Genomic DNA, 225,854 nt, shown 5'->3' with positions numbered 1-225,854 from the left:
CGCCGGACAACATATCCATGTGCCAGATGGCGTCTGTGGTATAAATCACCGGATATTTCAGGTCGGTATTTTTCTGGTAGTCCTCTGGCAACTTTACGTACAACTCATACTGTCTGTCCGCCTTTGTATCCGGGACAGGCACTACCTGTGTTCTGGGCATTGCGTATGATTTTTGCGCGCCGGCCTCTTGGACGACCTGTTGCCCGACAGTCCCGGCGACAGACTGTACATTCCCCACAAGCAAAACCAAAGCTGTGGAAACAAACTTAATCAAGACCTTCATATTATATCCCCGCATTTTTAGCATGCTTGTCTGCTCACAGTGCCCAATCTCACCCCATATTACAAAGGAATTACGATGAACTGTTCTGTTTGAAAGACAAAGCTCGCCTGCCCCCGGCTTGATGTGAGTCATTGTCATGACAGCCGCAATTGATATAGTTATGCCATGGCTACCGTATCCCCAGCAGGCGAATTCGACGCCATTGTAATCGGGTCGGGCATGGGCGGCATGACAACTGCCGCCGCGCTGTCCCGCTTCAAACACAAAGTTCTGCTTCTTGAGCAGGCACCGATGATTGGCGGCCTGACCCATTCCTTTTCCCGCGACGGCTTTTCCTGGGATGTCGGGCTGCATTATTGCGGCATGTTCAGACATGATCAGTTTGGCGGTAGAATCCTGGACTGGCTGAGCGGCGGCGCAATCGAGTTTCACTCTGTCGGCACCGTCTATGACACACTGCATTTCCCTGAGGGATTTGAAATTTCGGTAGCGCGCCCGACCGAAGCCTACAAGATGGAACTCAAGGACTGGTTTCCGGACAGTTCCGCCGAAATCGACGCCTATTTCGAAGCCTTGCTGTCGGCGGAAGAAGCGGCCCATATGGTCGGCGGCGAGCGGTCAATGCCCGAGCCGCTCCGCACCATGCATCTCTGGTGGAACAAGCGCAGAATCGAGCGCTGGTGCAGCCGGACGACCGCCGAGGTCATCGGCGAGATCGTCACCGACCCGAAACTCGCTGCGGTGCTCACGGCCCAGTGGGGCACCTTCGGGGGAAGACCGAAAGAGGCCAGTTTCGCCGTTCACGCCACCGTCATCGGCCATTATCTCGACGGCGCAGGCTATCCGGTCGGCGGCGCCAGCTCCATCGCCAGGGCACTGGTTCCGGTCATCGAAGACGCCGGCGGCAGCGCCCGGGCGGCAACCCCGGTCAACGAAATCCTGATCGAAGACGGCAAGGCGGTTGGCGTACGAACAAGTGCGGGGGAGGAATTCAGGGCCCCCGCAATCGTCTCGGCTATCGGCGTCGGCGAGACGATAAACCGGCTTCTGCCCGAAGACCTCCGTCCCCTGGACTGGACCCACGAGATCGAAAGTTTCAAGCCGTCGGTCTGCCATTTCGAGGTTTATCTGGGCTTCGAGGGAGATATCGCCAAACATGGCGCCACGCGCGCCAATCACTGGTTCCACGAATCCTGGGACCCCAATGACGGCGTCTGGTCCACTGCCGATGATGACCCGATCAAGATGATGTTCACCTCCTTCCAATCCCTGAAGGATCCGGCGCATGACCCGGGCCCCGAAAACCGGTACTGCGGTGAAATGATGGTCTTTACCGACTGGTCGGTGGTCGCCGAATTTGCCGACGGCGGAGCAGCGGCGCGCCCGGCGGACTGGAAGGCGTTCAAAGAGAAGATCGAGGCCAGGATGCTGGCCTTCTATACTGAGAAATTCCCGGACCTGGCCCCGCTGATTACCTATCACGAACTCGGCACGCCACTCGCGACCGCCGCGTTTACCGGCCACGAGAAGGGCGGCTTTTACGGCATCGAGACAAGCCCGCGCCGCATGTTGTCAAACGCCTTCGATGCCCACACGCCCGTGCCCGGCCTCTATCTCGCCGGTCAGGACGTATTTACTCCCGGAATCGCCGGCGCCCTCGCCGGCGGCCTGTTCGGTGCCGCCGCTGTCGATCCGCGTGTTTTCCAGAAACTTCGATAAAATTCGGGAAGGTCCTGCCCCAAAGACGCAAGCGATCGCCCTGGCACTCTGAAACATCAGGCCAGCCTGGCAAGGAATAAAATAAACTTTTCAGGAATTTGGTAGCGGAGGAGGGACTTGAACCCCCGACACGCGGATTATGATTCCGCTGCTCTAACCAGCTGAGCTACTCCGCCCCGGTCGAATGGACTTGCAGGGGTATATAACCTGCCCGCCCTATAGTCAATTATCTTTTTACCCGAAATCGGCATTTTTTGGCCCCGACAGGAGCCTCAGGCCGCATCCTGTTCCCAGTCGGCGAGCGCGCGCCTGATCCAGCCGCCGCCGAGCACCCGCTCCCCGTCATAAAAGACGCAGGCCTGGCCGGCGGACACGCCCTTTTCCGGCACCAGCAGGTCGATGCGGGCGACGCCGTCCCGGACCGGGTACAACCGGGCTTTGACCGGCGGGCGGGTCGAGCGCACCTTGGCCATGACCTCGATGCCTTCTTCCGGGATCTCGCGGCCGCCGATCCAGTTCACTTCCCGGAGCTCGAGCCGGGTGATTTCCAGCGCCTCCTTCGGCCCGACAATGACCCGGGCGTTGTCCGGATCGAGCTTGATCACATAGAGCGGGTCGCCGCCGCCGATGCCGATGCCGCGGCGCTGGCCGATGGTATAATGAATGATGCCCTTGTGTTCACCCAGCACCCGGCCGTCGAGATCGACAATCTCGCCCGGCTCACTGGCCCCGGGACGCAGCCGTTCAATGACGCTGACGTAACTGCCGTCGGGCACGAAACAGATATCCTGGCTGTCCGGCTTGGCCGCGACTTCGAGGCCGTATTTCGCCGCCAGTTTCCTGACCTCGTCCTTTTCCATACCGCCCAGGGGAAAGCGGATGAAATCCAGCTGCTCCTGGGTGGTGGCGAACAGGAAATAGCTCTGGTCGCGGTTCCGGTCCACCGCCCGTTCCAGCGTTACCCGGCCGTCCTCGACTCTTTGTCGCACATAATGGCCGGTGGCCATCACGTCGGCGCCCAGGTCCCGGGCCGTATCCAGCAAATCCTTGAATTTCACTTCCTGGTTACAGCGCACGCAGGGGATCGGGGTTTCGCCGCGGATATAGCTGTCGGCAAACTCCTCCATCACGCTGTCCTTGAAGCGGCTCTCGTAATCCAGCACATAATGGGGAATGTCGATCGCTTCGGCGACCCGGCGCGCATCATGGATGTCCTGGCCGGCGCAGCAGGCGCCTTTTTTCTGCACCGCCACCCCGTGATCATAAAGCTGCAGGGTAATGCCGATCACATCATAGCCCTCCTCTTTGAGGAGCGCGGCAACCACGGAGCTGTCGACGCCGCCGGACATGGCCACCACCACCCGGGTCTCGGACACGGGTTTGGCCACGCCCAAAGAATTCACGGGGGAATTCACTTGGGAATTGACGGGCGCGTCGGCGAGGCTTGCCGCCCCGGGCAGATATGTGTCTGACACAGTGTTCATAAGGGGCAGATATAGCATCCCCTGCCCGACTTCAAGGGGAAAGCGCGTAAAAGAGCCGGTTTTGGCCCTTCACCGCCCCAATCAGATGAAGTTCAGCAGGCTGAGCTGGGACAGCTGCGAGGTAATCTCATAGGAGGCCTGCAACGCCACCTGGTCATTTTCCAGGTTGGTAATGGCCTCGGCCAGGTCCGCATCCTCGATATCGGAGATAAAGGTCTCCAGGAAAGCTTCTTCATCCGCATGCTGGCTAATCATTTCCTCGACTGAGGCCTGACGGTTGCCGTTGCGGGCCACAAACAGCTGCAGCGTATCGATGGCGTTATCCAACGTGGAAAGTTCACCTTCCAGGAATGTCCTTTGTACCGTCGTCAGCGGCCCGTCGATCGGGCCGAAGCCGCCGGCATCAAAATCGGCAAGATTCTTGAGCGCGGCGAAAATATCGCCGGCCACATCCTCCGCCAGAATGCCATACTGGACGTCGGTATTCTGGCCGATCTTGGCGGTAGGAATGCGGCTGTCATTTTCAAACATGTCAGCGGCGGAGGCCGCCGCCACCAGGTCCGCCAGATCAGAGCTGTTCACCGGCGGCACATCGGTACGGGCGCCGCTGAAAATATGCACCCCGCCGATATTGGTATTGAGCGCGCTGACCATGGAGGAGAAAGCTTCGCGCAAGGTTTCCCCAAGGGCGAAAGTCTCGTCCATGGCGATGGCGTTCAACACCGCCTCGCGGACATTGTTGGCATTATCTACCAGGGCGTTCAACTGGACATCGTTGGTATCGAGCTGGCGCTGCACATATTCCGCCGAGCCGATGAAGCTCTGGGTCCGGGTCAAGGCATTTTTCGCCCCGAGCAGGGTGTTCAGCTCGGTGGCGAATCCTTTGTATTCGAGCTCTTTCTTGCCGGTGTTGATGGTCAGCTGGCCGGTGAAGACTTTTTCCTGGTTGTTCAACAACCCGGAAAGCATCACTTGCTGATGACCAAAACTGGATACACGTGTCATTGTCTTTTCCTGCTCTCAATCATCCGGAAACCTACAGGAACGCGGCCAGCAGAGAGTCATAGACCTCCTGCGCGGACTGCAGTACCCGCGCCGCAGCGCTGTAGGCATTCTGGTAAATAATCATGTTGGCCAATTCCTCATCCAGGTTTACCCCGGAAATATCCATGGATTTCTGCTTCAACTGGGTGGTCAGGGCTTCATTGTCTGTGGCAAACCCTTCCGCCATGTCGGCCCGCAGGCCAAGGTCGGACAGAATGGAGGTGGCATATTGGGACAGGCTGACATCCATGGAACTCAGCCCGCCGGCCTGGCGGAAACTGAAAATTGTATCCTCGAGCGCCAGAAGCGCCTGGACCCCGTCCTGGTCACCGATGCTCAGGGCGTTGTCGCCGACCAGAGCCGTCTGGTCCAGGCGCGCCGTTGAAAAGAGGGACGCATTCTCGGAAATATGGCTTCTGACCTGCAGGCCGAGCGCAGCATCTGCGACAAATTCATCGCCGATGCCGAAGAAAGTTGAGATCGGCACACCGGTGGTACCCCGGGCGGTGCTGTCGCTTTTGACATGCACGGAAAGATCGCGTCCCGCCGCATTTTCAGTCATCTGCAGTTCGCCGTTGGCAGACAGGGAGAAAGTTACATAGGTCGACAGCGGGCTGGCATTCAGGTCGGCCAAAAGATCATTGAATGAGGCGCCGCCAATGGTCAAGGTATATTCCTCGAGCATCAGACCGTCCTCGTCGTTCAACTGCAGATGCACGGTGCCGCCGGCGGCAAATTCATGGTTATCAGCGCCGCTGACCCCGGTCTCGTAATGAGCCGGAACGCTGGTTTCCACCAGATCGTTCAGGCCGAAAAAGTGGGAGAACCCGCGCCCGGCACGATCGCTGGGATTACCGTCAAGCTGGGAGATGGAGACCCCCTGTCCGGCCACGTTGGAAGTGAAGCTCATCACGCCATTGGTCAGGGCCAGGGTCGCATCCCCGCCGAGACCGGCATTTACCGCGGCAATGACATCATTGATGGTGCCGCCGATGGCCCCGAAATCGATAGTGACGCTGTTGACCAGGTCTCCGTTGGCGTCGGTGATGGCGAAAATCGCCTCGCCGGTGAAGCCGTGCGGATCTGTGCCGATCAGGCCGACATTATTACCGGTCAGGACATCCGGCGCCGGGACCGCTGAGCTTTCATTGTGAATGCGGTTAATCTCGTCCACAAACTCCGCCCCGAGATTGCCAAGCTGTTCGGCAATTTCCGGCAGTTCCTTGTCCCGGAGCGTAAGCAATCCCTTGAGCTTGCCTCCATGAACATCACCATCAAGCTCTACTCCGCTTGCAGACAGAGCGCCTGTGGTGCGATCCACCTTGTGCACAGTAATCGCTGAAAAGGGAGTGGAAGAGGTGACCGTCCCCGGCGCCTCATACACAAGCCGGAAGCCGGTCTGGCCCACCAGGCTGACCCCGGTCGAGGTGGTGACCGCGATGCCGCCGTCACCGGTATCGCGAATACTGATGTCAACCAGTTCGGAAAGGTCGGACAGAGCCTGGGCCCGCTGCTCAAGCAGCGAGCCGGCATTTCCGCCGGTCACCGTTTCCCGGATAATCAGGGGATTGAGGCTGTCAATGCGCTCCAGCAGGGAGTTAATCTCGGCAACAGCCTGTGAAATCTGCTCGCTGGCATCCTGCCGCAATTGCTGAACATTGCTGGCCAGTGTGCCGAGGTCGGTCCCCAACTGGTCAATGGCCGTCAGGGTATTTTCCTTGAGCACGGTGGAAAGCGGGTTCAGCGCCAGGTCAGACAGGGAGGCAAAAATCGCATCCAGTTCCCCGGGCAGGGAGGCATTCTCATCGGGACGTCCGAGAAACGCCTGTATCCGGTCATGAAAAGCATTTTCAACCTCATACCGGCCATATTGCGAGGAGGCATCATAGGTCGCCGCCACCAGGAACTGATCAATCACCCTTTCAATGCCGGAAATTTTGACGCCGCCGGACTGCGTCCCGGTAACAAAGGCTTCCTGCTGGACCACCTGGCGCGAATAGCCGGGCGTATTCACGTTCGCCACATTGTTGGATGTCACCGACAGGGCGGACTGGTTTACATACAGTCCCGTCAAGGCTGTACTGATGATATTATTTATCGACATTCAGCACCTCCGGTTCGCCTGGATTGTCACAATCAGTGGGAAAAGCTTTCCCCCGAGAGGAGTTTTTTGCCTCCTGCCCGGCCTGGTCACTTTTCCTGTAACGTCTTTTCATTTCCATGAAAATTCCAACAACCCTTTGAAACTAATACATTTAATATAAAGTCACCGAAAAGAGCATCTGCTCTGTTAGTCCGGATCTTTTTCATCTCACCCTGTCTATATGCAAAGATGGGGCCAGTTTGTGAAACCGCCCCCGGACTGCGATGAATTCCGGGGGAACGGCGGGGCTCCTGCAAGAAAATCCCCCTCAAGAAACATGCAGGAGGAAAAATCTGTCCCCTTGACGGAATCTTTTGCCCCGGCATCACCTGCCCGGAAGAACGGGAAAATATTTAACTCTTATTTTTCAATGGGTTATTTTTTTGAAAAACTTGGCCCGCTTCTTGCTTAGTAACCGGGTGGACAATTTTGACAGGTAAAAAATGACATCTGGTACAGACATATATAATGCCCTGCAGGCCGCCGGCGCCACCACCTCCCGCTCAGGTGGCGGTTCCCATGCCTCTGGCGCTGACCAGGAGACCAAAGGTCTGTTTGGTCAGTATGTGTCTGAAGAAAACGCCAAAGCCGCAGCCCCGTCTAAAAAAGAGACCAAGGCCGCGCCGGAGGCCCGGAACGACGGTGCCTCCGAGACAGCGGAACAAACAACCGCCCCCGCAAAAAAGACGGCTGAAGGCAAAACCGCCCCAACAGAAAACGCATCTGCCGAGGCACCGAAGGAACAGGCTGCTGAAAATCCCGCAGCAAAAGCCGACCAGGCGGAAGAAGTTGCCCTCTTTAATAAAGAAACCGGCAAATCCAAAACATCGCCCGGCATTGCCAGCCCGGACCAGACACCGACCGCCTCACCGGAAGAACTGCCGGACGCTGCGGTTGATGGTGTGGCGGACGACGCGCCGCCGGAAGCGGCCGGGCAGCCCGGCGCTGGGCTAAAGGCTGATGCCGCGCCTGAGGCCCAGACAACTGCAGAGGACGGCAAACAGGTTGCCGTCTCCGACGGTGCCGCATCCGGTCAGGAAAACAGCGCGGAAGGTAAACAGGTACAGGCCGCTGCCGCGTCCGACGAGAAAGCGCCCCAGAAAAATGCCGAAGCTCCCGCGGAACAGGCTGCTCAGGGAACCACTGAGCCCGAAACGGACCCCGCCCCGGCAAAACAACAGGCCGAAGTATCACCTAAAGCGGCTGTTGATGATACCGATACGGTTATTGCCGATAAAGAAGAAAGAGGCACCGGTCGCGCGTCTGAAGAGAAATCTGGGCCTGGGAAACAAGTTGCCGACACCAAAGACAGTGACAAGGAAAGCCCTGCCGAACCCCCTGTAGAGGTCGCAGATGCTTCCAACGATGAGCCCGCGGCGCCGCTTACCCCGGCATCCCATGCTGAAGCCAAAAAAGATACTTCTTCGAAACCATCCGAAAGCGATGATAATGAGGAAGACCTTTCCGATGTCGCCGTCGCCGCCACTCAAGCCCCCGCGGAAAAACAAGTGGCAAGTCGTGCCGAGGCGGACAGCAGGACCGGCGCGCCCACCGGTGATGAAACTGTACCGGTCGACAGCAGCCGCAGTGGCAACAGGCAACAGAATAGCAACGGCCAGCCACAGGATAATCGCGAAAACAAAAACCTGGCGGCCGCAGCAGCCGATAACAGGGACGGTGTTGCAAAAGCCGCTTCAGGAGATGCGGCCGGCAGCAGCGGACAAACAGAACCCACGGCCGCCAAACCCGCCGGGGAGCAGTTTGCCCTCCTGCAGAAGACGCCGCTCGACAGCCTTGCCAGCAAGACAGCAGCGGCCACACATAATCTCAACATGGGACAGCAGCTTGTCGTTGGCGCCCATAATCTTGTTGTTCAGGAAGCAGCCTCTACCGGCCTGCAGCACAGCGGCACCATCCTGCAAAACGGTCTCGCCTCTGCTCAGGCGGCAGCCGATCAGATCCTGGCCGCGGTCAGCCGCCATATGGCCAACGGCAAAAGCACCTTCCGGGTACAGCTGCACCCCGCCGAGCTTGGTCAGGTTGATGTCAAAATGGATTTCGCCGCCGACGGCAAGATGATGACGACCCTGACGGTTGACAATGAAAAAACCCTGCATCTGCTGCAACGGGACCAGCATACCCTGAGCAGGATGCTCGGGAATGCAGGATTTAACATGGATCAGGGGAACCTGAACTTCAATCTCCGGCAGCAGGCCGGCAATGGTAACGGCTTTGGCAATCCGGACAGTGGATTTGCCAGCGGTGACGACATACAGGCTGAAGATGACCTGGCACCGGCAGAAATTATTGCCGTCAACGTCAGTAACAGCGGCCTGGATATCAGTGTTTAACAAGGATGAATAAATGTCAGAAGTAACTTCTGCCACATCGGCATCAACAACATCGGCAGCCCAGTCAGCAGACCAGAAACTGGCTTCGGACTTTGATGACTTTCTGGCCCTGCTGACAACCCAGCTGCAGTATCAGGATCCGCTGGACCCGCTGGACTCCAACGAGTTCACCCAGCAACTTGTTTCCTTTACCGGCGTGGAACAACAGATTGCCGCCAACAAAAACCTGGAAACCCTGATCAGCCAGATGAACAGCCAGAGCGCCAGCGACGCGGTCTCCTATCTGGGCAAGGAAATCACCGTCGAGACTCCCAAAGCCGGCGTTTATGACGGCAAGGTGAAATGGGAATATACCGTGGACAGCACGGCAGACACCACCAAGATCACCGTTACCGATGATGAAACCGGCGACGTGGTCTACGAAGGATACGGCGAAACTGACCCCGGCCTTCATGAGTTTTCCTGGGACGTTCCGGAGGGAACAACCGAGGGAATTTACACCCTGACCGTTTCGGCCACCACAGGGGAAACGGGCATTGCGACCAATATCTACTCGGTCGGCAAAGTGACCAGTATTGAGAACATTGGCGGCCTGCCCTACCTCGCCGCCAATGGCATCATCCTGGCACCGGAAAATGTCCTTGCTGTAAAGCAGGTCGAGGTCGCTGACAGCGGCACTAACACTCAGACAACGGAGGATACCTCCTCCTCTGACACAACAACAGAATAACCAAAAACAAACTCTGGTGAAGAAGACATCAGGATGGAACGCGTGAAACGCATCACTCGAAAAGATTAACCCGCTGCCCCCGGCAGCCCATAAACAGGAGTAATGGCATGAGTCTTTACGCTTCACTCTATTCCGGAGTTTCCGGCCTGAGCGCCTATAGCAGCGCGCTGGGCATGATTTCCGACAACATCGTGAATGTGAACACGATCGGATACAAGGAAACCCGGGCCAGTTTCACAACCTTGGTGACGGAATCCCGTTCCACCACATCCTATTCCCCCGGCGGTGTGCAATCCATCCCCCAGAGCCTGATCAGCCGCCAGGGCCTGCTGCAGTCTTCCGCATCCGCCACGGACCTGAGTATCGACGGCGCCGGCTTCTTCGTGGTCGGCGAAACGCCCTCTGCAGTAACGGAAAGCAGCTCCATCAGCTTTACCCGGGCCGGATCATTCACCCCCGATGAGGAAGGCTATCTGAAAAACACCGCCGGCCTTTATCTGATGGGCTTCCCGATCGCCTCTGACGGTACGATTACCCAGAACAGGGAAATCAGCGCCCTGCAACCCATTAACGTGTCCGGGCTGACCGGTACGGCGGAAGCCTCAACTTCCGTTACCCTGAGGGCGAACCTGCAGTCCACCCAGCCGATCAGCGCTCAGGAAGCTACCTATACAGGACTGGCCGGCTTCTCCATGGCCGACGGTTCAGTGACGTCGGACTTCCAGCGCGACGTGACAGTTTATGACTCCCTGGGAACGGCCCACACGGTTACCATCGCAGCGCTGAAGAGCTCTACCGCCAACGAATGGCATGTGGAATTGTTCGTCGACCCGGCGGCTGAAGTCTCCACTGTAGCGCCCCTGCATAACGGCCAGATCGCAACCGGTACCCTGGCTTTCAACAGTGACGGTACCATCGATCTGAGCAATACCAGTGCGGCTCTTCTGAACCCGGTCGGCGTAACCTGGACAACCAGTGGCTCCAACGGCGCCCTGGCGGACCCCAGCACCCTGACATTCGATTTCGGAACCGATGGCACCGGCGACGGCTTCACCCAGTTTGACAGCCTGTCCACCCTGATTTCATCTTCCGTTGACGGCGCCGTGTTCGGCAACGTAACCGGCGTGTCAATCGGTGAAGACGGCGTGGTCACCGCCCTGTTCGACAACGGCCTGACCCGTGAAGTCGCCCAGTTGCCGGTGGCCGTATTCCAGAACCCGGATGGTCTGACCAGACGCCAGGGCAACAGCTACACGGTTTCCGACCAGTCCGGTGAATTTGCCCTGCAGATCGCCGGTACCGGTGGCGCCGGTTTCGTGGCCCCGTCCACTCTGGAAGCCTCTACGGTAGATCTGTCGAAGGAGTTCACCGAGCTGATTACGACCCAGCGCGCCTTCTCGGCCAGCACCAAGATCATCACGACAGCTGACGAGATGCTGAGCGAATTGAACAATATTAAACGTTAAAAATCATATAGTTAGAAAAAGCCGCCCCCACAACAGGGCGGCTTTTTTTAGGTTTTCCGCCGACAACTCCGTAAAAATTTATCTAATATTTTTCCCAAATTAACCGAATTCATTAGGCATTTTTTAAAGAGCTTTGCGTATCCTCCGGACTGTGAATAAACGTTACCGGAGATTCGTGTTATAATGAGTACAAATGATAAGATCCAACCGGCATCCATTATGGGGCCGACAGGCGAACCTCTTACGCTGGACGACCTTCCTCCTTCCAACACCAAACGTTGGGTTGTTCGACGGAAGGCGGAAGTGGTAGCCGCTGTCAGAGGCGGACTGCTGTCTCTTGAGGAAGCCTGTAAAAAATATACTCTGTCCGTGGAAGAATTTCTTTCCTGGCAGAGAGCTATTGATAACGACGGACTCATGGGCTTAAGGGTAACTCGGGTACAAGATTATCGCTCAAACAATTCGTCCGCCGCTAACAGTTAACCGATCGAATATTTCGGAAATTAACCATGAGAAGCGATTCTCATGGTTAATTTTATTTAGAAACATATCTTCCGCGATTACCGACAAAAAATACCACATATTGTGGTATTTTTTTTTGGTCATACAATAAATGGGAAAGCCTCGGTTTCCCCCGCTTTATAATACCCTTCTGATATAAAAGGAAATCAACTAGGCAATTTTTGCCTAGCATTAACTTCTTATTTACTTAAGAATATGTAAACTGTGTTTCAAATCGAAACAGGAAATTGAAAAGAACACTCAATTTGAAACTCATTAGGGCTCGCAAGCAGGAAGTGCAATCGTGAACAGCTTATCCGTCTTTTTCAGAACTCTCGGCCCTGCCCGCCTTGCTGCAATGGGCACCGTTGCAGCCATTATTATCGGCTTCTTTATATATCTGACCATGCGCCTTTCCACCCCGACCATGGGTTTGCTATACAGCGGCCTGGACCTGGGCGACGCCAATAATATAGTGCAGCAGCTGGAAAGCCAGGCCATTCCCTACCAGATTGCCGGCGACGGCGGCACCATCCTGGTTCCGGAAGACCAGGTTCATCGCCTGCGCATGATGGTGGCCGGCCAGGGACTGAACAGCGGCGGCAGTGTGGGCTATGACATTTTTGACCGCCAGGACAGCCTGGGCACAACAAGCTTTGTACAGAATATCAACCACCTGCGCGCCCTTGAAGGGGAACTGGCCCGGACCATCCAGTCCATGGAAAAAGTCAACAGCGCCAGGGTCCATCTTGTGATGCCGGAGCGGCGCCTGTTCAGCAATGAAAGCCGCGAGGCAACAGCTTCCATTTTTATCAAAACCGGAAGCGACCGACTGTCCCGCACTCAGGTGGCCGCCGTCCAGAATCTGGTTGCTGCCGCCGTGCCGGATCTGAGCCCTGAAAGGATTTCCATTGTCGACCAGAAAGGGTCCCTGCTGGCGCGCGGCAATTCCGAGGATGCCGCCTCGGTATTGGCCTCCTCCCTGGAAGAAAAGAAAGTCTCTACGGAAAGTCGCCTGCGCCGGCAGATCGAGGAACTGCTTGAGAAAACCGTTGGGCTCGGCAAGGTCCGGGCGGAAGTCAATGCGGAACTGGACCTGAACCGGATCACCAGTAATTCCGAGATTTATGACCCCGACGGTCAGGTCGTCCTGTCGTCCCAGACCCGCGAGTCTACATCCACGGACCTTGAAAATGCTGATGAGGCAGAAGTTTCCGTCGCCAACAACCTGCCTGACCAGGATGCCGCCAACGCCGGAGAGCCGGCGATCAAGAACCAGTCCAGCGGCAGTACAACCGAGGAAACCGTCAACTATAAGGTTTCCAAAACCATCCGGACCCAGATTCACGAAGCCGGCACCATCAAGCGGATCTCTGTCGCCGTCCTGGTCGACGGCACCTATGCCGAACAGGGTGAAGGCGAGCCTGCGATCTACCAGCCGCGCAGCCCCGAAGAACTGGCCCAGCTGGAAAATCTGGTCAAGTCAGCCATCGGCTATGATGAGGAACGGGGCGACAATGTCAGCATCGTCAACATGCAGTTCGCTGAAGTGGATTATGGCGAATCCCTGCCCGAGGAAGGCCTGTTTAGCTTCGGCAAGGGCGATATTCTCTGGCTGATCGAACTGGGCGTCCTGCTTATCGGCTTCCTGGCCGTCACCTTCTTTGGCCTGCGGCCGCTCATTAAATATATCACGGCTGAAGGTGAAGGCGGCCCGCTGAGATATGTTCTCGAAGGCGGGGAACAGGCCCAACTGCCGCCAGGCCAGGCGCCTGAACAGGCCGCCCTTGCCCCGCCGCAGCCCGAGGGCAAGGTTGTCCAGACTGGCGAAGGCAAAAGCGTGGTCATTCCGGTAGACGAAACCGGCAAGAAGCTGACAGCCCGGGAAGTCGCCCAGAAGCAGGGCATCGAGTCCGCCATTGATATTGCCGCGGTGGAAGGAAAAATCGAAGCCACTGCGATCAAGAAGGTCGGCGAACTCGTGGAGAAATATCCCGAGGAATCAACCGCTGTAGTCAGAAACTGGCTTTATGGATAAAAACAGTACAGGTGAATACCAATGGCATTGGCCCGTTTAAGTGATTTAAGTGCAAGTGACAAGGCAGCCGCCCTGATGATGGCATTGGGCGAGGATTACGGCCGCCTGATCTGGAATCTGCTGGATGACGAGGAGGTGAAGGAATTATCCCTGGCCATGTCCTCGCTGGGTACAGTCTCATCAGAGGTCATCGAGGAACTGTTCCTCGAATTTGCCAACGGGGTAAGTTCCGTCGGCTCCATGACCGGTAACTTTGACAATACCGAACGGCTGCTGCAGAAAATGCTGCCCGGCGATCGCGTTGCCCAGATCATGGAGGAAATCCGCGGTCCGGCCGGCCGGACCATGTGGGATAAACTGGGCAATGTGAACGAGGTAGTCCTCGCCACTTATCTGAAGAATGAATATCCGCAAACCGTGGCCGTCGTGATGTCCAAGATCAAGCCGGAACACGCAGCCTCTGTGCTCAGTGTGCTGCCTGACGATTTCGCCATGGAAGTTGTGATGCGCATGCTGCGTATGGAACCGGTACAGAAGGAAATTCTCGACCGGGTGGAACAGACCCTGCGGATCGAGTTCATGAACAACCTTGCCCGGACCAGCCGCAAGGACAGCCATGAAACCATCGCCGAAATCTTCAACTATCTGGACCGGAGTTCCGAAACCCGCTTCCTGACCACCCTGGAAGACCGCAACCGCGAAAGTGCGGAACGTATCCGGGCCCTGATGTTTACCTTCGAGGACCTGCAGAAACTGGATGCTACCGGCGTGCAGACCCTGCTGCGCGGCATCGACAAGGATCGTCTGGGGCTGGCGCTCAAGGGCTCGTCCGACAAAATCCGGGATATGTTCTTCAGCAATATGTCCGAACGCGCCGCCAAGATCCTCAAGGAGGATATGGAAGCCATGGGTCCGGTGCGGCTCAAGGATGTGGATGAAGCCCAGATGGAAATCGTCAATGTGGCCAAAGACCTCGCCGATGCGGGTGAAATCGTCCTGGCCGACAGCAAAGGCGAAGACGAACTGGTTTACTAGAATTTGAAAATACTGTTAGACAGGGCAAATAAATGACTGCAGTCAAATACACCTTTGACAATAACTTCGAGGATGAATACGGCCCACGCTCCAAGGCCAAGATCGAGGAGCTGGAAAATGCCGCCTATCAGCGAGGACTTGCCGAAGGGCGGGAAGAGATCCTGAACGGAATTGAACAACAGGTCCAGTTCCTGCTGCAGAACCTGGTGGCTGCCATGCAAACCCTGACGACGAGACATGAGGAACAGCTTTCCATGATGCATAAGGAAGCCGCCATCCTGGCCCACAGCATCATCGGCAAGCTGGCCCCGGCCCTGGTTGCCAATACGCCGCTTCAGGAAATCGAAGCCTTGGTGGTGCAATGCCTGAAAAACAGTCCGCTCGAACCGAGGATCGTGATCCGGGTCGATGACCGGATTTTGCCGCATCTGGAGAGAGAAATCACCCGGCTGAAAGAAAGTACCGGCTATGCGGGCCAGATCGTGCTGCTGGCTGAGCCCATGCGGCATATCAGCGACTGCAAGGTGGAGTGGGCTGACGGCGGCGCAGAACGGGATTTTGACGCCCTCAAGGCGACCATTGACCGGACGGTACAGCTGTTCATCGAAGCACCAACCCCGGGACACCTGTCAGGCGATGACATGTCGGTTGAAGTGAGTGCTGATAGCGGGCAATTTGCACCGGACCAGTAAAGCTGATGGAATTACAACCGCTTATTGCGGGGATTGGTGCGATAAAGCACCGTTTGAAAAGAAATTATTAAGGACGATAAGGTAATGTCTGATACGGAAAATATGGACTGGGAGGAACTTGAAGGGAACCCCGATGCAGCCGACACCGGCGCGGAAGTTGATACTGAGAATGTCAGCACCGGCGACCTGGAAGCTGTATTTGACGTTCCGGTCAAAGTTTCTGCGGTTCTCGGCAAAACCAACATTGCGGTCAGCAAACTGCTGCGGCTCGGTCCGGGCGCGGTGGTGGAGCTGGACCGGAAAGTCGGGGAAGCCATCGACATTTATGTAAATAACCGCCTTGTCGCCCGCGGAGAAGTCGTTCTGGTTGACGATAAACTCGGTATCACCATGACGGAAATCATCAAAGGCGAAGAATAAAAGTTGATCCTGGAGGTTAAACAGTGATTACGCTTATCGGAATAGTTATCGGCTTCGCCCTGATCATCTCTGCCATGGTCATCGGTGGCTCACCTACGGCCTTTCTTGACCTGCCGTCAATATTGATCGTACTCGGGGGCACCGTCGCCATCACCATTGTCAGCTTTTCCCTCAAGGACCTGGGACAGATCCCCGGCGCTTTGTGGCGGCTGATGGCCTACACCCCCCATGATCCGCGGGATGTGGGCATTACCATGATCCAGATTTCCGAACGGGCCCGCAAAAACGGCCTGATCTCGCTGGAAAAGGTCACCCCGACCCTGAATGACGAACCGTTCCTGCAGAAGGCGCTGAACCTGACCATTGACGGGGCGGAAAGCCATGAGATCGAGCAGATGCTGCAAAAGGAAATCCATTATACGGCCAATATCCAGTCAAAAAGCGTCGACCTGTTGCGCCGGGCGGCGGAAGTGGCCCCGGCCATGGGCCTGATCGGCACCCTGGTCGGCCTGGTGCAGATGCTGGGCAACCTGAGCGATCCCAGCACCATCGGTCCCGCCATGTCCGTGGCCTTGCTGACCACTTTCTACGGCGCCATCCTGGCCCATATGGTGCTGATGCCTCTGGCCACCAAGGCCGAGCGCAATTCCCATAATGAGTCCATCCTCAATTCCCTCTACCTGGCCGGGGCTTTGTCCATCGGCCGGGAAGAAAACCCGCGGCGTCTGGAAATGCAGCTCAACTCAATGCTGCCCCAGTCACACCGCATCAATTATTTTGAATAGACACCCGGAGTTCTGAAAGAAAATGCGTCTTATCATTGTTGGTACACTACAGGGACAGTTAAGTGCGGCCTCCCAGATTGCCATAAAACAGGGAGCACAGGTCCTGCATGTTGACGATGAAAATGCCGCATTGAACCTTGTGCGCTCCAAAGGCGCCGACCTGCTGATGGTCGATGTCAAGCTGGACATCAAGGGGCTGTTGGAGCAACTGAAATCCGAGCGCATTTCGACCCCGGCCGTCGCCTGCGGCATCGGCAATGATTCCGAAGCTGCGGTACGGGCCATCAAGGCCGGGGCCAAGGAATATATTCCCCTGCCGCCGGACCCTGACCTGATTGCCGCGGTTCTGACCGCCGTCGCCGACGATGAACATGATTTCATCTATCGCGACCGGACCATGATGCAGGTGGTCTCGCTTGCCGACCAGGTTGCCAAAAGCGAAGCCAGCATCATGATCACAGGGGAATCCGGCACCGGTAAAGAGGTCATGGCCCGCTATGTACACAGCAAAAGCCGCCGCGCCAACAAGCCCTATGTGAGCGTCAACTGCGCCGCAATCCCGGAAAACCTTCTGGAATCCGAACTGTTCGGCCATGAAAAAGGCGCCTTCACCGGCGCCGTTGCCCGCAGGGTCGGTAAATTCGAGGAAGCCAATGGCGGCACCCTGCTGCTGGACGAGATTACCGAGATGGACATCCGTCTGCAGTCCAAGCTGCTGCGCGCCATCCAGGAACGGGAAATCGACCGCGTCGGCGGCAGTGGTGGGCCAGTCAAGGTGGACATCCGCATCATCGCCACCTCCAACCGGGACCTGCAGGAAGAAGTCAAGAAAGGCACCTTCCGCGAAGACCTTCTGTTCCGGCTCAATGTGGTCAATCTGCACATCCCGCCGCTTCGGGAACGGCCGGAAGACACCCGGGCCCTGTGCAAGCATTTCGCCCAGAAATATGCGGAGTTCAACGCCCTGGAGCCGAAACCGATTTCGGCGGAAGCCATGGAGGTCCTGATCAACCACGACTGGCCGGGCAACGTCCGCGAACTGGAAAACACCATGCACCGGGCAGTGCTGCTGGCCGGCGGCGACCGGATCGCCAAGCAGGACATTGTCCTGCCCGACGGCAAACCCCACGTGGCCATTCACAGCCGCGGCGGCACGGCCACGGCAGATGCGGATGAAGACGATGCGCCCTTCGCCACCGGTTCCCAGATCGGCCGCACAGTTGCCGATGTGGAACGGGACCTGATCATTGATACCCTGAAACATTGCCTCGGCAACAGGACCCATGCCGCAAATGTGCTGGGCATTTCCATTCGGACCCTGCGCAACAAGCTCAATCAGTATATGGCCGAGGGGCGTAACGTTCCCAGTCCGGGTGAACCCGGACAACATGTCACCTGATCCCGTGAGGCCCCGGAAAAGAAATTATGAGTGAAACCTCCACGGACACGACACAGACAGGCTTTCTAAGCCAGTTGTCACAACGCAGCGACATCCTGATGGCGCTGGTGGTCGTGGCTATTCTTGTGGTGCTGTTCCTGCCCATGCCACCGTGGTTGCTGGACATGAGCCTCACCCTGTCCATTACTTTTTCCGTGATGATCCTGATGACCGCGTTGTTTATCGAGCGGCCGCTGGATTTCAACAGTTTCCCGACAGTGCTGCTGATCGCCACCATGCTGCGCCTGGCGCTCAATGTGGCGTCCACCCGCCTGATCCTGAGCGAAGGACATACCGGCCCCTCGGCCGCGGGACATGTGATCGAAGCCTTCGGCTCTTTCGTCATGGGCGGCAATTTCGTGATCGGGATCATCGTCTTTACCGTCCTTCTGATTGTGAACTTCATGGTGATTACCAAGGGTTCCGGCAGGATCGCCGAAGTGGCCGCCCGGTTCAGCCTGGACGCCATGCCCGGTAAACAGATGGCCATTGATGCAGACCTCTCCTCCGGCCTGATCAACGAAGACCAGGCCCGGGCCCGCCGTAAGGAGCTGGAAGACGAAAGCACCTTCTTCGGCTCCATGGACGGTGCCGCCAAATATGTGCGCGGTGACGCCATTGCCGGCCTGCTGATCACCTTCATCAACATTATCGCCGGCATGATCATCGGCGTGGCCCAGAAAGGCATGGGCTTTGGCGATGCCGCCAATACCTATACCCTGCTGACCGTCGGCGACGGCCTGGTCAGCCAGATCCCGGCCCTGATTGTGTCTACCGCTGCCGGTCTGCTGGTGACAAAATCCGGCGTCACCGGCAAGACCGACAAGGCGCTGTTCAGCCAGTTCAGTACGTACCCGCGCGCCATAGGCGTAACCTCCTTCCTGCTGTTCCTGCTGTCCCTGCTGCCGGGCATTCCGTTCCTGCCGTTTGCTGTCGTCTCCGGCATCCTCGGCCTGACCTCCTGGTCCCTGACCCGGCTGCAGGAAGAACGGGCGGAAGAAGAACAACTGATGATCGCGGAACAGAAAGAGGCGGAAAAAGCCCAGCCGGTGGAAGAACCGATCACTACCGCGCTCGCCATCGATCCGGTCCGCCTGGAACTGGGATACGGCCTGCTGCCCCTGATCAATGACGACAGCGGCATCCGCCTCACCGACCAGATCAAGGCGCTGCGGCGCCAGCTGGCTTCCGAGATGGGCTTTGTCATGCCGTCCGTGCGAATCCTCGACAACATGCAGTTGCCGGCCAATACCTACGTCCTGCGCCTGAAGGAGTCGGAAGTCGGCCGCGGCGATATCCGCCCCAACATGCTGATGGTCATGGATCCGCGGGGTGAGCAGGTTGCCCTGCCCGGCGAGGAAACCCGCGAACCGGCCTTCGGCCTGCCGGCGGTCTGGGTCGAGAAAAGCATGAAAGAGGAAGCCTCCTTCCGCGGTTATACGGTCGTTGATGCCGCCACCGTGATTACCACCCATATTACGGAAGTGATCAAAGACAATATGTCCGAGCTGCTGTCCTATGCGGAAGTTCAGAAACTGATGGATGACCTGCCCAAGGAGCACCAGAAACTGGTGGCCGACCTGATCCCGAACCTGATTACCCAGAGTGGCGTGCAACGCATCCTGCAGAACCTGCTCAACGAACGGATCAGCATTCGCGACCTGCCCACTATCCTTGAGGGCATTGCCGAAGCCTGCGGCTATACCCAGAATGTGGTTATGATTACCGAGCATGTGCGGACCCGCCTCGCCCGCCAGATCAGCCATGACAATGCGGATGCGGACAATGTGATTCCCCTGATCAACCTGTCCCCGCAGTGGGAACAGGCCTTTATGGATGCCCTGATCGGCGGCGGCGAGGAAAAACAGCTGGCCATGGCGCCGAGCCAGCTTCAGGAATTTATCGGACTGGTGCGGATGACATTTGAAGACCAGGCCCATGCGGGCGAACTTCCGGTTCTCCTGACCAGCCCCATGACCCGGCCCTATGTGCGATCCATTATCGAGCGGTTCCGTCCGGCAACGGTGGTGATGTCGCAAAATGAAGTGCACCCGAAGGTAAAAATAAGAACCCTTGGACAAATATAGCGATAAATATAGATTAACCATCCCGCAAAGGTGAATTATCATCTGCCCCAACCGACTTCACTATTCTGACCGGAAAACATGCGACTAAAAATATTCAGCGCCAAGACAATGCAGGAAGCCCTGTCCCAGATCCGGGAGAAACTGGGGGACAATGCGGTTATTCTGGATACTGAAGAAGAAGACGGCCTGGTCAAGATCACGGCCGCCGTTGAAGCACCGGCCGCCCGGGTCAATCCGAGGAAAACAGCCCCGCCGGCCCCGGCGCCCTCCCCGGTCAAAAAATCGCTCCGGGAACTGGATGACGAGCAAAAAATCGAGGAACAGGATCTTGAATTCTTCCTCAGCCACCATGGCCTGCCGGACAGCCTGAAACTCAGGCTGCTTGACCTGGCCAACGCCATGGAGCGCGAAAGCAAGCTGTTGTCGCTGGCCAGCGCACTCGACAGCCAGTTCAAGTTTGAACCGCTGACCGGTCCCCAGGAAAAGCCGATCCTGCTGGTCGGCCCGCCCGGCGTGGGCAAGACCGTGACCGCCGCCAAACTGGCGAGCCAGGCCCTGCTCAACCGGATACCTGTCAGGCTGGTCAGTACCGACACCCTGAGGATGGGCGGCCTCGCGCAGCTGGAAGGCTATGCCGACCGGCTCCATATCCCGGTGACGGAAGTATCCTCACCCGACCAGTTGGCGACGGCGCTCAAGCCGCTGACCGATGAGAAAGAGCTTATCCTGATCGATACCGGCGGCTTCAATCCCTTCTCGGCCGAGGAGCTGGACCAGCTGCACCAGTATATAACCGCCGGCGATGTCGAGCCGGTGCTGGTGATTTCAGCCGGGGCCGATCCGGTGGAAGCCCGGGAAATTGCCGAAACCTATGCCGCCTTGGGCGTGCGTCGCTTCATTGCCACCCGGCTGGATGTGTCGCGTCGCTATGCCAGCCTGATGGTCACCGCCGACAGCGGCGGACTGACCTTCGCCGGCGTCGGCATCACGCCCTATCTGGCCGACGGTATCCAGCCGCTTGACGCCCTGCACCTGGCCCGGCTGCTGACCAAAATCCCGAAACGGCAGGAACTCGACCATTTGAAACAGGCCCCGACGGAAGAAGAACAGCATTCCGATATCGAAGAACTGCTGAAACCGCTGTCGGAACCGACTGAAGAAGACAACCCAGAAAACCCCGAAGAAAGCGTTCAGAAATGACCACCAACGCCTCTGACACCCATAAACTGATTACGATCGCGTCCGGCAAGGGCGGTGTCGGCAAAACCTGGCTGTCATCCACCATCGCTCACACCCTGGCGCGCAAAGGCAAGCATGTCCTGCTGTTTGACGGCGACCTGGGCTTGGCCAATATCGATATCCAGCTTGGCCTGACGCCTGACAAGGATCTGTCCATGGTTTTTTCAGGACGCATCACGCTTGACCAGGCCGTCACCAGCTACGCCGATCCCAGCAACAGCAAAGTCACCTTTGACGTCATCTCGGGGCAGTCCGGCTCCGGCGCCCTGGCGTCAATCAAGCAGGAAGCTTTGCAAACCCTCGGTCAGGAAATCCTGAAACTCAAACAGTCCTATGACTATACCCTGCTGGATCTGGGTGCCGGCGTGGAGACCTCTGTGACAGCCTTTTCCTCCATCTCCGGCCATATTGTGGTGGTGGTCACCGGCGATCCGACCTCGCTGACCGATGCCTATGCCTTTATCAAGATCACCCGCATGCGCAACCCGGACAGCCGGATTTCCATCGTCGTCAATATGGTCAAGGACCGGCACGCCGGCAAAAGGGTCTATGAAGCCCTGAAAAAGGCCTGTGAAAACTTCCTCAAATTCACCCCGGACTATCTTGGTGCCGTCAGGCAGGACGACCATGTGGTCTCCGCCATCCGCCACCAACAACCGCTTCTGTCCCGGCATCCGGAATGCCCGGCGGGCGACGATGTTACGGAAATTGTCAAAAAACTATAGTTTGCAGCCGAAAAAGTGTAAAATTGTCCCGGTTCATGAACGGGACGCCCTTTCCGTTCATGTCAGTGGAAAGCATGAATGAGTGAAATAGGCAGCACACAGAAACCGGAATTCAACCAGCAGGAAAGCCCGAGCAGGGTTACGCCGACTTCGACCACTTCCGATCAGGGCGCACACCAGCAGACGCCGAACGAACAGGCCCGCCGCGGAGAGAAAACCGCCGAGAGCAGCAAGCAGGTGCATCATCACGATCCTGCCGTGACCCTGTCTGCCTCGCTGGTCCATTTACAGGCAGGCAGCAGTTTTATCGCGCGGGTCGAGGGCCGTGACGGGGAAAGCCGGCCGGTTATTGCGACCGACAAGGGCACCTATGTGGTCCAGGCCCAGCCGGAACTGGAGCAAGCCCTGGCGAAACTGCCGCCCGACACCAAGGCGGCCGTCCAGATCACCTCGGTGGACAAGGAGATCAACGCCACAATCACCCCGGTGCGCACGGAAAAACATATTGGTCTGGAAGAGCAGATCTTTCGCCCCACCGAGGTCACCCTGACACTTGTTAATGTAAATTCCGCTGTCCTGCCCGACACCGGTCAGCCGCCATCCGCCTCTGCAACGGAGCCGGGCTTTCATTACCAGGCCAGCAATCTCTACAAGGCCGAACAAATTGCGAAAAATCTTTCCGGCGCCATTGAACAGATCCCGCTGCCGACGGTAACCCGAAGTTACACTTTTTTTGATTCCGGAAGAGCCGGACACGCAGGAGGTCAGGAGCCCGGCCAGTCCAACACTGCATCAAGTACAGGCGGCGGATTGTCCAGCTCTGTCATCGGCGCTCCGATCATCGCCCAGGAAGCCTCTGCCCCGGCCCCGGCTTCACCGCCAAACAGGGTTCAGCAAACCGGTCTCGAACAACTTCTGCAGAAACCGGTGTTCGCTACGGTCATCAAAACCTATCCCAAGCCGGACACCCCCCTGCCGGCCTTTGTACAAAAGGAAATCGCGCTGGATTCTCCCCTCGACGACATACCGAAGGGAAAGGGCTTCAATTTGTCAGTCCAGTCGATCGCCATTCCCAATGAAGGCGAGGAGGCGACAATCCAGCCCGTTCTGCCCTCTGCCCCCGGGTCGACTCCTGTCAGCGGGGCGGAAATCCCTGCGGCTGAAGCGGGAAAAACGCCACCGCCGGCGGCCGCCATCCCCCCGGGCTCTCCCCTGGCGGCGCCCCCGGCCCCCCAGACAGTATCTGCCACCCCGACGGACACTGCCCTGCCGGGACAAACCCCGCCGCCGCAAACCATTTCGGCTATTATTGTCGACCCGAAGAACGCGTCCAGGATCAGCCCGTCACGGGAGGACATCGCACCGGAAACACAGCCTCCCCTGCCGAAGGCGGTCCCTTACGGCCAGCAATCCCAGTCGCCGGCGGGCCTGAAAACCCACTATCTGGCCACACCGGTTTCAGTGGTTAAATTTGAAAGCAGCGCTGACTTGCCGCCGGGAACCATTGTCACCTTTTCAGTAACCCCATCACCGGGCGCGGAAAATATAACCGCGCCCCAAGGCCCGCAGGAACCGGCAAAGTCCGCACAAGCGGGCCCGCGTCCCGAGGCGGCACCGGCATCGGCAACCCCCACCTCACCGGCGCCTGCAACGGAAGCCCCCGCGCCGTCCACACCGCCCGCACCGGCCCCGGAAGCGGCACCCGCCGCCGCGGAGGCACCGCCGCAACCCCTTCTGGAGATGCTGGACAACTGGGAAAGCCTCAGTCTTGCGATTTCAACCCTGGCCGCCCAGCAGGGAGCTGCGGCCGCTGCCATGACCCAGCGCATGCCAAACCTGCAGGCGCCGCAGCAGATGACCGCCGGCATCCTGTTTTTCATGGCAGCGCTGGGATCGCCCAACCCGGCCCAGGCCTGGCTCGGCCAGGAAGTGGTGCAGCACCTGCAGCGGGCCGGCCAGGAACGACTGATCCAGCAAATGGATACGGACATGCGGCGGATATCCGCCTTGCGCACCGAGGGGCCGGCAGGCGACTGGCGTCCTGTCCTGCTGCCGTTGCAGACAGGCCCCGACATCACCGCCATCCCCATGCTGGTCCGGCACATCGGCGATGAAGGCGGGAAGCAGGCGGCCCGGGATGGAGAGCAAGGCACGCCGGAGGACAAGGAAAAAGCGACACGGTTTATCCTCGAACTGGACCTGAAAGGCACCGGCAACACGGTCCTGGACGGCATGCTGCAGAAAAAACGCCTGGATATCATCCTGAAAACGGAAAAGACCCTCGCCGCTCCGCTCAAGGAACAGCTGGTAAAAATGTTCGGCAATTCAGTGCAACACAGCGGCTTTGAAGGAGAGCTTGTTTTTCAGGATGGCAGAAAACCGGAATTTTCGGTAAGAAAGCTGATGGAAACCAAACTCCATTTTTCGGGCAGCGCCTCACAAGAGGCCTGACCAGGCACCGGGACGACCAGTAAGAGAAGGATTTTTCCGTGAAGGAAATACTGAAAGCAACCCCAAACCCCGACAAACAACGGGAATATGTGATCGAGTTGCACAAAACCCTGGATTTCGAAAGTGAATCCTTTGGCATCACCCTGAAATATGTCGCCGACAAGCTGATCCTGGCGCACAGCAGTTTCGACGATTACCTGGACCAGTGCCAGGTGCAGGAATGGAACACACCGGAGGGGCTTGCCTCCAATATCCTGGAAGACTGTATGGATATCCTGGTGCCCAAATGGATCAGGGTGCAGATTTTCTGCATGGACGAAGACAGCGGTCTGCAGGCGAATATCTATATCGAGGACCGGCAACCCAACTGGAATGACGACGCCTTGGTTTCCCGCAGCTACTGATTGGTTTTAGAGAAAGAAAAAGACCGGCTTGATCAGCCGGCCCGCATGTTGTTGCGACGATGCATCTGGATCGCCAGTTCGTCCAGTTCCGCCTGCTGGCGGCGGTTTTCCTTGGCCCGTTGCCGTTCGCGCTCACGCTGCTCGACAACTTCATATTTTTTCAGTTCCTTGAAGGATTCGGCGACCTGGTCCTTCATCTCTTCGATGGAGGCTTCGATTTCGACCAGGCTTTCATCAAGCTTTTCCTGACGCTGGGTGATGGCGGCAGCGAAATTTGCGTAGGAAATATCGACCACCTGAGAACTGGCCACCTTTTCCTGTTCCGAAACCAGCTGCGCGGCAAGTTGATCTTTCTTCGCCAGAAGATCATCCCGCATGGTTTCCAGTTCGGTCAGTTGCCTTCTTTTTTCATCAAGCTGCCACTTGTGCAACCTGATCATGCCGTCAATTCCCTTAGTCATATCCACCTCAATAAACGGATCACAAACCTGATATTCTTTCTTTTCAGGACCGGTCTTTCTGACTCCGGAGGTTTATGCCCTGAACCTGGCAAACGATGAATTTGCCGGTCATCCGATTATGCAACAGGACTTCTTCCCGTACCACTTATATTTTTGATTCATCCCGGTTGAAAACCCGGTGTGCTTTTACTGAATCAGTTATGTGAATCAGTATAGCCTGCAAATATTTACGGACCGTAACCAAAAGAATAGAGTCGGGGGTATTCCGGATTTTTTTGCAAAAAAATCAATAAAAGCAGACTATTACGCTTGCTGCTCCCGGCTGCCGCCCACTGAAGGATGCATGCTGAGGATTTCTGCCAGCCGGGCATATCCTTCCTGCAGGCTACTATGCTCCTCCTTGCCCTGGGCCAGGAACTCCTCCAGCGCCGGGTGATAGAAAATGGCTTCATCAACTTCCGCATTGGCCCCGGGACGGTAGGCGCCCAGGCGGATCATTTCTTCCATATCATTATAATCGGCCAGATATTTCCGCGCCTTTTTCAGAAGTTCGTTTTCTTCCTCGTTGTTGCAACCCGGCAGGGTACGGGACACGGACCGCAGAACATTGACAGCCGGGAACCGGCCCCGTTCGGCGATGGAGCGATCAAGCACGATGTGGCCGTCGAGAATGCCGCGCACCGCATCAGACACCGGCTCGTTATGGTCGTCCCCTTCCACCAGAACCGTAAACAGGCCGGTAATACTGCCGCCTTTTCCTTCTTCGCCCGGACCGGCCCGCTCCAGCAGCCGCGGCAGTTCGGCGAAAACCGTCGGCGTATAGCCTTTGCTGGCCGGCGGCTCCCCGCCGGCGAGGCCGATTTCGCGCTGGGCCATGGCAAAACGGGTCACACTGTCCATCAGGGTCAACACATCCTGGCCGCGGTCCCGGAAATATTCGCTGATGGTCATGGTCAGGTAAGCGGCCTGGCGCCGCATCAGGGCGGTCTCATCGGAGGTGGCCACCACCACAACGCTGCGTTTCAGCCCCTCTTCCCCCAGATCATCCTCGAGAAACTCCTGTACCTCGCGCCCCCTCTCGCCAATCAGGCCGATGACCGAGACATTGGACGCCGCATAGCGGGCGAACATGGACAACAGCACCGATTTACCCACACCGGAACCGGCGAAGATCCCCATCCTCTGCCCCTTGCAACAGGTGACGAACGTATTCAGCGAGCGGACACCAAGATCAATCTTGTCACCGACCCGCTTGCGCATGTGCGCGGCCAGCGGCTGCGCCCTGAGCGGATAGGATTCTCCACCTGCCTGCAGCGGCCCCTTGCCGTCAATGGGCTCCCCCATGGCATTGACCACCCGGCCCAGCCAGGCTTCGCTGGGATGAACAACAGCAACCTCCCCTTCGACAAAGGCCTGGCACCCCACCCCGACGCCTTCCAGCATCTGGTAGGGCATCAGCAATGCCCGGTCGGAACGGAAGCCGACCACTTCGCTGGGAATAACCTTGTTCTGACGGGACAGGATATTGACGCGGGAACCGATGCTGAGAGACCGCTGGGCACCGGCGACTTCAACCAAAAGCCCCTGTATTCCAACCACCCGGCCGTAAAAGTTCCAGGGTTGAATACGATCGATTTCAGTCGTTAATGTATACACGTTCTATAGATGCCTTCCTGAGGGGGGATTCACCAGATCATAAGCAAAATATCAGGCGAAACCCAGAACATTCTTAATGAAAGAGAAAAATTAACATAAAATCATTAAGGTGATATTATTATATACAAGTAGCATAATATTGCTTATTTTTCAATAAGTTAATAAGGTTATTTTTCGCCATTTCATTAATCTTGATTAATATCTCCTTACAATTGAGCCATAAAAAATTGTTTTAGTTACGATTTGTTAACCAATTCTGTTAAGAATAGTTAATGTCAAGAGGTTAGCAGTATAAAAATTAATGGTTAACCGTAACTGGAAACGAAAAAGGGTTTGAAAAATGCGGGTGCTACTCATAGAAGATGATCCATCAACATCCAAAAGCATCGAACTGATGCTGTCAGCAGAAGGCTTTAACATTTACAGCACTGACCTCGGCGAGGAAGGTATTGATCTTGGCAAGCTGTATGATTACGACATCATTCTGCTTGACCTTAACCTCCCGGACATGCACGGCTATGACGTTCTGAAAAAACTGCGCCTGTCCAAGGTCAACACCCCGATCCTGATCCTGTCCGGCATGGCCGAACTGGAAAATAAAGTTAAAGGCCTCGGTTTCGGCGCCGACGACTATCTGACCAAGCCCTTCTACAAGGAAGAACTGGTTGCCCGCATCCAGGCCATTATCCGCCGCTCCAAAGGCCATGCGGAATCCATTATCCGCACCGGCAAGCTGGCGGTTAACCTGGATACCAAAACTGTTGAAGTGGAAGGCCAGCGCGTTCACCTGACCGGCAAGGAATACGCCATGCTCGAGCTGCTGTCCCTGCGCAAAGGCACCACATTGACCAAGGAAATGTTCCTCAACCACCTGTATGGCGGTATGGACGAGCCTGAACTGAAAATCATCGACGTTTTCATCTGTAAACTGCGCAAGAAACTGGCAGCCATCAGCGGTGAAAACTACATCGAGACTGTCTGGGGCCGCGGTTATGTCCTGCGCGACCCGAACGAAAGCGACCAGAATATCGCCGAGGCAAGTTAAGACAGCAGAAGAGATCTCCGGTAAATTTAACACGTTTACCAAAACTGAAGGGCCAGCTTCCAGGAAGCCGGCCCTTTCTTTATTTTGCACCCTGACGGGGCGAGGATACTGACCGCTCTAGCCGGCCGCCCGCATGGCCCCGCCATTGGTGGTGACATACATGCCGCGGTGACCGGCGACCGGTTTGAATTTCTCGGTCACACCAAGCACCGTTTCGGCCGCCCCGAGGAACAGCGTACCATCATCGGCAATCTGACCGCGCATCCGGTCCAGGACCCTGGTTTTGGTGTCCTGATCGAAGTAGATCAAGACGTTGCGGCAGAAAATAATGTCAAAGCTTCCCAACAGGGAGAAACTGTCGAGCAAATTGAACGGACGATAGCTGACCATCTGGCGCAGCTCATCACTCAGCTGCCACATTTCACCGACCTGGGTGAAATATTTGATCAGCAGCTTAATGGGCAGTCCTCTTTGCACCTCGAACTGGGAATAGAGACCGGCCTTGGCTTTTTCCAGAACCTGATTGGACAGGTCGGTGCCAACGATTTCCACGTTCCAGCCCTGGAGTTTCGCTTCCATCTCCTTCAGGATCATAGCAATGGAATAGGGTTCCTGGCCGGTCGATGCCGCGGCACACCAAATCCTGATCCGGCGCTGGGCGGAACGCTTTTGGATAAGCTCCGGCAGCACCTTGTCGCGAAGGTGATCAAAGGGCGTATTGTCACGGAAAAAGAATGACTCGTTGGTGGTCATTGCTTCCGTAATTTCATTCAGCAGGTCTTCCTGGCGGTTGATCCTGACTTCTCCAATCAGGTCATCCAGGGATTCCATCCCTTTTTGACGGGCGATCGGTGTCAGGCGGCTTTCCAGAAGATATACCTTGTCTTCAGTGAGAACCAGGCCAGATCGTTCCTTAAGGATACCGCTGATGAGCTGGAAGTCTTCTGGCCTCATACTGCTTCTCCCATGGTTATATCAATTACTTTCGCCCCAATTTCATCCAACGGCAACACCGCGCTGCACAGTCCTGCCTGACTTACCGCCCCGGGCATTCCCCAGACAATGCTGCTTGCCTCATCTTGTGCGATCACAGTCCCTCCCGCATCGACAATTTCCTGGCTGCCTTTCAGACCGTCATGGCCCATACCTGTCAGGATAACCCCCAGAACGGAAGGGCCGAATAGTTTTGCCAGGCTTCTGAACATCGGGTCCACAGCCGGGCGACAGAAATTCTCCGGCTCGTCCTGATTCAGCCGGATGACTTTTTTGCCGCCTTCGTTGACCACAATCATGTGGTAATCCCCCGGCGCAACATAAACATGGCCGGTGTGAATGATGTCACCATTTTCCGCCTGTTTACAGGGCAGACCGGTCGCCTTGGCGAGATGATCGGCCAGTATACTGGTGAAAGCGGACGGCATATGCTGCGTGATCAGAACCGGCAGACGCAATTCGTCCTTCATGGAATTCAGGAACTTGAGAAGAGCCTGGGGTCCGCCTGTGGAGCTGCCCACGCCAATAATCCTGGGCAGTGAGGATGACATCTTGCGCTTGGCGACGACGCCGCGGCTGGAGACCTGGGGCAGAATATCTTCATTCAGGCTGTTTGAACCCTTGCCCCTGTATACTTTGCCGCCATTCTGCAGACGCCGTGCTGCGGCAAGATTAACGACCTTGCCGACAAGCTCCTGCTGGAAGCTGAGCGATGTGGTCACTTCACGGGTTGTTTCCGGTTTGGAAACATAATCAGCGGCCCCCATGGACAGGGCGCGCATACTGATTTCCGCGTTGCGTTTGGTAAGAGTAGAGGCCATGAGTACCTGGATCTCGTTGCTGTGTTCAAGTATTTTAGGCAATGCCGTCAGGCCATCCATGACCGGCATTTCAATATCCAGGACCACAATTTCCGGGTCGGCGCCAGCCAGGTTTTTCAATGCCATTTCCCCGTTGCTGGCTGTCGCCACAACCTCGACACTGGGATCATCTCCCAGCCACTTGGCAATAAGTCCCCTGACGACTGCAGAATCATCGACTACCATCACCCGGTAAGGACCGGTTCTGCTTACATTACCCCTTTGAACGTCTTTACTAAGGACAGGTGAACTCACTGTATGTAATTCCTATTAAATTAGACCTACCTGGGAAAATTTTGATTCAATAATTTCGCGGTCAAAGGGTTTCATAATATATTCGTCGGCACCGGCAGAAATTGCAGCGCTGATATGGCTCATGTCGTTTTCCGTTGTGCAGAAAACCACAACCGGTCCGTCGCCACCCTCGGTGCTTCTGAGCGCCTTCAGATAGTCGAGACCGTTCATTACCGGCATATTCCAGTCCAGCAGGACAACATCCGGCATTTCCCTTTTGCATGCGTCAAGCGCATCCTGTCCATCCACGGCTTCGACTACTTCGAAGCTGAGCTCTTCCAGGATTCTCCTTGCTACCTTCCTGATGACTTTTGAGTCATCCACAACAAGACAGGATTTCATTTTTTTATTCTCCAGACTCTTTTTTAAATATTTGATCTGCTGCCTTATGCTGCTGCAGCTTGATCTGCCCCGTAATTTAGTAATTTTTGAACATCCAGGATAACAAGAAGCTCTTTTTCCAGACGGTAAATGCCGCCGGAAACCTCTTGCCAACAGGCATCCAGTGTCACCGGATTACGCTCATATGCTTCCTCAGGCAGAGAGAGCACGTCCCCTATATCATCAATTAACAGGCTATAGGGTTCACCATTGTGCTCGACAACGACACTCATATTTTCGCCGCTGCTATCGGCTTCCGGAAGGCCAAGGCGCTTGCGCAGGTTGATCGCCGTCACAATCCGTCCCCTCAGGTTCAGGACACCGGCGACATAGCCGGGCGCCAGGGGGATCTTGGTGATCTTCTGTGAAGACAGAACATCATGCACAGTGAGAACCGGGATGCCGCACAGTTGGCCGGCAAGACGTATGGTTACAAAATCATTGTTATTTACGCTTGTTGTCATAACCGATACTCCTAAGCTGCTGTTACTTTGTTGCCGATCTGCTGGTTAATGGTTTCCAGCAGCATCTCACGGTCAAGTTTTGTTACATAGTCATTGAAACCGACTTCACGTCCACGCTCGAAATCCTGCGGGGTAGAGCGGGAGGACAGGGCCACCAGCGGGGTATCCTGCCATGCCCCATCCTTGCGAACCTGTTCGGCAAAGGAGAAGCCGTCGATTTCAGGCATTTCAATATCGCTGATAATCACATCATAGTTCATTCCCTTGTCCCTCAGGGTCAGGGCTTCTGACGCCGTGCTGACCGCTGTGATATGATATCCGGCGGCGCTCAGCAGCGGGCGGATCATATTCAGGAAGAAAGGACTGTCATCGACCAGCAGGATGTGCTGGCGATCCCTGGCTTTTTCCGTTGTACCGGCGCCTCCGACCTTGCCGAAGGCCTTCTCGATATAGAACGCCACATCAATAACTTCTGTGGCCTTGCCGTTGATGACCGCGGTACCGATCTGACCCGGCATCTTGGAAGACAGTTCCACATCAATACGGTCTTCCAGAATATCGACGATCTCGTCTACGGTCAGCCCCATGGTCCGGTCACCGTCAGAGAAGACCAGTACCGCCTGACGGCCACTTTCCTTGATCTGCATATTGTCGAAAGGCTTGACCAGCGGCATCAGCTGTCCGCGATACTGGACAACCGGCTTGCCGTCGGAGGATTCGATATTTTCTGCATCGACCTCTTCAAGGCGGGCAACCAGGGACAGGGGCACAGCCCGCTGTACGTCATCGCCGGCGCGGAACAGCAGGATGGCTTCTTTCTCGTTGAAGACATTGGCAACGGAGACACTGTCATCCTGGGCCGTGTCATTGTCGGACAGATCGGACAGGGCGTCGCCTGTTTCGGAAGCAATACCGTTCGGATCCAGGATCATGATCACGCTGCCGTCACCCAGAATGGTATTCCCGGAGTAGATATTCAGGTCGCGCAGGATCGGCGCCACCGGTTTCACCACAATTTCTTCCGTATCGAAGACCTGGTCGACCACAATACCGAAGGTAAAGGCGCCAACCTGGGTGATCACGATAAAGTCTTCTTTTCTCTCGGCATCTTCCTCGCCGTCCTGGCCATTGACGCCAAGGATTTTCTCCAGATAGACAAGCGGCAGGAGACGATCGCGCAGGCGCAGAACCGGCGTATCATTAATATATTCAATGCGGTGTTCTGAATCATCGGAAGTCCGCACCAGTTCGAGAACGCTGATCTGCGGAATGGCGAAACGCTCTTCCCGAGATTTAACGATCAGGGCGGACACGATGGCCAGGGTCAGCGGAATCTTGATGGAGAAGCTGGTTCCCTTGCCTTCAATGGATTTCAGGTCAATGGTACCGCCGATTTTCTCAATATTGCTGCGGACCACATCCATACCCACGCCGCGCCCGGAGACGCTGGTGACTTTCTCCGCTGTGGAGAAACCCGGGTGGAAAATGAATTTCTGGATCTGCTGGTCGGACATTTCAGCCAGTTCGGCCTCCGTGGCCAGCTCGTTTTTCAGCGCCTTGGCCTTCAGTTTGTCAACCGCGAGACCGGCACCGTCATCGGTAATGTCGATAATAATATGACCACCTTCATGGAAGGCATTGAGGCGGATAGTACCGGTTTCTTTTTTGCCGCTGGCTTTACGGGCTTCCGGCATTTCGATGCCGTGGTCGGCGGAGTTGCGGACCATATGGGTCAGCGGATCCTTGATCAGTTCAAGTACCTGACGGTCCAGCTCGGTATCGGCGCCCAGCATCTGCAGGTCGATTTTCTTACCCAGTTCCACCTGCAGGTCGCGGATGATGCGGGGCAGTTTGGCCCAGGCATTGCCGATCGGCTGCATGCGGGTTTTCATGACCCCTTCCTGCAGTTCGGTGGTGCACTGGCTCAGACGCTGCAGCGGGATGGAAAATTCAGTATCCCCGGAACGACGCAGGATCTGCATCAGCTGGTTCCTGGTCAGAACCAGCTCACTGACCATATTCATAAGGTCTTCAAGCAGGTGCACATTCACGCGGATGCTCTGTGTGGCCACGCTCGGTTCGTTGCCAGCCTTGCCTTTGGCAGCAGCAGCTTCCTGGGCCGGAGCCTCGACAGCAACCGTTTCTTCTACCGGAGCGGGTTCTTCCGCAGGCGCCTCGGCAACTTCCTCCTCAGGATCCAGGTCATCTGGACCGGGGGCAGCCTGGAAAGCGGCTTCCAGTTCTTCCAGGGAAACCTCGCCCGGCACTTTGCCGATGGAGGAGACAATTTCGGGTTCCGGCTCGGGCTCGGGGGCTACTTCCGCTACCGGAGCGGCCGGCGCTGCCTCGCCCGAGGCCATGGCGTTCAGCTGAGAAATAATTTCGCTGTCATCCCCGGCCGGTTCTTCCTCGGTGGCTTCCAGTCCGGCCAGAATTTCCTTAATTCGGTCGAGAGAGGCCAGAATCAGGGTAACCGCATCCGGCGTTACCTGAATTTCGCCGTCGCGGAATTTACCAAGAACGTTTTCAGCGGCGTGGGCCACAGATTCAAGCCGTGGCAGGCCCAGAAAACCGCAGGTTCCTTTGATTGTGTGTACAAGCCGGAAAATATTATCCAGCACGGATTTATTGTTCGGGTCCTGCTCGAGGGTGACCAGTTCGACGTCAACAACATCAATGCTCTCAGCTGTTTCCGTCAGAAACTCGTTTAACAGATCATCCATACTCTCAACCTTCTTCCTTGGGGATAAAGATACTTTTAGTTTTCACTAAGATGAGAGAAATTGGTTAAAAAGCTGTAAAGTCTTCCGGCTTTTCTGGAACTATTTGATCTTTGACTGGAATAAAGGTTGAGCAGCAGGTCGGCAGCCGTGCCTACTGCGCGGAAGGATAGGAAGCCGACAGGGTGAAACTCTGTTCGCTATGATCGGTTTTACTGATGCTGGCACCGATCTTCTCGGCCACATTCCTGGCCAGGAACGCCGGGGCGGTCTTCGGCTCGATGGCCTGTTCATCAACATTGCCCAACAGGGCTTCACTGATTTTGTCCTGGAAAATCACCTTGTCGCCGGTGACGGTTACATTGATCAGGATATTTTCGCCGAGATCCTCTACTTCAATGGTCATTTCGCCACCGCGGATCAGGCTTTCCCCGGCCAAAAGCACCAAATTCAGCAGCAGCTTGATCGCGTCCTTGTTCATCATGCCGACCTGCGGCTTCCAGTCCACATCCACCTTGGACGCGGCAAACAGGGCCCGGGCGGCCTTCTCCGCCTCATCCAGCGGCACCTCCTCGCCAAAACCGCCGGCCGCGCCAAAGGCAAGCCGGAAAAACTGCAGCCGGTTCGACGTCTGCGACGCGCTCTGATCGAGCAGCTTGAGAACCTCTGTGCGCATCATCTCATCGTCTTCGTCCGCCAGGATTTCAATGCCGTTGGCGATGGCGCCCACCGGGCTGATCAGGTCATGGCACAGGCGTGAACACAGGAGGGCGGCGAATTCGATATCTTTCATCTGTACGGTTTTCTCTCAAGATAGGTGACAGCCGGATTTACGGCCATATAATGGGTCATAAATTAACGACATTAACCATAGGCAGTAAAGAAGAAAGTTTTAATTTATGACCGAGCAGCCCGTTGATTTTCAGAAACTTGCAGACGTGCTTGTCCCCACCGCTATTGCGGCAGGCCGCAAAATCATGGAGATATACGCCCAGGACTTTGAGGTGGTGTATAAAGACGATACCTCGCCGGTAACCGTGGCCGATGAAGCGGCGGAAAAAATCATCCTTGCCGACCTGGAGCCATTAACCCCGGAAATCCCGGTGGTGGCGGAAGAGAGTGCTGCCGCCGGTCATATCCCCGATGTGGACAACCGCTTCTGGCTGGTCGATCCGCTGGACGGCACCAAGGAGTTTATCAAGAAAGGCTCCGATTTTACCGTCAACATCGCGCTGGTGGAAGATCGCCTGCCGGTGTTCGGCATTGTCTATGCCCCGGCGCTTGGAAAGCTCTATCTGGCCAAGTCCGCCGACGAGGCTCTGATCATGGATGTGGATAGTGACGGCGTGCCGTCAAATGCCACCCCGATCACCGTGCGCGACGTGCCGGCAAGCGGCATTGTCGGGGTTGCCAGCAAGTCCCACCGGGACGAGGCCACCAACGAATTCCTCGACCGATACGGCATCAGCGACACCAAATCCATCGGCAGTTCCCTGAAGTTCTGCCTGGTGGCCAGCGCCGAAGCCGACATCTATCCCCGGTTCGGCCCGACCATGGAATGGGACACCGGGGCCGGCCATGCGGTGCTGCGCGCCGCCGGCGGAGAGGTGGTCAATCCGGACGGCTCGCCGTTCCTGTACGGCAAGAATGATTTCCGCAACGGCCCGTTCATCGCCAACGGCAAGGTGGCTCTATAACATCAGGGGCACATTCTTGCCGAGCGCCCACACTCCGAAACCGATCACCACGACGCTGCAGCCGCGGTTGATCCACAGCAGGTGATCGTCGGTCAGCTTCTTTTTCATATGGCCGACGCCCTCGGTAAGGACAAACCACCACAGCGCCGAACCCAGCAGCACCCCGGCCACCAGCAGGATGCCGTTTAAGGGGGTCTTGGCCATATTGCCCAGGCCGAGCCCGGCAAAGATGGCGACAAAGCCGAGGATGGTCATGGGATTGGTGATGGTCAGCAGGAAGGCACCGATGGAGGCCTTGATGCGGTCGCTGGCGTCATCCCTGGCGTCGGTCAGGTGCGGATGGCTGTTCCAGATCCTGAGCCCCACCGCCAGCAGGATCACGCCGCCGACCAGTTCCACCCACAGGCTGTAGTCGTTCAGCAGGTGGGTCACGCCGGCCAGGCCGAAAGCGGCAATGGCGCCAAAGATGGTATCGGCGCAGGCCGCGCCCATGCCGATGACAAAGCCGTTCATGGGCCCGTGGGTCAGGGTGCGGCGGATACAGAGGATATTGACCGGCCCCATGGGCGCGGCGACGATGATCCCGATCAGGACTCCCCATAACAGGTATACTGGCGACATAGTGTGGTCCGTATTATGATTTTGCCTATATATAGCCAAAGATTCGGTCCGGAAAACCCCAAAGCGGCATTTTTCGGCGATTTCACAGAAAAGAAATATGGCGGTCAGCAAAATTTCATGCTAGAGCGCGGAAAGCAAAGGACACGAGAATGACCGACGAGCAGGACGAAAAAACCGAAGACTATGTGATCAGCTATATCATGGAGGCGATCGAGGACGGCAAGACCGCCGCGCCCCGGGATATCGCCATCATGATCGCCAACGACCGCGCCCCCAAGGACGCGCCGCAGGATTACTGGCGCAAATATATGCTGGCGGTCAAGCAGCAGGCCAAGCATCTGGCGAGGCAGGGCCGGATCAGCATCCTGCGCCGCGGCGAACCGATCGATCCGGAAAAAATGAAGGGTCTGGTGAAATTCTCCGCGCCGGTTGAAGGCGTCAGTTTCCCCAAACGGGAAAAGTCAGAAGACTGAAACCTTCAGGGGGGCGAAATCGCCCTCCTGTGCCTGAAAAAAATTGATCTCCCCCGCCCCGTCCGGTGTCACCGACAGGATTACCCAGAGCTGACCGTCTTCCGTGATGCGGACCCGGTCCCGCCCTGACGGGGCGGCCGGATGGTCGGGATGGCTGTGATAGGAACCAAGGATGCAGCGGCCGGTGCCGCGCAGTTTCTTTTGCCAGTGAATGAGAGTTTGCGGATCGACCTCGAAGGCCTTGTCCGGGGTGGCGGAGATATTGTCTGCGGGCACCACCTGCATAACCTCCCCGTCCCGGCCGATCAGCAGGCCGCAGGCTTCCAGGGGATAGGCATCCTGCCCCGCGGCCCTGATCTGATCGAGACAGCTTCGGGGAACGCGCAGGGTCATGGTTTATTCGGGCCGGATAATGGTAAAGCGGCTGCGTACCGTGCCGTCCGGGCTGACCAGCAAAAGCCCGGTGGTTTCCCCGCCCCGCTGAATGGTCAGCAGCAATCCCTGCGGCACCATCTGGGCGGCGGCGACATTCTCTCCCGCTTCCAGCGCCACTGTCACATTTTCCGGGAAAGTCAGGCCGCCGGTCATGGCCCAGGCCGGTTCCACCGGTTTCGGCTGCAGGGCCGCCAACTCCGCCTGCTTCTCCGCTTCCTGCCGTTCCGCCATTTTCGACAGCCGGCTGGCGATGGTCACGCCAATCACAACGATCCCGACAACGATTAAAATTCCCAAAATAATCACAATCCACTTGAGAAAACGGGGATTAACTGGCATCTGTGGTTCTGACATGACGAACAATGATCCTGAAATATATGAACTGACGGTGGAAGACGAGGCCCGTGGCCTGCGTCTCGACAAATTCCTGGCCGAAAAGCTGCCGGAACTCAGCCGTTCACGCCTGAAACAGCTGATCACCGACGGACAGGTCTCGACCGGCCCGGAAAAAGCTCAGCAGACAATAAACGACCCGTCCCACCGGGTCAAACCGGATGAGCAGTTCCGGGTCAAAATTCCCGACCTCACCGAGCCGGATCCGGAGGGCGAGGATATCCCGCTCGACATCGTCTATGAGGATGACCAGCTGATCGTGCTCAACAAAAAGGCCGGCATGGTGGTGCATCCCGCCCCCGGCAGCTGGCACGGCACCCTGGTCAACGCCCTGATCCACCATTGCGGCGACAGCCTGTCCGGCATCAACGGCGTCAAGCGCCCGGGCATCGTCCACCGCATCGACAAGGACACCAGCGGCCTGATGGTGGTGGCCAAGACCGACAGGGCGCACAAGAAGCTGGCCAAGCAGTTCGCCAACCACTCCATGGAGCGGGCCTACCTCGCCGTGGTCTGGGGCGTACCCAACCCGGCCGACGGTTTTATCGAGGCCAATATCGGCCGCGATCCCCATAACCGCCTGCGCATGGGCGTGGTCAAGGAAGGCGGCAAATACGCCCTGACCAATTACCGGGTGGTGCGCCGGCTGGAGCCGCCGAGGCAGGTGCAGAAAGTGACCGGCGGCAAGAAAATCAAGGCCGCCGCCCTGCCGCCCAGCATCTCTTTGGTGGAATGCGAGCTGGAAACCGGCCGCACTCACCAGGTGCGGGTGCATATGTCCGCCGCCGGCCATCCGCTGGTCGGCGATCCTCTGTATGGCCGGCGCAGCCCGCCGATGAAAAATTTCTCGGAAAAGGCGAGAAAAGCCATCGAGTCGTTCAACCGCCAGGCGCTTCACGCCTATGTGATCGGATTCAAGCATCCCGTGACCGGCGAACACTTGAAATTTGAATCAGAACTCCCATATGACATGAAACGCCTTATTGCTGCCCTGGAAAGCTGATATAACAAAAGGCGAACGGGAATCGGGGGACCCTCCTCACAATTAATTCATTTCCTGTTCATTTTGCTATGTTATAACAATAATCAGGTAGCTCACGGCATCCGGTTTGACTCCGGTGTCGTATGGCAAGTAAAATGGAATAAAGCAGCGCCGCTGCAAGGTGGAGAGATCTTATGTCCAGTAAAGACATGCCCGTATTAACGCCGGAAGGCAGCCTCACCAGGTACCTGCAGGATATCCGTAAGTTTCCGATGCTCAAGCCGGAACAGGAATTCATGCTGGCCAAGGCCTGGCGCGAGCATGGCGACACCGACGCCGCCCATCAGCTGGTGACCTCTCACCTGCGCCTGGTGGCCAAGATCGCCATGGGGTACCGCGGCTACGGCCTGCCCATCGGCGAACTGATTTCCGAAGGCAATGTCGGCATGATGCAGGCGGTCAAGCGCTTTGACCCGGACCGCGGTTTCCGGCTCGCCACCTATGCCATGTGGTGGATCCGGGCCAGCATCCAGGAATATATCCTGCGCTCATGGTCTCTGGTTAAAATCGGCACCACCGCCGCCCAGAAAAAACTGTTTTTCAACCTGCGCCGCCTCAAGGGCCAGCTGGAGGCCGTCGATGAAGGCGACCTGCATCCGGACCAGGTGACCGAGATCGCCACCCGGCTCGATGTGTCGGAAAATGACGTGGTGCAGATGAACCGCCGCCTCGCCGGCGCCGACCACAGCCTCAACGCCCCCATGCGGGCCGATGCGGAAGGCGAATGGCAGGACTGGCTGGTGGACGAAGACAGCGTCGATCAGGAAACCGCCTTCGCCGAGAACGAGGAGCTGGATTACCGCCGCACCCTGATGGCCGACGCCATGAAAGGCCTCAACGAGCGCGAACAGCATATCCTGACCGAACGCCGCCTCAAGGACAATCCGTCCACGCTGGAGGAGCTTTCCCAGGTCTATAACATCAGCCGCGAGCGGGTCCGCCAGATCGAGGTCCGGGCGTTCGAGAAACTGCAGAAAGCCATGACCGATGCGGCCAGGGAACAGCAGGCCGCCGCCCTCGCCCATAACGCCGAATAAATTATCCAACAGATCCTACAGCCAATGGCCCCGGTGGAGACACCGGGGTTCTTTTTTTGGAGCAATCCGGCCTGACAACTCCGGCGATTTGTGCGACTATGAAGGCAGGAATAAAAAAGGGGATGATCATGCTGCTGGACCGCCATTTTCTGCTTGTGCTCGCTTTTGCCATCCTGCCGCTTTCCGCCCGGGCGGAACCGCCCTGCCCGCTCGGCAGTCTGGAGTGGATGCTGGGCAACTGGGTACAGAAGGACGAGACCAGCCGGACCATAGAAACCTGGCTCAGACGGTCTCCGGACCGCTTTACCGGGCTCGGAGAGACCAAAACACTGGCCACGGGTGAAGTCACCTTCCACGAAGACATGAACCTTGTGGAGCGCCAGGACGGTATCTTCTATATCGTCCTGGCGTCCCAGAATGACGACCCGGTTTCCTTCCGCCTGACCTCCTGCGGCCCGCAGGAAGCGGTGTTTGAAAATCCGGACCATGATTTCCCAATGCGGCTTCATTATGCGCTCCGCGGCGGCAATCTGTGGGCCGATGTACGCGGTGCCAACGGTGAAGGATTTGAAGTCACCTTCACACCGGACAGCCCGTCCGACTAGTTACAGCTCTTCAAAATCCTCGGTCTTCTCGAGCCGGTCCATCAGCGCCGCCAGCGGCTCCGGCGCCGGGATCGCGCGCCTGCTCGCAAGGTCCATCCACACAAAATGGGTGCGCAGCTCGGCCCTGAGCTCGCCGTCCTCGCCCCGGAGGCGGTTGGTGATGATATAGCGGCTGTTCTTGCCGTTGATGCCGGCGACCAGAAAATCGACGGTGAATTTCTCGAGGAATTTCATTTCCCTGTGGTAGCGCATGGTCTCCTCGAGGGTGGCCGGGCCGATGCCCGCCGCCTCGAACGCCTCCGGCCCGAAGCCATGTTCGGCAAAGAACAGGGAGCGCGCCTGGGCCGCAAAGGAGAAATAGGAGATATTGGCCATATGATTATTGGCGTCCAGATCGCGCCAGGCCACCTGGAACGGCGCGGAAAAGCGTATCGGGCTGCTGTCAGTCATGGTCGGGTCCCTGTCCGGTTACCGGATGAGTGTAGCGGACGGGGGGATATGGGGACAAGCGGGAAGTGTGTAGGGGGTGACTGGGGAGGAGCAACCTCAATCTCACATCGGTAGACCACTCGTATCGTTACTTGAAATCACCTCGACACGGCCTTCGCTGATAAAGTCGTGTAATCCCTTAAAACGTCTGTAAATTGATAAAGACACTTTTGAGTAAACAAGAACATTCTTGTCGCAAACCTCAAACATCGTCTTAGGAACAGAAACTCCAATTGCCTCTAATAGCTCTTTGGACCTTTTCTTTACAAAATCCCTATTAGCATCTAAGGCAAAACTTGCGTCAGGGCCTTTCTTTTTGAGTTTCTCTTTTGACAATATTTTGTTTATATCATCGTAAGCATTTTTTGCTTCAACGTAGTTTGCATTAAACTCCTTCAGCATAGCCATGATATCTGAAAATATGAATTCTTCACCGATCAGTTCAATTTTGCCGGGAGAAGCATATTGAATTTTGTTTACACGCAGAGGCGCCATATCAGGTAGAGCAAACCGAAGGTCTTTATAAAAACCTGAATAACTTCCTCCCCCACGCCACAATCTAGAGATTATTGAAGTTCGCAACTTTTCTTTTTCGCTATCGTTTTTTGGCGAATTTAATTCATTTTGCGCAAATAAAATTCCATAAATATCCGAAACTTTTGAGTAAAAACTCGAAAAATCAATAGTTTCCCACATCCCGTCAATATTAAAAACCTGGATACACTTAGAAGCATAATCGTCTTCGTCAGTGGCTACAGTATGGCTGGAACTGAAGAATCCGTGGGCTGGCCAGTATTCTGGTTTTTCAAATTCTTCCACTGACTTTGCTTTATTCAAAGTTATCTCACCATCTTTCTCAGTGGCGAGATCAAAGAAAAAATATTCCCGACGAGAAGCCCGATTAAAAAGATATCTTAAGTCTGCCTTACCATTCAGATATCTCGTCCAATCACGACGATAAACTTTACATGCGAAAAACGGAAACTCCAGATCGTCACGTTCAATTGCGACAGCTATGATTACATCTTGCCTCTTACCGGTACTATTCAGTAATAAAAGTTGTGGCTCATCATAAAAGACAAGCGTTTTAACAAGCTTTGCCTTCATCGCTCTATCTTCTTTGTCTCAATTACCGCACCAACTGGATCAAACATTTTGTATGGCCATAAGTGAATATGGCCGCTTCCATTTGTAGACTCTAATATTTTTCCTGAATTTTCATTAATATCCAAGATTGCGACAAAATTTCGGTTTCTTAGTTTAGGTAAACTTTTCATCGCTGTAGGCCGGTTCTTACCGGAATCCACACAAAATACTGAGCAAGAAGCCCAAAAACATGGCGATACTGAAGGTGGCCTTCTCTTGCCTAGTTTTGCATGCGAGAAAAAATCCGAATTTTGGGGATTTGATGTCGGAACAAGCCTCAAAACTTTTCTACAGTCTACACTTGTTGCCGAAGAAGGAGGGCACCCATCGGGTAAGTCTTCAAGATACTCTTTAGGCTCACAAAATTTTTTCTCTGGAGCACTTCTAGTCAATCTTTCCCCCTTTTCTTATTTTGTATCTACACTAGCTATCTATCACACAATTAAAAATTGTAAAATACAATTCCTAACATTGTTACAACAAGCCAGTACAATACTTGTATTTTACAAAAAGAGTATAAAAAAGCAAAAATACAATGAATCAAACAGATACAACCTAGCGATTTAGGTATACTTTCTGTAATTTTCTGCGTCGATCAGATGCCCGTTTGCACGAGCATGACGATGTGAGGGGGGAGTATGCGCCGGGGGCTGACGAGCCCTATTTCCCCAGCGCGTAGTTGAGGATCTTGTAGGCCAGTTTGGCGGCGATGAAGTCGCAGCCATGCAGGCCCTCGCGCGGGGCGAGTTCGTTGACGTCGGCGCCGACGATGGTGCCGATCTCGGAGGCGGCGCGGATGATTTCCATGCATTCCTGCCAGAACAGGCCGCCGGGCTCCGGCGTGCCGGTGGCGGGCATCAGGCTGGCGTCAAAACCGTCGACGTCAAAGGTGACATAGATCGGCCGGCCTTTGAGCGGCGCGACAATGTCGGCCACGTCATAGCGGGCGCGGTCCCGGCCCCAGTGGATGTGGATACGCTCGCGGTTCTGCTCGAGAAACGGAATTTCCCCGGCCGAGATATTACGGATGCCGACCGAGACCAGCTCGATATGCTCGAAATCGAGGCACCGGCGCAGCGCAGCGGCATGGCTGTAATGTTCGCCTTCATAGCCGTCCCTCAGGTCGGCATGGGCGTCAAAATGCAGGATGGTGAGATCCGGGTATTTGCGGGCGAACGGCCGGATGGTGCCGGCGGTGATGCTGTGTTCGCCGCCGAAGGTCATGGGGAAGCGGCCGCTGTCCATAACAGCTTGAACGGTCGCTTCCAGCCGGTCGAGTTCCTTGGCGATATCTTCCCCGATCTCCGGTTCCCTGAGCGTGGCGACGCCGTATTTTTCAAACGGTTCGCACCAGAGCTCCTCATCGAACAGCTCCACCTGGTGGCTCGCGGCAATCATCGCCCGCGGGCCGAGCCGGGTGCCGCCCTCATAGGAGACGGAGCCCTCGAGCCCGAAGGGAATGATGACCGCTTTGGCCTCCTCGGGATTGCCCGCCTGTTCCGGCGCGAGCCCGAGGAAACCTTCTTCCGGGGAAAGATAATCCATTACGCTTCCTGATTACTTCTGGAAGATTTTCGCGAAGTGACGGCGCTCGCGGGCTTTCCAGTGCTCGCGGTGATAGGCGTCAGAGGCGAGCAGCGGCAGCACGGAACCGGCCTCGGCAAAGACCATCTGTTCCTTGACCACATCCACCTTGCCCCAGCTGCAGGCTTCCTTCAGCGTCGAGGAAGAGCAGGCGCCGTCGCGCACGTCGGCGACGGTGATCTGGATGGCATATTTATGCATGTCCACATCCCGGCCGAGGATTTCCGCACAGACCACGGTGTCCTGGGTGAAGTTCTTCGGCACGCCGCCGCCGATCATCAGCAGGCCGGTCTGGCCGGCTTCGATCTTGATTTCGGTGAGCTCACGGAAATCGGCGACACTGTCGATGCTCATGTAATTGCCCGGGTTTTCCACCTGGTGCCCCACCAGGCCAAAACCGGCGCTGGAATCCGTAAACGCCGGGCAGAAGATCGGCACGTTGTTCTCATACGCGGTCTGGATCAGGCTGCCTTCTTTCTTGGCGTTTGTGGTCAGCCATTTGCCCATCTCGTGAATAAACTCGCGCGAGCTGTAGGGGCGGCGTTCCAGGCCGTTGGCGATTTCCTTGATGGTGTGGTCGCAGTTCTGCAGTTCTTCCTCGTCGATATAGGTATCATAGATCCGGTCGATATAGAGGTCGCGCAGCTCACGGTCGTCCACGTCGGATTGCGCCTGGTAATGCTTGAATCCCAGGGCTTCGAAAAAGTCCATGTCGACGATGCTGGCGCCGGTGGCGACAATGGCGTCAACCATATTGTATTTCACCAGGTCGGCATAGAGGTCCATGCAGCCGCCGGCGGAGGTGGAGCCGGCGATGGTCAGGATCACGGAGCAGTCCTTGTCGGCCAGCATCTCGTTGAAAATGCCGGTGGCCCGGGCCAGATCCCGGGAGGTGAAGGACATTTTGCCCATGCTGTCAATGATCGGCCGCGCATCGAAGCCGGTGATATCGATGTGCTCCACTACTTTGCTCAGCAGTTCGGCCTTTTTGTTTGATTTGGTATCCATAATCTTGTCTTTCATTCGCTTAGGTGTGCTTCCAGGGCGAGAACATTGTCCGCGAGGACGTCCTCCTGCTCCTGATCGAAATTATACATAGAGTGCATGGGCTCATCGCCCACGATGACTTCGGGTCCCTCATGGAACCCGTTAAAGGCGGTACGCATGCTCTGACCGTAAGCGCCGAGCATGCCGACTTCCACATAGTCGCCGATCCCAATGTCTTCCGGCAGCATAAAGGGGCCGGGCATATAGTCGATACTATCACAGGTCGGGCCATAAAAGCTAAAGCCGGTCAGTTTGGCCTGCTCACTGTTGGCCCCCACACGATGCATCTGCACCGGAAATTTGAATTTCAGGTGGGCGGCATCGAACAGTGCGCCGTAAGCGCCCTCGGTCAGGTACAGGTAATTGTCCTTCCTCAGGGTCACGGAGGTGATCAGCGATCCCGCCTCGGCACAGAGCGCCCGGCCGGGCTCGCAGATCAGGCGCGCGTTGTCGGACGCCAGCGAGTCTTCAAAGGCCTCGTGAATCACATTCATATAATGACCAAGCTCGAGCGGCTGCACGCCCGGATAGGCGGACGGGAACCCGCCGCCCACATCCAGGGTGTCGACCAGCACGCCGGCGCGCACGATCGCCTGGTTGGCGAGGGTAATGGCCTGGCGGTAGGCTTCCGGGTCCATGCACTGACTGCCCACATGGAAACAGACACCCAGTTTGGCGGCGTTGAGACGCGCAGCCATCAGCAGCTCGGCGCTGTCCAGCAGCGGCACGCCGTATTTGCGGTCCAGCGGCAGCATGCTGCTGTTGTTGTTAACGGCCAGGCGCACGAAAATATTCAGATCCTTGGCGTGACCTGTGGCGCGCAGCACTTTGTCCAGCTCGTCCATGCAATCGACGGAGAAATCCCGCACGCCATAGTCGAAATAGCTGATCGCAATATGGCGGGGATGCTTCACCGGGTTCATGTTGTAGAAGCGGGCGTCCTTAAAGGAGGACACCCTTTCGAGCTCCTTTGGAGAGGCTACGTCGAAGTGACGTACTCCCGCTTCATACAAGGCGTCAAGCACCACCGGCGAAGGATTGGCCTTCACCGCATAAAGTACATCGCCCTGGAAATTATCGAGGAACCATTTCGCGGCCCGGCGCGCGGTGTGCGGCCGGTGGCAGAAAACAGGCTCTACTGGCTCAAGGTCAGCCAGAACCCCATTAACACTATGGTAGTAGTCCATTCATGAGACCTCCACAACGTATCATCGTCCAAATCCATCCATCATTCGTAATGAATAAAAAAGTTGCCGACGTTGCGAAGGCCCGATTCGGCAAGAGGCGTCTTATGTAGGGCCTATACCCCCCGATGTCAATATTTTAATACCCCATTATTTTTGCTGCTTTGCAAAAGAAAAAGCGCCCCGCAAGCAATTGCGGGACGCCCGTGAAAGATTGGGTATTTATGAAATTTTTGAGACGTCAGCCCTCGAACGGATCGGTCACCAGAATGGTGTCGTCGCGCTCCGGGCTGGTACTGAGCAGCGCCACCGGAGTCTCGATCAGCTCCTCGATGCGGCGGATATATTTCACCGCCGTCGCCGGCAGGTCCTTCCAGCTGCGGGCCCCGAAGGTGCTCTCGGACCAGCCTTCCAGGCTCTCATAGATCGGGGTGACCTTGGCCTGGTCCTCGGTCGAGGCCGGGAAATAGTCGATCTTCTCACCGTCGAGTTCATAGCCGATACAGACCTTGAGCTCGTCCATGCCGTCGAGCACGTCAAGCTTGGTCAGGGCGATGCCGGAAATACCGCCGATCTTGGCGGCCTGGCGCACCATCACCGCATCGAACCAGCCGCAGCGGCGACTACGCCCGGTCACGGTGCCGAATTCATGGCCGCGCTCGCCGAGGCCCTGACCCACGTCGTCGGTCAGTTCAGTGGGGAACGGTCCCTCGCCGACCCGGGTGGTATAGGCCTTGGTGATGCCGAGCACATAGTCGAGGGTTGACGGGCCGGTGCCGCTGCCGCCCGCCGCCTGGCCGGCGACGGTGTTGGAGGAGGTCACAAACGGATAAGTGCCGTGGTCGATGTCCAGCATGGAGCCCTGGGCGCCCTCGAACAGGATGCGCTTGCGGCTGTGCCGGGCGTCATCCAGCACCCGCCAGCTCGCCTGCACGAACGGGATAATCTTGGGGGCGATGTCCTTGATTCTGGCAATCAGCTCGTCGCGGTCGATCTCGGCCACGCCGAGGCCGCGTCGCAGCGGGTTGTGATGGGACAGCAGTACGTCGACCCGGGCCTCGATGGCGCTGTCGGACTTGAGGTCGCAGGCGCGCAGCGCGCGGCGGGCCACTTTATCTTCATAGGCCGGGCCGATACCACGGCGGGTGGTGCCGATCTTGGGTCCGCCCTTGCTGGACGCATTGCTGGCGTCTTCGCGGATCGCATCCAGTTCGCCGTGCAGCGGCAGGATCAGCGGCGCATTTTCCGCCACGATCAGGTTATGCGGTCCGACATCGACGCCCTGACCGCCGAGGCGCTCCATTTCCGCAACCAGCGCCCAGGGGTCAACCACGACGCCGTTGCCGATCACCGACTGTTTGCCGCCGCGCACGATACCGGACGGCAGCAGGGAGAGCTTGTAGACTTCACCGTCCACCACAAGGGTGTGACCGGCGTTGTGACCACCCTGGAAACGCACCACCACGTCGGCACGTTCGGAAAGCCAGTCAACAATCTTGCCCTTGCCTTCGTCGCCCCACTGGGACCCGATCACTACAACATTCGCCACGTCTTAACCTTTCACTGTCTTCAATTTAAATTCTAGCCCAGCGGACTGATTTTGCCGTTCTGCCACAGATGGCGGCAACCGAGCCGCCGGGCTTCCGCCCCGGCATCATTGGCGGGCTCGAGCCCCTGCACGGTGCGATAGCCCTGTTCGCGCAACGGCGGCAGTTCCGCCAGATCGGTGCCGAACGGCACATAAATGGTCTCCGGTGCCGGCGCTTCCGGCAGCGCCCGCATCAGGCTGTCGAGATAGAGCGAAAAGCCGGTAGCGGCTTCACCCTGGTCCATTTCCGCATTGGCCTCATACCGGCCGCCGCGCCCCAGTTCGCCGCGCACGCCCTTGGCAAAATAGGTAAAGCCGATGCCGGTCTGGAACTCAAGACCCTGGTATTCGCCCGGATCCACCGTGACATGCAGGCCCGGGGCCACATCGGCGAGGATTGAGACCACCTGGGCCAGTTCGTCGCACATGTTGCGGGCTTGTTCCGGCAGCTTGAGGCCGTCGAGAATGTCCAGCGCCTTGTCGGCGCGGCCGGCAGCGCTGAGCAGCTGGCGGGCGATTTCACCGATGGCACCTTCAACATTTTCCAGTTCGCCCACATCGCGGGCGTTGAGCGCCTCACGGACGATGCGGGTGGTCTCTTCGTCAATGGCGAGGCCGTCGCAGATGGCCGGCACCAGCAACGGCAGGGAGAGGTCCAGGCTCAGGTCCCCGACCCCCACTGACGTCAGGGCGTCATGGGCCAGCAGGATCACTTCCACATAGGCCTGGAAACTGTCCGAGCCGATCAGCTCCACGCCGGTCTGCACGAACTGCCGTTCGGGACGCAGCATGGTCCCCTTGATGCGCAGCACCTGTCCGGCATAGGACAGCCGCAACGGGCGGGGCGAATTCTTCAAGCGGGTGCGGGCAATGCGGGCGACCTGGCCGGTGATATCGGTGCGCACCCCCATCATGCGCTGGGACGCCGGATCCATGACCCGGAACATATGCCGGGACTGGGCGGCGCCGGGGCCGCTGAGCAGGCTTTCCTCAAACTCAACCAGTGGCGGCTCGACCCGGGCATAGCCCTGGGCGGCGAAGCTGTCCAGCAACCGGTTGACGGTTACCGCTTCATATTCCGCGTCGTTGGCGAGAGTGTCGTGCAGCCCCTCAGGCAGAAGGGCTTTGTCATTTGGTTCAAGCATATGCGCAATCCAAGATTTTCTTTCGGGATATCCATCTATCCCCGGGGCACCGCCGTGCTTATATCACCCTGAATTTGGAATCTAAAGAGGAAAATCCACAGCGCTTGCGGAATCTGCGTCCCCTTGCCGCCCGGGGCTCAGCTCATCTCCGACAGGTTGACGAACCGTTTTTCCGGCAAGCGGACAGAAACCGTGGTTCCCTTGCCGGTTTCACTTTCGATCCAGACCTTGCCGCCATGCATTTTGACCAGCAGGTTGGACAGGGACAGCCCGAGGCCCGCCCCCTGGAACGATTTGTTGTATCTGCTCTCCGCCTGGACAAAGGGTTCCAGCATACGGGGAATGCTCTCTTCCGGCATGCCGACGCCAAAATCCTTAATTTCAATCAGCAGGCCGCCTTCGGAATCTTTGTGGGCGGCAAGAATGACCTCGCCACCCTTGTGGGAAAACTTAATGGCGTTGGAAATCAGATTGTCCAACACCTGGCGCATCCGGCGCCTGTCGGCAGTGACTTCCCCGAGCCCGTCATCGATCTGTTTTTTCAGGACCAGTTTCTTTTCGTCCATTTCCGCCTGAAACATCTGCAGGCTGTTGTCAATGAGGTCAGCGATCCGGAATTCGCTTTCCTTCAGCGTGAATTCGCCGGACTCAATCCTGGACAGGTCAAGTAATTGCCCCAGCTGATCCGTCAGCTTGGTCCCGGCCTCCTCGATATCCTTGAGATATCCGAGATAATCCTTGTTTCCGACCGGCCCCTTGGCCTCGCTGGACATGAGGGAGGCGAAACCGATAATCGCATTGAGCGGTGTGCGCAGTTCATGGCTCATATTGGCCAAAAAGGCCGATTTTGCCCGGTTGGCATTGTCCGCCTGAATCCTCATCTCCACAAGATGCTCTGCCGTCTCCTTGTGAGCCTCCAGTTCCTTGATCAATTCATCCCTGGCGAAGGAAAGCTCATCCTGGGTTTTCTTGAGTTTGCGGAAATGGACGACAATAGCATTGGAAAAGCCATTAAAGGTTCGGGCCAGCCAGCCCAGCTCGTCATTTTCATGGCCCGGCGGTATTTCAACCGGATTTTCATCCGAATTTTCCGGATCAATTGAGGCAATCTTGCGAACAAAAAGATTCAGCGGTTTGGTAATGACAAAATAGTAGGCCAGGTACAGCAGAAACACGAGAAGCAGGTTCCGGACAATACCGGTAAAGAAGACAAGGACAGCACGGTCATAAAAACCCGCCAGTGCCACATCCCGGTTAATCGTGATATCGATCCGGCCGGCCCCGACTGTTGCATCGCTCATCACCGCCAGTGTTCTTGAATATACTTCATTGACACCGGAAATACGGCTGGTAAGCCACTTGGTAGAGCTTGGGATATGTTCCCGCGACTTGCTGGCGAGAACCTGCCCCAGGTCATCCCTGATAGTTGCTTCCTGAACAAATTCATAGACGAACAGACCGTCAAGAACATGGTTTGCCAAAGCAGGGTCAATAATATAGACCGCCCGGGCCGCAGGCTTTTCGGCAACCTGCAGGATGTCGCCCATCCGTTTTTCCAGATAGCTGTCTTCATCCAGAAAGTCCAAATAGACCTGTACCCCCGACAGCACGATCCCCACCAGGAACGCCAGAAACACACCGATCTTGGCCAATCTGAATGACAGGCTCTTTGACGGCAACGGCCTCATCCGTAGTTCTCCTCGAAATCAGCGTCCTCGCTCTTCTGGCTGACGTCCTGTCTGTCGGAAATTCTGTTTAAACCGCTCCCCACGCCGAAAACCCTTAACTAATTGATGATTTATACACAGTATGCCCCATCCACAATGTCAAGTTGCATTAGCGTATGTTTAAAAGCACTGAGTAAGCATCAACTAAACAAACCTTGAAAATCTCTGCCCAGACTAGCACTTTAGAAAATTATCTTCCATTTTTTTTAGCGCCAAAACCCGGAATATTCACTTCATTCTCGCGCTATAGTGGTGAACAAAATATTAATTTTATCAAGAATTCGATTTTCTCGCCCACAAACAGGACTTTTCCTGAACTCACTCGGCACCGTCACCCCGAAAAGCAGGCCGGCAAACAAAAAAAGGAGGCCAGGACATGACCTCCTCAGTTTATGGATACAGGTTAAATTAACCCGTGTTGTAAAACCTTAAAATTTGAGTGCCTTGACCTGACGCACATGGGGCAATGCCTGCACCTTCGCCAGCACTTCGTCGGAAGCCGGCTGGTCAATGGAGACCAGGGCAATGGCTTCCCCGCCTTCTGCGGCGCGACCAAGACTGAAGGTAGCAATATTCAGTCCGGCATCCCCAAGCACCGTACCAAGGGCGCCGATAAATCCGGGCAGATCCTCGTTGGTGACATAAAGCATATCATGGGACAGCTCCGCTTCGAGGCGGATATCCTTTACTTCGACAATACGCGGGCGGCGATCGGCGAACAGGGTGCCGGCCACAGAGCGGGTCTGCTTGTCGGTGGTAACGCTGACCTTGATCATAGTGTGGTAATCGCCTTCACCTTCGTTTTTACTCTCGATGATCTCGATGTCACGCTCCTTGGCGATGGCCATGGCGTTGACCATGTTGACGCTGTCCATCAGCGGCTGCAACAGACCTTCGACCACAATGGCGGTCAGCGGACGGATATTGAGTTCGGTCACATCGCCCTGATATTCGATCTGGATTTTCTGCAGGGCATTCTCAGTGAGCTGACCGGCAAAGCTGCCCAGTTCACCCGCGAGCTTCATATAGGGGTTCAGGCGGGTCGCCTCTTCAGCAGATACAGACGGCATGTTGAGTGCGTTCGTCACAGCGCCGTCCAGAAGATAATCGGCCATCTGTTCCGCAACCTGGACCGCTACATTGACCTGAGCCTCGGTGGTGGAGGCGCCGAGATGCGGCGTCGCCACCACTTTCTCGTGACCGAACAGGGCATTTTCCTTGGCCGGCTCAACGGCAAACACGTCGAGGGCGGCACCGGCAACCTTGCCGCTGTCGAGTGCTTCCTTGAGGGCTTCCTCGTCAATCAGGCCGCCGCGGGCACAGTTGATGATGCGCACACCGTCTTTCATTTTAGCAAAGGCGTCCTTGCCGATGATGCCGCGGGTACTGTCGGTCAGCGGCGTATGCAGGGTGATGAAGTCGGCCCGGGACAACAGTTCATCCAGCTCAACTTTTTCAACGCCGATTTCTTCAGCCCGCTCCTGGGACAGGAACGGGTCAAAGGCCACCACTTTCATTTTCAGGCCAAGGGCCCGGTCGGCAGCGATGGCGCCGATATTGCCGCAGCCGATCACGCCGAGGGTCTTGGAGGTCAGCTCCACACCCATGAATTTTGACTTTTCCCATTTGCCGGCGTGGGTCGATTCATTGGCCTGCGGGATCTGGCGGGCGACGGCGAACATCATGGCGATGGCATGTTCCGCCGTGGTGATGCTGTTGCCGAACGGCGTGTTCATGACCACCACACCGTTGGCGGTTGCGGCCTTGATGTCCACATTGTCCACACCGATACCGGCGCGACCGACCACTTTCAGGTTTTCGGCAGCAGCCAGAACTTCCGGTGTCACCTTGGTGGCGGAGCGGATAGCCAGGCCATCATATTCGGGGATCTTGGCAATCAGTTCTTCCGGCGTCATGCCGACGATCTGGTCAGTCTGGATACCGCGTTTTTCAAAAATTTCCTTGGCAAGGGGGCTCAGTTTATCTGAAATCAGGACCTTAACCATCATAAATACCTTTCAAAATTCTATCTGTTCGGAGACTTTGTGTGCGGATGCCGGTCGTTGGCGGCATCCGCCTGTTCATCATGTCAGACTTAGGAAGCCTTGACTTCCTCGAGCGCCCATTCCACCCAGGGAACCAGCTTCTCAAGGTCAGCTGTTTCGATGGTGGAGCCTGCCCAGATGCGCAGGCCGGCCGGCGCATCGCGGTAGGCACCAATGTCATAGGCAGCGCCTTCGTCATCCAGCAGCGCCACGACTTTCTTGGCGGCGGCTGCCTGATCGTCCTCTGACAGCGCAGTAAACCAGGGCGCTGTGATATTCAGACAGACAGAGGTATTGGACACGGTTGCAGGGTCCTTGGCCAGAAAGGCCACATTGTCGGACTTTTCAACCCAGGCCCTGAGAACGGCCAGATTGGCTTCGGAGCGTTTGATCATGCCCTGAAGTCCGCCGACACTTTCCGCCCAGTTCAGGGCGTCCAGATAGTCCTCCACGCAAAGCATGGAAGGTGTGTTGATGGTTGCACCGGTGAAGATGCCGTCGATCAGTTTGCCGCCCTTGGTGAGGCGGAAGATTTTCGGCAGCGGCCGGTTCGGGGTAAAGCTTTCGAGCCGTTCGACCGCACGGGGTGACAGGATGATCACGCCGTGGGCGCCTTCGCCGCCGAGCACTTTCTGCCAGCTGAAGGTGACCACGTCCAGTTTCTCCCATGGCAGATCCATGGCGAAGGCTGCAGAAGTGGCGTCACAAATGGTCAGTCCGGCACGATCATCGGAAATCCAGTCACCGTTCGGCACTTTCACGCCGGACGTGGTGCCGTTCCAGGTAAAGACCACATCGCGGGCGGGATCGACTTTGCTGAGGTCCGGGAGCTCGCCATAAGGGGCTTCCATAATACGGACGTCATCAAGTTTAAGCTGTTTGGTCACATCGGTAACCCAACCGGAACCGAAACTTTCCCAGGCCAGCATGTCAACGCCGCGGGCGCCAAGCATGGACCAGAGCGCCATTTCAACGGCGCCGGTGTCGGAGCCGGGCACGATACCGACTTTATAGTCGGCGGGCACACCGAGGATTTCGGCGGTGCGGTCGATTGCTTGTTTCAGTTTGGATTTGCCGATTTTGGCGCGGTGAGAGCGTCCCAGGGGGGCGTCTTTGAGAGAGTCCAACGTCCAGCCCGGGCGCTTTGCACAGGGGCCTGACGAAAACAGCGGATTCGCTGGTTTCACTTCCGGTTTCATAAATATATCTCCTATTCCTTCCAGAATAGCTGTCCCTCGTTGGGGAGGGATAGCCCACAGCGGAATATAGAGATGGAAAGTTCAGCGTCAAGTGAAGAAATTGCGACAGAGGTGCAACAGACCGAAGATTATTCTCCCTCACGTCCCATAAATGGCCGATTTCTGTCATTTCGTCATCCCGGACAGGGACCGAAAATTTTTTGCGGAAACAAGTCGTTAACCGCCATACGGGAAGCGGATTGCCACAGACTCGGTAAAGTGTACAGAGACTCAGATCGGATCTTTCATCATTTCCGACCAGAAACGGGTGCTGAGCTTGTTGATGACATTGGACTCCGCATTGAGCAGGATCACCAGCCCCACATCCCGTTTCGGGGAAAAGGCCACATCGGCCCGGAAGCCGGCAACCCAGCCGCCGTGGTAGATCAGCTGTTCCTTGCCAAACTGATAAATGCGCCAGCCGAGTCCATAGTAGGCATCCTTCAAATACCTGCGCCAGTCCCGGCGGCGCAGCTCCTTCTTGGTGCGTATCCGCTTTTCCTGCAGACTGTTGAGCACCTGCGGCGGCAATACATCGGGCCGGTGGCCGAGCTGGGCCATCAGCCAGCTGGCCATATCAGACACACTGGCATTGACCCCGGCCGCCGGCAACACCTCGTAATAGGCTGGCTTGACCCTGGACTTGAGCCAGCCTTTTCGGGTCCTCACATGCGGGGTGGCGCGGTTTTTGCTGTGCATATAGCCGTCAAACCCCACCGAAGCATTTTCCATGTCCAGCGGCTTGAAGATCCTGTCGTTGATCAGGTCTTCATAAGTATGCAGGGTGGTCTTTTCAATCACCGGACCGATCAGGCCATACAGCACATTCTGATAGCCGTAACATTGTCCGGGATCACACATGGGATCCACCTTGTTGAAACTGGTGACAATTTTCGGCAGCGGGACATTGGCCTCCAGCATATTGTCATAGGCATTGGGCATAACGCCCGCCGAATGGCTCAACAGATGCTTGAGCTGCACCTGGTCGGCCAGATGGTCGGTCTTGAACCGAAACTCCGGCATGTAGGCCACCAGATGATCTTCAAGCGAGAATTTATGTTCCTGCACCAGTTTCATGCTGAGCCCGGCGGCAAAGGTCTTGGACACCGACGCCAGCCGGAATACGGTATGTTCGTCGACCGGGGCACTCCCGCCCATTTCCCGCACGCCATAGCCGCGGATGCTGATGATCTTGTCGCCCTTGACGATGGCATAGGCGCCGCCCGGCACATTGGCCCGGGCCAGTTCCTGCTGGAAAAGCCGGTCAAAGGAACGGGCAAATTCGGGCAGGTTTTCATGGTCGAAAATGATCGGCTTGTCGCGCGGCACCGGCGCCGCCTGGCACACGGTCGCAAACCCGATCGCCAACAAGACCCGGAGGATCAATCCGCCCTTTCGCACATCCACTTCCTTGCTCTTTTGTCCCGGCGTACGCTTCGCCGAGCGCGCTTTATTGTTATCTTTTACTTGCTGTCAATGTCGGCGATTTTAAGACCGTCGCCCTTGCGGAAGATCAGGGTCTGGACCTTATCGCTTTTTTCGATATTGACCCGGTTAACCTGGTCCGGAAAAGTTTCCGTCAATATCCGGTCAATGACGCCAATCTGTTTCAGCCCGTCCGGCAGGGGCACCTCCTGGTAGACGTGGATATCCTCCACCGTATACTCATAGCCGACCCATTTGAGGTCGATGCGTTCGCCGTTCCCGTCATAGAGGGCGAAACTGCTGCCGACATAGTCCTTGAGGAAGGACGAGATATTGTCATCGGTCAGTTCCCCGCCCCCGACGGCACTGTGGGTACGGATCAGATCCTCAACATCATGGGTGAACAGCCGGTGCGTCACCTGGATGGCGCCCTTGTCTTCGCGCAGTTGTACCACGGTGAAGGAGGCCGCAAAGCGGTGCGCCAGCGCCTGGCCGCCGGAAACCAGCACCAAGATCGCTATCAGGGAAAGCAGCAGCCGACGCATTATTTTTTCTCTTTTCCGCCGGTTGCCAGCGGTTCACGCATTTCCCGCATCATGTCGCGCTTCTTCTTGGTTTTGAACAGGTCAAAGCGGCTGTCCTCACTGATTTTGCGCGGGAAGCTGTTATTGGTTGTATCCACGTCTGCCGTCTCCAGGCGTGGATCCAGCTGCACCGAGACGATCGGCTTGTCGCTGAGAATCATCTTGCTGACCTGCTTGTTGTTCTTGCGCCAGATTTCCGCCGCCCAGCGGAATTCCTCGGTCTTGCCGTCGGCATAGGTGACTTCCGCATAGACCGGCATCACCAGGCCGCCCCTGTTGGTCAGGTCCAGCATATAGATATGGGACTTTTCCTCCAGAAGCTTACGCTCGTGCTCTTCCAGTTCCCCGAGCAGGGTCTGGTAATTGTTGCGTTGGCGGTTGGTCACCGTGTACTCGTCATTTTCATTGTAGAAATCCCTGAGTTCCTTGAAACGGTCTATGCGCTTGGGCAGGTCCTTGTTGCGTTGTTCACTGAGGGTTTCCGGGCGTTTTTCCTCCTGCGTGCGGAGCCAGTCCTGCTCCACCTCGGGATTCTTGGTGTCCAGATGCAGGTGGCGCACGTTATCCAGCGAAATGTCCACATGGTTGGTGGTATAGAACCAGCCACGCCAGAACCAGTCCAGGTCCACCCCGGAGGCATCCTCCATGGTGCGGAACAAATCGGCCGGAGTCGGCCGCTTGAACTGCCAGCGGCGGGAATATTCCCGGAAGGAAAAATCAAACAGCTCCCGGCCAAGAATGGATTCGCGCAGGATGTTGAGCGCCGTCGCCGGCTTGGCATAGGCATTGTTGCCCTTTTGCAGCAGGGATTCCGCATTGGTCATGATCGGCACCTGGTTGTCGCCTTTCATGAAGTCGACAATCTTGTAGGGCTCGCCCCGTCTGGAGGGATAGTCCTGCTCCCATTCCTGTTCCGCCAGATACTGCAGGAAGGTGTTGAGGCCTTCGTCCATCCAGGTCCACTGCCGTTCATCGGAATTGACGATCATCGGGAAATAATTGTGGCCTACCTCGTGGATCACCACACTGATCAGCCCGTATTTGGTCTTGCGCTCATAGGTCCGGGTGCCGTCGTCATGCTTGGTCGGCCGGTAGCCGTTGAAGCTGATCATGGGATATTCCATGCCGCCGGTCACCGCCCCGTGCACGGAAATGGCCACCGGATAGGGATAGACCAGGGCATATTTGTTATAGACCTGCAGCGTATGGGCCACGGCATGGGTGGAATAGAGCCCCCACAGCGGGTTGGCTTCTTCCGGATAGAAGGACATGGCCATGACCGTCTCGCCGTTTTCCTTCTGTTTATATCCCATGGCGTCCCAGATAAACTTGCGGGAGGAGGCAAAGGCAAAATCGCGGACATTTTCCGCCTTGAAGCGCCAGGTCTTCGTCTCCTTGCTGCGCTGGTGCTGGTTGGCCAGGGCCTCGTCCGGGGTGATGATATGAACCGGGCGATCCGATTTCCGGGCTTTTTCAAGACGTTTTCGCTGCAGGTCGCTCAACACCTCTGCGGGGTTCTGCAACACGCCGGTTGCCGTCACCACATGATGGGCCGGCACCGTGACGGCGACATCATAGTCACCGAATTCAAGGGTAAATTCCCCGTCCCCGAGATATTGCTTGTTGTGCCAGCCGTTGTAATCGCTGTAGGCGGCGAGCCGGGGGAACCACTGGGCCACCTCATAGATATAGTTTTCGTCTTCCTTGAAATATTCGTAGCCGCCGCGCGCCTTGATGATGGTGCCGTCAAAGATCCGGAAGGACCAGGCGATATCCAGCTTCAGGGTCTGCCCAGGTTTCAGCGGGGCGCGCAAGTCCACCCGCATCATGGTCTCCACCACGGTATAAGGCAGGTCATTGCCGGCGGCATCCCGGACAAATTTGACTTTGTGGCCGCCTTCAAAGTCCTTTTCATAAACGTCCCTGTGGAAATCCTTGAAACTCGACTTGTCCAGATCTTTGGCGGCGCGGGTTTCCTGGTCCATGGACCCCTTGGCGAAACGGTTCTGGTCCAGCTGCAGCCACAGATAGCGCAGTTCATCCGGGGAATTATTGTGGTAGGTGATGGTTTCCCGCCCCTCGAGGCTTTGCGTATCGTCATCCAGTTCCACGGCGATCTTGTAATCCACCTGCTGCTGCCAATAGGCATGGCCCGGCGCCCCGGACGCGGTGCGGTAGCTGTTGGCGGTCGGCAGATAGGGGTCCAGCTGCCGGAAAGAGTCATTCAGCTGTTCAATGGTCTGGGCGTGCGTCAGAGAAAGAAAAGAAGCCCAGATGAAAAACAGGGCCATAGGAAAAATTCTTAAATTCATAAATACACCGTATTGCTATTTATCCCCATTCAGGTTTCCAGAAAGTTATATCTCTTCCTTACAACGTTATCTTATAACTACCCTTTTACATTTGGGGATACAAGATGATTTAGCGGCCCATGTCCCCCGCCGAACCCGGGCGCCCGCAAAATAGCCTGATGGACATAGTCCCGCGCCCGGCTCACGGCGGCCTCCAGCGGCATGTTCTGAGCCAGGCCGGCGGCAATGGCCGAGGCCAGGGTACAGCCGGTCCCATGAGTATGCGGAGTATCAATTCGCTGACTGTCAAACCGTACCATGTCGTTAGCTGTCACCAAGAGATCGATCAGGGTATCGCCGCTCCCATGCCCCCCTTTCAGCAGGACCGCACCGGCACCAAGGCCGAGGATTTTTTCCGCCGCGTCCTGCATCTGCTCCACCGTCCCGATCGCCGCCATGCCGGTCAGCGCCCGGGCTTCGGGGATGTTGGGGGTGATCAGGGTGGCCAGCGGCACCAGATGTTCGATCAGGGCCTTCTGCGCCTGCGGCTCCAGCAAAGCATGGCCGCTGGTGGAAACCATCACCGGATCCAGCACATAGGGGATGCCCCGGCCGGCTGTTTTCAGCACATCGGTGACAACGGAAATAATCTTTTCATCGAACAGCATGCCGCTTTTGATCGCGTCAGCGCCAATATCCCCGAGGCAGGCCAGTACCTGGTCCCGGACAAGCTCTGCTTCAACCGGGACGGCGCGGGTCACGCCAAGGGTGTTCTGTACGGTCAGGGACGTAATGGCCGCCATGGCATAGGCGCCCATGGCGGAAATGGCTTTGATATCGGCCTGGATGCCGGCGCCGCCGCTGGGGTCGGAACCGGCAATGCTCAGGACCTTGCCGTTTATGCTGTTTTCGTCAGATCTGTGTTGCACTCTCAGGCCGCTGTTTCTTCCGCAGAATTCTCAACAGTGGCTACAATATCATCTACAACGTCGGACACAAGTTTCTCGTCCTCGCCTTCCGCCATCACCCGGATCACGGGTTCGGTGCCGGACTTGCGGATCACCACCCGGCCGGTGCCGTTGAGGCGTTCCTCGCCCTCGCGAATGGCTTCCTTGACCTGCGGGGTTTCCAGCGGGTTGGTGCCATCGGCGTAACGGGCATTCTTGAGAAGCTGGGGATAGGGTTCAAACAGGTTGCAGATTTCGCTGACCGGTTTGCCGTTTTTCACCAGCACCGCCAGGATCTGCAATGCGGCAATCAGGCCGTCGCCGGTGGTATTGAAATCGCTGAGAACAATATGGCCGGACTGTTCACCACCCAGGTTCAGGCCGTGATTCCGCATGGCTTCCACCACATAACGGTCGCCCACCTTGGTCCGCATCAGGTCGAGGCCGATCCGGTTCAGGTATTTCTCGAGCCCCAGGTTGGACATGATGGTGGCGACAACGGAGCCGCCGCGCAGCTTGTCCGCAACCTGCCAGTACTGGGCGATGGTGGCCAGCAACTGGTCACCATCGATGATCGTGCCATGTTCGTCACAGACGATCAGCCGGTCCGCATCGCCGTCCAGGGCAATACCGATGTCGGCGCCATGGGTCACGACCTGCTCACACATCAGCTGCGGAGCCGTGGAGCCGCATTTCTCGTTGATGTTGGTGCCGTTGGGATTGACCCCGACAGCAACGACCTCGGCCCCCAGCTCCCAGAGCACGCTGGGTGCAGAGCGATAGGCGGCGCCGTTGGCGCAATCGACAACAATTTTCAGGCCGTCAAGGCGCAGGTTCTTGGGGAAGGTATTTTTGGCAAATTCGATGTAACGGCCGACCGCATTCTCCAGGCGCTGGGCCCGGCCCAGTTTTTCCGACGGCACCAGATGGTCGGCGTAGCCGTTGTCCATGCGCCGCTCGATTTCCAGTTCAATCTCGTCTGACAGCTTGTGGCCGTCAGGGCCGAACAGCTTCAGGCCGTTATCCTGATAGGGATTATGGGAGGCGGAAATCATCACGCCAAGGTCGGCCCGCAGGGAACGGGTCATCATCGCCACAGCCGGGGTCGGCATCGGACCGACCATGATCACATCCATGCCCATGGACAGGAAGCCTGCGGCCAGCGCCGGTTCCAGCATATAACCGGACAGGCGCGTGTCCTTGCCGATCACGACCCGGTGTTTATGGTTTCCCCTTGTGAAATGTTTGCCGGCGGCCATCCCTACCCGGGTTGCCACCTCTGCGGTCATGTTCCCTTCATTCGCTTTGCCGCGAATGCCGTCCGTACCGAAATATTTGCGCGCCATTTTTCTTATCTTCTATTTTGTAGACAAATACAGTTTTTAAACAACTTATTAACAAGCACTATCATGCAATGGTTAATACATTTTCAACAGGAGCTTATTAACCATTATAAATAAGATTAAAATAAGACGATCCGACTAGTTTTGTGTTAGCGCCACAAAAGTACAGATCTCACATTTTACTCGTATACAGCCAGACATCAAGCAATTGTACTGTTTCAGGAACATCATGCACCCTGACGACCTGGACCGCATTGTCCCAGGCCAGTTGCGCAGCTCCCAGGGATCCGCCGAGCCGCCCCATTGCCGCTTCATCGCGGGACATGGCGGCAATGAACCTTTTGCGGGACGCCCCCAGCAGCACCGGCACCCCGAGGCTGTGAAACAGGGCCAGCCCCTGCAGCAGTTCCGCATTATGCTCCACGGTTTTGCCAAAACCGATCCCCGGATCGACAATCAAGCGTTCCCGGGCAATGCCATTCTGCTCGCAAAAATCGAGCCGTTGTTCCAGGTAATCAAACACATCGAGCAACACATCGTCATAGACCGGGTCCTGCTGCATGGTCTGCGGCGTCCCCTGGGCATGCATCAGGATGATCGGCGCCTCGCTTTCCTGCATGACTTCAAGTGAGTCCGGGTCATGGCTGAGCGCGCTCACATCGTTGATGATATGCACACCGGCCGCAAGCCCGGCCCGCATCACAGGGGCGTTGCGGGTATCCAGGGAAACGATCGCCTGCGTCCCCTTCAGTCCGTCAATAACCGGCAGGACGCGTTCGAGCTCTTCCTCTATCGATACAGTCTCTGCCCCGGGGCGGGTGCTTTCCCCGCCGATATCAATGATATCCGCCCCCTGCTCCAGCATCTGTTGCGCATGGGCCAGGGCATCGTCGAGGCGGTTATGGCGACCGCCGTCAGAAAAGCTGTCGGGTGTGACATTCAGGATGCCCTGAACGAGAGGGCGCTGCCAGTCGAGAATACGGCCGCCGGGCAAGCGCAACGCGGGGCGGACACTCGTCAGTTTCTGTTTCTGGTGAACAAGGTTTTCCGCAACGTCCGGGGAATAACCTGCGACAAAATCATCAAACTCGGCGACCGATACGAAGCTTCGACGAAGCTTCCCCGTGTCGGTGCGTTCCACAAGCATAACCATGGTGAAGGCCAGCGGGCCGCCGGCCAGCGGCAGGGCCCTGCCCTGATCAACGGCTTCAGAAGAAACAGAGCCCCTGAGAATTCCCAGGGGCTGCAGATAGAATTTACGTGATGTCATGCTCCCTCCCCGACAGCCTGCTCAGCTCTCGGGAACCGGATCGGCATCGATCGGACCTTCACCGCCTTTTTTCTTTTCGGCAGTGCCGGAAGACGGTACGGAACCGGTCGCAGAAGCGCCCGGACCGGCGTCATCCTTATATTCCTCGCGGTGAATATCCTTGCCGGCGAGCAGGTCCTTGATCTCGTCACCGGACAGGGTTTCATATTCCAGAAGCGCCTTGGCCAGGGTATGGAGGTCATCGATATTGTCAGTCAGGATCTTGGTCGCCTTGGCGTGCGCCTCATCAACGATGCGCCGGATTTCCTCGTCAATAATCTTGGCGGTCGCGGCGGACACATTCTGGGTCTGGGCAACGGAATGGCCGAGGAAGACCTCTTCCTGGTTCTCGCCATATTCCAGCGGGCCAAGCTTGTCGCTCATGCCCCATTTGGTCACCATGGCGCGGGCCATCTTGGTGGCGTGGGAAATGTCAGAGGAAGCACCGGAGGTTACCTTGTCATAACCGAAGATCAGTTCCTCGGCCACGCGCCCCCCCATGGCCACGGCCAGGTCGGCATGCATTTTTTCCCGACTCATGGACAGCTGGTCCCGTTCCGGCAGACGCATCACCATACCCAGCGCGCGACCGCGCGGGATGATGGTGGCCTTGTGGATCGGATCGGACGCCGGACAATGCAGCGTCACCAGGGCATGGCCGCCTTCATGATAGGCGGTGAGTTTTTTCTCGTCCTCGGACATGACCATGGAACGGCGCTCGGCCCCCATCATCACCTTGTCCTTGGCGGATTCAAAATCGGCCATGGAGACCACGCGCTTGCCCTTGCGGGCGGCCAGCAAGGCCGCCTCGTTCACCAGGTTGGCGAGGTCAGCACCGGAGAAGCCAGGCGTACCGCGGGCAATCACCCGGGTATCCACATCGGCCGCCAGCGGCACCTTGCGCATGTGAACTTTAAGAATTTTTTCACGCCCCAGGATATCCGGGTTCGGCACCACAACCTGACGGTCGAAACGACCGGGGCGCAGCAGCGCCGGGTCAAGCACGTCAGGACGGTTGGTGGCGGCAATCAGGATGATTCCTTCATTGGATTCAAAACCGTCCATCTCCACCAGCAACTGGTTGAGAGTCTGTTCGCGTTCGTCGTTGCCGCCGCCGAGGCCAGCGCCGCGGTGACGACCGACCGCATCGATCTCGTCAATGAAGATGATACACGGGGCGTTTTTCTTGGCCTGGTCGAACATGTCCCGGACACGGCTGGCGCCCACACCGACAAACATTTCAACGAAGTCGGAACCGGAAATGGTGAAGAAAGGCACATTGGCCTCACCGGCAATGGCGCGGGCCAGCAGGGTTTTACCGGTACCCGGCGGGCCCACCAGCAGCGCGCCTTTGGGGATAGAACCGCCCAAGCGCTGGAATTTCTGCGGGTCTTTCAGGAACTCGACGATTTCCTCAAGTTCTTCCTTGGCCTCGTCAATACCGGCCACATCGTCGAAGGTGACCCGCCCCTGGCGTTCGGTCAGCAGCTTTGCCTTGGACTTTCCGAATCCCATGGCCTTGCCGCTGTTGCCCTGCATCTGGCGCATGAAGAAAATCCACACCCCGATCAGGATAATCATCGGCAACCAGCTCAGCACAATGCTCCAGAAGGGACTACCCTCTTCCGGCTCGGCGACAATCCGAACACCTTTGCTGCGCAGGGTCTGCACCAGGTTCGGATCTTCAGGGGCGTAGGTATAAAAGGTCGTATCATTGGTATCGGTACCCTTGATAGACCGTCCCTGGATCACCACCTGCTTAACCTGTCCGGATTCCACGCTGTTGAGAAAATCGGAAAATGCCATCTCGGTCGAGCGGCCCTGCATGCTCGTGCCGGGATTAAATGCATTATATAAAACCATGAGCAGGATCAGGATAATTGCCCAAAATGCCAGATTGCGTCCCATATTTATAACGTATCACTTTCCATAAAAAGACCGGCGCCGGGGCGCCTACGAAAACTTGTCTCATCTAAGATAAGCCTGATTATGGCCAAGACAAGTCATAGCGTTGCGATTTTATCGAGAATAAGCTGTTTTTTATCTCATTTCAGCAAAATTGTCCGCCGGCAGATGAAAAACCGCTTCAAAAGCGCTGTTTTCCTCGCCAGTCAGAAGCAGGGGCAACAGCTGTTTGCCGGCCGCCGATTTCAAGTGCGGCAGCGTCGGACCGACATATTTCAGGACCGCATTCTGTTTCAGTTTAGGCCTTTCGCGCACCAGGGTGAACCAGCCCTCCTGCCCCAGTTTCCCTACTTGTCCCGCAACCGGGACCGCAATCTGAAACCGCCCGTCCCACAGGAGTTGTTCCCCGGCAGAAACCTCTCTCCGCTCAATGATCGCCGCCTCTTCCCGGAAGAGCAGAAGGCTGCCCCCCGGCAGCAGGACCGCCCGGCACCCGCCAATGGTCTGGTCCACACCGTTGCCGGCCGCCAGCCGGTTATAAAGATTGCAGGTTTTTTCAAACCGGGGCGGAAACTCGGCGCCGGAAATGATCTTCAGCAGGCGGGCCAGCAGGCGGAGTGCAATTTCCCGCTCCGCAGCCAGAAGTTCGGCAACATCAATCAGGGCATAGCCAAGCGGCTCAAGGCGCACAGCCTTTTCCTCGAGCTCACCGGTCATGCGCTCCAAGAGATCCTGCACAGCCTGCATGCGCCCTGCCGTCTCCGCCAAGCGGGCGGCCGTCAGGCCGGTGATGGTGGTATGGGCGAGGACCCCCCTGACCTGAACCCGATTGTGTTTCAGGTCCCGGTTGCTGGGATCCTCGATCCACGCCTGGCCGCATGACGTCAGATAATCCACAAGTTGCTGCTTGCTGCAGTCCAGAAGCGGCCGGCATAACAGGGGAAGCTGTTCCGACGCAATCGGCCCGGGTTTGAAGGGAAAGGCGGCCGTCTTGCGCATGGCCGCCAGACCATCGACGCCGCTGCCCCGGGCCAGACGCAGCAGGAAAGTTTCCGCCTGGTCATCCTGATGATGGGCCAGGAACAAATGCTTCACCCCCAGTTCAACGCATCGGGCGCCCAGAAGTTCATAACGGATTTTACGGGCCTGTTCCTGGATGCTGCTGGCCGGGATTTCCTTTGACCAGGTCAGTGTTTCATGGGCAATCTGCCGGGCCGTCAGCCAGTCGTGCACCTGTTCGCATTCCGCCGACGCCTCGGGGCGGAGACCATGATTGACACTCAGGGCAACCAGCTTCACGCCGCGGCCTCGGCACCAGTCGGCCAGCAACAGTGCCAGCGCCATACTGTCCGCCCCGCCGGAAACGGCGACAGCAACAGTCTCATCTGCCAGGTCCATCCCCGGCAGGTCGCGCATCAGAAGATCAAATTGTTCCGTGGTCAGGGCCTCGTCCATGCGGCCTCCGAAATTTTACTGGCAGCCTGCCTTTTTTTCCTCGGCAGGACGGCGGGTCTTGTTCTCCGTACTGTCGGGAAAGCGGGCGGAAAGCTCGCGGAAGGCTTCACAGGCATCGCCTTTTTCGCCCATCGCCGCCAGTGACATGCCGATTTTCAGCAGGAAACCGGGCGCCTTCTGGCTTTCCGGATAATCCTTGTAGCCTTCGAGAAAGGTGCGGGTGGCGTCCGTATACATGCCGCGCACATAATAGGTCTGGCCGAGCCAGTATTTGGCGTTCCCCGCCAGCTCATGGTCCGGATGCTGCTGCAAAAAGGCCTGCAGGGTCCGTTCCGCCCGGCTGTAATCCCCTTTGGTGACCAGGCTATAGGCATAATCATACTGTTGTTTTTCCGTGCCCAGGGGCAGGGCCGGCTCATCGGCGCTCACCGCCGGTGCACCGCTCTCCACCGGTGCCGGAGTCTGAACAGAAGGCGCGCCACCTGCCCCGCCTTTTTCCAGTTCGGACAGCCGGAATTCATAATCCTTGACCAGGGTATCCAGCCGGTTCGCCAGCTGAGTGAGGCGATAGTTGGTTTCCTCCACCTGGCCGGTGAGCTGTCGCATCTGGGTTTCGATCTGGCTGACCCGGGCTTCCATATCCGCCAACAGCGGGCCACTCGGCGCCGCCGTCGCGGGGGCTTGGCCGCCGGAAGCCTCGCCACCGTCAAAATAGCTGCCCGGCTGAAAAACCTTGCGCTGAACCGCACGCAGTTCCTTCTCCAGGATTTCCACTTTCTTTTGCAGGCTCTCGGCCCGGACCGGAGAATGTATCATTGCGCCGGCAATCAAAATCGCTGAAACAAGCCCGATCCCTGATGTTTTTTTCAAATTCGTGATCATTCTTTTCTCCCACGGGACGCCCGATTGCGGTGACGATACAAAAATACCCGCGCAGACCATCCAGACCGCGCGGGTACCCTTTACATAAGTCTTGTTATTCTACGCGAGTATATCCGCGACGGTTCTGTGCCCAAACGGATTCACCGGAACCGCTCACAGCCGGACGTTCCTTGCCGTAGCTGACGGTACGGATCTGGGAGGCGCTAACGCCGAGAGCCACCAGGTAGTTTTTCACAGCCGTTGCGCGACGATCGCCGAGCGCAAGGTTGTATTCGCGGGTACCGCGTTCGTCGCAGTGACCTTCGATGGTGACAGACGCATTGTTGTCAATGATCCAGCGAGCCTGTGACTGCAGGACCGAGCGGGCGTCAGCCGTCAGGTCATAGCGGTCGAAACCGAAATAAACCAGAGCGCCGGCAGTTTGATCCAAGTCTTCCTGGGAGCCCGGTGTCGGGCCGACTTCCTCAGGTTCAACCTGAACGCCTTCAGTCGGTGCCTGTTCAACAGCAGGCTGTTCCTCTTCCGCAGGGGCAGGAGTAGTTTCAACAGGTTCCTCTTTACCGGCACAGGCACTGACCAGCAGCACTGCACCAATAACCATCCAGTATTTCGCGCCAATTAATTTTTTCAGCATCTAGCGGTCCTTCCACGCTTATATTAAAATATTTTTACCAACCAAGTTATTGCCGATCCCCAATTATATCAAGAACTGGCACAGTCGAAAACTTCTTTATTTTACGTATGTTTCAGTCTTTAACATACGTCTTGCAGCCAAATTATGGCAACTATAGCAGACCCGTTCATCTAATCAAGGGGGACCATGCAGGGTCTGACGCATCCAATGGCGTTATAATCTGCCGTTCGTTGTACCCCGTCAGGTCCACTGACCAGACCTGGGTTTCTCCCCCCCTGCCGTTTTTGTCATAGGGTTGCTGGCGGAAAAACATCAGGACGCGCCCATTAGGCGACCAGGTCGGCCCCTCGTCAAGGAAACTTTCCGTGAGCAGGCGCTCGCCGGAGCCGTCCGGACGCATGACGCCGATATAGAAACGGCCCTGGTAGATCTTGGTAAAGGCAATCAGGTCCCCGCGCGGCGACCAGACCGGCGTCCCGTAGCGGCCCTTGCCGAAGCTGATACGGTGAATATTCTTGCCGTTGGCATCCATGACGTAGATCTGCTGGCTGCCGCCACGGTCGGAGTTGAAGGTAATCTGGCGGCCGTCCGGCGAATAGCTCGGCGAGGTATCAATGGCCGAGTGGCTGGTCAGGCGCGTCACCTTGCGGGTCCTGAGTTCCATCACATAAATGTCCGAGTTGCCTTTCTGGGCCTGGGACATGATCACCTTGTTGCCGTCCGGCGAAAAGCGCGGCGCAAAGGTCATGCCCGGGAAATCGCCCAGCAGTTCCTGCTTGCCGGTATCGATATTGTAGAGATAGACCCGCGGGTTATCGTTGAAATAGGACAAATAAGTGATTTCCTGCGCCGTCGGAGAAAACCGCGGGGTCAGCGCCATATGTTTGCCGTCGGTGAGGAATTTATGGTTATAGCCGTCCTGGTCCATGATCGCCAGCCGCTTGACGCGGTTGGTCTGCAGGCCGCTTTCCGACACATAGACAATGCGGGTGTCAAAGTAACCGCTTTCCCCGGTCAGCCGTTTATAGATCGCATCCGCCATCATATGGGCGATGCGGCGCCAGTTCTGCGGCGTGGTATAGTAGCGCAGGCCGATCATCTGGCCGCTGGCGAGCACATCCCACAGGCGGAATTCCACCTTCACCCGGCCGTCTTCCTGCAGGGACACCTGACCGGTGACCAGGGCCTGGGCGCCGATGGAGCGCCAGTTGGGGAATTTGGGCCGGCTGCCCGGCACTTCCCTGAAGAAAGCGGCCCGGTCGATGGTGCGGAACAGGCCGGAGCGTTCCAGGTCGGCACTGACCACCCGGGCGATATTCTGGCCGATATCATTAACGGTACCGCCGGTATTGAGCTGGCGTCCGTCCCCTTCCAGATCCTTGATGGCAATGGGCAGTGGATCCGCATGTCCCTTGGTAATATCCACCCGGAGCACCGCATGGGCGCTGCTCACGGCCAGGATAAGGCTGAATACAGACAGAAATACCAGTTGTACAAACTTCACGCGACTTTCTCCATTCGTTTCCATTTAACCGGTCAGGAACTCTTTCGGGTCGAAATACAATTCCATTTCCCGCCACAGTTCATATTTTTCCTTGGGCAGTTCATAAGGTACGCATTTACGCACCGCCCGGAGGGCGCTTTCCGCTGCCGTGCGGTAAAATTCCTGGCCCGGCTGGTTCATGCGCCCCTGGTCCTTCACTTCAGGCGGCCTGGCCATTGTGCCGTCCGGCCGGAGCCAGACCTGCACGATAATCAACAGGTTTTCCGCATCCCGGGCGCCGGCCGGCACATTCCAGCATTTGCGGTCATAAATCTGTTTTGCCACCGCCTGCCCGAGGGTCATCATCTGCTGTTCAATCTCGATCTGGGTCATCGGCTGCGGCTGGTCATAGCCTTTTTCCTCCAGGATATCGCCGATGGACTTTTCCTCTTCCTGCCGCTTGTCCAGCAAGGCTGCCACTTTTGAAATCTGGAACCGGCTCGGCGGACGCGGTTTGGCCTTTGGGGTCACCTTGGGCGCACGTGTCGCCACCTGCTGCGGTTCAGGTTTCTTTTCTGGTTTTGTCGCCGGTTTCTGTTTCACATCCGGCAGGGGCATGTCGGAGGCCATTTTCGGCGGTTCCGGCGGCATTTCCACCTTGCGGGTCGGTTTTTTCTTCTCTTCCTTCTTCTCCTCGGCCTTTTTCTCTGCCTTGGGCGGCTCGATCTTCAGCTTCTGCTCCTCGCCAATCTTGACCATTTCCACCGGAATGATGGTCATTTCCGTCTGCGTTTCGTCTCTGAGCGCCGGCAGGCCGACAACGGCCACCACAATCAGCATCACGTGCATCAGACCGGATATGATCAAAGCGTCGCGCACGTTCTCTCCCGGCTACTGATCAAGCGTATCGGTCACGAGGGCGACGCGGGAATAGCCGGCCGCATTCATCACCCCCATCACCTTCATCACGGTGCCATAGTCCACCGCTTGGTCGCCGTGGACATAGATGCGGTCATCGGTCCGGTTTTCGAAAATCACCTTGAGGCGCGGCACCAGCTCGGAAAGGCGGACTTCCTCGTCCTGAAGATAAATCTTGCCTTCCTTGTCGATGGTGATGGACAGGGGCTTGGTATTTTCCGGCAGCGGCTTGGCCTGGGAGCTGGGCAGGTCGATCGGCACACCGACGGTCAGCAGCGGCGCGGCCACCATGAACACCACCAGAAGCACCAGCATCACATCCACAAAGGGCGTGACGTTAATCTCGCTCATGGCCCGATGGCGGCGGCGAAAACCGCTGCGGTGATGGTGCGGCTGATGGTTCATAGGCCCGGCCATTAATGCTCCTCCTCGTCAAGCTGGCGGGACAGGATGGTGCCGAACTCATCGGCGAAGCTGTCCAGACGGTTGGCATAACGGCCCAGGTCGCTGGAAATCTTGTTGTATCCCACCACCGCCGGGATTGCCGCCACCAGGCCCATGGCCGTGGCGAACAGGGCCTCGGCGATGCCGGGCGCGACCACGGCAAGGGAAGAGTTATGGGACACGGCGATGGACTGGAAACTGTTCATGATGCCCCAGACGGTGCCGAACAGGCCGACGAAGGGCGCTGTGGAACCAACGGTGGCGAGGAAACTGAGATAGCTTTCCAGGCCTTCCATTTCCCGGCTCACGGTCACCCGCATGACCCGGTAGAGCCGGTCCTGGACCCCCATGGCGATTTTGCCGGTGCCGGACACGGAGCGCTGCCATTCCTTCATGGCCGCCACAAACAGCATGGCCATGGGATGGTCGGGATTGCGCCGCACCCGGTCAAACAGGTCCTCGAGGGAATTGCCGGACCAGAATTCCGCATCAAACTGGTCTGCCTGGGCGCTGATGCGGCGAATGCGGCGCACCTTGTCAACAATAATCGCCCAACACCAGACTGAAGACAGCAGCAGGATGATCATGACCGCCTGAACAATCCAGTCCGCCTGGGCGAACATGCCCCATAGGGAGAAATCGGGAATATTGCCGCCCAGTTCCACCGCTTCCACTGCATTCTGTTCCATACTTACGTCCTAACCCCGGAATAAATTAAATATGTTCAATCAGTTTCTTTATCTTTTCCGGCAGGCGTACCGGCCTGCCTGCCTTACCTAATACCCCCGCCTTGATCACGGCGGAAACCAGGAGATCTTCACCCCGGTAAATCTTCTGCCCCATGATGAGGCTGGCGCCTCCGGCCTTTTCGATCACCGTCCTGACCGTCAGCACCTCATCGAGGCGGGCCGGGCTGATATAGTCCACTTCCGCCCGGCGCACCACAAACTGGACATCATCATCCTGTTCAAAGGCCAGCATGCCCATCTGGTCGACCCCAAGGAGCCTGAGCATGTCGGAGCGGCCCCGTTCCAGATATTTCAGGTAATTGGCGTAATAGACGATCCCTCCCGCGTCGGTATCTTCGTAGTAGACCCGGACCGGCAGGATATGGACGCCCTGATCCAGCCTGCCGGCCAGGCTTTCAGAAAGACTATTGTCCAATTGTGGCGAAATTTCAGTCATCGTCCCCTTCATCGTTAATGTCGGGCAGGGTGAACTGGGCCGCACCCGCCGACTTCGGCACATCAAGGCCGATATGGGCAAAGGCCGCCGGTGACAGCATGCGCCCCCGCGGGGTACGCTGCACGAAGCCGATCTGGATCAGGTAAGGCTCGATAATCTCTTCAATGGCGTCGCGCGGTTCGGACAGAGCCGCAGCCAGGGTCTCGATCCCCACCGGCCCGCCGCCGTAATTGACACCGATACAGGTGAGGTAACGGTGGTCCATGGCATCGAGCCCGGCCGCATCCACCTCCATGCGGTTCAAGGCCTGGTCGGCAATCTTTTCATCTACTGCGCCGCTGCCGGCCACCAGGGCAAAGTCACGCACCCGGCGCAGCAGACGCCCGGCGATACGCGGCGTCCCACGCGCCCGCTTGGCCACTTCCAATGCGCCTTTTTTGGTCATTTCCACGCCCAGTACCCGGGCCGCACGGCTGACGATTTTTTCCAGGTCTTCCGGCCCGTAAAATTCCAGCCGGGTGGGAATGCCAAAACGATCCCGGAGCGGCGTGGTCAGCAGCCCGGAGCGGGTGGTCGCCCCGACCAGGGTGAAGGGCGGCAGGTCGATCCGCACCGAGCGGGCCGCCGGCCCCTCGCCGATGATCAGATCGAGATGATAATCTTCCATGGCCGGATAGAGGATTTCCTCCACCGCCGGATTGAGCCGGTGGATTTCATCAATAAACAGGATATCGTTTTCTTCCAGGTTGGTCAGCAGCGCCGCCAGGTCGCCGGCCTTGGAAATCACCGGGCCGGAGGTGGCGCGGAAATTGACCCCGAGCTCCCGGGCCATGATCTGCGCCAGCGTGGTCTTGCCGAGCCCCGGCGGGCCGTAAAACAGCACATGGTCCAGGGCGTCGCCGCGGGTGCGGGCGGCCTGGATGAAGATTTCCAGGTTTTCGCAGGCTTTGCGCTGGCCGATGAATTCCGCCAGCCGGGTCGGCCGGATGGTGCTGTCGAATTCATCTTCGGTGCGGGCAGTGCCGCTCACCAGCCTGCCCTCATCTTCACTCATTGACTCAACTCCTTAAGGCCGAGCCGGATCAGTTTCTTCACATCGGCCTCCTCGCCCAGCTGGCGGGCCACGGTGCTGACCGCCACATAGGCATCCGCCTGTTTATACCCCAGATGGACCAGGGCGGAAACCGCATCCTGGATCTCCCCGGCCGTTTCCGGCGACGACGCAGTTGCCGCCGCCCCATCGCCCTTGGCCCCCAGTTGCACCGGCGCCATGGCGAATTTGGCCACCTTGTCCTTCAGTTCATTGACGATGCGGGTCGCCACTTTGGGTCCCACGCCGCTGGCCCGCGCCACCGTGGTCTTGTCCTGGGCGGCGATGGACTGGGTCAGTTCGTCGGGCCCGGCCACCGACAGGATCGCCAGCGCCACCTTGGCGCCCACGCCCTGCACCGTCTGCAACAGGCGGAACCAGTCCCGCTCCAGCTCGCTGACAAAGCCATAGAGATGGATATGATCTTCACGCACATGGGTGTCGATCATCAGGGACACGGTCTCGCCCATGGTCGAGAGATGGTTGAGGGTGCGCCCGGAACAAAACACCAGATAGCCGACCCCGTTCACATCAATTACACACCAGTCCTCCCCCGTACTGTCCAATAGTCCCCGTAACTTGGCTATCACCTCTGCCGTCTCCCCGGTACAATAATCTGCGCGCCGGGCGGGGCGTTGAGCGCCTCCTCCAGCGGGTTTTTCTTTTTACTCATGGTAGAATGGAGCGAGCGGTGCCCGCCGCCGTTATGGGCATGACAGATGGCCACCGACAGGGCGTCGCCGGCGTCTTCGCCATTGACCTTGACCCCGGGCAGCAGCACACCGATCATGGCATGGACCTGTTCCTTGGCCGCATGGCCCGATCCGACCACCGATTTCTTGATATGGTTGGGGGTATATTCGGCCACCGGAATGCCGGCCATGGCCGGCACCAGCAACACCACGCCCCGGGCCTGGCCCAGTTTCAGGGTCGAGGTCGGATTCTTGTTGACGAAAGTTTCCTCGACAGCCGCGGAATGGGGCTCCCAGTCGGCAATGACTGACGTCAGGCCGTCATAAAGCTGTACCAGACGCTCGGCAAGCGAACAGGAAGCGTCTGAATGCACAATGCCGTTGGCCACATGGATCAGGCGGCTGCCCTCCACCTCTATGATGCCCCAGCCGGTCTTGCGCAATCCGGGATCAAGCCCGATCAGACGTTGCCTTTTGTTCACCCGTTCAGCTTCTCCAGGATTTCATCGGAAATTTCATAGTTGCCATAGACATTCTGCACGTCATCCAGATCGTCCATCACATCCAGCATTTTCATCAGCTTCTGCGCGTCTTCCTCGCTCACCTCGATAGTGTTCTGGGGTTTCCAGATCAGCTTGGAAGATTTCGGTTCGCTGCCCACGGCTTCCTCAAGCGCGGTGCTGACCGTGTTGAGGTCTTCCATGGCACAATAGATTTCATGGGTTTCATCATCGGACGCCACATCCTCGGCGCCGGCTTCAAGAGCCGCTTCGAACATGCTGTCCGCATCCATGACGGAAGAGTCAAAAATAATCTCGCCGACCTTGTCGAACTGGTAGGAGACGCTGCCGCTTTCGCCCATGTTGCCGCCGTTCTTGGCGAAGGCGGTGCGGATTTCGCTGGCCGCGCGGTTGCGGTTGTCGGTCAGCGCTTCAACGATAATGGCGATGCCGCCCGGGCCGAAGCCTTCGTAACGGATCTCCTCGTAATCATCGCCCTCACCGCCCTGGGATTTGTTAATGGCGCGCTGGATATTGTCCTTCGGCATACTGTTGGACTGGGCGTTTTTCACCGCCAGCCGCAGGCGCGGGTTGGAATCGATATCGACCCCGCCCATCTTGGCGGCGACAGTGATTTCCTTGCTCAGCTTGCTGAACAGGGAGGAACGTTTTTTGTCCTGCGCACCCTTGCGGTGCATGATATTTTTGAACTTGGAATGACCTGCCATGAGTCCACTTCTTTCTTACGTCTACTGGTCTTCTTCAGTGGGGCAGCGCGGCATGGAAACCGGCCGCCGGAAATTAGGTTTTCCCCCTTGTACTTCACCGAGTCTCTTTTGTGAACAGGGAAATGCAGAAATCCTGGATATGCCAGAACCTTGTGATGGTCCCTGCCTGCCTCGCACGCCATTCATTTTTGATATTCCCCCTTCCGTTTCATGCCCTTGCGTTCTTCCCATACGGGCTCTAGAGTTCGGAGATGGAAAAACACACTCTCGACTTCTGGTATGAATTCGCCTCCACCTACAGCTATCTGGCGGCGGAGCGTATCGAACCCCTGGCCCGGAAAAAGGGCGTCACTGTCAACTGGCGGCCGTTCCTGCTTGGCCCCATTTTCCATGCGCAGGGCTGGAACAGTTCCCCGTTCAAGATTTACAAGGTTAAGGGTGATTACATGTGGCGGGATATGGAGCGCCTGGCCGAACGCTACGGCCTGCCGTTCCGCATTCCCGTGGCCAATGAACTGCCCCAGCATAGTGTGCTTGCCGCCCGTGTGGCGCTCTGCCTGCCGGACGACGGGCCGCGAGCCGATTTCAGCCGCCGGGTTTACCGGGCGGAATGGACCGCCGACAAATGCATTTCCGATCCGGAGGTGATTACCGCTATCCTTGAAGAGATGGGGCTTGAAGCTCCGGCGCTTCTTGACCGGGCCACAACCCCGGACATCAAACAGGCCCTGAAGGACAATATGGACGAAGCCATCGCAAAAGGCGTCTTTGGCGCCCCCAGCTTCACGACCCCGGACGGGGAACTGTTCTGGGGCGACGACCGGCTGGAGCAGGCGCTGGAGTGGGTGGCGAACCATTAAAAAAGGCGGCCTTTCAGCCGCCTTCCATTAAGTCAGGCCGCTGTGACCAGCCCGTTCCTCACGTCGAGCATGGCAAGGCAGGCCTCGGCCACTTCCCGGCCCTTGATCACGAAATGATCACGGAAGAACTGACGATGCTCCTCCGTTTCATGAAAGTTATGGGGGGTGAGAACTGCCGACAAGACGGGTACGCCGCTGTCCAGCTGAACCCGCATCAGACCGTCAATGACCGCCGCCGCGACAAAGTCATGGCGGTAGATGCCGCCGTTGACCACGAAGGCCGAGGCAATCACCGCGTCATACGCGCCGCTCTCGGCCAGATCCTGGGCCAACAGAGGAATTTCGAAGGCGCCGGGCACTTCGAAAATCTCCAGATCAACCGCCTGACCGGCATGTTCACCGAAAAATGCGGCGCAGCTGTCATGGCAACGGTCGACAATATCGGCATGCCAGCGGGCCTTGATGAAGGCAACCTTTCGCGTTGCCGGGGTATTGGGGGATAATTTATCCATGGTTTGCTCCTTTTCAATTCAAGAAAACAGAACCAAGGCGTACGAAAATAGGAACGGGCGCAGACACGCACCGTTTTCTGCTTTCGCTCTCTTCCATCCGGACTATGACCGTCGGCTTCGGAGTTTCACCGAATCTGCTTGACCCATCTGCGATAAACCACAGGCAGATGGCGCTCGCGGGCTTGAGGCCTGAGCCCCTCACCGCCGGTGGGGAATTCCACCCCGCCCTGAGAACTCGCTCCGCACCATGCGGAGCTGGCTTCAGGCTAGCAAAAGCAACCGGGAATGTCGATATTACAAATCTGGCCTAAAGCTCAGGCATGCTCTCATGCAATCTCGCGCCAAGGCGCAGGGGCTCGATCCGTTTGGCGAGGCCGGTGCGATCGTCAGTCTCCACAAACACGCCGCACAGGGTGCCTTCGCCCATGGCCGGCGTGAAGCGGCCGGCGACCATCTTGCGGGTAAAGCGCTGCAGCGGCTCTTCCTTGTCCATGCCGATTACCGAATTATAATCGCCGCACATGCCGGCATCGGTCTGATAGGCGGTGCCGCCCTCGAGAATCTGGGCGTCGGCAGTGGGCACGTGACTGTGCGAACCAACCACAAAGGAGACCCGGCCGTCACAGAAGTGGCCCATGGCCATTTTTTCCGAGGTGGCCTCGCAGTGGATATCGACCAGGATGAAGCTGACGGTGTGGCCGAGCCGGTGCTTGCTGAGTTCCGCCTCGACACAGGCAAAAGGGTCGTCCAGCGGGTCCATGAAAATGCGGCCCATGGCGTTGATCACCAGCGCCGTGCGCCCGCGGGAGACCTCGTACAGTCCGGCGCCGATGCCGGGCGTACCCTTGGGGAAATTGATGGGGCGGATCAGGCGTTTTTCCTGGCTGATGAACTGGGCGGTTTCTTTCTGGTCCCAGACATGGTTGCCGGTGGTGATGGCGTCGACACCGATCTCCAGCAGCTGGTCGCAGATCTTGCGGGTGATGCCGAAACCGGAGGCGGCATTCTCGCCATTGACCACCACCAGGTCCAGTTTCAGCTGCTCGCGCAGTTCGGGCACCTTTTCCAGCACCAGCGTGCGGCCGGAGCGGCCGACAATATCACCCAGGTATAAAACTCTCACAAATCGCCTTTCCGTCCGTCAGTCGTCGAACCGGTAAATCTTCTCTTCGGTAATAATCATGTCCAGCGGCTGGTCATGCACATCGGCAAAAACATCATCCCGCCTCTGCCCCTCGAAGGCAAGGCCGATGGTCAGCAATTCCTCGTTCTGGCTCCGGTAGGCATGCAGGGTGCGGTCGTAAAAACCGCCGCCATAGCCGAGCCGGTGCCCGTCCCCGTCAAAGGCCAGCAGCGGCACCAGCATCACGTCCGGCATGACTTCGTGGCAGCGATGATCCGGCTGTCTGGTGCCATGGCCGCCGTCCTCCAGCGGATGCACCATATCCCATTCGCGGAACTTGAGCGCATGGTCCCTGGCCACAATCACCGGCAGGGCGACGCGAAAATGGGCCGCATGCAACGCGCTGAGGCTGACCAGGCAATCCAGCTCGCTGCCCAGCGTGTGATAGCCGGCGACAATATCCGCCTCCTCCAGTTCCGGCAGCAGCAGCAGTTGCGAGGCCACACGGCGGGCGGCGTCCTCGCCGCACTGTTCCTTGAGCTCGAGCCGGTGGGCGGCAAGTTCGGTACGCAGCTGTTTCTTTGTCGTCATTCTCGGACCAGTATCCTGATTATCGGTAAATTAAAGAGCGCGGGACCATCGCTGCCGTGATTTTATGTTTAATCCTCCGGAACCTGATAGACAGGTGGGCGCCGTATAAAGAGACCACGGTCTCCACAGGGACAGCTCCCCGGATGAAAATTATAGCCCCAGGGAATAAAGAAAACCACGCACAGGGCAGTAACCCGCGCAGACCCTATATGTAGGGAGGATCACCCCAAAGAGCAATGGGGGAAATGAAAGAAGCGCCGGAATCGATCTGTCCCGGCGCTTCCTGTATAATTATCCCGAAAAAGTTACCCGGCGCGGATTTCCGCGAGAAACTCGTCCACCAGTCCCTGCAGCGTGGCCGCCTCCTTGGACAAATGGTCCGACGCCGTCAGAACATCGGACGCCGCATGTTCCGTTTCCTGGGCAAGATTGCTCACATCGGTCACATTGCGGCCGGCGGTTTCGGTGCCGTTGGCGGCTTCCAGCGAATTGCTGCTGATTTCCTGCATGGCGGCGGTCTGCTCGTTCATGCTGGCCGAAATGGCGGCGAAAATTTCATTCAGTTCCTTGATGGTCAGGGATATCTCCTCGACCGCGGCAACGGACCCGCTGGTTGACTCCTGCATTTCGCTGATATTGCGCCGGATATCCTCGGTGGCGGCGGCCGTCTGGCTGGCCAGGTTCTTCACTTCCGAGGCGACCACAGCGAAGCCCTTGCCGGCCTCACCGGCGCGGGCGGCCTCGATGGTGGCGTTCAGCGCCAGAAGGTTGGTCTGCTCGGCAATATCCTGGATCAGCTGGATGATGTTGTTGATCCGGTCGGAACTGTCCGCCATGTGATTCACACGTTCCGTGGCGTTACCTACCAGGCCCATCGCATTCTCAGAGGATCGGCTGGCATTGCCGAGCCGCTGGGCAATTTCCTTGATCGAGGCGGACATTTCCTCGGCCGCCCCGGCCACCAGCTGAACATTCTGCCCGGCGTCGGTGGTCGCCTTGCTGGCGGAAAGGGACACCCGGTTCATATTGTTGGCGGATGAACTCATGGATTCGGAGGTGGCATTGAGCTCCGCTGCGGCACTGGCAACAGTCTCGAGCACCTTGCCGACGCGCTCCTCAAAGCGTTCAGCCATCTGCAGGCGATCGGCCTGGCGACGAGCCGCAGCTTCTTCCTTCTGCTTCTGCTCTTCTTCCATCCGTTGCTGTTCGGCGGCGAGTTTTTCTTCCTGCTGGCGGCGTTTCGCTTCCTCTTGCTCGACACGGGCCTTCTCGGCCTGCCGTTCCAGCTCCACCCGCTCGATGGCGTTGGCTCGGAACACTTCGACCGCCCGGGCCATATCACCCACCTCGTCCTGGCGTGAACCGCCCTGAACGTCCACCGCGAGGTCACCGTCCGCCAGGCGGATCATGGTATCGGACAGGACATTCAAGCCGCCGGTGACATTGCGGGCCACCACCACCGAGACGATCCCGGCGACCAGCAGGCCCAGCCCGGCCACCGCCAGGGTAATGAACAGGGTGTCATTAAAGGCATCCTGAACATCGTCCAGATAGAGGCCGCTGCCAATGATCCAGCCCCATTCCTTAAAGCCCTGAACATAAGAAATTTTCGCGACCGGCTCGTCAAATCCGGGCTTCGGCCACATGTAGGCGACAAAGCCTTTGGAATCGCGTTTGACGACCTCGACCATTTCGTTAAAGAGATAGACACCTTCAGGATCCTTGAAGCCCGAAATGTCCTTGCCGTCGAGGGCCGGCTTGGTGGGATGCATGACCATATTGGGATGCATATCATTGATCCAGAGATATTCCACACCATCATAGCGCATGTTTTTAACCGCCAGCATGGCGGCCGCCTGGGCTTCTTCCCGGGACATGGCGCCTTCCGCTTCCAGTTTCTGGAACCGGTCAAGAATACTGTAGCCCAGCTCCACAACACCGCGCACCTTGTCCTTTCGGTCCGTCATCATGACGGTCTTGGACGTGGAGAGGAAAAAGATGGTCAGCCCGACCAGGACAAGGGTAAAAATAACAACCGGCAACCAGATCTTTGGCCCGACTTTCAAGCGATTTATCATTTAGGCAACTCCTAGCGCCACGAATAAAGGGGGCAGGAAACAAATGTTCCTTCCCCCACAATAAAATTAGAATCCACTAATTTTATTTATTAGCCATTCGTTAATTTATCGTATACAACAGCACGAATGTACCGGCAGAATTGCACAAAGGCGCGAACCCGGGATTCTTCCGTCCCGGATATTACGCAAGAAGGGTACCAAAAAAGGGAAAAGCGGGAATGGAAGGCCGTCTTCGGGAGCGACCTAAACCCCTTCCAGGGTACGGGCGAGGTGTTCGACTTTCTTGACCGCCTGGGCCAGGGTTTTCTCGTAGATAGCCGGGCTGTCAAGATCAAGAGCGCCGTTCTTCACATCATCCAGTTCGTCGGCCAGCAGGATCGCCGTCATCAACAGCAGTCGGTTGTCGGTGATGGCACCCATCTGCGACTTGAGCTGATCGGCCTTGGCGTCGACAAAGTCCGCCAGGTTGCGCAGCCGGTCTTCCTCGCCGTCGCGACAGGCCAGGTGATATTGCTTGTTGTTGAAGGTGACAATGATCTCGGCCATGAAGTGCTCCCGCCCGCAAAATTGATATCCGGATGATTCCGGGGGTGATTCTAGTGAATGGTTTCCGCCTCGATCAGGCGATCAAGCTGCCGCAAGGTGTCGTCCAGCTCCCGGTCGGCCGATTCGGCCCGTTCCTGAAGTTCCTGATGCTCCATTTCGAGAATTTCATACTGCTGTTTGAGCTTGGTGACCGCGTCCCTGAGCTGGCGGTTTTCGGCTTCCAGGCGGTTCATCCGGTCCTCGGCTTCTGCGCCCGATTCCCCGCCATCCCGCTTGCCTTTGGCCCGGACATCAAGGGCGGCGCGCTCCAGACGGGTCAGCGCCTCATCCAGTTCTATCCTCAGTTTATCCGCGTTTGAATTGTCTTCCTTGAACGGCATTTCCATTACCCCTTTACGACCGTTTCCAGCCGCCAAAATTATATTTGCAAGCCTAGACTCATTTCCACGTGAAAATCCACTTAAAACGATTTTCAGGGCATTTTTTCCGCAAAACGACCCCGAAATCATCAAAAAAGGCAAAATTAACCGTAAGATTCCGCAAATCGGTGCAGAAGAATGTTGACGGGGGAGCCGCTTTTGTCCATTGTGCCCGCGATCCAAGACAGAGTACTCGAATTCTTTGACATTATAGTAGACCGGCAAGAGGAATATGACTGTAACACACGGCGATATGGCCAACACGATCCGTGCCCTCAGCATGGATGCCGTACAGGCTGCAAATTCAGGTCACCCGGGTATGCCCATGGGCATGGCAGATGTGGCTACCGTACTTTTCACGAAACACCTGAAATATGATCCGAAATGGCCCGAATGGCCGAACCGCGACCGCTTTGTCCTGTCGGCCGGTCACGGCTCCATGCTGCTCTATTCCCTGCTGTATCTGACCGGCTATGAAAACCCGACCCTGGAAGAAATCAAAAACTTCCGCCAGCTGCACAGCCCGTGCGCCGGACATCCGGAATATATCGAGCTGGCCGGCGTGGAAATGACCACCGGTCCGCTGGGCCAGGGCCTGGCCACCGCCGTCGGCATGGCGCTGGCGGAACGGCTGAGCAACGCCCGCTGCGGTGACGTCATTGATCACCATACCTATGTGCTGGCCGGCGACGGCTGCCTGATGGAGGGGATCAGCCACGAAGCCGTCTCCATGGCCGGCCACCTTGGCCTCAACAAGCTGATCGTGCTGTGGGACGACAACAGCATCAGCATTGACGGCAACACCGACATCACCACCAGCGACGACCAGGTTGCCCGCTTCCAGGCCCACAACTGGCACACCATCGCCATCGACGGCCATAATCCGGATGAAATTTCCGCCGCCATCGAGGAAGCCCAGCAGGCCGACAAGCCGACCCTGATCGCCTGCCGCACCACCATCGGCTACGGCGCCCCCAACAAGCAGGGCACGGCCGCAACCCACGGCGCGCCGCTGGGGGATGAAGAAGTGGCCGCCGCCCGCGATTTCCTCGGCTGGCCCTATGCGCCGTTCGAAGTGCCGGACGAGATCATGAGCGCCTGGCGCGACGCCGGCACGCGCAGCCAACAGGCCGCCAGCGACTGGAAAACCGCCTGGGACGGGCTTGATAGTGACATCCGCGCCGACTTCGAGCGTCGCCTGAACAAGGAGCTTCCGGCCGGCCTCACCGACGCCATCAACGCCTATAAAAAGCAGCTCGCGGCCGAGCCCAAGAAAGTGGCGACCCGCAAGGCGTCGGAAATGGCGCTCGGCGTGATCAACCCGATCATGAGGGAAACCATCGGCGGCTCAGCCGACCTGACCGGCTCCAACAACACCAAGACCGCCGACATGACCCCGGTGACCCGTGACGACTTCTCCGGGCGCTACATGTATTATGGCGTGCGTGAATTCGGCATGGCCGCAGCCATGAACGGTCTGGCGCTGCACGGCGAATATATGCCCTACGGCGGCACTTTCCTGGTGTTTACCGATTACTGCCGCCCGGCGATCCGCCTTTCCGCCCTGATGAAGCAGCGCGTGGTTTACGTGATGACCCACGACAGCATCGGCCTTGGCGAAGACGGTCCGACCCACCAGCCGATCGAGCATGTGGCATCCTTGCGCGCCATGCCCAATGTGGCGGTCTACCGCCCGGCTGACGTGGTGGAAACTGCTGAATGCTGGCTCGCTGCCCTCGAGGACAAGGAACGCCCGAGCGTGCTGGTGCTGAGCCGCCAGAACCTGGAGCAGGTTCGCCTCACGCATACCGATGACAATCTGGCTGCCAAAGGCGGCTATGTGCTGAGGGACGCCGACGGCAAAGCCACGGCAACCCTGATGGCCACCGGTTCCGAAGTGGAGCTGGCGCTCAAGGCCCGCGAAGAGCTGCAGGCCGCCGGCATTCCCACCCGCGTCGTATCCCTGCCCTCATGGGAGCGTTTTGACGAGCAGGACGACGCTTACAAGGCCGAGGTTCTCGGCACCACCGCCGTTAACGTAGCCATCGAAGCCGGCAGCACCCAGGGTTGGGAACGCTATGTCGGCCGCGACGGCATCGTCATCGGCATCGACCGGTTCGGCGCTTCCGCCCCGGCCGGTGAACTGTTTAATTATTTCGGGCTGACGGTGGACAACATCGTCAATGCTGTCAAAAGCAAGGTTTAACTGTCTAACTCAACGGAGATTACACTTATGACAACTCGTGTAGCAATCAACGGTTTCGGTCGTATCGGCCGTCTTGCCCTGCGGGCCATTTACGAATCCGGTCGTACCGACATCGAAGTGGTCGGCATCAACGATCTTGGTCCGGTGGATATGAACGCCTACCTGCTGAAACGTGACTCCGTGCACGGTCCTTTCCCGCATGATGTGAACGTCAACGACGACGTCATCAACCTGGGCCGCAACGACATCAAGGTGACTGCAGAGCGTAACCCGGCCGACCTGCCGTGGGGCGACCTGGGCGTGGACATTGTTTACGAGTGTACCGGTATCTTCACCCACCGCGACAAAGCCAAGGCGCACCTCGACGCCGGCGCCAAGAAAGTGCTGATCTCCGCCCCGGGCACCGAAGTTGACCTGACCACCGTGTATGGCGTGAACCACGACAAGCTGGAAGCCGGCCACACCATCGTGTCCAACGCCTCCTGCACCACCAACTGCCTGGCCCCGGTGGCCCAGGTCCTGAACGACCTGGTTGGTATCGAAAAAGGCTACATGACCACCGTGCATGCCTACACCGGCGACCAGCCGGTGCTCGACACCCTGCACTCCGACCCGCGCCGCGCCCGCGCCGCCGGCCTGAGCATGATCCCGACGTCCACCGGTGCCGCCAAGGCTGTTGGCCTGGTTCTGCCGGAACTGGCCGGCAAGCTGGACGGTTCCGCCGTTCGCGTACCGACACCGAACGTGTCCATGATCGACCTGAAATTCGTGGCCAAGAAATCCACCACCGCCGATGAAATCAACGCCGCCATCCAGGAAGCCGCCAACGGCCGCCTGAAAGGTGTTCTGGCCTATATCGACGAGCCGAGCGTCTCCATCGACTATAACCACGATGCCCACAGCTCAAGCTTTGACTCAAGCCAGACCAAAGTCATGGACGGCACCCTGGTGCGGGTGCTGAGCTGGTACGACAACGAGTGGGGTTTCTCCAACCGTATGTCCGACACTGCCAACGTCATGGCGTCCCTCTAACCCAACCGGGGGAGCCTGATGGCTGCATTCAAGAACATCGAAAGCCTGGGCGCGCTTGACGGCAAGCGCGTCCTGGTTCGTGCCGACCTCAACGTCCCGATGAAAGACGGCGAGGTCACCGACGACACCCGCATCCGCTCCGTGACACCGACCATCCAGGCGCTGGCAGAAAAAGGCGCCCGGGTCATCGTCATGTCCCACTTCGGCCGTCCCAAGGGCCAGGTGGTGCCGGACATGAGCCTGGAAGTGCTGGGCCAGCCGCTGGCCAATATCACCAAGCTGCCGGTCGCCTTCATCAATGAATGCATCGGCGACGATGTGGTGGAAACCATCGACGCCATGGAAAACGGCTCCGTGCTGCTGCTGGAAAATGTCCGTTTCCACGCCGGCGAGGAAAAGAACGACCCCGAGTTCGCCAGGGCGCTGGCCGCCAACGGCGACGCCTATGTCAATGACGCCTTTTCCTGCTGCCACCGCGCCCATGCCTCCACCGAAGGCGTGGCCCACCTGCTGCCCAGTGCCGCGGGCCTGGCGCTGGAAGCGGAACTGGTGGCGCTCGAGAACGCGCTCGGCAACCCGCAGCGTCCGGTTGCGGCCGTGGTCGGCGGGGCGAAAGTCTCGACCAAGCTCGACGTGCTGACCAACCTGGTGGCCAAGGTGGATCACCTGATCATCGGCGGCGGCATGGCCAATACCTTCCTTGCCGCCCAGGGCGTCGATGTGGGCAAGTCACTGTGCGAGCATGACCTGGCCGACACCGCCCGGGATATCCTGTCCCGCGCCGAGGCCGCCGGCTGCAAGATGCACCTGCCGACCGACGTGGTGGTGGCCAGGGAGTTTGCCGCCAATGCCGAGAACCGCACCTGCGGGCTGGACGACGTGCAGGGTGACGAAATGATCCTGGATGTGGGCGCAGACTCCGTGGCGGCGCTTTCCGCCGCCCTCAAAGAGTGCAAGACCCTGATCTGGAACGGCCCCATGGGCGCCTTCGAGATCGAGCCGTTCGATAAAGCCACCGTGGCCCTGGCCCGGGCGGCCGCCGAACTGACCGAAGCCGGCAGCCTGCTCAGCGTGGCCGGCGGCGGCGACACGGTCGCGGCGCTCAACCATGCGGGTGTGGCTGACAAGTTCACCCATATTTCCACTGCCGGCGGCGCTTTCCTGGAATGGATGGAAGGCAAGGAGCTGCCGGGAGTGAAAGTTCTCGAAGTATAGCTTTTGTTAAGGTCCCGGACTTATAAGGTCCGGGATTTTCATTATAAAACAGTATCGTATGAAAAATACACAGCCAGAATTAAAGATAGAGATAACGAGGTAAATGACATGAGAATGACACGCAAGGTAAAGCAGATCCTGTCTTACTATGAAAGCGACAATCCCGGCACCAAAGCCAACCTGGCCCGCATCCTGATGAACGGCAAGCTCGGCGGCACCGGCAAAATGATCATCCTGCCGGTTGACCAGGGCTTCGAACACGGCCCGGCCCGCAGTTTCGCGCCTAACGCCCCGGCCTACGATCCGCATTACCATTACCAGCTGGCCATCGACGCCGGCCTCAATGCCTATGCCTCTACCCTCGGCATGCTGGAAGCCGGCGCCGACACCTTTGCCGGCCAGATCCCGACCATCCTTAAAATCAACAGCTCCAACAGCTGGGCCATGACCAAGGACCAGTCCGTGAACGCTTCCGTCAATGACGCCCTGCGTCTCGGTTGTTCCGCTGTCGGTTTCACCATGTACCCGGGCTCCGAGTTCGCGCTCGAGCTGATGGAAGAATTCCGCGAAATCGCCGAAGAAGCCAAGGCTGCCGGCCTGGCCGTGGTGCTGTGGTCCTATCCGCGCGGCGGCAAACTGACTTCCGCCGGCGAGACCGCCATGGACGTGGGCGCCTATGCCGCTCACCTGGCCGCCGAACTGGGCGCCCATATCATCAAGGTGAAACTGCCCTCCGATCACCTGGAGCAGCCGGAAGCCGAGAAGGCCTTTAAAGAAGCCAACATCGACATTTCCACCCAGGCCGCGCGCGTGAAAGAGGTCATGCGTTCCGCTTTCAACGGCCGCCGCATTGTGGTATTCTCCGGCGGCGCCAAGAAAGGCGCCAGCAGCGTCTATGATGACGCCCGTGCCATCCGCGACGGCGGCGGCAACGGTTCCATCATCGGCCGCAACACCTTCCAGCGTCCGCGCGAGGAAGCGATCGACATGCTGAACAAGATTATCGCAATCTACAAAGGCCAGGAATAAGACCTGCTGGGAGACCCAAGCACAATAAAAGACCAGGCTTATTTCTGAACACCCCGTCTTCGGGGGTAGATGTCTGAGGGACGACCGGGCTCGCGCAAGCGGGCCCGGTTTTTTTGTTGATCCAATAAAATATTTACGAAACAACCATTTAGAAAATTAATTGACATCCAAAAATATTGCGCACTCGCTCGCATTGCATGATTCAACCATTGAATGTATAATATACTGAATTAAATATTAGGGGGAGAAGGCAATGGAGGAACAATTAAAGGATGCTGTTCAATTGGCATCTCAAACAGGTCGTTTAGACTTTGTTTCCTCATTGTTAGCTGCAATTTCCCTTCTCACAATATTTGGCGGTATCTTCGCCTTTTTGAATTTACGATCCAATGCCAAAAAAACAGCAGAGAAAGTCGCTACCGAGATAGCCGAGCAGAAAGCAGAAGAAATCGCCAATAAATATATGCAAGATAATATTGGCAAAATTATAGAAGATTATAGCGAATTTATTGAAAACCATGTAAATGCGTCGGTTGCAGACCAGATTGCTCAAGCACAGGAAGGAGGCGAAAATGGTCGTTAATATCTTTTCATTGATCAATGAATTCCAAGACCGCTATCCTGTGGATGTTAACGGTTTAGCGAGAGCTTTAGGCATAGAAGTTAATTATGCTTATTTAGGTAAAGATGTCTCTGGCATGATTGAACGCACGAATACGGGCAGTTACCGTATTACGGTAAACGAAAATGATCCGCGAACAAGGCAGCGTTTTACGATTGCCCATGAGTTAGGTCATTTTATTTATCATAAAGATAAAATGGGCGAAGGTATTGATGACGACAGGATGTACAGAAGTACCAATGTCGGCAAATACCACAACACAAATATTGGCCCCAGAGAGGAAACTCAGGCAAATAAATTTGCGGCTAGTCTACTTATGCCAATGGATATCATCAATCAGCTTAAAAGCGACGGCATAAATGATTGCGGTATGTTGGCAGACATGCTTGACGTATCTAAACACGCTATGTGTATACGTCTTGGTGAACCTTACGAAGGGTAAATCATCTCCTATGTAATTGCCAGCAAGTCTACTGTAGCATGCAACGATGACGAATGATTTATGCAGCTCGATTGTCTGAAGTAGTATCTCTTGATTGCCAGATTTTAGTTAATCGAAATGCGGCCTCAATTGATGCAACCCTACAAAGAACATTTATCCCCTTAACCTCGCTGGTATCGATTGCCTCAAATAGGAAGTATCCTGTGAACCCAAGGTGTTCCGCCCCAGAGTCAATAATCGTTTTGCGCGAAAGAGTTGCAATGTGTATATTAGTGCCATCAGGCAGATAGGCACTTGCAAGGATTTCGTCCATGAATAAAACTCCCAGTTCTTATACGAAACCACGCATTTCGGCGAATGAACTCGCGTTGTACATGGTTTCCTCTGACACAGCACGGTTAAATATTATTGAGCGGGCTCACACCAAGCCCAAAGCTCCGATCATACGCTATCGAGATGTCAGACCCATCCTCTGTAACTATTTATCAGATCGCGATAGAAATGTGAATCGCCTAATTGATGCAGAGGCCATGTTCGAGCGCAGGTCACAAGACCCTTCTCAGTCGCCGCTTATGCAAAATGACGCGTCTAATTCAATAGACGTACTTCACTCCATCCAAAGGATGTCAAATAAATTAAGTCCTTTTAATTTTTCCCCAGCCCCAGATAAACAGCCTAAACTTGTTATTTCTGGGGTGCAGGTATCTGTGCGTGCAGATCTTTATGTACAAGCCAACATTAAAGGTACAATGCATAGTGGTGGCGCCATATTAAGAATGTCACAAGATGATGCGGATACTCCTACAGCGAAAAAAAAGCGTCAGGAAATGGGGTTTATCGTGGCGACACTCATCCGAATGCATTTAGACAATACAAATATTGGTGAAATTCCAATAGCAAACAAACTTTGCATGTCCATTGATGTTCAGCATGGAGAAGCATTCCAAGTGCCAACAGCAAATACCCAAAGACAACGAAATCTTGAATCCGCCTGTCAATTCATAGCCCGGCAATGGGATGCGTTCTAATCCGGCTAGCTAAGTATATAGGTCCCCAAAAAAGTCCCCCGGGGGAAGAGCCCGGGGGAAACCGTGGGAGGTCAGTTAGGGAGACGTGCAATCAGTCGCGGCAGACAATCCCCACAGGGTTTGTCCCTAGCCGTTGCTCCAGAAGCTGTAGACTATCAGTTTAATCATCTGATTAATTTTAATCAAGCGGTTAAATTGGGAACTTCTAAAGTTTTCCGGACCGGCCGCCGCGGAGGCACGCGTTTATTCGACGGCAAAGCAGGCGATGGCGGCTTCCACGGATTTCCGCATGGCCCGGTCCCGTTCCCCGTCAAGCGGCGGCGAATTGCCGAACAGGCTGCGCGCGGCGGACCGGGGCGGTACACCGAGGCAGCCGCTGCTGACAAACTGCATGCGGAAGCGGATCCGTTCCGGGGGGAAATGGGGCACGGCTTTTTGCACCAGAGCGCAGATCCGGTCGAAATTCTCGGACAGGTCGAGCATGATGGTGGAGCGAATACTGTCGTCGCCGTGGCTGACGACTTCGTCCAGCACCAGAAGCGCCCGCTCGGACGGATTGAAGGCGGCGCTGATCCACAAAGGGCCGATACAGGCTTCCATGACCTCGGCCAGCGACACTTCCGCTGCCTGTTCCAGGGGAATGGATTTTTCCTCCCAGGCTTTCATCATGAGGGCAACATTTTGATGTGCCACTTCCCTGATGAGCCCGCTGAGGCTGGAAAAATAATAGCTCACCAGGGCCGAATTGAGCCCGGCCTCGCTGGCGATATGGCGCAGGGTGGCCGAAGAAACCCCCTGGCTGATGATGATTTTCTCAGCCGCCGTCAGTAATTTTTCCCGGGCATCGCTACTGGCCATCCTCGTTTCCTCTCCATGCCCCTATAACTAATACTCAACTTGGGCCAATTGGCAATGGCTGTTTTCTCCGGCCACTGCCCCTACTTCAGCCAGTTCACTTCATAAAGGTCAAAGCGGCGGTCCTTGAAGTTGCGCACCGTGCCGGACTTGCGGGCGATCAGCAGGTCGTCCATGTTGAGGTCGGCAAAGATGATGGTTTCCGCGTTGCTTTCCGCCTCGGCCGCAATGCCATCCCGGGCAAAGGGAAAATCGCAGGGGGTGAAGATATGGCTTGAGGCATAATGAATGTCCATATTCTCCACATCCGGCAGGTTGCCCACCACCCCGGAGGTGACCACATAGAGCTGGTTTTCCACCGCCCGGGCCTGGCTGCAGTAGCGCACCCGGAGATAGCCCTGGCGTTCATCGGTGCAGAAGGGCACGAACAGGATCATCGCCCCCTGGTCGGCCAGGTGACGGGCCAGCTCGGGAAATTCTGAATCGTAACAGATCAGCACGCCGATCGGGCCGCAGTCGGTCTGGATCATATTGAGTTCGTCGCCGCCCTTCATATTCCACCAATATTCCTCATTGGGGGTGGCATGGAGCTTGGCCTGCTTGTGCACCTCGCCGCCGCGCAGGAAGATATAGCTGATATTTTTCAGATCCTCCCCTTCCAGGGTCGGATGAGTACCGCCGATGATGTTGATGTTGTAGCTGATGGCCATCTGGTTCATGGCCTTTACATAGTCGTCGGTATAGGAGGTGAGGCGCAGGGTCGATTCCTGGGGCGTGAGGCGGTTATCCTCGGCCGACAGCAGCGCCTGGGTATAGAGTTCGGGAAAAACCACGAAGTCGGCCCGGTAGTCGGAGGCGATATCGACGAAATATTCAATCTGGTTCATGAAATCCTCGAAGGACTTCACTTTCCGCACCTCAAACTGGACGCTGGCGACCCGGACCACGCCCGGCCGGTGGCGGCGCTGCTGCTTGGGGGTATTCTCCACATACAGGGCGTTGCGCCACACCATATGCACCGCATAATCGGCACTTTCCTTGTCGCCGACCAGATAGTTCCTGAGGATGCCGACCGGCTCAAACTCATTGCGCAACTGGAAGCCGATCACCATGTCGCGGATTTTCTTGTCCTGCACTTGGGCGAGATAGTCTTCCGGCGTCATTCCCTTGCGGGCATATCTGGCATAACCGGGCATGCGGCCGCCGAACACGATCCCCTTGAGGCCAAGCTGCACGCACAGCTTCTTGCGCATGTTGTAAAGCCGCTGGCCGATCCTGAGCCGGCGCATATCCGGATCGACGCAGACTTCCATGCCGTAGAGGAAATCCCCCTCGGGGTCATGATGGGTGGCAAAGCCCTTGCCGGTGATCTGCTTCCAGGTATGGGGACGCAGCGCCGTCTTTTCGTCGATGATGAAAGTGGCGGCATGGCCGACGATACGCCCTTCATAGATGGCGATAATCTGGCCCTCCGGGAATTTCTTGATGTGGCTCGCGATCATTTTTTCCGTGAAGCTGAATTCGCCGTAGACCTTGCGGTTCAGCGCAGTCATACCCGGCACGTCCTCCTGGGTGGCAGTGCGGATGAAAAGCTTCTGGCGTCTGATGATATTGCTCATGGCGGAACACACCGACTCATATTATTGCTGTTATCCGCACTATAGCCTTTTTAACGGCGGCTGACATCCATGTTTCACGCGCTTTGCCACAAAATTACCCTTGTTCGGGCCTAGCATTCCTGGCTAGTCTTCAGGGAGTAAAGGACAGGGGATCAAACCACATGGAAGAGCATTATCACGCGCTCACCTATCTTGCCAGCGTGCTGGCGGCGGCCTTTGTCGGCGGCGCCGTGTTCAAGAAGCTGAAACAGCCGGTGATGATCGGCTATATCATCGTCGGCCTGGTGCTCGGCCCCTCCGTGTTCGGCCTGGTCGGCAGCCGCGAGGAAGTCTCCCTGCTGGCGGAGCTGGGCATCCTGCTGCTGCTGTTTGTCGCCGGCATGGAACTGGACCTCAACAATTTCAAATCGGTGTCAAAAATTTCCCTGATCACCTGCGGCGCGCAGATCATCCTCGGGCTCGCGGTCATGTTCATCCTCGGCTGGCTGTTCGGCTGGCCGCTCAACCGCTCGGTGCTGATGGGCTTTGCCGTGGCCCTGAGCTCCACCGCCGTGGCGCTCAAGATCCTCGAGGACATGAACCTCAAGGAGACCACCATCGGCCACTCCAGCCTCGGCATCCTGATCGCCCAGGACCTGGCCGTAATCCCCATGATCCTGATCATCGGCGCCATGAATACCGCCGAAGGGTTCAATTACTGGGGCATGGCGCGGCTGGTGATCGCCGTCGTGCTGATGGGCGGCCTGATGTATGTGCTGACCCGGAAGCCGCGGGCGTTCCTCCGCCTCTGGGCCCGGTTCGAGCGCATCAAGGGCGAGGCCATGCAGGGACAGGCAGCCATCACGGCGCTCGCCTTCTGCTTTACCGCCTCGGCCGTGGCCGGCTTTTTCGGCCTGTCGGCCGCTTACGGCGCCTTCCTGGCCGGGATTGTGCTGGGCCATACCATGAACCGGCACGAGCTGGAGGAGCATACCCGGCCGATCTTTGACGTGATGATCATGGTGTTTTTCCTGTCCATCGGCCTGCTGATCGACCTGCAGTTCCTGTGGGACCACCTGCTGGCGGCGCTGACCGTTCTGTTCCTGACCATGTGCCTGAAAACCATCGCCAATGTGGCGATCCTGCGCTGGCAGGGCATGGACAAGAGCGAAGCCTATATGACCGGCGCCGTGCTGGCCCAGGTCGGCGAGTTTTCCTTTATCCTCGCCGCCATGGGCCTGGGCGCCGGCACCATCGACAATGACAGCTACAAATATGTGGTCGCCGTCATCACCCTCAGCCTGTTGTTTACCCCGCTGTGGCTCTATCTGGTCAAGCGCAATGAGAACCTGCCGCAGCTTGAGCTGGCCCTGCTCGCCGACCAGATCAAAAAACTGACCTTCAACGGTCACAATGGTGACGTTCGCCGGAGAGGTAACAAGGATCAAAACGAGCCACCGGCCTCCGACAACACACCCGACTAAAATCGCCCCCCTCTTCGCCTGTCGCTCTAAGTATATGATTTTGCAAAGGATTGCACGATTTCCGGACCGCCTCTAATTCTGTTGATTTTCAAATAGTTTAGGGTATAATTAGACTAATTATAAAAAACATCTGCATGTGCTGAAAAAATATAAAAGGGAGAGTTACATGTCCACAGAGGTCTCGACCGGGGCAGGCGGTCTGCGACAGCCCGCACTCGGCATAGTTGCCACGTTATTCCTTCTGATCCTTTCCTTCGCCGTCATCAAACTGAGTGGCAATATCTTCGCCACCTGGATCGCCTTCCTGTTCATGTGCTGCGTGCCGACACAGATGCTGATGGCACTGGCCTGGCACACGGACCTGCCCAAATTTGCCGCCGGCCTGACCCAGCCGGTGAAAGGCCTTGTCTTCCTCCTGATGACCCTGGTGGCGGGCGCCATCGTCGCTGCCCTGGCCGTTGCCGTCATTGGCAAAGGACATACGCCGCCGACACCGCCGCTGATCATGTTTATTATCTTCAGCGTGGTCTGCACCTTCTGGGTGATGGCCCTGTGGCGGCTCTATCCCTTTACCCTGATTTTCAAAAACCCCATGGTCGCGGGCATTGTCGGCCTGGTGACCGCCTATGTTGTTGCCTGGGTGCTGTTTGTCAGCCTGTTCAATTTCTCTTTCCTGGCCGGCGCACCGGTTTATATCGCCGAACAGGATCCCGGCGGCGCCTTTATGGCCTGGGATGTGCTGACCTTCGCGGTCACCACCGTCGCCGCCATCATGATGTGCACCCTGTTCGACTTCTGGCCGGTCACCGCGCTGAACAAATCCGGCAATCCCCTGCTGCACGGCCTGCTCGGCAGCCTCTATGTGCTGATCATTGCTGCAGCGGTAAAATGCTTTTGCACCTATATCCTGGGCATGGACCAGGTGGTCTATATGGTGACCGTGCCGATCAGTTTCATTTTTGCGGTCTTTGTGATCAACGTGCTGCTGGAAAGCAGCCTGTTTGCCGATGTGGCGCAACCATCCCGGGGCTTCCTGTCGCTGGGGGGTGCGGTCATCCTGACCATTGTCTGCAAACAGGTCTATATGGCCGCGGCACCGCTGCTGAGCGGCGACATGCCGGCCGGGCCACCGACCTATGCCCTCGACCTGTGGATCGCCGATGCGCTTCTGGCCATCACCTTCCCGCTGATTGTGGCCTTTTGCGATTATTTCAATTTCTGGCCGTTCCGGCGCTAAACGAACACCTCTCGAAAGTTATTTATAACTTTTGATCAACTCTCCCCCGTAGCAGTCCCCGGCTGCTACGGGATTTTTTTATCCTCCCCGGAACAGCTTTTTATTTGACCGGCCCCCGCTTTGCGATATCTATAGGCAAAGACACAGGAAGGACTCCATGGCAGACACACGGCTTTATCTGATCTCTCCGCCCCGCATCGATACGGAGGCTTTTGCCGCCCAGCTGACTGAGGCGCTGGAAGGCGGGGATGTGGCAAGTTTCCAGTTGCGCCTGAAAGGCATCCCCGATGTGGATATCGAGCGGGCCGCCAGGGTGCTGATGCCTATCTGCCATAAATATGATGTGGCCTTCCTGATCAACGACAATCCCAAACTGGTCCGTCGCCTGAAAGCAGACGGCGTTCATGTCGGACAGGGGGATACGCCCTATGCGGCCGCTCGCGAAATTGTCGGCCCCGACGCCATCGTCGGCGTGACCTGCCACAACAGCCGCCATCTTGCCATGGAGGCCGGGGAGGCCGGCGCCGACTATGTGGCCTTCGGCGCCTTTTTCCCCACCAACACCAAGGACGTCAGCCACCAGGCAGACAGGGAAATCCTGAGTTGGTGGACTGAACTGTTTGAAGTGCCCTGCGTCGCTATCGGCGGCATTACGGTGGAAAATTGCCGGGAACTGATCGAAGCCGGGGCTGATTTCATCGCCGTGTCCGGCGGGGTATGGAACCACCCGGACGGTCCGCGCGAGGCCGTCCGCCAGTTCAACCAAATCATTCAGGAGGTCTGACCGGCGGTCTCGAGCTCCCTCTGTTCCTGTTCCGCCAGGTGTTCTGCCAGGCGACGTTCACCATATTTTTGCCGGGCCGTTTCCCGACGGTGCCGCTTCCGCTGTTCCGTCTTGCGCCGGACCAGAAACAGGCCACCGCCACCGATCAGTCCGAGAAGCCCCAAGGGAACATGCAGGGCAACTTCTTCTTCCTCTTCTGCGGCAATGTTAAACCCCGGATAGGCGTAGCCTTCATAGTCCAGGGTCGCGCCCACGAGCAGATAGTCCCCGTCGCCGTCAAGCGTGAAGGGCAACACACCGTCCTCGGCCAGATCCAGCAGGGCATCAAGGCTCAGTATCTTGTTGCGGATAGAAAACTGGTCGGCATAGCCGTCCCATTGCTCTACCAGGGTCCGTCTGGTCACAGAATAGGCCGCCACTTTGTTGCCGGTTTCAGGGTCAGGCTTCAGGCCCAGAAAACTGCGGCTTTCACCATGATCGTGGCGTTCTTCCAGGCGGCGCCGGCTGGTGGCGGCAAAAAACCGGTCGGTACCGATCTGCAGCCGGGCAACCTCGATGGGGTTGGAATATATGTTGTAGACTTCGCGACTATAGCGCTGCTCCAGGGCCGGCGCTTCGCTGCCAACCAGGCTTTTGACCACGGTCCGGAGGGGCCGTCCGTCTTTTTCAGGACGGCCCCTGCGTTCCTTCATCTGCCATTGGTCGTTATCCCGGAAATGAAATGTCACAACCAGACGGGTCAGGGTCAGTTGCGGGTTATCTCCCCACTGTTCCCTGAGATCGAATTGTCCCGAATAGGGCTTGTCTCCGCTGATCAGCACCTCCTCTGGTGCAAGACTTATGCTGCCTTTCAAATCTGCAGCAAGCGCCGTCCCCACACCCGAAAGTGTAAAAAACGCGCCGACCAGCGACATTTTAATCCCATAAAATATCCGGTATTTCGCCACTTCTGCTCCAGCGGGAAAACCTCGACCTTCTGCCTATTTCCCGTAATGGGGGAAGTTTCTCTCCCGCCAGTTCTGCAGAAATTGTACCTGACAATGATATCCGATCCCTTAAAAATAGCTAAAACCTTATATGTCTTGTCTTACAGTCCAGCCGGGCTCGCCAATCTGCCAGTCGGTGGATGAACACAATATGAACAACCTTATTCAGGAGCGGTTCATGTGCCGCCCCCTATAAAGGGGACGCAACATTTTATTCCTCCCTAGAGTTATGTTGTAAAACTCCTGGCCGCAGCTTCCCCCCTGGCTGCGGCCTTTTTCTGTTTCAAACCGGGCCCGGCTATGGCAGCATGCGGAACATGACAGAACAAGCCCTTACAATACAGATATCCAAACTCCCTGCGGGAGCCAGCCTTGAAGATTGCTTCATGATCCGGCGCAAGGTCTTTATCGAAGAACAAGACGTTTCGGAAGAAGAGGAAATGGACGGCCTCGACGACCAGGCTGATCAGTATCTTCTGACCGTCAATGGAAACCCGGCCGCCACGGCCCGGGTCCGCTTTCCCGACCAACATAAGGGCAAGGTGGAACGGGTGGCCGTCCTGAAAGAATTTCGCGGCCTGCATCTCGGGGAAAAACTAATGGAGCGGATCATCGAAGATATCTCCGTGCGTGAAGGGATCAGGGAAATCCTGTTGGCCGCCCAGACACAGGTCATCGGCTTTTATGGAAAGCTCGGTTTTGAAGCCTTTGGGGAAGAATTCCTCGACGCCAATATTCCCCATTACTGGATGACGCGGCCGCCGCTGGGACGCCGAAAATGAAAAAGAGGCTGGCCGGCCTCTCTCCCTTCCCGGATGTGACCTACATCCTCAGAGTTTTACGTCTTTTACCCATTTTTCTGCAAGATTGCCGGTAATGGGAAATTTAAATTTTTCTCCCTGAAAGGCCTTGATCATCAGAATGATCCAGGCTGCAAGCCCAATCAACCCCACAATCGGCATCAAAGGTATTCCGATCACGGAAACCATCAACAGGATATAGATGATGTTCAGGCCACCGAACGTAACGATGGACTGCATGGCGTGAAATCTGACCGTCTGGTTTTCCTTTTCGATCAGAAAGAAAATCAGTCCGCTGATCCAGCCCAGCAAATAACATAAAAGACCCGCAACATTTTCCTCGATACCGGTACTCGTTTTCTCATTCATTTCCATCCCCTTCATCAAAGTAACCTTGAAAAGCTTACCTGTTTTTCGCCAGCCTTTCCAGTAGGGTTAACAAAAAGTTAACTTTCCTTCCACCACTTGATCCTGATGGCGTCATTGGCTACATCTGGGGCATGAAATATCCCGTCCTCTATAGTTTCCGGCGCTGCCCCTACGCCATGCGCGCCCGGCTGGCACTGGCTTATACCGGTGTTCGCTGCGAGCTGCGGGAAGTTGTCCTGCGTGATAAGCCGCAACAGCTGCTGGACCTTTCGCCCAAGGGCACCGTGCCGGTGCTGCAGCTGCGCGACGGCCGCATCCTGGAAGAAAGCTTCGATATCCTGAAATGGGCATTGTCGCAGAATGATCCCGCAAATTGGCAGCAGGACATGGACAGGACGGAAGAGCTGGTCCGGGACAATGACGGGCCTTTCAAGCAGGCGCTGGACAAATATAAATATGCCAGCCGTCATCCGGAGGAACCCCGGACTGCCTACCGGGCGCGGGGAGAGCAATTCCTGGCGAAATTGGATCATCGGCTCCGCCAGCATGACTTCCTGCTTGGCGACAAACCGGCCGCCGTCGACATTGCCATCTTTCCTTTCATCCGCCAGTTTGCCTTCGTCGACAAGGACTGGTTTGATCAAAGCCCCTATGAGGCGCTGAATAATTGGCTGAAATATCACCTGGAAAGTCCTCTGTTCCACAGGGTCATGAAAAAATATTCACAATGGCAGCCGGACCAGCCGCCCATATTTTTTCCTGACTGATCCGTCCTGACCTGAATCAATGATAGCGAACAGGTCTTGGCGCACTCTCAGGAAAGTGATATTGTTTTTGCAGGAGGGCAGGGTATGACCGCACTGAATATCGATACCGTGAATTATATTATTTCTCTGGCCCGCGAGGTTCAGCAACAGGCCCCGGAAATAATCGAAGAGGAACTGGCTGAATCCCATGACAGCGAATTCCTGACCAGTGATGACATTGCCCAGATTGCTGATGAGGGCAAAATGGAAGACCATGCCCAGGACAGCACCTACCAGGCCTTTGTTGCTGCCGTCGAGCGCATGAATGAAGAAGAACGCAACGAACTCGTCGCTCTGATGTGGGTCGGCCGCGGCACTTATGGCAAGGACGAATGGGATCTGGCTGTGGAGGCAGCCGCCGAAGCATCCAATGACCATACGGCAGACTATATGATGCGCACCCCCCTGCTGCCTGATCATCTGGAAGAGGGGCTGGCCCAGATGGAAGACCTGCTCGAGGAAGAATAAAGCCTGTCAGAATGGCGTCATGACCGTCGGGACCGCAGGTTTCATAGATTATTAACCATTTGTTGTGAATTTCACGTTATATTAGGCTAACTTTAATTTCGTCTTGGAATTAATGTGGATAACTATAAGTTTGAACCCAACGCAACGGTTTATAGCGCTTAATGAGTAACGACAGTCTAATTTTTCCTCCAACAGATTCGGAAAACCAGACTCATACAATCCTGGAGGATGTTCCCCTGACCGACCTGACGCGGATCCGGTCAAAACGTCTTCGTGAAATATTTCATTTCTGGCAGGATAACCTCGGCGTGAACCGTGTTCCCGCGTGGTCGACCTTCGATCCCATGGGCTTTACCGACCTGTTGCCGGCCATCAGCGTCTACAGCAACGAAGGGACACTCGAACAACCGGATTTCCTGCTGCGGCTGGAAGGGGAATTGAGTGCGAAGTTTTTCAATGTCCCGACCACAATGACCAAAGTTTCGGAAATCCAGACCCACAAGCAGAAAGATTATCTGGTCAATCACCTGGCGACGGCGATCCGTCAGGGAGAACCCAGTTATATTGTGCGAAACCTGGGCTGGAACAAAGGCAGGAACTATATTGAGTATGAAATCCTCAGCCTGCCGTTTGACAAAAACAACAACGGGATTGCCAATAAAGTCCTTTGCGCCAAGGTGTTCCGAAACAAGTTCAGCTCGCTGAATTCCTGAAATAACTTTCCGGTTGCCGGAAAGAAGCCTCCGCCACAGGAATGTGGCTTCCGAACCACCAAACTTGTTCGCCTGAAACGACTACGATACACTGTCGAAGATAGAGATACCTTTCGGGGTGATGTACTGTGGACCATAGCAAACTTGTTTTTCCCTCCAGAGAGGAAGAAACCACCAACTTCGTCGTTGCCGTGGAAAATCCGCTGCTGGACTATTCCCGCGTTCGGTCCCCCCGTCTCAGGGAAATACTGGACATCTGGGAAGCCGCCCGGGCGGAAGGAGAAGTGCCGGCCTGGAGCAGCTTCAACCCCATGGCGTTCCCGGACCTGCTGCCCACCATCAGCGTTTTCAGCAACGAAGGCTCTCCCGAGAAGCCCGATTTCTTACTCAGGCTGGAGGGCGATGTAAGTGCCGAACTCTTCAATACCCCGACGTCCATGACCAAAGTGTCGGAGATCGAAAGTTATGCGAAAAACACCTGGCTTCATAAACACCTGAACGCCTTAATCCGGAACAAAAAACCCATCTATATTATCCGCAACCTCGGCTGGAACAACGGACGAAATTACATAGAATATGAAATCCTGGCTTTGCCATTTTCAAACGCAGGCGGTAATATCGTTGACAGAATGGTCTCCTTCAAAATCTTCCATTCCGGCACCCTGTAATGAACGCCCTTTATTTAACCGCAGCGGGCGCCTGCTCAGGCCCGGACACACAAAGGACTTGCAAGACGGAGCCAACTAATTAGAATTTGATTCAGTACATAGATAAAATTGCAAGAAATGCGCCGCATGGTAACGAGTACCGAGAAACACAACGCCAGCAGTCAAAACAGCAACAAGGAGTCACACTTCCTCCTTGAAGAAGCTCCTCTCATGGACCCTTCCCGGATTCGGAACGCTCGGCTGCGCGAGATACTGGACTTTTGGGAAGCGCATAAAAGAGGCGACGATGTACCTCTCTGGAAGACCTTCAATCCCATGGAATTTCCCGACATGCTGCCGACAATCAGCGTTTTCAGCAACGAGGGCACAGCGGAAGAACCCGATTACCTGCTCAGGGTCGAAGGTGAGAGAAGCGCAGAAATCATGGGATTGCCGACATCAATGACCAGTGTCAGCAAATTGCACTCTTACTTCAGCAATACAAAGCTCGGGGAACAACTGGATATAATGGCGCGTCATAAACGGCCAATCTATTTTATCCGCAACCTCGGCTGGAAGGACCATCGGGACTATATCAACTATGAAATCCTCTCCCTCCCCTTTGCCACCGAGGCAGACGGCCCCGTCGACAGGTTCCTGTCAGTAAAAATCTTCACGCCAAGAGACTGAATTCACTCCTCCAGCAAACGTTCCAGACTTTCATCTTCCAGATGATAGATGGTGTGCTGTTTTTCGCGCCGGGATCCCAGGGCTTCATAAAACCCGATCCCGCTTGTATTTTTATTTTCGACCCACCAGCGCAGGAAATATCCGCCGGAGTCCTTCACCTCCCGGGCCAGATGCCTGAAAATCTGCTTGCCGATTCCCCGCCCGCGCACGCCAGGCTGCAAATAAATGTCTTCCAGATAGATACCCGGCCGTCCCCGATAGGTGGCGAAAAAGTAAAAATAGAAAACAGAGCCAACCGGTTTTCCTTCCAGTTCCACGATAAGGGTCTTTGATTTCGGCTCCGGGCCGAACAGGTGGTGACGAAGCCCTTCTTCCGTGGCCTCCACCTTGTGCAACTCCCCCTCATAGTCGGCAAGTTCGCGGATAAATCCGAGCAGCGTCGGAATATCCCCGGGCGTTCCGGGACGCAGAACAGCGCCGGTCATGACGGCTGTTCCGAGACCATGAGAATAACCCCGTCCGTTCCGGTGACATGCACCACCTGGCCGGATTTGCCGGCAAATTCGCCGCGCACCTTCCACAGGGTGTCACCGATCTTGATCTTGCCCTCGCCATTTTCCATGTCGGACACCAGGGTATAGTTGTGGCCGACATATTGCGCACCCCGCCGGTTCAGGGTCGCATCCTGCGTCTCCAGCGGATGCTTCTTCAGGTAGCTGCGGCCGACAAAAACGCTGACAACCGACAGGACGGAGAAAACCACAAACTGCATTTCCCAGCTCATATCCGGCATGGCAAGTACGACGAACCCGACGATAGCGCTGGCAATGGCCAGCCACATAAAGACCACCCCCGGCATGGCGACTTCGAAGCCGATCAGCGCCAGAGCCGCCACAAACCAGAGCCAGTGATTAAAGACGAAATCCTCGAACATGACACTCTCTCCCCGACTAGCCCGCATTGGGCACGCGACCGCGCCCGCCCGCAGGTTTCGGTCCGTCCTTGAGCCCGCTCAGCATTTCCGTCATCCCGCCCAGGGCGCCGATCACGCCGGAAGCTTCAAGCGGCATGAAGACCAGCTTCTCGTTGGGGGAGCGGGCAAAGTCGCTGAGAGTTTCCACATATTTCTGGGCGACGAAGTAATTGATCGCCTGCGGGTCGCCCTTGGCGATGGCATCGGACACCATTTGGGTCGCCTTGGCTTCCGCCTCGGCCTCACGTTCGCGGGCTTCGGCGTCGCGGAATGCAGCCTCCCGGCGGCCTTCTGCTTCCAGGATGGCAGACTGTTTTTCCCCTTCGGCCCTGAGGATTTCAGATTGACGGACGCCTTCCGCCTCCAGAATATTGGCGCGTTTTTCGCGTTCTGCTTTCATCTGGCGGGCCATGGCATCAATGATGTCACGCGGCGGCTCGATATCCTTGATTTCGATACGGGTGATCTTGATCCCCCAGGGTGTCGTCGCCTCATCCACCACCGTCAGCAGCCTGGTGTTGATCTGGTCACGCTGGGACAGAAGCTCGTCCAGGTCGAGGGACCCCATAACCGTCCTCAGGTTGGTCATGGTCAGATTCAGGATGGCCAGAACCATGTCATGGACTTCATACGTGGCCTTGGCCGCATCCAGAACCTGGAAAAAAACCACGCCATCGGCGCGGACCATGGCATTGTCCTTGGTAATCACTTCCTGGGAAGGTACATCCAGCACCTGTTCCTGCATGCTGACCCTGGAGCCGATCCGGTCGACGATGGGAATGATCAGATGCAATCCCGGTACAAGGGTCTTGGTATAGCGGCCGAAACGCTGCACCGTCCATTCATAGCCTTGAGGAACGGTTTTTACGCCGGAAAATATGAGAAAAACCGCAATGACAATCAGCGCAATGCCAAAGGTGCTGAAACCCAACATATCAGAATCCCCTTTTCTGTTGGTAATATTACTGACTTCAAGATAGCCCATAAAACCCCGGCAGGATACAGGATTGTCCAAAAGTGAATCCAGCCACAAAAAACGGCGGCTTCCCGAGGAAGCCGCCGCTGAAAACAGAAGTTACCGTCAGGCTTACAGCTGAGTCAGTACATGTTCCGCGCTGGAGACCCGGAATTCCCCCGGCCCCTCGATATTCAGTTCCTTAACGACCCCGTCATCGATAATCATGGCAAAGCGCTTGCCGCGAATACCCATGCCGAACCCGGTGCCGTCCATTTCCAGGCCAAGCGCCTTGGTATAGTCCGCATTGCCGTCCGCCAGCATCGTCACTTTGCCGTCCGCGCCCTGGTCCTTGCCCCAAGCGCCCATGACAAAGGCGTCATTGACCGCCATGCAGACGATTTCGTCCACGCCCTTGGCTTTCAGTTCGCCAGCATGCTGGACAAAACCCGGCAGGTGCTTGGCGGAACAGGTCGGGGTGAAGGCGCCCGGCACTGAAAACAGCACCACCTTGCGTCCGCCGAACAAGTCGGCAGTGGTGCGGGGCGTCGGCCCATCCGCGGTCATTTCTACAAGAGTACCTTCGGGCATTGTATCGCCGGCTGAAATTGTCATGATTTTTCCCTTTCTGGATTTTTTACCCTGAATATGACAAGAAGTATGAAAGACATAAGAAATGGTACAAGCCTTTCAAGTATATCACCGACAGAATCCGGTTGCAGGTAAAAATATATGGTGGCCCCGGTACCCAGTACCATGGCCGGCAGGATGCTGCGCGGCTCAAGCCTGACACCCGCCAGCCGCAAGACCACTACCGGGCCGAACGCCGCACCAAGCGCCGTCCAGGCGAAGATCACGCGGGAGAAAATATCAGACGGCAGATAGATGGCGACCAGAACTGACGATACGCATAAAATGGTGATCACCAGCCGCGACACCCAGAGGTGACTTTCGCCCTTGTTCGGCTCCCCCATGATGTCATGGGCGACGGCGGAGGCGCTGACCAGCAACTGGCTGTCGGCGGTCGACATGATCGCACTCAGGATCGCCGCCAGAAGTATGGCCCCCAGGAACGTCGGCAGCAGGTTGTCGGACAGCACGAAAAAAAGTTTTTCCGGGTCGGCAAGCGGTTCGGCAACCAGCACCCGGCCGCACAATCCCAGGAGCACCATGTTGCCCAACACAACAATAAACCAGAAAATGGCGTATTTCTGGGCGGTCTTGACGGACTTTTCGTCTCTCAGGGACATGAAGCGGGTCAGGAGGTGCGGCTGGCCGAAGGCGCCGACGCCCATGGCCATGGTGCCGATGATAAAACCGATGGCGGTGAGGCCGGCATTCTGGCCACTCATGGACAACTGCTCCGGCGTGGATATGGCCTGCAATCCGTCCCACAGCCCGACCGGGCCGCCAACCTCATACAGGGCTGCAGCAGGCAGCAGGATCGCCGCCAGAAGCATCAACAGGCCCTGCAGGGTATCCGTCAGCGCAACCGCCCAGAAACCGCCGAGCAGGGTATAGATCAGGACAATGCCGCCGCCGATGACAATGCTGGAGGACATCGACACATCGAAACTGCTGGCAAACGCCTTGCCCGCCCCCATAAACTGGGTCGCCACGTAAAAGACGAAACAGAAGGTGACAATCGCGGCTGCAAACAGGCGAATATTCCGGCGTGTCCCGTCCCCGCCGTCCAGGGCCAGGAAATCAGTCAGCGTCACCAGTTCGCGATCGTGGGCGATCTTCTGCAGCCGGGGCGCCACCCACAGCCAGGACGTGCCATGCCCAAGCAACAGGCCGAACAGCATCCACAGGGTGGAGATACCGAAGGTAAAGGCTGCGGCGCTCAGGCTGAGAATCGACCAGGCGGAGGCGGAACTTGCCGCATAACTGATGGAGGCCACCAGGGGGCCGAGGCTGCGGTTGCCGATAAAAAAATCCGCGTTGTCGTGGGTTCGTCCCTTTGCCCAGAAACCGATCAGGATCAGGACCAGCTTATAGACCACAAGTGTGACCAGAATCGTTGTCTCTCTGGACATTTCATCCCCTTACAGTTTTTTTTGCCGTTATTTGCCGGCTACCCTAGCACGAACCTCCAGGGCCTGACCAGAGTGGGGAACCAATGTCAGGGTAATTTCCCGGCCATCAAGACTGTCTTGCATGCGGTCGCGGGTATAGGGAATCGTGAACAGGATGCCGTTCCCGTTCGTCTCCCGAATCGGGCTTGAAAAATAGTAGCCATCCGGTCCTTCAATGAACAAATCCCGATAAGGGTTTTTCCCGGAACTTTTCCGGGGATTTTGCAGGCTTACCTCCAGAGAACCTTCACCAGTGTTGCGAACAACCAGAAACTCCGGATCGGCATCAAGGGGAACAAGAGCCCGGTATTTCTGCAGCATTGCCGCCGTATAAGGGGGTACGTCCAGCGTCGAGGGATCGCGGATGTCCAGGCTGTAACTTGCCTCCAGCGGGATACAGACGTCCTTGCAGATCATGTAATTCACGGCAAGAGATAATTTCACCGGTCCGCCACCGCCAGTGAGAAATACATCGATGGGCAGGATTATTTCGTCATGATAAATGTTGGACTCATAACCAAAGGCGGTTATCCGTTCCGGCGCCGGCCACAGGACTTTGATCTCTTTTAACGGCCCCACGTTGTTCCACTGCCATGCCGGCGGCATGCCGGCCTCGCCCGGCGTACGCCAATAGGTTTTCCAGCCGTCCCGGAGCTTGACGTGCCAGCCCATATGTATGACCTGCCGGCCGGCATCATAGCTGCCGACAAACAGCCGTGAACTTGTGTACTGGTTTGCAACCCAGTCGGAAGAATCCTCTGCCGCCCCGGCAGTCACAGCACCTGCCAGAGTTACAACAACAATACTCAGGACAACAGCGATCAATCTTGTCATGCTGTTTATGTAGTCCTTTCCTGCGTCTGGTTAAAGTAACTTATTCGTGAAATAATTGTGGTTCGGCTCTGGTTTCCCCCGCCGGGCTGTTGTAAAATATATCCCATTCTGACTCTAGGGCGCGAAATATACTGATCAAAAGGTTATTGACGTGAAGAAACAAGGCTATCTGGAAGGCCAGTTGCTACTGGCCATGCCCGGCATGACTGATCCCAGGTTTGATCATTGTGTAATTTATGTCTGTTCCCATAGTGAAGAGGGAGCCATGGGCCTGATCATCAACAAGAGAACCACAAACATTGATTTTCTCTCGTTGCTGGATCAGCTCGATATAGACGTGGGCAGCGAGATCTTCGGCAGCGACATTCCCGAGTTCGAGCGGATCATGCTTCACGCCGGCGGGCCGGTTGAAATCGGCCGCGGTTTTATCCTGCACTCTGCGGATTATGTACAGGACTCCACTTTGATTGTCTCGGAAACCATCGCTCTCACGGCCACCGTCGACATCCTGAGCGCCATTGCCGCAGGAGAAGGTCCCCAGGATTATATCATTGCCCTGGGATACAGCGGCTGGGGCGCGGGGCAGTTGGAGGAAGAGCTTCAGCAAAACAGCTGGCTTAACATCGAGGCGGATGAAGAACTTGTCTTCCGCACAGACATCGAACTGAAATGGCCACGGGCGATGGCGAAACTGGGGGTTGATGTGTCCCTGCTTTCCATGGATAGCGGACATGCCTGATCCTGACAGTCGCAGAAACGGTTCCGGCAACCGGCCCGGCGCCTCCCCTGCCGCCGCAACTGTAGTTGAAAAATTTGTAAAGGCGTCACAATCGGCTTCCAGCCTTACATTATTAAAGGATAATTTTATCGTGGCCCTGGCAGAGTTGGACTGCCCGTGGTTCAATTGTTTTTCCATAACCAATTTTGAACGACCACCGTCAAATGCCGTCCAGATCCTGCACTATCCCGGGCACTGGGTTGAGAGATATATCGCCCAGTGTTATTTCAAAATCGACCCGGTCCTGACCGAATGCCTGAAAACACACATGCCGTTGATCTGGGACGATGAAATCAAACAGGACAAATATACCCCCCAGCAGGTCCGGCTGTTTGAGGAAGCCGCCGAAGCCGGACTGAAGCATTTCCTGACGATTCCGATTCACAAACCGGGAACCCTGCCCGCCGTCGTGACGATTGTCGGCGACCGCGAATTTTCCGACCAGCGCCGGATCAACATGTTGCACCTTCTGGGGCTCCACCTTCATGACAGGGCGGACAGAATCGTCAACAATAACAGTGAACCGCATCGCCAGAAATTTATCCTCACGCCCCGGGAACAGGATTGCATCACCTGGTCAGCTTACGGCAAAACAGATCATCAGATTGCCGACATCCTGTCCATCAGCCACAACACGGCTCACCGGCACCTTGAAAATGCCAAGAGAAAACTGGGGGCGTTTAACCGCGCCCATGCAGTCAGTATTGCCATCAGACTGCGGGAAATTATCCTCTAACGCCCTAAGGCAGAAAGATATTTCAACCCTACCTCACTAGGTATGCATGAAATGCATACCTGACCTGTGATATTAGGTGGTTCTCAATTGAAATGAGTCTCCCTATATACCCCTCCAGATGTTGTATGCGTCTAAAGACTGAAATCCTCCCTTTTTATTTCAGTCGGATATAACCTCTTCTCCCCTTTGGGGTTATATCCAGTTTCATTGTCTCCTAGGCATGAAACCTCCCTATATTTTTGACTATGCCGGGCTTGTCCCGGCATTTTTTTTCACAGGGCGTTTCCGGCGAAATGAACTTAAAAAATCGCCGATAACAGTAAGTAACACATACAAATAATCTCACCTTCATTAACCTTTTCACAGAATTTCATTCGCCCTTCCTCCAGAATAATTAGTTAAAATTTTATCCATTAAATCTCTATTAACTAGTTACAGATTAAACAGTTTCTACGATTTGCCGATACCCCGGTCGGGGCGCAGGGCTGCCCCTGGAACCGGACTATCGTAAACCTGAAACAGCATTGAGTTAATTATTACTAGGGTAATTATATTATGATCAACGTTAAGACCGTTCTGAAAGTTGCCGCTCTGGTTTCTGCACTTTCACTTCCCCTCTCATTCGCACAGACTGCAAGCGCCGGCGACATCAAATCCTGGCAGACTTCTATCGTGAAACTGGTAGCCAAAAAACAGGTTTATCCCCGCGCTGCCATGGCTGACGAGCTGGAAGGCAAAGCCAAAGTGAAAATCAGCATCGACCGCTCTGGCGCCATCACTTCGCACGAACTGATCGAATCTTCCGGTCACGAAGTTTTCGACCAGGAAGTTGAAGCCCTGGTGGCTCGCATCAACCCGCTGCCGACACCGCCGGCCGAACTGAGCGACAACAACCTGAGCTTTGTTCTGCCCCTGACCTGGGCGATCAACTAATCTCCCGCTATTGCGTTAAATAGCCTGTATGCGTAAAAAGAGCTGCCCCCGCCGGGCAGCTCTTTTCTTTTGACCAGAGCCTTTTTTCGAAAGGATCAGTAACCGGCAGCCTGGCCATCCTTGCGCATTTCACTGGCGCCTTTGTAGACGCCCTGCGCCTCGTCCAGCATAATGGCCTGATACCCTCCATATCCCCCCTTGCCGACCACAACCGTGTGGCCCTTTTTCCTGAGTTGCTCAACCACCTCCGGCGTTATACCGCTTTCCACATGCAACACGCCGCCATCTCGCATGATTTCTCCGGTCGGCTGGCTCGAGCCGTCATGCCGATAACGGGCGGCATCGCCGGCTTCCTGAACATTCATGCCGAAATCGATGATGTTGGTGACAATCTGGGCGTGGCCCTGGGGCTGCATGCCGCCCCCCATCAGGCCAAAGCTCATAAAGGGTTTGCCGTCCTTCATGATGAAAGCGGGAATAATGGTATGGAACGGCCTTTTACCCGGGGCATAGACATTGGGATGCCCTTTCTTGAGGGTGAACAGTTCGCCCCGGTCCTGAAACATGAAGCCCAGCCCGTCCGGCACCAGCCCGCTGCCCATACCGCGATAGTTGCTCTGAATCAGCGACACCATCATGCCGTCCTTGTCGGCCACGGTCAGGTAAATAGTATCCCCCTCCTGCAGCACATCGGGGTCAGGATACGCCACCTCTTTAACGGCCTTATCCATGCTGATCAGCTTGCGCTGCCCGGCGGCATAGTCCTTGGACAGGAGCTTTTCGATCGGCACCTTGTAAAAGTCGGGATCGGCATAGAATCGGGCCCGATCCTCAAAGGCCAGCTTCTTGGCCTCCACGTGCAGATGCAGGTAATCCGCCGAATTATGCCCCAGTGACTTCAGGTCGTATCCTTCCAGGATATTGAGCTGCTGCAGGGCGGCAATTCCCTGCCCCTGGGGTGGCAGTTCGAAGACATCATAGCCGCGGTAGTTGATGCTGACCGGCTCGATCCAGCGCCCGTGGTGAGTCGCCAGGTCCTCCTTGCGCAAATAGCCGCCGATTCGCTTCATATAGGAATCGATCACCTCGGCGATCTCGCCCTTGTAGAAAACATCGCGACCGCCCTTGGCGATCTTTTCCAGGGTGTTGGCCAGGTCGGGGTTGCGGAAGATCTGACCTTCCACCGGCGGCCTGCCGCCCGGGAGGTAAGTCTTTTGATAATTCTCCGTTTCCTCCACCCCGCTATCCGGGTCCAGATAGCGCTTCGGCGCAACGGACATATAATAGGCGATCAACTGGGTTACCGGAAAGCCTTCCCGGGCATAGCTGATGGCCGGGGCCAGGATGTCGGTCATCTCCATTGTGCCGAATTTTTCATGCATCATGAACCAGCCGTCCACCGTGCCGGGCACCGATACCGGCAGCGCCCCGAACGGCGGAATGCTGTCACGGCCACGCTTTTTCAGCTCCGCAACCATCTGGTCATAACTCAGTCCCATAGGCGAGCGCCCGGCCGCATTCAGGCCATAGAGCTTTTTCGTCTTCGGATCCCAGATAATGGCAAACAAATCACCGCCGATTCCGTTGCCAGTGGGCTCCATCAGGCCGATGGCGGCATTGGCGGCAATCGCTGCATCCACCGCATTACCACCCTTTTTCAGCACATCAAGCGCCACTTGGGTCACCAGCGGGATACTGGTCGCCGCCATGCCATGCCGGGCTATGACCTGGGAGCGGGTTGCAAACTGCGCCCCCACATTGCGATCGCCTTTATTGGTCATCGGCCACTCTTCCCCCGCCTGGGCCTGGGACGCACCAAGCGCCACCAGGACCGACAGAACCATACCCTTGAGTTTCATTATTTGCCTCCATCGGCAATGAACTGGCGCACGGTATTGGCAAGTTTTTCCAGTGACGGCTTGTGGACATACATCATATGGCCGGCATCGAAATACTCCATGGTCACCCGGGAACTGTCCATGCCGTACTGGCTGAAGGTCTGTTCGGTGGCGAAGAAGGGGGTCGCCAGGTCGTAGTAACCATTGGCCACATAAACGCGGAGGTCCTTGTTCTGGCGCATTCCCCTGGCCACGATCGGTCCCAAGGTCGGATAGCCGCCGGTCCAGCCGTCACTGGTTTTCCAGTTCCAGCTTCTGCCGGGCTGCCCGCTCAACACCTGATAGCGCTCATCGATCTCTACCTGCAGGTCCCGGGCCATATAGTCATTGACGGCGGCGGTATAGGGCGCGCTGATCGCATATCCGGTCGGATCGGCGCTAAAGGTTTCCCCGGCGTCATCCTGTTCCTCACCCACATAACGGCTGTCCAGGCGACCAACCACCTTGCCTTCATCCCTGAGCAATTCCGCCATGAAGCGGAATTCATTGACCCACAGGCGGGTCTTTTTCAGATAGGATTTTTTCAGACCGGTATAAAGGCTGAGCTTGTCGAGAACCGCGTCTTTTTCCGCCTCGCTCAGCCGGTTGCCCTTGAAGATCGCCAGCATATAGTCGTTAAGTGCAAACTGGCGGGCCTCTTCCACGAAGCCCTCAAAGGTCCGGCCGGTCTTGTCCACCTTGCCGTGATACCAGGCGGTCGCGGCAAAGGTGGGCAGGAAAAAGATATTGGGTTCCGGGTTGTCAGCGCTGTGACCGTCCACGGTCTGGAAGTCAAGAATGCTGGACACCAGGATAATGCCGTTCAGCGCCATGCTGTTGTAGCCTTCCTGCAACTCCTTCACCAAAGCCGCCGAACGGGTGGTGCCATAACTTTCCCCACCCACATATTTGGGGCTGTTCCAGCGCTTGTTATCGGAAACATATTTACGGATGAAATCGCCCACCGACTTGGCGTCTTCATTAATGCCCCAGAAATCCTTGCCGTCGCCCTTGCCAACGGCTTTGGAATAGCCGGTGCCGACCGGATCGATGAACACCAGGTCAGTGACATCCAGCAGACTCAGCGCATTGTCTTCTACCTTGTAGGGAGCGGCGCCGGCATCAGTGGCATCGGACGGCACATCGATCCGCTTGGGGCCGAACACGCCCATGTGCAGCCACAGTGACGCCGAGCCCGGTCCGCCGTTGAAAAAGAAGGTCACCGGACGGCTCGACGGATCCTTTACATCATCCTTGGTATAGGCAATGGAAAAGATGCTGGCCGTGACTTCACCCTTTTCATTCTTGATATGAGTATCGCCGGCAATGGCGGTATATTTGATTTTCTTGCCGTTGAATGTTCCGCTGTGGGAGGTTTTGAACTGGCGGGCTTCGGGTATCTCGCCCGGTGCTTCCTTGGCCGTGTCGGCCGCTTCGTCACCGGCCATTACACTGGTTACCGGCACACAGAACAGTGCTGCCGCCAGCATCATCTTCAGAAATGCTTTCATGCTATATCCCCTTGGGTTCTATTTATTTGAATCAAAGTCTGACAAAAAATAGGCTCCCACGCAACCGGAAGCGTTTTTTTACTGTAAAAACCAAAACTCTTTCCTATATGGGGTTAGGAAGTTCCTATATTGGTTATGCGAAAACTAAAAAAAGAGGGTCGGTATGCCACTTAGAAATCTTATCGAAGGCCATAAAAATTTTCTCAGCGGCCGTTTCCAGCAGGACAAAAAACTCTATGAAGAACTGGTGGACAAAGGCCAGTCGCCCGAGGTCATGATCATTTCCTGCTGTGACAGCCGGGCCGACCCGGTGATCATCACCGAAGCAGAACCGGGCTCGGTCTTTTCCTTGCGCAATGTGGCCAACCTGGTGCCCCCCTATCATCCGGACGGCAACCAGCACAGCTCCAGCGCCGCCCTGGAATTCGCCGTCAGGCACCTGAAAGTCAATGATATCGTCATCATGGGTCATGCCCATTGCGGCGGCATCAAGGCCCTGTATCACGGTGATTTTGACAACCAGGACCATGTGGATTTCATCGAGCCCTGGATGAGCATCGCCAACGAGGCCCGTCGTAACACGCTGAGGAAATTTGACGGCGAATCCGAAGGTAAAATCCTGCGGGAAATGGAAAAGGAATCGATCCGGGTCAGCCTGAAGAACCTGCGCACATTCCGCTGGATCAAGGCGGCCGAACAGGACGGCAGCCTCCGGCTGCACGGCTGGCACTTCGAAATCGAAAGCGGCACCCTTTACGCCCTCGATGAAAAAAGCGGCGAATTCTCCCCTCTGGTCTGACGGGGAGAAATCGGGCATACTGCCGAAAAACAAGGGGACCGCAACCACACGGAGAGGCAGATGATTTCCCTCACACTTGCCATCAAGGCAAAACCGGCAACGGTCTGGAGTTGCCTGACGAACAACGAGCATATTGCCAACTGGTGGGGCGAGGAAGTGAGCCTGGAGCCCAGGGTTGGCGGGACTTTTGAAGAGCGCTGGCTGGACCGGGAAGGTGAGGAAAGGGCCACCCGCGGCACCGTCAAGGCAGTGGAAGAAAATGCCAAACTGCACCTGACCTGGGCCGATCCGGAATGGGAAGTGGAAACCGAAGTGATCATCACGCTAAGCCCGACCGAAGACGGCACCGAACTGGTCCTGTCCCATACCGGCTGGGAAGGCTTCATGGGCGACCTGATGGACTCACTCAGGGAAGACCATGAGGCCGGCTGGCAAAGCCATCTCTATAGTCTGAAATCCTATGCCGAACGGCTCACGGCCTGACGATCAGTGACGGGTAAGAAGCGCCTCGATTTCCGGCTGGCCGCTGGCGAAATCCAGCGCCCTGCGGCCATCCTCTGCGACCAGTGAGGGATCGGCCCCCTTTTCCAGCAACAGGCTGACCAGATCCTTGTAGCCCTGGTGGGCCGCCGACATCAGCGCGGTATAACCACCGGCCTGGATGGTATTGGGATCGGCCCCGGCCGCGAGCAGCAGTTTCGCAATCGCCTGCTGTCCGCCGGCCACCGCGCTGTGCAGGGGACAAAGCCGGCTGTCATTGGGCGCCATCATGTTCACATCGGCCCCTTTTTCGATCAGCAGCTCCACCGTTTCCACCTGTCCGAAAAAACAGGCCAGATGCAGGGCGGAAAACCCGTCGCCCGCATACATATTCACATCCACCCGCTGGTCGGTCAGGATCACTGCCAACAGGTCGTTCATGCCCAGCGCCGCCAGGTCAAACAGGTCAAGCTGCGGCTCATGCTCCAGCAGGATGTCGGTCAGGTCGTGCTTCTGCAGGTACAGGGTAAACAGCACGGCCGACAGACCGTCCTCGCTGCGGGCGGAAGCGAGACTCGGCTCACTCGCGAGAATTTCCCGCAACTTGTCCGCATCAGCGATATCAATGGCTTTGAATATATCGTCTCTTGTCGCCATCTACTTGTCCTTTACTGATAATCGGCCATGCCGCGCCGGGCCAGCTCGTCGGCCTTTTCGTTGCCGGGGTGACCGGCATGGCCCTTGACCCAGTGCCAGCTCACATTATGGCTTTCGATAGCCGCTTCCAGTTGCTGCCACAGTTCAGCATTCTTGACCGGCTTCTTGTTGGCAGTGCGCCAGCCATTTCTTTTCCAGTTGTGAATCCATTTGGTAATGCCGTCCTTCACATAGGTGCTGTCGGTATAAATGGTCACATGGCAGGAATATTTAATGGCATTCAGCGCCTGGATCGCCGCCATCAATTCCATCTGATTGTTAGTGGTTTCCGCCTGGCCGCCGCACAGTTCCTTTTCGTGCTTGCCGGACTGCAGCAATACGCCCCAGCCGCCGGGACCGGGATTGCCTGAACAGGCGCCGTCGGTATAGGCGATCACTTCCTTCATTTGATATCCAGCCCGTAGGCAGAGGCATTCCTGACTCCCTGGTGGAAGGTCAGCTTGGTCAGATATTCGGTCGGGTCCTTGACCTGGACCAGCGCGCCCTCGACCCGGTTCAGCCAGTCATACAGGCGGGTCAGCAGGAACCTGAGCGCCGCGCCACGGCACAGCAGCGGCAGGGCGTCAAGCTCGCGCGCCTCCAGCGGCCGGACGTCATTGTAGCCTTTGAGCAGCTGGGTCGACTTGGTGACATTAAAGGAGCCGTCGGCTTCGAAACACCAGCTGTTCATGCAAACCGCAAGGTCATAGGCAAGGAAATCATTGCAGGCGAAATAATAATCAATCAGCCCGGACAACTTGCCCTCGAGAAAAAACACATTGTCCGGAAACAGGTCGGCATGGATGATGCCCGCGGGCAGGTCGGTGGGCCAGTTGTCCTTGAGGAACGCCTGTTCGCCGGTCAGTATCTCCCTGAGGCCCGGCGCACAGCGATCCGCCCCGTCGGCACAGTCGGCCACCAGCTTTTCCCAGCCGTCGACGGACAGGTCGTTGGCCCGGCTCATATTGAAATCGGCCGCCGCCAGATGCATGCGGGCCAGTTCACCGCCGAGCTGGCGGCAATGCTCCGGCTGCGGCTTGTTGATAGCCATGCCGTTGAGGAAAGTGATCAGCGCCGCCGGACGGCCGCACAGGGTCTTGAGGTTATTGCCGGCGCGGTCCCTGACCGGGGTGGCGCAGACGATATCCTTGTGATTGAGATGATCCATCAGCCCCATGAAGAACGGCAGGTCGGCCTCGTTGACCCGGGCCTCGAACAGGGTCAGGATAAAGCTGGCCTCGGTGGTCTGCAGGAAATAGTTGGAATTTTCCGAGCCCTCGGCAATCCCCTTGAAGGAAACCACCTCCCCCACATCATACTGGGCGATAAAGGCGTTAATTTCTTCTGCGGTTACCTGGGTATAAACGGCCATTTCTAATCCCTGAGCAAGATGGCGGGTACTTTAAACACAACATTTTCCTCGACCGTCATCACCTGGTCAAGGTTGACATCAAACTTGTCGCGGAAGGCGGCAATCACTTCTTCGACCAGCACTTCCGGGGCGCTGGCGCCGGCGGAGATGCCGACATTTTCGATGCCTGCGAGCCAGCCCCAATCGATATCGGCGGCGCGCTGGATCAGCATGCTTTTACAGCCCTGGCGGCTGGCCACTTCAACCAGGCGCTTGGAATTGGAGCTGTTGGGCGCGCCGATGATCAGCACCGCCTCCACTTTCTCCGACATGGCCTTGACGGCGCCCTGGCGGTTGGTGGTGGCGTAACAGATATCTTCCTTTTTCGGGTCCTGGATCGACGGGAAGCGTTCTTTCAGCGCGGCAATGATATCGGTGGTGTCATCCACCGACAGGGTGGTCTGGGTGATATAGGCCACATTGTCCGGGTCGCTGACCTCGAGCGAGGCGACGTCTTCCACCGTTTCCACCAGCTTGATGCGCCCTTCCGGCAACTGGCCCATGGTGCCGATCACTTCCGGATGGCCGGCATGGCCGATCATGACGATATCATGGCCATTGCGCTCATGCCGCTCCGCTTCCCGGTGCACCTTGCTGACCAGCGGACAGGTGGCGTCCACATACAGCATCTTGCGCCGTTCGGCCTCGGCCGGCACCGACTTCGGCACCCCGTGGGCGGAAAAAACCACCGGCATGTCGTCCGGCACTTCATCCAGTTCATCGACGAAGATGGCGCCGCGCTGCTTCAGGCCTTCGACCACATATTTGTTATGGACGATTTCGTGACGCACATAGACCGGCGCACCGAATTTTTCCAGCGCCATTTCCACGATCTGGATGGCCCGGTCGACCCCGGCACAGAAGCCCCGGGGGTTGGCGATAAAAAGATTGATAGCGGCTTTATTCATGGCCCCGCTTATACACAAAGTTCCCGGTGATGAATACAGGAAATTTCCCGATATTTCTGACGCCGGGACGGCGGCATAAACCCCGGTTACACCTGCGCCTGATTCGCCGCGCAGGAAATAATCCAGCCGATGCAATATGTTAAAGACGTGAAAGAAAGTTCTGGAAACGCAGCCGAATTCATTTCGAAAATTTCCCGGATTGACTTGAGCATTTTCCCGACTATGCTGGACATCGCAAATACACCCTGCGGGAGAGACCGCCTGACCTAATCAGTCAGTGCCGGCGCCGAAGGAGCAACCGCCCCGGAAACTCTCAGGCAAAAGGACCGCAGGGAACAGCACTCTGGAAAGCGGGTTTTCCTTAACCGGATCGCCCCACCGACGGGGTAAATCTCTCAGGTTCCATGACAGAGGGGGCGCAGCCGGGCAAATACGTCTGCTGTGAAACCCTATGTTATATAGCCTCTGGCCGGAGATTTTTATGAGTGCTGATCTGAGTGATCTGAAAAAAACACCCCTCTTTAACCTGCATGAAGAGCTTGGCGGCAAAATGGTGCCCTTCGCCGGCTATGCCATGCCGGTGCAATACCCGCTTGGCGTCATGAAGGAACATCTGCACTGCCGGGCCGAAGCCGGCCTGTTCGACGTCTCGCACATGGGCCAGGTGGTGATTTCCGGCGAAGATGCCGATTACTTGCTGGAGAAACTGGTACCGGGCAATATCGTCGACCTCAAGCCCGGCCGCATCCGCTACACCCAGTTCACCAACGATATGGGCGGGATTCTTGACGACCTGATGGTGACCAAGCGCGAGAACGACCTGTTCCTGGTGGTCAATGCCGCCTGCAAGGCCCAGGACGTGGCTCATCTGCTGCATCACCTGCCCATGGACCTGGAACTTGTCGAACTTTCCGACCGCGCGCTCATCGCCCTGCAGGGCCCGAAGGCGGCGGCCGTGCTGGCCCGCTTCGTGCCCGCCGTCAGTGAAATGCCGTTCATGTCTTACCTGGAAGACGAGATTGACGGGGTTCCCTGCTATATCAGCCGTTGTGGCTATACCGGCGAGGATGGCTTTGAGATTTCCCTGCCCGAGGCGGAGGCGGAGCGGCTTAGCCGCCTGCTGCTGGCCGAGGATGAAGTGGAAGCCATCGGCCTCGGCGCCCGCGACAGTCTCAGGCTGGAGAGCGGCTTGTGCCTGTACGGCCATGACATCGACGAGACCACCACCCCGGTGGAAGGCAACCTGCTGTGGTCGATCGGCAAACGCCGCCGGGAACAGGGCGGCTATCCGGGCGATGTAATCGTCCGCACCCAGTTGGCTGACGGCCCGACGCGACTCCGCGTCGGTATCCAGCCCGAAGGCCGCGCCCCGGCCCGGGAAGGCACCGAAATTCTCGACCGCAACGATGATGTCATCGGCACCGTCACCAGCGGCGGCTTCGGCCCCACTCTCGGCGGTCCGCTGGCCATGGGCTATGTCGCCACCGAATTTTCCAAAACCGGCACGGAGATCTTCCTGTCGGTGCGGGGCAAGAAACTGCCGGCCCGGGTGGCCGAGATGCCCTTTGTGGAACAGCGTTATTACAGAGCAGCAAAATAAAAACAGTCAGAGGAAGCAAAACAATGACCACCTATTACACAGACGAACATGAATGGATCACTGTAGACGGCGAAATCGGCACCGTCGGCATTACCGACTATGCCCAGGAAGCGCTCGGCGACATCGTTTTCGTGGAACTGCCGGAAGCCGGCCGCGCCCACAAGAAAGGCGACGAGATCGCCGTTGTCGAATCGGTCAAGGCCGCCAGCGAAATCTATGCCCCGGTCGACGGTGAAGTGACCGAAGCCAACCCGGCGCTGGAAGAAGACCCGGCCCTGGTCAACGGCGCCGCCGAAGGCGACGGTTGGTTCTACAAGGTCAAGCTTGCCGACGCCGGTCAGCTTGACGGCCTGATGGATGCGGACGGCTACAAGGCCTTTGTCGCCGGTCTGGAATAAGTAAACAAGAACACAGGATTTCCCATGCGTTATCTGCCCCTTACCCCCGATGACCGCCAGGCCATGCTGGCCAAAATCGGCGTCACGCATATTGACGAGCTGTTCCGGGACGTGCCCGCGGACGCCCTGCTCGACGCCCCGGTCGACCTGCCGCGCCATGCCACCGAAATGGAAGTGGAAGCCGCCTTCAAAAGCTTTGCCGGGCGCAACCTGCCCGCCGGCGAAGCGCCCTTCTTTGTCGGCGCCGGCGCCTACCGCCATCATGTCCCGGCCACGGTCGACTATATGCTCCAGCGCGGGGAATTCCTGACCGCCTATACCCCCTATCAGCCGGAAATCTCCCAGGGCACCCTGCAGGCCCTGTTCGAGTTCCAGACCCAGGTGGCGCAAATCTTCGGCATGGATGTGGCCAATGCCTCCATGTATGACGGCTCCACCGCCGCCGCCGAGGCGGTGCTGATGGCCCGCCGCGTGACCCGCAAGAACAAGGCGATCATCTCCGGCAGCCTGCACCCGCAGTATATCGAGGTGATCCGGTGCACCACCGCCTTTACCGAGGATGTGACCGTGGTCAATCCCCCGGCACTGAGCGGCGTCGAGGAGCTGATCAGCCAGATCGATGACGACATCAGTTGTGTGGTGGTCCAGAACCCGGACTTTTTCGGCAACCTGCATGATTTCACAAAGCTCGCCGAGGCGGTGCATGAAAAGAAAGCGCTGCTGGTGGTGGTGGTGACCGAAGTGGTCTCCCTCGGCGCCATCAAGTCGCCGGGCGAGATGGGCGCGGATATCGTGGTCGGCGAAGGCCAGTCGCTGGGCGTCGGCCTCAATTTCGGCGGGCCCTACGTCGGCCTGTTCGCCACCAACCAGAAATATGTGCGCCAGATGCCGGGCCGCCTGTGCGGGGAAACCCGGGACGCGGACGGCAAGCGCGGCTTTGTGCTGACGCTCTCGACCCGGGAACAGCATATCCGCCGGGAAAAAGCCACCTCCAACATCTGCACCAATGCCGGGCTCTGCACCCTCGCCTTCAGTATCCACATGACCCTGCTCGGTGAAGCGGGCTTCCGCAAACTGGCGGCGCTCAACCATGCCAGGGCCAGTGAACTGGCTGACAAGCTCAGCGACATTGACGGGGTGGAACTGCTGAACGAGAGCTTCTTCAACGAATTCACCCTGAGGCTCTCAAAACCCGCCGCGGAAGTGGTGGAGCAACTGGTCGAGCAGGGCGTCATCGCCGGGCTGCCGGTGAGCCGCCTTTACCCGGGCAACGAAGAGCTCGACAACCTGCTGCTGGTCGCGGTGACCGAGACGGTGAGTGAGAATGACATGTATGCCCTCTACTATGAACTGAAGGAGGCGCTGAAATGATGAACAATCAGGGACGCCCGACCAATATCGACGCGGCCGTCGAACTTGCCGCCGACAGCTTCACTACCTTCAGCGGCAACCGCGGCCTGGACCAGGAAGAGCTGCTGATCTACGAGATCGGCGACACCAAAACCAGTGGCGTTGACCTGCCCGAGGTGCCGGAAGGACACAGCCGTCTCGGCGGCCTCGCGCGCACGAACGAGATCGGCCTGCCCGGTCTCAGCGAGCCGGAAGCCATGCGCCATTACACCCGCTTGAGCCGCCAGAATTACGCCATCGACATGGGGCTCTATCCGCTCGGCAGCTGTACCATGAAGCATAACCCGCGGCTAAATGAAAAAATGGCCCGCCTGGCCGGCCTCGCCGACATTCACCCGCTGCAGCCGCAATCCACCGTACAGGGCGCGTTCGACCTGATCGATACCCTGGCCCACTGGCTCAAGACCCTGACCGGCATGCCGGCCGTGGCCATGTCGCCGAAAGCGGGCGCCCACGGCGAATTGTGCGGCATGATGGCGATCCGCGCGGCGCTGGACAAACGCGGGGAAGAGCGTACAATAGTTCTTGCGCCGGAATCAGCCCATGGCACTAACCCTGCGACCGCCGCCTTGTGCGGCTACACGGTAAAGGCGATCCCGGCCACTGAAGACGGCCGCGTCGACCTCGAGGCACTCAAACAAGCCCTCGGGCCCGATGTGGCCGCGATTATGTTGACCAATCCCAACACCTGTGGCCTGTTCGAACGCGATATCAAGGAGATCGCCGACGCGGTCCATGCCGCCGGGGCATACTTTTATTGCGACGGCGCCAACTTCAACGCCATTGTCGGCAAAGTCCGGCCCGGCGACCTCGGCGTCGACTGCATGCATATCAACCTGCACAAGACCTTTTCCACCCCGCACGGCGGCGGCGGCCCCGGTGCCGGTCCGGTGGTCTTCTCGGAGGCGCTGGCGCCCTTCGTGCCCACCCCCTATGTGGTGGCGGGCGAGGAAGAGTATACTATGGTCGAGCATGACGACACCGGCGACAGCTTCGGCCGCATGACCGCCTTCCATGGCCAGATGGGCATGTTTACCCGGGCGCTCTCCTACATGATGTCGCACGGCGCCGACGGCCTGCGCCAGGTGGCGGAGGATAGTGTGCTGAACGCCAACTATATCATGACCAGCCTCAAGGATGTGATGACGCCGAGCTTCGAAGGCCCCTGCATGCATGAGGCCCTGTTTGACGATCGCTTCCTCAAGGGCTCTGGCGTGGAAACCCTCGACTTCGCCAAGGCGATGATCGACGAGGGCTATCACCCCATGACCATGTATTTCCCGCTGGTGGTGCACGGCGCCATGCTGATCGAACCAACCGAGACCGAAAGCAAACAGTCGCTTGACCAGTTCATCGGCTCCATGCGCCATCTGGTCGACAAGGCGCTGTCAGGCGACGGCGACCGTTTCACCGGTGCGCCGTATCATGCGCCGCGGCGCCGGCTCGATGAAACCACCGCGGCCCGCAAGCCGGTGCTGCGCTGGCAGAAGCCGGAACCGGCGCAAGCTGCGGAATAAAAAGAAAAGGGAGCCGATGGCTCCCTTTTTTCTTATAACGACAAATAGTTACTTACTAGCCCAAAACAGCATTTCTGTGATCATCTATCATGACTTCATGAGCCGCAACGCCATCGATTATACGCTGTCTCACATTGGGCGTTAATTGCCCGTGATTCCTACCCGGATCTGCATTGGCGTTATTAACTAAATCAATCGGAATAATTTGAAGCTTTGTAGTATCCACAAAAGAGTTATGACTTAGAAAAAGGGCCTCAAAACTCGATATCTCAATAGCAAGATTGCGTGCTTTTCTAAATTGTGGTGGATCGCTATTGATAAACATAAACCAACCCTGATCCGGGTCGATACAAATGCAGAATTTATCATGTGGATTTGGGAGGAAATTGCAATATATACGTATCACATCCCATTTTTGCATTTACTTAACCAGTGCATTTGGCAGCTTCTACAAATTGCTGCTTAGCTTTCTCAGGATCCGCCAATTCAGCAAACCAAAGCTCAATATCCATTTCGTTATTAGCACCTGGTTTTTCCCAAGCTGACTCATATGCTGGGTCTTCATGAGATAAACGCTTTAATTCAGCAAATGACATAGAACCGTATTTTTCTAAAGCTTCAGCGAGATACTCTTTATCGCTACCAGAAAGGCTGTAGAATTTATCCTCACCTTTCGTGTAAACATGCAACTTATTTCCTTCAGGCTCTATAGCGATCCGATCATGTAATTCTTCAACGATTTCATCTGGATAACCTGAATCTGTCTTTAGAAGATCTAGAATGGTAGATGGCACAGGGCCATGTTCCATCGCCACAAACCTATCACCTGTGATTGGTCTCCCATAATCCAATAAATGTTCTCTATCGGCAAAAAATATGATTTTGCCAATATAGTATTGGGTTATCCCCGGCTTCAGGCTTGCTAGATAATCTATAGCCTGAATACTTTTTTCCCAATTAAAAGGAAACCTTGTCATCACTCTCTCCGATACAATCGTATTATCGCATAAAAGTTACAAAATCACGAATATTTTTGACAAGCTGCACGTTTAGAGATTTGGCTATCCGCCAAAAATATTAAAGTAGTGGCTCTCTTATTTATAAATGCCATGCTATCCTTCCCCAAATCAATAAGGGGATCCCTCATGCGCAACACACTCGCCCTCGCCGCCCTTCTCTCCGCCTTCACCCTGCCCGCCGTAGCGGCGGAGGTGGTTCATTACCCACATCCTAATCCGGCGCTGCCCTTTGCCGAGGCGGTCGAGTATAACGGCGTCTTGTATCTTTCCGGCCAGATCGGCACCGGGGCGGACGGCAAGCTGGTGGCGGGCGGCATGGCGGCCGAGGCACGGCAGACCATGGACAATATCAAGGCGGTGGTGGAAAAACACGGCAGCAGCATGGACAAAGTGATCAAATGCACCGTGTTCATGGACGACATGAGCCAGTGGGGCGACTTCAACAAGGTCTATGTGACCTATTTCCCCGCCGGAAAACTTCCGGCCCGCTCGGCGCTGGGGGCGGACGGGTTGGCGCTCGGCGCGGCCCTGGAAGTGGAGTGCCTGGCCGCCAAAAATTAGGGGCTGTTGGCTAGAATTTATAGGCAATCCCGGCCAGGACCGTAGCCTCATCCCGGGTTTCAATCAGCGGGCTGTGGGCGGCATCATTCAGCAAATGGCTGTAAAGCCCCAGCACATAAACGCCGATCCGCGGGGTGAAAAAGGTGATGACATTGACCTTGAAACCAGCCTTGTGGAACCCGGCTCCGGCCTCATATTGATCGAACGAACTGGCCGCGGCCTGCTCCTCAGTGACGCCGAAATAGGCCCGGGTATATTTATTGTCGGCCCAGGTGATGAAGGGGCCGCCCTGCACGTCATAGAATTTGAACAGCCTGCGGCCATATTCAAAGCTTAGCGTCCCCCTGAGCCCGCCATGGCCGGAGCTGTTGAGGCCCTGGGAAAATTCCATGCCCACATTGAAATCGCCGAGCTGATAATCGCCGAACACCATCCATTCCACCGAGCCGTCCACATCGCCGAGCCCGGCGAAATCGGCCCGCTCGTCTTCCTCGCGGCTGCCGAAGGCATAGCGGAACGAGGTCGACAGGGAGAGTTCATGACCCTCGCCCAGTTCGAAACGGGCAAATCTGGCGCCGAGGCCGTAATAGGGATTGAGGAAAAAGCGGCCCTTGTAGCGGATTTCGCCAAAGGGAATAGGGGTGAAATTATAGGATTTGCTGCCCGGGTATTTTGGGGAAATGACGGTGCCGACGCCGCCGAAGATACGCCAGTCCTTTTTCTCCAGCGCTGTTTTATGCTGTTCTCCGGCCGCTTCCGGCGCGGGCATATCCTGCGCCCGGGCCTCCGGCAGGGTGGCGGTCAAAAGCAGGAACATTATGGACGGGATCGCTCCCCGGATTAAACTCATGGCAATAAATCGCCCCCAACAGACTTCAGCATTTCACTCACACACCGCCCGATGGCCGGACGTCACCAGTCTTTTACGTCCCGGCCCCGGCGGCAGATTATCGTCCCTCTTCCATGGGGCCATATTAAGGCAAAATAATCCGGAACGGTACCGTCTTTGTGAGGATTTCATGCCCGCCTCCCCGTCCCGGCATTACCGGCATATGCAGTTTTCCGGTGGAGCCGCTTTCCTATTCACGTTTTCGGCGGAATAGGGTATGAACGGACTAAGTTTTTTAGGCTCAGGATTTTCTTTTTTTTAACATCTCGGCCCTATCCTGCAGGCAAATTCCGGAGGAAGAGAATGACTGAAACTGACATAATAATGAAAAGAAAACCGAACCTGTTTCTGGTCGGCGCGGCGAAAAGCGGCACCACCGCCATGGATACCTACTTGGCGCGCCATCCCGACGTTTTTATGGCCGTGAAGGAACCCCATTATTTTGCCACCGACCTGCTGGACGCCAGCCGGCCCGGGCGGCAGTGGGAAAGATACTGCCGGATTTTCGCCCCGGCCGAAGACCAGAAAGTGGTCGGCGAATCCTCGGTTTTCTACCTCTATTCCAGGGAAGCAGCCCGCAACATCCGGGCCTTCGCCCCGGACGCCAAAATCCTGATCCACCTGCGCAATCCGCTGGAAGTGATTCCGTCGCACCATTCCCAGAATATATTCGAGGGCAACGAGCCGCTGGAAGACCTGCGTGAAGCGCTGGCCGCCGAGGAGGACCGCCTGCAGGGCAAGCGCCTGCCGGACCATGTCTGGCAGCTGGTGACCTGCTACCGGGATTTCGTCAAGTTCCACGACCAGGTCAAACGCTTCATGGATGAATTCCCGCGCGAGCAGATCAAGATCAACTTCTTCGATGACCTGAAGAAAGACACCCGCGCCGTCTACCAGGACACCTGCCGCTTCCTGGAGATCGATCCCGACTTTGAAGCCGGTTTCGAGGTCATGAACCCCAACAAGAAAATGCGCAGCAAGAAAGCCATGGATATGTTCGTGCGCAACCCGCCGCCGTGGCTGTCGGCCATCGCCAAGGCGATCATGCCGCTGGAAAGCCGCACCGCGCTGAAAGCCAAGATCAAGGAAGTGAATACCGCCAAGCCCAAGCGCGACCCCCTGCCCCAGGACCTGCGCGAGGCGCTCAAGCGCGAGCTGGCGGAAGATGTGGAAAAGCTCTCCAGACTGGTGGACCGGGACCTGATGCACTGGGTCTCCTGAGACCACGTGCCATAGAAATGCAAAAAGCCCCCGCGGAATCCGCAGGGGCTTCTCTTTTGGAGTTTTCCCGCCTTAGTGAGTGAGCAGCGGGGCAATCACCAGCGACACCAGCGCCATCACGTTGATCAGGATGTTCATGCTGGGCCCGGAGGTATCCTTGAAGGGATCGCCCACGGTATCGCCGACCACCGCAGAGGCATGGACGTCAGAGCCCTTGCCGCCGAGGTTGCCTTTTTCGATATATTTCTTGGCGTTATCCCAGGCGCCGCCCGCATTGGCCATCATCAGGGCCAGGAGCACACAACCGAGCAGCGCACCGCCGAGCATGCCGCCCAGGCTTTCCGCGCCGAGCAGGGTGCCGACCAGCACCGGGGTGATCACGGCAATGGCGCCGGGCAGGATCATCTTCTTGAGCGCCGCCGTGGTGGCGATATCGACGCATTTCTCGGTATCCGGATCGGCATTGCCTTCCAGCAGGCCGGGGATTTCCTTGAACTGGCGGCGGATCTCGACGATCATTTCCATGGCCGCATCGCCCACCGCGGTCATGGTGATGGAGGCGATCAGGAACGGCAGCGTGCCGCCGATGAAGATGCCGACCAGGACCCTGGGATTATTCAGTTCCAGGTTGAAGTCCGGCACATGCTGCGACACGGTGGCGACAAACGCGGTGATGATGCTGAGCGCGGCGAGCGCCGCGGCGCCGATGGCAAAGCCCTTGCCGATGGCGGCCGTGGTGTTGCCCAGTTCATCAAGGCTGTCAGTGATGTCGCGGGTTTCCTTGCCGAGGCCGGCCATTTCGGCGATGCCGCCGGCATTATCCGCCACCGGACCATAGGCGTCGATGGCCATGGTAATGCCTACCGTCGCCAGCATGGCGACAGCGGCCAGGCCAACCCCGTACAGGCCGGCAAAGTGGGTGGACAGGAAGATGATGGCACAGATCGACAGGATCGGGACCACTACGGACTGCATGCCGACCGCAAGGCCGGTAATCATGACGGTGGCGGTACCGGTCTGGCCGGATTCAGCGATCCGGCGCACCGGCTTGCCGGCGGTATAATATTCCGTCACCAGGCCGATAATGATGCCGCCCACGGCGCCGCAGATGATGGCATACCATTTGCTCACATCAATGCCGAAATACTGGATCACGAAATAAGCCGCGGCAATGAACAGTACGGCAGCACCGATAGTGCCGGTGCGCAGCGCCTTTTCCGGGGAAGCGCCGGACATGATCTTGACCAGGATAATGCCGAGGATGGAACAGATCAGGCCGGTGGAGGCCAGCATCAGCGGCAGGGACATCAGCTCTGCCCGGTTAACCACCGCCAGGGTCTCCGCCAGCGCGATGGTGGCGATCATGGAGCCGCAATAGGATTCGAAAATATCGGAGCCCATACCGGCGACGTCACCCACATTGTCGCCCACGTTATCGGCAATCACGCCGGGGTTGCGGGGGTCATCTTCCGGAATGCCGGCCTCGACTTTACCGACCAGGTCGGCGCCCACATCGGCGGACTTGGTGTAGATGCCGCCGCCCACACGGGAGAACAGCGCCACGGTGGAAGCCCCCATACCGAAGCCGTGGATGGCTTCCGCATGTTCGGCGCCAAAGAAATAATACAGCAGGCCGATGCCCAGCAGGCCCAGCGAGGCCACGCACATGCCCATGATGGAGCCGCCGTAGAAGGACACTTTCAGCGCCGCAGCCGCCCCTTCATTATGGGCCGCCGTGGTGGTGCGGGTGTTGGCCTTGGTGGCGGAAAACATGCCGAGGTAGCCGGCAATGCCGCTGCATACGGTACCGACAACAAAGGAAATGGTGGTTTCCGTCCCCAGGAAATAATATAGCGGAATTATGATCACGATGTTGAACAGGAACAGCATTTTATATTCCCTGTTCATGAAGACCATGGCCCCCAGGTGGATCTGGTCGCCGATTTTGGCAACCTTCTCGTCATCAACCTTGTGGCTGACGACTACGCGGTACAAGATAAAGGCAACAACCAGGCCAAGAATGCCCAGCGCCGGTGGATATAAAGCTAAATCCGCCATATTCACTCCTCAGATTAATTCAGTTACAAGCAACCTATATTTAAATTTATTTGTCTTTATTTCGGGCCCTTCTCCCGAGAACCCGAAAAAACGTTAAATCATCTCCGGAAGCTTGGCAAGATTCATGCTGACAAAGCCTGGAATTTGGGTATATTGCGGCGCAATAGAGTCAAAAACTCCAATCCCCAACCAAACAGGTGAATTTTATGCCACAAGTACACTTGATCAGCGCCGGTCTTAACCCCCCCGAAGAAATCAATGTGATTATCGAAGTTCCCGCCGGCGGCGCCGCGGTGAAATATGAAATGCACAAGCGCTCCGGCGCTATCCTGGTGGACCGGATCCTGCATACCCCGATGCGCTACCCCACCAACTACGGCTATATGCCGCACACCCTGTCCGAGGACGGCGACCCCTGTGATGTGATGGTGGTGGTGGACGAACCACTGGTGCCCGGTTGCGTGATCCGCGCCCGCCCGATCGGCGTACTGCTGATGGAAGACGAGGCCGGCGGCGACGAGAAAATCCTGGCCGTGCCGGATGTGAAAACCGACCCGACCTACAAGAACGTCAATACCTACACCGACCTGCCGGAACTGCTGCTGCAGCGCATCCAGCACTTCTTTGAACATTACAAGGACCTGGAAGCCGGCAAATGGGTCAAGGTCACCGGCTGGGAAGGCCCGGAAAAAGCCAAACAGATGATCCTCAACGGCATCGAGCGGGCGAAACAGGAAGAAACCGAAGCCTGATCCTGTGCTGAATCGATTTTTCAAAAAAGCCTCCGGATTCCGGGGGCTTTTCTTCTAACAGGTTGTATTATTTGATATTTTTTCTAGTGTAAAATTGTTCGACAAAGAGTCGGGATATTTTACACTTTTTGGCCATTTTAATTCTCCCTTCTCCAAACAAGCCATTGTAAAACCTGCAGAATTACATCTGGCATACTACTTGCTTAATGTTTTTCAATTAATCTATTTTCAATAATTATATTCGAAGGAAGGGGAATAAAATGCTTAGATCCTTGGCGATTGCCGCCGCCCTCGTAACAGTTGGTTTTGCAGGCACAGCGTCTGCTGCCGCTGTTGATGTCAACACCTTTGACAACGGCTGGTACGATAATAACGGCAACCATAATGCCAGCAATGACAACACCATCACCGGTCGCTGCTGCGGCGAAGAAGAATATCGCAGCTGGTATGCCTTTGATCTGTCCTCTGTCAGCGGAACCGTGACAAGCGCCACCATCACCTTCTATGCCAACGGCAGTTACTACAGCGCGGATTCTTCCGAAACATTGCAGCTCAACAGCTTTGAAGGTGACATTGCCGCCCTGGTTGCCGGCGGCAGCGGCCTGACCGGCATTTTTGACGACTTGGGTGACGGGGACGTCTATGGTTCCTATGAATATGCAGCATCCCAATTCAGTAACATGGTCGAATTCACTGTCAGCCTCACCCTGGACGCAATTGCCGACATCAACGCGGCAATTGGTGGAAATTTCGCCATCGGCGGCATGCTGACCACGCTCTCCGATCGCACCGACGAGGAAAGCATCTTTTCTTCCTCCGGCATAACGCCTGCGGCCTACCTGACGCTTGTTACTGGTGAGGTGGTGGAAACGCCGGCACCTGCCGCCCTCGGCCTGCTCGGTCTTGGCCTCGCCGGTTTCGGCCTGGCCCGTCGTCGCCGCAGCTAAGCAAGAAAACTATATCTGATCAAAGGCCTCCGGTTTCCGGGGGCCTTTTTCTGTTTCCCCTTAAGGGCTTTTCACTTATAACCGCTCTATGAGCTACACCTCTTTACGCGACTTTATCGAACATCTGGAGCACACCGGCCGTCTGGTGCGGGTGAGCGAACCCGTGTGCACCGACCTGGAAATGACTGAAATCCAGACCCGGGTGCTGGCCGAAGGCGGTCCCGCCATATTGTTCGAAAATCCCGTGGGCGCTAATGGCGAAAGCTATGACATGCCGGTTCTGGTCAATCTGTTCGGTACCGTGGAACGGGTCGCCTGGGGCATGAACCGGGAACCGTCAGAGCTGCGCCAGATCGGCGAAGACCTCGCGGTGCTGCGCCAGCCGCAACCGCCGCGCAACGTCCGTGATGCGCTCGACATGCTGCCGATTGTCAAAAAAGCCATGACGATGTCGCCAAAGACGGTGAAAAAGGCCCCGGTCCAGGACGTGGTGCTGACCGGTGACGATATCGACCTCGCAAAGCTTCCCGTCCAGGGCTGCTGGCCCGGCGAACCGGCGCCGCTGATCACCTGGCCGCTGGTGGTGACCAAAGGCCCCGGCAAGGTAGCGGAGGATGATTTCAACCTGGGCATCTACCGCATGCAGGTGCTCAACAAGAAGCAGACCCTGATGCGCTGGCTCAAACATCGCGGCGGCGCCCAGCATTACCGGCGCTGGAAACAGGAAAAGCCGGAGCCGCTACCCGCCGCCGTCGTGCTCGGCGCCGATCCGGGCACCATCCTCGGCGCGGTGACCCCGGTGCCCGATACGCTGAGTGAATATAAATTCGCCGGCCTGCTGCGCGGCAAGAAGACCGAGCTGGTGGACTGCAAGACCGTGCCGCTGAAGGTGCCGGCCACCGCCGAGATCGTACTGGAGGGTCATGTCTCGCTCACCGACTATGGAGCGGAAGGCCCGTACGGCGACCACACCGGCTATTATAATTCGGTGGAGCAGTTCCCGGTCTTCACCGTCAGCGCCATCACCATGCGCAAGGATCCCATTTACCTCAGCACCTATACCGGCCGCCCCCCGGACGAGCCGAGCGTGCTGGGCGAAGCGCTGAACGAGGTCTTCATCCCGCTGCTGCAACAGCAGTTCCCGGAAATCGTCGACTTCTGGCTGCCGCCGGAGGGCTGCAGCTATCGCATTGCCGTTGTCAGCATGAAAAAGGCCTATGCCGGCCATGCCAAGCGGGTAATGATGGGGGTTTGGTCCTATCTGCGCCAGTTCATGTACACCAAATTCGTCATTGTGGTGGATGACGACGTCAACTGCCGCGACTGGAAGGATGTGATGTGGGCCATTTCCACCCGCATGGACCCGGTCCGCGATACCACCCTGATGGAGCATACCCCCATTGACTACCTGGACTTTGCCTCTCCGGTGTCCGGGCTCGGCGGCAAGATGGGACTTGACGCCACCAACAAGCTGCCCGGCGAAACCGATCGGGAATGGGGCGAAAAAATCAAAATGGACCAGGCCGTCGTTTCGAAAATTGACGACCTGTGGGAAAAACTCGGCCTACCGGGGTCCGGCAAATCCATCTGGTGACACGACCGGCGCCACCGCGGAGGAAGGTTCGGCAATCCTCTGCACCACATCGGAGATGTTGTTGATGGAGGACAGATGGCTGAGGAAATCGTCAGGCGTGAAATTTTCCGTGATCTTTTGCTGCGCCACCCGCCAATGCTGAAGCCCGTCCTTGACGACGTCATGCCCTTTGTCCGTCAAAGAGACAATCCGCTGGCGGCGGTCCTTGCCGGGGATAACGCTGATCAGTTTCTGCTTTTCCAGTGGCCGGAGATTGCGGGCGACCGTTGAGGTATCCATGACCAGTTCTTCCGCAAGGCCGCTGACAGTAATATTATCCAGATGATCAAGCACCATCAGGATAATCAGCTGAGTATATCTGACGCCGGTTCCCTGCAGGGCTTCATCATATAGTCTGGTGACCGCCCGCGATGCCTTCCGGATATTAAGGCAAACACATGTATCAATATATTTCTTGAGTTCGCTTTTTGAGATTTCCGGACCCTGATTGCCCACTCTCGTACCCCCTTTTCACTCACGTTACATTAATAAGCTGCGCCAGTTACACTCTTTTGTGCTTGTTATTAACTCCCGGCTCCCATATTTTTATACGCACTATTCTGGCAAACAGTTTACTCTAAATTCCTGTCTTACAATATTAACCATATGATTGAATTTCAGACAATCTTTTAACCTGAAAAAATTCAATATTTAAATGCCGGGTCAGGTAAAACTTCAATCTGGTGCTCCGGGCAATTAACTTCTATAAACTATTTTCTTTAAACAAAAAAAATGCGTCCAAAGGAAGCAGAAATGTCCCAAAATGATATTCCCAACTCAGAAAATAACCTGAACAGGTTAGAAAATCTGATAAAACTTGCCCAAAAAGCAGGGGCGGATCAGGCGGACGCTGTTTTTTTTGCAAGCCAGTCAGAATCAGTCTCCTGGCGACTCGGTAAGATGGAAGAAGTTGAAAGATCCGAAAGTAACGACCTTGGCCTCCGGGTCATCATCGGCAAGCAACAGGCGATCGTTTCGTCAAGCGACCTTGGCGAAGACAATCTGAAAATGCTGGTCGACCGGGCGATCAGCATGGCCCGCAATGCGCCTGAAGATCCCTGGTGCGGTCTGGCGGACAAAACCCTCCTCGCCCGGGACATCCCGGCAGACCTGGATCTCTATGACAACACAAAAGTTACGACCGACCTGCTGAAGGAAAAAGCCCGGGAGACAGAGGAACTGGCCCTTCAGGTGGACGGCATCACCAATTCCCAGGGGGCTGGCGCCGGCACCTCGGCCAGCAGCATTGCCCTGTGCAATTCTGACGGTTTTGCCCAAACCTACCGGGCGAGCAGTTTCAGCCTGAGCGTTTCAGTGATCGCCGGGTCAGGCACCGGGATGGAAAGGGACTACAGTTACAGCTCGAAACGCCATCTGGAAGACCTGGAAACACCGGAGAAGATCGCCCGGGAAGCCACAGAGCGCGCCCTCAGGCGTCTCAATCCCCGTAAAGTGAAAACGACCCAGGTTCCGGTTGTCTATGACCCGCGGGTGTCGAAAACCCTGGTCAGTCACCTGGCCAGCGCCATTAACGGGCAGTCCATCGCCCGGGGCACAAGCTTCCTCAAGGAGTCGATGGACAAACAGATCCTGCCCCACGGCATCCGGATCGTTGATGACCCGCATATTTTCCGGGGTGTTTCTTCCCGCCCCTTTGACGGCGAAGGTGTGGCCAACAGCAAGATGGATGTGGTCAGCGACGGCGTACTCCGGAACTGGATCCTGGACAGCGCCAGCGCCCGCCAGCTTGGCCTCAAGACCAATGGTCATGCCAGCCGGGGCACCTCTTCCCCGCCGCATCCCTCTTCCAGCAACCTGTATCTTGAAGCCGGCAGCCAAAGCCCGGAAGAGCTGATTGCCGATATCAAATCCGGATTTTACGTGACCGAACTGATCGGCATGGGCGTCAACGGCATTACCGGCGACTACAGCCGCGGCGCCAGCGGATTCTGGATTGAAAATGGCAAAATCACCTATCCGGTCAACGAGATCACCATTGCCGGCAACCTGAAGGACATGTTCCTGGCCCTGACCGCGGCCAGCGACCTGGAACTAAAATACGGCACTGACGCCCCGACCCTGCGCATCGAGAAAATGATCCTGGCCGGAAATTAAACCGCGCGCAAAACCAGGCAAAAAAAAGAAAAGGCCCGCCCCGTTGCAGGGGCAGGCCCGAAATTCTTTTGGATTTCTTTCAGATTAGAAAGAAGCACCGATTGTGAAGACTGCAGTAGCATCGTAGCCGTCAGCGTCGATGTCAGTATCGACATAGGCGATACCGAAGTCCAGACCACCGTAGGATACGGAAGCGCCGAGGCTCCAGTCCAGTTTGCCGTCAAACCAGCCATCTTCGTAACCGAGATGGGCTGTCAGGGTGATCGGAGTATCCGGAATAGCGGATTCCAGGTCACCGTAAACATAGGTGTTGTCGGCGTTGCCGGTGTTGTCGCTGGAGAAGGCGTAAGCCAGACCGATAGTTGCAGAAGCAACACCGAGGTCAGCGCCTACAGAACCGTAAGCTTCCAGATAGTCACCATCATGACCGGACGGATAGGCGTAGTACAGCAGACCGAGGTCGTAGGAGAAACCTTCAACTTCACCGCCGAAACCGGCATAAAAGTCAAATTCAGTTTCACCGTAGGTGAAAGTGTCGTCCATGCTGGACGCCCAAGTGCCTACGTAGAAGCCGCTCTCATGAGCGTAGTCCAGACCACCCTGGATGGCCAGGTCTTCACCGCTCAGGGAAACCCCACGGAACCGGTAGTCGGTTGTAATGGCTACGTTGGCGCTGATTTCACCGCCCAGGAAGGCTTCGTCTTCAGCAAATGCGGGTGCTGCGGCTGAAGCAATGGCGACAGTAGCAACAGAAGCCAGAATGGCACTCTTAAGTGTTTTCACGTTTCTCTCCTTAAACTTTCAATTTATTGTTCGAACCTTGGCAAGTTCTCCATGCCTTAATTCAAATACCGTGCCAAACTTCCCACAAGGTGTGATATTTTGTTGATTATCAATGTGTTAATGGAAATTTAACCGGAGAAGCCGAAATCGCACCGGCTTCCGAACAGATGTATCGGCCCGAATTAAGGCAAAATTTTGTTCAGAAACTGCACATTTTTTAATCATATATTAAATATGAGTAAATATTAATCACGGCGCTGCAAAAAAATGGCGGAATTGCTGGTGTTTTATGTTGCGATCGCTAACAAACTTGCCTGAAAAATAATTTTTTGGTTCAGTCTTTTTTTGAAAATAGGGGGACTATTGCTGTGTACAGCACCTGCTTTTATCACCGGAAAACGCGATATCTTGACGGAAGGGCCCGGACGTGACACTCTTTTGTTTCCGGTAGCTTAATGCACGTCCGGTCGGTCGCTCATCTATCACATTCCGGGGAAATATGCGATGTCCGATGAAGATTCAGAAAATGGATCAGGCAACCTGAAAAATATCATCCTGATTGTGGCAGCCCTCATTGTGATTGCTTTCATTGTCTGGCCGCTCAGCAAGTTTTTCCAGTCCTCCAGCTACCGCACGCTGATTTTCTTTCTTTCGCTGGAAGCAGGCATCCTGTTCTGGCAGGAACTGAAAAATCATCATTTGCTGGAACAAATCAAGGAACGCCAGTGGCTGCGCGTTGCCTATCACGCGGCCCTGCTGGTGCTGGCCATCGCCTTGGCCGTGTTCACCGAACGCTATTTCTTTGAAGGCCTCAACAAGGCCATTGAATTCCTGCTGCTGGTGGCGCTGGCCATCTTCGGCCTGAAAAAAGCCAAGGACTTTCTGATCTAGTTATCAATCTCCGGCAACGACAATTCCGGATTGAGCCGTTCCGCGTACCAGTTGAGGCCCCAGTGCAGATGCGGCCCGGTGGCTCGGCCGGTCATGCCGACACGGCCGAGGTCTGCCCCCTGCTCGATCTGCTGGCCTTCCTCAACAGCCACAGAGGACAGGTGGCAATAGACCGTGCTGACGCCGTAACCATGGTCGATGATCACCGTATTGCCGGTATAATAGAGATCCGCCACCATCGTCACCTTGCCGCCCCAGGGCGCCACCACCGGGGCCCCCTCCGGTGCGGCGATATCCATGCCGGTATGGGGACTGCGCGGCTTGCCGTTGAGAATACGGTGATTGCCGAAATGGCCGGACACCCGGCCTTTGAGCGGCCAGACCATGGGTTTACCGAAATCAGCCAGGTCGCTGTCATTCTTGCGGGCGGCCTTTACTTTCAGGGCATCTTTCCTGATCCGGTCCTGCACTTCCGGCGGCGGGGTCACCATTTTCGGCGGCAGGCCGTCGACTACGGAAACGTCATATTTCTGTTCCCGCACCGCGAAGCTGTAGTCCTTCTCGCTGCCGTCGCCATTCACCACCCGGAAGCTGATCTCCTTGCCTTCCTTCCAGTTGAGTCCGAACGGAAAATAACCGGCCGGGGTGGTGCGGATCCTCCGGCCCTTGAACCAGACTTCGGCCTCCTCGGGCGCCTTGCCCACATAAAAGCCGCCCTGGGTCAGGTTTTCCGGCACCCGGAACTCCCCGGCCGCGGCAACGGCCGGGATCATCAGTGCAAGCAGGCAAAGCAGGCGTAACTTCATCAGAATAATGTCTCCTGCCGGTCATCATCAGCAGATTTTATGGCTTTTTTGGGTTTTTGGGGCTTCGGCGGCGTGCCACCCCCTTCCGCCCGGGCGGCCACATGGCCGTCGCGGAATTCAATATCCAGGCCGTCACCGGGCTTCACCGCCTCGGCCGCGGTCACGGCCGTGCCGTCCGCATCCCGGATCACCGCATAGCCCCGGTCCAGCACCCGCTTGTAATTGAGGCTGTCAAACAGCCGGGTGGAGCTTTCCAGCGCCCGGCGGTGCTGCTCCAGCTGCCGGGCCGCCGCCCGGTTGAGGCGCAGCCCGAGGTCGCCGACCCGCTCGTTTTGCCGCTTGATGTCACGGACCAGGATATCCGACCTCAAGCGCTGACTGACCGTAGCCAGGCGCAGCTGCTGGCGCTCGGAAAGGTGCTTCAGCGCCCGGGGCAGCCGCTCGGAAATATCGTCGAACTTCTGCTGGCTGAGGGACAGCAGGTCCTGCGGTTTGGGCAGGCCGCGGCCGAGCCCTTCCAGGCGCTGGCGCCGTTCAGTGACCAGGCGCTGCACCGCCCGGTTCTGCTGTGCCGCCAGATCCTCCACCGTATAGACCAGGTCGGCCCGCACCGGCACCGCCATTTCCGCCGCTGCCGTGGGCGTCGGCGCCCGCCGGTCGGAGGCATAATCTATCAGGGTGGTATCGGTCTCGTGCCCGACGGCGCTGATCAGCGGGATGCGGCTTTCCGCCGCCGCGCGCACCACCTGTTCCTCGTTAAAGCTCCAGAGATCCTCGAGACTGCCGCCGCCGCGGGCGACAATCAGCACATCGGGGCGCGGCAATGCACCGCCCTCGGGCATCTCGTTAAAGCCCCTGATCGCCTCGGCCACCTGGTCGGCGGCCCCCTCGCCCTGGACCAGCACCGGCCAGACCAAGACCCGGCGCGGAAACCGGTCGTGCAGGCGATGCAGGATATCGCGGATCACCGCCCCGGTCGGCGAGGTGACGACGCCGATCACTTCCGGCAGGTAGGGGAGCGGCTTCTTGCGGGCCGGATCGAACAGGCCCTCCGCCGCCAGTTTCTTTTTCCGTTCCTCCAGCAGCGCCATCAGCGCCCCGGCCCCGGCCGGTTCCATGCGGTCGATGACAATCTGGTATTTGGAGCGCCCGGGATAGGTGGTGAGCTTGCCGGTGCAAATCACCTCGAGCCCGTCCTCGGGGCGGAAGTTGAGCCGGCCGGCGGTGCCTTTCCACATCACCCCGTCAAGGACCGATTTCTCGTCCTTGAGCGCCAGATAGACATGGCCGGAGGCGGCCCGCTTGAAGCCGCTGATCTCGCCACGCACCCGCACATAGCCGAAATTCTCCTCCACAAAGCGTTTCAGCGATATACTGAGTTCGCTAACGGTGAATTCGGGGGCGTTGCTGGATTGCTGTTCGGCGGAATAGGGATAATCTGACATCTGCTCCACGGGCTCTACTTGAATCTCCTTTGGCTTATGGTACAAGAGAGAAAATTTTTTTAACAGGATTAATCTGCATGAACGTTCTGATCATCGGTTCCGGCGGCCGCGAACACGCCCTGACCTGGAAAATCGCCCAGTCCCCGCTGGTGGATAAAATCTTCACCGCCCCCGGCAACGGCGGCATGGACGATATTTCCGAACCGGTGAAACTGGACCTTTCCGATCATGGTGCTGTCATCACCTTCTGTGACGAGAATGACGTGGAATTCGTGGTGGTCGGCCCGGAAGCCCCACTGGTGGAAGGCCTGGTGGACAGCCTGCAGATTGCCGAAATCCCGGCTTTCGGCCCCACCGCCGACGCCGCCCAGCTCGAAGGCTCCAAGGGCTTCACCAAGGACCTGTGCGCCAAGTACGACATTCCCACCGCCGCCTACGGCCGCTTTACCGAAGCCGAGCCGGCCAAGGCCTTTATTGCCGACAAAGGTGCGCCGATCGTGGTCAAGGCCGACGGGCTTGCCGCCGGCAAGGGCGTGATTATCGCCACCACAGTGGACGAGGCCCACCAGGCCGTGGACGACATCTTCGGCGGCCAGTTCGGCGACGCCGGCGCGGAGCTGGTGGTGGAGGAATTCCTTGAAGGCGAGGAAGCCAGCTTCTTTGTGCTGACCGATGGCGAGAATATCCTGCCCCTGGCCACCGCTCAGGACCACAAGCGGGTCGGCGACGGCGATACCGGCCTCAACACCGGCGGCATGGGCGCCTACAGCCCGGCGCCGGTGATGACCGGCGAGCTGGTGGAACGCACCATCAACGAAATCATCCTGCCCACGGTGCGCGGCATGAAGGAAGAGGGCTATCCCTTCACCGGCGTGCTTTATGCCGGCCTGATGATCACCGCCAAGGGGCCGGAACTGATCGAATATAATGTGCGCTTCGGCGATCCGGAATGCCAGGTGCTGATGATGCGCCTGAAGTCGGATATCGTCCCGGCCCTGATGGCCACCGCCAGCGGCACCCTGGATAAGGAAAGCCTCGACTGGCACGACGACATGGCCCTGACCGTGGTGATGGCCGCCAAAGGCTATCCCGGCTCCTACGAAAAAAACACCGAGATCAGGAACCTCAAAGCCGCCGGCGCCGATGACGATGTGGTGATCTTCCATGCCGGCACAAAGAAAGAGGACGGGAAAATCCTCGCCACCGGCGGCCGGGTGCTCAATATCACCGCCCGCGCGGGGAGCATCACCGAAGCCAAAGACAAGGCTTATGCGGCGGTCGACAAGATTGACTGGGACAATGGTTTCTGCCGCCGGGACATCGGCTGGCGCGCCGTGGAACGGGAACAGGGCTGAAAAATTAATGAATAGTATGATCTGAATCTGAAATACTTAGCATAAGGTATTGCTGCAAATTTAATTCGCGCAATCTTGCCGCTGTTTTGGTCAGTTCTCTTTTCTCAAGAGCTAACAGATATTCATCCGCCGACAAAGATGGTTTTTTCAAATCTGCTAATTGTTCCCTGATTGCCTGAAGCACCAATCCCTGATTCAAGTCGATTTGGCATACTAAAAAATCATCAGGATGCTGCACTTCGATTTCCAAGTCCCACAAATAATCCTTGGGAAAATCCTTCACATTATATGTGACAATCATATCGGCCCTAGCTTTTAGGGCCGCCGCTAATACATGTCGGTCATTTTCATCCGGCAATTTCAGATCACACATTAATATTTCGAAATCTTCCACCAAACTATCCGGAACGGCTTGATGCATTAATTCTGCGGTTCTTTCCAGTTTCTCTCTAGACAATTCTGGCCTCTTTTGAAGAAGATTTTCAATCCACTCTTCATTAATCTTGTCTGTCCATTTTGCCCTGTACAAACCAGTTTGAGTGACGCGTATCAACAAATCACGTAAAAGATAGGGGTACAGCACACATGCGTCCAAGATAACCGTAAATGCCAAATCACATATCCAATTCGAGTTCCTGGGAAAGTTTTGTTAATTCACTCGCTGCTCTCTTCATCTCAGCATCTCTTTCATTTTTATATTCAACAAGATGCCCAAATAAAATTCGTCTGTGTGTCCCAACCTTTCCAAAAGGTATTTTACCTTCTTCTAGCAGCTTTATTAAAAACGGACGGGACACATTTAGAAAATCGGCCGCTTCCTGTGTTGTCATTTCTTTATGTACAGGCACAATGTTTACAGCATCCCCCTGTGCCATATGAGTCATAATATCTACCAGTAAGCGAACAGCTTGGCGTGGCAACGTCACTGTTTGCAGGCCATCGTCCTCAACTTGAATGGAGATTCCTTCTTCACGGTCAAGGAATCGTGCTAGCAACCGACTATTTTCAGCTGCAACTTCCTTTTCTTTCTCGTCTGGCAAGTTTATTACCGCATTTGACATACCAATATCTCCCTTGCTCACAAATAATCAAATCAATTGAACATCTGTTATGTACTTTTTGTACAATAACAAATAAACGAAATAAACAAAATAATCGAAATAATCGAAACACTATTTTCTTTATAAATAGTTAATTTTAAGCAGATATCAAGCGTCCTCAACTTTTGTGACACTTTTATTGCATTGACATGACAGCCGTGGAATCATGCCGGCCAACAAGGTGATTCTTTAGTTGAGGGACGGCATGACCGATATCACGGCGGCGGGGGAAGACCAGAAACAACTCTGGCAGACAATCTTACAATGGTGTTTCGTCATATTCCTGGTCTATCTGCTGATTTGTGCCGTTGGCATGATCGGCGCCGGCTTCAAGGGCGCCACCAAGGGCCACGCCGAAGAGCTGTTTGAATTCGCCACCAATCCCTTCATGGGCCTGATCATCGGTGTGATCGCCACCGCCATGATCCAGTCGTCCTCGACCGTCACGTCCATCATCGTCGGCCTGGTGGCCGGCGGCCTGCCGGTGGGCACCGCCATTCCCATGGTCATGGGCGCCAATATCGGCACCACCATCACCAATACCATCGTCAGTCTGGGCCATGTGCGGAAGAAAAAGGAATTTCGCCGGGCCTTCGCCGCCGCCACCGTGCATGACTTTTTCAATGTCATGGCGGTCATCGTCTTCCTGCCTTTGGAAATCATGTTCGGCTTTCTGGAAAAAATCGGCGGCTGGCTGTCCTCCCACCTGGTCGGCGGCGAGAACATGAGCGTCAAGGGCCTCAATTTCATCAAGCCGGCCACCAAGCCGCTGATCAATGAGTTCAAAGACCTCGCCCATATGATTTCCGCCGAGGCCGGCAGCATCATCCTGATTGTCTTCGGCGTGGCGGTCATCTTTATTTCCATCACCTGGATCGGCCGGTTGCTCAAAAAACTGATGGTCGGCCGGGCCAAACAGATCATGCACAGCGCCATCGGCAAGGGCCCGCTGACCGGCATCACCTCCGGCGCCATCGTCACCGTGCTGGTGCAGTCTTCCTCGACCACCACCAGCCTGATGGTACCGCTGGCCGGCAGCGGCGTGTTCCGGCTCAAGCAGATTTATCCCTTTACCCTTGGCGCCAATATCGGCACCACCATCACCGCCCTCCTCGCCGCCACCGGGGTCAGCGGGCCGACGGCGGTGCTCGCCCTGCAGGTGGCGATGGTCCATCTTTGCTTCAATATTGCCGCCGTACTGCTGATCTTCGGCCTCAAACCGCTCCGGCAGCTGCCCATGGCCGGGGCCATGTGGCTGGCCAAGGTCTCCACAGAACGCAAAATCTATGCGATAGTCTATCTGCTCGGGGTGTTTTTTATGGCCCCCGGACTTATGGTTCTTCTTTACAGGGCCTTCAGCTAGGGAATGATCACCATGGAAGACACAGACATTTCAAAACTGTCCAACAAGAAGCTGAAAAAGCTGATCTCCGACACTGAAGAGATGCTCGTGCTGATGAAAGAGGAGCTCAAGGAACGTGAGCTGCGCTCCCAGCATGAGGAAGTGGAACATCTCGAGGAACATATGGACGAGGCCCAGAACCGGCTCGGCAACCTGAAGACCTTCCTCACCACCCTGTTCCAGGAAATGAAGAAGGACAAGTCCTAGCGGACCAATTCAAATGTAATTTTGTGATTTACAATATGCGTGGCAACCGGTTTGCCATCCTTTATGGCAGGAGCAAAACGCCATCGCTTTGCTGATTCGACAGCTGCTTTCTTAAATCCCTTTGCCCCCTCCAACACCCTGATGTCCTTGACCATACCGGCTTCATCAATGGTGAATTCAAGAATCACATATCCTTCCCTACCACTTCTTGCCATATTTACTGGATACGCTGGCACGCCTCTGAATATTGGCTTGTAGGAATCCACGGTGTCATTTGGTTTAGCCTCTGCAATCGCGACACAATGCTCCGTTGCTTTGTCAGGTTGTTCCAGTTTTTCGTATATTTCCACAAGAAAAGCATGGCTGGCCATCAACACAGTATTCCGGGGCGGCAGAGTCTTCCGGAACACCTCATTCGCCGGTTCAAGGAGCTCACGGGCTTTATCGTAATCTTTCCTGGCCATATGAATCTTGGCAAGAAAGAAATAAGGCATGTAGGTCTGGGGGTGATCCTTCCCATATTCTTTTTCATAGATATCATGAACCTGCAGATAGTTCTTTTCAGCGGCTTTGGCTTTGCCCTCATAAAAATAGGCTTTCGCCCTTAGATTCAGAATATCTGCTTTAACCAGAAGGTCATCGGGGAAGGATTCTTCGTAAACCTTTTCGGCCCGGGAGAGATATTTTTCCGCAGAAGCATGCTCATGTGAACTTGAGTAAAGCGCTGAGAGAGCGAAATAGATATCAAACAGTTCCGGACCATTCACATCATAGATCTGTTCACCATCCTCCAGGGCTTCCAGATAAAACTTGATGGCTTCATCCCGGTGACCATGGCGATCTTGCGCCATGGCGAATTGCTTGGTGGCGAAATATTGATATTTCGTCCCCTCCCCGTATAGTTCTTGGCTGAGGTCATAAGCTCTTTCGGCAAAATCAAACGCCGCTTCCCTGTCTTCCGCGGCCCAGGCTTTTTTAAATCCCTTCAAGGCCTCGATAAACTCGGCCTTGCCGTCTTTCTCCGTAGACCCTGCATGGCCTGTAGAAGATAAACTAACTATTACCATCAACGCTTTTAAAAAAGTTTTCATAACATCCCCCGAATTATCTCTATTATTCCTGTTTCAGTTTTCCAATCCGATTTTATACAACCTGTTTTCAGTACTAATTCACCCGTGTGAAAGTCATTTCATGCCGTAGACCCGGTGTTGAAACAGGCTTTCCATCTACCAGTCGCGGAGGAAACCGCATTTTTTCCACCGCTTTTACGGCTGCTTTGCCAAAGGCCCTGTTCCCTTCAGCAATTCTGGCGTCGTGAACCCTGCAATCGGCCCCGGCAGTAAACTCAATAACGACACTAACCTCGGCCTTACTTGCAGGAAGGTGGAAGTCTTTCTTTGGTGCCACTGCAAGGACCGGGAGCATCTGTGTTTCAGTGATATCGTCGCTTAATCGGGAAATTTCCAGACAATGTTTCAATGCCTCTTTTTCATTTCTAAGACCATCGTAAGAGGCAAGAAGCCCGATATGGCTTGCCCGGATTTCAGCACTATCCTCAGGCAACTTCGCCATCAATATCGAATGCGCCTTTTGACGAAACTCCAGTGCTTCGTGTATTTTTCCCCTGCTATCATAAAAACCGGCAATCTTCTGATAAAAAAGAGCTGTTACCAGATGCTCGTCCCCATATAACTGGAGATGAATATCAAGCAGTCGTTCATATTTCTTTCCAGCTGAGCGATATTTTCTACGAAAAATGTCAATTGAAGAAGTAGCCGTCAAAATTTCTGCTTCTACGGCCAGATTCTTGGGGAAATATTTCTTAAATACGTCCTCAGCTTTTCCCAGATATTTTCTCGCTTTTTTGAGATCAAATACGGAAAGACTACTTTTCCCCAACCCGACATATACATCTAACATCTCGGGAGAATTCTCTTCAAAGAGTCCCTGTGCATCACCCAGAGCCTCGTAAAATGATCCCAAGGCCTCTCTATCGCCAAGACGCCCCCTGGCCATAGCAAAGTTTTTTGTCGCATAAAATTGCTGTTTACTGCCTTCATCATAGAGCTCTTGACTCAATATATAGGCACGTTTTGCATGATCGTAGGCTTCCTTATCCCGAGATGTCTCCCATGCTTTATTGTATTCTGACAACGCTTCCAGAAATTCCTGTTCTTTATCCCGGTCGACCGCATAGGCGAGAACTGGGATGACCTGTATAATCAGAAATAAAATTAGAATATAACGCCGCATTATCTTACCCCCAAAGATTGGATCAGCTCTCCGCCGGTCCCTCGATTTCCTTCATCCGCACGTCGGACACTATATGCACGTCCCGTTGCGGGAACGGCATTTCAACGCTGTCGTCCTCCTGAAACTTTTTCCAGATCAGGTAATAGACCTCGCTCGCCACATTGCTGACCCCCTGTTCACTGTCGGCAATCCAGGCCCGGAGCTCGAGATCGATGGAACTGTCGCCGAAGCCCTTGATCAGCACCCGCGGGGCCGGAGTTGCAAGCACCCGCGGCGTCTCGTCCGCCGCCTCAATCAGGATTTCGATGGCCCGGTCCACATCGGAGCCATAGGAGATCCCCACCGGCAGATGACGGCGCACCTCCTTGTTGGTGTAGGTCCAGTTGATCACCGGCTGGGTGATCATATCCTCGTTCGGCACCAGGAACTCGCGGCCGTCGCGGGCGATCACCGAGGTATAGCGGGCCGCCAGCTTATCGATGCGGCCGTAAGTACCGGAGACCTCGATCACATCGCCGGGCTTGATGGAACGGTCGAGCAGCAGGATCACGCCGGAGATGAAGTTGGAAACCACTTTCTGCAGACCGAAACCGACACCCACACCGATGGCACCGCCGAGCACGGCAAAGGCGGTGAGGTCAATACCGACGCTGGACAGGGCGATCAGGAAGGCCACCACCACCAGCACGATACGCGACAGTTTGCTCAGCAACACCCGCGCCGACGGCGTCACCGTCGGCACTTTCTTGAGCCAGCTTTCCATCAGGCCGGCCAGCAGGTTACCGACCCAGACCAGTACCAGCAGGGTCAGCACCCCGGTGATCATGCCGAGCACACTGACCTCATATTCGCCGATCTTGAACCGGGCCTTGTCCAGAAGCTCCATCCCCGGGTCGAGCCAGCCGACCACATTGAGGGCCACCAGGACCCAGACCAGCACCCGCACCAGGCGGGCGATTTCCCGGGTCTTGATCAGGTTGGTCGCCAGCCGGATGACGATCCAGGCCGAGAGCAGGCTGATGGCAATCCGCATAATGCCGGTGGGAAATTCTTGCAGCTGCATGACGGTATCGGCCATTTCCAGCAGGATCAGCCAGATCACCGGCAGATACATGGGATTGATGTAAAGAACTTCGAGCTTGCGGAAGGTCTGGCGCTCGCCGAACAGTTTTTTCATCGCCGGCTTGAGCCAGAAGACGATGCCGGAACTGAGCAGCAGGAGAATAAAGACGGCGCCAAGCTGGAACAGGCTGTCATAGGTAAGAACCACATCCTGTAGCCAGACGAGAATATTCTGCAGGAGGTCCTGCCCCTTTGTTTTTAATTCTTCCATTTCATGAGTTTACCCGCTTTGCGGCAAAAAGCAAAACAGGGAAATTAACGCCATAAGAGAACTAACGACGGCCGCGGAAAAATTCCCGGAGCAACTCCCCGGCCTGTTCGCCGCCGGGGCCGCCATAGATTTCCGGCTTGTGATGGCAGCTGGAGGAAGAGAATATCCTGGGGCCATGCTCGACGCCGCCGCCCTTGGGATCGGAGGCGCCGTAATAGAGCCGGCGGATGCGGGCGAAGCTGATAGCCTGGGCGCACATGGGACAGGGTTCCAGCGTCACGTAAAGGTCGCAGTCGATCAACCGTTCGCTGTCCAGCACCTTGCAGGCCTGGCGGATGGCCAGCAGCTCTGCATGGGCGGACGGGTCCTTGTCCAGCAGCACCCGGTTATGGGCTTCCGCCAGCACCCGGTCGGTGGGACCGTGCACGATCACCGCCCCGACCGGAACTTCGCCCTGATCGGCGGCTTCGGCGGCAAGCTCCAGCGCCCGTTTCATATGGGGTGACAACATCATGGGGGCAGAGTGCGGTTTCATGCTATAAAGGTCAAGCTGAAACCGGCCCAATCTACTGACTGCCCAAAGGATTACGTTGATTTTTTCCGCAACAGGTCTATGGTGCGCGCTTGTTGAAGGAACAGGGATATGACCGAAGAAAAAGACAATAACCCGAAAGGGGAACGCATCGCCAAGTTGCTGGCCCGGGCCGGTGTGGGATCACGCCGGGCCGTGGAGCGCATGATCGAGGCCGGCATGGTCAAACAGCACGGCAAGGTCATCACCACCCCCGCCACCCTGATCACCTCCACCGAAGGCATCACGGTCGACGGCATGAAGGTCAAGGCACCGGAACCGGCCCGACTGTGGATCTATCACAAGCCGCCAGGACGGGTGACCAGCTATCACGACCCCGAGGGACGGCCGACCATCTTCGAGGCCCTGCCCGCCCATATGCCGCGGGTGATTTCCGTCGGCCGGCTCGACCTCAATACCGAAGGCCTGATCCTGCTTACCAATGATGGCGAACTGAGCCGCTGGATGGAGCTGCCGGACACCGGCTGGCTCAGGACCTACAAGGTCCGCGCCCACGGTCGCCCGTCGAAAAGGAAGGTTGAGGAAATCCGCGAAGGCGTCACCATCGACGGCGTGGTCTACCGGGAAGTGGAGCTGGACCTCGGCGAACAGGAAAAGTCCAACCTCTGGCTCACCGTCGGCATCCGCGAGGGCAAGAACCGGGAAGTGCGCAAGCTGCTGGAATATGCCGGCCTTCAGGTCACCCGTTTGATCCGGCTCAGCTACGGCCCGTTTGAGCTCGGCAAGCTGGAACGCGGCGCCGTGGTGGAAGTGGAGCGTGACGCCCTGCACCAGTTGTGCCGCCCGTTCTTCGAAGCCCGCGGCATCAAGGTGGCGGAGCCGGAGGCGCCGAAGCCCAGAGCGAAACCGAAAGCGGGCTGGGCCAAACCCAAGGCGAAACCGGCCGGCAAGGCCAACCCGCGCCGGGAGCGCAAGCAACGTCTCGGCAAGGCGGACGACAAACCGGAGCGCAGCAAGGGCCGCAGCGATAGTCGAAACAGCGATCGCAGGGGCGGCGGCAGAGCCGCCAGCCGCTCCACCTCAACCAGGTCCCCCCGCCGGTCATGAGGCTGATTGCCGGAAAATACAAGGGCCGCCGTCTGCAGGCCCCGTCCGGCAAGCATATCCGGCCGACCACCGACCGGATGCGGGAAACCCTGTTTAACCTGCTGCAGAACAGTATCGGGCTGGAGTTTGACGGCCTCGAGGTGCTGGACGCCTTTGCCGGCACCGGCGCGCTCGGGCTGGAGGCCCTGTCCCGGGGTGCGGCTCACGTCACCTTTGCCGACAAGGATCGCCGCTCACTCCTGCTGGTGAAGGAAAATATCGCCCTGCTCAAGGCCGAAGAGCAGTGCCGTTGCCTCGGCATGGACGCCATCCGCCTGCCCGTGCCGGACCATCCCTATGGCCTGGTGTTCCTGGATCCGCCCTATCATAAAAACCTGATTTGGCCGACTATCGATAATCTGCTGACCAAAGACGCCCTCGCCGACGGCTGTGTCCTGGTCACCGAATGTGCCGGAGATGAACAGCCGGACCTCCCGGAAGGTTTCGAAGAGCTTATGTCCCGCACTTATGGCGACAGCAAGATCACCGTCCTCAAATTCATTAAATAGAATATTTCTTTGTAAATACTACTTATAGTTGTATTCTGCCCTGATGTCCGAGGGGGAATTCGATCTGCAAGAATATCTGGCCATGGTCCGCCGCGACCGGGCGGATACGCTGGACTGCCTGAGGTTTTTACTCGAAGAAGCACAGAAAGGCGGGCTGACATCAGTGGTGGAATTATTGGAACAGGCAATCCCGGAAATCGAGGCGGCGTTTCGCGAAGACGGCTAGCGGCGGCCGAACAGCCGTTCCACATCGGACAGTTTCAGCTCCACATAGGTGGGACGGCCGTGATTGCACTGGCCGGAATGAGGGGTGGCTTCCATTTCCCTGAGCAGGGCATTCATTTCCTCGGTGGTGAGCCGGCGCCCGGCCCGCACGCTGCCGTGACAGGCCATGGTGGAGCAGACCTCCTCCAGCCGTTCCTTGAGCGACAGGGCTTGGTCCAGTTCCGCCAGTTCATCGGCCAGGTCGCGCACCAGTCCCTTGATATCGGTGTCGCCGAGCAGCGCCGGCGCTTCCCGCACGACTACCGCCCCATCGCCGAAGGGTTCCAGCACCAGGCCAAGATCAGCCAGTTCCTCGGCCCGGGCCGCCAGCCGTTCCGCCGCACCCTGGTCCAGTTCCACCACCTCCGGCAGCAGCAGGGTCTGGCGCGGCACCCCGGTCGTGTCCATATTCTTTTTCATGCGCTCGTAAACCAGCCGTTCGTGGGCCGCATGCTGATCGACCAGAACGATGCCCGTTTCAGTCTGGGCGATGATATAGGTTTCGTGCAACTGGCCCCGGGCGGCGCCAAGCGGATATTTGGTCAGGTCCGGCGCATGAGGGGGTGGAACCTGATCAGCTTCATACCGGCCCATGGGCGGGGCAAAGGGTTGCTCTTCCTGCTCGCCGAGGCCCAATTGCCTGCCCGTTTCCAGCGGCCGCTGAAAGTCCGCCGCCCGGTCGGCAAAACCGGACGGAGTGGACGGCGTTGACCGATACCGGCTGTAGTTGCCCTGAAGCTGACCGCTATGAGGGCGGAGCGATGGTTCTGACAGTTCCGGCCACATCGCCCCCAGCGCCTGGTCGGCGACAGTGGTGGAGGAGCGGTGACCGGCCCCTTCCAGTGCCCGGCGCAAACTGCCGACAATCAGGCCACGGATCAGGCCGCTGTCCTGAAACCGTACTTCGGCCTTGGCCGGGTGCACATTGACATCGACCAGTTCCGGCGGCACCTCGAGGAACAGGGCCAGCACCGGATGACGGTCACGGGCGAGATAATCCATATAGGCGCCGCGCACCGCCCCGGTCAGCAGCTTGTCCTTGACCGGCCGGCCGTTGACGAACAGATACTGGTGCTGGGCGTTACCGCGATTGAAGGTGGGCAGGCCGGCAAAACCGCTGAGCCGGATGCCTTCACGTTCCACTTCGATGGACAGCGAATTGTCGGCAAACTCGTGGCCCAGGATGGCCGACAGGCGGCGCAGGCGGCTGTCCAGCAGCTCGCCCTGGGCGGCCGACACCTGGAAGCTTTTCCGCTCGCCGTCGCTGAGGGAGAAGGCCACCTCGGGATGGGCCATGGCCAGCCGTTTCACCACATCCAGCGCATGGGAGAATTCGGTGCGTTCGGCTTTCAGGAACTTGAGCCGGGCCGGGGTGGCAAAAAACAGATCGCGCACCTCCACCCGGGTGCCGGACCCCTGCGCCGCCGGCTGCAGGCTGGCTTTTTTGCCGCCTTCAATTTCGAGTCGCCAGCCCTCGTCGCTGCCTTGTGGCCTGCTCGACATGGAAAAGCGGGCCACCGACGCAATGGACGGCAGGGCCTCGCCGCGAAAACCCATGGTGGTGATGTGGGTCAGGTCGTCTTCCCGAAGTTTGCTGGTGGCGTGGCGTTCCACCGCCAGCTCCAGTTCCTCCCGGTCCATGCCGCAGCCGTCATCGGTGACGGAAATCAGCTCGCGCCCGCCCCGGGCCATGACCACCTCGATGTTGCGGGCCCCGGCATCGAGCGCGTTTTCCACCAGTTCCTTGACGGCGCTGGCCGGGCGTTCGATAACCTCACCGGCGGCAATGCGATTGATGGTACTTTCGGACAGGCGGCGGATTTTCACTTGAAACAGGTCTCCGGTTAAACTTCTTTTTGATCCCTTGCGGGACATCTTAACAAGTCTGCTTGCCACAAAATAGCCGAATCTTTTCATATTTCCGACATGCTGCGGACATAATCCGTGAGTAGCCTCTTATATGTGGCAAGGGCAGCCGCTAAAGACAAGAGACGCTATAACACTCAATACCGGGGAAAATTCATGAAACTCGTACATGGCCTTATTTTCGGCTTGGGACTGGGCGGACTTTCCGCCGCCGTTCTGGGCATTGCCGACAAACATCAAATCATTCTGGCAGTGGGCAGCCTCATGCTGCTTGCCTTGGAAACCAAACTGCTGATTGACAATCGATCTGTGTGACAGGGAGACCGGACCGGCTTCTGGCCGGCTCTGCCGGCAGCACCGCGGCTGATTGTACTTTTTGACAAACGACAGATTTCCGTTGGATTGACAAAAATTCGGAATAATGCGGCAGACTGATCCAGATCAACGCAACCGCACAACCAGTGGATTAATGTTTCCCCATCACTCAACGAAGGGGAAGAAACATGAGATTTATACACGGACTTATTTTCGGTCTTGGACTCGGCGGACTTACAGCAGCTATGATGGAAATCTCGCCCAACTATCAGGAGCTCCTCGTATTTGTCAGTCTGCTCCTTGTTGCCATAGGGACAATCTGCCTTATTCCGTCACGCGAAGAAACATTCACAGGCGAAAGTTCCCTCGCCTGAGGTGACTATTCCGTCTTGGCGGCATCCCCCATCAGCGGGATATCCAGGCTTTCCAGATTGGCCGGACTACCGACCACTACCCAGAACAGATTATCCGGATGCAGCAGCCGCTTGGCCACGCGGCTGATCTGTTCACGGGTCACCGCATTGATATATTCATTCCGACGCTCGAAATATACCGGCTCGAACCCAAGGATCTGGGCGCCCAGCAACTGTCTGGCAATAGCGTCGCTGGTGGAAAAAGTCAGGGCGTAGGATCCGGTCAGGTAAGTTTTGGCGTCCTGCAACTCCTGTTCCGTTACCCCCTCGTCCCGCATGCGGCGGATTTCGTCGCGAGTCAAGGCAATGGCTTCCGAGGCCCGCTCGTTTTGGGTCCCCATGCTGCCGCTGAACAGCCCGCTATATTCCCGGGGCTGGAAGCCGGTGCCGATCGAATAGGCCAGGCCGTTTTCCTCGCGCACGGTTTCCGCCAGACGTGACGTCAGGCCGCCACCACCCAGGATATAATTCATCACAAAGGCCGCATACCAGTCCGGATCCAGGCGCTTGATGCCGCCATGGCCGAACAGGATCTTGGACTGGTGGCCCGGATGCTTTTTCAGATACAGCGCCGCCGGCATTTCCGGCTGGGTGTCAGTGACCCGGGCGTCAATGGCTTCATCCACCAGGATACCGAACGTCCTGTCAAGGAGTTCACCCAGTTCCTCGGCCGTCACGTCACCGACTACACTGATGACCAGACGATCCCGGGTCAGGCGCTCCTCCATATAGAGCAGCAGGTCCTCGCGGGTCAGGCTGTTCAGGGTTTCCTCGGTCCCGATCGGACTGTTGCCATAGGGGTGATGCGGGAAACTCTGCTCGCGGAAGATTTCCGCGGCAATGGAACTCGGATCCTCCTGCTGCCGGATCAGGATCGTGATCAGCTGCTGGCGGATCCGGTCGATGGCGTCCGGGTCGAACCGCGGTTTATTGAGGGCCAGGGACAGCAGGTTGAAGGCCTGTTCCCGGTTCTCGGTCAAGGTCTTCAGATAACCGTTAAAGCGATCCTGCCCGGAAGAAAAGCCGAGCTTGATCGCTTTTTCCTCAAGCGCCGTCTGGAAGGTCCGGGAATCCATATCCCCTGCCCCTTCATCGAGCAGGCCGGACACCAGCGCCGACAGGCCCGCCTTATGGGCCGGGTCCTTGACCTCGCCGCCCTGGAAGGCAAACTGCATGCTGATGACCGGAATGGTGTGATTCTCCACCAGCCAGGCCTCGATCCCGGTGGGGCTGATGACTTTCTGGATGTCCATCGCCGCGAGAGCGCGCCCGGCGGGCAGCACCAGAATGACTATCAGGGCAACAAGCAGGGATTTCAGTTTCATTTCATTTCTCCCGCTTGTTCAGGCTGTTTTGGCAGCAGGCGGCCGGTCACCGATTTCCTGATATCCAGCACATAGCGCGCCGCCTCCAGCACATCGTCGGTGGTCACCGCCCGGATCTCGTCGGGCCAGTTGAGCACATCCTCGATGGTGCTGCCGGTGGTCAGGGCCTGGCCGAAAATCTGCGCCATGGTGCTGTTGGAATCCCGGGCGTAAATCATTTCCGCCACCAGACCGGTTTTCACCCGGTTCAATTCTTCCTCGGTGATTCCCTTTTCCACAATTTCCGCAATCACGGCGTCGGTGGCTTTTTCCAGGATGTCGAGCGATTCCTCCGGCGTCGGCGCCAGGCCGGGACGGGGAACGGCGTAAAACAGGAAGCTGTCGGGATCATAGGAGATGGAGCTATACTGGCTGCCCGCCGCCACCGCGACGCGCTGTTCCACCACCAGCTTCTGATAAAGGCGGCTGACCACACCGGAACCGAGGATTTCCGCCAGCACGTCAAGAGCCGGCGCCAGTTCCTTGCGCCCGGCGCTATAGCTCGGGGCGTGATAGCTCCGGAGCCAGGTCGGCTGCTGGACCCGCTGGTCCCGGTAGTCCACCCGTTTGGCTTCAGTCTGTTCCGGCTCCTGCGCACGCACCCGCTTCGGCAGCACCGTGCCCTTGAGCGGGCCGTAATATTTCCCGGCCAGTGTTCGCACCTGTTCGGTGGTGACATCGCCGGCGACAATCAGGATCGCATTGGCGGGGTTATAATATTTGTCATAGAAATCGCGCACATCCTTGAGGGACAGCTTTTCCAGCTCGCGCCGCCAGCCGGCGATGGGAATGCCGTATGGGTGCACGGTAAACTGGGCGGCGGCCATCTGTTCGCGCAGCAGGGCCATGGGCTGGCTGTCGATCCGCATGCTGCGTTCTTCCAGCACCACATCCCGTTCGGACAGAATATCCTGTTCATCCAGCACCAGGCCCACCATGCGGTCGGCCTCCAGCTCCATCATCAGCGGCAGCCGGTCAACGGCCACGGTCTGGTAATAGCCGGTGTAGTCGGCGGAGGTGAAGGCATTGTGCCGGCCGCCGTTGCGGGCGACGATACGGGAATATTCCCCTTCCGCCAGCGTCTTTGTCCGCTTGAACATCATATGTTCGAGGAAGTGGGCGAGGCCGGAATGCCCCTTGGGGTCGTCGGCGGCGCCCACATTATACCAGACCATATGGGTCACGATCGGCGCCCGGTGGTCGGGAATAACCACCACCTGCATGCCGTTGTCGAGGGCGAAACTGTCCACAACACTATCGCTGGCCCGGGCCGGCGACGTTATCACCGCCACCAGCAGGAGGGCGGCGAGAACCGCCGTCCGTTGCGTCAGGGATATGAAAGTTCGGGATATACCGGTCATTTTTGTCTCCCGCTTGGAAGTGCCATGCTACAGGAGAGCATCAGGACTATTCGCCGAACAAAGCCTGCCTGGCCAGTTCCTGCGGCGTATAGGTGTCCGCCAAATCATCGTCTCCCGGCGGACGCAGGTGATATTCCGGCGGCACCGCCAGAGACGGATTCTTAAGAACCAGAAACTCGTCCGGAGCATCCTTGCCGCCGCAGGCGCTGAGCGCCAGTGCCAGAAGTCCTGCCCCGATTATCATTGCTTGCCTGATCACCAAAATATTCCCTTTCGCTTCACTCTCTGCCAATTATTGCGGCAGTTGTTTTTTCTTTTCCGCACTGCTGCCGAAAAAGGCCTCCCAGACCAGCACGGTCGCGCCGAGGGAGATAAAGCAGTCTGCCACATTGAACACCGCAAAGGACCAGTCGCCCAGATGAAACTGGAAAAAGTCCGCCACGGCGCCATACATAACCCGGTCGTAGATGTTACCAATTGCGCCGCCAATGACAAGCCCTATTGCCACCATTGTGAGACGAGCCTGCACAGATCTGAGCCAAAACAGCAAAACCACCACAATCAGGCAGGTCATGCCGACCAGAATCCAGCGCCCTGTCTCCGTTTCCGCAGAGAACAGGCTGAAGCTGACCCCCCGGTTCCAGTACATCACAACATTGAAGATGGGCAGAATTTCGACCACGCCCTTTTTCGGCAGTTCAAAGACATCGATGAACCACCATTTGCTGAGGCGGTCCAGCAGGAACACAAAGGCTGCGATGATCAGGCCACGGGCGAACATCAGGCCTCTTCTTTTTCCGGAAGCTCAATGCCGAGCGCATCCACCGCCTCGGCGCAGCGGCCACAGATGTCCTCGTGGCCGTCAATGGTGCCCACTTCCGGCAACACCTGCCAGCAGCGCTCGCACTTGCCGCCTTCGGACAGGTCCGGCACCACCGCCACATCGGCCACATCCTCCAGGGCAAAGGCACCAGCAGGGGCTGCGCCCTCGACCAGATCGGCCTTGGAGGTGATGCTGATTTCGGCGAGGTCAATGCCCTTGAGCGCGTCCACATAGCCGCTGTCGGTAACAAAGACGCTGACTTTGGCCTGCAGGCTGGAGCCGATGCGTTTTTCGCGGCGCTCCACTTCCAGCGCCCCGGTTACGACCCGGCGCAGGCTGCGGACTTTGGTCCATTTTTCTGCCAGCGCCTCGTCACGCCAGTCGGCCGGCACGTCATAGAAGGTTTTCAGGTGCACGCTGTCCTTGTCGTCGGGATAGCGGGACTGCCAGACCTCGTCGGCGGTAAAGGCCAGGATCGGCGCCAGCCAGCGGGTCAGGCAATGGAAAATGGCATCCAGCACCGTGCGGGATGCGCGGCGGCGAGTGGCCATCAGCGCATCGCAGTAAAGCGCATCCTTGCGGATATCGAAATAGAAGGCGCTCAAGTCGACAATGCAGAAGTTGTAAAGCGCATTATACAGGCGATGGAAATTATAATTTTCGATACAGTCCCTGATCAGCGCGTCCAGCTCGCTGAGGCGATGCAGCACCCAGCGTTCCAGTTCCGGCATCTCGGATACTGGCAGACGCTCTTCCTCAGCGAACCCTTCCAGGTTGCCGAGCAGGAAGCGCAGGGTATTGCGAATCTTGCGGTAGGCTTCCACCTGGCCCTTGATGATATTGTCGCCGATGCGATGATCGTTGAAATAGTCGGTCGAGGTCACCCACAGGCGGATGATGTCGGCGCCATATTGTTTGACCACCTGCTGCGGATCGACCCCGTTGCCCAGCGACTTGGACATTTTGAGGCCCTTCTCGTCCAGGGTAAAGCCGTGGGTCAGCACCGCCTTGTAGGGCGCATGGCCGCGGGTGCCGCAGCTTTCCAGCAGCGAAGACTGGAACCAGCCGCGATGCTGGTCGGTGCCTTCCAGGTAAAGATCGGCCGGGCTCTGCAGGTCGTCGCGGTCCTCGAGCACGAAGCTGTGGGTGGAGCCGCTATCGAACCACACATCCAGGATGTCCATAACCTGTTCATAGTCGTCCGGGTTATAGTCATTGCCGAGGAAGCGGCTCGGTTCAGAGGAGAACCAGGCGTCGGCGCCCTCTTCCTTCATGGCCTCGATGATACGGCGGTTAACATTTTCGTCCTTCAGCAGCTCGCCGTCGGATTTGCGCACGAACAGGCTGATCGGCACGCCCCAGGCGCGCTGGCGGGAGATTACCCAGTCGGGCCGTCCCTCGACCATGGAGCGGATGCGGTTCTGGCCGGTCTGCGGGAACCATTTCACTTTCTCGATTTCGCCGAGCGCGATCTGGCGCAGGTTATTGGTGTCCATGCTGATGAACCACTGCGGGGTGCAGCGGAAGATCACCTTGGCCTTGGAGCGCCAGCTGTGCGGATAAGAGTGCTCAAAGTCGTCGCTCGCCGCCAGCAGCTGTCCTGTGGCGCGCAGATCTTCGCAGATCGGGCCGTCGGACGCGACAAATTTCTTGTTGATTACATTGCCCTGGCCGCCGAGCCACAGCCAGTCGTCGCGGTAGGTGCCGCCGTCGGTGACGGCAAAAACCGGATCGATGCCGTGTTCCTTACAGAGGGCGAAGTCGTCCTCACCATGGTCCGGGGCCATATGCACCAGGCCGGTACCGGCGTCGGTGGTGACAAAGTCACCGGGCAGGAACGGCCGTGGCGTGGCGTAAAAGCCGCCGAGGTGATGCATCGGGTGCTGCGCCTTGGTGCCGGCCAGGTCTGCGCCTTTGCCTTTCCACAGGACGGCAGGTGTCGCGCCTTCATAGCCGACACGGCCCAGCAGGGAGCCAAGCAGGGCTTCCGCTGCAAGAACCTTCTTGCCGTTCATCTCCACAACCACATAGTCCACCTCCGGGCCATAAGCCAAGGCCTGGTTAACCGGGATGGTCCAGGGAGTGGTGGTCCAGATCACCGCATTGGCGCCGACCAGTTCGGCGATCGGGCTTTCGGTGATTTCAAAGGCGACATCGATCTGGGTCGAGACCACATCCTGATATTCCACTTCCGCCTCGGCGAGCGCGGTTTTTTCCACCACCGACCACATGACCGGCTTGGCGCCGCGATAGAGGCCGCCATTCATCAGGAATTTGAGCAGTTCTTCCTCGATCTTGGCCTCTGCGGCGAAGTTCATGGTCAGATAGGGATTGTCCCAGTCGCCGAAAATGCCCAGCCGCTTGAACTGCTCGCGCTGCACGTCAATCCAGTGGGCGGCGAAATCGCGGCATTCCTGGCGGAATTCACCGAGCGGCACTTCGTCCTTGGATTTCTTTTTCTTGCGGTATTTCTCCTCGATCTTCCATTCGATCGGCAGACCGTGGCAGTCCCAGCCCGGCACATAGACCGCGTCAAAGCCCGACATCTGGCGCGAACGGACAATCACATCCTTCAGGACCTTGTTCAGCGCATGACCGATATGAATATCGCCGTTGGCATAGGGCGGGCCGTCATGGAGGATAAATTTCTCGCGTCCTTTGCTTTCCGCGCGCAGGCGGCCGGGAATATCATTCTCGGCCCAGCGTTCCAGCCACTGGGGCTCGCGGTTCGGCAGGTTGCCCTTCATCGGGAAGTCCGTCTTGGGCAAAAAGATACTTGTGCGATAATCTTTGGTCATGTCAGTTGTTTCTTATGATATCGGCTGAAAAACGACACTTTGTAGCAAGGGAACTCGGCCACTGTCGAGCCTTTTTCACGGGCAGCGGGCCGATTCAGGCGATTATATCCTAAAGATAGTCCTCCAGGCGCGGCATCGGGATATAATCCTGCCGGTTTTCCGGTTTGGCCAGAAGCTCCCGGGCGGTCGTGCAATCCAGTGCAATCTGGGCTTTCAGGGCGTCGAGTCCGTCAAATTTGGTTTCTTCCCGGATGAAATCGACAAAGGCCACTTTGACCGGATGGTCATAGATATGATCTTCAAAATCGAACAGGTGCACTTCCAGCAGCACATCCTTTTTGTTGAAGGTCGGCCTGCGGCCGACATTGGCCACGCCCTGCCAGACCTCCCCGTCGGCAACCTGGACCCGGACCGCATAGACCCCGGCCAGCGGCTTAAGATAGCCGTCCATGGAAATATTGGCGGTCGGGAAACCGATGGTGCGGCCGCGCTGGTCGCCCTGGATCACATGGCCTTCGACGCACCACCAGTGGCCGAGCCGGTCCGCCACCTCGCGCACCCTGCCCTGGCGCAGGCTTTCGCGGATATTGGTGGAGGAATAGATATGATCGCCTTCCATCACTTTCTCCACAATTGTCAGGCCGAACTGTTCCATCTCGCTGAGCCAGCCCAGCACATCGGTGCCTCCGCCGCGACCCGCACCGAAACGATAATCAAAGCCGGTCACCACATGCAGGACGCCAATGTCCTCCAGCAGGATCTTCAATACGAAGTCCTGGGCTGACATTTTATAAAGGTCCCGATCGAAGGGCAGGGTAAAAAGCTGGTCGACACCGAAGGCCTCCAGCAGATGAGCCTTGGTGCGGAATGAGGTGAGGCGAAAATCCTCCTGGGCCGGATTGAAAAAGCTGCGGGGGTGCGGCTCCACCGTCATCACCGACAGGGTGGTGTTCATTTCCCGGGCAATTCGCCCCGCCTCGGCAATTACGATCTGGTGTCCCCGGTGAAAACCGTCGAAATTGCCCAGCGCGATAACAGACCCCCTGCAGTTGTCCGGTATATTGTCACTGTGCCTGAAAATTCTCATTGGCGCGTTCGCATGTCTCTCAGATCAGCTGTCCGGACTGTTCGCTGCCGGACCGGTGTTATCCCCTGGAGGGGACCATCATCATAGCCTCCCCTTCCATAACAACATCATCACCCACTGTACACACGCAATGAAGTTTTACACGCTTTTTTTCCACATTGACGTCTTCGACGGTGACCTGGGCCTTGACCCGGTCGCCGATCCGGACCGGCGCCCTGAACTTCAGATTCTGGGACATGTAAATGGCGCCCGGCCCCGGCAATTCAGTGCCCAGCACGGCGGAAATCAGTCCGGCGGTCAGCATGCCATGGGCGATCCGGCCCTTGAAAAGGGTCGTCTTGGCATAGTCTTCATCCAGATGCAGTGGATTGCAGTCGCCGGTCACCTCGGCAAAATGGTGAATATCCTGTTCAGTAAATGTTTTTTCCAGACTGGCGGTCTGGCCGACAGCCAGATCCTCTACATAATATTTAATCAACTCCGACACCGGCTGCTCCCTCACAATAGGTTAAAACAACTATCCATGGCTATATATTAAGACTTAAAAATTTTGCGCTGCACCATATACCAATGTAAAAAAAAACGAAAGCCCCCTGTTCTATTAACCCTTTTTTTAATCACTGCAGCTAGTTTGTATCGGGTGAATGTCCGGAGAAGCCGGAAATTCGCGTAGTTAAAGATTTCCAACCTGTTAGCTTGAGGAGCGGGGAAAAGAATGGCTGTAGAAATGTCAATGCCTATCCTGATCGTGGATGATTACAAAACCATGCTGCGTATTATCAGGAATCTGTTGAAACAGCTGGGTTTCCAGAATGTGGACGAAGCCAGCGACGGTTCAGAAGCCCTGAACAAAATGCGGTCCAAAAACTATGGCCTGGTCATTTCCGACTGGAACATGGAGCCGATGACCGGATATGAACTGCTGAAAGAAGTTCGTTCCGATGAAATGCTGAAGGCTGTTCCCTTTATCATGGTTACTGCTGAATCCAAGACCGATAACGTGATCGCCGCCAAAAAAGCCGGTGTGAACAACTATATCGTCAAACCATTTAACGCAGCGACCCTGAAAACAAAACTGGTCAGCGTACTTGGAGACTTCTAATGGGTTCGGGTCTGCTGCCTGACCATATCAGTCCGCTTGTCGACAAACTGCGACAGGGCGACCACCATCCTGTTTCCCTGCCGGATGTGGCTGCGCTGACGGAAGTCCTCATGCGGTCTACCGAGAGTTATTTCCGCTCCATTGACCTGACGCTGTATCAGGAGTGTCAGTCCCTGGCTGACTATATCAATGATGCCAAGGCGGAAATCGCCTCCCTGTCGCCGGAACATTCCGACAGCGCCCAGATTCCCCGGGCCGGACAGGAACTCGAAGCTATTGTCCAGCAGACCGAAAGCGCGACCAACACCATCATGGAATCAGCGGAGCGGATTATGTCTGCTGAAACCGACGATGCGGAAGCGTTCCAGGCCACCGTGCATGATGCGGTTATGCAGATCTTTGAAGCCTGTTCTTTCCAGGATATCACCGGCCAGCGCATCAGCAAAGTGGTGCGCACCCTCGAGTATGTGGAGGACCGGATTGACCGGCTGATCAACATCCTCGGCATCCAGGAAGATGATGTGGCCAAGGCCGCCAGGGACGAAGAGGAAATTGATGAGAACAAGGCTCTGCTCAATGGCCCGGCCCTGGAAGGCGAAGGCATTGACCAGACCGAAATCGATGCGCTTCTGAACGGCGAAGCAACGGAAGAAGCAGCCGTCGAAGCCGAAGAAGAACCCCCTGTCCAGGAAGAGCTGGATGCGGACGACATCGACGCCCTGTTTGCAGAAGATGCCCCGGCCGCCGACGCCACACCTGAGCCGGAACCTGAAGCCGTTCCTGAGGAACTGAACGCGGACGATATCGACGCCCTGTTTGCGGAAGACGCACCGGCGGCGGATCCCGCACCGGAACCGGCACCTGCCCCCGTGGCCGCAAAGCCAGCCGTAAAGAAAACACCCAAGGTTTTTGCCAAGAAGGTCTATGAAGAAGACCCGGAGGCCGCGCTGGACGCTAAGGCAACCGGCAAAACCTCCCAGGAAGATATTGACGCCCTGTTCGGGTAACAACTTACACACCACAGAAAACTGTAACGACACTGCCGGCCACAACACCGGCAGTTTTTTTCTGACTCTACCGAATTACAGGTTGAGAGAGGGATCGCTGCTGAGCCGGGGCTCGCCGAACAGATAACCCTGTCCGAAGTCCATGCCGAAATCGAGCACCTCGAGAATGGTCTGCTCGTCTTCGATTTTCTCGATAATCAGGTCGATATCATAGCGGGCGAAGGCCTCCTTGATATCGTCGGGATGAATATCCGCTTCCTGCTCCAGCAAGGCGCCGGCATCCATTTTCACATAACGGAAATAGCGGGACGCCAGGTCGCCGAGATCAATATTATAGTCAAAAACCTTGTCCATGGAAAACCGGAAGCCGCGCCGCCCGAGGGAGGCCAGGCTGCGGGCGACCGTCGCCGAATGCCGCATCACATCCTGTTGCGAAAATTCAAACACCAGCCGGTCCGCCAGTTCGTGGTTCTCGAGCATGAAGTCAATGAACTGCGGGAAAAATTCCTGGTCATTGAGGGAGACGGAAGAAATATTGCAGAAGAAGCGCAGGTCAGGTTTACGCGGCCCAAGCCGGCGGATGACCTGGATACAGCGGAACAGCAATAAATTATCCAGCGTGCCCACCAGACCGCTGTCTTCCGCCAGCTGAATATACTGACTGGGAAAGATCACATTGTCGCGTTCGTCGCGCACCCGGGAATAGGCCTCGAAATAGACCACCCGCCGGGACGGCAGAGCGACGATGGGCTGCAGGTACAGGTCCACCCTGTTGTCCTCCAGCGCGTAATGCATGATCCGCAGGATCTCCTCATCGCTGCGATCCCGGCCTTCCTGGTCTGCCAGTCCCGTCCCCAGCGAACTGGAGGAAATCTGGCGGGCGAGCTCCTCATTCGCCACATGATCGGTGAGCCGTTTGCCGGATTTCTCCACCACCTGGTTCAGCAGGGTCTGCAGGACCCGCATCTCGGAAATGATTTCCGCATTCTGGCTGAAGTCGGCGCGGTTGATCTTCTCTTCATGTTTCTGCAGTTCGAGCCGCACTTCCTCGAGCCGGTCAAGGCTCATCTGGTAATCCTGATGCAGGTCCATCAGCCTGCTGGCCATATCCTGCCGCCCCATACGGAAGATATAGAGACCATGCAACTGCATGGAAACCAGAAATACTGCGGCGCCCAGCACCATCGATGTTCCCGGCGCCATCGACGTAAAGATTTCGGGACTGACGAGATAGACCAGAACGGCAACAACGGCATAACTTGCCAAAATCAGAATATGCGCCAAAATATTCATATACTGTCTCATAATCCGTTGGTTCGGACCTGCTGGCTGCAGACGATGGCGGATTACATCCCCTCTGTTTCGCAATTGCCCCGGTGTTATCCCGTTACGATAAATGAGTTATTTTGCAGGATCAAGTATTCTGAATATTGCCGGACAGTCTGCAGGTTTAAAACCGCCCGTTTCCCCGCTGCAGGCACAAAAAAGGGCGGTTGGAAAACCGCCCTTTCTGCATTCTGTAAAAAGCCTCAGCTCTTGCCGCCAAGGAACTCCTTGATGTCTGCAAGCCGTTTGGCTTCTTTAGACAGATAGGAAATCCACTTGTTGGCCATCTTGCGGCTGCGCTCGAACTTGCGCGCTTCTTCAAATTCCTTGCGGGCCTTGTCCAGCTGTCCAAGGTTGAAGTAAGCCATGCCGCGGACTACATGTGCGGTGTCTTCACGTTTCAGCTTGCCTTTGTCGATGGCAAGACCGATGAATTTGGCCGCATTTTCGTAGTCATCCAGCTGCATGTAGACCTGGCCCAGACGCATATAGAGATCACCGTCCCCGGACAGTTCCGCTGCCCTACGCAGCGGCATCAGGGCTTTCTGGTAGTCCTGGCCGTTGATGAAGGCCTGGGACAGATATTCCCAGTTCTTCTTGGTTTTCTCTACAGTCCCTTCCTTGATGCCCTTGTCCAGAACCTTGGAGGACTTGTAGGGAATTTCATGATACATGAACAGCTGGGACATATTCACCAGTTCGGATTCCTTCTTCAGGAACCCCTGACGATAAGCCGTTTCGTAAACAGTCAACTGCTCCTTCTCCAGCTCATCGCGCTCTTTTTTGCCGACGCCAGGCTGGTTGGCAAGTTCACCATACATCCCGGCCAGCTGGATCCAGTATTCCTTCTTCGGCCATTTGCTGACCAGAAGCTCGAGAATATCGGTTACAGTCCGATAGTCCTTGAGTTCGAAATACATCACACGAAGCAGAAGGTACCAGTTTTCCTTGGGCTCTTTACCCTTGTCCTGGTACATCTTGATAGCCTGCTCAATATAGGGAATACCCTTCTTGTAGTAGGACTTATCATTCTTCTTGTCACCCAGCGAATAATAGGCCTGGCCAAGAATCACCAGGGCATTTTCGCTCGGTGCTTCCTGATACTCCATCCAGCGGTTCATATAGTCGATGGACTTCTGATAGTCCTCCATCACAAAGTACAGCTGGGCCATGGTATAGATCACATTGTCTTCCAGGGCCGGCGGCAGGTTTTCCTGACGCAGTACATTGTTATATGCCGTAATGGCGCCGTTATAGTCTTCCTTGCTGTAGGCCAGGAAACCCTTGAAGTTGTAATACTGAGCCCGCTCATAGCTGTTCAGGCTATCAAGCTTGGATCCCAGCTCCTTTTCAAGAACCTTCTCGGCTTCCGCCCAGTTTTCCTGTTCGGCAAATGCCTGGGCTTCACCAAGGGCATTCCCCACTTTCAGGCGCATGGCCGGAGTTTTGCGGGTTTTGCGGGTGGCGTATTTGCTTTCTTCCTTCTCCGCTGCCACGGCCTGACCGGTCAGAGACGCGGTTACCGGCGCAACCAGCAGAGCAGCAGACAATGCTGAAGCGGAGAAAAGGGTCTTCGCAAAATTACTCATGGTCATTACGACTCCTCCTCTCTACTTCTCGAGTTCAAATGTGATTTTGTGCAGCACGCCGGCAACATCTACCGGCTGGCCGTCAACCACTTTGGGTTTGTACTTGAATTTCTCGGCGGCCTTGATGGCGGCGCGGTTGAACAGACTGCTGGTGGTTTCCACAACAACAATATCTTTCACCGTACCGTTCTTGGTCACTGTAAATTCAAGAATCACATAGCCCTCGATACCGCGTTCCGCAGCGCGACGCGGATAAACCGGCGCCACTTTAACGATCGGCAGATAGTCACCGTCACTGGCAGCAAAGCCGCCTGTACCAGCCACCTGGATACCTGTATCAACCTGGGCTGCACCGATTTCAAAACCGGTCTGAACGCTGTTCAGGTTGGTATCCATCTCGATGTCGGGGGTTTCCGGCGGAGTTTCAACCTCTTCAGGTTTGTCCGGCTTGCGGACTTTCTGTTCCACCTCACGGGCCTTACGAACATCCGCGATCTCGACGCGAATATTCACACCTTTCTGGGTATTCGGCTTTCCGCTCATCGCAATCAGCAACTGCATCGCGAAGAACAACGCAAAAGTAACCAGAACGGCGAATCCAAACGCTACTGTATATCTTGCTATCATTGTTCCCTCGTCGATACTACGTAATCCATTACGCCGGCGGCCCGAACGGCATCAACAACGTCTGTCATGATACCGGCCTTGGCTTCCCTGTCGGCCTGGATCACCACTGTTCCTTCCGGGTTTTCCGCCCGCAGCCGCTCCACGTTGGCACGGATTGCCCGCACGTCAACGCGTTTCTTCTGCATCCAGACTTCATTCTGACTGCTGACCGCAATCATGATGTTCGCCTTGGTCTGAGGCACAGCGGTTAAGGATTGAGGCCGGTTTACGTCGATACCGGCCTCTTTTACAAAGGCTGCCGTTACAATAAAAAAGATGAGCATGATAAACACGATGTCGAGCATCGGCGTCATATCGATAGTTGCATCATCCTGACTTTTTGCAGCATGTTTTCGCATGGCTCTCTCTTAATGATCCATAGTTAAGTGATCTTCGAGCATTTCGGCTTCCTTGTTGGCGCGGTTCTCCAGGTAAGAGGAGGCAAACACGCCGGACAGGGCACCGATCATTCCGGCCATTGTCGGGATCGTGGCTTTGGATACACCCGCCGCCATGGCGCGTACATTACCGCTTCCCAACAGGGCCATCACGTCGAAGACCTCAATCATTCCGGTTACGGTACCCAGAAGACCCAGGAGAGGACACACAGCCACCAGAGTTTTAATCAGGGGGATTGTGCCTCGCAGGTCCATGGTCACCTGGCTGATCATAGCTTCGCGAATTTTGTGGGCGAACCAGGAAGTCCGCTCGGTGCGAGCTTCCCAGGTTCCCATTACTTCATTCACTTGCTTGCGATGTCCGGTTTTGAAATATACCAGACGCTCGAAAACCAGCCCCCAGATCAAGGTGATTACGAGAAAGATCCAGGTCAGGATCGGGCCACCCCGTTCCATAAAATCCCGCACCAACTCGAATGCTTCAATCAGGGGCGTCATGATCAGGCTCCTTTACCGGACTGCTGCTCTGCATGAACGGCGATGATACCGGCACTCTGTTCTTCCAGAGTATGGATCACCCGCTTGCTCATGCCTGCAACAACACTGTGCAGGAACAGGGTCGGCAGAGCCACCACGATACCAAGCACGGTTGTCATAAGAGCCTGAGAGATACCACCAGCCATCAGTTTCGGATCACCTGTACCGAACAGGGTCATGGACTGGAAGGTCACGATCATACCGGTCACCGTACCGAGCAGACCCATGAGCGGGGCAACGGCGGAGATGATTTTGATCATAACCAGGAAGCGCTCGAGAGCAGGTGTCTCTTTCAGAATGGCTTCATCCAGTTTCAGTTCGAGAGTTTCAACGTCAACGGTTTTGTTGGCGTCATATACACTGAGCACACGGCCAAGCGGGTTGTCTGTGCTGACCACATCGCTGCGGATCTGCTTTTTAACCTTGCTGTTGGCAGAGAACAGGGTCACGAAGCAATAGATGATCAGCAGCAGGCCGACTGCACCGATTGCAAGAATCAGGTAACCAATGGTACCACCCTGGTCAATACGCTCGCCGATGGACGGTGTCTGGATCAGCAGGGCCAGGATTGAACCGCGTGACGGGTCAAGCGCGAAGGCAGTGAAGCCATCGGTTGCTGACTGCAGGTCGGACACAGTGCTCCGGAAACGCTCAGCCGGCTGGCGCACCAGTTCGCTCACACGTTTTGCACCGGCGCTCCACTCCAGGTATTTGCCGTCAGACACCAGGTTAAACGTACCGACACGGACAACTTCCTTGTCTTCGGTGGAACCGTCCGGATACTGAACGGTGGTGTTGAACTTAACCACCTTGCCGGATTCAGTCATTTCACGCTGAACTTCGTACCACAGACGCTCGATTTCCTCGATGGTCGGCAGTTTGGAGCTGGAAGCGGTTTTCTGAATCAGCTCATCCAGGAATTCCTCACGGTTCGGATACTGGGCGCTGATGATGGAAGCGTCGAAGATACCGCGGGCATCACCGGATACCTGCTGCAGCACACCGAACAGTTCCTTCAGGGCACCGAGTTCGTTGGACAGCTCTTCCTGGAGCTGGGCCAGCTTTTCTTCATTGGCGTTGAATTCAGCTTCCAGGCGATCGGAGCGACGCTCTTCGGCGCGCTGTTCAGCTTCAGCCTGCTGCAGCAGTTTCTGCTGGTCTGCCTTGCGGGCCAGAAATTCCTGTTCACGCTTGCGATGTTCGGCAGTCTCGTTGATCTTGCCCTGTTTAACCATTTCCAGGAGCTCGTCCAGGTTCTGGGCCGGCTGCTGGGCCGAAGCTGTTGCGGCAAGTCCGCCAAAAGCAACAGCAAGAATAATTGTAATCAGTTTCTTCATTTCGCCTGCTCCGGTGCCAGAATGGGAAGTTTCAGGAGCCTGTCAGCAGCAGCCTGTTTGTTTGCCACTTTCAGAGCCTGAGCAATGGAGGAATTGTAAGAATCAGGCAGAATTTCGAACTGCTTGGTATCTTTATTCCAGGCGCCGGAAATTTTTCCGTCTTTGGTTTGGTATACCAGAGCCACGCGACCGATCTGCAGGAACTCAACCTCGCGGGAAGTTCCGTCAACATCGATGGAGTCGGTATAGGATACGAGGGCGCGACCGTAATCGCTCTCGATCTGATAAGCCTCGAACACGCTGCGGAATTTCTCGGAAGCGTCCACAGACGGATCATCCATCAGCTCTTTCAGGCGTTCAATGGAATCGAGACGTGTCTGTTTCTGGAACGGAATGTCGTGCTTCACGAACTGCTCCAGAGCATCAACCATTTTCACCATGGTCGGCGTAATCTGACGCTTCACATAGGTAACCTGTTTGATGGAGGCATTCAGGTCTTCCATCATGGCTTTCTGGTTGTCAATCTGACGCTGCAACTGAGCATTATAGATCTTCAGACCTTCGACAGTTTTAACAACGGCTTTGTATTGGGCGACAATTTTGTCGGTTTCTTCAACAATTCCGTCGATGCGTTTTTGTGACTCCTGTGCAATCTTGTTTGCAGCTTCGCCTTCCTTGAGGACATCCTGCAACTCGGTTGCACCCGCAGCGCCAATGCCCAGAACAAGGGCTCCAGCAGCAGCGGCGGAAAGAACTATAGTTCTTACTCGGTGCTTAATCATGCGTCTTCCTACAGCTTTTTATGGGTTGTAAAAATTGAACCATCCAATATGGCATAATATGTAGTCAGAGATTTCGTATGGCATCGGGAATTGTCCTGGCAAGAGACACATATAGTCGTCTCCCGCATTTCCAGGCCTGCATCCTTCATACTCGTCCCCTTGTACACAATTCTAAATAAGCCCTCCTTTTATCCGATGGTCTCGAATAAGAAGAGTCTTAAAACAATTTAATCCGCTAAATACGGTCACTCTTGCTGAGCTTTTTTATGTCCGTATTTATTTTTTGGCCCGACGATCCGGACCTACACCTCACAGACTGTGCGTCACACTATCCCAAAAACTGCATGCTTTTCAAGACCTGCTTAGTAGCAAACCTAAAAAAAACTATATTTTATAATTTTGAAACCATAAAGGGCACCCCCAGGCAGCCTGTCAATAATGGCAATAATTACATTTTTTCAGTGTGTTAGCTTGAAAAATAAAATGCCCAAAACCATCCCGGTCACCTCAAAACACGGGCCCATTCCCGCGCAAAAGATGGAGCTCCGGGCCCTGTTTTGCGAAATAAATTTTAAACAGGACGCTTCGCGGGAAAGAATCATTCCGATCCATTAGTCCCGCCTGAACAACGTCAAAATAAAAAAAGCAGCACGCCCGAAGGTGCTGCTTCCCACATTTTACCTGCCGAAAGGCTGCCGGCACGACACCACTCAGCCGCCCCGGTTAAACCAAGTGAACGCCCCTCTACTAATGGGTACGTACGGAATTCACGGCTTCAAGAACGCCGTGCCATCTGTTTTCAATACAGGTCTGGCGGGCGGCGGCCAGGCCGAATCTTTTTACCATCTGGTAAGCCAGTTCCTGTTTGTACTCAAAATCGTCTTTGGCTGAAAATTCTGTTGTCATTTTACTGCGTGCCATCTTCATGTCTCCTTGCGGCAGCCCTGCTATCCCTGAGCCTGTTCAGGGACCAGTGGTTTTGCGTCCCGCCGTTGCCGACGGTTTGCCATTGTCACCAGAGATATTCCAACTCAACTTGTCTGGTATCTTGAACTGTAAATGGAACATCTAAAAAGGTTGTAAACAATCTCATAAAATTTTAGACAAATTCGCTCCATCAGCACCTCTGCGGCCATCCCGACCGAAGGGTTACATTATAACGATACGATTAAGGCAAGATTGAGACACCGCCGTCCGACCGCGGGCGGCTTCAGTTTGCGGACTTCCCGGCCACGGCCTCCACGTCGCGCCAGACCCGGAGAAGATTGCCGCTCCATATCTTGGCGATATCCTCCTCGCTGTAGCCCCGGGCGAGAAGCTCCCGGGTTATGTTCCCGGTCTCGGCGGCATTGTTCCAGCCGGTAATCCCGCCACCGCCGCCGAAATCGGAACTGATGCCCACATGATCAACACCCATGACCTTGACGGCATGGTCAATGTGATCCACGAACTGGCTGACTGTCGCCGGGGGATGATCCCGGTCCAGTTGTTCCAGCCCCTGCTTCATTTCAGGAGTCTCATAAAGCGCATCCTCGTCCAGGTTGTCGTCCTTATAGAGAGCGGCGACTTTTTGCTCCAGCGCGTCATAAGCGGCATGCCGGGCCGGGTCGACCTTGATATAGGCGCTAAGGGCGACGATCTGCATCACGCCGCCGTGCTTGGCCAGCAGACGCATCTGGTCGTCGGTCAGGTTGCGCGGATGATCCGCCAGGGCCCGCACGCTGGAATGGGACGCGATCACCGGCGCTTTTGAATAGGCAACGGCCTGGCGCATGGACTTTTCCGAAATATGGGACACATCCACCATCATGCCGAGCCGGTTCATCTCGTCAATGACTTCACGGCCGAAGGCGCTGAGGCCGCCGTGTTCCTCCGGCCCGTCGCCCAGTTCTGCATTGGGGGTGGAAGTGTCGCAGATATCATTGTGTCCCATATGGGCCAGGGTCATATAGCGGCCGCCGAGATCATAATATTTCCGCAGCAAGGAAAGATCCTTGCCTATCACAAAACCGTTCTCGATCCCGATCATCGCCACCTTGCGTCCGCTGGCCGCGATTTTTTCCACGTCGGCCGGATGGTAGGCCATCCCGATGCGATCCGGGTAGAACTGGTCGGTCATCCGATGAATCAGGCTGAATTTCTGGAGGGCGTCCGCCTTGGCCTTGGCATAATTTTCCGGCGTTCTTTCAGTCTGCCCCACATAGACGATAAAAAAGCCGCTATCGAGTCCCCCCTTGTCCATTTTACCCAGGTCCACCTGCATATCCGTGGCCTTGCCGGGGTCCGTTTCCGGTGTTTCCGTATAGTTGAACGGAATATCCACATGGCTGTCGAGGGTGAATATCCGGTCATGAACGTCCGCCTCAGGGGAAGCCGCAAAACCGGGAGAAGCGCCCGGCACACAGCACAACGCAATGATTGCCGCGACCATGGCGGAACGAAGGCTGCTGGCCGCCCGAAATCTCTTTACTGTATTCATAATTCTGACTTCCCCGTATGATTTATATTAGATATCTTGCAGTAATAGTCATATTTGGCATATGATAACTGTAGTTTCTCAGTCCGGCAAGGCAAGTACTTGCTGTCATAAATAAACTTTAAGTGACTCAGGGAATTAAGGGTTTGGCCAGTTCACAACTATTATCCGTGTCCCTCCAAAAAAACAGTCGTTCCGACCGTTTTTTTATCCTCCCTGCTGCCCGATTGACGTATATCAATGAAGTAAAAGGACGTATGTCCTATCCGAGTGCTGATGATCCTGGAGTTTTTATCTTTACCGGCATCAACAGTACAACACACTATGCGAATTCAAATTCACTAAAAAGACAGGTTTGTACATGACAACCCAACCTACACCACCTGCTGTCAGTCCACTGGCACAATGGCTCACATCCCTGGGGCTTGGGATCGGCGCCGTGATCGCACTGCTCATCGCAGCACAGACAACTTCAACCCCCTTCCAGATCCACGCCTTCGTTATGCTGGCCTGCTTCATTCTGGGCATCATCGCCGTTTTCAATCTCGGCTTCAACAAGGGTAACCGGGTAAAGGCTGAACCTTCGCCCGCCGGGGTCTTCTACAATGACGGCATTGTCAAGGCCGGGGTCATCGCCACCATCTTCTGGGGCCTGGCCGGGTTCCTGGCCGGCGACATGATCGCCTGGCAGCTTGCTTTCCCGGTACTGAATTTTGATACGGAATTCACCAATTTCGGTCGGCTGCGCCCGCTGCATACCTCGGCGGTGATCTTCGCCTTCGGCGGCAATGCCCTGATCGCCACCTCCTTTTATGCGGTTCAGCGCACCTGCAAGGTTCGCCTGGCCGGGGAAATCGCACCCTGGTTCGTGTTCTGGGGCTATCAGCTGTTTATCGTGCTGGCGGCGACCGGTTACCTGATGGGGTTCACCCAGTCCAAGGAATATGCCGAACCGGAATGGTATGTTGACCTGTGGCTGACCATTGTCTGGGTTGTTTATTTCCTGGTTTTCCTGATCACCATCGCCAAGCGCCGGGAATCGCACATCTATGTGGCCAACTGGTTCTATCTGGCCTTTATCGTCACCATCGCCATGCTGCATATCGTCAACAACCTGACGATCCCTGTCTCCTGGACCGAACCGAAAAGCTATATTCTCTTTTCCGGTGTCCAGGACGCCATGACGCAATGGTGGTACGGCCATAACGCGGTGGGCTTCTTCCTCACCGCCGGCTTCCTGGGCATGATGTATTACTTCGTACCCAAGCGGGCGGAACGGCCGGTCTATTCCTACCGGCTGTCCATCATCCACTTCTGGGCCCTGATTTTCATCTATATCTGGGCCGGACCGCACCACCTGCATTACACCGCCCTGCCCGACTGGGCGCAGACCCTGGGCATGACCTTTTCCATCATGCTGTGGATGCCGTCCTGGGGCGGCATGATCAACGGCCTGATGACGCTGTCCGGCGCCTGGGACAAACTGCGCACCGACCCGGTCCTGAAAATGCTGGTGGTCTCCGTTGCCTTCTACGGCATGAGCACCTTCGAAGGCCCGCTGATGTCCATCAAGGCGGTGAACGGTCTCAGCCACTATACCGACTGGACCATCGGCCATGTGCATTCCGGTGCGCTCGGCTGGGTGGCCTATGTCAGCTTCGGCGCCATCTATTGCCTGGTGCCCTGGCTGTGGAAACGCCCGGCGCTGTATTCCCTGAAGCTGGTGAACTGGCACTTCTGGATTTCCACCGTCGGCATCGTGTTCTACATCACCGCCATGTGGGTCTCCGGGATCATGCAGGGCCTGATGTGGAGAGCCTACAACGAACTCGGCTTCCTTGAATATTCCTTCGTGGAAACCGTGGAAGCGATGCATCCCTACTATATCATCCGCGCCACTGGCGGCCTGTTGTTCGTCCTGGGCGCCCTGATCATGATCTATAACCTGTGGATGACCGTCAGGGGCGAAGGTGAAGCCAAAGCATCAGAACCGGCTATGAAGCCGGCAATGGCTGAATAAGGAGGAATGGACCTATGTTTAAACATGAAATTTTTGAGAAGAACTCCATTCTTCTGGTGATCGGGATCCTGATTGTCGTCTCTATCGGCGGCATCATCGAGATCGCCCCCCTGTTCTATCTGGAAAGCACCATCGAAAAGGTGAAGGGCATGCGTCCCTACACCCCGCTCGAACTGGCCGGCCGGAACATCTACGTCCGGGAAGGCTGCTACACCTGCCATTCCCAGATGATCCGCTCCACCCGTGATGAGGTGGAACGCTACGGTCATTATTCCCTGGCCGCGGAAAGCATGTATGACCACCCGTTCCAGTGGGGGTCCAAACGTACCGGTCCGGATCTGGCCCGCCTCGGCAATAAATATTCCGATGAATGGCACCGGGCTCATATGGTCGATCCGCGGCAGGTCGTGCCCGAATCCATCATGCCGGGCTATCCGTTCCTGGCAACCACGGAACTCAAGTACAACACCATCGAAAAGGACCTGAAGGCAAACCAGATTGCGGGTGTTCCCTATACAGAAGAAATGATCGCCAATGCAAAAGCGGACCTGGTGTCACAGCTTGACGAATATAGCGATGGTTACGATGGTCTGATGGAACGCTACCCGGGTGCGAAAGTGCGGGATTTTGACGGCAACCCCGAAAAAGTCACCGAGCTTGACGCCCTGATCGCCTATCTACAGATGCTGGGAACGCTTGTTGATTTCGACCTCTACAACGAGGAAGAGAACCGGCGCTAGGCCCGGGAAAGGAGAAAGAAGATGGATATTACACATCACGATGCCTCGACTTTCGCCCAGACCTGGGGCCTGGTCCTGTTTCTTGTCCTGTTCGTGGGCATAGTGGCGTACGCGCTATGGCCCGGCAACAGGGACAAATTCAACAAAGCTTCTCGCGCACCACTGGATGAGGAATAGACATGAGTAATAAACCTGAAATCGACAATGTCAGCGGTGTGGAAACAACCGGACATGAATGGGACGGGATCAAGGAACTGAATACCCCCCTGCCCCGCTGGTGGGTCTGGACCTGGCTGGTTTCCATCGTCTGGGCAATCGGCTATTGGATTGTTATGCCGGCCTGGCCGATGATCAGCGACTATACCACGGGGGTTCTGGGTTATTCCCAGCGCGCCGTAGTGAACGAGCAAGTGGAAGCCATGCATGCAGATCGCGCCACCAGGGCACAGGCCCTGCTGACCGCCGACCTGGAGACCATCAAGAACACCCAGGAGCTGATGGAATTCGCCATGGCCGGCGGCAAGGCGGCGTTCGGCGACAACTGCGCCGGCTGTCACGGCTCGGGCGCTTCCGGCGGCTTTGGCTACCCCAACCTGAACGACGACGACTGGCTGTGGGGCGGCACCCTGGAGGACATCCACGAAACCATTACCGTCGGAATCCGCTCCGTGCATGACGACACCCGTATGAACAGCATGCCGGCCTTCCTGAAGGACGAAATTCTCGACAAGGAACAGGTGTCCGACCTGGCCAACTATGTACTTTCCCTGAGTGACGACAGCATTAAGGCACCGGAAGGCGCCGCGGTCCTGTTCGAGGAAAATTGTGCCTCCTGCCATGGTGAAGACGGCAAGGGCATCCAGGAACTGGGCGCCCCCAACCTGACCGATGGTATCTGGTTGTATGGCGGTGACTACGACACAGTCTATGCCACCATTTCCAACAGCCGTGCCGGTGTGATGCCGACATGGGCGGGACGTCTTGATCCGGCAACCATTAAAAGCCTCGCCGTCTATGTTCACTCACTTGGCGGCGGCGAATAAAAGATCATAATCCGGGACCTGCGAGATGACACCTCTGCGGGGAGGGCTAAAAAAGTCGGAGTGACAACAGCAGGTCACCGCGGGCCCCGGACTGAAAACAGGGTATCCATTATTTAAAAGGCATTCAGTATGGCAAACCAGCCTCAGACTCCGGACGGAAAAAATCCGCGTCCGGCCCCCGCCCCCCACTCGATTACCCCGCATCCGGAAGTGGAACGGGCGAAAGTTGAACCGGTCAACCGTCCCGAGGAACGCTCCCTTTACAAGAAAAGGGAACAGATTTATCCGAAGCGGGCCCGCGGCACCTTCCGCAATATCAAATGGGTCATCATGATTGTGACCCTGGGCATTTATTACCTGTCCCCCTGGATCCGCTGGGATCGGGGACCGGGCCTGCCGGATCAGGCAATCCTGATCGACTTCCCGGGCCGCCGCTTCTATTTCTTCTTTATCGAGATCTGGCCGCAGGAGGTCTATTATATCACCGGGCTGCTCATACTCGCCGCCATCGGCCTGTTCCTGGTCACCAGCACCGCCGGCCGCATGTGGTGCGGTTACACCTGCCCGCAAACCGTCTGGGTCGACCTGTTCCTGGTGGTGGAACGGTTTTTCGAGGGCGACCGCAACGAGCGGATCAGGCTCGACAAGGCGCCGTGGAGCTTTGACAAGTTCCGCAAAAAATTTATGAAGCATTTCACCTGGTTATTGATCGGGGTGGCCACCGGCGGGGCCTGGGTCTTCTATTTCGCCGACGCGCCGACCCTTGCAAAGCAACTGATCCATTTCGAGGCGGATTCCACCGTCTATTTCTGGATTGCGCTGTTTACCTCGACCACCTATCTGCTCGGCGGCTTCGCCAGGGAACAGGTTTGTACCTATATGTGCCCCTGGCCGCGGATCCAGTCCGTAATGCTGGACGAGGATTCACTGGCGGTCATGTATCGCTATGACCGCGGGGAGCCCCGCGGGCCGCACAAAAAAGGCGAAAGCTGGGAAGGTCGCGGCGACTGCGTCCAGTGCCGCCAGTGCGTGGTGGTCTGTCCCCAGGGGATCGATATCCGTGACGGGATGCAGCTGGAGTGCATCCAGTGTTCACTCTGTATCGACGCCTGTAACGAAGTGATGGACAAGATCGGTCGCCCGCGCGGCCTGATCGCCTATGACAGCCTCGCCAATTTCGAGGCCCGGGCCAAAGGCGAAAAGGAACGATTCCATATCATCCGGCCCCGGACAATCATCTACAGCACCCTGATTCTCTTGGTCGGCGGCTTTATGCTTTATACCCTGCTGACCAGGGCTGAACTGGACGTCAACGTATTGCGTGACCGCAACCCGGTCTTCGTGCAGCTCTCAAGCGGCGATATTCGTAACGGCTACACCGTGAAAATCCTCAACAAGTCGCGAGCCGACAGGAATTTCTCCATCGATGTTACCGGCCTCAAGGAATATGAGATCCGGGTCGAAGGCGTGACAGATATGACTGAAGACGGACTTCCGGTTGTTCATGTGGAGAGAGACCGGCTGAGATCCGTCAAGGTCTACATTTCCACGCACCGTAAATATCTGGAGGGCCCGAGCACGGATATCGCCTTTGAGGTCCATGACGTCGACGGACCGGAGTCCGACATCCAGGAAACCAACTTCAAGGGGCCCAAATAATGGAGGACACGTCAAAACCCTTTACCGGCAAAACCGCCCTTTTGTGGCTGACCGGTTTTTTCCTCATCGTCTTTGCCGTCAATGGTGTAATGGCCTGGCTGGCCCTGGACAGCTGGAACGGCCTGTCGACGGAAGACCCCTACCGCAAGGGCCTGGCCTATAACGAGCAGATCGAGCAGGACCAGAAACAGAAACTGTCCGGCTGGAAACTCCATTTCTCCTCTCCCCTCGAAGCACAGAAGGGAGATAGCCTGGGGATCAGCCTGGTCCATCCGGAAAATACCGCGGCCCCCGGCGGCCTGCAGGTCAGTTTTCGCCGCCCGGTGGTCGAAGGCTATGACTTCGAGCTCACCCTGCCGCTGACGGGGAAAAAAGACGGGCTCTATGTCTATGAAGCGCCGGTCGATCTGCCGCTGCCCGGCGAGTGGGAAATCACAGCCGTTGCAAAATCCGATGCCCAGACTAAATATATACTCAGGGATCGTATTGTCGTGAGCAAATAATGGCTGAACCTCTCAAATCACCGGAAGTCGAACATTTTGTGGTGGAAGGGCTGCACTGCCCGTCCTGTATCCGCGAAATTGAAGGCACCCTGCAGAAAAACCCGGCCATCCGCAATGCGCGGGTCAACCTGACGACCCAGCGCCTGGCGGTGCAATGGGCCAACGACGACCAACCCGGGTCGGACGAGGCACTGTCCAAAAGCGAACAGGTGATCGACACCCTGAAGGACATCGGCTTCCGCGCGTTCCGGTTCAAGGACGACCCTTCGCTGATGGCCAATGACAAGGAAAGCCGCCAGCTGCTGATTTCCATGGCCGTCGCCGGCTTCGTTGCCGCCAACGTCATGCTGCTGTCGGTGTCCGTGTGGTCCGGCAATGTGTCCGACATGGCGGAAAGTACCCGACTGCTGATGCACTGGTTGTCCGCCCTGCTGGTTCTTCCGGCCGCAGCCTATGCCGGCCTGCCCTTCTATCGGTCCGCCTGGGGCGCGGTCAAGGCCGGCACCCTGAATATGGATGTACCCATTTCGCTGGCCGTGATCCTGGCCTGCGGCATGAGCCTGCTGGAAACCATGCAGGGCGCCGTGCATACCTATTATGATGCCGCCGTCATGCTGCTGTTCTTCCTGCTGATCGGGCGCTACCTGGACCGCAAGATGCGCAACCACGCGAGAGGCATGGCCCAGAACCTGATGTCCTATCGGCCCCATACCGCGACCCTGCTGCTGGACAATGGTGAAACGGAACTGAGCCCCCTCGAGATGCTGCGCCCCGGCCAGACGGTGCGGGTGATGCCCGGCGACCGCATCCCGGTGGACGGGGAAATCCTGCGCGGGGTGTCCGAGGTGGACACCAGCCTGGTGACCGGCGAAACCCTGCCGGTCAAGGCCGAGGAAGGGGCCGAGGTCTTTGCCGGCACCATGAACCTGAACGGGGTGCTGGATGTGAAAATCACGGCGCTCAGCGGCAAGACCCTGCTGGATGAAATCATCACCCTGATGGAAACCGCCGAGCAGGGCCGGGCCAAATATGTGCGCCTGGCCGACAAGGCGGCCAAGATCTATGCCCCGGCCGTGCATCTGCTGGCGCTGTTCACCTTCCTTGGCTGGATGCTGTTTTCCTCTGTGGGCTGGGAACAGTCCCTGATCACCGCCATTTCAGTGCTGATCATTACCTGCCCCTGTGCGCTCGGCCTTGCCGTGCCGGTGGTCCAGGTGGTAGCCTCCAACCTGCTGTTCAAGTCGGGCATCCTGGTCAAGGCCGCTGATGGGCTGGAGCGGCTGGCCGAAGTGGACACCGTAATATTCGACAAGACCGGCACCCTGACCTTGGGCCAGCCGGAGCTGGCCAATGCGGACGAGATCGAGCCGGCCAGGCTGGAGCTGGCGGCAAGCCTCGCCAAATCGTCAACCCATCCGCTGTGCCGGGCGCTGATTGTCGCCTGCCACGAACGCGACATTCCCACCATCGCCACCGAAAGCGCGCTGCATGAAGAAGCCGGCATGGGCCTGAAAGCGGTCATCGACGGTCGCGAAGTCCGCCTCGGCAACCGCAGCTGGTGTTCGGTGCCGGATACCGCTGTGGAGAACAACCGCTTCAGCGAACTGTGGCTGGCGGTTGAGGGCGAAGCGCCTGTGTTCCTCGCCTTCCGCGACCGGCTGCGCCGCGACGCCAGCGAGGTCTGTAACTGGCTGAAAAAGGATGGCCTGGAGCTGATCCTGCTGTCCGGCGACCGCGAGGATGTGGTGCGTGAGGTCGCCGCCGAGCTCGGCATCGACAACTGGCGCGCCGGCTTCAAGCCGCAGGAAAAAATCGCCGTGCTGGAAGAGCTGAAAGCCAACGGCAAGAAGCCGCTGATGGTGGGTGACGGCCTTAACGACGCTCCGGCGCTGGCCGCGGCCCATGTCTCCATCTCCCCCAGTTCCGCCGCCGATGTAAGCCAGAATGCCGCCGACTTTATCTTCCAGTCACAACGGCTGGAAACTGTGGTCCGCGCCCTGCAGGTCTCCCGCAAGAGCCGGACCCTGGTGTTCGTCAATTTTGCCTTCGCCGCCGCCTACAATGTGGTGGCTGTGCCCTTCGCCGCGGCCGGCATGCTCACGCCGCTGATCGCCGCCCTGGCCATGTCCGGTTCCAGCATCGTGGTGACCCTCAACGCGTTGCGGCTGAACCTGGCCAGACTGTACAGCAGCAAGGGGAATGCCTGATGGATATTATCCTTTTTCTGATTCCCATTGCCCTGTTCATGGGCCTGGCCGGGCTTGGCGCCTTCCTGTGGTCGCTCCGGACCGGCCAGTATGACGACCTGGAAGGCGCCAGCTACCGCGCCCTGTTTGAGGAAGACGAGATGGCAAAGGAAGAGGACGACGCCGGACCGGCTCAGTCCTCGCCGTCGAAATAACCGGCTTCCTGGGGATAAAAGAACTTTCTTATCGCCACATTGGCCGGGTCCCCGCCCGGGGCGCTACCGGCAAGAACACCCATCTTGCCGCTTTTGGGATAGAGCACAACCTCCGGCTCCTTCATGGTCGACATGCAGAGATATTCCAGATCCTCATCACTGTGGTTATACATCTGGTGGGAATAATCCTCGCCCCGCGGCAGGGATATGAAGTTGCCCTCCCGGACGATGTGCTCCTTGCCGCCGCAAATGTGCGTTCCCTCCCCTTTCAGGATATAGATCGCTTCCTCATTGGCCATATGATAATGCTCCGGGAAGGAGCGCTTGCCCGGCGGCAGGCGGAAAAACCCGCAGCCCAGCTCCCGGGCGCCGCTCGGCACGGTAAAGGACTTGCCGAACAGGTGGAATTTGTCGCCATGGCTCACTTCCCGCCATTCCAGGTCGTCCACGTGTACAATGTTGTTGACCGCTTTGTTTATATCCCCGGACATTTTCTTCTCCTGATATTTTCTTCCCATCGGGCGCAAGATCATTTAAGACAGGCACTATAGCAAAGAATAAATTGGGACAGGATCACAAAAATGTCAGAGATCAGAATCGGTATTGTCGGATGCGGCGGACGCATGGGCCAGGCCCTGGTCCGGGAAGTGCTGGACAGTGAACAGGCCTCCCTGAGCGGCGGCACCGAACGTCATGACAGCCCGCTGATCGGCAGCCCGATCCGCCATCCGGCCAGCGGCGAGGATACCGGCCTGAAAATCTCCGACAATGCGGAAAACCTGTTCAAGATCTCCGACATTGTGATTGATTTCACCTGTCCCACCGCGACCAGGCTGCATTGTTCCTATGCGGAAAAATATGACACCGCCCATATCGTCGGCACCACCGGCATGACGGAAGAAGACGAGCGCGCCGTCAATACCGCAGCCGAGTTCGTGCCGGTGATCTATGCTTCCAATTTCTCGCTCGGGGTCAACCTGCTGTTTTATCTGACCCGCCAGGCCGCCCATATGCTGGATGAGGATTTCGATATCGAAATTCTGGAAATGCATCACCGCCACAAGGTAGATGCGCCGAGCGGCACCGCCCTGAGCCTGGGCAGGGCCGCCGCCCAGGGCCGTGGCGTCAACCTGGACGACGTGGCCGACAAAGTCCGCGACGGCATCACGGGCGAACGCAGGCGGGGCGATATCGGCTTTGCCGTTTTGCGCGGCGGCAATGTGGCCGGCGAGCATACCGTCAGCTTCAATGCCTATGATGAACGGGTCGAGCTCACCCACAAAGCCACCGACCGGGCCATCTTCGCCCGCGGCGCGCTCAAGGCGGCGCTGTGGGCCTTTGGCCGCCAAGCGGGGCTCTACGACATGTTTGACGTGCTGGGGCTGGACAAAGGCTAACGCCCAGCCCCTCTTCTCTTATTTCTCTGACGGCAGCGCCTGTTTCAGGGCGTCAAAGATCAGGTTCTGCTCCATAACACCGCCGATTTTCTCCGCCCCGGCGCCCTTGGCATAGATGGCCACATCCTCGCCGCCGTGGGTCTCGCTCTCGCGCGGAATCAGGGCCTGCTGGTGGAAGTCGGGCGCTGTGGTGTCGACATCGGTGAGATCTTCACGCGCGTAATGATCGTCATCTTTCGGCCAGATGCCGCCGGGCCCGTTCAGGTAGCCAAGCGTGGTATAGGGTTTGCCGTCTTCCATCAGGGCGTAGGCTTTTTCCGGATTGCCGTGTTCGTCATTGCCGACCACCTTGCCGAGGATCGGATTGCCGCGGGTCGGATAGCCGGAAATCATCAGCGTATGGCTGTGGTCGGCGGTGACGATGATCAGGGTATCCTCGTCACTGGTAAGCTGATCAGCCATTTTAACCGCCTCGTTCAGCGCAACCCCGTCATTGAGGGCCATGGCCGCCCGGCCGGCATGATGGCCGTGGTCAATACGCCCCGCCTCCACCATCAGGAAAAAGCCCTTGTCATTCTTTGATAGCATTTTGACGGCCTTTTCCGTCATCTCCGCCAGCGACGGTTCATGGCCGCCGTCTTTTTTGCGGTCATAGTCATATTGCATATGAGCCGGTTCAAACAGGCCCAGCAGCTTGTTGGTTGTGGCCGGATCGATGGCGGCAAATTGTTGTTCGTTCCAGACATAGGCGCCGTCCGGATGTTTGGCCTGCCATTCCTGCACCAGATTGCGGCCGTCGTTGCGGACGCCGGCTTTATTGGCATATTCCGGATCGGTCATGGTGGACGGAATAAAGTTGCGGCGACCACCGCCCAGCGCCACTTCGATCCCGTCGCCTTTGTCAAAGTCCAGGAACTGTCGGGCAATATCCTTGCATCCCCGGTCCCGCTGTTCCTGCGGCATGTCGCTGTCGGCTTCCCAGTCGCGCTCGGAAATATGGGCATAGGCGGCCCCCGGCGTGGCGTGAGTGAGGCGGGCCGTGGTCACCACCCCGGTGGACAGGCCCTGTTCCTCGGCCAGTTCGAGGATGGTTTCAAGCTCGGTCCCCGGCGTCGACGCACAATCGGCGCGGATCACTTCCGGTCCCACTCCGAGCACCCCGGCCTTGGTTTTCACACCGGTATACATGGCCGTGGCGGTCCCGGCGCTGTCCGGCACCTGCTGGTTGGTGTTATAGGTTTTGGACAGGGCCACCCGGGGGAAAGTCTCCCAGCTTAAGATATTTTCCTCGCCGCTCATGCCCCGCTGCTGGCCTTCGAAAATGCGGATCGCCGTGACGGTGCTGACCCCCATGCCGTCACCGATAAACAGGATGACATTTTTCGGCTTCGCCGCCATCACCGGTGTTTCGGTAACCTGCTTTTCCGGCGCACAGGCCGCAGCAGAAAGGGTAACAACCGCCGCACATCCCAGGCGGCTCAGAACACGGCTCAAACTCATCGAAATATCCTTAAATAATTATCGGCCCGCCTACTTGGGGGACACATGCAATATGAACTTGATCTGATAAACAAATAGGGAAGAAATGTTTCCCAATTGTGAACACCGGGCGTCTTACGGCTCAGTCGACCTGTGCGGCAGCTTCCTCTTGATCCAGATTGTGAAAATAAATCCTGGCCCGTTCCATCACCCGGGGGGCCAGCAGCAGGGTGGAAGTCATGGTCGGAATGGCCATAACCGCATACATGCCGTCAATCAGGCCGACCACTGTTTTCAGGCTGACAATGGCGCCAATCACCACCAGAGCCGCATAAAACCAGGAATAATAATGTTCCCGCTCGGCGCCGATCAAAAAGCCGGTGCATTTGCTGCCGTAATACCAGAAGCTGAGCACCGTACTGATGGCGAGGAAAAACACCATCACGGTCAGAAGGTAACCGCCGAGCCCGGGAAAGGCGGTCTCGAAGGCGCTGCCGGTCAGGCTGATGCCGTTGGCCTCGCCTTGCCAGACCCCGGTAACCAGAATCGCCAGTGCCGTACAGGTACAGACGATCAGGGTATCGATGACCGGTCCCAGCATGGCCACCAGTCCCTCGCGGGTGGGATAATCGGTTTTTGCCGCCCCGTGCGCCAGCGACTCGGTACCGATTCCGGCCTCGTTAGAGAACGCGCCGCGCTGTACCCCGATCAGGATTACGCCGCCGATGGCGCCGCCGGCCGCCGCCTTGCCGGAAAAGGCGTCACTCACGATCAGCAGCAGCATGTCGGGGATGTTGCCTGCATACAGGACCAGCAGCACCGCTGTCATCAGGAAATAGAGCACCACCATCAGCGGCACCAGCCGGCTGGTGACATCGGCAATGCGCTGGATCCGCCCGGAAATCACCGCCAGCACCAGCCCCGCCAGCAGCACCCCCGCCACCAGGTCGAACAGAAAATGATTGTCCGCCGTCGTCAGGCCGGCCGGAATCGCCACCATGTCGCGGATCACCTGGACCAGCTGGTTGATCTGGAATACCGGCAGAGTGCCGACCAGACCGGCAATGGCGAACAGGATCGCCAGCGGCATCCATTTGCGGCCGAGCCCCTCCCGGATCACATACATGGGGCCGCCCTGCAGATGTCCTTTGCTGTCATAGCCCCGGTACATCACGGCCAGAGAGGCGGTAAAAAACTTGGTAGCCATGCCGACAATGGCCGTCACCCACATCCAGAAGATCGCTCCCGGGCCGCCGATGGTAATAGCCAGCGCCACGCCGGTGACATTGCCCATGCCCAGGGTACCGGACAGCGCCGTGGACAGGGCCTGAAAGTGGGAAATGTCGCCATGGCCGCCAAACCGGTCATATTTCCCGCGCAGGATATCAAAGGCATGAGGGATATATTTATAGGGCTGGAACCGGGAATAGGTCATGAAAAACAGGCCGCCCAGCACGATGAGAGCGACCAGGGGCTTGCCCCACATAAATGCAGAAAATCCGTTAAAAAAAGACTCAATTACTTCCATAAAAAATACCTGCCCCGACGTCAGACGGCTGCCGGATGGCCACTGTTTTTATAGCGCCACAGGGCACTGGCCAGGTCGCGGTTCACGTCTTCCCGTTCCTCTTCGGTCAGGAATTCGCCGACAAAAAGCCCCTGCCCGTGGGAAGAAATGAACAGATGACGCTGGCGGATCGGTTTGGGGTCTTTTTTGCGGAATTCGAGCCCGACCTTCACCCAGTAGGGATTGAAAGCCCAGCATTGCTCCTCGCCCTTGTGGTCAATCCGGCGCACGATCAGTTCATCGCCAATGATCGAGATGGTCTCCACCAGTTTGCCGGAGCGGTAATTGAGCTTGAACGCCACATAGATCAGCAGAACATCCAGGCCCATGAAGCCGAAAATAGGCCAGGCGCCCCTGAGATAAAAGACCAGGCCAACGGTAAAGCTGATCAGGGAAATCAGGACCATAAGGATCACGAAGCCGCGCGGACTTAGCGACCTGTGCGGATAGAGGGTGGCGTCAAACCAGATTTTGTCGTTACTTTGTTGCATTATTGCAGTATAGACCTCTTCCCTTGCGTAACCAAGCCCGTTAATATCCCGCCCATAAGAAGGACCGCTAGAAAATGAAAAAACAGGATGTTTACGAGTTTTTCTCCCGCCTCCACGATCTTGATCCGGAACCCAAGGGGGAACTGAATTACACCAACCCCTATACCCTGCTGGTGGCCGTGGCCCTGTCGGCGCAAGCGACCGACGTGGGGGTCAACAAAGCGACCAGGGACCTGTTCAAGGTGGTTTCCACCCCGCAGGAAATGCTCGACCTGGGTGAGGACGGCCTCAAGGACTATATCAAGACCATCGGCCTGTATAATTCCAAGGCGGCCAATGTGATCAAGGCCGCCCGCATCCTGGTGGACGAGTATGACGGCGAGGTGCCGCAGAAACGGGAAGAGCTTGAAAAGCTGCCCGGCGTGGGGCGCAAAACCGCCAATGTGGTACTCAATATCGCTTTTGGCCAGCCGACCATCGCCGTGGACACCCATTTGTTCCGGGTTTCCAACCGCACCGGCCTGGCCCCGGGCAAAACCCCGCTGGCCGTGGAAAAGAAACTGGAAAAAATCATCCCCGAGGAATTCGCCCTGCATGCCCATCACTGGCTGATCCTGCACGGGCGCTATATCTGCAAGGCCCGGAAGCCTAATTGTCCGGTGTGTCCGGTTCGGGATCTGTGTCGCTATAAGCAGAAGACGGTGATTGAGGATTAATCTTCCGGGCCGGCGCTTCCGGCAACATCTCCCGCTTGATCACAAAACTGTCGAGGCAGGCATCCCCGGACACCGTGGGATTGGGCGCCGACAGGTCGGCCGCCATGCTGTCCACATAATCCAGCACCAGGTCGCCCAGCTCATTCTCATAGAAATAGAGATGGATGACGCAGTTGCTGTTCTTGTACATCCAGACCCGGGCGTCCTTCTCGTGGCGCACCACTTCCGGCGCCCCCAGGATATCTTCGACCGTATGGGGGGACAGGCCGACAATATTCTCGATCCGGAACAGCGGTTCCGGTTCCGGTTCGGGTTCCGGCACGGCCACCTGAACCGCGGCTTCCGGCGCCGGCTCCTCCGGCGGCACCTCCGAGACCGGCGGCTCATCGCCGGCCCCGCCACAACCGGCAACCAGTAGCACGCTGAGCAGAAGGACAATTTTCCTCATAGGTCGTCCGTACCCTGGCCGCTATGACCATATTCCCGGGCAAAGGCATGGCCTTCCGCCTGGCGGTCCCGGATGGTCAGATGGAAAACGTGGCACATGATGGCCGCCGCCAGGATCGGTGCGGTGAGATTGACGATGGGAATCGTGAACAGGACGGTAATGACCAGGCCGGCAAACAAGACATATCCGCGAATGGATTTGCGGTGTTCGCCGGATTCCCTGATGCCGAGATGGCGCACCGCCACCATTTCGTAATAGCCCCAGCCCAGGAGATAACCGTTCAGCAGGTAAAAGATGACGACCGGACCGACTCCGGTCCAGAAGAAGATAATGTAAAACGGAACTGCAAGGATATTCAAAAGAACGATATACAGCGACAGGCGCACCGCCAGATAGCTGAGATGCCACAGCCCCAGCCTTTTGCCGGCCTTGTGCGTGGTGTAATATTTATCCTCCACCGCATCGACCACATCGTCCAGGAAAATGGAAACGAAAATGGTCGAAATGGGAACGAAAAACAAAACTGCCAGCCAGATCAGGACAAAGCCGAACAGCCAGTCCATGATCGACTGAACCCACTCCCAGTCGAAATCCAGATAGGGTATCTGATCCTTGAGCGCCTCGGCCAGAAAAAAGGCGGCCGCCAGCGCCACAAAAGTCGTAATCATGCCGAGAATGAAGACGCGCAGGAACGCGCTGTCGAAAATTTGTGCAAGGGTCCGTTCGACCGAGGTCAACAGATGGTTCACTTGTTCTTCCTTCCTTGCCCCTAATACCCTCTTTCAAAATATGGAGATTTTTGCGGAAAAGGCAAGACCCATTTCCCAAACCGCCGCCAAACAATGACCTTGCACAGCGCCCCCGGATAACTATACTCGGCGCACCTGCAGGAGTTGGATATGACAAAAAAATATGAAGTGGTCGGCATCGGCAATGCCATCGTGGACATTCTCACCCATGTGGAAGACGATTTCCTGGCCGAACACAAACTGGCCAAAGGCAGCATGCAGCTGTTCGATGAAGCGGATGCTGCAAAATTATATGCAACCCTGGGACAGGCCATAGAATGTTCCGGCGGCTCTGCGGCAAACACCGTCGCCGGCCTGGCCTCGCTCGGCCACAGAACCGCCTTCATCGGCAAGGTGCGGGACGACCAGCTGGGACGGATTTTCCGCCATGACATTACGGCGCTCGGCACCGACTTTCCGGCCGCCCATGCTGAGGACGGACCGGCAACCGCCCTGTGCCAGGTGCTGGTCACCCCGGATGCGGAACGGACCATGTGCACCTATCTCGGCGCCTGCGTTAATCTGACGGAAGCGGACATTGATGACGAGACCATCAAGGGCGCATCGATCACCTACCTGGAAGGCTACCTGTGGGATCCGGAAGACGCGAAGAACGCCTTTCGCAAAGCCATCGCCCTGGCCCATGAGGCGGGCCGGAAAACATCGCTCAGCCTGTCCGATCCCTTCTGTGTTGACCGCCACCGGGAAGAGTTTCTGTCCCTGACCCGGGACGATATCGACATCCTGTTTGCCAATGAGGAAGAACTGCTGATGCTGTTCGATACGCGCGACCTGGCAACAGCCCTGGCCGCGGCCCGGGAACATTGCGAAATTGCCGCCGTTACGCGCGGCGCCAAAGGATGTGTTATTGCCGCCAATGGCGAGAGCATCGAAGTCAGCGGGCGCCAGGTCAGCAACCTGGTCGACACCACCGGCGCCGGCGACCTTTTTGCCGCCGGTTTCCTGCACGGTTACGTGACCGGTGAAGACCTGGCCACCTGCGGCAGCATCGGCAACCTGATCGCCAGCGAGGTCATCACCCACATGGGGGCCCGGCCGGATATTGACCTGAAGGCATTTCTGTCCCAGAATATGGGCACAAGTGAAGAGGATATGTAATGTCTACCGTCAAATCAGTTCTTCTGCCCCTGCTGCTGGCCGCCGGCGTTGCCCAGGCAGGACATGCAGAATGTCATTTTCCCAAACGCCCAATCATTCCCGATGGAAAAACCGTGAGCAAGGAGCATTTGCTGGAAGTCATCCATGCCTTCAAGACGGAGTTCCAGCCCGATGTCCGAAAATTCCAGAACTGCATCAAGAACGAACGGATTGCTGTCGGAGATTTCGCCACCGATGAGCAGAAGGAAGAATGGACCAGTCGACATGATGCGGCCTTTGACATTGAAAGCCGCCTGGCCAACGCCCTGAACCAGGCCATCCGTGATTTCAAATCCCGCGAAACAGCCGGGGATACGTCTCCCCAGGAAAAGGCAGCCCATACGTCGGATTCCACTGAAACGTCCGCCGGCGAGGACGATGGGGACACCTCCGGACAATAGGGACTGGACCACCAGGCCAGTTCAGATCTGTTGCGGGCCGCCGTTTCCTGCAGCGTTGTTAAAGAAATAATAGAAACCGAACAAAATCATATTCACGTCCCGGTCATTGTCCGACAGAGGCAATCCCAGGGTGTGGTAGCTCATATAATTTTTTGCTCTCCAGTCCACCGTGCCGCAGGCAAGATAAGGCAACCGGTTATCCACCAGCCAGGTCAGGTTCTCATATAGCCTGTCGTAACTGTTCAGGGTCTCAATATACCGCCCGGTCATGTCTTCTCCTGCGACCTTGACATTCTCTGAGCCCATCAGGCGTATCTTGAAACGCATCGGGTCACTTTCCACATCAATCAGGACAAGCATGGGCAGGATGGAGGCAAGTCGCGCGGGTTCTATATCAACCCTGGCCGGCATGGCCCGGCTGCCGCGAATTTCATTCCAGTATGTGAATAGCGTCTGCAGGGATTCTACCGGAATATCATCCAACTTCACATCACTATTAAATATTCTATTACTCAACTGTACCTACCCCAATAACATCCCTCGCGGGCCCCATCGAATTACTTGCGTGTACATGCAATTGGAATTTTAGATAAAAACACTCTCCATACAAGCAAAAATTGCAAATAAAATCATGATGTTACATAAGATTGCGTTGATATAGACTGGAAACCGCGGCCTGCCGCCGTTAACCAGTTGTTAATCAGCTATTAGTTTTGCACATGGCTGGTTTGCAGAATTGACAGCTTCTCACGCATAGCTATTTTGCATATTTTTATTGCATCGCAACAAGAACAAGAAATTAGGGAGCTCTTTGCAGTTAATTTTTGGTTTAAAGGAGCCTTATTATGAAAAAGAATATCGTACTGACCGGCATTTGCCTTGCTACTCTGTTTGCCACTCCTGCTCTGGCAGCTAACTGTGTTAAGCCGACCGCCCCGGAAATCCCGGACGCTTATATTTCCGGCGCTGAAGAACTGATTTCCATGGTCGAGAAATTCCGCAACGAATATCAGCCGGCCAACGAAGCCTACAAAAAATGCCTGCTGGACTCCATCAGCAGCTATGCCCACAAAAGCGCCATTGAAAACAAACTGGCCTATGCCCACGCTGTTGAAGTGAAAGCTGCCAAAAAACTGAATGCCGCCATCCGCGAATTCAACGAGCAGACTGAAAGCTAAAACCTGGCCACTCAGGGTTTAAGTATCAAAAAAGCAGCTCTTGCGGGAGCTGCTTTTTTCGTTTCGGGCAGCTATTGAACCTATCTGGCCAGCATCGGGCCAAGCGGCCGGCCGCCAAAGATATGGATATGCAGGTGCGGCACTTCCTGGTGGCCGTGGGTGCCGATATTGGCAAGGATCCGGTATCCCGGTTCGACCAGTTCCAGCTGGCGCGCCACTTTTCCCACAGCCTGGAAAAACCCGGTCACCAGTTCGGCCGGCGCCTCGGCGGTGAAATCATCCATGCTGACATAGTCGCCCTTGGGGATGACCAGAACATGGACCGGCGCCTGGGGATTGATATCGTGAAAAGCCAAGCTGTAGTCATCCTCATAGACCTTGTTGCAGGGCAGTTCCCCGCGCAGGATTTTTGCAAAGACATTTTCCGGATCATAAGCCATTTCACATTTCCTTTCCCGGGAGTTCAGCCCCGTGAGTTCTTTTCCTCGATGCCGGAAATACCCTCCCGGCGCGCCAGTTCGGCATATACCTCTTCCGGCCGGATATCCATGTCCGCCCACAGCACCATCAGGTGAAAAATCAGGTCGGCGGATTCCGCGATCACCTCGTCATGGCTGCCGTCGACCGCGGCAATCGCCGTTTCCACGGCCTCCTCACCCACCTTCTGGGCGATCTTGTTGCGCCCCTTGCGATAGAGCGAGGCCACATAGCTGTTTTCCGGCGCGGAGGCCTTGCGTTCCTTCATCAAAACGGCCAGCCGTTCCAGAACATCGGTATTTTTCATTTTGCGTCCCCTAGAGTCGCACCGGAATACCGGCCTTCTCCATATATTTCTTGGCTTCCTCGATAGTATATTCGCCAAAATGGAAAATGGAAGCGGCCAGCACCGCCGTCGCATGACCGTCGCGAATGCCTTCCACCAGATGGTCCAGATTGCCGACCCCACCGGAGGCGATCACCGGAATCGTCACGGCATCGGCAATGGCCCGGGTCAGATCGATATTGAAGCCCTGCCTGGTGCCGTCCCGGTCCATACTGGTGAGCAGGATTTCACCGGCGCCATAGTCAGCCACCTTTTTCGCATATTCCACCGCATCAATGCCGGTCGGCTCGCGCCCGCCGTGGGTGAAGACTTCATATTTGTCCGGACCGACCTGTTTGGCGTCGATCGCGACGACGATGCACTGGCTGCCGAATTTTTCCGCCAGTTCGCGGACCAGTTCCGGGCGCTTCACCGCTGCGGTCATGACAGAGACCTTGTCGGCCCCGGCCAGCAGCAGGTTGCGGACATCTTCCTCGGTCCTGACACCGCCGCCCACCGTCAGCGGCATGAAACATTGCTCCGCCGTCTTGCGCACCACATCCAGAATGATGCCGCGGTTATCGCTGGACGCGGTAATGTCCAGGAAACACAGCTCGTCCGCCCCCGCCTGATCATAGATCTGCGCCTGTTCCACCGGGTCGCCCGCATCACGCAGGCCGACAAAATTTACCCCCTTGACCACACGGCCGTCCTTGACATCCAGGCAAGGAATAACGCGCGCCTTCAGCATCAGGCCTCTCCTTTCAGGAACGCCATGGCCTCGACCGGGTCCAGCCTGCCGTCATAGAGCGCTCGGCCGGAGATGGCCCCTTCGATGGTGCCGGTGGCCCGGTCCGCTGCGTTCTTGAGCGCGCGCAGGTCCTCCATGCTGGCGACGCCGCCGGAGGCAATCACCGGAATAGTCAGCGCGTTGCACAGGGCGATGGTGCCCTCGACGTTCAGGCCCTGCATGGTGCCGTCCCGGTCGATGTCGGTATAGACAATGGCGGCCACCCCGGCGTCCTCGAATTTTTTCCCCAGGTCAACTGCGGTCATTTCCGAGGTTTCCGCCCAGCCTTCCACCGCTACATGGCCGCCACGGGCATCAATGCCGACCACGACATGGCCGGGAAATTCCCTGGAGGCTTCGATGACAAGTTCCGGATTACGCAACGCGATAGTGCCCAGAATGACCCGGCGAATACCCTTGTCCAGCCAGTATTGGATGGTGGCCATATCGCGGATGCCGCCGCCCAATTGCACGGGAATATCCACAGCCCCGAGAATAGCCTCCACAGCCTCGCCGTTAACCGGCTTGCCGGCAAAGGCCCCGTTCAGGTCCACCAGATGAAGCCACTCGCAGCCCGCGTCCTGGAACTTGCGCGCCTGGTCGGCGGGATTGTCGTTAAATACCGTGGCCTGGTCCATTTCCCCCTTGTAAAGCCGGACGCAGTTGCCGTCTTTCAGGTCAATGGCTGGAAATAAAATCATCTAATCAATATCCTTCGTATAATAATAACCGGGCACAAATTTTCCGTCGATCATGGCGTACCGCTCCTTGATGCCCCATTTTTTCATGCCCAGCCATTCGCAGACGGCAATGGCCGCCTGCTGGTCCGCCCGCATGTTGCTGTTGAGGCTGCGGAAGCCCTGCTCATGGGCATATTCCTCGACCTCTTTCAGCATTTTCTTGGCCAGGTCAAAGCCCCGCGCCCACGGCGCCAGGAAGAAGTTCACTATTTCCGCGGCGAAAGCCCCGGCTTCATTGCTGGTCGGCGGCCTGACAAGCTGGCAGGCGCCGCAGACCTGGCCATCCATACGGGCGATGAACAGCGTGCGGTCCGGCATCAACATGACCCCTCGCCAGTAATTTTCCAGGGTTTTCTGCGGCGGCTGGTTGAGCCAGCCGAAACCGATGCCGTCATCGATGGCTTCCCGGGTGACGACACACAGCTGCTCAAGGGCCACATTTTCCAGCATGCCGGCCACTTCCACTTCAAGACGTGGCGAGGGATTGTCCTGCTTGTCGCTGACCATTCAGACCTCCAACAGACCCGTTACGGGGTCCACCCAAGGAAATTCCCCAGCAGGCGAAGTCCCACCGCCTGGCTCTTTTCCGGATGGAATTGCGTTCCAATGATATTATCACGTCCGACAATGGCCGTCACCGGTCCGCCGTAATCAACCGACGCCAGCACCGTCTCCGGATCCTCCGGGCGGAAATAATAGCTATGGACAAAATAGGCATGATCCCGGTTATGCAGGCCGGCGAGCACCGGATGGCTTGCCGCCCGGTCCGAGAAATAAAGCTCGTTCCAGCCCATGTGCGGAATTTTCAGCCCGCTGTCCTGCGGCACCCGGATCGGTTCAACCGTCCCCTTCAGCCAGTCAAGTCCCCGGTGATTACCATGCTCATGCCCTTCGGTTGCCATCAGCTGCATGCCGACACAGATGCCGAGGAACGGACGGCCCTTGCCGACAACGACCTCTTCCAGGGCCTCGCGCATGCCTTCGAGCGAGGTCAGGCCCCCCATGCAATCACCGAACGCCCCGACCCCGGGCAAAATCACCCGGTCCGCGGCCAGGACATCTTCAGCCCGGGAACTGACCAGGATTTCCGCATCGAGGCCCAGTTCGGCGGCTACACGTTCGGTCGCTTTCTCCGCCGATCTGAGATTGCCGGAACCGTAATCGATAATAACTGTCTTCATTTTTCAGGACTTCCCGCGCTCTTTATTGCTACCGGCGCATGGGGCGCCTGCCCCTTCGCTTCCGCCCCAAAACGCGGCAGGGAGAGGTCCCCGGCCGCCAGAAGCTGGTAAAAGCGCCGCAGGGCTGTAAACTCGTCATCTCCCCCGACGATACCCGTTGCGATATAGCCTTTCTTTTCCAGCGACCAGCCCTTCCAGGTCATGGCTTCAAAGCCACTGACCAGGATCATGCCCAGAAACAGGAGGCCCGCGCCCTGGAAATCAGCCAGGAACAGCAGGAAAAGATAAAGGATCGCCAGAATGCCGGCCACAATCCACATCTGATGGAACAGGGCCCAGACCGGACCGAAAATCATGGCGCCAAATGAAAATTCATCGGGCACGACCACCACATCAATGCCGTTGTCGGCGACTTCGGTAACCGGACGCACATAGGCTGTATAGGTTTTATAGCTCATGTCTGTACTCGTCTGTCTGAAACAGGCTTACAGGTCCACCTTGTCACCGAGAACCCCCTTGGTGGAGGGTATGGCATCTGACTTGCGCGGATCAATTTCAATAGCCTGGCGCAGGGCCCGGGCCAGCGCCTTGTAGCTGGATTCAATGATATGGTGGTTATTTTCCCCATACATATTTTCCACATGCAGGGTAATACCGGCGCCAAAGGCAAAGGCCCGGAACCATTCCAGGAACAGTTCCGTATCCATTTCACCAAGCTTGTCGCGGCTGAATTTCACCTTCCACACCAGGAACGGCCGGCCGGAGACGTCCAGCGAGCAGCGGGTACAGGTTTCATCCATGGGGATAATGGCACTGCCGTACCGGGTGATCCCTTTCAGGTCGCCCAGCGCCTTGCCGATACATTGCCCCAGGATAATCCCCACATCCTCGGTCGTGTGGTGATAATCGATATGCAGGTCGCCCTTGGCCCGTATGGTGATATCAACAAGGCTGTGCCGGGACAGTTGCTCCATCATATGATCCAGGAAACCGATCCCGGTTTCCACGTCATAGACGCCTGTCCCGTCCAGGTTGACCGAAACGGCGATCTCGGTCTCTTTTGTTTTACGCTCCATACTGGCTTTACGCATGGGGTTCTCCTTAACACTCTGCCTTTTCACGGACCTTTCTGGTGGCTATAATACATTAATCCGCGGCAGTCACAGAAAAAATCGCGTCACATATAGCAGCCGCCGCGGAAAAGCGCCAGTCCGCAGGCAAATTTTGTCGCTGCCGGATAGCGATTTGCCGTATATTTTCACCTGCACCCTTGATCCTGCAAGCGGGATTGCCCAAATGTGGTGTCATAAAGTCGAATAAAAACAGGATGATAAAATGAGCGAACAAATGCAAAGCTGGCACGGCACGACCATCCTCAGCATCCGCAAAGGCAACAAAGTGGTCATTGCCGGTGACGGCCAGGTCTCCCTCGGGGATACGGTGATCAAGGGCAACGCCCGCAAAGTACGCCCCCTCGGCGACGGCAGTGTCATCGCCGGGTTTGCCGGCTCCACCGCCGATGCCTTTGCCCTGTTTGAACGCCTGGAAGAAAAGCTGGAGCGCTTTAGCGGCCAACTGACCCGCGCCTGCGTCGAGATGGCCAAGGACTGGCGCACGGACCGCTACCTGCGCCGGCTCGAGGCCATGATGATTGTGGTCGATGCGGAAGTGAGCCTGGTCCTGACCGGCAACGGCGACGTGCTGGAGACCCCGGACGGGATTCTCGCCATCGGCTCCGGCGGCAATTATGCGCTTTCCGCCGCCCGCGCCCTGATTGACCAGGACCTGGGTGCGGAAGAAATCGCCCGCAAGGCCATGGGCATCGCCGCTGAAATCTGTGTCTATACCAATAACAACCTGACCGTCGAAGTACTGGAAGCCAAATAATGTCATCCTTTTCCCCCCGTGAAATCGTCTCAGAACTTAATCGCTATATCATCGGCCAGAAGGACGCCAAGCGGGCCGTCGCCATTGCCCTGCGCAATCGCTGGCGCCGCCAGCAGCTGGATGAAGACATGCGCGAAGAAGTGCTGCCCAAGAACATCCTGATGATCGGCCCGACCGGGGTCGGCAAGACGGAAATTTCCCGCCGGCTGGCCAAGCTGGCCAATGCCCCGTTCGTCAAGGTGGAAGCCACCAAATTTACCGAAGTCGGCTATGTCGGCCGGGATGTGGAACAGATCGTCCGCGACCTGGTGGAACTGGCCATTGGCATGGTGCGGGAAGAAAACCGCAAGAAAGTCACTGCCAAGGCGGAACTGAGCACTGAGGAACGCATCCTCGACGCGCTGGTCGGGGAAACCGCCAGCGCCGAAACCCGGCAGAAATTCCGCAAGATGCTGCGCGAGGGCCAGCTGGACGACAAGGAAATCGAGGTGGAAGTTTCCGACACGGCCTCGAGCCAGATGCCGACCATCGACATCCCCGGCATGCCGGGCGCCAGCATGGGCATGCTGAACCTCAACGACCTGATGGGCAAGGCGTTCGGCGGCCGCACCGTGAAGAAGAAGATGACCGTCAAGGACGCCGGCGAGATCCTGCTGTCCGACGAAGGCGACAAGCTGCTGGATGAGGAAGCCATCGTCAGGGAAGCCCTGGACAAAGTGGAACAGAGCGGCATCGTCTTTATTGACGAGATCGATAAAATCGCCGGCGGCAACGAACGGCGCGGCGGCGAAGTCAGCCGCGAAGGCGTGCAACGCGACCTGCTGCCGCTGATTGAAGGCTGTACCGTCGCCACCAAATATGGCTCGGTCAAGACCGACCATATCCTGTTTATCGCCTCCGGCGCTTTCAGCGTCTCCAAGCCGTCCGACCTGCTGCCGGAACTGCAGGGCCGGCTGCCGATCCGGGTCGAACTCAATGCCCTGACCGAGGCAGATTTCCGTCATATCCTGGTGGAACCGGATTACAGCCTGATCAAGCAGTATAAGGCGCTGCTCGGCACCGAAGAGGTCACCCTGACCTTTACCGACGACGGCATCGACGCCATTGCCAAGCTTTCCGCCGAGGTCAATGAAACCGTGGAAAATATCGGCGCCCGCAGGCTGCATACGGTGCTGGAGCGGATCCTGGACGACATTAGTTTCGAAGCCACCGACAAACCGGGTACGGAAGTGGTGGTCGACGAGTCCTATGTCACCGAACATATCGGCGACCTGACTGAACGGTCCGACCTGACTAAATTCATCCTCTAAGACGTCCAGAGCGCAGGAAATAAAGAAGAGCCCGCCAACCAGCGGGCTCTTCCCTGATATCTGCCTGTATAAGGGAGATTATTTTTAGAAGTTGACCTTGCCGCGAACGCCGTAAATGGCAACGCCTTCATTGGGCACGCAATAGGCAGTCCCGTTGATAACGCCCAGGTCAAACTTGTAGGTACAGTATTTATCCTCGGTCAGGTTTTCCCCGTAGGCCGTGATGGAATACTGCTGCTCGTCCCCGAAGCTGTAACTGGCGCGAACACCCAGTTCAGACATGGCGCCCAGTTCATCAATCAGGTCCGCCGTATTGAGGGTTGCCTTTGGTGAGCTGCGATAGGCCCAGGTCCCCTGGATATTCAGGATATTGTCGCCAATGTAGAAATCCTTGGACAACAGCATATTAAACGAGGTGCTGGCGGCATAGGGAAGTTCGTGTCCCTGTTCATCCACAGGCGTCGGGCTGGCTTCAAGAATTTTGGTTTGCTGGAAACCTGCTCCAGCGGAGACATACCAGGTATCCGCCGGCACCCATTTCAGTTCGGCCTCCAGGCCATAAAGTTCGGATTTGGGTACATTGACGAACTCCGGACCGGTGGCAGGATCCACATAGAAGGTCTGCTGGTTTTTCCAGATATAATAGTAGGCCGCCATGTTGAACTGCATGGCGTTGTCCATCAGGTCAGACTTGAAACCCACTTCGAAGGCATCCAGCGTTTCCGTGGTCAGGTCCTGGCGGATGAAGCCGGTATGAATACCATGCAGGAATTCAATATCGTAGGAGCCGGACCGGAAACCGCGAGAGTAGCTGCCGTATACCAGGACATCTTCATTGACGTGATAGTCAAGGCCGATCCTGCCGCCCCATTCTTCTGTGTCGATATCGTCACCGACGGTATCCTCGGCACAGCGACGTCCGTCTTCAGTACAGTCACCCGGCGCCTGGGCGGCGGCTTCGGCACGGACATAGTCATTGCTCCAGAAAGTATCCAGAGCATGGCCGGACGTATCCAGAATGCCGACGTAGTAAGACGGCATTTTTTTCTTGTCGCTGGTATAACGGACACCGACCGTCAGGGTCAGGTCATCGGTGAAGTCATATTCCGTGCGCAGATAGGGCGACCAGACCTCGTTCTCGATGGTGGCAATACTGAAGGCCAGGGAATTGGCATAGCCGGCTTCAGGAATACCGAAGGCCAGATGCTGGGACAGAGCCCAGAGGCCGAAAGAGCCACCGGCCAAAATCGGCGGGCCGATGGCAATGTCCGGATCTCCGGCATCAAACGGCAAGGACAACACGGTAGCGTCGCCGAAACGGATATTCTGGCTCAGCACGGCATCTTCATTGAAGTAGAACATGCCGACAATCCAGCGGAACTCCCGGTCGGACGGGGACGCCAGCCTGATTTCCTGGCTGAACTGTTCAAAGTCCTGGTCCTGGTCAATGATCAGGTTGGCCTGGCCATTGGTGTTGCCGGCGCCGCTGGCATCCACGGTGAATTTGGTCGTGCTTTCATCGTAAGCGGTGATGGAGGTCAGGGTCATGGATTCGAAATCATGCTGGATTTTCAGGTAGGCCCCGGTGGTATCCACCTTGTGATAGTTGGCGCCGGTCCGGGCGGTGTCGTTCCAGTTGGGGAAGGAAGAGTCGATCCCCTGAGCGTTTACCGTATCATACATGCCATTTTCGTAGTCAATCTGGCTCCCGGCCAGCGGAGCCGGCCCGACAAAGGCGCCATCAACGGCCGCCCCATTGGCCGCCGTGGCGCGGGTGCCCACATAGCGGTAACCATCAAACTCACTATCTTCCTTGGCCCAGTGAATATTGGCTGTGATCCTGGTCGCATCGGTCGGCTCCCACAACAGGGTGCCGCGCAGGGATTTGCGATCCTTTTCGCCAAACATGTCATCGGCAAACACATCGTGCCAGATGCCGTCGCGGTCATAGGACTTGCCGGCAATACGCACTGCCAGGGTATCACCCAGCGGGATGGAGACCGCGCCTTCGATTTCGACTTCGTTGAAGCGACCATAACCCAGGTCAAGATAGCCTTCCACTTCACCGCCGACTTCCGGCATTTTGGAGATATAGTTCACCGCCCCGCCGGTGGTGTTACGGCCGAACAGGGAGTTCTGCGGTCCGCGCAGGACCTCGACCCGCTCCATATCATAGAGCCCGAGTGAGGTCATATAGGGTGAACTGATGGTCACCTCGTCCATATAAATGCCTACGGAACCGGAGGCGCTGCCGAAGAAGGAGTTGGTGCCGACACCGCGGATGTTGATCTGCTGGTTGGCGGGGTTCTGGCCGGAGATATTCAGGTTCGGCGCCAGTTTGACCACATCCCGGGCGCGCTTGACCCCCATTTTCTGGAGCTGGTCACCGGTAAAAGCCTGCAGGGCAATCGGCACTTCCTGTAACGACTCCTCACGCTTCTGCGCCGTCACTACAATTTCTTCCAGAGTTGTTTCCGCAAGCACCGGCGACGCCGCGACCGCGAACAGACTCGTCCCTAAAAGTAGGATTGATTTGCTTTTCATTGAAAGCCTCCCATGAAGTTATAAGAAAGTCATGGCTTCGAAACACCTCAATCCGAAGCACATTCAATCATTTTTATTTTTATATAACTGCGTTCTTTTGCAAATAAGAACAGGTACAATTTAAACTTTATTCCATTGAAATACAATAATAATTTTTCGCACCATCGTGAACACGGAGAACTTCTGCCGCAAATATAGCACATTTATGCAATCCTTTGCAAATACAGCAGAATTTCGAACAGGGAACAGGGAACGGAAAGGAAGACAAACAAAAAGCCCGTCAACCAGGTTGACGGGCTTTTTGTTTTCGGTGTTTTGGTGGAGCTAAGCGGGATCGAACCGCTGACCTCTACAATGCCATTGTAGCGCTCTCCCAGCTGAGCTATAGCCCCGTATCCAAAACAGCTCCTGAATCACAGGCAGGCAATAAATATTCATCCTGATGCAGATAATCAAGAACAAATATCAAAAAAATTCACTTAGTCGTCGTCGCCCTTCTTGACCGGGGCATCAACCACGTCGGAGACATTGGTGTCATCCTCATCGGACAGGATCGTGGTATTGTCGTCTTCGTCAAGATCCACATCCACATCGTCATCGTCTTCAAGCAGATCATCATCATCCAGCAGCACATCATCATCCTCTTCATCTTTTTTGGAAGATGCGCTCGGAATGATTTCCATGGCATGCTGTTTGCTTTTCAGAATGATTTCCGGCTTGAACTTGTGATCACAGCTGATGCACATGATCGGGTCATCATTTCCCAGATCGTAAAAGCGGGTGCCGCACTTCGGGCACTGACGTTTGGTACCCCATTCAGGTTTAGCCAATATTCTTCTCCATAACCTGTAACATGACTGTTTCAGAAAAGCCTTCCTTTGCCATGATATTTATTGTCTGTCAAAGACTAATCGTCCCGAAAAACGGCGGCTTTGCATTTTTCTTAGATAAATCGCGATAATATGTGGCAGAAACCGTCCCAAATATGCTATCTGGGCGGCAAATGTCACAATCCCAAAAGTACAAAGCCGTTACGATATGAATCAGCTTCTCTCCTCCGCCACCGACAATCTTAAAGGAACAGTCAATGTTCCCGGTGACAAGTCCATTTCCCACCGCGCCCTGATCATGGGCAGCCTGGCCATTGGCGAAACCCTGGTTGCCGGCCTGCTGGAAGGAGAAGATGTCCTCAACACCGCCGCCGCCATGCGGGCGCTGGGCGCAGATATCCGCAAGGACGAAGACGGCACCTGGCATATCCACGGCGTCGGCGTCGGCGCCCTGCACGAACCGGAAGGCGCCCTCGACATGGGCAACTCAGGCACCGGGGCGCGACTGCTGATGGGCCTGATCTCCACCTATCCGTTCAGCACCACCTTCATTGGCGATGCTTCCCTGTCGTCACGCCCCATGAAACGGGTCACCGATCCGCTGGAATCGTTCGGTGCCGAATTCCATGGCTCTGAAAACGGCACCCTGCCGCTCACGGTCAGGGGCACCGGCATGCCGGTGCCGATCAGCTACGACGTGCCGGTGGCCTCAGCCCAGGTCAAATCCGCCATCATGCTGGCCGCCCTGAATACGCCGGGCACCACCACCATTTTTGAGAAAAAGCCGACCCGGGACCATACCGAGCGCATGTTCAGCTTTTTCGGTGTCGACACCACAACAACACCCAAGGACAGTGGCCGGGTCATCACCGTGACCGGACAGCCGGAACTGACGGCCCGCAATCTGACCGTTCCCGGCGACCCGTCTTCGGCCGCTTTCCCGGTGGTTGCCGCCCTGATCACGCCCGGTTCCGATATCACCATTCGTAACGTGGGACTGAACCCGGACCGCACCGGCCTGTTCATTACCCTGAAGGAAATGGGGGCGGATATCGAGTTCGTGAATGAGCGCGAAGACTGCGGTGAACCGGTGGCCGACCTCAGGGTCCGCCACAGCAGGCTGAAAGCGATCACGGTGCCGCAAGACCGCGCCCCGTCCATGATTGATGAATATCCCATTCTCTGCATTGCCGCCGCCTTTGCCGACGGCACCACAATGATGCGCGGCGCCGAGGAGCTTCGGGTCAAGGAAAGCGACCGTATCGCCATCATGGTCAAGGGCCTGCGCGCCTGCGGCATCGACGTGGAGGAATTTGACGACGGCATGGCCATCACCGGCAGCCGCGAAAAGCCGGCAGGCGGCGCCGTCATAGAAACTCACCTGGATCACCGTATTGCCATGTCCTTCCTGACCCTCGGCCTGCAAAGCGAACAGCCGGTCACCGTGGATGACGGCTCGGTGATTGAAACCAGCTTCCCCATCTTCCGGGAGCTGATGAACGGACTGGGCGCAAATATCCACCCTGCCGGAGAAAATAAATAATGACGGTTATCGCCATCGACGGCCCCGCCGCCTCCGGCAAAGGCACCCTGGCCCGCAAGCTGGCCGCTCATTTTGACTATGCCCATCTCGATACCGGCGCCCTTTACCGCGCGGTCGGCCTTTCGGTCCTGCGCGCCGGCGGCCGGACGGACAATGAGGCCGACGCCGTCGCCGCAGCCGGAAAGGTGGCAGAGGTCGACCTGACCGACCCGGAACTGCGCACCGAATCGACCGGGGCCGCGGCCTCGAAAGTGGCGGCCATTCCCGCCGTCCGCCAGATTCTGCTGGATTATCAACGGGATTTCGCCGCCCATCCGCCGGGCGGCAAAGCGGGCGCCGTACTCGACGGCCGCGATATCGGCACGGTGATCTGCCCGGAGGCAGACCATAAGATCTTCATCACTGCCGACGTGGAAACCCGCGCAAAACGTAGGTTTCTGGAGATTTTCGGCGAGGACGGCGCGCCTGACGAATATGAGATAATACTTGCCGAGCTCAGGGAACGGGACGAACGCGACATGAACCGCAGTGCAGCGCCCCTGAAACCCGCAGAAGATGCGCACTTGCTTGATACGACAAATTCGGATATAGAAGCCGTGTTCCAAAAGGCGTTGTCACTGATAAACGGCTGATTTCCGCCATTTTTGCAACAGAATCACACACCGGTTGAAGGGTCAGAATCAAGGGATCGGAAACCGGGGTGTATTTGTAATGAACGATTTCCAAGACCGTCGGAGACAACCGGCAGGCCGGAAAAAGACAAAATTTGAAAGAAGGACACTTTATGAGCACTGAACTGTCAGTACCAACCACTGAGGATTTCGCCGCGCTTCTTGACGAAACTCTTGGTGAAGCCGAACGTTTTGATGGCAAAGTCGTTACCGGCACCATCATCGGCCTTGATAAAGAAGCAGCCATTGTTGACATCGGCCTCAAAGCTGAAGGTCGCATCCCCCTTAAAGAATTTGCCCTGCCCGGACAGACTCCCGAACTGAACGTCGGCGACACCGTCGAGGTTTTTGTTGATCGTGTTGAGAACGCCCGGGGCGAAGCACAGCTGAGCCGTGAAAAAGCCCGCCGCGAAGAGGCCTGGGTACAGCTGGAAAAATCCTACGAAAATGAAGAACGCGTCAAGGGCGTCATCTTCGGTCGCGTTAAAGGCGGCTTCACCGTTGACCTCAACGGCGCCGTGGCCTTCCTGCCGGGCAGCCAGGTCGACATCCGCCCGATCCGTGACGTGACCCCGCTGATGAACATCGAACAGCCGTTCCAGATCCTGAAAATGGACCGCAAGCGCGGCAACATCGTTGTCTCCCGCCGGGCCATCCTGGAAGAAACCCGCGCCGAACAGCGTGCGGAACTGATCGAAGGCCTGAGCGAAGGTGCGGTCGTTGAAGGCGTTGTCAAAAACATCACCGACTATGGTGCCTTCGTTGATCTCGGCGGCATTGACGGCCTGCTGCATGTCACCGACATCAGCTGGAAACGCATCAACCATCCGTCCGAAGTTCTGAACATCGGTGACACCATCAAAGTTCAGATCATCCGCCTGAACCCGGAAACACAGCGTATCTCCCTGGGCATGAAACAGCTGCAGGAAGATCCGTGGTCCAACATCGAAGCCAAATATCCGGTTGGCTCCAAACTGACCGGCCGGATCACCAACATCACCGACTATGGTGCCTTTGTTGAGCTGGAAGACGGCATCGAAGGCCTGGTCCATGTTTCCGAAATGAGCTGGGTGAAGAAAAACGTCCATCCGGGCAAAATCGTTTCCACCAGCCAGGAAGTTGAAGTCATGGTACTCGAGATTGAACCGGAAAAACGCCGGATCAGCCTGGGCCTGAAACAGTGCATGGACAACCCGTGGACAACCTTTGCCGCTACTCATCCGGTCGGCACCGAAATCGAAGGTGAAATCAAGAACATCACCGAATTCGGTCTGTTCGTTGGCCTGGAAGGCGACGTGGACGGCATGGTTCACATGTCCGACCTGGACTGGAACAAATCCGGCGAAGAAGCCATTGCCGAATACAAAAAAGGCGACGTGGTCAAAGCCGTTGTCCTCGACATTGACGTAGACAAGGAACGCATCTCCCTCGGCATCAAACAGCTGGGCGGCGATCCGATGGCCTCAAGCAGCCTGAGAAAAGGCAGCACCGTCACCTGTACGGTTACCGCTGTTACCGACAACGGTCTTGAAGTCACTGTCGGTGAAGACGACCAGGCCATGGAAGCCTTCATCCGCCGCAGCGACCTCAGCCGTGACCGTTCCGAGCAGCGTCCGGAACGCTTCTCCGTCGGCGACAAAGTTGACGCCCTGGTGACCAACATGGACAAGAAAAGCCGCAAAATCGGCCTGAGCATCAAGCAGCTTGAAATCTCCGAAGAGAAAGAAGCTGTGGCCCAGTACGGTTCCTCCGACAGCGGCGCCAGCCTCGGCGATATCCTGGGCGCTGCCCTGGCCGAAGGCAAGGAAGACGACAAGTAAGTCTTTCACCCATAAAGCATCCGGAAAACCCGCTCCTCGCCGAGCGGGTTTTTCTTTTTCCGGCCCCCGAACACCATACCATCAATCAAGCACTGGCAAACAAGCGCTGGACAGCCGGGAATAAAAAAAACTAATATCGGGCAACATGTTCAACCGGGCGAGAGCGTCCGAAACCGGGGATATTCCATGAGTGATAATTTTGAAATGGTCATCGATCGCCGGCGGCTCCGGAAAAAAGTGACCTTCTGGCGCATTGCCGCCGTTATCCTGGGCATTCTGGTCCTGCTGATGATGGTCAGCCCGGCCGGTCCGGTCCCCACCCCCTATGTAGCCAGAATCACCGTTTCCGGCGTCATCATGGAAAATACCGCCCGGGATGAAAACATCCGCGCCATCGCCGATGACGAACACGCCAAGGCCCTGATCGTTCACATCAACAGCCCGGGCGGCGGCAGCACCGCCAGCGAACAGCTTTATCACGCCATCCGCGCCGTGGCCGAGAAGAAGCCGGTGGTCATCACCATGGGATCGCTGGCGGCGTCCGGCGGCTATATTACCGCGCTGGCCGGCGACCGGATCTTCGCGCGGGAAACCACCATCACCGGTTCCATCGGCGTCATCATGCAATATAGCCATTTCGGCGACCTGATGGACAAGATCGGCATCGGCAGCGAGCAGATCAAAAGCGGCAAGCTCAAAGGCAGCCCCGATGGCGTCCATCCCATCCCGGAAGAAGCCCGCGCCGTCTTCCAGTCCATGATTGACGACAGCTATGACTGGTTCATCGGGCTTGTCTCAGACCGGCGCCAGATGGACCTGGAACAAGTCCGCAGATTGTCGGACGGGCGAGTCTATACCGGCCGGCAGGCGCTTTCCAATGGACTCGTCGATTCTCTCGGCGGACAGGTGGAAGCCGTCGCCTGGCTGTCCGCCGAACATGACATTTCCGATGAATTGCCTGTGATTGATGTGGATAAAAGCAGGAAAGAGCTCCTACTTGAAGAGTTTTTTAACTCTATTATGGGAAAAATGCCTTTTAATGAAGCACTTAGCCTTGACGGGCTGATTTCTGTCTGGCAACCTGACAGTTACTAAATGTGGGATACTACAAACAATAGGGAAAAGTCGATGATAAAGTCGGAGCTCATAAACAGACTGGTGGAAGCCAACCCGCACCTTTATCAGCGTGACGTTGAGCGCATTGTTAATACAATATTTGAGGAAATTACCACGGCTCTGGCTGAAGGCAATCGGGTGGAGCTCAGAGGCTTTGGCGCTTTTTCAGTGAAGCATCGTCCGGAACGCACCGGCCGCAACCCGCGTACCGGCGAAACCGTTCATGTCCCCGAAAAATATGTGCCTTACTTCAAGACCGGCAAAGACCTCAGGGAAAAGCTGAACGACTAAGCGCAGATTAATCAATCAGACCAGTCCGCCGGATCGTCCGGCGGCTGTTATTTGTGAACAGGTTTATGCGTTATTTCATTTATGCGGCCTTTGCCGTATTCACTATCTTTTGCATCATCATTGCTGTCTCCAACCAGGAAACGGTGGACCTCAGCCTCCATCCGCTGCCGTGGACCATCCAGGGCATTCCTGAATACCTTCTGGTGTTTTTGGGCATTTTTATCGGCCTCGGCGCCGGCTGGATCGTCGCCATTTCCAGTTCCTTCAAACACCGCCGCAGCCGCAGGCAACTGGAAAGACAGGTCCGGGACCTGGAAAGTGAGTTAAAATCCTTGTCAAACCGGCCGGTTCGTGAGACAAAAAACCCCGAAATCAAACAGCAGAAATAGCCCTGACCGCCTTTCGGCCCTTGTCAGGGGTGAAGCAAAACCGGATTGTCAGCATGAGTACAGACGCCCACCGGCGCATTCTTTGCGCCCTGGACACCACAGATACGGCACAAGCCTGTGACCTCGCCCGCACCCTCGCCCCGCATGTCGGCGGCGTCAAGCTGGGCCTGGAATTTTTCGGGGCAAACGGCCCGGCCGGATTCCGCCAGGTGGCCGGGACCGGCATGCCGATCTTCCTGGACCTGAAACTGCATGACATTCCCAACACGGTTGCCAAGGCGATCCACGCCCTGATGCCGCTGGCTCCATCGATCCTGACCATCCATACCGCCGGCGGCCCGGCCATGATGGCAGCGGCGGCCAAGGCGGCAACGGAAGCGGCCGAGGCCGTTGGTTGTCCACGCCCGATCATCGTCGGCGTCACCATCCTGACCAGTCTCGATGAAAGCGACCTCGAAGCCGTTGGCTACCAGAACAAGCTGGCCGACCAGGTGGTCAAACTGGCCCGTCTGGCCAAAGACAGCGGCCTCGATGGCGTGGTCTGTTCACCGCTGGAAATCGAGCTGATCAAGGAAGCCTGCGGCCGGGACTTCAAGCTGGTGGTGCCGGGCATCCGGCCGGCCGGCAGCGCCACCGGCGACCAGAAACGGGTCATGACCCCAAGGCAGGCGATCGACAAGGGCGCCGACTATCTCGTCATCGGCCGCCCCATCACCCAGGCCGAGGACCCCGCCGTTGCCGCCCAGACCATCGCCAAAGAGCTCGGAGCCTGATCTTGGCAGTCGCGGTTAAAATATGCGGGCTGAGCACGCCCGAAAGCGTCAAGGCCGCCATCGATCATGGCGCCGCCTATGTGGGCTTTGTATTTTTTCCACCCTCGCCCCGCAATATCAGTGCGGTACAAGCCGGGGAGCTGGCCCAGCTGGTCCCGGCAGGAGTGAAAAAGGTCGGGGTTTTTGTCGATCCCGAGGACAGCCTGTTGGAAGACGTCTTGCGCGAGGCCGACCTGGATATCCTGCAGCTGCATGGTTCGGAAAGCCCCGCGCGGGTACAGGACATCAAACAAAAATTCGGGCGGCCGGTGATGAAAGCGATCGCCGTGGCTGGTACAGAGGATATCGAGCGGGCAAAATCCTATGAAAGCGTCACGGACATGTTGCTGTTTGACGCAAAAGCGCCTAAAAACCTTGAAAATGCTCTGCCGGGCGGCAATGGCCTGATCTTTGACTGGGAACTGATCCGGAAGGCGGACTGGTCCGTACCATGGATGTTGTCCGGCGGGCTGGAGGCCGACAATGTTACCGACGCCATCGCCACCAGCGGCGCGGAAATGGTTGATGTCTCCAGCGGGGTTGAAATCCGGCCCGGCGAAAAAGATATAGAGAAGATCAAGGCCTTTATCAAAGCCACAGAGAATAAGGACTGAATCATGGGCAGCGAGACCCAAAAGCCAAATACCTACCGGGCGGGACCGGACAGCGAAGGCCACTTCGGCATCTACGGCGGCCGCTTTGTCGCCGAAACCCTGATGCCGCTGATCCTGGACCTGGAAAAGGCCTATAACGAGGCCAAGGACGACCCGGAATTCCAGAAGGAATTTCACGAACTGCTGACCGAATTCGTCGGCCGCCCGAGCCCGCTTTATTATGCCGAACGCCTGACCGAACATCTGGGCGGCGCCAAGATCTATTTCAAGCGGGAAGAGCTCAATCATACCGGCGCCCACAAGATCAACAACTGCATCGGCCAGATCCTGCTCGCCAAACGCATGGGTAAAACCCGCATCATCGCCGAAACCGGCGCCGGCCAGCATGGGGTCGCCACCGCCACCGTTTGCGCCCGCTTTGGTATGAAATGTGTGGTCTACATGGGCTCCAAGGACATCGAGCGGCAGAAACCCAATGTATTCCGCATGAAGCTGCTGGGCGCGGAAGTGGTGCCCTGCACCTCAGGCTCCGCCAGCCTCAAGGACGCCATGAATGACGCCATGCGTGACTGGGTCGCCAATGTGGAAGATACTTTCTATATTATCGGCACCGCGGCCGGGCCGCACCCCTATCCGGAACTGGTGCGTGACTTCCAGTCTGTGATCGGCAATGAAACCCGCGAACAGATCATGGCCAAGGAAGGCCGGCTGCCGGACAGCCTGGTGGCCTGTGTCGGCGGCGGCTCCAACGCCATCGGCCTGTTCCATCCGTTCCTGGATGACGAATGCGAAATGTACGGTGTAGAAGCAGCCGGCCTCGGCGTCAATACAGACAAGCATGCCGCCTCACTGACCGGCGGCAGGCCCGGCGTGCTGCACGGCAACCGCACCTACCTGCTGATGGACGACGACGGCCAGATTACCGAAGCCCATTCCATCTCCGCCGGCCTCGACTATCCCGGCATCGGCCCGGAACATAGTTTCCTGCATGACGTCGGCCGGGTTACCTATGTGCCGGTGACGGACAAGGAGGCGCTGGAGGCCTTCCAGGTCTGCACCGAATATGAAGGCATCATCCCGGCGCTGGAAAGCGCCCATGCCATTGCCTTCGTTCTCAAGAAAGCCCCGGAACTGCCGAAGGACCATATCATGGTCATGAACCTGTCCGGGCGCGGCGACAAGGACATCTTTACTGTGGCCGAGGCCCTGGGAGCGGAGATCTGAGATGGGTGTAGAGCGTATCGAACAGAAATTTACCGCCCTCAAGGCGGAAGGACGGGCCGCCCTGGTCACTTTCATCACCGGCGGCGATCCCGACTATGGCACGTCGCTCTCAATCCTCAAGGGATTGCCGGACGCCGGCGCCGACATCATCGAACTGGGCATGCCCTTTTCCGACCCCATGGCCGACGGTCCGGCGATCCAGGCGGCGAGCCTCAGGGCGTTGAACGGCGGCATGACCCTGAAGAAATGCCTCAAAATGGTGCGCGAATTCCGCAAGGACAATAGCGACACGCCGCTGATCCTGATGGGTTACTATAATCCGATCTATATCTATGGCGTCGACCGGTTCCTGAAGGACGCGCTGGAGGCCGGGGTGGACGGCCTGATTGTGGTCGACCTGCCACCGGAAGAAGACCGTGAACTGGCGATCCCGTCCCTGGACGCGGGCATGGGCATGATCCACCTGGCCACGCCGACCACCAATGACGCGCGGCTGGCGAAAATTACCGCCAACGCCTCGGGCTTCCTCTATTATGTCTCCATTGCCGGGATTACCGGCACCCGTGAGCCGGACCTGGTGCCGGTCAGGGCGGCGATTGAAAATTTCCGCACCCAGACGGACCTGCCGCTGGCGGTTGGTTTCGGCATCAAGACGGCGGAAAATGTGGCCGCTTTTGCGGAATTTGCCGATGCCGTGGTCGTCGGTTCGGCCATTGTTTCGATCATAGAAAATGACGAAAATGTTGCAAATTCTGACACAAAAGCTAAAGTCCTCACTTTCGTGCAGGAATTGGCTACGGGCATAGAAAAAGCCCGCCGGTAACGCACAACAGTTGGAATAGGTGAATATATGAACTGGCTGACCAATTATGTACGTCCCAAGATCCGGGCGGTCCTTCAACAGAAAAAGGAAACGCCTGACAATCTTTGGCACAAATGTAAAAACTGCGGACAGCTTCTTTATATGAAAGATTTCGAGGCCAATCTCTGTGTTTGCCCTCATTGCGACCATCATGACCGGATCGGCCCCACCGAACGCTTCAAAAGCCTGTTTGACGAGGGCGATTATGTTCTGATTGACCTGCCCACCCCCAAGGAAGACCCCCTCAAGTTCAGGGACCAGAAAAAATACACCGACCGCATCAAGGCGGCCCGCTCAGCGTCCGAATTCAAGGACGCCATTGCCGTCGCTTTCGGCAAGATGGGCAATGTCAGTGCGGTCGTCGCTGTGCAGAACTTCCTGTTCATGGGCGGCTCCATGGGCATGGCCGTGGGCGAAGGCATCATCAAGGCAGCCCAGACCGCCGTTGACAAAAAGGCGCCGCTGGTCCTGTTCACCGCCGCCGGCGGGGCGCGCATGCAGGAAGGCATCCTGTCGCTGATGCAGATGCCGCGCACCACCGTGGCCGTGGAAATGGTCAAGGATGCGGGCCTGCCCTATATCGTGGTGCTGACCGATCCGACCACCGGCGGGGTAACCGCCTCCTATGCCATGCTGGGCGATGTGCACATTGCCGAACCCAACGCGCTGATCTGTTTTGCCGGTCCCCGGGTGATCAAGGACACCATCCGCGAAGAGCTGCCCGAAGGGTTCCAGCGCTCCGAATATCTGCTCGAGCACGGCATGCTGGACATGATCGTCCACCGCAAGGAAATGCGCCTCAAGCTGGTCCAGCTCCTCAGCCTGCTGATGAAACAACCGGGAACCCTGGCACTCACCCATGAATCAGCCTGACGACAGTCGCCTCAGCGATCAGGTTCTGGACCGCCTTTACCGGCTGCATCCCAAAAAGATTGACCTGTCCCTGGACCGGGTCGAACGGCTTCTGGCCGCCCTGGACCATCCCGAGCAGAAACTGCCGCCGGTCATCCATGTGGCCGGCACCAACGGCAAGGGATCAACCACCGCCTTCCTGCGCGCCATCCTGGAGGCGGCAGGGCTTCGGGTCCATGTCTATACCTCGCCCCATCTGGTAAAATTTGCCGAACGGATCCGCCTTGCCGGAAAACTGATCTCCGAGGACTACCTGCTGGAACTGCTCGACATTTGTGAACAGGCCAACGGCGAACAACCCATCACCTATTTCGAAATGACCACAGCGCTGGCGTTCAAGGCCTTTGCCGATGTGCCCGCCGATGTAGTGCTGCTGGAGGTGGGACTGGGCGGCCGTTTTGACGCCACCAATGTGATTGATCAGCCGCTGAGCACCGTCATCACCCCGGTGTCGCTGGACCATGAACAGTTCCTGGGGTCGGACCTGGCCGGGATCGGCCGGGAGAAGGCCGGCATCGCCAAAAAGGGCGTGCCGCTGATCGTGGCGCCGCAGCCGCCGGTTATCCTGGACGCCATTCTGGAGGTCGCCAAGGAACGCCAGGCCATCCCGGTGGCAGCCGGATATACCTGGAAATGCACCCCGACCGAGGACTGTTTCCTGTATGAGGATTTTTACGGCGAGATGATTCTGCCGCAACCGGTCCTGCCCGGCCTGCACCAGCGGGAAAATGCGGCCCTGGCCATTGCCTGCCTGCGTCACCAGCGGACCTTCGAGATCACTGAACAACATATCCGCACCGGACTGCAAACGGCGGAATGGCCGGCCCGGATGCAGGACCTTTCAAAAAGCACCCTGGCCAAAACCCTGCCGGCCGGCAGTGAGTTGTGGCTTGACGGCGGGCATAACCCGGCGGCCGGTGAAATTATCGCCGACCTGCTCCGGGACCGGAAGGACCTGCCGCTGTTTCTGGTCTGCGGCATGATGGCCAACAAGGACACGGGCGGGTTCCTCGCGCCCCTGGCGCCACTCACGACGACGCTCTATGGCATCCATGTGCCGGGAGAAGAAAGTCACAGCGCCGAGGCCATTGCCGAGATGGCCCGGGATGCGGGCATTGAGGCTGTGGCGATGCCGGGATTTGAAGAAAGTCTGGACTTAATCGGCCGGGAACAGACGGTGCCGGTGCGGGTGCTGATCTGTGGCTCCCTTTATCTGGCCGGCAAGGTGCTGGCGCTCACCGAAAACTGACCCCTAAATAGAAGAGCGCCGACCGGGTGGTCGGCGCCCCTCTGTCTTCAAGCATCTTGGGGGGAAAATGCTCAAAGATTCTCATTCAGCCATGCCGTCAGGTCGGTTTTGGAGGTGGCGCCGATCTTCATGGCTGCCACTTCACCGCCCTTGAACAGAAGCATGGTGGGAATACTGCGGACACCGTAACGGGTCGGTGCCTCGGGGTTTTCATCGATGTTAACCTTGGCAATGGTCACCTTGTCGGCCATTTCGTTGGAAACATCTTCCAGAACGGGGCCAATCTGTTTACAGGGGCCGCACCATTCCGCCCAGAAGTCCACGAGAATGGGTTTATCTGACTGCAGAACTTCGCTTTCGAAGCCCGCATCGGTCACAGCGATTGTACTCATCTGTCTTTCCTTGGTTTATGAAAAATTATCCTCTTGCCCAAATGTAGGAACAGGACGGGACAACGTCAAGACATTCAGGAAAAGCTAATCAAAAATTCACCTGATCCAGCAGGTCGTCGGGCAATTCCATCAGTTTTGCCACATCGGTCCACAACAGCGCCGTGCGGATCATATAGCCCGGGTAGATATCGCGCAGGATATGGCGATAGGCCGCCATCTGCCGCAGATACAGGGCCGGCACCTTGTCCGCGGACGATGGCGGCGGACGATTGGTCTTGTAATCCACGATCAGGATTTCGCCGTCGGTCTTCACCAGCCGGTCGACCTGGCCGGACACCGGCGTCGTGCCCACCAGTCCGACAACAGGCACTTCAGCCCGGCTCTCGGGCCCGAACAGGGCGGCGAAACGCGCATCCTCGAGCAGCGTGGTCACTTCCCTGGCAATCTGCGCTTGGTCAGTCCCGGATAGGCCGTGCGCCGGCTGACTGAGGTATTTCCCTGCAGCGTTCTCCCGGGTTCCGGGCTCCAGCCCGGGCAGGATTTCCAGCAAGCGGTGGATCAGGCGGCCGCGATGGAAGCGCTGTTCTTCGCGCGCCTGGCGCTCGCGCATGGTCAGCGGGCTCAAGACCGCCGGTTCTTCCTCGACCGGACGCGACGGGGTCAGCGGGCGCGGCGGCACCGGTTCGGCCTCTGGAACTGCCCGCGCCCAGGCAGGCAGCGGCGGCAGGACTATCGATGTCGTGACGTCAATTTCCCTGCGCTTGATTTCCTTTTCCTGCGGATTGGCGAAGCGGAGCAGCGGCTGGTCGTTCCAGCCCTGCAGTTCCTCGATTCCGTCCATGCCCCTCAACGCCTGCTCGACCAAGCTGTACCAGCTGCCGTCCTTGCGGCCCTGTTTGCCTTCCCAGCCTGCCACATAGAGCCGATCCTCGGCCCGGGTCAGGGCGACATACAGCAGGCGCAGATATTCCTCGTCCCGAACCCGCCGGTTTTCCTCCTGCACTTCCTTTGCCGGCCCCAGGGCATTGGCACTGCTACCGGGCCATAACATCAGCGGCACGCCGTCCTGTTCGGCCCAGAGGATCTTTTTGTCCCGGCTCGGCACCTGGCAGGTGTCGGGCAGGAACACAATCGGCGCCTGCAGGCCCTTGGCGCCATGTACGGTCATGATCCTGACCTGGTCCTGGCCCTGCTCCATGTCGCGCTTGATTTCCATCTTGCTGCGCCCGACCCAGCCGAGGAAACCCTGCAGCGAGGAGACATTGTTCTGCTCGTACGCCATGGCAAGGGACAGGAATTCATCCATCGGGTCACTGGCTTCTTCGCCAAGCCGGGCGAGAATCTTTTCCCGTCCGCCGAGCGGGCCCAGCAGATAACTGAAAAATTCAAACGGCGGGGCATAATCGGCAAAATTTGTCAGACTGGTCAGATAGTCCGTCGCCGCGGCAAAGCATTCGTTGTCACCGCGTCGTTTCAGCAGGCTGGCCCACAGGCTTTCGCCTTTTTTCCGACCATGGGCCAGATCGAACAGATCCTGCTCCGAGAAACCCACCAGCGGGCTTTTCAGCACCACCGCCAGGGTCAGGTCATCGTCAGGCAACAGCACGAACCTGCCGGTTGCCATCAGGTCCTGCACCGCCAACTGGTCGGTCAGCACCATCTTGTCCTGGCCGGCCACCGGAATGCCGCGGGTTTTCAGGGCCCGGATCAGATAGTCGTCGAACTTGCCACGGCGGCGCACCAAAATCAGGATATCCCCTGGCGTAATGGCCCGGTCGGCAGAATGGAGTTTCTCCCCCCGCCCGAGCCAGCCGTGGATGGTGTCGGCGATGCGCCGGGCGAGGCGCATTTCCGGACTGCGGGACGGTTTCTGGATTTTCGGCGGCGACCATTCCTCTTCAATGGGCTCTTCCGGCATGCTTTCCACCGGCCACAGCTCCACCAGTCCCGCCTCGCCGCTGCGATGCGGCTGGTGAATGATTTCCTCGTGACTGAAGGACAGGGCCAGGCGATGTTCCGGTGCCTCGAACACCCGGTCCACCACATTCAGCACCGCCGACGTGGAACGGAACGACAGGTCGAGCGACACATCGTGGAAATCCAGTTCCACCGCCCCGGCCCGGGTCTCGAAATGTTTGCGGGTGGCGACAAACTGGCGCGGATCGGCGCGCTGGAAGCTGTAGATAGATTGTTTGACATCACCCACGGCAAAGATGGTGCGGGTCACGTCGCGCGAGCCTTCCCCGGCAAAAAACTCACCAGCCAGGGTACGGATCACCTGCCATTGTTCCGGGTTGGTATCCTGGGCCTCGTCAATCAGGATATGGTCGATGCCGCCATCCAGTTTGAACAGGATCCAGTCGGCCACATCCGGTTTGCCGAGCAGAGTCGTCACGGTCAGGATCAGGTCGTCATAGTCGAGCACGGCATGACGCTTCTTGCTTTCCCCGTAAGCGCTGCCAAAGGCCTCGCCGATGGCCAGCAGGGCTTTGGTATTGTCCAGCATAGCCACCAGAGCCAGACGTTCATTGATGCGGATCAGGCGTTCGGCTTCCTGCTGCAGGATGTCCTGCGTCTGAGGACAGGCCTCCAGCACCTTTTTGGTCGCAGGCCTCGCCAGGGGCTCTCCTTTCTTGGTCAGGAACGCACCGCTATAGTCGGCAAACAGGGCACCCCGCGCGTCCGGCGTAGACAGCCATGGAGCCATTACCTCCGCCTTGTCCTTGTCGGACTTGCCGCCCGCCAGCAGATGCGGCAGAACCATACGCAACCCCGCGCCGTCAAAATTCTCTTCAGCACAGGCCGCCTGCATCACGTCGTCCGCCGTTTCCGTCGGCCGCAGCCCGAGGAAATTGCGCAGCTTGAAGACAACTTCGGCCACAGTCCCGAACCGGTCCATCAGCCGGTCCAGCTGCCCCCGTTCGCTGATCAGTTCCTGAATCAGTTCGGCAAAGGTCTGTTCCGCCACCCGGGCGGAAATATGCGACAGGGCCTCGGCCAGGGCAGTATTGCCCTCGGACCGGGCTTCGCTGAAAATGATATCCCGGGCATGCTGCAGATGTTCCCCGGCGGTCAGCTCGTCCATCACCTGGAAATGCGGGGCGAGGCTGGCCTCGATCGGGAAACGGCCGAGTAGAGACTGGCAGAAGCTATGGATGGTCTGAATCTTGAGCCCGCCCGGCACTTCCAGCACCTCGGCAAACAATTTACGGGCCCGCTGGCGGATGTCTTCGGACGGGTTATGGTCCAGCAGGCCAACCAGTTCCCGTTCCAGTTGCTCTTCGCTGCACACCGCCCAGACCGCGAGCCGGTCATTGATGCGGTTGGCCATCTCGGCCGCCGCCGCCTTGGTGAAGGTCAGGCACAACAGCCGCTCCGGCGACGCCTGCTCCCCGTCCAGCAGCAGGCGCAGCACCCGGTTGGTGAGCACGAAGGTCTTGCCGGTGCCGGCCGAAGCGCCGACCCAGACCGAGGCGGCGGGATCGGAAGCACGCCTCTGTTCGGGAGTCTGGCTCATGGCGCGTCCTCTCCGTTGTCGTCCTTGACCCGGCCCTGCCACTCTTTGGTACGGGCCAGATGATCATATTCACCGTAGCCCAGCTGGGCCGGATTGGGATTGCTGAGATAGGCGCTGTCCTCAAGGTCGAAATAACTGACCAGCTTCAGCAGGCCGTCACGGGATTTTTCGATCAGCTCGCCGACATCCTGTTTGCTGTTCCGGCTGCCCTGTTCATTGAAGGAGGTGACCTTGGCCGGTTCGTCCTCACCGCCCTTGAGCTGCCAGTAGCTGAGGTCGGTGACGGTACCGCTGAGCCCCTCGAAGGCCCCGTTCTGCACCATCAGCCCTTCCAAGGGTAGCTGCGGCGCATAACCGGCATGGAGCTGGCGCGCCGAAGCTGCCTGCCCGGTTTTATAATCGATGATGCTTAGGGAACCGTCAGGACGGGCGTCAATCCGGTCGGCCTTGGCCCGCAGGGTAAAGTCGCCGCCCGGCAGGCTGAAGGTCATCTCGCCCTTTTTCTCCGTCAGGACGGTCCGGTAGCCCCCGGTCCGGCGCTCCCTTTCCTGGTCCACGAACCAGCGCGCCACCTGCAGGAACCGGGGCCACCAGAAGGCATAGACAATGGGCCGGTCGAGGATCGGGCCGAATGCCCTGCGCCCCAGTTCCTCCAGTTCCGCCAGCGGATCGGCCGGCAGCCTGCCCGGATATTCCTTCATAAAATCTTCCAGCGCCTGATGGATCACCACCCCCTTGTCGATGGCGTTGGGGTCCGCGTCGAGCTCGTCCAACGGCTCCAGCCCCAAAATCCGCTGGGCGTAGAGGCTGTAGGGATCGCGCATCCAGGTCTGGATCGCTGTGACCGACAGTTTGCGGGGCCGGACCTCCAGCGGCGGCACCGGCCGCGGCGGGTCAATCTCGATAGTCTCGGCCGGCCGATCCAGTTCATAAAACCAGCTGAGCCATTTGTCGGCATCGCCGCTCCTGAAAACCTCGTTGGGCACGATGGCGTCAAGGCGGGCGAGCCAGCGGGATTTTACCGTCGGTGTGCCGTCCACTTTCTCCGCCCGGGTCAGGATCACCCGCGGCGCGGCACAGGCCTGAACGAAATCATGGGCGCTGAGGCCGATTTTCTGTTCCAGCGACGGCAGGCCAAAGTCCTTGCGCATGGGGCGGCTCATCCAGGGATCGACAGCGGCTTCCGGCGGCCAGCTGCCCTCGTTGAGGCCGGCGAGGATCATCACATCCGCATGCTGCAGCCGCGCTTCCAGCGGCCCCCAGATGTTGAGGCGCGGGTGCTGGCCGTATTTGGGCCGCACGGTGACATCGCCGAGGAACACCTCGAACAGGGCGGGATATTGTTCCGGAGACAAATCTTCCATCTGTTGTGCCGCCAGCTGCAGGTCCTCCATCAATTGGGCGGCGGCTTCCCCCGCCTCCCCCTTCCACAGATTTTCCGCGCCGCTGCGGCTCTCGTCTGCCGCCAGCCGTTCGGCGCAGGCAATATGGGCGACCAGGATTTCGTCAAAAGTCACTGATTTCTGCGCAAACAGGTCGGCAAAGGGCTGGATCAGGGTCGCCATCCCCCGCCACCAGTCGCGCAGTTCCTGCAGCTTCGCAGAAGCCCCTTCGGTCAGTCTTTGGCCGATGGCCCGGTCAATGCCGTCCAGACCACCGACCGGACGCGGACCGCGGAAAATTTCCTTCTCCAGCCGCCGCACCATTCTGCGGAACTGTCCCCTGTCCATCCCCCCTGACATCAGCGGATGTTTGAGCGCCGCCAGCAGGGGCACCGGGGCGAACTCCTCCGCCACCATCCAGGCCACCAGCCTGAGATAGAGCCCGGGAGCGGTGTTGAACAAAGGCGTGCCGGCGGAATCGTCAATCAGGATGCCCCAGCGCTGCATTTCATTGGCCACCCGCCGGGCCAGCTGCCGGTCCGGCGTCACCAGCGCCGCGGTGCGCTCCGGGGTTTCCAGCACCTCGCGCAGGATCAGAGCAATGACGCCGGCCTCTTCCCGCGAGCCCGGCAGGTCCAGCCGGGTCAGGCCGGCCATGGCCTCGTCGATATCGATCTCGAGATCCCGCCAGCGGTCGGTGGTTTCCGCCGGGCGCATTACTTCGCCAAGCAGGCGTTCCCGTGCCAGGCCGGGGTCGGCCGCCGGGGCCCCGCGCCATAGCGTGATTTCCGCCCGGTCGACGCCGATCTTGTTGAGCAGCATTTTCATGCTGTACTGGCTGTGAGTGGGACCGAGCACCTCCCAGCTGTCACCGTCCATGTCCAGGTGCACCCCGGGCAGCACCACACAGCCCTGTGGCAGCCGGGCAATCAGCTCCAGCAGGTCGGCCGTCGCCGGGATCGAGCCGGTGGAGCCGGCGGCAATGATGGGGTAGCTCGGCGGAGTGTTGAGCCACTGGTCGCGCAGTCCCGTGAGCAGCCGGTTACGCCGCTCGGCCGCGTCCATATAGCCGGTCGCCTCCAACACCGTTGGCCACAAAGGAGTTAGAATCTGCAAAAAATCGAGAGTCTTCTGCCAGTGCACCGCATAATCCTCGGGCACCAGTTCCTTCAGCGCATCAAAGGACAGGCGCTCGGTCTGCACCTGGTCGAGGAATTGCCCCAGCGCCCCGGCCAGGATCGCGCACTGGGCCACTTCGGGGGCATTCTCTTCTTCCCCTCGTTCCTTGTACCAACTGTGGATAATCTTCATCAGGATCAGCTGCCGCTGATAGCCGGAAATGGCCGGCGGCAGGTCAACATCGTCCAGCCCCACGGGCAGGGCCCCGGACGCCATCAGCAACTCGTCCTCGTCCACATCGCCGATGGGCTGCATCCGGGGCAGCAGCAACGCCTTGTCCCCGGTCAGGCGCAAAAACGCCTCCCGCAGCGAGCGCACCGCCCGCCGGTTGGGCAACAGCACCATTACGTCGCTCAGAGTCAGGGGATCGCTGCCATAGCGATCAAGGATGCCCCGGGCCAGGGTTTCCGCAAAGGACAGGCGCGCGGGAATTGTATAGAGCTCCGGATTTTTCCCCAGCCGTCGCGGCATCAGCCTACCTCCGGCTTGCCGAGCGCCTTGTTGCAGTCCTCCAGCGCCTCCGGCGTACCCACATGATACCACTCGCCGTCATGGATAATGCCGAACAGCCGCCCGGTCTCAGAAGCCTTGTCAAATATTTCGCGCAGGGAAAAGGGTTCATTCGCCAAACCCTCAAACAGGACCGGCTTCATGGTCAGCACCCCGGCGTACATATAGGCAGCCGGGGCTTCCGGATCCGGTGACAGCCGGCGCGGTGTCAGCCGTCCTTCCCCGTCCCGGTGATAATCCCCCGCTCCGTCATAGCCATGTGCCCGGTCCGTCGGCATCAGCAGCATCAGGATATCCATGTCCTCCGGCCGCCAGTTCGTTGCCAGTCGATGCAGCATGGATTCCCGGCCCGGCGCCTCGCTTTCCTGCCAGACCAGATCGCTGTTCAGGACATAGAAACTGCGGTTGCCGAAGTAAGGCAGGGCCTTCATGACGCCGCCGCCGCTATCCATCAAGCGGTCCCGCTCGTCGGACAGGATCACCTTGGGCCGGTGATCGGGGCGCGCCTTGACGGCAGCTTCAACCTGGTCGGCCAGATGGTGCATATTGACCACTGCGGTCCTGATGCCGGCCGCAGCCAAGCCGTCCAGAATCCGGTCCAGCATAGTTTTGCCCGCCACTTTCAGCAGCGGCTTTGGTGTCTTTTCCGTCAGCGGCCGCATCCGGGTGCCCAGTCCCGCCGCCAGGATCATCGCCCGTGCCGACGCCTGCGGCTTGGCAACCGGCACCTCCATGCGCGCCTCACCCGGCACCATTTTGTCAAACCAGCCCTTAAGACCGTCAAGCGCCGGATGGTCAAGACCCCGCTGCAGCAGGTCCCAGACCCGGGGAATGAGCGACAGATATTTGTCCTTGCCGTCCCGCTGACACAAGCGGGCGAAAATACCAATGATCTTGGCATTGCGCTGGGCGCCGAGCAGGGCATAGCCCCTGAGGAAACTGTCCATGTCCAGCCCGGTCATTTCCAGATAATGACGGATCATTTTCCCTTCCAGTTCCGGGCTCACATCGCGGCGGGCATCCTGCAGCAGGGAAACCAGGTCATAGGCCCGATGTCCCATCAGCGCATCCTGGAAATCCAGCAGTCCCACCTGCCGGTCTCCACCCCTGTCCGGCAGGAACAGCAGGTTTTCCGCATGATAATCCCTGAGCACGATGCAGTCCCGGGTCGAGGAGATTTCCTCCAGCGCCAACCGCCAGAGATTGATATATTCCCCGCGCTCCGCCTCCGCCAGCCGTCGTCCAGTGATCAGCGGCAGGTACCAGTCGACAAACAGCGCCACTTCGTCCAGCAGCACTTTCATGTCATAGGCCGGCACCCGGTAAAGCTCGTCCCGGCTGATCATCAATTGATCGGGCACCGGCCGATCCTGGAGAAAAGCCAGCAGGGAGACCGCCTTTTCATAGAGGCTTTCTTCCCGGGCCAGATCTTTCTCGATCACCCGGGCGTAAAGATTGTCGCCCAGGTCTTCCAGCAACAGGAACCCATTGTCCAGGTCAGCCGCCAGGATCTGCGGCGCCGACAGGCCAAGATCAAACAGATAACGGTCGATGGCGACAAACGGCCGCACATCCTCGAACGCGGGCGGCGCGTCCATCAGAATAGCGGTCGCCGCCCCCTTCTGCAGCCGATCATAGCTGCGGAAGGAGGCATCACCGGCCACCTGGCGAATGTCTGCACCGTCCCAGCCCTGCTGGCGGATGAATTCCGCTTTCAACTGCTGACGGTTAGTCATCGGCAAATACTCCCGCAAGACGGCGCTGCCAGCTTCGCCCGCCCTCAACCGTTAGCAGCCGTTCCTCGCCTTCGCCGGCAATTTCCAGCCGGACCACAAGATGGTCTTCCGGAAGATAGCGGCCGATCCTTGACGGCCATTCGATCAGGCTGACCGCCTGGTCGAAGGCATCGTCAATACCGAGCTCCAAGGCTTCTGCCGGCTCCTCCAGGCGGTAGAAATCGAAATGCCAGACCGCGACCGTTTCCTGGTCGTCAACCGGTGGCTCATAGACCTGGACCAGATTAAAGGTCGGGCTCGGCACATCCTCGGCATAGCCCAGGGCATGGATGATCGCCCGGCAGAGTTCGGTCTTGCCGGCGCCGAGGTCCCCGTCGAACGCAATGATATCCCCGGTCCGCAGGCAGGGGGCAAGGCTTTCCGCCAGCCGTTTCGTCGCCGCCAGGTCCCTGAGCCTGGTCTGGTAGATAAGTGATTTTGTCATGAAAGATTATTGTCGTCTTGGCGGCAGAATGGCAAGCCTCATTCCCCGACCATTTTAATATTCATTTCGTCGGGCAGCGACTTGGGCAACAGGCAGGTCACGGTCGTGCCCATATTCAGGCGGCTTTCCACATCCAGCGTGCCGCCGTGCATTTCCACGAAACTCTTGGCCAGGGACAGGCCCAGCCCGGCGCCCTGGGTGTTGCGGACATTGCTGCCGGTATAGAATTTCTCAAAGATTTTCTCGGTTTCCTCATAGGGAATCCCGACCCCCGTGTCCTTGACATAGATGCGATAGGAACCATCCTCCGCCCGCGCACCGACTGTGACAAAGCCCGGTGACGGCGTGAATTTCACCGCATTGCTGACCAGGTTGTATATGGTGTGATGCAGCCGCTTGCCGTCCCCGCGGATCATGCCGATATCGTCGGGACAGTCGAACTCCACTTCCAATCCCTTGGCCCGGACCGTATCCTCCACTTCGTCCACCACTTCGCGCAGCATTTCCTGCAGGCTGAAGGAGGAGACTTCAAGCGTCATGCCGCCGGCCTCGATCACCGCCAGATCCAGGATATCGTTGATCAGGCCCAGCAGATGATCCGATGCCGAGAGGATATTGCGCATATACTGGTGCTGGTCGTCATTGAGCGGCCCCTGATATTCCTTCTCCAGCAGTTCGGAAAAGCCGATGATGCTGTTGAGCGGGTTGCGGAGCTCGTAGGACATGTGGGCCAGGAACTCGGTCTTGACCTTGTCGGTGGCCTCCAGCGCCAGGTTGCGTTCGCGCAGGGCGTTTTCGATGCGGAAGCTGTCGGTGACATCCAGGAAGGTCACCAGCACCCCGCCGTCCGGCAGCGACACCGTCATATAGTCGATAACCGTGTCATTGCTGAAATTGATCCTGCCGGCCCCGCTCTCGCGACTGCCCTCCCCGCCAACAATCAAATCGCGGAGGCTTTCAAGCTGCTCAAGATTGGTAAAGTTGCCGGCGCCCTGCTCCAGTACATCAATGATATGCGGGGACTCCTTGAGATAGTCCTCGTCCAGGCCCCACATTTTGGCAAAGCCCGGGTTGTTGAGCTGCAGGCAGCCGTCCACCCCGAACACGGCAACGGCCTCATGCAGATTGTTGAGGGTTTCCTGCTGAACCGCAAACAGGGTGTTGTAGGACCGCTCCAGCGCCAGGTAATCGGTCACATCCTCATAGAAGATCAACAGGCCGCCCTGGGGGTGCGGCTGGGTCACCACACGCAGGGTGGTTTCATCCGGCAGGTGCCACATTTCTTCCAACGGCTCCATCAGTTCCGTATAGGTCGACAGCTGCTTCTGTTTCCAGACCGGGAAGTTGGCCTGTTCCGGCAGCCGCCGGGCCTCGCGCATGATCTCCAGCACCTCGGCATGATGAGGATGGGTGAAGAGTTTCTCCTCGGGGATTTTCCACAGGCGCACAAAGGCGCTGTTGTAATATTCCAGGCGCCTGTCGAGACCGAAGATCGCCACCGCCGTCGACAGCTTGTTCAGGGTTTCCGAATGGGATTCGGTATGGTGGATCAGTTCACCACGGGCTTCCTCCAGCTCGGTGATGTCCATGGCATAGCCCAGGAACGCCCGGCTGCCGTCATCGCCATAGAGCGGGATATTGTGAATGTCCATGGCCCGGCGTTCGCCGCGAATGACAATGAAATGCTTGTTGCGCTGGGCCTCACCGGCCTTTTCCACCATTACCGCCATATCCCTGGCGCTTTGCCCCAGGGTGCTGGTGACCAGTTCCAGGCCGTCTTCCAGAACCTGTTCGCGGCTTTCCCCTTCCACAGCATCCACATAGGCCTGGTTCACCCAGATCAGGTCCAGGTCCTCGTTGCGGATCCAGAAAGGCAGGGTCACCCGGTCGGCAACAATCTGATAGAATTGCAGCTGCTGATTGAGCCTGGTAAATTCCTTCTGCTGGTGAAAGATAATATTTTCTTCTTCGGACAGGTCCCGGAACCAGAGGATGCTGCCGCCGTCAGGACCGGCCGCCTTGTCGAGCAGTTCACCATGGACCACAATCCGCCGCTCGCCGTCTTTCAGGGTCAGGATCAGGAAAAAGGATTTGCCCTGTTCCACCAGCTGTTCGCCATATTCCCGCAGCCGCATGAATTCCGGCAGGGAAGTGCGGGCAACGGCCTCCTTGAGCCCGTCGAGCGACAGGATATTGTCCTTGAGACCAATCCATTCTGCAAAACCGGGGCTGGTACTGAGGTGCCCGCGAGCGCCAATGCGGATGTAAACTTCCTGGCGGGACGACAAAAGCCGGGCCAGATCATCATAGTCCTTTTCCCGCTGGCGCAGGTTTTTCGCCAGTTTGCGGCGGGAAAATACCAGCCAGCCGAGCATAACGAAAGCGAGCAGGCAAAAAGGAATGAAGGCCGCAAGAAAATAGCCGTTGCCCTGCCAGGCACCTGCGTCAGCCGCAAAGGCCATTTCATTTGTTGTCAGAAATATTGTCAGAAACAGGCCGGCGGACCGGAAAATCTTCATCCCTGTTTGTCTCTTCATTCTTCTACCCACAACCGAAGCTTCGCAGATACGTTAGCGGTTCGGCGGCCAAAAAGAAAGCCTGTTAATGGTTAACAACCACCAACAGGCTTGAAAAATCTGCTCCCGGGCCGGATCAGTAGCGGTAATGATCCGGTTTGAAGGGACCGCTGACCGGCACGTCGATATAATCGGCCTGCTTCTGGCTCAGCTCGGTCAGTTTTACCCCGAGGCGCTCCAGGTGCAGGGAAGCAACCTTCTCATCCAGGTGCTTGGGTAGGACATAGACCTTGTTGCCGTAATTTTCGGAATTGTTCCACAGCTCGATCTGGGCCATCACCTGATTGGTGAAGGAGGCGCTCATCACAAAACTGGGGTGGCCGGTGGCGCAGCCCAGGTTCACCAGGCGGCCTTTGGCCAGCACGATCAGTCGCTTGCCGTCCGGGAAAACCACTTCATCCACCTGTGGCTTCACTTCTTCCCACTTGTAGTTCTCCAGAGAGGCGATCTGGATCTCGGAATCGAAGTGGCCGATATTACAGACAATGGCCCGGTCCTTCATCTCGCGCATGTGATCGAGGGTGATTACATCCACATTGCCGGTGCAGGTGACGAAAATATCCCCGCGCGGCGCGGCGTCTTCCATGGTGGTGACTTCATAGCCTTCCATGGAGGCCTGCAACGCACAGATGGGATCGATTTCGGTGACCAGCACCCGGGCGCCCTGGTTGCGCAGGCTGGCGGCAGAGCCCTTGCCCACATCACCATAACCGCAGACAACGGCGATCTTGCCGGCCATCATCACGTCGGTGGCCCGTTTGATGCCGTCGACCAGGCTTTCCCGGCAGCCGTAGAGATTGTCGAACTTGGACTTGGTGACACTGTCGTTCACATTGATGGCGGGAACGGTCAGGCGACCTTCCTTTTCCATCTGGTACAGGCGCAGCACGCCGGTGGTGGTTTCCTCGGAAATGCCGCGCACATCGTCCAGCAGCTCGGGGAAATCCTCATACATCATGGCGGTCAGGTCGCCGCCGTCATCCAGGATCATGTTGGGACGCCAGCCGTCGGGCCCGATGATGGTCTCGCGGATGCACCACAGGAATTCCTCTTCGGTTTCGCCTTTCCAGGCAAACACCGGAATATTCTTCGCCGCAATGGCAGAAGCCGCGTGGTCCTGGGTGGAAAAGATATTACAGGACGACCAGCGGATCTCCGCGCCGAGCTCGATCAGGGTTTCGATCAGCACCGCAGTCTGGATCGTCATATGCAGGCAGCCGGCGATCCGGGCCCCTGTCAGGGGTTTGCTCTCGCCATATTCTTCGCGCAACGCCATCAGGCCGGGCATTTCGGTCTCGGCAATGGCTATCTCGCGGCGGCCCCAGTCGGCAAGCGAAATATCCGCAACCTTGTAATCTGTAAATTCGGTCATTGGCTGTTCTTTCCTTTTCAGTCCATCACACATGGGCTTATAGCAAGTCCCGGGACCCGCCACAAGAAACAAAATAAAGAAATCTTTATATCTCTATATTTTTCCGAAAATATTTAAGGAAAGCCTAATCTTCGCCGAATTTATCCTCGACCAGAGCCTGCAGCGCCGCAAGCGCCTCGTCCGCCTGGGCCCCCTCGCAACGGATCATGATCTGGTCGCCGGGCGCCGCGGCCAGCATCATCAATCCCATGATCGAGGTACCGGAAACGGAGGTGCCGTCCTTGGACACCTTGATGGCGGAATCGAACTTTTCTGCCACGGAAACGAATTTTGCGGAAGCGCGGGCATGAAGTCCCCGGCGATTGAGAATGGTCAGGACTGTTTCACAGGGGTGACCGGGCGCCCCCTGTTCTGCCGTCATGAAACCTCTCCGGACAGGACATGGGAGGCCACATTGATATATTTACGCCCGGATTCCTGGGCGGCGGTGATGGCTTCCTCCATCGAGCAGGCCACACGCACGCTGGCCAGTTTGATCAGCATGGGCAGGTTGATACCGGCGATCACTTCCACATTGGCGTTGTCCATGATGGAAATGGCCAGGTTGGAAGGGGTGCCGCCAAACATATCGGTCAACAGGATAACACCGTCGCCTTCGTCCACTTCCTTGACTGCATTGAGGATATCCTGTCGGCGCTGCTCCATATCGTCATCAGGGCCAATACAGATAGAACGCACTGCCTTTTGCGGGCCAACCACATGCTCCATGGCAGATACGAACTCTTCCGCCAGCCGCCCATGCGTTACAACCACCATACCAATCATATATCAATTCCGTCTTTTTGAATTTCACTCACCGGATAACAGTTCCCGGTGATGCACATTCACCCAGTAACCGTGCTCGCGCAATAGCTCAGCCAGCTCCCGGGCAACAAAAACCGACCTGTGCCGGCCGCCAGTACACCCGAATGCGATGGTCAGATAGGATTTTCCCTCCTTCTTGTATTCAGGCAGCAAAGACAATATCAGAGAACCGATTTTATCCCAAAAACTTTCGAAGACCGGGTCGCCTTTTATAAAGTCGCCCACTTCCTCCGCCTCGCCGGTCAGCGGCCGCAGACTGTCTTCATAATGGGGATTTTTCAGGAACCGCACGTCAAACACCAGATCCGCATCCCGGGGCAGGCCCTTGGGATAACCGAAGGAACTGATGGAAATATTGAGATCACCGCCGGCCCGGCGTTCAAACCGCTGGCTCAGCATGCGCTTGAGCTCATGAATCCCCAAATCGGAGGTATCGAAAAAATAGTCCGCTTCGGCCCGGATCACTTCAAGCATTTGCCGCTCCCGGACGATGCCGTCAGAAACCGGCCGGTCAATAGCCAGCGGATGACGGCGGCGGGTTTCCGTAAACCGTTTGGCCAATACCGTATTGTTGCTGTCAAAATAGAGGACTTTCACATCCAGATCGTCCCGGTCCTTCAACTCCTGCAGTCGCGAAATAATCTTGTCCGGCCTGAAATTGCGGGTCCGGGCATCAATGCCGATGGCGAAAGCCGGATTGATATGGTCCGGGTCTTCGCCCTTGGCCAGTTCAATAAGATTGGGCAGCAGGCTGAGCGGGAGATTATCCAGCGCTTCGTAGCCGATGTCTTCCAGCGCCTTGAGAGCAGTGGATTTTCCGGCCCCTGACATGCCTGTAATCAGCAAAAGAGTAAGCTTGCCCGTGTTGCGGTCGGCCGCATCACTGTTTTCTGTCACCTTTGTCCCCTGTGCATCTTTCTGGCGGACCGTCGTCGCGAGACGCCTATCGCTCTGGAATCACTTAATCCGGGCAATCTTCTCATAGCAGGCCTGATTATACAAACCTATTTCCTGTGACAATGAATCAGAATTCAGGACAACACGTGGCGGAGCGCCGCCTTGATTTTCGCCACCGCCGACACTTCAAACGGCAGGAAATCAAGCTGGCGCACCCGAATTCCCTCATGCTCAAAATATTGCTCTTCAGGCAAACGCTCGGGCTGTACGCCTGACGCCGGCTGAGGCAGGATAAACACCAGATCCAGGGCAGCGGACGGCAGGAAGTCCATCTTGACCAGACCGACCCCGCGTACCTCGATCAGGCCGGAGATATTGTCCGCCGGCCGGGCCCATAACCGGCCCCCTTCAACCGTCAGGGTGACATAATCGTCCCCAACCAGCCGGGCGCCTGCCTCCTCGATCAGGCGCAGGGCCAGGTCGGATTTGCCGGATCCGGACGGGCCGCTGATCATGATCCCCCGTCCCTCCAGCGAGACAACGGTGGCGTGGAACAGAGTCATTGCTTCCTGCCCCCTTCTGCCCGCGGCAGGCGGACGATAAAGCGGGCGCCGCCGCCTTCTTCGCGGTTTTCCGCGGTGATGGTGCCGCCGTGGGATTCCACAATCTGCTTGCAGATGCTCAGGCCAAGGCCGGAATGTTTGCCAAAGGCTTCCCCTTTGGGGCGTTCGGAATAGAAGCGCTCAAAGATACTGTCCAGCTTGTCCTCGGGGATGCCCACGCCCTCGTCTTCCACGACCAGTTCGACCATATTCTTATGCTCCCGCAGCCGGACCCAGACATGACCCTCGGACCGGGAAAAGGAAATGGCGTTGTCCAGCAGGTTGCGCACAACCTGGCCCAGTTGCCCCTCCAGCCCCATGACATAGTGCGGCTTGTTTTCCTTCGATTTGCGCAGCCGGCGGCTGCCATCCACCTCAAGCACCAGGTCCGGCAGCTTGTCCTTCTGGGTGGTGTCATAGATATCCAGCAGGGTTTCCACCATCGCTGTCATGTTGATCAGTTCCATACTGCTGCGCGCCAGTTCGGCATCAAGCCGGGAGGCATCGGAAATATCGGAAATCAACCGGTCAAGCCGCTGCACATCCTGCTGGATGATGGCCAGCAGCTTCTGCTTGTCCTCTTCTTTTTTGGCAAAGGACAGTGTTTCGATGGCGCTGCGCACCGACGTCAGTGGATTCTTCAGCTCGTGCGCCACATCGGCGGCGAATGACGCCACCGCATCGATCTGCCGGGCCAGGGTATCGGTCATTTCCCGGAGCGAGCGGCTCAGGTCACCGATCTCGTCATTGCGGCGGGAATAATCGGGAATCTGATAGTCGGGATTGGTGGCCATGCGGATCCGGTCGGCGGCATAGGCCAGGCGCAGGATCGGCCGGACGATGGTGCGGGCGAAAAAGGTCGACAGGGTCAGCGTCAGAAGCAGGGCGGCAAAAAACAGCTTCAGGATGGTCATGCGGGCATCCTGCACCGCCTCGCGGATATCACGGTCATCCGCCGACACCATCAGCGCCCCCAGCACCCGCCGGAACCTCTGTACCGGCACGGCTACGGTAATAATGTCGAACCGCTCAGTCAGCACCCGGATGCGATAGCTGTTCTCCCCGGCCAGGGCTTCCAGCACCTCGGGATAATGTTCCGCCACCTCATGGGCTTTTTCCCGGTATTCCCCCAGGGCGTAGCGTTTGTTAAGACGATCGAGGATGCTGGAAATTTTCCAGCTCAGGTTATCCCAGAAACTGTCCAGCCCGCCCTCCGGCGGCAGCGGGTTGACCACAATGGACTGTTCAACAGCCAGGTCCCGGCTGTCAATCAGCTTGGCCCCCGACACGTCAAAGAAACGGGTCCGGTTCTGGGTCACGTCCACAAGGCGGGTGATAATCTGCTGGGCGGGAATAAGCTCGATTTCGGTGGTGTCGGGTCCCCCCGTCGCCGCCTCGCCGAGGGCGCCGGCCAGGATTTCGGCATCCTTGCGCAGGGAGTCGATCCGGGATTCAATCAGGGTCTGCTGCAGGTCGTCCACATAAAGGATGCCGCCGCCCAGAAAAATCAGGGCAATCAGATTCACCAACAGGATCCGGATGGTCAGCGGCGAAATCCCGCGCTTGGGGCGGGTCCTGATGGGCGATGGCTTTGTGTCCGGGCTCATCCGCTGTTTTTAGCGCAATTGTCTACCCCCATCAACTTTCACTGTAGCGGTAGCCGACCCCATAGAGGGTTTCAATGCCGTCGAATTCCTCATCCACAGCCCGGAATTTCTTGCGCAGCCGCTTAATATGGCTGTCAATGGTACGGTCGTCCACATAGACGTCGTCATGATAGGCCACATCCATCAACTGGTCGCGACTTTTCACATGGCCCGGACGGTGGGCCAGCGCCTGCAGGATCAGGAACTCGGTCACCGTCAGCTTCACATCCTTGCCGTCCCATTCGCACTGGTGGCGCACGGGGTCCAGGCGCAGCCGGCCGCGAACGATCACCCCATCCTCATCCTCATCCGCCGTGGCGCTTTTCCTGACGGCGTCCACCCGGCGCAGAACGGTTTTGATGCGTTCGATCAGCAGCCGCTGGGAAAAGGGTTTCTTGATATAGTCATCGGCCCCCATTTTGAGGCCGAGCATCTCATCAATCTCATCGTCCTTTGAGGTCAGGAAAATAACCGGAAAATTATGCTTTTCGCGGAGGCGACGGAGCAGTTCCATGCCGTCCATGCGCGGCATCTTGATGTCGAGAACCGCCATATCGGTGCTGTTTTTATTCAGTCCCTCAAGTGCGGAGGCGCCGTCCGTGTAGGTTTTAACGTCAAATCCTTCTGCCTCCAGAGCCATACTAACGGATGTCAAAATATTCTGATCGTCATCCACAAGCGTAATCGTTGTCGCCATTTAGCTTTTTTTCCTTATGTTGCAACCTATTCCGACTGACAGTAGCACGAAACCGTGGCAAGATTAAGAATTTCCGACAGGGTCTAAAAAAGCCGGCCCGGTGACCCTATATGGAAAGAAAATCTTCATTGATTGGCGGTACAATTTCCTGCTAGTCATGAGTTGTCGTGAAAGAGCCTGAAAAGCATGCCAAGATCGAAAAGCTGGGGTTTTCCCCGATGGGACGGATATCATGTGGAACGCGAGCCTGTATCAGTCAGGCTCTGCGACTATGACGGCTGCGACGAACCCGGCGATTTCCCCGCGCCCAAGGCGCCGGATTCCCCGGAAAAATGGCATTTCTGCCAGCGGCATGTGGCTGAATATAACCAGAACTGGAACTATTTCGCCGGCCGCAACAAAGCGGACGCCTTCCGCCGCGCCCAGGAAGAAGCCCGCGCCAGCGCCGGCTACAAGACCAGCGGCGCCTATAACACCGGGCCGGAAAGCTATGGCGCCGACCAGCGCCGGGCAGATGCTTTCGAGGTGCTGGAACTGGATGACGACGCCACCCAGGCGGAAATCAAATCCGCCTACCGCTCTCTCGCCAAACGCTATCACCCGGACACCAATCGCGGGGACAAGCAGGCCGCCATCAAATTCCAGCAGGTTACCGCCGCCTATCAGGTGCTGGTGGCCAGGTAAATTCAAAAAACCTTTGGAATCCGCCATTTTTGTCATAAACTTGTAACAATTTTATGATTGGCGATATGACCCCGCCTTCTTATAGTTTCGGCAGACAAGAACTGTACCGCAGAGCAATCAAGGGGTGTCATGTATTTTTACGGACCGGAAAATTTTGACCTGGCCGCCATCCGCAACAAGCTGGAAAAGATAAACGGATTGTCCCTGATCCGGGAACTGCCGTTGCATCAGGATTTCCTGGATACGTTCGACTGGCGTCTGTTCAACGCCCAGGGTTACATGATCCGGGAACAGCACGGTCAGGAAAACCGCTATCTGTGGCGGCACCTGACGGATGACGGCCTGCAGGGCAGTATCACCCTGCACAGGGAAGCCCCCGCCTTTGCCTGGGATTTTCCGGCCAGCCCGATCCAGAAGCGCCTGGCGAAGATCCTTGCCATGCGCCGCTTGCTGCCGGTCCTGAAGCTAACAACCCAGCGGCTGGAATATTATGCCCTGGACAGTGAAGAGAAAAAGACCGCCACGCTCTATCTCGATCAAAACCAGATCACCTGCCCGAACGGCGCCGCCGATACAGTCAGCGAATGGTCGCTGCAACTCCTGCCGGTCAAAGGCTATGAAAAGGAAGCGGGAAAAATCGCCCGCAGGCTGCAGCAGATCGGCTTCGGGCGCCGCAAACATCCCTATCTTCACGAAACCCTGCAGCGCTTCGGCGTCACGCCGGGCACCTACAGCTCGAAACTGAATATCAAACTGGACAGCAGCGCCCCGGCGGCCAAAGCCACGACAGCAATCCTGAAGACCCTGTTTGCCACCATGCAGGAAAATGAGGCCGGCACTATCGCCGATCTGGATTCCGAATTCCTGCATGACTACCGGGTCGCCGTGCGCCGCACCCGTTCTGCCCTCAGCCAGATCAAGGGCGTGTTCGGAGAGGCGGAAACCAACCGCTGGAAGGAACAGTTTGCCTGGCTCGGCCAGATTACCGGCCCGACCCGCGACCTGGACGTCTATCTGCTGAAATTTGAAAATTACCGCGGCCTGCTGCCGGAGGAATATCGCGGCTCCCTTGAGGACCTGAAAAAATTCCTGGTCCAGAAACAGGCCGCAGAGCAAAAGACGCTGGCCCGCACGCTCGGCACCGCCAAATACAAAAAGCTGCTGGATGACTACCGCGCCTTTCTTGAGGATGACGACAAGGGTGCTGCCCCGAACGCCGACCTGGCGATCCGGGAGCTGGCCAGCCGGCGCATCTGGAAGACCTTCCAGCGCATTGTCCAGGAAGGCAAGGCCATCACCGACGAGAGCCCGGCCGAGGACCTGCATGAACTGCGCAAAACCGGCAAGAAACTGCGCTACCTGATGGAATTCTTCCAGAGCCTTTATCCGCCCGGGGAGGTGAAAAACCTCATTGCCGGCCTGAAACTCCTGCAGGAAAACCTGGGCGATTTCCAGGATTACGAGGTCCAGGCCCAAAGCATCACCGGTTTTTCCGAAGAAATGCAGCAAAAGAACATGGGCAACGCCCAGACCTTCATGGCCATGGGCATCCTGGCCTCCCACCTGATTGAGGGACAGATGGCGGCCCGCCGGGAATTCGCCGACCGGTTCACCTCATTCGATTCACCGGAAGCGGAACAGAAATTCCGCCAGCTTTTCGGCCCCCGGAAAAAGAAATCCGCCAAAGGAAAAAGCCCGTCATGAAAACACTTGGTGTCTTTAACATCAAAGGCGGTGTAGGCAAGACCGCCACTGCCGTCAATATTGCCTATCTTGCCGCCCGGGAAGGCTTCAAGGTGCTGTTCTGGGACCTGGACCCGCAGGGGTCGTCCACCTATTACTTCCGGGTCAAACCGAAGGTCAAGGGCGGCACCAAGGGCCTGGTGAAAAAGAAACACGACCTGGAGCAGCTGATCAAGGGGACCGACTATGACAACCTGGACATCCTGCCGGCCGATTTTTCCTATCGCCTGCTGGATATCGAACTGGTGGAAAAGAAACTGACCACCCTGTTCAAGATCCTCAAGCCGGTGACCGACGACTATGACCTGCTGGTGCTGGACTGCCCGCCCAGCATTTCCGCCCTGTCGGAACATATTTTTTCCGTGGTGGACGGCCTGCTGGTGCCGATCATCCCCACCAGCCTGTCCTTACGCACCTATGAGCAACTGATGAGCTTCCGGGAAGAAAAAGGCTATGACAATTCCCGGGTCTGGCCGTTCTTTTCCATGGTCGACCGGCGCAAGAAACTGCACCGGGACATTATCGACCATGCCAGCGAGGAATATCCGGAATTCCTCAACAGCTATATTCCCTATTCAAGCATCGTCGAGCAGATGGGTATCAAGCGGGCGCCGGTCCATGCCTTCGCCCCGGCCAGCCCGCCGGCCCAGATGTATAATTCCCTGTGGGAAGACCTGAAGTTCCGCCTGCAGCTGCTGTAAGGGCTATTTGCCGTCGAGCAGTTCCTGGTAGCTGAGCCCCCAGCCGACAAAGGGATGGCTGAACAGATAGGCATTGAAAAAACGGGCGTCATGGCTCACCTCGCGGGCAAGCCAGGACGGCTTTTCGAACTGTTCGTCGGCACTGTCCAGCTCCACTTCGGCAATGATCAGGCCGTCGTTGGCGCCGTGAAAAATATCCACTTCCCACAAATGCCCCCTGAAGCTATAGACCTCCCGGGTTTTCTCGATCAGCGGACCAGTGCACAGTTTGAACAGCAGGGTCGCATCGGCCTCACTCACCGCATACTCCAGCTCGTAGCGCTCGTTGGCGCCCTTGCTGGCCTTGATGCTGAGAATATATTTGTCATTCTTCTGGCGGATGCGGACCGTATTGCCGGCCTCGCGGGCGATATAGCCCTGACGGATGGACTGGCGTTTGACCAGTTCGCCATCGGGACGACGGGAAACAAGGAACTTTCGTTCGATTTCAATGTTCGAAGCGTTCTCAGGCATAAACAATACTCTAAATGAAAATGGTCTTCAGGTCAGGAAAGAATTTTTCCGGCAACTTCAC

225 protein-coding genes, 2 tRNA genes, 1 other RNA gene and 3 riboswitches (2 of these 231 only partly in view) are annotated in these 225,854 nt (G+C 57.1%); of the genes, 94 read left to right on the top strand and 134 right to left on the bottom strand.

The window, feature by feature from the left end; translation table 11 throughout:
- On the bottom strand, positions 1 to 415 hold the start of the coding sequence (locus tag FIV46_RS07475; RefSeq protein ID WP_181163099.1) for an alpha/beta hydrolase. 593 nt of this gene lie to the left of the window's left edge; 415 of the gene's 1,008 nt are visible here — the first part of the coding sequence; its start codon is at positions 413 to 415; the stop codon falls past the left edge of the window.
- A 33-nt stretch (positions 416 to 448) separates the two neighbouring features.
- On the opposite strand from FIV46_RS07475, the gene FIV46_RS07470 reads away from it, so the two are divergent.
- A complete protein-coding gene (locus tag FIV46_RS07470) occupies positions 449 to 2,002 on the top strand; it encodes a phytoene desaturase family protein (protein ID WP_139939988.1) in 1,554 nt (517 codons plus the stop codon).
- Between the two features lie 99 nt (positions 2,003 to 2,101).
- Here FIV46_RS07470 and FIV46_RS07465 read toward each other — a convergent pair.
- The 4 genes from FIV46_RS07465 to flgK form a co-directional block, all read right to left on the bottom strand.
- Positions 2,102 to 2,178: transfer RNA gene (locus FIV46_RS07465), tRNA-Met, on the bottom strand.
- Positions 2,179 to 2,274: 96 nt separating this feature from the next.
- Positions 2,275 to 3,486 (bottom strand): tRNA 2-thiouridine(34) synthase MnmA, encoded by a 1,212-nt coding sequence (mnmA, locus tag FIV46_RS07460; protein ID WP_139940078.1) that lies wholly within the window; start codon positions 3,484 to 3,486, stop codon positions 2,275 to 2,277.
- An 81-nt stretch (positions 3,487 to 3,567) separates the two neighbouring features.
- A complete protein-coding gene (locus tag FIV46_RS07455) occupies positions 3,568 to 4,491 on the bottom strand; it encodes a flagellin (RefSeq protein ID WP_139939986.1) in 924 nt (307 codons plus the stop codon).
- Between the two features lie 31 nt (positions 4,492 to 4,522).
- A complete protein-coding gene (gene flgK / locus FIV46_RS07450; protein WP_139939984.1) occupies positions 4,523 to 6,634 on the bottom strand; it encodes a flagellar hook-associated protein FlgK in 2,112 nt (703 codons plus the stop codon).
- A gap of 482 nt (positions 6,635 to 7,116) precedes the next feature.
- Between flgK and FIV46_RS07445 the strand changes: the two genes are divergently transcribed.
- The 15 genes from FIV46_RS07445 to FIV46_RS07375 all read left to right on the top strand — a co-directional run bounded on the left by FIV46_RS07445 (position 7,117) and on the right by FIV46_RS07375 (position 25,035).
- Entirely contained in the window at positions 7,117 to 9,024 is a 1,908-nt protein-coding gene (locus FIV46_RS07445; RefSeq protein ID WP_139939982.1) for a flagellar hook-length control protein FliK, read from the top strand.
- 13 nt (positions 9,025 to 9,037) lie between these two features.
- Positions 9,038 to 9,754, top strand: coding sequence for a flagellar hook assembly protein FlgD (locus FIV46_RS07440; protein ID WP_139939980.1), 717 nt, complete (start codon positions 9,038 to 9,040; stop codon positions 9,752 to 9,754).
- Between the two features lie 107 nt (positions 9,755 to 9,861).
- Positions 9,862 to 11,220, top strand: coding sequence for a flagellar hook protein FlgE (locus FIV46_RS07435; RefSeq protein ID WP_139939978.1), 1,359 nt, complete (start codon positions 9,862 to 9,864; stop codon positions 11,218 to 11,220).
- A 183-nt stretch (positions 11,221 to 11,403) separates the two neighbouring features.
- Positions 11,404 to 11,703: a CtrA inhibitor SciP gene (gene sciP, locus FIV46_RS07430; RefSeq protein WP_139939976.1), complete on the top strand. Its 300-nt coding sequence runs from the start codon at positions 11,404 to 11,406 to the stop codon at positions 11,701 to 11,703.
- 322 nt (positions 11,704 to 12,025) lie between these two features.
- The gene (gene fliF, locus FIV46_RS07425; protein ID WP_181163098.1) at positions 12,026 to 13,759 is read left to right on the top strand and encodes a flagellar basal-body MS-ring/collar protein FliF; all 1,734 of its coding nucleotides are present in this window, start codon (positions 12,026 to 12,028) and stop codon (positions 13,757 to 13,759) included.
- Between the two features lie 21 nt (positions 13,760 to 13,780).
- Positions 13,781 to 14,794, top strand: coding sequence for a flagellar motor switch protein FliG (gene fliG / locus FIV46_RS07420; protein ID WP_139939972.1), 1,014 nt, complete (start codon positions 13,781 to 13,783; stop codon positions 14,792 to 14,794).
- Between the two features lie 32 nt (positions 14,795 to 14,826).
- The gene (locus FIV46_RS07415) at positions 14,827 to 15,486 is read left to right on the top strand and encodes a FliH/SctL family protein (protein WP_139939970.1); all 660 of its coding nucleotides are present in this window, start codon (positions 14,827 to 14,829) and stop codon (positions 15,484 to 15,486) included.
- Positions 15,487 to 15,570: 84 nt separating this feature from the next.
- A complete protein-coding gene (gene fliN / locus FIV46_RS07410) occupies positions 15,571 to 15,906 on the top strand; it encodes a flagellar motor switch protein FliN (RefSeq protein WP_139939968.1) in 336 nt (111 codons plus the stop codon).
- Positions 15,907 to 15,929: 23 nt separating this feature from the next.
- Positions 15,930 to 16,691: a motility protein A gene (locus FIV46_RS07405; protein ID WP_219845962.1), complete on the top strand. Its 762-nt coding sequence runs from the start codon at positions 15,930 to 15,932 to the stop codon at positions 16,689 to 16,691.
- Between the two features lie 22 nt (positions 16,692 to 16,713).
- Positions 16,714 to 18,090: a sigma-54-dependent transcriptional regulator FlbD gene (flbD, locus tag FIV46_RS07400; protein ID WP_139939966.1), complete on the top strand. Its 1,377-nt coding sequence runs from the start codon at positions 16,714 to 16,716 to the stop codon at positions 18,088 to 18,090.
- Between the two features lie 26 nt (positions 18,091 to 18,116).
- The gene (flhA, locus tag FIV46_RS07395) at positions 18,117 to 20,216 is read left to right on the top strand and encodes a flagellar biosynthesis protein FlhA (RefSeq protein ID WP_139939964.1); all 2,100 of its coding nucleotides are present in this window, start codon (positions 18,117 to 18,119) and stop codon (positions 20,214 to 20,216) included.
- 78 nt (positions 20,217 to 20,294) lie between these two features.
- The gene (locus FIV46_RS07390; RefSeq protein WP_139939962.1) at positions 20,295 to 21,416 is read left to right on the top strand and encodes a flagellar biosynthesis protein FlhF; all 1,122 of its coding nucleotides are present in this window, start codon (positions 20,295 to 20,297) and stop codon (positions 21,414 to 21,416) included.
- Entirely contained in the window at positions 21,413 to 22,180 is a 768-nt protein-coding gene (locus FIV46_RS07385; protein WP_139939960.1) for a MinD/ParA family protein, read from the top strand. Before FIV46_RS07390 ends, FIV46_RS07385 begins: the two co-directional genes overlap by 4 nt.
- A 78-nt stretch (positions 22,181 to 22,258) precedes the next feature.
- Positions 22,259 to 24,631, top strand: a complete 2,373-nt coding sequence (locus FIV46_RS07380; RefSeq protein WP_139939958.1) for a hypothetical protein — start codon at positions 22,259 to 22,261, stop codon at positions 24,629 to 24,631.
- 38 nt (positions 24,632 to 24,669) lie between these two features.
- Complete coding sequence (locus FIV46_RS07375; RefSeq protein WP_139939956.1) at positions 24,670 to 25,035, top strand: hypothetical protein; 366 nt, start codon at positions 24,670 to 24,672, stop codon at positions 25,033 to 25,035.
- Positions 25,036 to 25,067: 32 nt separating this feature from the next.
- Here FIV46_RS07375 and FIV46_RS07370 read toward each other — a convergent pair whose 3' ends face one another.
- Together FIV46_RS07370 and fliI are read right to left on the bottom strand one after the other, a co-directional pair.
- Positions 25,068 to 25,496 carry a flagellar FliJ family protein gene (locus FIV46_RS07370; RefSeq protein ID WP_139939954.1) on the bottom strand — a complete coding sequence of 143 codons (429 nt, stop codon included), beginning with the start codon at positions 25,494 to 25,496 and terminating at the stop codon, positions 25,068 to 25,070.
- 303 nt (positions 25,497 to 25,799) lie between these two features.
- Complete coding sequence (gene fliI, locus FIV46_RS07365) at positions 25,800 to 27,152, bottom strand: flagellar protein export ATPase FliI (protein ID WP_139939952.1); 1,353 nt, start codon at positions 27,150 to 27,152, stop codon at positions 25,800 to 25,802.
- 340 nt (positions 27,153 to 27,492) lie between these two features.
- On the opposite strand from fliI, the gene ctrA reads away from it, so the two are divergent.
- Positions 27,493 to 28,197, top strand: a complete 705-nt coding sequence (gene ctrA / locus FIV46_RS07360) for a response regulator transcription factor CtrA (RefSeq protein ID WP_139939950.1) — start codon at positions 27,493 to 27,495, stop codon at positions 28,195 to 28,197.
- 117 nt (positions 28,198 to 28,314) lie between these two features.
- Here the strand turns inward: ctrA and FIV46_RS07355 are convergent, their stop codons facing one another.
- From FIV46_RS07355 to FIV46_RS07330, 6 genes are all read right to left on the bottom strand, one after another.
- Positions 28,315 to 29,151: a CheR family methyltransferase gene (locus FIV46_RS07355; protein ID WP_139939948.1), complete on the bottom strand. Its 837-nt coding sequence runs from the start codon at positions 29,149 to 29,151 to the stop codon at positions 28,315 to 28,317.
- A complete protein-coding gene (locus tag FIV46_RS07350; RefSeq protein WP_139939946.1) occupies positions 29,148 to 30,236 on the bottom strand; it encodes a protein-glutamate methylesterase/protein-glutamine glutaminase in 1,089 nt (362 codons plus the stop codon). The genes FIV46_RS07355 and FIV46_RS07350 overlap by 4 nt, the downstream gene beginning before the upstream one ends.
- Positions 30,237 to 30,320: 84 nt before the next feature.
- The gene (locus FIV46_RS07345) at positions 30,321 to 30,686 is read right to left on the bottom strand and encodes a response regulator (protein WP_139939944.1); all 366 of its coding nucleotides are present in this window, start codon (positions 30,684 to 30,686) and stop codon (positions 30,321 to 30,323) included.
- 44 nt (positions 30,687 to 30,730) lie between these two features.
- On the bottom strand, positions 30,731 to 31,189 hold the full coding sequence (locus FIV46_RS07340; protein WP_139939942.1) for a chemotaxis protein CheW: 459 nt from the start codon (positions 31,187 to 31,189) through the stop codon (positions 30,731 to 30,733).
- Between the two features lie 11 nt (positions 31,190 to 31,200).
- Positions 31,201 to 33,912 carry a hybrid sensor histidine kinase/response regulator gene (locus FIV46_RS07335; RefSeq protein WP_139939940.1) on the bottom strand — a complete coding sequence of 904 codons (2,712 nt, stop codon included), beginning with the start codon at positions 33,910 to 33,912 and terminating at the stop codon, positions 31,201 to 31,203.
- Between the two features lie 151 nt (positions 33,913 to 34,063).
- Positions 34,064 to 34,702 (bottom strand): histidine phosphotransferase family protein, encoded by a 639-nt coding sequence (locus FIV46_RS07330; RefSeq protein ID WP_139939938.1) that lies wholly within the window; start codon positions 34,700 to 34,702, stop codon positions 34,064 to 34,066.
- 106 nt (positions 34,703 to 34,808) lie between these two features.
- On the opposite strand from FIV46_RS07330, the gene cysQ reads away from it, so the two are divergent.
- Positions 34,809 to 35,606: a 3'(2'),5'-bisphosphate nucleotidase CysQ gene (gene cysQ, locus FIV46_RS07325; protein ID WP_139939936.1), complete on the top strand. Its 798-nt coding sequence runs from the start codon at positions 34,809 to 34,811 to the stop codon at positions 35,604 to 35,606.
- On the opposite strand, the gene FIV46_RS07320 is transcribed toward cysQ, so the two are convergent.
- Positions 35,601 to 36,227: a LysE family translocator gene (locus FIV46_RS07320; protein WP_139939934.1), complete on the bottom strand. Its 627-nt coding sequence runs from the start codon at positions 36,225 to 36,227 to the stop codon at positions 35,601 to 35,603. The genes cysQ and FIV46_RS07320 overlap by 6 nt on opposite strands.
- Before the next feature lie 149 nt (positions 36,228 to 36,376).
- Between FIV46_RS07320 and FIV46_RS07315 the strand changes: the two genes are divergently transcribed.
- Positions 36,377 to 36,700: a DUF3253 domain-containing protein gene (locus tag FIV46_RS07315; protein ID WP_139939931.1), complete on the top strand. Its 324-nt coding sequence runs from the start codon at positions 36,377 to 36,379 to the stop codon at positions 36,698 to 36,700.
- On the opposite strand, the gene FIV46_RS07310 is transcribed toward FIV46_RS07315, so the two are convergent.
- Both FIV46_RS07310 and FIV46_RS07305 read right to left on the bottom strand, forming a co-directional pair.
- Positions 36,689 to 37,093, bottom strand: coding sequence for a M67 family metallopeptidase (locus FIV46_RS07310; protein WP_139939929.1), 405 nt, complete (start codon positions 37,091 to 37,093; stop codon positions 36,689 to 36,691). The genes FIV46_RS07315 and FIV46_RS07310 overlap by 12 nt on opposite strands.
- A gap of 3 nt (positions 37,094 to 37,096) precedes the next feature.
- Positions 37,097 to 37,489 (bottom strand): hypothetical protein, encoded by a 393-nt coding sequence (locus FIV46_RS07305; protein ID WP_181163107.1) that lies wholly within the window; start codon positions 37,487 to 37,489, stop codon positions 37,097 to 37,099.
- Here FIV46_RS07305 and FIV46_RS07300 point away from each other — a divergent pair.
- From FIV46_RS07300 to FIV46_RS07290, 3 genes are all read left to right on the top strand, one after another.
- Positions 37,488 to 38,531, top strand: coding sequence for an RluA family pseudouridine synthase (locus tag FIV46_RS07300; RefSeq protein WP_219845960.1), 1,044 nt, complete (start codon positions 37,488 to 37,490; stop codon positions 38,529 to 38,531). The two genes, FIV46_RS07305 and FIV46_RS07300, sit on opposite strands and share 2 nt — an antisense overlap.
- A 173-nt stretch (positions 38,532 to 38,704) precedes the next feature.
- Positions 38,705 to 39,607, top strand: coding sequence for an RNA polymerase sigma factor RpoH (rpoH, locus tag FIV46_RS07295; RefSeq protein ID WP_139939923.1), 903 nt, complete (start codon positions 38,705 to 38,707; stop codon positions 39,605 to 39,607).
- 128 nt (positions 39,608 to 39,735) lie between these two features.
- Positions 39,736 to 40,212 (top strand): DUF6265 family protein, encoded by a 477-nt coding sequence (locus FIV46_RS07290; protein ID WP_139939921.1) that lies wholly within the window; start codon positions 39,736 to 39,738, stop codon positions 40,210 to 40,212.
- Here FIV46_RS07290 and FIV46_RS07285 read toward each other — a convergent pair whose 3' ends face one another.
- The 30 genes from FIV46_RS07285 to FIV46_RS07140 form a co-directional block, all read right to left on the bottom strand.
- Positions 40,213 to 40,662: an acyl-CoA thioesterase gene (locus FIV46_RS07285; RefSeq protein ID WP_139939919.1), complete on the bottom strand. Its 450-nt coding sequence runs from the start codon at positions 40,660 to 40,662 to the stop codon at positions 40,213 to 40,215. It abuts the gene before it with no gap.
- 102 nt (positions 40,663 to 40,764) lie between these two features.
- Positions 40,765 to 41,808, bottom strand: a complete 1,044-nt coding sequence (locus tag FIV46_RS07280; RefSeq protein WP_139939917.1) for a hypothetical protein — start codon at positions 41,806 to 41,808, stop codon at positions 40,765 to 40,767.
- Positions 41,805 to 42,239, bottom strand: a complete 435-nt coding sequence (locus FIV46_RS07275; RefSeq protein ID WP_139939915.1) for a hypothetical protein — start codon at positions 42,237 to 42,239, stop codon at positions 41,805 to 41,807. The genes FIV46_RS07280 and FIV46_RS07275 overlap by 4 nt, the downstream gene beginning before the upstream one ends.
- A gap of 268 nt (positions 42,240 to 42,507) precedes the next feature.
- Positions 42,508 to 43,392, bottom strand: coding sequence for an agmatinase (gene speB, locus FIV46_RS07270; RefSeq protein ID WP_139939913.1), 885 nt, complete (start codon positions 43,390 to 43,392; stop codon positions 42,508 to 42,510).
- A 12-nt stretch (positions 43,393 to 43,404) separates the two neighbouring features.
- Positions 43,405 to 44,454 (bottom strand): 1,9-bis(guanidino)-5-aza-nonane synthase, encoded by a 1,050-nt coding sequence (locus FIV46_RS07265; RefSeq protein WP_139939911.1) that lies wholly within the window; start codon positions 44,452 to 44,454, stop codon positions 43,405 to 43,407.
- Positions 44,451 to 45,665, bottom strand: a complete 1,215-nt coding sequence (locus FIV46_RS07260) for a type III PLP-dependent enzyme (RefSeq protein ID WP_139939909.1) — start codon at positions 45,663 to 45,665, stop codon at positions 44,451 to 44,453. The genes FIV46_RS07265 and FIV46_RS07260 overlap by 4 nt, the downstream gene beginning before the upstream one ends.
- Before the next feature lie 238 nt (positions 45,666 to 45,903).
- On the bottom strand, positions 45,904 to 47,211 hold the full coding sequence (locus tag FIV46_RS07255; RefSeq protein WP_139939907.1) for an adenylosuccinate synthase: 1,308 nt from the start codon (positions 47,209 to 47,211) through the stop codon (positions 45,904 to 45,906).
- Between the two features lie 32 nt (positions 47,212 to 47,243).
- Positions 47,244 to 48,395, bottom strand: coding sequence for an ATP phosphoribosyltransferase regulatory subunit (locus FIV46_RS07250; protein WP_139939905.1), 1,152 nt, complete (start codon positions 48,393 to 48,395; stop codon positions 47,244 to 47,246).
- 137 nt (positions 48,396 to 48,532) lie between these two features.
- Positions 48,533 to 50,083: a sensor histidine kinase gene (locus FIV46_RS07245; RefSeq protein WP_139939903.1), complete on the bottom strand. Its 1,551-nt coding sequence runs from the start codon at positions 50,081 to 50,083 to the stop codon at positions 48,533 to 48,535.
- Positions 50,084 to 50,550: 467 nt separating this feature from the next.
- On the bottom strand, positions 50,551 to 52,128 hold the full coding sequence (gene serA, locus FIV46_RS07240; protein WP_139940075.1) for a phosphoglycerate dehydrogenase: 1,578 nt from the start codon (positions 52,126 to 52,128) through the stop codon (positions 50,551 to 50,553).
- An 89-nt stretch (positions 52,129 to 52,217) separates the two neighbouring features.
- Positions 52,218 to 53,366 (bottom strand): phosphoserine transaminase, encoded by a 1,149-nt coding sequence (locus tag FIV46_RS07235; RefSeq protein WP_139939901.1) that lies wholly within the window; start codon positions 53,364 to 53,366, stop codon positions 52,218 to 52,220.
- A 270-nt stretch (positions 53,367 to 53,636) separates the two neighbouring features.
- Positions 53,637 to 54,812: a serine hydrolase domain-containing protein gene (locus tag FIV46_RS07230; RefSeq protein WP_139939899.1), complete on the bottom strand. Its 1,176-nt coding sequence runs from the start codon at positions 54,810 to 54,812 to the stop codon at positions 53,637 to 53,639.
- A gap of 56 nt (positions 54,813 to 54,868) precedes the next feature.
- Entirely contained in the window at positions 54,869 to 55,375 is a 507-nt protein-coding gene (locus tag FIV46_RS07225) for a DUF6702 family protein (RefSeq protein WP_139939897.1), read from the bottom strand.
- Positions 55,375 to 57,726 (bottom strand): M1 family metallopeptidase, encoded by a 2,352-nt coding sequence (locus FIV46_RS07220; RefSeq protein WP_181163097.1) that lies wholly within the window; start codon positions 57,724 to 57,726, stop codon positions 55,375 to 55,377. Before FIV46_RS07220 ends, FIV46_RS07225 begins: the two co-directional genes overlap by 1 nt.
- Positions 57,727 to 57,803: 77 nt before the next feature.
- Positions 57,804 to 58,634, bottom strand: coding sequence for a bifunctional hydroxymethylpyrimidine kinase/phosphomethylpyrimidine kinase (gene thiD / locus FIV46_RS07215; RefSeq protein ID WP_219845959.1), 831 nt, complete (start codon positions 58,632 to 58,634; stop codon positions 57,804 to 57,806).
- A 2-nt stretch (positions 58,635 to 58,636) separates the two neighbouring features.
- Complete coding sequence (gene glmM, locus FIV46_RS07210) at positions 58,637 to 59,998, bottom strand: phosphoglucosamine mutase (RefSeq protein ID WP_139939895.1); 1,362 nt, start codon at positions 59,996 to 59,998, stop codon at positions 58,637 to 58,639.
- Positions 59,999 to 60,167: 169 nt separating this feature from the next.
- Positions 60,168 to 61,265: a dihydropteroate synthase gene (folP, locus tag FIV46_RS07205; RefSeq protein WP_139939893.1), complete on the bottom strand. Its 1,098-nt coding sequence runs from the start codon at positions 61,263 to 61,265 to the stop codon at positions 60,168 to 60,170.
- Positions 61,266 to 61,286: 21 nt separating this feature from the next.
- Entirely contained in the window at positions 61,287 to 63,212 is a 1,926-nt protein-coding gene (gene ftsH, locus FIV46_RS07200; protein ID WP_139939891.1) for an ATP-dependent zinc metalloprotease FtsH, read from the bottom strand.
- Positions 63,213 to 63,344: 132 nt separating this feature from the next.
- Positions 63,345 to 64,664, bottom strand: coding sequence for a tRNA lysidine(34) synthetase TilS (gene tilS, locus FIV46_RS07195; RefSeq protein WP_139939889.1), 1,320 nt, complete (start codon positions 64,662 to 64,664; stop codon positions 63,345 to 63,347).
- A 15-nt stretch (positions 64,665 to 64,679) separates the two neighbouring features.
- The gene (ybgF, locus tag FIV46_RS07190; RefSeq protein WP_181163096.1) at positions 64,680 to 65,546 is read right to left on the bottom strand and encodes a tol-pal system protein YbgF; all 867 of its coding nucleotides are present in this window, start codon (positions 65,544 to 65,546) and stop codon (positions 64,680 to 64,682) included.
- Between the two features lie 94 nt (positions 65,547 to 65,640).
- Entirely contained in the window at positions 65,641 to 66,180 is a 540-nt protein-coding gene (gene pal / locus FIV46_RS07185; protein WP_219845957.1) for a peptidoglycan-associated lipoprotein Pal, read from the bottom strand.
- 166 nt (positions 66,181 to 66,346) lie between these two features.
- Entirely contained in the window at positions 66,347 to 67,708 is a 1,362-nt protein-coding gene (gene tolB / locus FIV46_RS07180; RefSeq protein WP_139939885.1) for a Tol-Pal system beta propeller repeat protein TolB, read from the bottom strand.
- Positions 67,709 to 68,542 (bottom strand): hypothetical protein, encoded by an 834-nt coding sequence (locus FIV46_RS07175; RefSeq protein WP_139939883.1) that lies wholly within the window; start codon positions 68,540 to 68,542, stop codon positions 67,709 to 67,711. It abuts the gene before it with no gap.
- Positions 68,543 to 68,554: 12 nt separating this feature from the next.
- Positions 68,555 to 68,998 (bottom strand): protein TolR, encoded by a 444-nt coding sequence (gene tolR, locus FIV46_RS07170; RefSeq protein ID WP_246056881.1) that lies wholly within the window; start codon positions 68,996 to 68,998, stop codon positions 68,555 to 68,557.
- Entirely contained in the window at positions 68,998 to 69,714 is a 717-nt protein-coding gene (gene tolQ, locus FIV46_RS07165; RefSeq protein WP_139939881.1) for a protein TolQ, read from the bottom strand. The genes tolR and tolQ overlap by 1 nt, the downstream gene beginning before the upstream one ends.
- Positions 69,715 to 69,739: 25 nt before the next feature.
- Positions 69,740 to 70,210 carry a tol-pal system-associated acyl-CoA thioesterase gene (ybgC, locus tag FIV46_RS07160; RefSeq protein ID WP_139939880.1) on the bottom strand — a complete coding sequence of 157 codons (471 nt, stop codon included), beginning with the start codon at positions 70,208 to 70,210 and terminating at the stop codon, positions 69,740 to 69,742.
- Positions 70,203 to 71,264: a Holliday junction branch migration DNA helicase RuvB gene (gene ruvB / locus FIV46_RS07155; RefSeq protein ID WP_139939878.1), complete on the bottom strand. Its 1,062-nt coding sequence runs from the start codon at positions 71,262 to 71,264 to the stop codon at positions 70,203 to 70,205. Before ruvB ends, ybgC begins: the two co-directional genes overlap by 8 nt.
- On the bottom strand, positions 71,261 to 71,890 hold the full coding sequence (gene ruvA, locus FIV46_RS07150) for a Holliday junction branch migration protein RuvA (protein ID WP_139939876.1): 630 nt from the start codon (positions 71,888 to 71,890) through the stop codon (positions 71,261 to 71,263). The genes ruvB and ruvA overlap by 4 nt, the downstream gene beginning before the upstream one ends.
- Positions 71,887 to 72,474: a crossover junction endodeoxyribonuclease RuvC gene (gene ruvC, locus FIV46_RS07145; RefSeq protein WP_219845953.1), complete on the bottom strand. Its 588-nt coding sequence runs from the start codon at positions 72,472 to 72,474 to the stop codon at positions 71,887 to 71,889. The genes ruvA and ruvC overlap by 4 nt, the downstream gene beginning before the upstream one ends.
- Entirely contained in the window at positions 72,471 to 73,220 is a 750-nt protein-coding gene (locus tag FIV46_RS07140; RefSeq protein WP_139939875.1) for a YebC/PmpR family DNA-binding transcriptional regulator, read from the bottom strand. Before FIV46_RS07140 ends, ruvC begins: the two co-directional genes overlap by 4 nt.
- A gap of 251 nt (positions 73,221 to 73,471) precedes the next feature.
- Here FIV46_RS07140 and FIV46_RS07135 point away from each other — a divergent pair, with 251 nt between their 5' ends.
- Entirely contained in the window at positions 73,472 to 74,080 is a 609-nt protein-coding gene (locus tag FIV46_RS07135; RefSeq protein WP_139939873.1) for a 2-hydroxychromene-2-carboxylate isomerase, read from the top strand.
- A 32-nt stretch (positions 74,081 to 74,112) separates the two neighbouring features.
- On the opposite strand, the gene FIV46_RS07130 is transcribed toward FIV46_RS07135, so the two are convergent.
- The 7 genes from FIV46_RS07130 to FIV46_RS07100 all read right to left on the bottom strand — a co-directional run bounded on the left by FIV46_RS07130 (position 74,113) and on the right by FIV46_RS07100 (position 79,310).
- On the bottom strand, positions 74,113 to 74,592 hold the full coding sequence (locus FIV46_RS07130; RefSeq protein ID WP_139939871.1) for a 6,7-dimethyl-8-ribityllumazine synthase: 480 nt from the start codon (positions 74,590 to 74,592) through the stop codon (positions 74,113 to 74,115).
- 81 nt (positions 74,593 to 74,673) lie between these two features.
- A riboswitch (FMN riboswitch) is annotated at positions 74,674 to 74,831 on the bottom strand.
- A gap of 68 nt (positions 74,832 to 74,899) precedes the next feature.
- On the bottom strand, positions 74,900 to 75,715 hold the full coding sequence (locus FIV46_RS07125) for a TIGR00282 family metallophosphoesterase (protein WP_139939869.1): 816 nt from the start codon (positions 75,713 to 75,715) through the stop codon (positions 74,900 to 74,902).
- An 18-nt stretch (positions 75,716 to 75,733) separates the two neighbouring features.
- Positions 75,734 to 76,306: a 5-formyltetrahydrofolate cyclo-ligase gene (locus tag FIV46_RS07120; RefSeq protein WP_139939867.1), complete on the bottom strand. Its 573-nt coding sequence runs from the start codon at positions 76,304 to 76,306 to the stop codon at positions 75,734 to 75,736.
- Positions 76,307 to 76,344: 38 nt separating this feature from the next.
- Positions 76,345 to 76,502: non-coding RNA, 6S RNA (gene ssrS, locus FIV46_RS07115), on the bottom strand.
- A 109-nt stretch (positions 76,503 to 76,611) separates the two neighbouring features.
- Entirely contained in the window at positions 76,612 to 78,384 is a 1,773-nt protein-coding gene (locus tag FIV46_RS07110; RefSeq protein WP_139939865.1) for a methyl-accepting chemotaxis protein, read from the bottom strand.
- A gap of 243 nt (positions 78,385 to 78,627) precedes the next feature.
- A complete protein-coding gene (locus FIV46_RS07105) occupies positions 78,628 to 78,930 on the bottom strand; it encodes a cell division protein ZapA (protein ID WP_139939863.1) in 303 nt (100 codons plus the stop codon).
- 50 nt (positions 78,931 to 78,980) lie between these two features.
- Positions 78,981 to 79,310, bottom strand: a complete 330-nt coding sequence (locus FIV46_RS07100) for a hypothetical protein (RefSeq protein WP_139939861.1) — start codon at positions 79,308 to 79,310, stop codon at positions 78,981 to 78,983.
- Between the two features lie 271 nt (positions 79,311 to 79,581).
- Between FIV46_RS07100 and tkt the strand changes: the two genes are divergently transcribed.
- The 6 genes from tkt to FIV46_RS07070 all read left to right on the top strand — a co-directional run bounded on the left by tkt (position 79,582) and on the right by FIV46_RS07070 (position 85,895).
- Positions 79,582 to 81,555: a transketolase gene (tkt, locus tag FIV46_RS07095; protein WP_139939859.1), complete on the top strand. Its 1,974-nt coding sequence runs from the start codon at positions 79,582 to 79,584 to the stop codon at positions 81,553 to 81,555.
- A 27-nt stretch (positions 81,556 to 81,582) separates the two neighbouring features.
- Positions 81,583 to 82,587: a type I glyceraldehyde-3-phosphate dehydrogenase gene (gap, locus tag FIV46_RS07090; RefSeq protein WP_139939857.1), complete on the top strand. Its 1,005-nt coding sequence runs from the start codon at positions 81,583 to 81,585 to the stop codon at positions 82,585 to 82,587.
- An 18-nt stretch (positions 82,588 to 82,605) separates the two neighbouring features.
- Positions 82,606 to 83,802 carry a phosphoglycerate kinase gene (locus FIV46_RS07085; RefSeq protein WP_139939855.1) on the top strand — a complete coding sequence of 399 codons (1,197 nt, stop codon included), beginning with the start codon at positions 82,606 to 82,608 and terminating at the stop codon, positions 83,800 to 83,802.
- A gap of 108 nt (positions 83,803 to 83,910) precedes the next feature.
- The gene (locus tag FIV46_RS07080) at positions 83,911 to 84,831 is read left to right on the top strand and encodes a class I fructose-bisphosphate aldolase (protein WP_139939853.1); all 921 of its coding nucleotides are present in this window, start codon (positions 83,911 to 83,913) and stop codon (positions 84,829 to 84,831) included.
- 253 nt (positions 84,832 to 85,084) lie between these two features.
- Positions 85,085 to 85,414: a hypothetical protein gene (locus tag FIV46_RS07075; RefSeq protein WP_139939851.1), complete on the top strand. Its 330-nt coding sequence runs from the start codon at positions 85,085 to 85,087 to the stop codon at positions 85,412 to 85,414.
- Entirely contained in the window at positions 85,404 to 85,895 is a 492-nt protein-coding gene (locus FIV46_RS07070; protein WP_181163095.1) for an ImmA/IrrE family metallo-endopeptidase, read from the top strand. Before FIV46_RS07075 ends, FIV46_RS07070 begins: the two co-directional genes overlap by 11 nt.
- A 58-nt stretch (positions 85,896 to 85,953) precedes the next feature.
- On the opposite strand, the gene FIV46_RS07065 is transcribed toward FIV46_RS07070, so the two are convergent.
- Positions 85,954 to 86,208, bottom strand: a complete 255-nt coding sequence (locus tag FIV46_RS07065; protein ID WP_139939846.1) for a hypothetical protein — start codon at positions 86,206 to 86,208, stop codon at positions 85,954 to 85,956.
- On the opposite strand from FIV46_RS07065, the gene FIV46_RS07060 reads away from it, so the two are divergent.
- Entirely contained in the window at positions 86,207 to 86,923 is a 717-nt protein-coding gene (locus FIV46_RS07060; protein WP_139939844.1) for a hypothetical protein, read from the top strand. The genes FIV46_RS07065 and FIV46_RS07060 overlap by 2 nt on opposite strands.
- A gap of 243 nt (positions 86,924 to 87,166) precedes the next feature.
- Here the strand turns inward: FIV46_RS07060 and FIV46_RS07055 are convergent, their stop codons facing one another.
- Both FIV46_RS07055 and FIV46_RS07050 read right to left on the bottom strand, forming a co-directional pair.
- Positions 87,167 to 87,781, bottom strand: a complete 615-nt coding sequence (locus FIV46_RS07055; RefSeq protein WP_139939842.1) for a TetR/AcrR family transcriptional regulator — start codon at positions 87,779 to 87,781, stop codon at positions 87,167 to 87,169.
- A gap of 80 nt (positions 87,782 to 87,861) precedes the next feature.
- Complete coding sequence (locus FIV46_RS07050; RefSeq protein ID WP_139939840.1) at positions 87,862 to 89,397, bottom strand: bifunctional GNAT family N-acetyltransferase/carbon-nitrogen hydrolase family protein; 1,536 nt, start codon at positions 89,395 to 89,397, stop codon at positions 87,862 to 87,864.
- Positions 89,398 to 89,558: 161 nt separating this feature from the next.
- Between FIV46_RS07050 and FIV46_RS07045 the strand changes: the two genes are divergently transcribed.
- The 3 genes from FIV46_RS07045 (at position 89,559) to thiE (ending at position 92,881) form a co-directional block, all read left to right on the top strand.
- Positions 89,559 to 90,860 (top strand): cation:proton antiporter, encoded by a 1,302-nt coding sequence (locus tag FIV46_RS07045; RefSeq protein WP_139939839.1) that lies wholly within the window; start codon positions 89,559 to 89,561, stop codon positions 90,858 to 90,860.
- A gap of 166 nt (positions 90,861 to 91,026) precedes the next feature.
- Positions 91,027 to 92,097, top strand: a complete 1,071-nt coding sequence (locus tag FIV46_RS07040) for a hypothetical protein (protein ID WP_139939837.1) — start codon at positions 91,027 to 91,029, stop codon at positions 92,095 to 92,097.
- 157 nt (positions 92,098 to 92,254) lie between these two features.
- Positions 92,255 to 92,881, top strand: a complete 627-nt coding sequence (gene thiE / locus FIV46_RS07035) for a thiamine phosphate synthase (protein ID WP_139939835.1) — start codon at positions 92,255 to 92,257, stop codon at positions 92,879 to 92,881.
- Here the strand turns inward: thiE and FIV46_RS07030 are convergent.
- Positions 92,869 to 93,795 (bottom strand): hypothetical protein, encoded by a 927-nt coding sequence (locus tag FIV46_RS07030; protein ID WP_139939833.1) that lies wholly within the window; start codon positions 93,793 to 93,795, stop codon positions 92,869 to 92,871. The genes thiE and FIV46_RS07030 overlap by 13 nt on opposite strands.
- 458 nt (positions 93,796 to 94,253) lie before the next feature.
- On the opposite strand from FIV46_RS07030, the gene FIV46_RS07025 reads away from it, so the two are divergent.
- A complete protein-coding gene (locus FIV46_RS07025; protein ID WP_181163094.1) occupies positions 94,254 to 94,649 on the top strand; it encodes a GNAT family N-acetyltransferase in 396 nt (131 codons plus the stop codon).
- A gap of 48 nt (positions 94,650 to 94,697) precedes the next feature.
- Here the strand turns inward: FIV46_RS07025 and FIV46_RS07020 are convergent, their stop codons facing one another.
- Positions 94,698 to 95,036 (bottom strand): DUF4870 domain-containing protein, encoded by a 339-nt coding sequence (locus FIV46_RS07020; RefSeq protein WP_219845950.1) that lies wholly within the window; start codon positions 95,034 to 95,036, stop codon positions 94,698 to 94,700.
- Positions 95,037 to 95,167: 131 nt separating this feature from the next.
- Between FIV46_RS07020 and FIV46_RS07015 the strand changes: the two genes are divergently transcribed.
- The 5 genes from FIV46_RS07015 to FIV46_RS06995 all read left to right on the top strand — a co-directional run bounded on the left by FIV46_RS07015 (position 95,168) and on the right by FIV46_RS06995 (position 98,360).
- On the top strand, positions 95,168 to 95,803 hold the full coding sequence (locus tag FIV46_RS07015; protein WP_139939829.1) for a glutathione S-transferase: 636 nt from the start codon (positions 95,168 to 95,170) through the stop codon (positions 95,801 to 95,803).
- Positions 95,804 to 95,887: 84 nt separating this feature from the next.
- Positions 95,888 to 96,310 (top strand): DUF3775 domain-containing protein, encoded by a 423-nt coding sequence (locus FIV46_RS07010; RefSeq protein ID WP_139939827.1) that lies wholly within the window; start codon positions 95,888 to 95,890, stop codon positions 96,308 to 96,310.
- Between the two features lie 161 nt (positions 96,311 to 96,471).
- Complete coding sequence (locus tag FIV46_RS07005) at positions 96,472 to 97,023, top strand: PAS domain-containing protein (protein WP_139939825.1); 552 nt, start codon at positions 96,472 to 96,474, stop codon at positions 97,021 to 97,023.
- A gap of 128 nt (positions 97,024 to 97,151) precedes the next feature.
- A complete protein-coding gene (locus tag FIV46_RS07000; protein WP_139939823.1) occupies positions 97,152 to 97,691 on the top strand; it encodes a PAS domain-containing protein in 540 nt (179 codons plus the stop codon).
- A 126-nt stretch (positions 97,692 to 97,817) separates the two neighbouring features.
- Positions 97,818 to 98,360 (top strand): PAS domain-containing protein, encoded by a 543-nt coding sequence (locus FIV46_RS06995; protein WP_181163093.1) that lies wholly within the window; start codon positions 97,818 to 97,820, stop codon positions 98,358 to 98,360.
- A 2-nt stretch (positions 98,361 to 98,362) separates the two neighbouring features.
- Here the strand turns inward: FIV46_RS06995 and FIV46_RS06990 are convergent, their stop codons facing one another.
- The 6 genes from FIV46_RS06990 to FIV46_RS06965 form a co-directional block, all read right to left on the bottom strand.
- Positions 98,363 to 98,845 (bottom strand): GNAT family N-acetyltransferase, encoded by a 483-nt coding sequence (locus tag FIV46_RS06990; RefSeq protein ID WP_139939820.1) that lies wholly within the window; start codon positions 98,843 to 98,845, stop codon positions 98,363 to 98,365.
- Positions 98,842 to 99,294: an NfeD family protein gene (locus FIV46_RS06985; protein ID WP_181163092.1), complete on the bottom strand. Its 453-nt coding sequence runs from the start codon at positions 99,292 to 99,294 to the stop codon at positions 98,842 to 98,844. The genes FIV46_RS06990 and FIV46_RS06985 overlap by 4 nt, the downstream gene beginning before the upstream one ends.
- A gap of 16 nt (positions 99,295 to 99,310) precedes the next feature.
- Complete coding sequence (locus tag FIV46_RS06980; protein ID WP_139939816.1) at positions 99,311 to 100,267, bottom strand: SPFH domain-containing protein; 957 nt, start codon at positions 100,265 to 100,267, stop codon at positions 99,311 to 99,313.
- A gap of 153 nt (positions 100,268 to 100,420) precedes the next feature.
- Positions 100,421 to 100,903 carry a peroxiredoxin gene (locus tag FIV46_RS06975; RefSeq protein ID WP_139939814.1) on the bottom strand — a complete coding sequence of 161 codons (483 nt, stop codon included), beginning with the start codon at positions 100,901 to 100,903 and terminating at the stop codon, positions 100,421 to 100,423.
- Complete coding sequence (locus FIV46_RS06970) at positions 100,900 to 102,327, bottom strand: sodium/proline symporter (protein ID WP_139939812.1); 1,428 nt, start codon at positions 102,325 to 102,327, stop codon at positions 100,900 to 100,902. The genes FIV46_RS06975 and FIV46_RS06970 overlap by 4 nt, the downstream gene beginning before the upstream one ends.
- A gap of 27 nt (positions 102,328 to 102,354) precedes the next feature.
- Positions 102,355 to 103,200, bottom strand: a complete 846-nt coding sequence (locus FIV46_RS06965; protein ID WP_139939810.1) for a protein-disulfide reductase DsbD domain-containing protein — start codon at positions 103,198 to 103,200, stop codon at positions 102,355 to 102,357.
- Positions 103,201 to 103,351: 151 nt separating this feature from the next.
- Between FIV46_RS06965 and FIV46_RS06960 the strand changes: the two genes are divergently transcribed.
- From FIV46_RS06960 to FIV46_RS06950, 3 genes are all read left to right on the top strand, one after another.
- A complete protein-coding gene (locus tag FIV46_RS06960; RefSeq protein ID WP_219845948.1) occupies positions 103,352 to 103,939 on the top strand; it encodes a YqgE/AlgH family protein in 588 nt (195 codons plus the stop codon).
- Complete coding sequence (locus FIV46_RS06955; RefSeq protein WP_181163091.1) at positions 103,932 to 104,714, top strand: helix-turn-helix transcriptional regulator; 783 nt, start codon at positions 103,932 to 103,934, stop codon at positions 104,712 to 104,714. The genes FIV46_RS06960 and FIV46_RS06955 overlap by 8 nt, the downstream gene beginning before the upstream one ends.
- Positions 104,715 to 105,269: 555 nt before the next feature.
- Positions 105,270 to 105,647: an energy transducer TonB gene (locus tag FIV46_RS06950; RefSeq protein WP_139939806.1), complete on the top strand. Its 378-nt coding sequence runs from the start codon at positions 105,270 to 105,272 to the stop codon at positions 105,645 to 105,647.
- A 95-nt stretch (positions 105,648 to 105,742) separates the two neighbouring features.
- On the opposite strand, the gene ggt is transcribed toward FIV46_RS06950, so the two are convergent.
- Complete coding sequence (gene ggt / locus FIV46_RS06945; RefSeq protein WP_379955288.1) at positions 105,743 to 107,491, bottom strand: gamma-glutamyltransferase; 1,749 nt, start codon at positions 107,489 to 107,491, stop codon at positions 105,743 to 105,745.
- Positions 107,492 to 107,505: 14 nt separating this feature from the next.
- Positions 107,506 to 109,035, bottom strand: coding sequence for a S10 family peptidase (locus FIV46_RS06940; RefSeq protein WP_139939802.1), 1,530 nt, complete (start codon positions 109,033 to 109,035; stop codon positions 107,506 to 107,508).
- 163 nt (positions 109,036 to 109,198) lie between these two features.
- Here FIV46_RS06940 and FIV46_RS06935 point away from each other — a divergent pair, with 163 nt between their 5' ends.
- Positions 109,199 to 109,834 (top strand): carbonic anhydrase, encoded by a 636-nt coding sequence (locus tag FIV46_RS06935; protein ID WP_139939800.1) that lies wholly within the window; start codon positions 109,199 to 109,201, stop codon positions 109,832 to 109,834.
- A 60-nt stretch (positions 109,835 to 109,894) separates the two neighbouring features.
- Positions 109,895 to 110,317, top strand: a complete 423-nt coding sequence (locus FIV46_RS06930) for an SRPBCC family protein (protein ID WP_139939798.1) — start codon at positions 109,895 to 109,897, stop codon at positions 110,315 to 110,317.
- A gap of 3 nt (positions 110,318 to 110,320) precedes the next feature.
- Here FIV46_RS06930 and FIV46_RS06925 read toward each other — a convergent pair whose 3' ends face one another.
- The 4 genes from FIV46_RS06925 to ispH are packed head-to-tail and all read right to left on the bottom strand — an operon-like array spanning position 110,321 to position 113,329.
- Complete coding sequence (locus FIV46_RS06925; protein ID WP_139939796.1) at positions 110,321 to 110,971, bottom strand: ankyrin repeat domain-containing protein; 651 nt, start codon at positions 110,969 to 110,971, stop codon at positions 110,321 to 110,323.
- Positions 110,972 to 110,982: 11 nt separating this feature from the next.
- Positions 110,983 to 111,417: a ribonuclease HI gene (gene rnhA / locus FIV46_RS06920; RefSeq protein WP_139939794.1), complete on the bottom strand. Its 435-nt coding sequence runs from the start codon at positions 111,415 to 111,417 to the stop codon at positions 110,983 to 110,985.
- Positions 111,414 to 112,382, bottom strand: a complete 969-nt coding sequence (locus FIV46_RS06915; RefSeq protein ID WP_139939792.1) for a homoserine kinase — start codon at positions 112,380 to 112,382, stop codon at positions 111,414 to 111,416. Before FIV46_RS06915 ends, rnhA begins: the two co-directional genes overlap by 4 nt.
- A 2-nt stretch (positions 112,383 to 112,384) precedes the next feature.
- Positions 112,385 to 113,329: a 4-hydroxy-3-methylbut-2-enyl diphosphate reductase gene (gene ispH / locus FIV46_RS06910; protein WP_139939790.1), complete on the bottom strand. Its 945-nt coding sequence runs from the start codon at positions 113,327 to 113,329 to the stop codon at positions 112,385 to 112,387.
- Between the two features lie 238 nt (positions 113,330 to 113,567).
- Positions 113,568 to 113,668, top strand: a riboswitch (glycine riboswitch).
- A 142-nt stretch (positions 113,669 to 113,810) separates the two neighbouring features.
- On the opposite strand from ispH, the gene gcvT reads away from it, so the two are divergent.
- From gcvT to gcvPB, 4 genes are read left to right on the top strand one after another with little or no spacing between them, the layout of a single operon-like run.
- Entirely contained in the window at positions 113,811 to 114,929 is a 1,119-nt protein-coding gene (gene gcvT, locus FIV46_RS06905) for a glycine cleavage system aminomethyltransferase GcvT (protein ID WP_139939788.1), read from the top strand.
- A 23-nt stretch (positions 114,930 to 114,952) separates the two neighbouring features.
- Positions 114,953 to 115,327, top strand: coding sequence for a glycine cleavage system protein GcvH (gene gcvH, locus FIV46_RS06900; RefSeq protein WP_139939786.1), 375 nt, complete (start codon positions 114,953 to 114,955; stop codon positions 115,325 to 115,327).
- A 24-nt stretch (positions 115,328 to 115,351) separates the two neighbouring features.
- A complete protein-coding gene (gene gcvPA / locus FIV46_RS06895) occupies positions 115,352 to 116,698 on the top strand; it encodes an aminomethyl-transferring glycine dehydrogenase subunit GcvPA (RefSeq protein WP_139939784.1) in 1,347 nt (448 codons plus the stop codon).
- The gene (gcvPB, locus tag FIV46_RS06890) at positions 116,695 to 118,254 is read left to right on the top strand and encodes an aminomethyl-transferring glycine dehydrogenase subunit GcvPB (RefSeq protein WP_139939782.1); all 1,560 of its coding nucleotides are present in this window, start codon (positions 116,695 to 116,697) and stop codon (positions 118,252 to 118,254) included. The genes gcvPA and gcvPB overlap by 4 nt, the downstream gene beginning before the upstream one ends.
- A gap of 55 nt (positions 118,255 to 118,309) precedes the next feature.
- Here gcvPB and FIV46_RS06885 read toward each other — a convergent pair whose 3' ends face one another.
- Together FIV46_RS06885 and FIV46_RS06880 are read right to left on the bottom strand one after the other, a co-directional pair.
- Positions 118,310 to 118,579: a hypothetical protein gene (locus FIV46_RS06885; protein ID WP_139939780.1), complete on the bottom strand. Its 270-nt coding sequence runs from the start codon at positions 118,577 to 118,579 to the stop codon at positions 118,310 to 118,312.
- Positions 118,580 to 118,679: 100 nt separating this feature from the next.
- Positions 118,680 to 119,231, bottom strand: a complete 552-nt coding sequence (locus FIV46_RS06880; RefSeq protein ID WP_139939778.1) for a Panacea domain-containing protein — start codon at positions 119,229 to 119,231, stop codon at positions 118,680 to 118,682.
- Positions 119,232 to 119,399: 168 nt separating this feature from the next.
- Here FIV46_RS06880 and FIV46_RS06875 point away from each other — a divergent pair, with 168 nt between their 5' ends.
- Complete coding sequence (locus FIV46_RS06875) at positions 119,400 to 119,834, top strand: RidA family protein (RefSeq protein ID WP_139939777.1); 435 nt, start codon at positions 119,400 to 119,402, stop codon at positions 119,832 to 119,834.
- Between the two features lie 10 nt (positions 119,835 to 119,844).
- Here the strand turns inward: FIV46_RS06875 and FIV46_RS06870 are convergent, their stop codons facing one another.
- Positions 119,845 to 120,651, bottom strand: a complete 807-nt coding sequence (locus FIV46_RS06870; RefSeq protein WP_219845946.1) for a MipA/OmpV family protein — start codon at positions 120,649 to 120,651, stop codon at positions 119,845 to 119,847.
- A gap of 375 nt (positions 120,652 to 121,026) precedes the next feature.
- Between FIV46_RS06870 and FIV46_RS06865 the strand changes: the two genes are divergently transcribed.
- Positions 121,027 to 121,944, top strand: coding sequence for a sulfotransferase domain-containing protein (locus tag FIV46_RS06865; RefSeq protein WP_139939773.1), 918 nt, complete (start codon positions 121,027 to 121,029; stop codon positions 121,942 to 121,944).
- A gap of 72 nt (positions 121,945 to 122,016) precedes the next feature.
- Here the strand turns inward: FIV46_RS06865 and FIV46_RS06860 are convergent, their stop codons facing one another.
- Entirely contained in the window at positions 122,017 to 124,002 is a 1,986-nt protein-coding gene (locus tag FIV46_RS06860) for a sodium-translocating pyrophosphatase (protein ID WP_139939771.1), read from the bottom strand.
- A 206-nt stretch (positions 124,003 to 124,208) separates the two neighbouring features.
- On the opposite strand from FIV46_RS06860, the gene ppa reads away from it, so the two are divergent.
- From ppa to FIV46_RS06845, 3 genes are all read left to right on the top strand, one after another.
- Entirely contained in the window at positions 124,209 to 124,754 is a 546-nt protein-coding gene (gene ppa / locus FIV46_RS06855; RefSeq protein WP_139939769.1) for an inorganic diphosphatase, read from the top strand.
- A 260-nt stretch (positions 124,755 to 125,014) separates the two neighbouring features.
- Positions 125,015 to 125,701, top strand: coding sequence for a PEP-CTERM sorting domain-containing protein (locus FIV46_RS06850; RefSeq protein WP_139939767.1), 687 nt, complete (start codon positions 125,015 to 125,017; stop codon positions 125,699 to 125,701).
- Positions 125,702 to 125,789: 88 nt separating this feature from the next.
- The gene (locus FIV46_RS06845) at positions 125,790 to 127,295 is read left to right on the top strand and encodes a UbiD family decarboxylase (protein ID WP_139939765.1); all 1,506 of its coding nucleotides are present in this window, start codon (positions 125,790 to 125,792) and stop codon (positions 127,293 to 127,295) included.
- On the opposite strand, the gene FIV46_RS06840 is transcribed toward FIV46_RS06845, so the two are convergent.
- Positions 127,266 to 127,790 (bottom strand): MarR family winged helix-turn-helix transcriptional regulator, encoded by a 525-nt coding sequence (locus tag FIV46_RS06840; RefSeq protein WP_139939763.1) that lies wholly within the window; start codon positions 127,788 to 127,790, stop codon positions 127,266 to 127,268. The two genes, FIV46_RS06845 and FIV46_RS06840, sit on opposite strands and share 30 nt — an antisense overlap.
- A 297-nt stretch (positions 127,791 to 128,087) precedes the next feature.
- On the opposite strand from FIV46_RS06840, the gene FIV46_RS06835 reads away from it, so the two are divergent.
- Positions 128,088 to 129,449, top strand: a complete 1,362-nt coding sequence (locus tag FIV46_RS06835; RefSeq protein WP_181163090.1) for a TldD/PmbA family protein — start codon at positions 128,088 to 128,090, stop codon at positions 129,447 to 129,449.
- 84 nt (positions 129,450 to 129,533) lie between these two features.
- Here FIV46_RS06835 and FIV46_RS06830 read toward each other — a convergent pair whose 3' ends face one another.
- Positions 129,534 to 130,232: a TorF family putative porin gene (locus FIV46_RS06830; RefSeq protein ID WP_219845943.1), complete on the bottom strand. Its 699-nt coding sequence runs from the start codon at positions 130,230 to 130,232 to the stop codon at positions 129,534 to 129,536.
- 504 nt (positions 130,233 to 130,736) lie between these two features.
- Between FIV46_RS06830 and FIV46_RS06825 the strand changes: the two genes are divergently transcribed.
- On the top strand, positions 130,737 to 131,123 hold the full coding sequence (locus tag FIV46_RS06825; RefSeq protein WP_139939761.1) for a hypothetical protein: 387 nt from the start codon (positions 130,737 to 130,739) through the stop codon (positions 131,121 to 131,123).
- On the opposite strand, the gene FIV46_RS06820 is transcribed toward FIV46_RS06825, so the two are convergent.
- Both FIV46_RS06820 and xseA read right to left on the bottom strand, forming a co-directional pair.
- Positions 131,120 to 131,929, bottom strand: a complete 810-nt coding sequence (locus FIV46_RS06820; protein WP_139939759.1) for a M23 family metallopeptidase — start codon at positions 131,927 to 131,929, stop codon at positions 131,120 to 131,122. The two genes, FIV46_RS06825 and FIV46_RS06820, sit on opposite strands and share 4 nt — an antisense overlap.
- Complete coding sequence (gene xseA / locus FIV46_RS06815; protein WP_139940054.1) at positions 131,929 to 133,374, bottom strand: exodeoxyribonuclease VII large subunit; 1,446 nt, start codon at positions 133,372 to 133,374, stop codon at positions 131,929 to 131,931. The genes FIV46_RS06820 and xseA overlap by 1 nt, the downstream gene beginning before the upstream one ends.
- Positions 133,375 to 133,451: 77 nt before the next feature.
- Here xseA and purD point away from each other — a divergent pair, with 77 nt between their 5' ends.
- Complete coding sequence (gene purD, locus FIV46_RS06810) at positions 133,452 to 134,729, top strand: phosphoribosylamine--glycine ligase (RefSeq protein ID WP_139939757.1); 1,278 nt, start codon at positions 133,452 to 133,454, stop codon at positions 134,727 to 134,729.
- Positions 134,730 to 134,733: 4 nt separating this feature from the next.
- On the opposite strand, the gene FIV46_RS06805 is transcribed toward purD, so the two are convergent.
- Both FIV46_RS06805 and FIV46_RS06800 read right to left on the bottom strand, forming a co-directional pair.
- The gene (locus tag FIV46_RS06805) at positions 134,734 to 135,342 is read right to left on the bottom strand and encodes a PIN domain-containing protein (RefSeq protein WP_139939756.1); all 609 of its coding nucleotides are present in this window, start codon (positions 135,340 to 135,342) and stop codon (positions 134,734 to 134,736) included.
- Between the two features lies 1 nt (position 135,343).
- On the bottom strand, positions 135,344 to 135,790 hold the full coding sequence (locus FIV46_RS06800) for an excisionase family DNA-binding protein (RefSeq protein ID WP_139939754.1): 447 nt from the start codon (positions 135,788 to 135,790) through the stop codon (positions 135,344 to 135,346).
- Positions 135,791 to 136,034: 244 nt separating this feature from the next.
- On the opposite strand from FIV46_RS06800, the gene FIV46_RS06795 reads away from it, so the two are divergent.
- Positions 136,035 to 137,192 (top strand): Na/Pi symporter, encoded by a 1,158-nt coding sequence (locus FIV46_RS06795; protein WP_139939752.1) that lies wholly within the window; start codon positions 136,035 to 136,037, stop codon positions 137,190 to 137,192.
- A gap of 12 nt (positions 137,193 to 137,204) precedes the next feature.
- Positions 137,205 to 137,438, top strand: a complete 234-nt coding sequence (locus FIV46_RS06790; protein WP_139939750.1) for a hypothetical protein — start codon at positions 137,205 to 137,207, stop codon at positions 137,436 to 137,438.
- Here the strand turns inward: FIV46_RS06790 and FIV46_RS06785 are convergent.
- The 4 genes from FIV46_RS06785 to FIV46_RS06770 form a co-directional block, all read right to left on the bottom strand.
- Complete coding sequence (locus FIV46_RS06785) at positions 137,435 to 138,529, bottom strand: TonB family protein (protein WP_139939748.1); 1,095 nt, start codon at positions 138,527 to 138,529, stop codon at positions 137,435 to 137,437. The genes FIV46_RS06790 and FIV46_RS06785 overlap by 4 nt on opposite strands.
- A 73-nt stretch (positions 138,530 to 138,602) precedes the next feature.
- On the bottom strand, positions 138,603 to 139,691 hold the full coding sequence (locus tag FIV46_RS06780; protein WP_139939746.1) for an energy transducer TonB: 1,089 nt from the start codon (positions 139,689 to 139,691) through the stop codon (positions 138,603 to 138,605).
- 22 nt (positions 139,692 to 139,713) lie between these two features.
- Positions 139,714 to 141,024 (bottom strand): mechanosensitive ion channel family protein, encoded by a 1,311-nt coding sequence (locus FIV46_RS06775; RefSeq protein WP_139939744.1) that lies wholly within the window; start codon positions 141,022 to 141,024, stop codon positions 139,714 to 139,716.
- A gap of 61 nt (positions 141,025 to 141,085) precedes the next feature.
- Positions 141,086 to 141,559: a nucleoside deaminase gene (locus FIV46_RS06770; RefSeq protein WP_219845941.1), complete on the bottom strand. Its 474-nt coding sequence runs from the start codon at positions 141,557 to 141,559 to the stop codon at positions 141,086 to 141,088.
- Positions 141,560 to 141,667: 108 nt separating this feature from the next.
- Here FIV46_RS06770 and FIV46_RS06765 point away from each other — a divergent pair, with 108 nt between their 5' ends.
- The 3 genes from FIV46_RS06765 to FIV46_RS06755 are packed head-to-tail and all read left to right on the top strand — an operon-like array spanning position 141,668 to position 143,437.
- Positions 141,668 to 142,663, top strand: a complete 996-nt coding sequence (locus FIV46_RS06765; protein WP_139939742.1) for a pseudouridine synthase — start codon at positions 141,668 to 141,670, stop codon at positions 142,661 to 142,663.
- Complete coding sequence (gene rsmD, locus FIV46_RS06760) at positions 142,660 to 143,211, top strand: 16S rRNA (guanine(966)-N(2))-methyltransferase RsmD (RefSeq protein ID WP_139939740.1); 552 nt, start codon at positions 142,660 to 142,662, stop codon at positions 143,209 to 143,211. Before FIV46_RS06765 ends, rsmD begins: the two co-directional genes overlap by 4 nt.
- A gap of 43 nt (positions 143,212 to 143,254) precedes the next feature.
- Complete coding sequence (locus tag FIV46_RS06755; protein WP_139939739.1) at positions 143,255 to 143,437, top strand: hypothetical protein; 183 nt, start codon at positions 143,255 to 143,257, stop codon at positions 143,435 to 143,437.
- Here the strand turns inward: FIV46_RS06755 and mutL are convergent.
- Positions 143,434 to 145,302 carry a DNA mismatch repair endonuclease MutL gene (gene mutL / locus FIV46_RS06750; RefSeq protein ID WP_139939737.1) on the bottom strand — a complete coding sequence of 623 codons (1,869 nt, stop codon included), beginning with the start codon at positions 145,300 to 145,302 and terminating at the stop codon, positions 143,434 to 143,436. The two genes, FIV46_RS06755 and mutL, sit on opposite strands and share 4 nt — an antisense overlap.
- 195 nt (positions 145,303 to 145,497) lie before the next feature.
- Between mutL and FIV46_RS18070 the strand changes: the two genes are divergently transcribed.
- Positions 145,498 to 145,656, top strand: a complete 159-nt coding sequence (locus tag FIV46_RS18070) for a hypothetical protein (RefSeq protein WP_181163089.1) — start codon at positions 145,498 to 145,500, stop codon at positions 145,654 to 145,656.
- A gap of 379 nt (positions 145,657 to 146,035) precedes the next feature.
- Here the strand turns inward: FIV46_RS18070 and FIV46_RS06745 are convergent, their stop codons facing one another.
- The 7 genes from FIV46_RS06745 to FIV46_RS06715 form a co-directional block, all read right to left on the bottom strand.
- Positions 146,036 to 147,394 carry a M16 family metallopeptidase gene (locus tag FIV46_RS06745; protein ID WP_139939735.1) on the bottom strand — a complete coding sequence of 453 codons (1,359 nt, stop codon included), beginning with the start codon at positions 147,392 to 147,394 and terminating at the stop codon, positions 146,036 to 146,038.
- Positions 147,391 to 148,794, bottom strand: coding sequence for a M16 family metallopeptidase (locus FIV46_RS06740; RefSeq protein WP_139939733.1), 1,404 nt, complete (start codon positions 148,792 to 148,794; stop codon positions 147,391 to 147,393). The genes FIV46_RS06745 and FIV46_RS06740 overlap by 4 nt, the downstream gene beginning before the upstream one ends.
- A gap of 46 nt (positions 148,795 to 148,840) precedes the next feature.
- Positions 148,841 to 149,053: a DUF3035 domain-containing protein gene (locus FIV46_RS06735; RefSeq protein ID WP_139939731.1), complete on the bottom strand. Its 213-nt coding sequence runs from the start codon at positions 149,051 to 149,053 to the stop codon at positions 148,841 to 148,843.
- Positions 149,054 to 149,086: 33 nt separating this feature from the next.
- Complete coding sequence (gene lspA, locus FIV46_RS06730; protein WP_139939729.1) at positions 149,087 to 149,575, bottom strand: signal peptidase II; 489 nt, start codon at positions 149,573 to 149,575, stop codon at positions 149,087 to 149,089.
- Positions 149,575 to 152,415, bottom strand: coding sequence for an isoleucine--tRNA ligase (ileS, locus tag FIV46_RS06725; protein ID WP_139939727.1), 2,841 nt, complete (start codon positions 152,413 to 152,415; stop codon positions 149,575 to 149,577). Before ileS ends, lspA begins: the two co-directional genes overlap by 1 nt.
- 109 nt (positions 152,416 to 152,524) lie before the next feature.
- Entirely contained in the window at positions 152,525 to 153,502 is a 978-nt protein-coding gene (locus FIV46_RS06720; RefSeq protein ID WP_139939725.1) for a bifunctional riboflavin kinase/FAD synthetase, read from the bottom strand.
- Between the two features lie 58 nt (positions 153,503 to 153,560).
- On the bottom strand, positions 153,561 to 153,989 hold the full coding sequence (locus FIV46_RS06715) for a MaoC family dehydratase (RefSeq protein ID WP_139939722.1): 429 nt from the start codon (positions 153,987 to 153,989) through the stop codon (positions 153,561 to 153,563).
- A 228-nt stretch (positions 153,990 to 154,217) separates the two neighbouring features.
- On the opposite strand from FIV46_RS06715, the gene FIV46_RS06710 reads away from it, so the two are divergent.
- Together FIV46_RS06710 and FIV46_RS06705 are read left to right on the top strand one after the other, a co-directional pair.
- A complete protein-coding gene (locus tag FIV46_RS06710) occupies positions 154,218 to 154,604 on the top strand; it encodes a response regulator (protein WP_139939720.1) in 387 nt (128 codons plus the stop codon).
- On the top strand, positions 154,604 to 155,611 hold the full coding sequence (locus FIV46_RS06705; RefSeq protein ID WP_139939718.1) for a protein phosphatase CheZ: 1,008 nt from the start codon (positions 154,604 to 154,606) through the stop codon (positions 155,609 to 155,611). Before FIV46_RS06710 ends, FIV46_RS06705 begins: the two co-directional genes overlap by 1 nt.
- A gap of 75 nt (positions 155,612 to 155,686) precedes the next feature.
- On the opposite strand, the gene FIV46_RS06700 is transcribed toward FIV46_RS06705, so the two are convergent.
- From FIV46_RS06700 to FIV46_RS06665, 9 genes are all read right to left on the bottom strand, one after another.
- The gene (locus FIV46_RS06700; protein WP_181163088.1) at positions 155,687 to 156,904 is read right to left on the bottom strand and encodes an EAL domain-containing protein; all 1,218 of its coding nucleotides are present in this window, start codon (positions 156,902 to 156,904) and stop codon (positions 155,687 to 155,689) included.
- Between the two features lie 236 nt (positions 156,905 to 157,140).
- On the bottom strand, positions 157,141 to 158,526 hold the full coding sequence (locus tag FIV46_RS06695) for a tetratricopeptide repeat protein (protein WP_181163087.1): 1,386 nt from the start codon (positions 158,524 to 158,526) through the stop codon (positions 157,141 to 157,143).
- Between the two features lie 21 nt (positions 158,527 to 158,547).
- Complete coding sequence (locus FIV46_RS06690; RefSeq protein ID WP_181163086.1) at positions 158,548 to 159,153, bottom strand: energy transducer TonB; 606 nt, start codon at positions 159,151 to 159,153, stop codon at positions 158,548 to 158,550.
- Positions 159,150 to 159,551: an ExbD/TolR family protein gene (locus tag FIV46_RS06685; RefSeq protein ID WP_139939713.1), complete on the bottom strand. Its 402-nt coding sequence runs from the start codon at positions 159,549 to 159,551 to the stop codon at positions 159,150 to 159,152. The genes FIV46_RS06690 and FIV46_RS06685 overlap by 4 nt, the downstream gene beginning before the upstream one ends.
- A 9-nt stretch (positions 159,552 to 159,560) precedes the next feature.
- Positions 159,561 to 160,088, bottom strand: coding sequence for a MotA/TolQ/ExbB proton channel family protein (locus FIV46_RS06680; RefSeq protein ID WP_181163085.1), 528 nt, complete (start codon positions 160,086 to 160,088; stop codon positions 159,561 to 159,563).
- A gap of 2 nt (positions 160,089 to 160,090) precedes the next feature.
- Positions 160,091 to 161,464 (bottom strand): MotA/TolQ/ExbB proton channel family protein, encoded by a 1,374-nt coding sequence (locus tag FIV46_RS06675; RefSeq protein WP_139939711.1) that lies wholly within the window; start codon positions 161,462 to 161,464, stop codon positions 160,091 to 160,093.
- Positions 161,461 to 162,246, bottom strand: a complete 786-nt coding sequence (locus FIV46_RS06670) for a DUF3450 domain-containing protein (protein ID WP_139939709.1) — start codon at positions 162,244 to 162,246, stop codon at positions 161,461 to 161,463. The genes FIV46_RS06675 and FIV46_RS06670 overlap by 4 nt, the downstream gene beginning before the upstream one ends.
- Before the next feature lie 747 nt (positions 162,247 to 162,993).
- Entirely contained in the window at positions 162,994 to 163,167 is a 174-nt protein-coding gene (locus FIV46_RS18065) for a hypothetical protein (protein ID WP_181163084.1), read from the bottom strand.
- Positions 163,168 to 163,180: 13 nt separating this feature from the next.
- A riboswitch (cyclic di-GMP riboswitch) is annotated at positions 163,181 to 163,264 on the bottom strand.
- A 192-nt stretch (positions 163,265 to 163,456) separates the two neighbouring features.
- Entirely contained in the window at positions 163,457 to 164,725 is a 1,269-nt protein-coding gene (locus FIV46_RS06665; protein ID WP_139939707.1) for a dipeptidase, read from the bottom strand.
- 358 nt (positions 164,726 to 165,083) lie between these two features.
- On the opposite strand from FIV46_RS06665, the gene ccoN reads away from it, so the two are divergent.
- From ccoN to ccoS, 8 genes are all read left to right on the top strand, one after another.
- Positions 165,084 to 166,742: a cytochrome-c oxidase, cbb3-type subunit I gene (ccoN, locus tag FIV46_RS06660; protein ID WP_139939705.1), complete on the top strand. Its 1,659-nt coding sequence runs from the start codon at positions 165,084 to 165,086 to the stop codon at positions 166,740 to 166,742.
- Between the two features lie 14 nt (positions 166,743 to 166,756).
- Positions 166,757 to 167,482 (top strand): cytochrome-c oxidase, cbb3-type subunit II, encoded by a 726-nt coding sequence (gene ccoO, locus FIV46_RS06655; RefSeq protein WP_139939703.1) that lies wholly within the window; start codon positions 166,757 to 166,759, stop codon positions 167,480 to 167,482.
- Between the two features lie 21 nt (positions 167,483 to 167,503).
- Complete coding sequence (locus FIV46_RS06650; protein WP_181163083.1) at positions 167,504 to 167,659, top strand: cbb3-type cytochrome c oxidase subunit 3; 156 nt, start codon at positions 167,504 to 167,506, stop codon at positions 167,657 to 167,659.
- Positions 167,660 to 167,661: 2 nt separating this feature from the next.
- On the top strand, positions 167,662 to 168,525 hold the full coding sequence (gene ccoP, locus FIV46_RS06645; protein ID WP_139939701.1) for a cytochrome-c oxidase, cbb3-type subunit III: 864 nt from the start codon (positions 167,662 to 167,664) through the stop codon (positions 168,523 to 168,525).
- Between the two features lie 129 nt (positions 168,526 to 168,654).
- On the top strand, positions 168,655 to 170,184 hold the full coding sequence (gene ccoG / locus FIV46_RS06640) for a cytochrome c oxidase accessory protein CcoG (RefSeq protein WP_139939699.1): 1,530 nt from the start codon (positions 168,655 to 168,657) through the stop codon (positions 170,182 to 170,184).
- Positions 170,184 to 170,687, top strand: coding sequence for a FixH family protein (locus FIV46_RS06635; RefSeq protein ID WP_139939697.1), 504 nt, complete (start codon positions 170,184 to 170,186; stop codon positions 170,685 to 170,687). The genes ccoG and FIV46_RS06635 overlap by 1 nt, the downstream gene beginning before the upstream one ends.
- Positions 170,687 to 172,894 (top strand): heavy metal translocating P-type ATPase, encoded by a 2,208-nt coding sequence (locus tag FIV46_RS06630; protein WP_139939695.1) that lies wholly within the window; start codon positions 170,687 to 170,689, stop codon positions 172,892 to 172,894. The genes FIV46_RS06635 and FIV46_RS06630 overlap by 1 nt, the downstream gene beginning before the upstream one ends.
- Positions 172,894 to 173,088 (top strand): cbb3-type cytochrome oxidase assembly protein CcoS, encoded by a 195-nt coding sequence (ccoS, locus tag FIV46_RS06625; RefSeq protein WP_139939693.1) that lies wholly within the window; start codon positions 172,894 to 172,896, stop codon positions 173,086 to 173,088. The genes FIV46_RS06630 and ccoS overlap by 1 nt, the downstream gene beginning before the upstream one ends.
- Here ccoS and FIV46_RS06620 read toward each other — a convergent pair.
- Positions 173,067 to 173,579: a cupin domain-containing protein gene (locus FIV46_RS06620; RefSeq protein ID WP_181163082.1), complete on the bottom strand. Its 513-nt coding sequence runs from the start codon at positions 173,577 to 173,579 to the stop codon at positions 173,067 to 173,069. The genes ccoS and FIV46_RS06620 overlap by 22 nt on opposite strands.
- A gap of 90 nt (positions 173,580 to 173,669) precedes the next feature.
- Between FIV46_RS06620 and dapB the strand changes: the two genes are divergently transcribed.
- Positions 173,670 to 174,485, top strand: coding sequence for a 4-hydroxy-tetrahydrodipicolinate reductase (gene dapB, locus FIV46_RS06615; RefSeq protein ID WP_219845939.1), 816 nt, complete (start codon positions 173,670 to 173,672; stop codon positions 174,483 to 174,485).
- Positions 174,486 to 174,503: 18 nt separating this feature from the next.
- Here the strand turns inward: dapB and FIV46_RS06610 are convergent, their stop codons facing one another.
- From FIV46_RS06610 to FIV46_RS06600, 3 genes are all read right to left on the bottom strand, one after another.
- Positions 174,504 to 175,985 carry an alkaline phosphatase family protein gene (locus FIV46_RS06610; protein WP_139939689.1) on the bottom strand — a complete coding sequence of 494 codons (1,482 nt, stop codon included), beginning with the start codon at positions 175,983 to 175,985 and terminating at the stop codon, positions 174,504 to 174,506.
- Positions 175,986 to 176,106: 121 nt separating this feature from the next.
- Positions 176,107 to 177,450: an alanine/glycine:cation symporter family protein gene (locus tag FIV46_RS06605; RefSeq protein ID WP_219845937.1), complete on the bottom strand. Its 1,344-nt coding sequence runs from the start codon at positions 177,448 to 177,450 to the stop codon at positions 176,107 to 176,109.
- Positions 177,451 to 177,512: 62 nt separating this feature from the next.
- Positions 177,513 to 178,022, bottom strand: a complete 510-nt coding sequence (locus FIV46_RS06600; protein WP_139939685.1) for a DUF2244 domain-containing protein — start codon at positions 178,020 to 178,022, stop codon at positions 177,513 to 177,515.
- A 74-nt stretch (positions 178,023 to 178,096) separates the two neighbouring features.
- On the opposite strand from FIV46_RS06600, the gene nth reads away from it, so the two are divergent.
- Positions 178,097 to 178,738: an endonuclease III gene (gene nth / locus FIV46_RS06595; protein WP_139939683.1), complete on the top strand. Its 642-nt coding sequence runs from the start codon at positions 178,097 to 178,099 to the stop codon at positions 178,736 to 178,738.
- On the opposite strand, the gene FIV46_RS06590 is transcribed toward nth, so the two are convergent.
- Positions 178,671 to 179,186, bottom strand: coding sequence for a hypothetical protein (locus FIV46_RS06590; RefSeq protein WP_139939681.1), 516 nt, complete (start codon positions 179,184 to 179,186; stop codon positions 178,671 to 178,673). The two genes, nth and FIV46_RS06590, sit on opposite strands and share 68 nt — an antisense overlap.
- A complete protein-coding gene (locus tag FIV46_RS06585) occupies positions 179,183 to 179,935 on the bottom strand; it encodes an EI24 domain-containing protein (protein WP_139939680.1) in 753 nt (250 codons plus the stop codon). The genes FIV46_RS06590 and FIV46_RS06585 overlap by 4 nt, the downstream gene beginning before the upstream one ends.
- Before the next feature lie 150 nt (positions 179,936 to 180,085).
- Here FIV46_RS06585 and FIV46_RS06580 point away from each other — a divergent pair, with 150 nt between their 5' ends.
- Both FIV46_RS06580 and FIV46_RS06575 read left to right on the top strand, forming a co-directional pair.
- On the top strand, positions 180,086 to 181,093 hold the full coding sequence (locus FIV46_RS06580; RefSeq protein ID WP_139939678.1) for an adenosine kinase: 1,008 nt from the start codon (positions 180,086 to 180,088) through the stop codon (positions 181,091 to 181,093).
- On the top strand, positions 181,093 to 181,533 hold the full coding sequence (locus FIV46_RS06575) for a hypothetical protein (protein WP_139939676.1): 441 nt from the start codon (positions 181,093 to 181,095) through the stop codon (positions 181,531 to 181,533). The genes FIV46_RS06580 and FIV46_RS06575 overlap by 1 nt, the downstream gene beginning before the upstream one ends.
- Before the next feature lie 21 nt (positions 181,534 to 181,554).
- Here the strand turns inward: FIV46_RS06575 and FIV46_RS06570 are convergent, their stop codons facing one another.
- A complete protein-coding gene (locus tag FIV46_RS06570) occupies positions 181,555 to 182,022 on the bottom strand; it encodes a PAS domain-containing protein (RefSeq protein ID WP_219845935.1) in 468 nt (155 codons plus the stop codon).
- Between the two features lie 356 nt (positions 182,023 to 182,378).
- Between FIV46_RS06570 and FIV46_RS06565 the strand changes: the two genes are divergently transcribed.
- Positions 182,379 to 182,711, top strand: coding sequence for a hypothetical protein (locus FIV46_RS06565; RefSeq protein WP_139939672.1), 333 nt, complete (start codon positions 182,379 to 182,381; stop codon positions 182,709 to 182,711).
- 80 nt (positions 182,712 to 182,791) lie between these two features.
- Here FIV46_RS06565 and FIV46_RS06560 read toward each other — a convergent pair whose 3' ends face one another.
- Genes FIV46_RS06560 through hisB form a run of 8 tightly spaced genes read right to left on the bottom strand, consistent with a single transcriptional unit; the run spans position 182,792 to position 187,315 of the window.
- Entirely contained in the window at positions 182,792 to 183,151 is a 360-nt protein-coding gene (locus tag FIV46_RS06560) for a histidine triad nucleotide-binding protein (protein WP_139939670.1), read from the bottom strand.
- A gap of 23 nt (positions 183,152 to 183,174) precedes the next feature.
- On the bottom strand, positions 183,175 to 183,495 hold the full coding sequence (locus tag FIV46_RS06555; protein WP_139939668.1) for a phosphoribosyl-ATP diphosphatase: 321 nt from the start codon (positions 183,493 to 183,495) through the stop codon (positions 183,175 to 183,177).
- A gap of 10 nt (positions 183,496 to 183,505) precedes the next feature.
- Positions 183,506 to 184,264 carry an imidazole glycerol phosphate synthase subunit HisF gene (gene hisF / locus FIV46_RS06550; RefSeq protein WP_139939666.1) on the bottom strand — a complete coding sequence of 253 codons (759 nt, stop codon included), beginning with the start codon at positions 184,262 to 184,264 and terminating at the stop codon, positions 183,506 to 183,508.
- Positions 184,264 to 185,004, bottom strand: a complete 741-nt coding sequence (gene hisA, locus FIV46_RS06545; RefSeq protein WP_139939664.1) for a 1-(5-phosphoribosyl)-5-[(5-phosphoribosylamino)methylideneamino]imidazole-4-carboxamide isomerase — start codon at positions 185,002 to 185,004, stop codon at positions 184,264 to 184,266. Before hisA ends, hisF begins: the two co-directional genes overlap by 1 nt.
- Entirely contained in the window at positions 185,005 to 185,550 is a 546-nt protein-coding gene (locus FIV46_RS06540) for a GNAT family N-acetyltransferase (protein WP_139939662.1), read from the bottom strand. It lies immediately after the preceding gene.
- A gap of 20 nt (positions 185,551 to 185,570) precedes the next feature.
- Positions 185,571 to 186,224: an imidazole glycerol phosphate synthase subunit HisH gene (gene hisH / locus FIV46_RS06535; RefSeq protein WP_139939660.1), complete on the bottom strand. Its 654-nt coding sequence runs from the start codon at positions 186,222 to 186,224 to the stop codon at positions 185,571 to 185,573.
- The gene (locus tag FIV46_RS06530) at positions 186,221 to 186,682 is read right to left on the bottom strand and encodes a DUF2628 domain-containing protein (protein ID WP_139939658.1); all 462 of its coding nucleotides are present in this window, start codon (positions 186,680 to 186,682) and stop codon (positions 186,221 to 186,223) included. Before FIV46_RS06530 ends, hisH begins: the two co-directional genes overlap by 4 nt.
- A gap of 27 nt (positions 186,683 to 186,709) precedes the next feature.
- Positions 186,710 to 187,315 carry an imidazoleglycerol-phosphate dehydratase HisB gene (gene hisB / locus FIV46_RS06525; protein ID WP_139939656.1) on the bottom strand — a complete coding sequence of 202 codons (606 nt, stop codon included), beginning with the start codon at positions 187,313 to 187,315 and terminating at the stop codon, positions 186,710 to 186,712.
- A 244-nt stretch (positions 187,316 to 187,559) separates the two neighbouring features.
- Between hisB and hslV the strand changes: the two genes are divergently transcribed.
- Together hslV and hslU are read left to right on the top strand one after the other, a co-directional pair.
- Positions 187,560 to 188,111 carry an ATP-dependent protease subunit HslV gene (gene hslV / locus FIV46_RS06520; protein WP_139939654.1) on the top strand — a complete coding sequence of 184 codons (552 nt, stop codon included), beginning with the start codon at positions 187,560 to 187,562 and terminating at the stop codon, positions 188,109 to 188,111.
- On the top strand, positions 188,111 to 189,421 hold the full coding sequence (gene hslU, locus FIV46_RS06515; protein ID WP_246056876.1) for an ATP-dependent protease ATPase subunit HslU: 1,311 nt from the start codon (positions 188,111 to 188,113) through the stop codon (positions 189,419 to 189,421). Before hslV ends, hslU begins: the two co-directional genes overlap by 1 nt.
- A gap of 84 nt (positions 189,422 to 189,505) precedes the next feature.
- Here the strand turns inward: hslU and FIV46_RS06510 are convergent, their stop codons facing one another.
- The 3 genes from FIV46_RS06510 to FIV46_RS06500 form a co-directional block, all read right to left on the bottom strand.
- Positions 189,506 to 191,965 (bottom strand): TonB-dependent receptor, encoded by a 2,460-nt coding sequence (locus tag FIV46_RS06510; RefSeq protein WP_139939649.1) that lies wholly within the window; start codon positions 191,963 to 191,965, stop codon positions 189,506 to 189,508.
- Between the two features lie 316 nt (positions 191,966 to 192,281).
- A tRNA-Ala gene (locus FIV46_RS06505) sits at positions 192,282 to 192,357 on the bottom strand.
- Between the two features lie 87 nt (positions 192,358 to 192,444).
- Complete coding sequence (locus tag FIV46_RS06500) at positions 192,445 to 192,795, bottom strand: FYDLN acid domain-containing protein (protein ID WP_139939647.1); 351 nt, start codon at positions 192,793 to 192,795, stop codon at positions 192,445 to 192,447.
- Positions 192,796 to 193,003: 208 nt separating this feature from the next.
- Between FIV46_RS06500 and aroA the strand changes: the two genes are divergently transcribed.
- The 12 genes from aroA to FIV46_RS06440 all read left to right on the top strand — a co-directional run bounded on the left by aroA (position 193,004) and on the right by FIV46_RS06440 (position 204,298).
- Positions 193,004 to 194,338 carry a 3-phosphoshikimate 1-carboxyvinyltransferase gene (gene aroA, locus FIV46_RS06495; protein WP_139939645.1) on the top strand — a complete coding sequence of 445 codons (1,335 nt, stop codon included), beginning with the start codon at positions 193,004 to 193,006 and terminating at the stop codon, positions 194,336 to 194,338.
- On the top strand, positions 194,338 to 194,970 hold the full coding sequence (cmk, locus tag FIV46_RS06490; RefSeq protein WP_139939644.1) for a (d)CMP kinase: 633 nt from the start codon (positions 194,338 to 194,340) through the stop codon (positions 194,968 to 194,970). The genes aroA and cmk overlap by 1 nt, the downstream gene beginning before the upstream one ends.
- Before the next feature lie 152 nt (positions 194,971 to 195,122).
- Positions 195,123 to 196,829, top strand: coding sequence for a 30S ribosomal protein S1 (rpsA, locus tag FIV46_RS06485; RefSeq protein WP_139939642.1), 1,707 nt, complete (start codon positions 195,123 to 195,125; stop codon positions 196,827 to 196,829).
- A 186-nt stretch (positions 196,830 to 197,015) separates the two neighbouring features.
- Positions 197,016 to 197,924: a signal peptide peptidase SppA gene (gene sppA, locus FIV46_RS06480; RefSeq protein ID WP_219845933.1), complete on the top strand. Its 909-nt coding sequence runs from the start codon at positions 197,016 to 197,018 to the stop codon at positions 197,922 to 197,924.
- 33 nt (positions 197,925 to 197,957) lie between these two features.
- The gene (gene ihfB / locus FIV46_RS06475) at positions 197,958 to 198,236 is read left to right on the top strand and encodes an integration host factor subunit beta (RefSeq protein ID WP_139939640.1); all 279 of its coding nucleotides are present in this window, start codon (positions 197,958 to 197,960) and stop codon (positions 198,234 to 198,236) included.
- Positions 198,237 to 198,301: 65 nt separating this feature from the next.
- On the top strand, positions 198,302 to 198,625 hold the full coding sequence (locus FIV46_RS06470) for a LapA family protein (RefSeq protein ID WP_139939638.1): 324 nt from the start codon (positions 198,302 to 198,304) through the stop codon (positions 198,623 to 198,625).
- A gap of 53 nt (positions 198,626 to 198,678) precedes the next feature.
- Entirely contained in the window at positions 198,679 to 199,398 is a 720-nt protein-coding gene (gene pyrF / locus FIV46_RS06465; RefSeq protein ID WP_139939636.1) for an orotidine-5'-phosphate decarboxylase, read from the top strand.
- Positions 199,399 to 199,400: 2 nt separating this feature from the next.
- Positions 199,401 to 200,051: a phosphoribosylanthranilate isomerase gene (locus tag FIV46_RS06460; RefSeq protein WP_139939634.1), complete on the top strand. Its 651-nt coding sequence runs from the start codon at positions 199,401 to 199,403 to the stop codon at positions 200,049 to 200,051.
- 3 nt (positions 200,052 to 200,054) lie between these two features.
- Positions 200,055 to 201,275 carry a tryptophan synthase subunit beta gene (gene trpB, locus FIV46_RS06455; protein ID WP_139939632.1) on the top strand — a complete coding sequence of 407 codons (1,221 nt, stop codon included), beginning with the start codon at positions 200,055 to 200,057 and terminating at the stop codon, positions 201,273 to 201,275.
- Position 201,276: 1 nt separating this feature from the next.
- Positions 201,277 to 202,098, top strand: a complete 822-nt coding sequence (gene trpA / locus FIV46_RS06450) for a tryptophan synthase subunit alpha (RefSeq protein WP_139939630.1) — start codon at positions 201,277 to 201,279, stop codon at positions 202,096 to 202,098.
- Between the two features lie 27 nt (positions 202,099 to 202,125).
- Positions 202,126 to 203,010 (top strand): acetyl-CoA carboxylase, carboxyltransferase subunit beta, encoded by an 885-nt coding sequence (gene accD / locus FIV46_RS06445; RefSeq protein WP_139939628.1) that lies wholly within the window; start codon positions 202,126 to 202,128, stop codon positions 203,008 to 203,010.
- The gene (locus tag FIV46_RS06440) at positions 202,997 to 204,298 is read left to right on the top strand and encodes a bifunctional folylpolyglutamate synthase/dihydrofolate synthase (protein ID WP_139939626.1); all 1,302 of its coding nucleotides are present in this window, start codon (positions 202,997 to 202,999) and stop codon (positions 204,296 to 204,298) included. Before accD ends, FIV46_RS06440 begins: the two co-directional genes overlap by 14 nt.
- Positions 204,299 to 204,369: 71 nt before the next feature.
- Here FIV46_RS06440 and trxA read toward each other — a convergent pair whose 3' ends face one another.
- The 13 genes from trxA to FIV46_RS06375 form a co-directional block, all read right to left on the bottom strand.
- The gene (gene trxA, locus FIV46_RS06435) at positions 204,370 to 204,690 is read right to left on the bottom strand and encodes a thioredoxin (protein WP_139939624.1); all 321 of its coding nucleotides are present in this window, start codon (positions 204,688 to 204,690) and stop codon (positions 204,370 to 204,372) included.
- An 88-nt stretch (positions 204,691 to 204,778) separates the two neighbouring features.
- Positions 204,779 to 208,207 carry a double-strand break repair helicase AddA gene (gene addA / locus FIV46_RS06430; protein ID WP_139939622.1) on the bottom strand — a complete coding sequence of 1,143 codons (3,429 nt, stop codon included), beginning with the start codon at positions 208,205 to 208,207 and terminating at the stop codon, positions 204,779 to 204,781.
- The gene (gene addB / locus FIV46_RS06425) at positions 208,204 to 211,239 is read right to left on the bottom strand and encodes a double-strand break repair protein AddB (RefSeq protein WP_139939620.1); all 3,036 of its coding nucleotides are present in this window, start codon (positions 211,237 to 211,239) and stop codon (positions 208,204 to 208,206) included. Before addB ends, addA begins: the two co-directional genes overlap by 4 nt.
- On the bottom strand, positions 211,239 to 213,014 hold the full coding sequence (locus FIV46_RS06420; RefSeq protein WP_139939617.1) for a phosphotransferase: 1,776 nt from the start codon (positions 213,012 to 213,014) through the stop codon (positions 211,239 to 211,241). The genes addB and FIV46_RS06420 overlap by 1 nt, the downstream gene beginning before the upstream one ends.
- Positions 213,007 to 213,498 carry a tRNA (adenosine(37)-N6)-threonylcarbamoyltransferase complex ATPase subunit type 1 TsaE gene (gene tsaE, locus FIV46_RS06415; protein WP_139939615.1) on the bottom strand — a complete coding sequence of 164 codons (492 nt, stop codon included), beginning with the start codon at positions 213,496 to 213,498 and terminating at the stop codon, positions 213,007 to 213,009. Before tsaE ends, FIV46_RS06420 begins: the two co-directional genes overlap by 8 nt.
- Before the next feature lie 38 nt (positions 213,499 to 213,536).
- On the bottom strand, positions 213,537 to 216,035 hold the full coding sequence (locus FIV46_RS06410) for a PAS domain-containing sensor histidine kinase (protein ID WP_139939613.1): 2,499 nt from the start codon (positions 216,033 to 216,035) through the stop codon (positions 213,537 to 213,539).
- 115 nt (positions 216,036 to 216,150) lie between these two features.
- On the bottom strand, positions 216,151 to 217,446 hold the full coding sequence (gene ahcY, locus FIV46_RS06405) for an adenosylhomocysteinase (protein ID WP_139939611.1): 1,296 nt from the start codon (positions 217,444 to 217,446) through the stop codon (positions 216,151 to 216,153).
- 124 nt (positions 217,447 to 217,570) lie between these two features.
- Positions 217,571 to 217,867, bottom strand: coding sequence for an HPr family phosphocarrier protein (locus tag FIV46_RS06400; RefSeq protein WP_139939609.1), 297 nt, complete (start codon positions 217,865 to 217,867; stop codon positions 217,571 to 217,573).
- Positions 217,864 to 218,271: a PTS sugar transporter subunit IIA gene (locus FIV46_RS06395; RefSeq protein WP_139939607.1), complete on the bottom strand. Its 408-nt coding sequence runs from the start codon at positions 218,269 to 218,271 to the stop codon at positions 217,864 to 217,866. The genes FIV46_RS06400 and FIV46_RS06395 overlap by 4 nt, the downstream gene beginning before the upstream one ends.
- 24 nt (positions 218,272 to 218,295) lie before the next feature.
- Positions 218,296 to 219,207: an RNase adapter RapZ gene (gene rapZ / locus FIV46_RS06390; RefSeq protein ID WP_139939605.1), complete on the bottom strand. Its 912-nt coding sequence runs from the start codon at positions 219,205 to 219,207 to the stop codon at positions 218,296 to 218,298.
- Positions 219,208 to 219,341: 134 nt separating this feature from the next.
- Entirely contained in the window at positions 219,342 to 219,770 is a 429-nt protein-coding gene (locus FIV46_RS06385; protein ID WP_139939603.1) for an HPr kinase/phosphorylase, read from the bottom strand.
- Positions 219,767 to 221,416 carry a stimulus-sensing domain-containing protein gene (locus tag FIV46_RS06380; protein WP_139939600.1) on the bottom strand — a complete coding sequence of 550 codons (1,650 nt, stop codon included), beginning with the start codon at positions 221,414 to 221,416 and terminating at the stop codon, positions 219,767 to 219,769. Before FIV46_RS06380 ends, FIV46_RS06385 begins: the two co-directional genes overlap by 4 nt.
- Positions 221,417 to 221,447: 31 nt before the next feature.
- Positions 221,448 to 222,152 (bottom strand): response regulator transcription factor, encoded by a 705-nt coding sequence (locus FIV46_RS06375; protein WP_139939598.1) that lies wholly within the window; start codon positions 222,150 to 222,152, stop codon positions 221,448 to 221,450.
- Between the two features lie 234 nt (positions 222,153 to 222,386).
- On the opposite strand from FIV46_RS06375, the gene FIV46_RS06370 reads away from it, so the two are divergent.
- From FIV46_RS06370 to FIV46_RS06360, 3 genes are all read left to right on the top strand, one after another.
- Positions 222,387 to 222,836, top strand: coding sequence for a J domain-containing protein (locus FIV46_RS06370; RefSeq protein WP_219845931.1), 450 nt, complete (start codon positions 222,387 to 222,389; stop codon positions 222,834 to 222,836).
- A gap of 129 nt (positions 222,837 to 222,965) precedes the next feature.
- Positions 222,966 to 224,540 (top strand): CYTH and CHAD domain-containing protein, encoded by a 1,575-nt coding sequence (locus tag FIV46_RS06365; RefSeq protein WP_139939594.1) that lies wholly within the window; start codon positions 222,966 to 222,968, stop codon positions 224,538 to 224,540.
- Entirely contained in the window at positions 224,537 to 225,280 is a 744-nt protein-coding gene (locus FIV46_RS06360; protein WP_139939592.1) for a ParA family protein, read from the top strand. Before FIV46_RS06365 ends, FIV46_RS06360 begins: the two co-directional genes overlap by 4 nt.
- 3 nt (positions 225,281 to 225,283) lie before the next feature.
- Here FIV46_RS06360 and FIV46_RS06355 read toward each other — a convergent pair whose 3' ends face one another.
- Positions 225,284 to 225,793, bottom strand: coding sequence for a CYTH domain-containing protein (locus FIV46_RS06355; RefSeq protein ID WP_139939590.1), 510 nt, complete (start codon positions 225,791 to 225,793; stop codon positions 225,284 to 225,286).
- Positions 225,794 to 225,825: 32 nt separating this feature from the next.
- Positions 225,826 to 225,854 carry the 3' portion of an NUDIX domain-containing protein gene (locus FIV46_RS06350; RefSeq protein WP_139939588.1) on the bottom strand. The gene runs 400 nt beyond the window's last position, so 29 of the gene's 429 nt are visible here — the last part of the coding sequence; the start codon falls outside the window, past its right edge; the stop codon is at positions 225,826 to 225,828.

Origin of the sequence: Emcibacter nanhaiensis (assembly GCF_006385175.1) — a bacterium.
Taxonomy (GTDB): Bacteria; Pseudomonadota; Alphaproteobacteria; order Sphingomonadales; family Emcibacteraceae; genus Emcibacter; species Emcibacter nanhaiensis.
The sequence above is the reverse complement of the archived record's forward strand: the minus strand, read 5'-3'. Positions and strand labels throughout refer to the sequence as shown.

What these genes read in the sequence shown, in the direction of transcription:
- FIV46_RS07350 (WP_139939946.1), bottom strand. Translation starts at nt 30,236, where the DNA reads ATGGTAGTCGATGATTCTGCAGTCGTCAGGGGACTTATTGCCAAGTGG.
- FIV46_RS07345 (WP_139939944.1), bottom strand. Translation starts at nt 30,686, where the DNA reads ATGAAATCCTGTCTTGTTGTGGATGACTCAAAAGTCATCAGGAAGGTA.
- ccoO (WP_139939703.1), top strand. Translation starts at nt 166,757, where the DNA reads ATGTTTAAACATGAAATTTTTGAGAAGAACTCCATTCTTCTGGTGATC.
- accD (WP_139939628.1), top strand. Translation starts at nt 202,126, where the DNA reads ATGAACTGGCTGACCAATTATGTACGTCCCAAGATCCGGGCGGTCCTT.
- FIV46_RS06995 (WP_181163093.1), top strand. Translation starts at nt 97,818, where the DNA reads ATGGTAACGAGTACCGAGAAACACAACGCCAGCAGTCAAAACAGCAAC.
- FIV46_RS07110 (WP_139939865.1), bottom strand. Translation starts at nt 78,384, where the DNA reads ATGATAAATCGCTTGAAAGTCGGGCCAAAGATCTGGTTGCCGGTTGTT.
- FIV46_RS07310 (WP_139939929.1), bottom strand. Translation starts at nt 37,093, where the DNA reads ATGACCCTGCGCGTTCCCCGAAGCTGTCTCGATCAGATCAGGGCCGCG.
- hisB (WP_139939656.1), bottom strand. Translation starts at nt 187,315, where the DNA reads ATGCGTAAAGCCAGTATGGAGCGTAAAACAAAAGAGACCGAGATCGCC.
- FIV46_RS06755 (WP_139939739.1), top strand. Translation starts at nt 143,255, where the DNA reads ATGTCCGAGGGGGAATTCGATCTGCAAGAATATCTGGCCATGGTCCGC.
- FIV46_RS07380 (WP_139939958.1), top strand. Translation starts at nt 22,259, where the DNA reads ATGAGTGAAATAGGCAGCACACAGAAACCGGAATTCAACCAGCAGGAA.
- FIV46_RS07130 (WP_139939871.1), bottom strand. Translation starts at nt 74,592, where the DNA reads ATGGATAAATTATCCCCCAATACCCCGGCAACGCGAAAGGTTGCCTTC.
- FIV46_RS06990 (WP_139939820.1), bottom strand. Translation starts at nt 98,845, where the DNA reads ATGACCGGCGCTGTTCTGCGTCCCGGAACGCCCGGGGATATTCCGACG.
- FIV46_RS07260 (WP_139939909.1), bottom strand. Translation starts at nt 45,665, where the DNA reads ATGGACTACTACCATAGTGTTAATGGGGTTCTGGCTGACCTTGAGCCA.
- trxA (WP_139939624.1), bottom strand. Translation starts at nt 204,690, where the DNA reads ATGAGTACAATCGCTGTGACCGATGCGGGCTTCGAAAGCGAAGTTCTG.
- FIV46_RS07105 (WP_139939863.1), bottom strand. Translation starts at nt 78,930, where the DNA reads ATGGCCGAGATCATTGTCACCTTCAACAACAAGCAATATCACCTGGCC.
- FIV46_RS06950 (WP_139939806.1), top strand. Translation starts at nt 105,270, where the DNA reads ATGATCAACGTTAAGACCGTTCTGAAAGTTGCCGCTCTGGTTTCTGCA.
- FIV46_RS06925 (WP_139939796.1), bottom strand. Translation starts at nt 110,971, where the DNA reads ATGGCGACAAGAGACGATATATTCAAAGCCATTGATATCGCTGATGCG.
- tsaE (WP_139939615.1), bottom strand. Translation starts at nt 213,498, where the DNA reads ATGACAAAATCACTTATCTACCAGACCAGGCTCAGGGACCTGGCGGCG.
- ihfB (WP_139939640.1), top strand. Translation starts at nt 197,958, where the DNA reads ATGATAAAGTCGGAGCTCATAAACAGACTGGTGGAAGCCAACCCGCAC.
- FIV46_RS07010 (WP_139939827.1), top strand. Translation starts at nt 95,888, where the DNA reads ATGACCGCACTGAATATCGATACCGTGAATTATATTATTTCTCTGGCC.
- FIV46_RS06825 (WP_139939761.1), top strand. Translation starts at nt 130,737, where the DNA reads ATGTCCGATGAAGATTCAGAAAATGGATCAGGCAACCTGAAAAATATC.
- FIV46_RS06530 (WP_139939658.1), bottom strand. Translation starts at nt 186,682, where the DNA reads ATGAGCTATAAAACCTATACAGCCTATGTGCGTCCGGTTACCGAAGTC.
- FIV46_RS18070 (WP_181163089.1), top strand. Translation starts at nt 145,498, where the DNA reads ATGAAACTCGTACATGGCCTTATTTTCGGCTTGGGACTGGGCGGACTT.
- FIV46_RS06355 (WP_139939590.1), bottom strand. Translation starts at nt 225,793, where the DNA reads ATGCCTGAGAACGCTTCGAACATTGAAATCGAACGAAAGTTCCTTGTT.
- FIV46_RS06965 (WP_139939810.1), bottom strand. Translation starts at nt 103,200, where the DNA reads ATGACAAGATTGATCGCTGTTGTCCTGAGTATTGTTGTTGTAACTCTG.
- FIV46_RS06705 (WP_139939718.1), top strand. Translation starts at nt 154,604, where the DNA reads ATGGGTTCGGGTCTGCTGCCTGACCATATCAGTCCGCTTGTCGACAAA.
- rnhA (WP_139939794.1), bottom strand. Translation starts at nt 111,417, where the DNA reads ATGAAGGAAGTGATCGCCTATACCGACGGCGCCTGTTCAGGCAATCCC.
- pal (WP_219845957.1), bottom strand. Translation starts at nt 66,180, where the DNA reads ATGCTGAAAAAATTAATTGGCGCGAAATACTGGATGGTTATTGGTGCA.
- hslU (WP_246056876.1), top strand. Translation starts at nt 188,111, where the DNA reads ATGTCATCCTTTTCCCCCCGTGAAATCGTCTCAGAACTTAATCGCTAT.
- FIV46_RS06720 (WP_139939725.1), bottom strand. Translation starts at nt 153,502, where the DNA reads ATGAGAATTTTCAGGCACAGTGACAATATACCGGACAACTGCAGGGGG.
- FIV46_RS06785 (WP_139939748.1), bottom strand. Translation starts at nt 138,529, where the DNA reads ATGAAAACTTTTTTAAAAGCGTTGATGGTAATAGTTAGTTTATCTTCT.
- FIV46_RS06935 (WP_139939800.1), top strand. Translation starts at nt 109,199, where the DNA reads ATGCCACTTAGAAATCTTATCGAAGGCCATAAAAATTTTCTCAGCGGC.
- FIV46_RS06695 (WP_181163087.1), bottom strand. Translation starts at nt 158,526, where the DNA reads ATGAGTAATTTTGCGAAGACCCTTTTCTCCGCTTCAGCATTGTCTGCT.
- FIV46_RS06680 (WP_181163085.1), bottom strand. Translation starts at nt 160,088, where the DNA reads ATGACGCCCCTGATTGAAGCATTCGAGTTGGTGCGGGATTTTATGGAA.
- FIV46_RS06565 (WP_139939672.1), top strand. Translation starts at nt 182,379, where the DNA reads ATGAAAAAGAATATCGTACTGACCGGCATTTGCCTTGCTACTCTGTTT.
- FIV46_RS06555 (WP_139939668.1), bottom strand. Translation starts at nt 183,495, where the DNA reads ATGAAAAATACCGATGTTCTGGAACGGCTGGCCGTTTTGATGAAGGAA.
- tkt (WP_139939859.1), top strand. Translation starts at nt 79,582, where the DNA reads ATGACTGTAACACACGGCGATATGGCCAACACGATCCGTGCCCTCAGC.
- FIV46_RS18065 (WP_181163084.1), bottom strand. Translation starts at nt 163,167, where the DNA reads ATGGCACGCAGTAAAATGACAACAGAATTTTCAGCCAAAGACGATTTT.
- serA (WP_139940075.1), bottom strand. Translation starts at nt 52,128, where the DNA reads ATGGTTAAGGTCCTGATTTCAGATAAACTGAGCCCCCTTGCCAAGGAA.
- ileS (WP_139939727.1), bottom strand. Translation starts at nt 152,415, where the DNA reads ATGACCAAAGATTATCGCACAAGTATCTTTTTGCCCAAGACGGACTTC.
- FIV46_RS06875 (WP_139939777.1), top strand. Translation starts at nt 119,400, where the DNA reads ATGCGCAACACACTCGCCCTCGCCGCCCTTCTCTCCGCCTTCACCCTG.
- ctrA (WP_139939950.1), top strand. Translation starts at nt 27,493, where the DNA reads ATGCGGGTGCTACTCATAGAAGATGATCCATCAACATCCAAAAGCATC.
- FIV46_RS07445 (WP_139939982.1), top strand. Translation starts at nt 7,117, where the DNA reads ATGACATCTGGTACAGACATATATAATGCCCTGCAGGCCGCCGGCGCC.
- FIV46_RS07300 (WP_219845960.1), top strand. Translation starts at nt 37,488, where the DNA reads ATGACGAACAATGATCCTGAAATATATGAACTGACGGTGGAAGACGAG.
- FIV46_RS06795 (WP_139939752.1), top strand. Translation starts at nt 136,035, where the DNA reads ATGACCGATATCACGGCGGCGGGGGAAGACCAGAAACAACTCTGGCAG.
- FIV46_RS06380 (WP_139939600.1), bottom strand. Translation starts at nt 221,416, where the DNA reads ATGAGCCCGGACACAAAGCCATCGCCCATCAGGACCCGCCCCAAGCGC.
- FIV46_RS06845 (WP_139939765.1), top strand. Translation starts at nt 125,790, where the DNA reads ATGAGCTACACCTCTTTACGCGACTTTATCGAACATCTGGAGCACACC.
- FIV46_RS06420 (WP_139939617.1), bottom strand. Translation starts at nt 213,014, where the DNA reads ATGACTAACCGTCAGCAGTTGAAAGCGGAATTCATCCGCCAGCAGGGC.
- FIV46_RS07265 (WP_139939911.1), bottom strand. Translation starts at nt 44,454, where the DNA reads ATGAAAGACAAGATTATGGATACCAAATCAAACAAAAAGGCCGAACTG.
- FIV46_RS07015 (WP_139939829.1), top strand. Translation starts at nt 95,168, where the DNA reads ATGAAATATCCCGTCCTCTATAGTTTCCGGCGCTGCCCCTACGCCATG.
- FIV46_RS07305 (WP_181163107.1), bottom strand. Translation starts at nt 37,489, where the DNA reads ATGTCAGAACCACAGATGCCAGTTAATCCCCGTTTTCTCAAGTGGATT.
- FIV46_RS07280 (WP_139939917.1), bottom strand. Translation starts at nt 41,808, where the DNA reads ATGAAGGCAAAGCTTGTTAAAACGCTTGTCTTTTATGATGAGCCACAA.
- ahcY (WP_139939611.1), bottom strand. Translation starts at nt 217,446, where the DNA reads ATGACCGAATTTACAGATTACAAGGTTGCGGATATTTCGCTTGCCGAC.
- FIV46_RS06820 (WP_139939759.1), bottom strand. Translation starts at nt 131,929, where the DNA reads ATGAAGTTACGCCTGCTTTGCCTGCTTGCACTGATGATCCCGGCCGTT.
- FIV46_RS07070 (WP_181163095.1), top strand. Translation starts at nt 85,404, where the DNA reads ATGGTCGTTAATATCTTTTCATTGATCAATGAATTCCAAGACCGCTAT.
- FIV46_RS07435 (WP_139939978.1), top strand. Translation starts at nt 9,862, where the DNA reads ATGAGTCTTTACGCTTCACTCTATTCCGGAGTTTCCGGCCTGAGCGCC.
- cmk (WP_139939644.1), top strand. Translation starts at nt 194,338, where the DNA reads ATGACGGTTATCGCCATCGACGGCCCCGCCGCCTCCGGCAAAGGCACC.
- FIV46_RS06600 (WP_139939685.1), bottom strand. Translation starts at nt 178,022, where the DNA reads ATGCAACAAAGTAACGACAAAATCTGGTTTGACGCCACCCTCTATCCG.
- tolQ (WP_139939881.1), bottom strand. Translation starts at nt 69,714, where the DNA reads ATGGAACAGAATGCAGTGGAAGCGGTGGAACTGGGCGGCAATATTCCC.
- FIV46_RS07100 (WP_139939861.1), bottom strand. Translation starts at nt 79,310, where the DNA reads ATGCCGTTCAAGGAAGACAATTCAAACGCGGATAAACTGAGGATAGAA.
- FIV46_RS06870 (WP_219845946.1), bottom strand. Translation starts at nt 120,651, where the DNA reads ATGTTCCTGCTTTTGACCGCCACCCTGCCGGAGGCCCGGGCGCAGGAT.
- FIV46_RS07025 (WP_181163094.1), top strand. Translation starts at nt 94,254, where the DNA reads ATGATCCGGCGCAAGGTCTTTATCGAAGAACAAGACGTTTCGGAAGAA.
- FIV46_RS06770 (WP_219845941.1), bottom strand. Translation starts at nt 141,559, where the DNA reads ATGAAACCGCACTCTGCCCCCATGATGTTGTCACCCCATATGAAACGG.
- FIV46_RS06675 (WP_139939711.1), bottom strand. Translation starts at nt 161,464, where the DNA reads ATGAAGAAACTGATTACAATTATTCTTGCTGTTGCTTTTGGCGGACTT.
- rsmD (WP_139939740.1), top strand. Translation starts at nt 142,660, where the DNA reads ATGAGGCTGATTGCCGGAAAATACAAGGGCCGCCGTCTGCAGGCCCCG.
- FIV46_RS06970 (WP_139939812.1), bottom strand. Translation starts at nt 102,327, where the DNA reads ATGTCCAGAGAGACAACGATTCTGGTCACACTTGTGGTCTATAAGCTG.
- lspA (WP_139939729.1), bottom strand. Translation starts at nt 149,575, where the DNA reads ATGTTCGCCCGTGGCCTGATCATCGCAGCCTTTGTGTTCCTGCTGGAC.
- ppa (WP_139939769.1), top strand. Translation starts at nt 124,209, where the DNA reads ATGCCACAAGTACACTTGATCAGCGCCGGTCTTAACCCCCCCGAAGAA.
- ggt (WP_379955288.1), bottom strand. Translation starts at nt 107,491, where the DNA reads ATGGTTCTGTCGGTCCTGGTGGCGCTTGGTGCGTCCCAGGCCCAGGCG.
- FIV46_RS06605 (WP_219845937.1), bottom strand. Translation starts at nt 177,450, where the DNA reads ATGTGGGGCAAGCCCCTGGTCGCTCTCATCGTGCTGGGCGGCCTGTTT.
- FIV46_RS07220 (WP_181163097.1), bottom strand. Translation starts at nt 57,726, where the DNA reads ATGAATTTAAGAATTTTTCCTATGGCCCTGTTTTTCATCTGGGCTTCT.
- FIV46_RS06780 (WP_139939746.1), bottom strand. Translation starts at nt 139,691, where the DNA reads ATGCGGCGTTATATTCTAATTTTATTTCTGATTATACAGGTCATCCCA.
- ruvB (WP_139939878.1), bottom strand. Translation starts at nt 71,264, where the DNA reads ATGAGTGAAGATGAGGGCAGGCTGGTGAGCGGCACTGCCCGCACCGAA.
- FIV46_RS06580 (WP_139939678.1), top strand. Translation starts at nt 180,086, where the DNA reads ATGACAAAAAAATATGAAGTGGTCGGCATCGGCAATGCCATCGTGGAC.
- FIV46_RS06685 (WP_139939713.1), bottom strand. Translation starts at nt 159,551, where the DNA reads ATGCGAAAACATGCTGCAAAAAGTCAGGATGATGCAACTATCGATATG.
- fliG (WP_139939972.1), top strand. Translation starts at nt 13,781, where the DNA reads ATGGCATTGGCCCGTTTAAGTGATTTAAGTGCAAGTGACAAGGCAGCC.
- FIV46_RS07320 (WP_139939934.1), bottom strand. Translation starts at nt 36,227, where the DNA reads ATGTCGCCAGTATACCTGTTATGGGGAGTCCTGATCGGGATCATCGTC.
- FIV46_RS06955 (WP_181163091.1), top strand. Translation starts at nt 103,932, where the DNA reads ATGCCTGATCCTGACAGTCGCAGAAACGGTTCCGGCAACCGGCCCGGC.
- purD (WP_139939757.1), top strand. Translation starts at nt 133,452, where the DNA reads ATGAACGTTCTGATCATCGGTTCCGGCGGCCGCGAACACGCCCTGACC.
- FIV46_RS07330 (WP_139939938.1), bottom strand. Translation starts at nt 34,702, where the DNA reads ATGAAAGATATCGAATTCGCCGCCCTCCTGTGTTCACGCCTGTGCCAT.
- FIV46_RS06790 (WP_139939750.1), top strand. Translation starts at nt 137,205, where the DNA reads ATGGAAGACACAGACATTTCAAAACTGTCCAACAAGAAGCTGAAAAAG.
- tolB (WP_139939885.1), bottom strand. Translation starts at nt 67,708, where the DNA reads ATGGAAACGAATGGAGAAAGTCGCGTGAAGTTTGTACAACTGGTATTT.
- ftsH (WP_139939891.1), bottom strand. Translation starts at nt 63,212, where the DNA reads ATGGGACGCAATCTGGCATTTTGGGCAATTATCCTGATCCTGCTCATG.
- FIV46_RS06940 (WP_139939802.1), bottom strand. Translation starts at nt 109,035, where the DNA reads ATGAAAGCATTTCTGAAGATGATGCTGGCGGCAGCACTGTTCTGTGTG.
- FIV46_RS07290 (WP_139939921.1), top strand. Translation starts at nt 39,736, where the DNA reads ATGCTGCTGGACCGCCATTTTCTGCTTGTGCTCGCTTTTGCCATCCTG.
- FIV46_RS07060 (WP_139939844.1), top strand. Translation starts at nt 86,207, where the DNA reads ATGAATAAAACTCCCAGTTCTTATACGAAACCACGCATTTCGGCGAAT.
- FIV46_RS07285 (WP_139939919.1), bottom strand. Translation starts at nt 40,662, where the DNA reads ATGACTGACAGCAGCCCGATACGCTTTTCCGCGCCGTTCCAGGTGGCC.
- ccoN (WP_139939705.1), top strand. Translation starts at nt 165,084, where the DNA reads ATGACAACCCAACCTACACCACCTGCTGTCAGTCCACTGGCACAATGG.
- ccoG (WP_139939699.1), top strand. Translation starts at nt 168,655, where the DNA reads ATGGCAAACCAGCCTCAGACTCCGGACGGAAAAAATCCGCGTCCGGCC.
- FIV46_RS06985 (WP_181163092.1), bottom strand. Translation starts at nt 99,294, where the DNA reads ATGTTCGAGGATTTCGTCTTTAATCACTGGCTCTGGTTTGTGGCGGCT.
- pyrF (WP_139939636.1), top strand. Translation starts at nt 198,679, where the DNA reads ATGAGTACAGACGCCCACCGGCGCATTCTTTGCGCCCTGGACACCACA.
- FIV46_RS07085 (WP_139939855.1), top strand. Translation starts at nt 82,606, where the DNA reads ATGGCTGCATTCAAGAACATCGAAAGCCTGGGCGCGCTTGACGGCAAG.
- FIV46_RS06980 (WP_139939816.1), bottom strand. Translation starts at nt 100,267, where the DNA reads ATGTTGGGTTTCAGCACCTTTGGCATTGCGCTGATTGTCATTGCGGTT.
- FIV46_RS06850 (WP_139939767.1), top strand. Translation starts at nt 125,015, where the DNA reads ATGCTTAGATCCTTGGCGATTGCCGCCGCCCTCGTAACAGTTGGTTTT.
- FIV46_RS06775 (WP_139939744.1), bottom strand. Translation starts at nt 141,024, where the DNA reads ATGGAAGAATTAAAAACAAAGGGGCAGGACCTCCTGCAGAATATTCTC.
- FIV46_RS06360 (WP_139939592.1), top strand. Translation starts at nt 224,537, where the DNA reads ATGAAAACACTTGGTGTCTTTAACATCAAAGGCGGTGTAGGCAAGACC.
- FIV46_RS07335 (WP_139939940.1), bottom strand. Translation starts at nt 33,912, where the DNA reads ATGGATGATCTGTTAAACGAGTTTCTGACGGAAACAGCTGAGAGCATT.
- FIV46_RS06650 (WP_181163083.1), top strand. Translation starts at nt 167,504, where the DNA reads ATGGATATTACACATCACGATGCCTCGACTTTCGCCCAGACCTGGGGC.
- nth (WP_139939683.1), top strand. Translation starts at nt 178,097, where the DNA reads ATGAAAAAACAGGATGTTTACGAGTTTTTCTCCCGCCTCCACGATCTT.
- FIV46_RS06630 (WP_139939695.1), top strand. Translation starts at nt 170,687, where the DNA reads ATGGCTGAACCTCTCAAATCACCGGAAGTCGAACATTTTGTGGTGGAA.
- FIV46_RS07340 (WP_139939942.1), bottom strand. Translation starts at nt 31,189, where the DNA reads ATGACAACAAGCGTAAATAACAATGATTTTGTAACCATACGTCTTGCC.
- FIV46_RS07385 (WP_139939960.1), top strand. Translation starts at nt 21,413, where the DNA reads ATGACCACCAACGCCTCTGACACCCATAAACTGATTACGATCGCGTCC.
- FIV46_RS06365 (WP_139939594.1), top strand. Translation starts at nt 222,966, where the DNA reads ATGTATTTTTACGGACCGGAAAATTTTGACCTGGCCGCCATCCGCAAC.
- FIV46_RS06880 (WP_139939778.1), bottom strand. Translation starts at nt 119,231, where the DNA reads ATGACAAGGTTTCCTTTTAATTGGGAAAAAAGTATTCAGGCTATAGAT.
- FIV46_RS07250 (WP_139939905.1), bottom strand. Translation starts at nt 48,395, where the DNA reads ATGCTTGAACCAAATGACAAAGCCCTTCTGCCTGAGGGGCTGCACGAC.
- flhA (WP_139939964.1), top strand. Translation starts at nt 18,117, where the DNA reads ATGAGTGAAACCTCCACGGACACGACACAGACAGGCTTTCTAAGCCAG.
- hisH (WP_139939660.1), bottom strand. Translation starts at nt 186,224, where the DNA reads ATGAAGACAGTTATTATCGATTACGGTTCCGGCAATCTCAGATCGGCG.
- aroA (WP_139939645.1), top strand. Translation starts at nt 193,004, where the DNA reads ATGAATCAGCTTCTCTCCTCCGCCACCGACAATCTTAAAGGAACAGTC.
- FIV46_RS07315 (WP_139939931.1), top strand. Translation starts at nt 36,377, where the DNA reads ATGACCGACGAGCAGGACGAAAAAACCGAAGACTATGTGATCAGCTAT.
- FIV46_RS07355 (WP_139939948.1), bottom strand. Translation starts at nt 29,151, where the DNA reads ATGAGGCCAGAAGACTTCCAGCTCATCAGCGGTATCCTTAAGGAACGA.
- tilS (WP_139939889.1), bottom strand. Translation starts at nt 64,664, where the DNA reads ATGGACGAGGCCCTGACCACGGAACAATTTGATCTTCTGATGCGCGAC.
- FIV46_RS07390 (WP_139939962.1), top strand. Translation starts at nt 20,295, where the DNA reads ATGCGACTAAAAATATTCAGCGCCAAGACAATGCAGGAAGCCCTGTCC.
- ybgF (WP_181163096.1), bottom strand. Translation starts at nt 65,546, where the DNA reads ATGATCACGAATTTGAAAAAAACATCAGGGATCGGGCTTGTTTCAGCG.
- addA (WP_139939622.1), bottom strand. Translation starts at nt 208,207, where the DNA reads ATGAGCCAGACTCCCGAACAGAGGCGTGCTTCCGATCCCGCCGCCTCG.
- ccoS (WP_139939693.1), top strand. Translation starts at nt 172,894, where the DNA reads ATGGATATTATCCTTTTTCTGATTCCCATTGCCCTGTTCATGGGCCTG.
- ccoP (WP_139939701.1), top strand. Translation starts at nt 167,662, where the DNA reads ATGAGTAATAAACCTGAAATCGACAATGTCAGCGGTGTGGAAACAACC.
- FIV46_RS06975 (WP_139939814.1), bottom strand. Translation starts at nt 100,903, where the DNA reads ATGACAATTTCAGCCGGCGATACAATGCCCGAAGGTACTCTTGTAGAA.
- gap (WP_139939857.1), top strand. Translation starts at nt 81,583, where the DNA reads ATGACAACTCGTGTAGCAATCAACGGTTTCGGTCGTATCGGCCGTCTT.
- FIV46_RS07030 (WP_139939833.1), bottom strand. Translation starts at nt 93,795, where the DNA reads ATGTCGCTGGTCGGCGCGTTTTTTACACTTTCGGGTGTGGGGACGGCG.
- FIV46_RS07045 (WP_139939839.1), top strand. Translation starts at nt 89,559, where the DNA reads ATGGAAGAGCATTATCACGCGCTCACCTATCTTGCCAGCGTGCTGGCG.
- FIV46_RS06470 (WP_139939638.1), top strand. Translation starts at nt 198,302, where the DNA reads ATGCGTTATTTCATTTATGCGGCCTTTGCCGTATTCACTATCTTTTGC.
- gcvH (WP_139939786.1), top strand. Translation starts at nt 114,953, where the DNA reads ATGACCACCTATTACACAGACGAACATGAATGGATCACTGTAGACGGC.
- fliN (WP_139939968.1), top strand. Translation starts at nt 15,571, where the DNA reads ATGTCTGATACGGAAAATATGGACTGGGAGGAACTTGAAGGGAACCCC.
- ybgC (WP_139939880.1), bottom strand. Translation starts at nt 70,210, where the DNA reads ATGACTGAAATTTCGCCACAATTGGACAATAGTCTTTCTGAAAGCCTG.
- FIV46_RS06835 (WP_181163090.1), top strand. Translation starts at nt 128,088, where the DNA reads ATGTCCCAAAATGATATTCCCAACTCAGAAAATAACCTGAACAGGTTA.
- FIV46_RS06400 (WP_139939609.1), bottom strand. Translation starts at nt 217,867, where the DNA reads ATGACGGCAGAACAGGGGGCGCCCGGTCACCCCTGTGAAACAGTCCTG.
- hisA (WP_139939664.1), bottom strand. Translation starts at nt 185,004, where the DNA reads ATGATTTTATTTCCAGCCATTGACCTGAAAGACGGCAACTGCGTCCGG.
- FIV46_RS07120 (WP_139939867.1), bottom strand. Translation starts at nt 76,306, where the DNA reads ATGACGACAAAGAAACAGCTGCGTACCGAACTTGCCGCCCACCGGCTC.
- FIV46_RS07470 (WP_139939988.1), top strand. Translation starts at nt 449, where the DNA reads ATGGCTACCGTATCCCCAGCAGGCGAATTCGACGCCATTGTAATCGGG.
- hisF (WP_139939666.1), bottom strand. Translation starts at nt 184,264, where the DNA reads ATGCTGAAGGCGCGCGTTATTCCTTGCCTGGATGTCAAGGACGGCCGT.
- glmM (WP_139939895.1), bottom strand. Translation starts at nt 59,998, where the DNA reads ATGGCGCGCAAATATTTCGGTACGGACGGCATTCGCGGCAAAGCGAAT.
- FIV46_RS06635 (WP_139939697.1), top strand. Translation starts at nt 170,184, where the DNA reads ATGGAGGACACGTCAAAACCCTTTACCGGCAAAACCGCCCTTTTGTGG.
- FIV46_RS06540 (WP_139939662.1), bottom strand. Translation starts at nt 185,550, where the DNA reads ATGGTCAGCGACAAGCAGGACAATCCCTCGCCACGTCTTGAAGTGGAA.
- cysQ (WP_139939936.1), top strand. Translation starts at nt 34,809, where the DNA reads ATGACCGAGCAGCCCGTTGATTTTCAGAAACTTGCAGACGTGCTTGTC.
- FIV46_RS06665 (WP_139939707.1), bottom strand. Translation starts at nt 164,725, where the DNA reads ATGAATACAGTAAAGAGATTTCGGGCGGCCAGCAGCCTTCGTTCCGCC.
- folP (WP_139939893.1), bottom strand. Translation starts at nt 61,265, where the DNA reads ATGACATCACGTAAATTCTATCTGCAGCCCCTGGGAATTCTCAGGGGC.
- speB (WP_139939913.1), bottom strand. Translation starts at nt 43,392, where the DNA reads ATGGATTATCTTTCCCCGGAAGAAGGTTTCCTCGGGCTCGCGCCGGAA.
- FIV46_RS07050 (WP_139939840.1), bottom strand. Translation starts at nt 89,397, where the DNA reads ATGAGCAATATCATCAGACGCCAGAAGCTTTTCATCCGCACTGCCACC.
- FIV46_RS06510 (WP_139939649.1), bottom strand. Translation starts at nt 191,965, where the DNA reads ATGAAAAGCAAATCAATCCTACTTTTAGGGACGAGTCTGTTCGCGGTC.
- dapB (WP_219845939.1), top strand. Translation starts at nt 173,670, where the DNA reads ATGTCAGAGATCAGAATCGGTATTGTCGGATGCGGCGGACGCATGGGC.
- FIV46_RS06590 (WP_139939681.1), bottom strand. Translation starts at nt 179,186, where the DNA reads ATGAGGAAAATTGTCCTTCTGCTCAGCGTGCTACTGGTTGCCGGTTGT.
- FIV46_RS06610 (WP_139939689.1), bottom strand. Translation starts at nt 175,985, where the DNA reads ATGAGTTTGAGCCGTGTTCTGAGCCGCCTGGGATGTGCGGCGGTTGTT.
- FIV46_RS07075 (WP_139939851.1), top strand. Translation starts at nt 85,085, where the DNA reads ATGGAGGAACAATTAAAGGATGCTGTTCAATTGGCATCTCAAACAGGT.
- FIV46_RS07415 (WP_139939970.1), top strand. Translation starts at nt 14,827, where the DNA reads ATGACTGCAGTCAAATACACCTTTGACAATAACTTCGAGGATGAATAC.
- rpsA (WP_139939642.1), top strand. Translation starts at nt 195,123, where the DNA reads ATGAGCACTGAACTGTCAGTACCAACCACTGAGGATTTCGCCGCGCTT.
- FIV46_RS07080 (WP_139939853.1), top strand. Translation starts at nt 83,911, where the DNA reads ATGAGAATGACACGCAAGGTAAAGCAGATCCTGTCTTACTATGAAAGC.
- tolR (WP_246056881.1), bottom strand. Translation starts at nt 68,998, where the DNA reads ATGGCCGGGCCTATGAACCATCAGCCGCACCATCACCGCAGCGGTTTT.
- flgK (WP_139939984.1), bottom strand. Translation starts at nt 6,634, where the DNA reads ATGTCGATAAATAATATCATCAGTACAGCCTTGACGGGACTGTATGTA.
- thiE (WP_139939835.1), top strand. Translation starts at nt 92,255, where the DNA reads ATGGCAGACACACGGCTTTATCTGATCTCTCCGCCCCGCATCGATACG.
- FIV46_RS06700 (WP_181163088.1), bottom strand. Translation starts at nt 156,904, where the DNA reads ATGAATATTTTGGCGCATATTCTGATTTTGGCAAGTTATGCCGTTGTT.
- ispH (WP_139939790.1), bottom strand. Translation starts at nt 113,329, where the DNA reads ATGAATAAAGCCGCTATCAATCTTTTTATCGCCAACCCCCGGGGCTTC.
- FIV46_RS06375 (WP_139939598.1), bottom strand. Translation starts at nt 222,152, where the DNA reads ATGGCGACAACGATTACGCTTGTGGATGACGATCAGAATATTTTGACA.
- FIV46_RS06575 (WP_139939676.1), top strand. Translation starts at nt 181,093, where the DNA reads ATGTCTACCGTCAAATCAGTTCTTCTGCCCCTGCTGCTGGCCGCCGGC.
- FIV46_RS07235 (WP_139939901.1), bottom strand. Translation starts at nt 53,366, where the DNA reads ATGAAACCGGAAGTGAAACCAGCGAATCCGCTGTTTTCGTCAGGCCCC.
- trpB (WP_139939632.1), top strand. Translation starts at nt 200,055, where the DNA reads ATGGGCAGCGAGACCCAAAAGCCAAATACCTACCGGGCGGGACCGGAC.
- FIV46_RS06690 (WP_181163086.1), bottom strand. Translation starts at nt 159,153, where the DNA reads ATGATAGCAAGATATACAGTAGCGTTTGGATTCGCCGTTCTGGTTACT.
- FIV46_RS06385 (WP_139939603.1), bottom strand. Translation starts at nt 219,770, where the DNA reads ATGACTCTGTTCCACGCCACCGTTGTCTCGCTGGAGGGACGGGGGATC.
- FIV46_RS06930 (WP_139939798.1), top strand. Translation starts at nt 109,895, where the DNA reads ATGATTTCCCTCACACTTGCCATCAAGGCAAAACCGGCAACGGTCTGG.
- rpoH (WP_139939923.1), top strand. Translation starts at nt 38,705, where the DNA reads ATGTCCAGTAAAGACATGCCCGTATTAACGCCGGAAGGCAGCCTCACC.
- FIV46_RS07135 (WP_139939873.1), top strand. Translation starts at nt 73,472, where the DNA reads ATGGAAAAACACACTCTCGACTTCTGGTATGAATTCGCCTCCACCTAC.
- FIV46_RS06395 (WP_139939607.1), bottom strand. Translation starts at nt 218,271, where the DNA reads ATGATTGGTATGGTGGTTGTAACGCATGGGCGGCTGGCGGAAGAGTTC.
- FIV46_RS06765 (WP_139939742.1), top strand. Translation starts at nt 141,668, where the DNA reads ATGACCGAAGAAAAAGACAATAACCCGAAAGGGGAACGCATCGCCAAG.
- FIV46_RS07040 (WP_139939837.1), top strand. Translation starts at nt 91,027, where the DNA reads ATGTCCACAGAGGTCTCGACCGGGGCAGGCGGTCTGCGACAGCCCGCA.
- FIV46_RS07440 (WP_139939980.1), top strand. Translation starts at nt 9,038, where the DNA reads ATGTCAGAAGTAACTTCTGCCACATCGGCATCAACAACATCGGCAGCC.
- FIV46_RS06915 (WP_139939792.1), bottom strand. Translation starts at nt 112,382, where the DNA reads ATGGCCGTTTATACCCAGGTAACCGCAGAAGAAATTAACGCCTTTATC.
- FIV46_RS06885 (WP_139939780.1), bottom strand. Translation starts at nt 118,579, where the DNA reads ATGTTTATCAATAGCGATCCACCACAATTTAGAAAAGCACGCAATCTT.
- FIV46_RS07005 (WP_139939825.1), top strand. Translation starts at nt 96,472, where the DNA reads ATGAGTAACGACAGTCTAATTTTTCCTCCAACAGATTCGGAAAACCAG.
- FIV46_RS06410 (WP_139939613.1), bottom strand. Translation starts at nt 216,035, where the DNA reads ATGAAGAGACAAACAGGGATGAAGATTTTCCGGTCCGCCGGCCTGTTT.
- sppA (WP_219845933.1), top strand. Translation starts at nt 197,016, where the DNA reads ATGAGTGATAATTTTGAAATGGTCATCGATCGCCGGCGGCTCCGGAAA.
- sciP (WP_139939976.1), top strand. Translation starts at nt 11,404, where the DNA reads ATGAGTACAAATGATAAGATCCAACCGGCATCCATTATGGGGCCGACA.
- FIV46_RS06560 (WP_139939670.1), bottom strand. Translation starts at nt 183,151, where the DNA reads ATGGCTTATGATCCGGAAAATGTCTTTGCAAAAATCCTGCGCGGGGAA.
- gcvPB (WP_139939782.1), top strand. Translation starts at nt 116,695, where the DNA reads ATGATGAACAATCAGGGACGCCCGACCAATATCGACGCGGCCGTCGAA.
- FIV46_RS07225 (WP_139939897.1), bottom strand. Translation starts at nt 55,375, where the DNA reads ATGCGTCGGCTGCTGCTTTCCCTGATAGCGATCTTGGTGCTGGTTTCC.
- FIV46_RS07065 (WP_139939846.1), bottom strand. Translation starts at nt 86,208, where the DNA reads ATGGACGAAATCCTTGCAAGTGCCTATCTGCCTGATGGCACTAATATA.
- FIV46_RS07055 (WP_139939842.1), bottom strand. Translation starts at nt 87,781, where the DNA reads ATGGCCAGTAGCGATGCCCGGGAAAAATTACTGACGGCGGCTGAGAAA.
- FIV46_RS06860 (WP_139939771.1), bottom strand. Translation starts at nt 124,002, where the DNA reads ATGGCGGATTTAGCTTTATATCCACCGGCGCTGGGCATTCTTGGCCTG.
- gcvPA (WP_139939784.1), top strand. Translation starts at nt 115,352, where the DNA reads ATGCGTTATCTGCCCCTTACCCCCGATGACCGCCAGGCCATGCTGGCC.
- FIV46_RS06745 (WP_139939735.1), bottom strand. Translation starts at nt 147,394, where the DNA reads ATGAAACTGAAATCCCTGCTTGTTGCCCTGATAGTCATTCTGGTGCTG.
- gcvT (WP_139939788.1), top strand. Translation starts at nt 113,811, where the DNA reads ATGAGTGCTGATCTGAGTGATCTGAAAAAAACACCCCTCTTTAACCTG.
- FIV46_RS07245 (WP_139939903.1), bottom strand. Translation starts at nt 50,083, where the DNA reads ATGAGGCCGTTGCCGTCAAAGAGCCTGTCATTCAGATTGGCCAAGATC.
- FIV46_RS07455 (WP_139939986.1), bottom strand. Translation starts at nt 4,491, where the DNA reads ATGACACGTGTATCCAGTTTTGGTCATCAGCAAGTGATGCTTTCCGGG.
- FIV46_RS06670 (WP_139939709.1), bottom strand. Translation starts at nt 162,246, where the DNA reads ATGATTAAGCACCGAGTAAGAACTATAGTTCTTTCCGCCGCTGCTGCT.
- FIV46_RS06440 (WP_139939626.1), top strand. Translation starts at nt 202,997, where the DNA reads ATGAATCAGCCTGACGACAGTCGCCTCAGCGATCAGGTTCTGGACCGC.
- FIV46_RS07140 (WP_139939875.1), bottom strand. Translation starts at nt 73,220, where the DNA reads ATGGCAGGTCATTCCAAGTTCAAAAATATCATGCACCGCAAGGGTGCG.
- xseA (WP_139940054.1), bottom strand. Translation starts at nt 133,374, where the DNA reads ATGTCAGATTATCCCTATTCCGCCGAACAGCAATCCAGCAACGCCCCC.
- trpA (WP_139939630.1), top strand. Translation starts at nt 201,277, where the DNA reads ATGGGTGTAGAGCGTATCGAACAGAAATTTACCGCCCTCAAGGCGGAA.
- FIV46_RS06800 (WP_139939754.1), bottom strand. Translation starts at nt 135,790, where the DNA reads ATGTCAAATGCGGTAATAAACTTGCCAGACGAGAAAGAAAAGGAAGTT.
- addB (WP_139939620.1), bottom strand. Translation starts at nt 211,239, where the DNA reads ATGCCGCGACGGCTGGGGAAAAATCCGGAGCTCTATACAATTCCCGCG.
- FIV46_RS07370 (WP_139939954.1), bottom strand. Translation starts at nt 25,496, where the DNA reads ATGACTAAGGGAATTGACGGCATGATCAGGTTGCACAAGTGGCAGCTT.
- flbD (WP_139939966.1), top strand. Translation starts at nt 16,714, where the DNA reads ATGCGTCTTATCATTGTTGGTACACTACAGGGACAGTTAAGTGCGGCC.
- FIV46_RS06865 (WP_139939773.1), top strand. Translation starts at nt 121,027, where the DNA reads ATGACTGAAACTGACATAATAATGAAAAGAAAACCGAACCTGTTTCTG.
- mnmA (WP_139940078.1), bottom strand. Translation starts at nt 3,486, where the DNA reads ATGAACACTGTGTCAGACACATATCTGCCCGGGGCGGCAAGCCTCGCC.
- FIV46_RS07020 (WP_219845950.1), bottom strand. Translation starts at nt 95,036, where the DNA reads ATGAATGAGAAAACGAGTACCGGTATCGAGGAAAATGTTGCGGGTCTT.
- FIV46_RS06710 (WP_139939720.1), top strand. Translation starts at nt 154,218, where the DNA reads ATGGCTGTAGAAATGTCAATGCCTATCCTGATCGTGGATGATTACAAA.
- hslV (WP_139939654.1), top strand. Translation starts at nt 187,560, where the DNA reads ATGAGCGAACAAATGCAAAGCTGGCACGGCACGACCATCCTCAGCATC.
- FIV46_RS06620 (WP_181163082.1), bottom strand. Translation starts at nt 173,579, where the DNA reads ATGTCCGGGGATATAAACAAAGCGGTCAACAACATTGTACACGTGGAC.
- FIV46_RS06740 (WP_139939733.1), bottom strand. Translation starts at nt 148,794, where the DNA reads ATGACCGGTATATCCCGAACTTTCATATCCCTGACGCAACGGACGGCG.